Source organism: Mesorhizobium sp. M1328 (assembly GCF_040318075.1).
GTDB lineage: Bacteria > Pseudomonadota > Alphaproteobacteria > Rhizobiales > Rhizobiaceae > Mesorhizobium.
This window is the reverse complement of record NZ_JAMYLO010000015.1, coordinates 1-168,145: the sequence shown is the minus strand read 5'-3', so window position 1 is coordinate 168,145 and position 168,145 is coordinate 1. Positions and strand designations below refer to the sequence as shown.

Annotated in this window: 160 protein-coding genes, 2 tRNA genes, 8 pseudogenes and 1 riboswitch; of the genes and pseudogenes, 73 read left to right on the top strand and 97 right to left on the bottom strand. The window is 62.7% G+C overall.

The features are described from left to right. Window positions 1-86 precede the first annotated feature (86 nt). Together NKH23_RS23995 and NKH23_RS23990 are read right to left on the bottom strand one after the other, a co-directional pair. The gene (locus NKH23_RS23995) at window positions 87-671 is read right to left on the bottom strand and encodes an N-6 DNA methylase (RefSeq protein WP_352979870.1); all 585 of its coding nucleotides are present in this window, start codon (window positions 669-671) and stop codon (window positions 87-89) included. Window positions 672-805: 134 nt separating this feature from the next. Beyond that, a complete protein-coding gene (locus NKH23_RS23990; protein WP_352979872.1) occupies window positions 806-1,225 on the bottom strand; it encodes a hypothetical protein in 420 nt (139 codons plus the stop codon). A gap of 262 nt (window positions 1,226-1,487) precedes the next feature. Here NKH23_RS23990 and NKH23_RS23985 point away from each other — a divergent pair, with 262 nt between their 5' ends. The 3 genes from NKH23_RS23985 to NKH23_RS23975 all read left to right on the top strand — a co-directional run bounded on the left by NKH23_RS23985 (window position 1,488) and on the right by NKH23_RS23975 (window position 5,201). Continuing rightward, window positions 1,488-2,888 carry a lipopolysaccharide biosynthesis protein gene (locus NKH23_RS23985; RefSeq protein WP_352910788.1) on the top strand — a complete coding sequence of 467 codons (1,401 nt, stop codon included), beginning with the start codon at window positions 1,488-1,490 and terminating at the stop codon, window positions 2,886-2,888. Further along, window positions 2,888-4,168, top strand: a complete 1,281-nt coding sequence (locus tag NKH23_RS23980) for a GNAT family N-acetyltransferase (RefSeq protein ID WP_352910418.1) — start codon at window positions 2,888-2,890, stop codon at window positions 4,166-4,168. The genes NKH23_RS23985 and NKH23_RS23980 overlap by 1 nt, the downstream gene beginning before the upstream one ends. Window positions 4,169-4,592: 424 nt before the next feature. Continuing rightward, window positions 4,593-5,201 (top strand): hypothetical protein, encoded by a 609-nt coding sequence (locus NKH23_RS23975; protein WP_352910416.1) that lies wholly within the window; start codon window positions 4,593-4,595, stop codon window positions 5,199-5,201. Between the two features lie 107 nt (window positions 5,202-5,308). Here NKH23_RS23975 and NKH23_RS23970 read toward each other — a convergent pair. Next, window positions 5,309-5,393, bottom strand: a tRNA-Leu gene (locus NKH23_RS23970). A 272-nt stretch (window positions 5,394-5,665) separates the two neighbouring features. Between NKH23_RS23970 and NKH23_RS23965 the strand changes: the two genes are divergently transcribed. Then, window positions 5,666-6,253, top strand: coding sequence for a YqaA family protein (locus NKH23_RS23965; RefSeq protein WP_023677958.1), 588 nt, complete (start codon window positions 5,666-5,668; stop codon window positions 6,251-6,253). Between the two features lie 29 nt (window positions 6,254-6,282). Beyond that, window positions 6,283-6,801 (top strand): disulfide bond formation protein B, encoded by a 519-nt coding sequence (locus NKH23_RS23960; RefSeq protein WP_352670133.1) that lies wholly within the window; start codon window positions 6,283-6,285, stop codon window positions 6,799-6,801. Between the two features lie 162 nt (window positions 6,802-6,963). Here the strand turns inward: NKH23_RS23960 and NKH23_RS23955 are convergent, their stop codons facing one another. Together NKH23_RS23955 and NKH23_RS23950 are read right to left on the bottom strand one after the other, a co-directional pair. Beyond that, complete coding sequence (locus tag NKH23_RS23955) at window positions 6,964-7,521, bottom strand: HNH endonuclease (protein ID WP_023677956.1); 558 nt, start codon at window positions 7,519-7,521, stop codon at window positions 6,964-6,966. 129 nt (window positions 7,522-7,650) lie between these two features. Next, the gene (locus NKH23_RS23950; RefSeq protein ID WP_352910411.1) at window positions 7,651-8,292 is read right to left on the bottom strand and encodes a DNA-3-methyladenine glycosylase family protein; all 642 of its coding nucleotides are present in this window, start codon (window positions 8,290-8,292) and stop codon (window positions 7,651-7,653) included. Between the two features lie 122 nt (window positions 8,293-8,414). Here NKH23_RS23950 and gluQRS point away from each other — a divergent pair, with 122 nt between their 5' ends. Both gluQRS and NKH23_RS23940 read left to right on the top strand, forming a co-directional pair. After that, complete coding sequence (gene gluQRS / locus NKH23_RS23945; RefSeq protein ID WP_352910408.1) at window positions 8,415-9,290, top strand: tRNA glutamyl-Q(34) synthetase GluQRS; 876 nt, start codon at window positions 8,415-8,417, stop codon at window positions 9,288-9,290. A gap of 151 nt (window positions 9,291-9,441) precedes the next feature. After that, complete coding sequence (locus NKH23_RS23940) at window positions 9,442-10,332, top strand: DMT family transporter (protein WP_352910405.1); 891 nt, start codon at window positions 9,442-9,444, stop codon at window positions 10,330-10,332. Here the strand turns inward: NKH23_RS23940 and NKH23_RS23935 are convergent. Then, entirely contained in the window at window positions 10,299-11,153 is an 855-nt protein-coding gene (locus tag NKH23_RS23935; RefSeq protein WP_292656768.1) for a YihY/virulence factor BrkB family protein, read from the bottom strand. The genes NKH23_RS23940 and NKH23_RS23935 overlap by 34 nt on opposite strands. Before the next feature lie 57 nt (window positions 11,154-11,210). Between NKH23_RS23935 and NKH23_RS23930 the strand changes: the two are divergent. The 7 genes and pseudogenes from NKH23_RS23930 (at window position 11,211) to NKH23_RS23900 (ending at window position 16,630) form a co-directional block, all read left to right on the top strand. Further along, window positions 11,211-12,076, top strand: a pseudogene (locus NKH23_RS23930) (SDR family oxidoreductase). Between the two features lie 23 nt (window positions 12,077-12,099). After that, complete coding sequence (locus NKH23_RS23925) at window positions 12,100-12,291, top strand: twin transmembrane helix small protein (protein ID WP_023677950.1); 192 nt, start codon at window positions 12,100-12,102, stop codon at window positions 12,289-12,291. 29 nt (window positions 12,292-12,320) lie between these two features. Then, window positions 12,321-12,902 (top strand): cob(I)yrinic acid a,c-diamide adenosyltransferase, encoded by a 582-nt coding sequence (locus NKH23_RS23920; protein WP_352910401.1) that lies wholly within the window; start codon window positions 12,321-12,323, stop codon window positions 12,900-12,902. Window positions 12,903-12,927: 25 nt separating this feature from the next. Next, window positions 12,928-13,731: a rhomboid family intramembrane serine protease gene (locus tag NKH23_RS23915; RefSeq protein WP_352910400.1), complete on the top strand. Its 804-nt coding sequence runs from the start codon at window positions 12,928-12,930 to the stop codon at window positions 13,729-13,731. Between the two features lie 207 nt (window positions 13,732-13,938). After that, window positions 13,939-14,688 (top strand): electron transfer flavoprotein subunit beta/FixA family protein, encoded by a 750-nt coding sequence (locus tag NKH23_RS23910; protein WP_352910396.1) that lies wholly within the window; start codon window positions 13,939-13,941, stop codon window positions 14,686-14,688. Between the two features lie 19 nt (window positions 14,689-14,707). Further along, on the top strand, window positions 14,708-15,637 hold the full coding sequence (locus tag NKH23_RS23905; RefSeq protein WP_352910393.1) for an electron transfer flavoprotein subunit alpha/FixB family protein: 930 nt from the start codon (window positions 14,708-14,710) through the stop codon (window positions 15,635-15,637). Between the two features lie 114 nt (window positions 15,638-15,751). After that, the gene (locus tag NKH23_RS23900; protein WP_023721073.1) at window positions 15,752-16,630 is read left to right on the top strand and encodes a 3-hydroxybutyryl-CoA dehydrogenase; all 879 of its coding nucleotides are present in this window, start codon (window positions 15,752-15,754) and stop codon (window positions 16,628-16,630) included. A 9-nt stretch (window positions 16,631-16,639) separates the two neighbouring features. Here the strand turns inward: NKH23_RS23900 and NKH23_RS23895 are convergent, their stop codons facing one another. Next, window positions 16,640-17,278, bottom strand: coding sequence for an NrsF family protein (locus NKH23_RS23895; protein ID WP_352910390.1), 639 nt, complete (start codon window positions 17,276-17,278; stop codon window positions 16,640-16,642). Window position 17,279: 1 nt separating this feature from the next. Then, on the bottom strand, window positions 17,280-17,822 hold the full coding sequence (locus tag NKH23_RS23890; RefSeq protein WP_353035481.1) for a sigma-70 family RNA polymerase sigma factor: 543 nt from the start codon (window positions 17,820-17,822) through the stop codon (window positions 17,280-17,282). A gap of 202 nt (window positions 17,823-18,024) precedes the next feature. Between NKH23_RS23890 and NKH23_RS23885 the strand changes: the two genes are divergently transcribed. The 3 genes from NKH23_RS23885 to NKH23_RS23875 all read left to right on the top strand — a co-directional run bounded on the left by NKH23_RS23885 (window position 18,025) and on the right by NKH23_RS23875 (window position 21,861). Further along, window positions 18,025-19,032 carry an iron ABC transporter substrate-binding protein gene (locus tag NKH23_RS23885; protein WP_352910787.1) on the top strand — a complete coding sequence of 336 codons (1,008 nt, stop codon included), beginning with the start codon at window positions 18,025-18,027 and terminating at the stop codon, window positions 19,030-19,032. Between the two features lie 166 nt (window positions 19,033-19,198). After that, the gene (locus tag NKH23_RS23880; RefSeq protein ID WP_352910387.1) at window positions 19,199-20,782 is read left to right on the top strand and encodes an ABC transporter permease; all 1,584 of its coding nucleotides are present in this window, start codon (window positions 19,199-19,201) and stop codon (window positions 20,780-20,782) included. Beyond that, window positions 20,779-21,861 carry an ABC transporter ATP-binding protein gene (locus NKH23_RS23875; RefSeq protein WP_352910385.1) on the top strand — a complete coding sequence of 361 codons (1,083 nt, stop codon included), beginning with the start codon at window positions 20,779-20,781 and terminating at the stop codon, window positions 21,859-21,861. Before NKH23_RS23880 ends, NKH23_RS23875 begins: the two co-directional genes overlap by 4 nt. A 36-nt stretch (window positions 21,862-21,897) precedes the next feature. On the opposite strand, the gene NKH23_RS23870 is transcribed toward NKH23_RS23875, so the two are convergent. From NKH23_RS23870 to NKH23_RS23850, 5 genes are all read right to left on the bottom strand, one after another. After that, complete coding sequence (locus NKH23_RS23870; protein ID WP_352910382.1) at window positions 21,898-22,719, bottom strand: phosphodiesterase; 822 nt, start codon at window positions 22,717-22,719, stop codon at window positions 21,898-21,900. Between the two features lie 86 nt (window positions 22,720-22,805). Next, a complete protein-coding gene (locus tag NKH23_RS23865) occupies window positions 22,806-23,906 on the bottom strand; it encodes a sn-glycerol-3-phosphate import ATP-binding protein UgpC (protein ID WP_353015059.1) in 1,101 nt (366 codons plus the stop codon). A 31-nt stretch (window positions 23,907-23,937) separates the two neighbouring features. After that, window positions 23,938-24,852 (bottom strand): ABC transporter permease subunit, encoded by a 915-nt coding sequence (locus NKH23_RS23860; protein WP_352910376.1) that lies wholly within the window; start codon window positions 24,850-24,852, stop codon window positions 23,938-23,940. A 7-nt stretch (window positions 24,853-24,859) separates the two neighbouring features. Next, window positions 24,860-25,744, bottom strand: a complete 885-nt coding sequence (locus NKH23_RS23855; protein ID WP_352910373.1) for a carbohydrate ABC transporter permease — start codon at window positions 25,742-25,744, stop codon at window positions 24,860-24,862. 70 nt (window positions 25,745-25,814) lie between these two features. Beyond that, a complete protein-coding gene (locus NKH23_RS23850) occupies window positions 25,815-27,167 on the bottom strand; it encodes an extracellular solute-binding protein (RefSeq protein WP_353035477.1) in 1,353 nt (450 codons plus the stop codon). A 330-nt stretch (window positions 27,168-27,497) separates the two neighbouring features. On the opposite strand from NKH23_RS23850, the pseudogene NKH23_RS23845 reads away from it, so the two are divergent. Next, window positions 27,498-29,929, top strand: a pseudogene (locus tag NKH23_RS23845) (bifunctional diguanylate cyclase/phosphodiesterase). 2 nt (window positions 29,930-29,931) lie between these two features. On the opposite strand, the gene tlpA reads toward NKH23_RS23845, so the two are convergent. Further along, on the bottom strand, window positions 29,932-30,615 hold the full coding sequence (gene tlpA / locus NKH23_RS23840) for a thiol:disulfide interchange protein TlpA (protein WP_352910367.1): 684 nt from the start codon (window positions 30,613-30,615) through the stop codon (window positions 29,932-29,934). A 35-nt stretch (window positions 30,616-30,650) separates the two neighbouring features. Here tlpA and argH point away from each other — a divergent pair, with 35 nt between their 5' ends. The 3 genes from argH (at window position 30,651) to lysA (ending at window position 33,614) form a co-directional block, all read left to right on the top strand. Further along, entirely contained in the window at window positions 30,651-32,051 is a 1,401-nt protein-coding gene (gene argH, locus NKH23_RS23835) for an argininosuccinate lyase (protein WP_352979339.1), read from the top strand. Between the two features lie 71 nt (window positions 32,052-32,122). Continuing rightward, window positions 32,123-32,329, top strand: a complete 207-nt coding sequence (locus NKH23_RS23830) for a hypothetical protein (protein ID WP_023677931.1) — start codon at window positions 32,123-32,125, stop codon at window positions 32,327-32,329. Window positions 32,330-32,345: 16 nt separating this feature from the next. Beyond that, entirely contained in the window at window positions 32,346-33,614 is a 1,269-nt protein-coding gene (gene lysA, locus NKH23_RS23825) for a diaminopimelate decarboxylase (protein ID WP_352910363.1), read from the top strand. A gap of 95 nt (window positions 33,615-33,709) precedes the next feature. Here the strand turns inward: lysA and NKH23_RS23820 are convergent, their stop codons facing one another. After that, a complete protein-coding gene (locus NKH23_RS23820) occupies window positions 33,710-34,012 on the bottom strand; it encodes an ArsR/SmtB family transcription factor (protein ID WP_352714176.1) in 303 nt (100 codons plus the stop codon). Between the two features lie 63 nt (window positions 34,013-34,075). On the opposite strand from NKH23_RS23820, the gene NKH23_RS23815 reads away from it, so the two are divergent. Both NKH23_RS23815 and NKH23_RS23810 read left to right on the top strand, forming a co-directional pair. Further along, window positions 34,076-35,017 carry a threonine/serine dehydratase gene (locus tag NKH23_RS23815; RefSeq protein ID WP_352714177.1) on the top strand — a complete coding sequence of 314 codons (942 nt, stop codon included), beginning with the start codon at window positions 34,076-34,078 and terminating at the stop codon, window positions 35,015-35,017. 213 nt (window positions 35,018-35,230) lie between these two features. Further along, on the top strand, window positions 35,231-37,846 hold the full coding sequence (locus NKH23_RS23810) for a TIGR02302 family protein (protein WP_352910361.1): 2,616 nt from the start codon (window positions 35,231-35,233) through the stop codon (window positions 37,844-37,846). A gap of 72 nt (window positions 37,847-37,918) precedes the next feature. On the opposite strand, the gene NKH23_RS23805 is transcribed toward NKH23_RS23810, so the two are convergent. Continuing rightward, window positions 37,919-38,776, bottom strand: a complete 858-nt coding sequence (locus NKH23_RS23805; RefSeq protein ID WP_353035474.1) for a LysR substrate-binding domain-containing protein — start codon at window positions 38,774-38,776, stop codon at window positions 37,919-37,921. A 223-nt stretch (window positions 38,777-38,999) separates the two neighbouring features. Here NKH23_RS23805 and NKH23_RS23800 point away from each other — a divergent pair, with 223 nt between their 5' ends. After that, entirely contained in the window at window positions 39,000-39,950 is a 951-nt protein-coding gene (locus NKH23_RS23800) for a DMT family transporter (RefSeq protein ID WP_352714182.1), read from the top strand. Between the two features lie 19 nt (window positions 39,951-39,969). Here the strand turns inward: NKH23_RS23800 and NKH23_RS23795 are convergent, their stop codons facing one another. The 3 genes from NKH23_RS23795 to NKH23_RS23785 all read right to left on the bottom strand — a co-directional run bounded on the left by NKH23_RS23795 (window position 39,970) and on the right by NKH23_RS23785 (window position 41,528). Then, a complete protein-coding gene (locus NKH23_RS23795; RefSeq protein WP_352910356.1) occupies window positions 39,970-40,341 on the bottom strand; it encodes a response regulator in 372 nt (123 codons plus the stop codon). Window positions 40,342-40,508: 167 nt separating this feature from the next. Further along, window positions 40,509-41,051 (bottom strand): hypoxanthine phosphoribosyltransferase, encoded by a 543-nt coding sequence (gene hpt / locus NKH23_RS23790; protein ID WP_352910354.1) that lies wholly within the window; start codon window positions 41,049-41,051, stop codon window positions 40,509-40,511. Window positions 41,052-41,237: 186 nt separating this feature from the next. After that, window positions 41,238-41,528, bottom strand: coding sequence for a hypothetical protein (locus tag NKH23_RS23785; protein WP_352910353.1), 291 nt, complete (start codon window positions 41,526-41,528; stop codon window positions 41,238-41,240). Window positions 41,529-41,764: 236 nt separating this feature from the next. Between NKH23_RS23785 and ftsE the strand changes: the two genes are divergently transcribed. From ftsE to NKH23_RS23770, 3 genes are all read left to right on the top strand, one after another. Further along, window positions 41,765-42,424, top strand: a complete 660-nt coding sequence (ftsE, locus tag NKH23_RS23780; protein ID WP_023677923.1) for a cell division ATP-binding protein FtsE — start codon at window positions 41,765-41,767, stop codon at window positions 42,422-42,424. Beyond that, on the top strand, window positions 42,417-43,400 hold the full coding sequence (locus tag NKH23_RS23775) for a cell division protein FtsX (RefSeq protein WP_352910348.1): 984 nt from the start codon (window positions 42,417-42,419) through the stop codon (window positions 43,398-43,400). The genes ftsE and NKH23_RS23775 overlap by 8 nt, the downstream gene beginning before the upstream one ends. 88 nt (window positions 43,401-43,488) lie before the next feature. After that, on the top strand, window positions 43,489-44,250 hold the full coding sequence (locus NKH23_RS23770; protein WP_352910345.1) for a YdcF family protein: 762 nt from the start codon (window positions 43,489-43,491) through the stop codon (window positions 44,248-44,250). A 16-nt stretch (window positions 44,251-44,266) separates the two neighbouring features. On the opposite strand, the gene NKH23_RS23765 is transcribed toward NKH23_RS23770, so the two are convergent. Continuing rightward, window positions 44,267-44,887, bottom strand: a complete 621-nt coding sequence (locus tag NKH23_RS23765; protein ID WP_352910342.1) for a pyridoxamine 5'-phosphate oxidase family protein — start codon at window positions 44,885-44,887, stop codon at window positions 44,267-44,269. 132 nt (window positions 44,888-45,019) lie between these two features. On the opposite strand from NKH23_RS23765, the gene NKH23_RS23760 reads away from it, so the two are divergent. Both NKH23_RS23760 and NKH23_RS23755 read left to right on the top strand, forming a co-directional pair. Further along, on the top strand, window positions 45,020-45,928 hold the full coding sequence (locus tag NKH23_RS23760) for a LysR family transcriptional regulator (protein ID WP_353035471.1): 909 nt from the start codon (window positions 45,020-45,022) through the stop codon (window positions 45,926-45,928). Between the two features lie 107 nt (window positions 45,929-46,035). After that, a complete protein-coding gene (locus NKH23_RS23755) occupies window positions 46,036-46,836 on the top strand; it encodes a lysophospholipid acyltransferase family protein (protein WP_352910337.1) in 801 nt (266 codons plus the stop codon). Window positions 46,837-46,863: 27 nt separating this feature from the next. Here the strand turns inward: NKH23_RS23755 and NKH23_RS23750 are convergent, their stop codons facing one another. Both NKH23_RS23750 and NKH23_RS23745 read right to left on the bottom strand, forming a co-directional pair. Continuing rightward, window positions 46,864-47,487, bottom strand: a complete 624-nt coding sequence (locus tag NKH23_RS23750; RefSeq protein ID WP_352910335.1) for a LysE family transporter — start codon at window positions 47,485-47,487, stop codon at window positions 46,864-46,866. A 78-nt stretch (window positions 47,488-47,565) separates the two neighbouring features. Beyond that, on the bottom strand, window positions 47,566-48,513 hold the full coding sequence (locus tag NKH23_RS23745) for an aldo/keto reductase (protein WP_353035468.1): 948 nt from the start codon (window positions 48,511-48,513) through the stop codon (window positions 47,566-47,568). Between the two features lie 326 nt (window positions 48,514-48,839). Between NKH23_RS23745 and NKH23_RS23740 the strand changes: the two genes are divergently transcribed. Next, window positions 48,840-49,820 carry a quinone oxidoreductase family protein gene (locus NKH23_RS23740; RefSeq protein ID WP_353035466.1) on the top strand — a complete coding sequence of 327 codons (981 nt, stop codon included), beginning with the start codon at window positions 48,840-48,842 and terminating at the stop codon, window positions 49,818-49,820. A gap of 20 nt (window positions 49,821-49,840) precedes the next feature. On the opposite strand, the gene NKH23_RS23735 is transcribed toward NKH23_RS23740, so the two are convergent. Beyond that, window positions 49,841-50,374, bottom strand: coding sequence for a gamma-glutamylcyclotransferase (locus NKH23_RS23735; protein ID WP_352910330.1), 534 nt, complete (start codon window positions 50,372-50,374; stop codon window positions 49,841-49,843). A 114-nt stretch (window positions 50,375-50,488) separates the two neighbouring features. Between NKH23_RS23735 and NKH23_RS23730 the strand changes: the two genes are divergently transcribed. Then, on the top strand, window positions 50,489-51,490 hold the full coding sequence (locus NKH23_RS23730; protein WP_352910328.1) for a DUF2125 domain-containing protein: 1,002 nt from the start codon (window positions 50,489-50,491) through the stop codon (window positions 51,488-51,490). 237 nt (window positions 51,491-51,727) lie between these two features. On the opposite strand, the gene NKH23_RS23725 is transcribed toward NKH23_RS23730, so the two are convergent. Next, window positions 51,728-52,663 carry a prephenate/arogenate dehydrogenase family protein gene (locus tag NKH23_RS23725; RefSeq protein WP_352910327.1) on the bottom strand — a complete coding sequence of 312 codons (936 nt, stop codon included), beginning with the start codon at window positions 52,661-52,663 and terminating at the stop codon, window positions 51,728-51,730. A gap of 6 nt (window positions 52,664-52,669) precedes the next feature. Next, on the bottom strand, window positions 52,670-53,779 hold the full coding sequence (hisC, locus tag NKH23_RS23720) for a histidinol-phosphate transaminase (RefSeq protein ID WP_352714201.1): 1,110 nt from the start codon (window positions 53,777-53,779) through the stop codon (window positions 52,670-52,672). Between the two features lie 138 nt (window positions 53,780-53,917). Then, window positions 53,918-53,995, top strand: a riboswitch (SAM riboswitch). A gap of 92 nt (window positions 53,996-54,087) precedes the next feature. Between hisC and metX the strand changes: the two genes are divergently transcribed. Both metX and metW read left to right on the top strand, forming a co-directional pair. Then, complete coding sequence (metX, locus tag NKH23_RS23715; protein ID WP_352714202.1) at window positions 54,088-55,257, top strand: homoserine O-acetyltransferase MetX; 1,170 nt, start codon at window positions 54,088-54,090, stop codon at window positions 55,255-55,257. Between the two features lie 58 nt (window positions 55,258-55,315). Beyond that, window positions 55,316-55,930, top strand: coding sequence for a methionine biosynthesis protein MetW (metW, locus tag NKH23_RS23710; RefSeq protein ID WP_352910325.1), 615 nt, complete (start codon window positions 55,316-55,318; stop codon window positions 55,928-55,930). A gap of 25 nt (window positions 55,931-55,955) precedes the next feature. Here metW and NKH23_RS23705 read toward each other — a convergent pair whose 3' ends face one another. Further along, window positions 55,956-56,276, bottom strand: a complete 321-nt coding sequence (locus NKH23_RS23705) for a DUF1330 domain-containing protein (protein WP_352910322.1) — start codon at window positions 56,274-56,276, stop codon at window positions 55,956-55,958. A 235-nt stretch (window positions 56,277-56,511) separates the two neighbouring features. On the opposite strand from NKH23_RS23705, the gene NKH23_RS23700 reads away from it, so the two are divergent. Together NKH23_RS23700 and NKH23_RS23695 are read left to right on the top strand one after the other, a co-directional pair. Beyond that, window positions 56,512-57,258 (top strand): SDR family NAD(P)-dependent oxidoreductase, encoded by a 747-nt coding sequence (locus NKH23_RS23700; protein ID WP_352910319.1) that lies wholly within the window; start codon window positions 56,512-56,514, stop codon window positions 57,256-57,258. A 34-nt stretch (window positions 57,259-57,292) separates the two neighbouring features. Continuing rightward, window positions 57,293-58,318, top strand: coding sequence for an RNA polymerase subunit sigma-70 (locus tag NKH23_RS23695; RefSeq protein ID WP_353035463.1), 1,026 nt, complete (start codon window positions 57,293-57,295; stop codon window positions 58,316-58,318). 17 nt (window positions 58,319-58,335) lie between these two features. Here NKH23_RS23695 and NKH23_RS23690 read toward each other — a convergent pair whose 3' ends face one another. The 3 genes from NKH23_RS23690 to NKH23_RS23680 all read right to left on the bottom strand — a co-directional run bounded on the left by NKH23_RS23690 (window position 58,336) and on the right by NKH23_RS23680 (window position 61,952). Further along, entirely contained in the window at window positions 58,336-59,142 is an 807-nt protein-coding gene (locus tag NKH23_RS23690) for a DUF1194 domain-containing protein (RefSeq protein WP_352714209.1), read from the bottom strand. Window positions 59,143-59,218: 76 nt separating this feature from the next. Continuing rightward, on the bottom strand, window positions 59,219-61,051 hold the full coding sequence (locus tag NKH23_RS23685; RefSeq protein ID WP_352714210.1) for an ABC transporter ATP-binding protein/permease: 1,833 nt from the start codon (window positions 61,049-61,051) through the stop codon (window positions 59,219-59,221). A gap of 130 nt (window positions 61,052-61,181) precedes the next feature. Further along, a complete protein-coding gene (locus NKH23_RS23680; RefSeq protein ID WP_352910313.1) occupies window positions 61,182-61,952 on the bottom strand; it encodes a class I SAM-dependent methyltransferase in 771 nt (256 codons plus the stop codon). 98 nt (window positions 61,953-62,050) lie between these two features. On the opposite strand from NKH23_RS23680, the gene gloB reads away from it, so the two are divergent. Together gloB and NKH23_RS23670 are read left to right on the top strand one after the other, a co-directional pair. Continuing rightward, window positions 62,051-62,818, top strand: coding sequence for a hydroxyacylglutathione hydrolase (gene gloB, locus NKH23_RS23675; protein WP_352979352.1), 768 nt, complete (start codon window positions 62,051-62,053; stop codon window positions 62,816-62,818). A gap of 21 nt (window positions 62,819-62,839) precedes the next feature. Then, on the top strand, window positions 62,840-63,268 hold the full coding sequence (locus NKH23_RS23670; RefSeq protein WP_352910310.1) for a cupin domain-containing protein: 429 nt from the start codon (window positions 62,840-62,842) through the stop codon (window positions 63,266-63,268). A gap of 4 nt (window positions 63,269-63,272) precedes the next feature. Here NKH23_RS23670 and NKH23_RS23665 read toward each other — a convergent pair whose 3' ends face one another. From NKH23_RS23665 to NKH23_RS23655, 3 genes are read right to left on the bottom strand one after another with little or no spacing between them, the layout of a single operon-like run. Beyond that, on the bottom strand, window positions 63,273-63,944 hold the full coding sequence (locus NKH23_RS23665; RefSeq protein ID WP_352714214.1) for a lysoplasmalogenase family protein: 672 nt from the start codon (window positions 63,942-63,944) through the stop codon (window positions 63,273-63,275). Next, window positions 63,941-64,846, bottom strand: coding sequence for an aromatic amino acid exporter YddG (gene yddG, locus NKH23_RS23660; RefSeq protein ID WP_352714216.1), 906 nt, complete (start codon window positions 64,844-64,846; stop codon window positions 63,941-63,943). The genes NKH23_RS23665 and yddG overlap by 4 nt, the downstream gene beginning before the upstream one ends. Before the next feature lie 43 nt (window positions 64,847-64,889). Then, a complete protein-coding gene (locus NKH23_RS23655; RefSeq protein WP_352714218.1) occupies window positions 64,890-65,681 on the bottom strand; it encodes a DUF3108 domain-containing protein in 792 nt (263 codons plus the stop codon). Window positions 65,682-66,299: 618 nt separating this feature from the next. Between NKH23_RS23655 and rpmB the strand changes: the two genes are divergently transcribed. The 3 genes from rpmB (at window position 66,300) to NKH23_RS23640 (ending at window position 68,096) form a co-directional block, all read left to right on the top strand. Further along, on the top strand, window positions 66,300-66,596 hold the full coding sequence (rpmB, locus tag NKH23_RS23650) for a 50S ribosomal protein L28 (RefSeq protein WP_352714220.1): 297 nt from the start codon (window positions 66,300-66,302) through the stop codon (window positions 66,594-66,596). An 82-nt stretch (window positions 66,597-66,678) separates the two neighbouring features. Beyond that, on the top strand, window positions 66,679-67,359 hold the full coding sequence (locus NKH23_RS23645) for a queuosine precursor transporter (RefSeq protein WP_352714222.1): 681 nt from the start codon (window positions 66,679-66,681) through the stop codon (window positions 67,357-67,359). Window positions 67,360-67,421: 62 nt separating this feature from the next. Continuing rightward, window positions 67,422-68,096 carry a polyamine aminopropyltransferase gene (locus NKH23_RS23640; protein ID WP_352714224.1) on the top strand — a complete coding sequence of 225 codons (675 nt, stop codon included), beginning with the start codon at window positions 67,422-67,424 and terminating at the stop codon, window positions 68,094-68,096. 38 nt (window positions 68,097-68,134) lie between these two features. Here NKH23_RS23640 and NKH23_RS23635 read toward each other — a convergent pair whose 3' ends face one another. The 6 genes from NKH23_RS23635 to NKH23_RS23610 form a co-directional block, all read right to left on the bottom strand. Next, a complete protein-coding gene (locus NKH23_RS23635; RefSeq protein WP_352714226.1) occupies window positions 68,135-68,620 on the bottom strand; it encodes an SRPBCC family protein in 486 nt (161 codons plus the stop codon). Further along, window positions 68,617-68,985 (bottom strand): ArsR/SmtB family transcription factor, encoded by a 369-nt coding sequence (locus NKH23_RS23630; protein ID WP_292664933.1) that lies wholly within the window; start codon window positions 68,983-68,985, stop codon window positions 68,617-68,619. The genes NKH23_RS23635 and NKH23_RS23630 overlap by 4 nt, the downstream gene beginning before the upstream one ends. A 185-nt stretch (window positions 68,986-69,170) precedes the next feature. Continuing rightward, window positions 69,171-70,196 carry an esterase-like activity of phytase family protein gene (locus NKH23_RS23625; RefSeq protein ID WP_352910304.1) on the bottom strand — a complete coding sequence of 342 codons (1,026 nt, stop codon included), beginning with the start codon at window positions 70,194-70,196 and terminating at the stop codon, window positions 69,171-69,173. After that, entirely contained in the window at window positions 70,193-72,091 is a 1,899-nt protein-coding gene (cobT, locus tag NKH23_RS23620) for a cobaltochelatase subunit CobT (RefSeq protein WP_352910302.1), read from the bottom strand. The genes NKH23_RS23625 and cobT overlap by 4 nt, the downstream gene beginning before the upstream one ends. Before the next feature lie 11 nt (window positions 72,092-72,102). Continuing rightward, window positions 72,103-73,089 (bottom strand): cobaltochelatase subunit CobS, encoded by a 987-nt coding sequence (gene cobS / locus NKH23_RS23615; protein WP_023721131.1) that lies wholly within the window; start codon window positions 73,087-73,089, stop codon window positions 72,103-72,105. A 123-nt stretch (window positions 73,090-73,212) separates the two neighbouring features. Further along, window positions 73,213-73,842: a J domain-containing protein gene (locus NKH23_RS23610; RefSeq protein WP_254816626.1), complete on the bottom strand. Its 630-nt coding sequence runs from the start codon at window positions 73,840-73,842 to the stop codon at window positions 73,213-73,215. Between the two features lie 133 nt (window positions 73,843-73,975). On the opposite strand from NKH23_RS23610, the gene NKH23_RS23605 reads away from it, so the two are divergent. Next, entirely contained in the window at window positions 73,976-74,278 is a 303-nt protein-coding gene (locus NKH23_RS23605) for a BolA family protein (protein WP_352910300.1), read from the top strand. Between the two features lies 1 nt (window position 74,279). Here NKH23_RS23605 and NKH23_RS23600 read toward each other — a convergent pair whose 3' ends face one another. Genes NKH23_RS23600 through NKH23_RS23585 form a run of 4 tightly spaced genes read right to left on the bottom strand, consistent with a single transcriptional unit; the run spans window position 74,280 to window position 77,740 of the window. After that, window positions 74,280-75,086, bottom strand: coding sequence for an alpha/beta hydrolase (locus NKH23_RS23600; RefSeq protein ID WP_352979350.1), 807 nt, complete (start codon window positions 75,084-75,086; stop codon window positions 74,280-74,282). 40 nt (window positions 75,087-75,126) lie between these two features. Further along, on the bottom strand, window positions 75,127-76,023 hold the full coding sequence (locus tag NKH23_RS23595; protein WP_352910294.1) for an HlyC/CorC family transporter: 897 nt from the start codon (window positions 76,021-76,023) through the stop codon (window positions 75,127-75,129). Continuing rightward, window positions 76,020-77,141, bottom strand: a complete 1,122-nt coding sequence (gene aroB, locus NKH23_RS23590; protein ID WP_352910291.1) for a 3-dehydroquinate synthase — start codon at window positions 77,139-77,141, stop codon at window positions 76,020-76,022. The genes NKH23_RS23595 and aroB overlap by 4 nt, the downstream gene beginning before the upstream one ends. Next, on the bottom strand, window positions 77,138-77,740 hold the full coding sequence (locus NKH23_RS23585) for a shikimate kinase (protein ID WP_352910288.1): 603 nt from the start codon (window positions 77,738-77,740) through the stop codon (window positions 77,138-77,140). The genes aroB and NKH23_RS23585 overlap by 4 nt, the downstream gene beginning before the upstream one ends. 160 nt (window positions 77,741-77,900) lie before the next feature. Here NKH23_RS23585 and NKH23_RS23580 point away from each other — a divergent pair, with 160 nt between their 5' ends. The 5 genes from NKH23_RS23580 to NKH23_RS23560 all read left to right on the top strand — a co-directional run bounded on the left by NKH23_RS23580 (window position 77,901) and on the right by NKH23_RS23560 (window position 81,826). Then, on the top strand, window positions 77,901-78,050 hold the full coding sequence (locus NKH23_RS23580; RefSeq protein WP_023677884.1) for a hypothetical protein: 150 nt from the start codon (window positions 77,901-77,903) through the stop codon (window positions 78,048-78,050). Then, window positions 78,047-78,964 carry a site-specific tyrosine recombinase XerD gene (locus NKH23_RS23575; protein ID WP_352714237.1) on the top strand — a complete coding sequence of 306 codons (918 nt, stop codon included), beginning with the start codon at window positions 78,047-78,049 and terminating at the stop codon, window positions 78,962-78,964. The genes NKH23_RS23580 and NKH23_RS23575 overlap by 4 nt, the downstream gene beginning before the upstream one ends. 99 nt (window positions 78,965-79,063) lie before the next feature. Continuing rightward, entirely contained in the window at window positions 79,064-80,014 is a 951-nt protein-coding gene (locus NKH23_RS23570) for an acetyl-CoA carboxylase carboxyltransferase subunit alpha (protein WP_292664002.1), read from the top strand. Between the two features lie 211 nt (window positions 80,015-80,225). Next, window positions 80,226-81,551: a L,D-transpeptidase family protein gene (locus NKH23_RS23565; protein ID WP_352714239.1), complete on the top strand. Its 1,326-nt coding sequence runs from the start codon at window positions 80,226-80,228 to the stop codon at window positions 81,549-81,551. A gap of 5 nt (window positions 81,552-81,556) precedes the next feature. Then, window positions 81,557-81,826 carry a sulfurtransferase TusA family protein gene (locus NKH23_RS23560; protein ID WP_352714241.1) on the top strand — a complete coding sequence of 90 codons (270 nt, stop codon included), beginning with the start codon at window positions 81,557-81,559 and terminating at the stop codon, window positions 81,824-81,826. Window positions 81,827-81,991: 165 nt separating this feature from the next. On the opposite strand, the gene NKH23_RS23555 is transcribed toward NKH23_RS23560, so the two are convergent. After that, on the bottom strand, window positions 81,992-83,128 hold the full coding sequence (locus NKH23_RS23555) for a CobW family GTP-binding protein (protein WP_353035458.1): 1,137 nt from the start codon (window positions 83,126-83,128) through the stop codon (window positions 81,992-81,994). A gap of 4 nt (window positions 83,129-83,132) precedes the next feature. Further along, window positions 83,133-84,311 (bottom strand): D-alanyl-D-alanine carboxypeptidase family protein, encoded by a 1,179-nt coding sequence (locus NKH23_RS23550; protein ID WP_352910786.1) that lies wholly within the window; start codon window positions 84,309-84,311, stop codon window positions 83,133-83,135. 270 nt (window positions 84,312-84,581) lie between these two features. On the opposite strand from NKH23_RS23550, the gene NKH23_RS23545 reads away from it, so the two are divergent. After that, window positions 84,582-85,745, top strand: coding sequence for a M20 aminoacylase family protein (locus NKH23_RS23545; protein WP_352910282.1), 1,164 nt, complete (start codon window positions 84,582-84,584; stop codon window positions 85,743-85,745). A 72-nt stretch (window positions 85,746-85,817) separates the two neighbouring features. Here the strand turns inward: NKH23_RS23545 and NKH23_RS23540 are convergent, their stop codons facing one another. The 6 genes from NKH23_RS23540 to NKH23_RS23515 form a co-directional block, all read right to left on the bottom strand. Continuing rightward, window positions 85,818-85,961, bottom strand: coding sequence for a glycine zipper domain-containing protein (locus NKH23_RS23540; RefSeq protein WP_352910280.1), 144 nt, complete (start codon window positions 85,959-85,961; stop codon window positions 85,818-85,820). Window positions 85,962-86,002: 41 nt separating this feature from the next. Continuing rightward, a complete protein-coding gene (locus NKH23_RS23535) occupies window positions 86,003-86,302 on the bottom strand; it encodes a hypothetical protein (protein ID WP_352910278.1) in 300 nt (99 codons plus the stop codon). Between the two features lie 86 nt (window positions 86,303-86,388). Continuing rightward, window positions 86,389-87,414 (bottom strand): alpha/beta fold hydrolase, encoded by a 1,026-nt coding sequence (locus NKH23_RS23530; RefSeq protein WP_352979354.1) that lies wholly within the window; start codon window positions 87,412-87,414, stop codon window positions 86,389-86,391. An 86-nt stretch (window positions 87,415-87,500) separates the two neighbouring features. Then, window positions 87,501-88,073: a TetR/AcrR family transcriptional regulator gene (locus tag NKH23_RS23525; RefSeq protein WP_352910275.1), complete on the bottom strand. Its 573-nt coding sequence runs from the start codon at window positions 88,071-88,073 to the stop codon at window positions 87,501-87,503. A 192-nt stretch (window positions 88,074-88,265) separates the two neighbouring features. After that, a complete protein-coding gene (locus NKH23_RS23520; RefSeq protein ID WP_502908348.1) occupies window positions 88,266-88,790 on the bottom strand; it encodes a hypothetical protein in 525 nt (174 codons plus the stop codon). Between the two features lie 127 nt (window positions 88,791-88,917). Next, window positions 88,918-89,244, bottom strand: a complete 327-nt coding sequence (locus tag NKH23_RS23515; RefSeq protein WP_352529087.1) for a DUF1330 domain-containing protein — start codon at window positions 89,242-89,244, stop codon at window positions 88,918-88,920. A 340-nt stretch (window positions 89,245-89,584) separates the two neighbouring features. On the opposite strand from NKH23_RS23515, the gene NKH23_RS23510 reads away from it, so the two are divergent. After that, entirely contained in the window at window positions 89,585-90,277 is a 693-nt protein-coding gene (locus NKH23_RS23510; RefSeq protein ID WP_292659138.1) for a winged helix-turn-helix transcriptional regulator, read from the top strand. Between the two features lie 47 nt (window positions 90,278-90,324). Further along, window positions 90,325-90,401 (top strand) — tRNA-Arg (locus tag NKH23_RS23505). Between the two features lie 442 nt (window positions 90,402-90,843). On the opposite strand, the gene ssuD is transcribed toward NKH23_RS23505, so the two are convergent. From ssuD to NKH23_RS23455, 10 genes and pseudogenes are all read right to left on the bottom strand, one after another. Next, entirely contained in the window at window positions 90,844-91,995 is a 1,152-nt protein-coding gene (ssuD, locus tag NKH23_RS23500; protein WP_353035456.1) for an FMNH2-dependent alkanesulfonate monooxygenase, read from the bottom strand. A gap of 44 nt (window positions 91,996-92,039) precedes the next feature. Further along, complete coding sequence (locus NKH23_RS23495) at window positions 92,040-92,888, bottom strand: ABC transporter permease subunit (RefSeq protein ID WP_352910266.1); 849 nt, start codon at window positions 92,886-92,888, stop codon at window positions 92,040-92,042. Next, window positions 92,885-93,679, bottom strand: coding sequence for a taurine ABC transporter ATP-binding protein (locus NKH23_RS23490; RefSeq protein WP_352910263.1), 795 nt, complete (start codon window positions 93,677-93,679; stop codon window positions 92,885-92,887). The genes NKH23_RS23495 and NKH23_RS23490 overlap by 4 nt, the downstream gene beginning before the upstream one ends. A 67-nt stretch (window positions 93,680-93,746) precedes the next feature. After that, a complete protein-coding gene (gene tauA, locus NKH23_RS23485) occupies window positions 93,747-94,754 on the bottom strand; it encodes a taurine ABC transporter substrate-binding protein (protein ID WP_353015066.1) in 1,008 nt (335 codons plus the stop codon). 260 nt (window positions 94,755-95,014) lie between these two features. Continuing rightward, a pseudogene (locus tag NKH23_RS23480) lies at window positions 95,015-95,545 on the bottom strand (NAD(P)H-dependent oxidoreductase); the annotation flags it as partial. Between the two features lie 134 nt (window positions 95,546-95,679). Further along, complete coding sequence (locus NKH23_RS23475) at window positions 95,680-96,735, bottom strand: aldo/keto reductase (RefSeq protein ID WP_353035453.1); 1,056 nt, start codon at window positions 96,733-96,735, stop codon at window positions 95,680-95,682. A 20-nt stretch (window positions 96,736-96,755) separates the two neighbouring features. Continuing rightward, window positions 96,756-97,703 carry an ABC transporter ATP-binding protein gene (locus tag NKH23_RS23470; protein ID WP_353035451.1) on the bottom strand — a complete coding sequence of 316 codons (948 nt, stop codon included), beginning with the start codon at window positions 97,701-97,703 and terminating at the stop codon, window positions 96,756-96,758. Beyond that, the gene (locus NKH23_RS23465) at window positions 97,681-98,676 is read right to left on the bottom strand and encodes an ABC transporter ATP-binding protein (RefSeq protein ID WP_353035449.1); all 996 of its coding nucleotides are present in this window, start codon (window positions 98,674-98,676) and stop codon (window positions 97,681-97,683) included. The genes NKH23_RS23470 and NKH23_RS23465 overlap by 23 nt, the downstream gene beginning before the upstream one ends. A 2-nt stretch (window positions 98,677-98,678) precedes the next feature. Then, a complete protein-coding gene (locus tag NKH23_RS23460; RefSeq protein ID WP_353035447.1) occupies window positions 98,679-99,677 on the bottom strand; it encodes an ABC transporter permease in 999 nt (332 codons plus the stop codon). Further along, complete coding sequence (locus NKH23_RS23455) at window positions 99,677-100,663, bottom strand: ABC transporter permease (protein ID WP_353035445.1); 987 nt, start codon at window positions 100,661-100,663, stop codon at window positions 99,677-99,679. Before NKH23_RS23455 ends, NKH23_RS23460 begins: the two co-directional genes overlap by 1 nt. 315 nt (window positions 100,664-100,978) lie before the next feature. On the opposite strand from NKH23_RS23455, the gene NKH23_RS23450 reads away from it, so the two are divergent. The 5 genes from NKH23_RS23450 to NKH23_RS23430 all read left to right on the top strand — a co-directional run bounded on the left by NKH23_RS23450 (window position 100,979) and on the right by NKH23_RS23430 (window position 107,391). After that, window positions 100,979-102,589, top strand: coding sequence for an ABC transporter substrate-binding protein (locus NKH23_RS23450; protein ID WP_353035443.1), 1,611 nt, complete (start codon window positions 100,979-100,981; stop codon window positions 102,587-102,589). 66 nt (window positions 102,590-102,655) lie between these two features. Next, complete coding sequence (locus tag NKH23_RS23445) at window positions 102,656-103,840, top strand: LLM class flavin-dependent oxidoreductase (RefSeq protein ID WP_353035441.1); 1,185 nt, start codon at window positions 102,656-102,658, stop codon at window positions 103,838-103,840. 9 nt (window positions 103,841-103,849) lie between these two features. Further along, window positions 103,850-104,887, top strand: coding sequence for an ABC transporter substrate-binding protein (locus tag NKH23_RS23440; RefSeq protein ID WP_352910237.1), 1,038 nt, complete (start codon window positions 103,850-103,852; stop codon window positions 104,885-104,887). Between the two features lie 15 nt (window positions 104,888-104,902). Beyond that, window positions 104,903-106,123, top strand: coding sequence for an acyl-CoA dehydrogenase family protein (locus NKH23_RS23435; RefSeq protein ID WP_353035438.1), 1,221 nt, complete (start codon window positions 104,903-104,905; stop codon window positions 106,121-106,123). 8 nt (window positions 106,124-106,131) lie between these two features. Then, the gene (locus NKH23_RS23430; RefSeq protein ID WP_353035436.1) at window positions 106,132-107,391 is read left to right on the top strand and encodes an FAD-dependent oxidoreductase; all 1,260 of its coding nucleotides are present in this window, start codon (window positions 106,132-106,134) and stop codon (window positions 107,389-107,391) included. 34 nt (window positions 107,392-107,425) lie between these two features. Here the strand turns inward: NKH23_RS23430 and NKH23_RS23425 are convergent. Beyond that, a pseudogene (locus NKH23_RS23425) lies at window positions 107,426-108,518 on the bottom strand (rhodanese-like domain-containing protein). Further along, window positions 108,515-109,873 (bottom strand): LLM class flavin-dependent oxidoreductase, encoded by a 1,359-nt coding sequence (locus NKH23_RS23420; protein WP_353015069.1) that lies wholly within the window; start codon window positions 109,871-109,873, stop codon window positions 108,515-108,517. The pseudogene NKH23_RS23425 and the gene NKH23_RS23420 overlap by 4 nt, the downstream one beginning before the upstream one ends. Window positions 109,874-110,071: 198 nt before the next feature. On the opposite strand from NKH23_RS23420, the gene NKH23_RS23415 reads away from it, so the two are divergent. Then, the gene (locus NKH23_RS23415) at window positions 110,072-111,496 is read left to right on the top strand and encodes an FAD/NAD(P)-binding protein (protein WP_353035434.1); all 1,425 of its coding nucleotides are present in this window, start codon (window positions 110,072-110,074) and stop codon (window positions 111,494-111,496) included. A gap of 79 nt (window positions 111,497-111,575) precedes the next feature. Here the strand turns inward: NKH23_RS23415 and NKH23_RS23410 are convergent, their stop codons facing one another. Together NKH23_RS23410 and NKH23_RS23405 are read right to left on the bottom strand one after the other, a co-directional pair. Then, window positions 111,576-113,171, bottom strand: a complete 1,596-nt coding sequence (locus NKH23_RS23410) for an ABC transporter substrate-binding protein (protein WP_353035432.1) — start codon at window positions 113,169-113,171, stop codon at window positions 111,576-111,578. 94 nt (window positions 113,172-113,265) lie between these two features. After that, a complete protein-coding gene (locus NKH23_RS23405; RefSeq protein ID WP_353035430.1) occupies window positions 113,266-114,861 on the bottom strand; it encodes an ABC transporter substrate-binding protein in 1,596 nt (531 codons plus the stop codon). A 348-nt stretch (window positions 114,862-115,209) separates the two neighbouring features. Between NKH23_RS23405 and gcvA the strand changes: the two genes are divergently transcribed. Continuing rightward, window positions 115,210-116,220, top strand: a complete 1,011-nt coding sequence (gene gcvA, locus NKH23_RS23400) for a transcriptional regulator GcvA (protein ID WP_352910219.1) — start codon at window positions 115,210-115,212, stop codon at window positions 116,218-116,220. Window positions 116,221-116,254: 34 nt separating this feature from the next. Here the strand turns inward: gcvA and NKH23_RS23395 are convergent, their stop codons facing one another. The 23 genes and pseudogenes from NKH23_RS23395 to NKH23_RS23285 all read right to left on the bottom strand — a co-directional run bounded on the left by NKH23_RS23395 (window position 116,255) and on the right by NKH23_RS23285 (window position 139,486). Beyond that, window positions 116,255-117,115 (bottom strand): NADPH-dependent oxidoreductase, encoded by an 861-nt coding sequence (locus NKH23_RS23395; RefSeq protein WP_353035428.1) that lies wholly within the window; start codon window positions 117,113-117,115, stop codon window positions 116,255-116,257. A gap of 3 nt (window positions 117,116-117,118) precedes the next feature. Next, window positions 117,119-118,195, bottom strand: a complete 1,077-nt coding sequence (locus tag NKH23_RS23390; RefSeq protein WP_353035426.1) for an LLM class flavin-dependent oxidoreductase — start codon at window positions 118,193-118,195, stop codon at window positions 117,119-117,121. Between the two features lie 74 nt (window positions 118,196-118,269). After that, window positions 118,270-119,625 (bottom strand): LLM class flavin-dependent oxidoreductase, encoded by a 1,356-nt coding sequence (locus tag NKH23_RS23385; RefSeq protein WP_353035424.1) that lies wholly within the window; start codon window positions 119,623-119,625, stop codon window positions 118,270-118,272. Then, complete coding sequence (locus tag NKH23_RS23380; protein WP_353035422.1) at window positions 119,622-120,803, bottom strand: acyl-CoA dehydrogenase family protein; 1,182 nt, start codon at window positions 120,801-120,803, stop codon at window positions 119,622-119,624. The genes NKH23_RS23385 and NKH23_RS23380 overlap by 4 nt, the downstream gene beginning before the upstream one ends. Window positions 120,804-120,807: 4 nt before the next feature. Then, window positions 120,808-121,149 (bottom strand): DUF3088 domain-containing protein, encoded by a 342-nt coding sequence (locus tag NKH23_RS23375; protein WP_353035420.1) that lies wholly within the window; start codon window positions 121,147-121,149, stop codon window positions 120,808-120,810. Between the two features lie 7 nt (window positions 121,150-121,156). Then, entirely contained in the window at window positions 121,157-122,512 is a 1,356-nt protein-coding gene (locus tag NKH23_RS23370) for an LLM class flavin-dependent oxidoreductase (protein WP_352910205.1), read from the bottom strand. Between the two features lie 13 nt (window positions 122,513-122,525). Further along, on the bottom strand, window positions 122,526-123,701 hold the full coding sequence (locus tag NKH23_RS23365; RefSeq protein WP_352910202.1) for an acyl-CoA dehydrogenase family protein: 1,176 nt from the start codon (window positions 123,699-123,701) through the stop codon (window positions 122,526-122,528). A 24-nt stretch (window positions 123,702-123,725) separates the two neighbouring features. Beyond that, window positions 123,726-125,165 carry an NAD(P)-binding domain-containing protein gene (locus NKH23_RS23360; RefSeq protein WP_353035417.1) on the bottom strand — a complete coding sequence of 480 codons (1,440 nt, stop codon included), beginning with the start codon at window positions 125,163-125,165 and terminating at the stop codon, window positions 123,726-123,728. 998 nt (window positions 125,166-126,163) lie between these two features. After that, complete coding sequence (locus tag NKH23_RS23355; RefSeq protein ID WP_352910197.1) at window positions 126,164-126,988, bottom strand: 3-methyl-2-oxobutanoate hydroxymethyltransferase; 825 nt, start codon at window positions 126,986-126,988, stop codon at window positions 126,164-126,166. 109 nt (window positions 126,989-127,097) lie between these two features. Then, window positions 127,098-127,877, bottom strand: coding sequence for a TIM barrel protein (locus NKH23_RS23350; RefSeq protein ID WP_352910194.1), 780 nt, complete (start codon window positions 127,875-127,877; stop codon window positions 127,098-127,100). Between the two features lie 6 nt (window positions 127,878-127,883). Next, on the bottom strand, window positions 127,884-128,192 hold the full coding sequence (locus NKH23_RS23345) for a MocE family 2Fe-2S type ferredoxin (RefSeq protein ID WP_352910191.1): 309 nt from the start codon (window positions 128,190-128,192) through the stop codon (window positions 127,884-127,886). Between the two features lie 11 nt (window positions 128,193-128,203). Further along, window positions 128,204-129,163, bottom strand: a complete 960-nt coding sequence (locus NKH23_RS23340; protein WP_352910188.1) for a sugar phosphate isomerase/epimerase family protein — start codon at window positions 129,161-129,163, stop codon at window positions 128,204-128,206. After that, window positions 129,160-130,164, bottom strand: a complete 1,005-nt coding sequence (locus tag NKH23_RS23335; RefSeq protein WP_353035413.1) for a Gfo/Idh/MocA family oxidoreductase — start codon at window positions 130,162-130,164, stop codon at window positions 129,160-129,162. Before NKH23_RS23335 ends, NKH23_RS23340 begins: the two co-directional genes overlap by 4 nt. A gap of 88 nt (window positions 130,165-130,252) precedes the next feature. Continuing rightward, complete coding sequence (locus NKH23_RS23330; protein ID WP_352910183.1) at window positions 130,253-131,098, bottom strand: ATP-binding cassette domain-containing protein; 846 nt, start codon at window positions 131,096-131,098, stop codon at window positions 130,253-130,255. A gap of 127 nt (window positions 131,099-131,225) precedes the next feature. Next, a complete protein-coding gene (locus NKH23_RS23325) occupies window positions 131,226-132,248 on the bottom strand; it encodes an ABC transporter permease (RefSeq protein WP_502912371.1) in 1,023 nt (340 codons plus the stop codon). Further along, window positions 132,245-133,285, bottom strand: a complete 1,041-nt coding sequence (locus tag NKH23_RS23320) for an ABC transporter permease (protein ID WP_352910181.1) — start codon at window positions 133,283-133,285, stop codon at window positions 132,245-132,247. The genes NKH23_RS23325 and NKH23_RS23320 overlap by 4 nt, the downstream gene beginning before the upstream one ends. A 114-nt stretch (window positions 133,286-133,399) precedes the next feature. Next, window positions 133,400-134,365 carry a sugar ABC transporter substrate-binding protein gene (locus NKH23_RS23315; protein WP_352910178.1) on the bottom strand — a complete coding sequence of 322 codons (966 nt, stop codon included), beginning with the start codon at window positions 134,363-134,365 and terminating at the stop codon, window positions 133,400-133,402. A 97-nt stretch (window positions 134,366-134,462) separates the two neighbouring features. Further along, window positions 134,463-135,509 (bottom strand): sterol desaturase family protein, encoded by a 1,047-nt coding sequence (locus tag NKH23_RS23310; RefSeq protein WP_352910175.1) that lies wholly within the window; start codon window positions 135,507-135,509, stop codon window positions 134,463-134,465. Window positions 135,510-135,838: 329 nt separating this feature from the next. Next, complete coding sequence (locus tag NKH23_RS23305) at window positions 135,839-135,970, bottom strand: hypothetical protein (RefSeq protein ID WP_353035410.1); 132 nt, start codon at window positions 135,968-135,970, stop codon at window positions 135,839-135,841. A 66-nt stretch (window positions 135,971-136,036) separates the two neighbouring features. After that, window positions 136,037-136,243, bottom strand: coding sequence for a hypothetical protein (locus NKH23_RS23300; RefSeq protein ID WP_353035408.1), 207 nt, complete (start codon window positions 136,241-136,243; stop codon window positions 136,037-136,039). Window positions 136,244-136,301: 58 nt separating this feature from the next. Further along, the gene (locus NKH23_RS23295) at window positions 136,302-137,348 is read right to left on the bottom strand and encodes an ABC transporter permease (RefSeq protein ID WP_352910167.1); all 1,047 of its coding nucleotides are present in this window, start codon (window positions 137,346-137,348) and stop codon (window positions 136,302-136,304) included. A 114-nt stretch (window positions 137,349-137,462) separates the two neighbouring features. Beyond that, a pseudogene (locus NKH23_RS23290) lies at window positions 137,463-138,427 on the bottom strand (substrate-binding domain-containing protein). Between the two features lie 45 nt (window positions 138,428-138,472). Continuing rightward, on the bottom strand, window positions 138,473-139,486 hold the full coding sequence (locus NKH23_RS23285; protein ID WP_353035406.1) for a sterol desaturase family protein: 1,014 nt from the start codon (window positions 139,484-139,486) through the stop codon (window positions 138,473-138,475). 315 nt (window positions 139,487-139,801) lie between these two features. On the opposite strand from NKH23_RS23285, the gene NKH23_RS23280 reads away from it, so the two are divergent. Beyond that, on the top strand, window positions 139,802-140,836 hold the full coding sequence (locus NKH23_RS23280; protein WP_353035404.1) for a LacI family DNA-binding transcriptional regulator: 1,035 nt from the start codon (window positions 139,802-139,804) through the stop codon (window positions 140,834-140,836). 670 nt (window positions 140,837-141,506) lie between these two features. On the opposite strand, the gene NKH23_RS23275 is transcribed toward NKH23_RS23280, so the two are convergent. Then, window positions 141,507-142,400 carry a LysR family transcriptional regulator gene (locus tag NKH23_RS23275; protein ID WP_352910156.1) on the bottom strand — a complete coding sequence of 298 codons (894 nt, stop codon included), beginning with the start codon at window positions 142,398-142,400 and terminating at the stop codon, window positions 141,507-141,509. A 110-nt stretch (window positions 142,401-142,510) separates the two neighbouring features. On the opposite strand from NKH23_RS23275, the gene NKH23_RS23270 reads away from it, so the two are divergent. From NKH23_RS23270 to NKH23_RS23250, 5 genes are all read left to right on the top strand, one after another. After that, the gene (locus tag NKH23_RS23270) at window positions 142,511-143,674 is read left to right on the top strand and encodes an NADH-dependent flavin oxidoreductase (RefSeq protein ID WP_353035402.1); all 1,164 of its coding nucleotides are present in this window, start codon (window positions 142,511-142,513) and stop codon (window positions 143,672-143,674) included. 33 nt (window positions 143,675-143,707) lie between these two features. Beyond that, complete coding sequence (locus tag NKH23_RS23265; protein ID WP_353035400.1) at window positions 143,708-144,541, top strand: SDR family oxidoreductase; 834 nt, start codon at window positions 143,708-143,710, stop codon at window positions 144,539-144,541. A gap of 240 nt (window positions 144,542-144,781) precedes the next feature. After that, on the top strand, window positions 144,782-145,273 hold the full coding sequence (locus NKH23_RS23260) for a (2Fe-2S)-binding protein (protein ID WP_352910148.1): 492 nt from the start codon (window positions 144,782-144,784) through the stop codon (window positions 145,271-145,273). Beyond that, a complete protein-coding gene (locus tag NKH23_RS23255) occupies window positions 145,270-146,262 on the top strand; it encodes an FAD binding domain-containing protein (protein WP_352910145.1) in 993 nt (330 codons plus the stop codon). Before NKH23_RS23260 ends, NKH23_RS23255 begins: the two co-directional genes overlap by 4 nt. Continuing rightward, window positions 146,259-148,643 (top strand): xanthine dehydrogenase family protein molybdopterin-binding subunit, encoded by a 2,385-nt coding sequence (locus tag NKH23_RS23250; protein ID WP_353035397.1) that lies wholly within the window; start codon window positions 146,259-146,261, stop codon window positions 148,641-148,643. Before NKH23_RS23255 ends, NKH23_RS23250 begins: the two co-directional genes overlap by 4 nt. Window positions 148,644-148,707: 64 nt before the next feature. Here NKH23_RS23250 and NKH23_RS23245 read toward each other — a convergent pair whose 3' ends face one another. Beyond that, window positions 148,708-149,601 (bottom strand): LysR family transcriptional regulator, encoded by an 894-nt coding sequence (locus NKH23_RS23245; RefSeq protein ID WP_352910140.1) that lies wholly within the window; start codon window positions 149,599-149,601, stop codon window positions 148,708-148,710. Window positions 149,602-149,729: 128 nt separating this feature from the next. Between NKH23_RS23245 and NKH23_RS23240 the strand changes: the two genes are divergently transcribed. The 6 genes and pseudogenes from NKH23_RS23240 (at window position 149,730) to NKH23_RS23215 (ending at window position 154,544) form a co-directional block, all read left to right on the top strand. After that, window positions 149,730-150,920, top strand: a complete 1,191-nt coding sequence (locus NKH23_RS23240) for an MFS transporter (RefSeq protein WP_353035395.1) — start codon at window positions 149,730-149,732, stop codon at window positions 150,918-150,920. Beyond that, entirely contained in the window at window positions 150,917-151,387 is a 471-nt protein-coding gene (locus tag NKH23_RS23235; RefSeq protein ID WP_352910136.1) for a cyclophilin-like fold protein, read from the top strand. The genes NKH23_RS23240 and NKH23_RS23235 overlap by 4 nt, the downstream gene beginning before the upstream one ends. A 19-nt stretch (window positions 151,388-151,406) precedes the next feature. Beyond that, window positions 151,407-151,802 (top strand): (R)-mandelonitrile lyase, encoded by a 396-nt coding sequence (locus NKH23_RS23230; RefSeq protein WP_352910134.1) that lies wholly within the window; start codon window positions 151,407-151,409, stop codon window positions 151,800-151,802. 25 nt (window positions 151,803-151,827) lie between these two features. Next, window positions 151,828-152,843, top strand: a pseudogene (locus tag NKH23_RS23225) (zinc-dependent alcohol dehydrogenase family protein). A gap of 50 nt (window positions 152,844-152,893) precedes the next feature. Continuing rightward, window positions 152,894-153,322: a lipocalin-like domain-containing protein gene (locus tag NKH23_RS23220; RefSeq protein ID WP_352910131.1), complete on the top strand. Its 429-nt coding sequence runs from the start codon at window positions 152,894-152,896 to the stop codon at window positions 153,320-153,322. A gap of 40 nt (window positions 153,323-153,362) precedes the next feature. Next, window positions 153,363-154,544, top strand: a complete 1,182-nt coding sequence (locus NKH23_RS23215) for an arabinose transporter (protein ID WP_352910129.1) — start codon at window positions 153,363-153,365, stop codon at window positions 154,542-154,544. Window positions 154,545-155,163: 619 nt separating this feature from the next. On the opposite strand, the pseudogene NKH23_RS23210 reads toward NKH23_RS23215, so the two are convergent. Together NKH23_RS23210 and NKH23_RS23205 are read right to left on the bottom strand one after the other, a co-directional pair. Then, window positions 155,164-156,025, bottom strand: a pseudogene (locus tag NKH23_RS23210) (class I SAM-dependent methyltransferase). A gap of 34 nt (window positions 156,026-156,059) precedes the next feature. Continuing rightward, complete coding sequence (locus tag NKH23_RS23205) at window positions 156,060-156,710, bottom strand: TetR/AcrR family transcriptional regulator (RefSeq protein ID WP_352910127.1); 651 nt, start codon at window positions 156,708-156,710, stop codon at window positions 156,060-156,062. A 288-nt stretch (window positions 156,711-156,998) separates the two neighbouring features. Here NKH23_RS23205 and NKH23_RS23200 point away from each other — a divergent pair, with 288 nt between their 5' ends. The 5 genes and pseudogenes from NKH23_RS23200 to NKH23_RS23180 all read left to right on the top strand — a co-directional run bounded on the left by NKH23_RS23200 (window position 156,999) and on the right by NKH23_RS23180 (window position 159,552). Then, window positions 156,999-157,892, top strand: coding sequence for an NAD(P)/FAD-dependent oxidoreductase (locus tag NKH23_RS23200; RefSeq protein ID WP_352910123.1), 894 nt, complete (start codon window positions 156,999-157,001; stop codon window positions 157,890-157,892). Window positions 157,893-157,914: 22 nt separating this feature from the next. Then, on the top strand, window positions 157,915-158,388 hold the full coding sequence (locus NKH23_RS23195) for a methyltransferase family protein (protein WP_353015081.1): 474 nt from the start codon (window positions 157,915-157,917) through the stop codon (window positions 158,386-158,388). 67 nt (window positions 158,389-158,455) lie between these two features. Next, window positions 158,456-159,067: a glutathione S-transferase gene (locus NKH23_RS23190; protein WP_352910119.1), complete on the top strand. Its 612-nt coding sequence runs from the start codon at window positions 158,456-158,458 to the stop codon at window positions 159,065-159,067. Then, window positions 159,007-159,334 (top strand): annotated as a pseudogene (locus NKH23_RS23185) (uracil-DNA glycosylase family protein); the annotation flags it as partial. The gene NKH23_RS23190 and the pseudogene NKH23_RS23185, both read left to right, overlap by 61 nt. 14 nt (window positions 159,335-159,348) lie before the next feature. After that, window positions 159,349-159,552, top strand: a complete 204-nt coding sequence (locus tag NKH23_RS23180; protein ID WP_352910117.1) for a hypothetical protein — start codon at window positions 159,349-159,351, stop codon at window positions 159,550-159,552. A 297-nt stretch (window positions 159,553-159,849) separates the two neighbouring features. Here NKH23_RS23180 and NKH23_RS23175 read toward each other — a convergent pair whose 3' ends face one another. The 6 genes from NKH23_RS23175 to NKH23_RS23150 all read right to left on the bottom strand — a co-directional run. Beyond that, a complete protein-coding gene (locus NKH23_RS23175; RefSeq protein WP_353035390.1) occupies window positions 159,850-161,166 on the bottom strand; it encodes a tyrosine-type recombinase/integrase in 1,317 nt (438 codons plus the stop codon). 675 nt (window positions 161,167-161,841) lie between these two features. Continuing rightward, window positions 161,842-162,969, bottom strand: a complete 1,128-nt coding sequence (gene lpxD / locus NKH23_RS23170; protein ID WP_352910113.1) for a UDP-3-O-(3-hydroxymyristoyl)glucosamine N-acyltransferase — start codon at window positions 162,967-162,969, stop codon at window positions 161,842-161,844. A gap of 133 nt (window positions 162,970-163,102) precedes the next feature. Next, window positions 163,103-163,978 (bottom strand): DUF3313 domain-containing protein, encoded by an 876-nt coding sequence (locus tag NKH23_RS23165; protein WP_352910110.1) that lies wholly within the window; start codon window positions 163,976-163,978, stop codon window positions 163,103-163,105. A gap of 47 nt (window positions 163,979-164,025) precedes the next feature. Continuing rightward, the gene (locus NKH23_RS23160) at window positions 164,026-165,198 is read right to left on the bottom strand and encodes a patatin-like phospholipase family protein (RefSeq protein WP_352910108.1); all 1,173 of its coding nucleotides are present in this window, start codon (window positions 165,196-165,198) and stop codon (window positions 164,026-164,028) included. A gap of 462 nt (window positions 165,199-165,660) precedes the next feature. Next, window positions 165,661-167,286: a GMC family oxidoreductase gene (locus tag NKH23_RS23155; RefSeq protein WP_352910105.1), complete on the bottom strand. Its 1,626-nt coding sequence runs from the start codon at window positions 167,284-167,286 to the stop codon at window positions 165,661-165,663. Between the two features lie 390 nt (window positions 167,287-167,676). Further along, a partial coding sequence (locus NKH23_RS23150; RefSeq protein WP_353035388.1) for a tyrosine-type recombinase/integrase occupies window positions 167,677-168,145 on the bottom strand: 469 nt, incomplete at its 5' end.

The window sequence follows — 168,145 nt, the reverse complement described above, 5'->3', positions numbered from 1 at the left end:
CGACCAGCTCCGCCGATCACCCGTTGCTCAACCCGCGCCATACGGCGTAAAACCCGCCGAGGCTCTAACTGCAGCCGGATGAAAATTCAGTGGCAGGTCACCATGCCTGAGATAAGCTGCGTCGCTTCTGCCGCCCGGTTGATAACCGGCATATCGACTTCTTCCGCTTCGACCAGAAAATTGCGAATGGCGTGAAACAGGAAAGTGCCTGAGCCACAGGCAGGGTCGAGAACTTTTTGCTCGACCGGTGCACTTACTGTGTTTCGTACTACCTTGGCCGCCAACCAGTCGGGTGTGTAGTACTCACCAAGGCCATGACGCTCTTCACGATCTATAAGTGATTCATAGAGAATTTTCAGAACATCGCTTTTGACCTCACGCAGACGAAAGCGACGGACATGCGCCATGATCCTGCGCACCAGTCTCACGCCCTCCGGCGCGGCGACGATCCAGTCGAAGAAATCGCTTTCCACCGCGCCGTATATGTTGGCCTGCTGAAACGCCCGCCCGGAGAGCACACGCGCCGGGTCATCCTCTACAAGGTCGAGAACGGCCAGCGCCACGCATTTCGAGACGATCACTAGAAACGTATGCTGTATCCAGAGCATCTCATTTTCTATGTCACGCCCATAGACCATCTTGAGGAGCGTCGACCAGAGCTGCTTCTTCAACGCCACGTCGGGCCGGTGTTCGAGCGTCCGCCAGATCGCAATCAGCTCTTCCGATGCACGTCGGAAAGCGACGCTATCCTGCCCCAATTCAAGACGAATGGTTAGAGGCTCGGGTGGGAGCGATGATTTGAGCGCTAGCGCGCCGTCAAGCCAAGCGAGAAACAGTTCTCCTTTGTCGGGATCAAGAATGATTCTTTTATCTTGTCGAGCTCACCGTTCCTAAGTTCGAAGACCGCCCACTTCAGTCCATCGCTTGCAATGCCGACAAAACGCTCGCTCTCTTCGCGTTCCCGATCGGCCAGATAGTCGGGCATGCGCCGCGCAACGTCTGGCCACTCACGGTCAAGATTGGATTTCGCCTCGAAGACTGTCCGCCCGATAAGGGCATCGATGCGTCCGCGCACTTCCGGAACCCGGCGTTCAAAATCCACGGACTGGATGTCCGCGCCGAATTCCTCAGTAAGAAGACTTCGGAAATCTGCCTTGACCTCATCGTGACCGGGACGCCGGGAAAGGTGGACAAGAATTTCTTTTGTTTTTTCACTGACGGCCACGCCGCATCCTCCAAGTACTTTCGATACCTACGCGATTCGGCAGGGCAATGTTTTTCGAACTCTCAACATCAAACATTTTTATCCACATCTCTCAAACTCCCTCCCTTTCCAGCTCAGGTCAGAGACTAGGTATCGGCAAGGCTATGGAACCTCCCTTTTGGCTAGCACTACCTTGACGCCCCCCTCGCCACCCAACCGTTTCTTAATGTGTTTTCGTTAGACGCATAGCCAGAAAAGAGGCGGAAAACGGAGTGTGATCGGGGTGCGTTTTTCCGCGGCGACGACAGCCGGGCGGTACCTGCCGCAGCGCCTTGCGCTGCGCATCAGGCCGCTGCTTGGCCTGATCGATGCCGTGCTGTTCAGCGCCGGCGCGCGGGGCGAGGCCGGCCGCATGTCGCTGATCGCCTTTTCGGTCCGCATCGTCAGCGCCGTCATCGCCTTCGTCAGCCAGGTCCTGATGGCGCGCTGGATGGGGTCGTTCGAATACGGCATTTTCGTGCTTGTCTGGGTGACTATGGTCATCGTCGGCAATCTCGCCTGCCTCGGTTTCCACACCTCGATCATCCGCTTCATCCCCGAATATCGCGAGCGCGGCATGATGGCCGAATTGCGCGGCATCGTGCAGGCCAGCCGGCTGTTCGTGCTGATTGCCTCGACGGTGATCGCCGGCCTCGGCGCGCTCGGCGTCTGGCTGCTGTCGGCCTATATCGAAAACTATTACGACGTGCCGTTCATCCTTGGCATCATCTGCCTGCCGATGATCGCCATGTCCGACCTTCTGCAAGGGCTGGCGCGGGCCAATTCCTGGGCGCTGTTTGCGCTGTCGCCGACATTCCTGGTGCGGCCGCTGCTGATCCTGGCGTTCATGGCGCTGATGCTGCTGGCGGGCTACGCGCCCGACGCCAAAACGGCGATCTTCGCCGCCATCGCCGCCACCTATGCCACCACGCTCGGCCAGCTCATCGGCGTCACCTCGCGCATCGACAAAAGGATCCCGGCCGGGCCGATGAAGCTGCATTTCGGCCAATGGTTCATCGTCTCGCTGCCGATCTTCCTGGTCGAGAGCTTCTTCTTCCTGCTCACCAATGCCGACGTGCTGATGGTCGGCGCCTATCTCGATCCCAACGACGTCGCCGTCTATTTCGCCACCGTCAAGACGCTGGCGCTGGTGCATTTCGTCTATTTCGCCGTCAAGGCCGGCGTTGCCCAGCGCTATGCGCAGTTCACTCATGGCGAGCCGCAAAAGCTCGCCGCCTTCGCCCGCGAAACCGTGTCGTGGACCTTCTGGCCGTCGCTGGCGATGGCGCTGCTGGTGCTGGCGCTGGGCGAGCCGATGCTGACCCTGTTCGGCTCGGAATTTTCCGCCGGCTATCCGCTGCTGTTCCTGCTGGTGTTCGGCGTCGTCGCGCGGGCCGCCGTCGGCCCTTGCGAAAGCCTGCTCACCATGAGCGGCAACCAGAACATCTGCGCCGCTGTCTATGCCATGACGCTGGCCTTCAACATCGCGCTCAGCGTCGTGCTGATCCCGCTTTTCGGCCTATGGGGCGCGGCGATGGCCACCGTCTTCGCCATGATCTTCGAGGCCGGCGCGCTGTCATTTACGGTCTGGCGCAAGCTCGGTATCGCCATGGCCATTTTCGTGCCCGCCAAAGGAGCCGCCTGATGGCTGCCGTCCCCTTGCTCGAGGAAACCAGCGGCGGCCCGGCCGGCGCCATGGTGTCCGGCCTTGCCGGACTTGCCCGCGAAGCCGATCCCGCCCATGTCGAGATCCTCGCCAACAACCGGCCCGAGCGCAAGCTTGCCATCTATCCGGCCTCCGCCGGCTTCGACCTGGTCGAGGAGCTCGACTATCTCTGCACCCGCACGATCGAGCCCAACGTCTTCTTCAATCCGCGCTTCCTGGCGCCGGCCATGCCGAGGCTCGAGGACCGCGAGGTGCGGCTGGCGGTCATCCGCGACGGCGACCAGTATCGCAACCGGCTGCGCCTGCTGGTGCCGTTGTCGGTCGAGCGGCCGATGGTGCCGCTCGGGGTTCCCGTCATGCGCACCTGGTCGAGCCCGTTCGGCCCGATCGGCACGCCGCTGATCGACCGCGACGATCCGATCGGCGTGATCGAGGATTTCTTCTCGATGCTGTCGAGGCCGCATCTCAAACTGCCGAAGGTCTTCGTGCTGCCCGACATAAGGCTGGACGGCCCGGTTGCGAGCCTGCTCACCAGCGTCGCCGAAACGCGCGGCCTGACGCTGGTCACCACCGGCAAGGCCGAGCGCCCGGTGCTCGAAAGCGAACTCGACGGCGAGGAGTATCTGAAAGCTTCGCTGCGCGCCCACCATTATCGCGAGTTCCGCCGCCTGAAGCGCCGTCTCGCCGACCTCGGCCGGCTGGAGCATGTCGTGGCGCGCGGGCCCGACGAGATCCGCCACGCCATCGAAAATTTCCTGACGCTGGAGGCTGCCGGCTGGAAAGGCCGCGAACGCACTGCCATGGCCATCGACCGCTACCGCGCCGCCTTCGCCCGCGAGGCGGTGCACCGGCTGGCCGAGCAGGACCTCTGCCGCATCCATTCGCTGACGCTCGACGGCCGCACCATCGCCTGCCTGGTCGTCTTCGTCGAGGCCGGCGTCGCCTACACCTGGAAGACCGCCTATGACGAGACGCTCGCCCCCTATTCGCCGGGCACGCTGCTGATGATCGAGGTGACCAGGCAGCATCTCGACGACCCCAACATCATGATGACCGATTCCTGCGCGGTGCCCGACCATCCGGTGATGAGCCGGCTGTGGAGCGAACGCAAGCCGATGGGCACGCTGGTGATCGGGCTGACGCCGGACGCCGACCGCCCCGCCCGCCAGGCGGCCTCGCAGCTTCACCTCTACCGCGAGACCCGCAACATGGCGCGCCTGCTGCGCAACCGGATGAGGAGCCTGCTGCGCCGGCGCTAGTGCATCGGGCCTAGGGATGCGACCGGATCGGCCGTTGGTCCGGTCCGCACCATGGGCTATTGCATATGGAGTCCCCTCATCCGGCCGCTTCGCGGCCACCTTCTCCCCAGCTGGGGAGAAGAGGCGGACGCCAGCGCTGGCGATCTCCTCGTCTCCCCTCGGGGAGAGGTCGGATTGCCCCGAATTGCCCTTCGCAATTCGGTTGGCAATCTGGGTGAGGGGGTACTTGCCCCTATGCGACTGCCCTGGTCTCCGCACCATCGGTCCGCTTGGGCCTAGGTCGTCAGGGTTAATTCTCCCGATCAGCGGAAAAGATTAGCATCGACGCAGTCCCAACCGGGATGAGGCGATCAATTTCGGCCGCGCGTCCAGCATCACTGCCGCCTCGGTCCTGCACGGCCAGAAAAAAATCTGGGAGGAATGCATGACGAAAACAACTCACCTCAGGCGTCTCGGTATCCTCACATTGGCAGGTCTCGTTGGCGCGTGTCTGAACGCCGCCGCGCCTCGGGCCGCCGAACCCGACAAGGCCGAGATCGATGCCCTGCGTAAATCGCTGTCCAGGTATGAAGACTACAAGGTTGCCATTCGCGAGCTTTATCTATCGACGGTTGGATGCGTCTTCTACAGCGGCGAAAAGGTAGAGGGAGCGATGGACTACCCGAAGGGCGCGATGGGGATCCATTTCGTCAACGTCACGACTATCGGCCCGACTGCGGATCCGACGCGTCCCAATGTGCTGATCTATGAGCCGGTCGGCGGCGAATTGCGCCTGGTCGGCGCGGAATGGCTCGTGCCCTTGACGCCGGACACCAAGGAGCCGCCGAAGCTCTTCGGACAGACATTCCAGGGGCCGATGGAGGGGCATTATCCGCTCATCCCGAAGGAGTTCCACCACTACGACCTTCACGCCTGGCTGTTCAAGGACAACCCGCTCGGAATGTTCAGTCCGACGAACCCGGACGTGAAATGCGACAACTATGCGTTTCCGATGCCGGAGCAGCCGACCAAGATGGTGCCGGGGCCGATGTGATAGCGACCTCCGTTACAGTCTGGGTTGTCGAAAGCGCTCGGGGCCTCAGTTATCCCAGGGGGCTCCTGGGATAACGACCAAACCGAGCTCTCTCGACGGATGGGAAATGGTGCCCCTAGCCGGGATCGAACCAGCACTCCTTGCGGAACTCGATTTTGAGTCGAGCGCGTCTACCAATTCCGCCATAGGGGCTCAGGCCGGGCGGCCTGGATGGGCGCGGACTATACGGTTGGAGGCCTGTTCGTCAACGGCCAATTCCCGAGATCCGGTCTCGCTCAAGCCTCAGCCTTTCGATTTCGTGAAGCAGCTGCCATTGTGCAGCGCGGAAAATCTTTCTAGACAGGCGGCGCATGTCATTGAAGCGCACCTTGTCCGACGAGGTTGATCGGGGCGCTTCCAAGTCTTGTTTGTACATGTCGTGATCCCAAGACCGCTACTGGTTTGGGCGTGCATTAGGAGTGCCGATGCTTCGCGGACTTTACGACTGGACCTTGTCGCTGGCGGCGAGCAAATCCGCCGAATGGTGGCTGGCCTTCATCGCCTTCGTCGAGAGCTCGGTGTTCCTGGTGCCGGCCGACGTCCTCTATCTGCCGATGGCGCTGTCGCGACCGGATCGCGCTTACCGTTATGCGCTGGTTGCCACCGTCGCCTCGGTGCTGGGCGGCATCGCCGGCTGGTTCATCGGCCATTATGCCTATGATGCGGTGGCGCGGCCGATCCTCGAATTTTATGGCAAATATGACGAGTTCGAGGCGATGCGCGTCTCGTCGGGTGTCGGCTTCATCATCCTGATGCTGGTCACCTCCGGCCTCGCCCATCTACCGCCGATCAAGGTGGTGACGATCCTGTCCGGCGTCATCGGCGTTCCTTTGCTACTTTTCATCGTGCTGGCAATTGTTGCCCGCGGAGCCCGCTTCCTGTTTCTCGCGTGGCTGTTGCGCCGCTATGGCGAGCCGATCCGCCACTTCATCGAAAAGCGCCTTGGCCAGATTGCGGGCGCCGCCGCCGCTGCCCTGATTTTGCTCTATATCGTCGTCAAATACGCCGTCTGAACGGAATCGAACCGAATGGACTGAGTCCAATGACAGCGACCGTGAATGCCGATACCGGACGCCAGCGGCTGCGCACCGCCCTGTTTCTCGCTGTCGCCATGGCCGCCACGGTCGGCTCGGCGCTGGCCTTTCAGTATCTTGGCGGCTACATCCCCTGCAAGCTCTGCCTCGAGCAGCGCACTCCTTACTACGTCGGCGTGCCCTTGATGCTGCTGGCGGTGCTTGCGTCGGCTCTTCACGCGCCAGCCTGGATAAGCCGTGGCCTGCTGGCCATTGGCGGCCTGCTGATGCTCTACGGCGTCTATCTCGGCGTTTATCACTCCGGCGTCGAATGGGCGTGGTGGCCGGGCCCGACCGATTGCACCGCAGCCGCCGGGCCGGTGGACACCGGCGGCAAGGGCGTGCTCGACGCGCTCGACAAATTCGTCCCGCCCTCCTGCGACAAGGCGGCGCTCCGCATCCTCGGCCTGTCCTTGGCCGGCTGGAACGCCATCGCTAGCTTTGTCCTGGCGGTCGTAGCGTTCCGCAGCGCCTTCGCCCGCGATTGAGCGGTTCGCCCTATGGGCGGACGCAAGATCATTCAAGAATTCGGCAGGCTGAGTCGTATGACGTGATTGTCGAGAACCGAAGCGGAGCGGACATTGGTCCGTGAGCATCGGAAGCGCGGACAATCGCTTCAGACGGCTAGCCTCGCGAATTGTCGGATGATCTCAAGGTTCGAGTTCGACATCCCAGTAGAGATAATCCATCCAGCTTTCGTGCAGATGGTTGGGCGGGAACAGCCGGCCGTTATTATGCAAATCATGCACCGTCGGCTGGTAGGGCTTCTGCAGCGGCCACATCTTGGCGTGGGCCGGCATCATGCCGCCCTTCCTCAGATTGCAGGGCGAGCAGGCAGCGACGACATTCTCCCAGGTCGTGGCGCCGCCGCGATGGCGAGGAATGACATGGTCGAACGTCAGATCGTCCGGCGTGCCGCAATATTGGCACTGGAAACGGTCACGCAGGAAGACGTTGAAACGAGTAAACGCCGGATGCCTCGACGGCTTCACGTAAGCCTTCAGGCTGACGACGCTCGGCAGCTTCATCGAAAAGGTCGGTGAAGAGACGGCGTGTTCGTATTCGGCGACGATGTTCACCCTCTCGAGGAACACCGCTTTGATGGCATCCTGCCAGGACCAGAGCGAAAGGGGGTAATAGCTGAGCGGACGGTAATCCGCGTTCAGCACCAGCGCTGGAAGCCCATCCGGAGATACGGCAACCGTCACGTCGTTGACCTCCTTCACCCTAGAACCGGTCGACGCGGATACTGTAAGCCCGACATGACAGGGATGTGAAGCGGATTGTCGATCATGCCGGGTCTCAGAAACGCATGATTTCAATGCTTTTTTGCGGATTCAGGCCGGAGGCGCGGCATCCCTGCCCTTCAATTCGCGATAATAAGCCCAGAAAAGCCGCGATGCGACACCGCGCCACGGGCTCCATGATTCGGCAAGCCGGATCAGCATTTTCTCCGGCGGACGCGGGTCGATGCCGAGCGCATGGCCGACCGCGCTCTGCAACGCAACGTCGCGCGCCGGAAAGATATCTGGGTGTCCGGCGGCAAACAAAAGGTAGACTTCAGCCGTCCACGGGCCGATGCCCGGCACCTTGGTCATGGCTGCGATCGCCTCCGTTGCATCGAGTTGGCAGAGATGATCGAGGTCGAGCCCGTCGGCCACCGCCTGGGCGACGGCAATCAGGCCGCGCTGCTTGGGCCGCGACAGCCCGGCCTCGCGAAAGATCGCCTCATCGGCGGCAAGGATCGCCTGCGGCGTCAGCGGATCGAGCAGTTTCGTCAGCCGGCCGAAGATGGCATCGGCAGTCGCGCGGGACACTTGTTGTGAAACGACGATCGAAGCAAGGCTCCTGAACCCCGGCTCCGACAGCCTGAGCGGCACCTCGCCGGCCATGCCGCGCACCTTGTCCAGGCGCGGATCAAGCAGGCACAGCGCGTCCAGGCCTTCTACAATGTCGTCAAGGTTGGCGATGCGTTGCATGTCTGCTTGTTCCAAAATCAAATGTGCCGCACGCTTCGTCACGCGTCCCTCTGGACGCGCGACGCTGCCGGCGCAAAGTAGCAATTGGCGAAAGCGCCGCACAACCCGATTGCCGCCGGACAATGACACTGCTGACATTCCGCTTCGCGCCGAGCCCGAACGGCGAACTGCATCTCGGCCATGCCTATTCGGCGCTGCTCAATCAGAAAATGGCAAAGGCCACGGGCGGACGCCTGCTGCTGCGCATCGAGGATATCGACACGACGCGCTGCACGCTGGAATTCGAGGCAGGCATTTTTCGCGACCTGAAATGGCTGGGGCTTGGCTGGGAGGAGCCGGTGCGCCGCCAGTCCGAGCATTTTGCCGAATATCGGGCGATGCTCGAGCGGCTGATCGAAGCGGAGCTTGTCTATCCGGCCTTCATGAGCAGAAGTGAGATCCGCGCCTTTATCGCCGACAGCGAAAAGCGCGGCCGCGACTGGCCCCGCGACCCGGACGGCGTGCCGCTCTATCCCGCCGCCGACAAGGCGTTGACGGCGAGCGAACGCAAGCGGCGCATCGCCGAAAATGTGCCATTTGCCTGGCGGCTGGACGTCGATGCTGCAATAGCGCGCGCCGGCAAGGACCTGTCATGGGCCGAATACACGGACGAGACGCTCTCCGCGACGCGTCGTGTCGAAGCCCATCCGCAGGATTGGGGCGACGTGGTCGTGGCGCGCCGCGAAATCCCGACCAGCTATCATCTCGCCGTCACCATGGACGACGCGCTGCAGGGCGTCAGCCATGTCGTGCGCGGCCAGGACCTTTATTCCGCGACAAGCGTGCAGCGGCTGCTTCAGCAACTGCTTGGGCTGCCGCAGCCGGCCTATTTTCACCATCGCCTGATCCTCGGCCCGGATGGACGAAAACTGTCGAAGAGCCTTGGCGATACCGGCCTTGCCGCCCAGCGCGAGGCGGGCGCATCGCCCGCCGATGTCAAGCGGCTGGTTGGTCTCTAGACTAGACCGGTGAGCTGACGGCCATCAACGGCGCTCCTTCAATTCAAATGACTCTATGGATCAACCGTTTGGTTTTGCTTGCCGGCCCGAACGGCATTAAGCAGTCGCCGCAGTCGATCCCTCACCCGAATTCACCGTGGTCCCCGGAAAAATGCACAGCCTCAAGCGGTTTATCCCCGCCTCTTTTGTCGTCCTGTGGGCGACCGGCTTCATCGGCGCGCGCTATGCCATGCCGTGGGCGGAGCCTTTTACTTTCCTGGCTGCGCGCTTTGTCCTGGCCGCAATCCTGCTTGTCGCTTTGATGGCCGCGCTTGGTTCGAGCCGCGCCACCCGAGACGAGGCGCTGCACGCGGCCGGCGCCGGCATCCTGATGCATGGGGTCTATCTCGGCGGCGTGTTCTGGGCCATCCACCGGGGCATGCCCGCCGGGCTTTCAGCCTTGATCGTCGGCCTGCAGCCGCTGATCACGGCGGTGCTCGCCGGCCGGCTTCTGGGCGAGGCCATCCTGCCGCGCCACTGGGCCGGTCTCGGCCTAGGGTTGATCGGCGTGGTGATCGTGCTTTGGCCGAAGCTCGGCGCGCTCGGCGGCGGCGTGACGGCCGAGACGCTGGTCGCCTCATTTGTCTCCGTACTCGGCATGAGCGCCGGCACGATCTGGCAGAAGCGTTTCGCCTCCGGCGGCGATCTGGTGGCTGCCACGTTCTGGCAATATGTCGGCGGCGCATCGGTGATGGCTCTGGCCTCGCTCGCCTTCGAGACCCGAACGGTCATCGTCAATGGCGAACTGATCTTTGCTATGGCCTGGCTCGTGCTGGTGCTATCGATCGGCGCCATCTTCCTGTTGATGGTGATGATCCGCGACGGCGAGATGTCGAAGGTCGCCTCGCTGTTTTACCTCGTGCCGGCCGTCACCGCGGTCATCGCCTGGGCATTGTTCGGTGAGCAATTGAGTCCGCTCCAGATCGGCGGCATGGCGATCGCGACGCTCGGCGTCGGGCTGGCGACGGCTCAGCCGCCGACGCGGGCACGTGCCTCTAAATAGCGGCTGATCGCGGCGTTGAGCTCGCCACCGAGGATGAAGATCGCCGAGACTATATAGAGGAAGACGACGGCGATCATGATCGAGGCGAGGCCGGCATAGGTCGTCACATAGGACGAGAAATGATCGAGATAGGCGGCGAAGATGGTCGACCCGATGAGCCAGCCGACCAGAGTGAAGATGATGCCAGGCACGATCGAAACGAAGCGGCGCTTGCCGGCCGGCAACCAGAAATGCACGGCGAACAGACCGCCGATGATGACGACCGAGGCGATGACGTAACGCCACAGCGTGATCGTGCCCATATAGGGTTTTATCCATTCGAAATGCGACTCGGCCAGCCGTGCCAGCAATGGCGCGAAGACCAGCAGCACGCTGATGGCCAAAAACCCGGCCGTCGCGATCAGCACGAAGATGATGCTCTGCACCCGCCGGTAGATGATGCCGCGCGTTTCCGAGACACGATAGGCCCGGTTGAGCGAGGTGCGCAGCGCCTCGATGCCGTTCGAGGCGAAGTATCCGGCAAGCACGATACCGTAGGTCAACAGGTCGCTGCGCCGGACGGTAAGCACGTTGAGCACTTCGCGCGCGATCGGTTTGGCGATCTGCTCGGGCCATGTGTCGAACACAAGGTGCACGGCGGTGTCGGCGAAAGCCTGCGCGCCGAAAAAACTCGCCAGCGTCGTGGCGAAGATCAGGAAAGGAAAAAGCGCCATAAGCGCGGTGATCGCCAGATGGCTGGCCATCGCCCAGCCGTCGTCGGTATTGAAATGGCCGAGCGCGTCGTAAAGGACGCGTTTGAGGGCTACGATCTTCCGCAACAAGAACCGCGTTCCCTTCGATTGTCCCGACGCCGCGAATATGGGAAGGGTTTGCGGTAAATGACAACCCTAGGTCAAACCACCAGTCCTCCCGGAGAAGAGTTGCGCACCATCATTGTCACAGGTGCCTCTTCCGGTATAGGCGCCTATTGCGCCCATGCTCTTAAGAAGGAAGGCTGGCGGGTGTTCGCAACGGCCGAAAGCCCGAGGATATCGCCGCGCTCGAGGCCGACGGCATCGAGGCCTTTTATCTGGACTACACCGAGCCCGGATCGATCGAGGCGCTGGTGGCGTCGGTGCTGGAACGGACCAGCGGCCGGCTCGATGCGCTCTTCAACAACGGCGCCTACGGACAGCCCGGCGCCGTCGAGGATCTGCCGGTCGAGGCTTTACGGCAGCAGTTCGAGGCCAATGTCTTTGGCTGGCATGATCTCACTCGCCGTGTCGTACCGGTGATGCGCCGCCAGGGCCATGGCCGTCTCGTTCATTGCTCGTCGATCCTCGGCCTTGCGCCGCTGCCTTTTCGCGGCGCCTACTCGGCATCGAAGCACGCCGTCGAAGGATTGATGCTAAGCCTGCATCAGGAACTCCTCGGCAGCGGCATCCATGTTTCGCTGATCGAGCCGGGAGCGGTGAAATCGAAGATCGCCACCAACAGCCTCCCCTGGTTCCTGGCAAATATCGATCACGAGAATTCCGTTCATCGCCTCGCCTATGCGGCGCAACTTAAACGGCTGCGGGCCGGCGGCAGCACATCGCGGCTGAAGCCCGGGCCGGAGGTGGTTTATGCCGCCTTGCACCATGCGCTTCTGTCGCGGCGCCCGCGCCCGCATTATGTGGTAACAGTGCCGGCCAGGATCGGCGCGATCCTTAAACGCATCCTGCCGTCATCGGTACTCTACCGTCTGCTCGCCAAACGCGCCTGAACGCAATCCAACTGGAACACACCATGGCAACCGTCTTCAACATCCTCGCCGTTCTCGTCATGGTCGCCGTGGTGATCGTGCTGATCCGCGGCCTCATCAACATGATGCGCGGCGGCTCCAGCATGACCTCCAACAAGCTGATGCAGACGCGCGTGCTGTTGCAGTTCGTGGCCTTGGTGCTGATCATGCTGGCGGTGTATTTCACCCGTAAGTGACGCAGCAGCCACCAGCCGGGAGGTAACCCGTGGTCAAGCTCAACAAGATCTACACCCGCACCGGCGACGATGGCACCACCGGCCTCGGCTCTGGTGAGCGGCGGCTGAAATCCGACCTTCGCATCGACGCCTACGGCACCGTCGACGAGGCCAATGCCTGTATCGGCATGGCTCGCATCCATACAGCGGCAGTAAATCCGGCGATCGATGCGATGCTTGGCCGCATCCAGAACGATCTTTTCGATCTCGGCGCCGATCTGGCAGTCCCCGATAATGGCAGGCCGCTCGACTACGAGCCGCTGCGGATCATCGCCTCGCAGACCGACCGCATCGAACAGGACATCGACCTCCTCAACAAGGACCTTGAGCCGCTCAAATCCTTCGTGCTCAACGGCGGCACGCCGGCAGCGGCTGCGCTTCACCTCGCCCGCACGGTGGCCCGCCGCGCCGAGCGCATCATGGTTGCGCTGTCGCAAGCTCCAGACGAGCACGTCAACCGCGAGGCGATAAGATACATCAACCGTGTCTCGGACTTTCTGTTCGTCGCCGCACGCGCGGTCAATGACAATGGAAATGCCGACGTGCTATGGGTTCCCGGCAAGAACCGCTGAATCCGCCGGAAGCGGGAGAGGCCCGATGTTCATCCCGCTTTACGACACCAACCGGCTACGGCACATCAAGCTGCAATATGTGACGATCAGCCTGATCGCCCTCAATGTGCTGATCTACTTTGTCACCACACTGGGCGGCGAGGATTTCGCCAACGCCGCGGTGCTGGGCCTCGGTTTCATCCCGTCGGTTGTGCATGACAGCGTCGAGCTCGCTCCGCAATTTGTCGTCATTCCGGAAAGCCTGAGTTATCTGACCTATTCCTTCCTGCACGCGGATATCTTCCACCTCGGCGGCAACATGCTGTTCCTGTGGGTGTTCGGCGACAATGTCGAGGATGCACTCGGCCATGTCCGCTACCTCGTCTTCTACCTGCTTTGCGCCATCGCCGGCGCTTTCTTCCAGGGTCTGGTTGCCTGGGATTCGCCGGTGCCGCTGATCGGCGCGTCGGGCGCCATCGCCGGTGTGGTCGCCGCCTATCTGATCCTTTATCCGCGGGTGAAGGTATGGGTGCTGGTCTTCGCCCGCATCCCGTTGCGCATCCCGGCCTTCATCCCGCTCATCCTGTGGATCTTGTTCCAAATCTTCATGTTCGCGCAGGGTGGCGAGGATCAGGTTTCCTGGGCCTGCCATATCGGCGGCATCATCGCCGGAGCCGTGCTGGTGCTTGTCTTGCGCAGCCGCGGCGTGCCGCTGCTCGCCGCTGCGGATGAAGAGGCTGTGGTGGTCGCCGGCCAAGTGCCCGTTGCCGTAGAGCCGGCGCCAAGCGAACCACAACCTGCGCAGCCGGCGCCGCGCTGGGGCCGGGGGACCGTTTCCGGTCCGGACTGAACCGATTTGAGTGCTTCGCCGAGGATCCGAGTGCGCCCGGATATTGACGCGCGGGGTCGCCGCAACTACGGAAGCGCCACCCTACTGGCGTGGCGAAGACCAGAATTCCGTCCGGAATGTCGGCTTTCGACAACTCTGAAGAGGTGCACGCTGCTATAGCGCGCCCGACGAGCGTGAAGAGACTATCGTGAAAGAGGTGACAGGCAAATGAAGATCCTTGTGCCCGTGAAGCGGGTTGTGGATGCGAACGTCAAGGTCCGGGTGAAGGCGGACGGTTCGGCGGTGGAACTCGCCAACGTCAAGATGGCGATGAACCCGTTCGACGAGATCGCGGTGGAAGAGGCGATCCGGCTGAAGGAGGCTGGCAAGGCCGAAGAGATCATCGTCGTGTCGATCGGGCCGCAGCAGGCACAGGAGACCTTGCGCACCGCGCTCGCCATGGGCGCCGACCGCGCCATCCTGGTCAAGACCGACGAGCAGACCGAGCCGCTGGGCGTCGCCAAGGTGCTGAAGGGCGTCGTAGAGGCAGAACAGCCCGGCCTGGTCATTCTCGGCAAGCAGGCGATCGACGACGATTCCAACCAGACCGGCCAGATGCTGGCCGCACTTCTCGGCTGGGCGCAGGGCACCTTCGCCTCCAAGATCGTGCTCGACGGTGACAAGGCCACGGTGACGCGCGAGGTCGATGGCGGCCTGCAGACGCTGGAACTGAAGATGCCGGCAATCGTCACGGCCGATTTGCGGCTGAACCAGCCGCGCTACGCGTCGCTGCCCAACATTATGAAGGCCAAGAAGAAGCCGCTCGACGAGAAGAGCCCTGCCGACTACGGCGCCGACGTCAAGCCGCGGCTGAGGGTGATCAAGACCGAGGAGCCGGGCGGCCGCAAGGCGGGCGTCAAGGTCAAGAGCGTCGCCGAACTGGTGGACAAGCTGAAAAACGAAGCCGGCGTGCTGTAAGGCCAGGAAGGGATAAAAAATGACAATTCTTCTGATTGCCGAACACGACAACGCGACGCTTTCCGACCAGACCGCCAAGGCGCTTTCGGCGGCGCTGCAGATCGGTTCGGACGTGCATGTGCTGGTTGCCGGCAAAGGTGCCAAGCCGGCAGCGGACGCCGCCGCCAAGCTCAAGGGCGTCACCAAGGTGCTGCTCGCCGACGCTGACGAACTGACCGAGCGTCTCGCCGAGCCGCTGGCGGCACTCGTCATTTCGCTTGCTGAGCCATACGAGACGATCATCGCGCCGGCGACCTCGTCGGGCAAGAACGTCGCGCCCCGCGTGGCGGCGCTGCTCGATGTCGCCCAGATATCGGAAATCATCGAAGTCGTGTCGCCCGACACCTTCAAGCGGCCGATCTATGCCGGCAACGCCATCCAGACGGTGCAGTCGAGTGACGCCAAGAAGGTCATCACAGTGCGCACTGCTTCCTTCCAGGCAGCACCCGAGGGCGGTTCCGCGCCGGTCGAGACGGTCCAGGCGGCGGCCAATCCCGGCCTGTCGAGCTTTGTCGAGAACAAGCTCTCTGAGACCGACCGTCCAGAGCTGACCTCGGCCAGGATCATCATCTCGGGCGGCCGTGCGCTGGGCTCCTCCGAGAAGTTCCAGGAGGTCATTCTGCCGGTCGCCGACAAGCTCGGTGCGGCGGTTGGCGCATCTCGCGCCGCCGTCGATGCCGGCTATGCGCCGAACGACTGGCAGGTCGGCCAGACCGGCAAGGTGGTAGCGCCCGACCTTTACATCGCCGTCGGCATCTCCGGCGCCATCCAGCACCTTGCCGGCATGAAGGATTCGAAGGTGATCGTTGCCATCAACAAGGACGAGGAAGCGCCGATCTTCCAGGTCGCCGACTACGGCCTTGTCGGTGACCTCTTCGTCATTCTGCCGGAACTGCAAAAGGCGCTTTGACGCCTTCTGCCAAAGCGTATTAAATTCTGAGGGGTGGGGTAGACGAAGTCGCCCCGCCCTTTTAGTTTGCACTGCACAAAAAACGGGCCGCAAAGGCCTCGACGGGATCGGGTAATGAGCAAGATCGAGACGATCGGCATCATCGGCGCGGGCCAGATGGGTGGCGGCATCGCCCACGTGTCGGCGTTGGCGGGCTATAAGGTGCTGGTTTACGATATTTCGCCCGACCGCATCGAAAAGGGCATTGCTACCGTCAGCGGCAACATGGCCCGTCAGGTCGGCTCCGGCAAACTCGAGGAAAAGCTGCGCAATGAGGCGATGGCGCGCATTTCGGCGGCACCGGCCATGGCCGACCTTGCGGGCGCCGACCTGGTGATCGAAGCAGCGACAGAGGACGAGACGGTCAAGCGCAAGATCTATGCCCAGCTCTGCCCGCAGCTCAACCCCGAGGCCATCCTGGCGACAAACACGTCATCGATCTCGATCACGCGGCTGGCTTCGCAGACCGACCGCCCTGAACGCTTCATCGGGATACATTTCATGAATCCCGTTCCGGTGATGAAGCTGGTCGAACTGGTGCGCGGCATCGCCACCGAGGACCAGACTTTCGAGGCGGCAAAAACCTATGTGAAGCAGCTCGACAAGACGATCACCGTCTCGGAGGATTTCCCGGCGTTCATCGTCAACCGCATCCTGCTGCCGATGATCAACGAAGCGATCTACACACTCTATGAAGGTGTCGGCTCGGTCGACGCCATCGACACCGCCATGAAGCTCGGCGCCAACCATCCGATGGGGCCGCTGCAGCTTGCCGATTTCATCGGGCTGGATACCTGCCTGTCGATCATGCAGGTGCTGCATGACGGCCTGTCGGATTCAAAATACCGCCCCTGCCCGCTGCTGGTCAAATATGTCGAGGCTGGTTGGCTCGGCCGCAAGACCGGACGCGGCTTCTACGACTATCGCGGCGAGCATCCCGTTCCGACACGCTGATCGCCACCGCTACCAGCGCACGAAAAGCCGCCCGCCGAGCGCCCCCAACACGCCAAGGATGGCGATCGCGATCGTATACCAGGTGCCGACGAAAAGCGGCGAATCGTCGAAGCAATGCGCGGCATAGAAGGTCGCCGACAGCCCGCCGGCAAGAAGGCCCGCCGCAGCACCGGCAAGCACCGGCCGTGTCGGCGCGCCATGACGCAGCACCGCGAGAAAGACGGCAAGCGGGCCGATGCCGATCAGCGGAATGAAGGTCAGGCAGATTACCATGTTCGTCCCGACCAGGCGCGTGCCCCAGTCGGACGCAGGCACGACGAGGAGTTCGAGAATCACGGCCACAATCACCAGCAGCGGCGCGGCGATCATCCAGCTCGCCGCCCGGCCAGTCGATGCACCGGGCATCGACAGCGCACGCACCAGGGCAAAGGCGCTGGCGGCAAGAGCGATCGTGAAGACGAATTTGGACAGGAACCGCATCGTGTGCATGGCGATCGCAATGTCGGGGCGCGGGCCGATCGTCAGCCAGAAAACCGCGGCCGCGATCACGATGGCCGCGCTGGCGGCAAGCCACCAGGCGGCGCCTAGCGGCAGCGCCTCGCTGCGGGCATCGGCGTCGAGCGCCTTGATGAGATCTTCGGTCCTCATGTTATTCCCGCCCCGCCCTGAACCGTTTGGCAATGGCGGCAAGCCCGCGGTGCAGTGACACCCGCACAGCCGTCTCGCTGATGCCGAATTTGGCCGCGGTCTCACCGATTGACCGGCCTTCGACCGATACGGCCGAGACGACGGAACGCTGTGCCGGCGACAGGCTGTCAAGCGCCCGGTTGACGTCGCGCTCGCTCACCGTCTCCGATTCCGGCTCGGCAAAGGTCTCGGCGATTTCGTCGATCTCGACCTCGATCCGCCGGCCGCGCCGCCGGAACGCATCGATCAGCTTGAAGCGGGCTATTGCATAGACCCAAGGCAGCACCGGCGCATCACGGCGCCAGGTGTGTCGTTTCACATGAATGGCCAGCAAGGTTTCCTGCACGACATCCTCGGGATCCACCCCGCCCTGCACAATCTTGCGCCGGGCAAAGCCACGAACGAGCGCGGCGATCCGGTGCAGAAAGTCGGCATAGGCCCTTTCGTCTCCGGCGATCGCGGACCGCAGCAGCCGTGAAAGCTCGGCTTCGTCCTTGCCGCTCACAAGAGTTCACTCCCCGATATTCGCGTCTCGGCGCTGATTTGTTACGGGGCCGGCGAAATAATGTCCAAGGCAAATTAGCTGAGCATCACGAAAGTTTGCTCCTTTTGAGCAATTGAGTGGGCCAGCAATGTTGACTGCACTAGTCAGGTATTGGTAGGTGCAGCTTGCAAAGCCAAAGACCATCGAAATCGAGGACGACGCCATGAAGTATGCTCTTTCCGCCCTTGCCGGTGCGACAGCACTTGCAATCAGCCTGATCGCCGGCCCGGCAATAGCAGAGGACGAGGGCATCGTCGTCTACAACGCCCAGCACGAAAACCTGACCAAGGCCTGGGCGGAGGGATTCACCAAGGAAACCGGCATCAAGGTCACCGTCCGCAATGGCGGCGACAGCGATTTCTCCAATCAGATCGTTGCGGAAGGCACCGCTTCGCCCGCCGACGTGTTCCTGACGGAGAATTCGCCGGCCATGGCGCTGGTCGAGACGGCCGGCCTGTTCGCACCGGTCGACACCGAGACACTGGCCCAGGTTCCGCCGGAGTACCAGCCGGCGAGCGGCAAATGGGTCGGCGTCGCCGCGCGCAGCACCGTCTTTGCCTACAACAAGACCAAGCTGACCGCCGACCAGCTGCCCAAATCGCTGCTCGATCTCGCCGATCCGAGCTGGAAGGGCCGTTGGGCCGCTTCGCCCTCCGGCGCCGATTTCCAGGCGATCGTCAGCGCGCTTTTGCAGCTCAAGGGTGAGGCAGCGACGGCCGAATGGCTGAAGGCGATGAAGGAGAATTTTACCGCCTATAAGGGCAACAGCACGGTGATGAAGGCTGTCAATGCCGGCGAGGTCGAAGGCGGCGTGATCTATCACTACTACTACTACGGCGATCAGGCCAAGACCGGCGAGAACAGCACGAATGTCGAGTTGCACTATTTCAAGCACCAGGACCCCGGCGCTTTCGTCTCGGTTTCCGGGGGTGGCGTGCTGGCCTCGAGCAAGCACCCGAAGGAAGCGCAGGCTTTCCTGAAATGGGTCACCGGCAAGGGCGGCCAGGACGTGCTGAAAACAGGCGATTCGTTCGAATACGCAGTCGGCAAGGGCGCCGAGTCCAATCCGAAGCTGGTGCCGCTGGCCGATCTGCAGGCGCCGAAAGTCGACGCGACGGCGCTGAACTCGAAAAAGGTGACCGACCTGATGACGGCGGCCGGCTTGCTTTAGCCGGCGTTCGTCCTAAAAGGGCAACCGACTGCGCTCCTGTGGGAATTCGCTTTCCGCGGGAGCGCTCTGCTTTCAAGATGGCATCTGTCCATGACCGCAAGCTGCTCGCCGCATTGGCCGACGATCGTTTCCGCCTCCGGGCGGAAACGGCACAACGTCTGATCTGATGCAGTCGGCGATCGATCTCGAACCTTCAGGCTTGCCGGCCGACACCACAGCCGTGCGGGCACGTCGTTGGTCGGTCTCATGGATTGCGTTGGCTGCCGTCTTTGTCTCGCTGTTTGCGCTGCTGCCGCTTGCCTTCATCGTCTGGGTGGCGATACAGACCGGCTGGGAAGCCGTGGCGGCGCTGGTGTTCAGGCCGCGCGTCGGCGAGCTTCTAGTCAACACCAGCCTGCTGGTGGTGCTGGCGGTACCGATCTCGATCGTGCTGTCGGTGGCGCTGGCCTGGCTGACCGAGCGCAGCGATCTGCCGGGTGCCCGCTTATGGGCCTGGCTGTCGGTGGCGCCGCTCGCCATTCCCGCCTTCGTCCACAGTTACGCCTGGATCACCATGGTGCCCAGACTGCACGGCCTGTGGGCCGGCGTGCTTGTGTCCGTCATCGCCTATTTCCCCTTCCTCTATCTGCCGGTGGCGGCAGCCTTGCGCCGACTCGATCCGGCTCTCGAGGATGCAGCGGCAGCGCTCGGGCTTGGCCCCTGGCGCGTGTTCAGGCGTGTCGTGCTGCCGCAGCTCCGGCTCGCCATTTGCGGCGGCTCCCTGCTGGTCGGCCTGCATCTCCTGGCCGAATACGGGCTCTATGTCTTCATCCGCTTCGACACCTTCACCACCGCGATCGTCGACCAGTTTCAGTCGACCTTCAACGGTCCCGCCGCCAACATGCTGGCCGGCGTGCTGGTGACCTGCTGCTTCGTGCTGCTCGGGCTGGAGGTGCTGGTGCGCGGCGAGGAGCGCTATGCCCGCGTCGGCTCGGGTGCTGCGCGCCACCAGCAGCGCACGAGCCTTGGGCGCGCCACCATTCCTTGCCTGCTGCTGCCCGCTGTTACCACGCTGCTGGCGCTCGGGGTGCCGTTCGTCACTATCGGTCGCTGGCTCATGGCCGGCGGCGCCGACGTCTGGCGGCTCGACGAGATCGGCCTGGCGCTTGGTCAGACACTGTTCCTGGCGATTGCCGGCGCGCTGCTCGCCACCGTCGCGGCAATGCCGATGGCGTGGATTTCGATCCGCGCGCCGGGGCGGCTGCAACGCGTCCTGGAGGGCTGCAACTATATCGTCGGCGCGTTGCCCGGCGTTGTCATCGCCCTGGCGCTGGTCACCATCGCCGTGCGTATCGCCATGCCGCTCTACCAGACCCTGTTCACCATCCTGGTCGCCTATGCGCTGATGTTCCTGCCGCGCGCCCTGATTAGCCTCAGGGCGTCAATTGCACAGGCGCCGGTCGAGCTCGAACGCGCCGCCTCCAGCCTCGGCCGGTCGCCGCTCAAGGCGCTGTGGTCGACGACCATCCGCCTGTCGGCGCCGGGTGCCGCGGCCGGCATGGCATTGGTCGCGCTGGGCATCATGAACGAGTTGACCGCAACCCAGATGCTGGCGCCCAACGGCACCCGCACGCTGGCCATGGCGTTCTGGTCCTATAGCGGCGAGATCGACTATGCGTCGGCGGCGCCTTATGCCCTAATCATGGTGGCGATGTCGCTGCCTTTGACCTGGCTGCTCTACGTCCAGTCGAAGCGGATGGCCGGGCGATGAGCTTTCTCGAGCTGAGCGGCATCCACAAGCACTACGGGCCCGTCGCAGCACTTGCCGGCGTCGACCTCAGCGTGGCCAGCGGCAGCCGTACGGCAATCGTCGGGCCGTCCGGCTGCGGCAAGACCACCTTGCTGCGGCTGATCGCCGGCTTCGAGGCGCCGGACCAGGGCCGCATCGTGCTCGATGGCGAGGTGCTGGCCGATGGCGAAACGGCCGTGCCGGCGCATCGCCGCGGCATCGGGCTGGTGGCGCAGGACGGCGCTCTATTCCCGCATCTGAGCATCGCCGCCAATATCGGCTTCGGCATGGGGCGTCACGAGGAAAAGCGCAGTGAGCGCATCGCCGAGCTCGCCTATGTCGTCGGGCTGGACAAAGGGATCCTGAAGCGCCGCCCGCACGAACTCTCCGGTGGCCAGCAGCAGCGCGTCGCGCTCGCCCGCGCCATGGCCATGAAGCCGCGGCTGATGCTGCTCGACGAGCCGTTCTCGGCGCTCGACACCGGCCTGCGCGCCTCGATGCGCAAGGCCGTGGCCGAGCTCCTTGAAACCGCCGGCATCACCACCATCCTGGTCACCCACGACCAGGCCGAGGCGCTGTCATTCGCCAGCCAGGTCGCGGTGATGCGCGACGGCAACTTCTCGCAGGTCGGCACGCCGCGCGAGCTCTATTTCAAGCCGAAGGACAGGATGGTCGCCGAGTTCCTCGGCGACGCCATCGTCCTGCCGGCAAGGATCGCCGATGGCTTCGCCATCTCGCCGCTCGGCCGCATCGCCGTCGACAGCTCGGTGCGGCGCGACGTCGCCCGCATCATGCTGCGGCCGGAGCAGGTGTTGCTGAAACGCACATCGCGTGAAGGCATGTCCGGCACGCCGGACATGCTGTTCGGCGAGGTGACGGAATCGGAGTTCGCCGGCTCGATGTGCACCATCGCGGTGCGTCTGTTGAACAGCCCCGATCCGCCCGACGCCGCCGCGATCGGCAACACGCCATTGATCCTGCGCAAGCCGGGCATGGATGCGCCGGCGATCGGCGAGATCGTCCGGCTGACCGTGTCGGGCAAGGCGCATGTGTTTGCCTGAACAGCCGCCCTGGCTCGCCCGGAAGGGCGCCGGCGATCAGGCGACGCGGGCAACCGGCGTGACGATCTCGCCCGTCGCCGGTGAATAGATGGGCCATCGCTCAAGGAAGTCGCAATTGTGAACGACAACCCATTGGTCAGTGGGGTCGATGAGGACGACTGCGTATGACGCGGGCGCTTGCTCGACCACTTCGTCCCCCACCAGATCGAGAACGAAGCGGGCGTGCAGGCCGCGTTGCGCGGTAAACGGGATACCGGCGACCGTGCCCGCAATGTCGCGGTGCACGTGCCCGAAGAAGATATGGCGAGCATTGCCATGGCGCTTGAGCACATCTAGGAACCGCCCAGGCTGCTCGAGGCCGAGAGGGTCGAGCAGTGCCAGGCCGAGCTCCACCGGCGGATGATGCAGAAATATATACGCCTGCCGGCCCGCCGCCTCGCTGAGCCGGGCATCGAGCCAGGCAAGCCTCTTTTCGCATAATTCGCCGGTGACGCGGCCTTCGGCCAGGCTGTCGAGGAAAAGCAGCGACGCTTCCGCCGTATCAAAGGCGGATTGCACGAAACCATTGTCGTCGATCGGGTTTTCGGGAAATGCCGCAACGAGGTTGGCGCGCCTGTCGTGATTTCCAGGCAGCAGGCGGAAGGGCACGGAAAGCCTGCTTAAGGCTGATTTGAGATCGGCATAGCTGTGAACTTCGCCGGTTTCAGTCAGGTCGCCGGTAAAGACGCAGAGGGCGGCATCGGCGTGACGGGCATTGATGTGGTCGATGCAGCTGGCGAGCCGTTCATGCAGGTTCGCGCCATAGCGGATCTCGCCCTTCCGACCGAGGTGGACATCGGTGACCTGCAGGATTTTCATTGCGTGACCTTTTCTTCGATATTCCACGGGATACAGTATTGCTGACGATCTGGAGCCGGCGGGAGCAAGCGGTGGACGGCTACAGATCAGTGTGCGGGGACCGGTACGGAAGCATTGAAGACATCAAGGCGGCTTCCGGTCTGGGACGAGAAAAAATGCATGTCTTCAGGCGAAAATTTCAGCCCGATGGGTGTGCCGGGCGCCGGGTGTACGGGCTCAGGTGTCGCCACGCAGAAGGACGCCCCGTCGAGATCCACATAGACGACGCGGCCGGCGCCCAGCTCCTCGACCAAGTCGACGGTGGCGTCGAGCGCGCCCGCCGTGCCGGGCGCAACGAGACGCACCGCCTCCGGTCGGATGCCCGCGGCGACCTGCGTGCCGACGGGCAGGCCGACCCGCGGAATGGCAAGACGCCGGCTGCCGCCGAGCAACGAAAGACCGTCGAGTTCGACCGAGCCTTCCAGCACGTTCATCGCCGGGGCACCGACGAAGGTCGCCACGAAGCGGCTGGCCGGGCGGCTGTAGACCTCGCCTGGCGTGCCGACCTGTTCGACCCGGCCGCCATTCATGACGATGAGCCGGTCGGCCAGCGTCATCGCCTCGACCTGGTCATGCGTGACGAACACGGACGTGGCGTTCAGCCGGCGATGCAGCTTGCGGATCTCCGAGCGCATCTGGACGCGCAGCTTGGCATCCAGATTGGAGAGCGGTTCGTCGAACAGAAAGACCTTCGGTTCGCGGATCATGGCGCGCCCCATGGCGACGCGCTGGCGCTGGCCGCCTGACAGTGCCGCCGGCTTGCGGTCGAGCAGCGGCTCGAGTTCCAGGATGCGAGCGACAGCGCGGATACGCTCGTTGCGCTCGGCAGCGAGAACGCCGGCCACTTTCAGCGAATAGCCGATATTCTGCGCCACGCTCATATGCGGATAGAGGGCATAGTTCTGGAACACCATCGCGCAGCCACGCTCGCGCGGTTCCAGCCGGTTGACGACAGTGCCATCAATCGCGATCTCGCCGCCGGAAATCTCCTCCAGTCCGGCGATCATCCTGAGCAGCGTGGACTTGCCGCAACCCGAGGGGCCGAGGATGACGACGAACTCACCCGACTGGATGTCGAGATCGACGCCGTGCACGACCTGTGATTTGCCGTAGCTTTTCCTGGCGTCGCGAATGGTGATGGAGGCCATCGGCCATTTCCTTCCTATAGCGGATAAAAAATTACTTCTCGGTGGCGATCAAGCCGCGCACGAACCAGCGCTGCATCGCCACGACGACGATCAGCGGCGGCAGCATGACGATCAGCGTGCCGGCCATTGCGATGTTCCACTCGGGAATGCCGCCGACATTCGGTATAAGCTGCTTGAGCTCGGTCACCGCCGTGGCATGCGATTGATCGGTGGTGACCAGCAGCGGCCAGAGATACTGGTTCCATGCCCACAGGAACATGATGGTTCCAAGCGCCGCCATATTGGTGCGCGACAGCGGCAAAAGAATATCGATGAAGAAGCGCAGCGCCCCGGCGCCGTCCATCCGGGCAGCCTCGGTCAACTCGTCGGGCACCGTGAGAAAGAACTGGCGGTAGAGGAAGGTGCCGGTGGCAGTCGCGATCAGCGGCAGGATGAGGCCGGTATAGGAGTTGAGCAGCCCGAAGCTCAATGACACCTGCACGCCCGATATAGTCTCGATCAGCCAACTGACGCCGGTGACGTCGAGTATCGCCTGATAGGGCGACAGCACATTGGCCGCCACCGCATAGGTCGGCACGATGCGCACTTCGAGCGGCAGCATCAGCGTGACGAAGATCAGCCAAAAGATGAAGGTGCGGCCAGGATAGCGGAAATAGACGATCGAGAAGGCAGTGAGCGCCGAGATGATGACCTTGCCGGCCGCAACGCCGGCGGCAAAGATGAAACTGTTGAGCAGCTTCGGACCGAGGTCTGCCGTCGTCCATGCCGTCTTGATGTTGGTCCAGAAGTCGCTGCCCGGCAGCAGCGACATCGGTACGTCGTTGACGTCCTTCAGATTATGCGACGAGGCGATCGCAACGATCACGAAGGGGGCGACGGCCAGCACAAAGCCGAGAAACAGGACGACATGCGTGATGAAATTGAGGATCGGAGTGCGCTCTACCATGGCCGCCTCATCGGTAATGCACACGCCGCTCGATGAAGCGGAACTGGAAGATCGTGAGCACGATGATGAGCAGCATCAGGATTATGCTCTGCGCGGCGGCACCCGAATAATCGAGGCCCCTGAAACCATCGGCATAGATCTTGTAGACCATCAGATTGGTCGCATTCGCCGGCCCGCCTGATGTCATGATGTCGACGATGCCGAACGAATCCTGGAAGCTTTCGGTGATGTTGATGACAAGCAGGAAGAAGATCGTCGGCGTGATCAGCGGAAACTGGATGTCGAAAAAGCGCCTGACGACGCTGGCGCCGTCCATGGCCGAGGCCTCGATCAGCGAGCGCGGGATGGCCTGGAAGGCAGCCAGGAAGAAGATGAAGTTGTAGCCGATATATTTCCAGGAAAAGGCGGCGATGATCGAAGCCATGGCGTCGGCGCCGTCGAGGCCCGGATCCCAGAACCCCTGCCACGCCTGATTGACGACGGCCATGAACCCGGCTTCGGGCGCCAGGATGAAACGAAAGGCGAGCGCCAGCGCCGGTGCGGCAATGCCGTACGGCCAGATCAATACCACTCGGTAGAAACGCGAGCCGGCCAGCTGCCGGTCGGTCAGGGCGGCGAGCACAAGCGCGACGACCATAGCAATGGCGGTGCTGATCGCGGCAAAGACAAGGCTGGCCGTGATCGACTTCCAGTAGTCCGCGCTGGACAGGATCGAGCGGAAATTGTCGAGCCCGACCCAGATGTTGCCGCCGCCCCAAGGCTGTTGCAGCGTCAGCGACCAGTACACGGCCTGGCCGGCCGGCCAATAGAAGAAGGTGAAGATCAACAGCAGCTGCGGCACCGCAAAAAGGATACCGACCGTCCATCTGCTGAAAGTAACGCGTTTTTCCATCAGCTGTTTTCCAGGATGTGAGACGGCCGGCGGCCGATCGTCGGCAGCCGGCCCTCATCGATCCTGCCGGTCAGGGAAGCGTCTTATTCGGATAGGTCTGCTGGAACCGGTCGAGTATGGCGTCGCCGTTCTTGACCAGCGTATCGATGCCGTCCTGGACGCTGACCTTGTTGGCAAAGATCGCCTGCATTTGGGTGCCGAACTCGGCCCGGATCTGGGTGAAGTTGCCAAGCCGGATACCGCGGGTGATGTCGGTCGGCTCGGAAGCAGTCAGGCTGGCAATCGCGGTCTCACGGCCCTTGTACGGCGCTTTGTCGTAGAAGCCGTTGGCCTTCATATAATCGAAGCCCGACTTCGTCACCGGAATGTAGCCGGTGTTGGTCGACCAGAACAGCGCCGTCTTGGGATCGTGGATGAAGTTGAGGAAGGCGGCAGCGCCCTTGTATTCCTCGTCTGACTTGCCGGAGAGAACCCAGAGCGAGGCGCCGCCGACCAGGGAATTCTTGCGTTCCGTACCGGCATAGACCGGCAGTTCGGCGACGTCCCAGTTCATGCCTTCCTTGTGCGTCTTGCCGACGGTGCCGTGGTCGCCGACCGAGGTCAGGATGAGCTGGCAGGTGCCGGACGCGAAGGCCTGGACCATGTCCTGGCCGAGATCCTTGGACTTGATCTTGATGAGACCGGCGTCATACCACTTCTTCAGGTCGCCGACATACTGGACGAACTTGGTCTTATTGACCTCGAGGCGGGCGTCGAGGCCGTCATAGCCGTTGTCCTTGGTTGCGATGGGCTGGTTGTGGATGGCCGAAAACTGCTCCATCAATTGCCAGCTTTCATTGGCGGAGATGTTGATCGCCATCGGGCAATCGTAGCCAGCGTCCTTCATCGCCTGGAGGTCGGTGCCAACCTCTTCCCAGGTCTTCGGCGCTTCGGTCTTGCCGATCTTGGCGAAGGCGTCCTTGTTCCAGTACATCAGCGCGGTCGACGAGTTGAACGGGAACGACAGCATCTCGCCCTTAGAGGTCGCGTAATAGCGTGCAATGCCGGGGAAATAGTCGCTGTAGTCGATTTTATAGCCGTTCTCTTCCATCAGCTTGTCGGCTGGCTTGTATGCGCCCGAAAGCATCATGGTGGCGGTGCCGACATCATAGACCTGAACGACGGCCGGCTGCTTGCCGGCACGGAACGCCGCGATGGTATTCTGCAGCGTGGCGTCGTAATTGCCCTGACTGGTGCAGACGACTTCATAGTCGGACTGCGATGCGTTGAAATTCTTGCACAGCGTATCGACGACCCGGGCGAGATCGCCCGAAAGGCCGAACCAGAAGTCGAATTTGACCGGCGCGGCGGCGGCGGGCAGCGCCAATGAAACGGTGCTTGCGCCGACGGCGAGAGCCGCCAAGCCGTTTTTGATCATCGACATGAATCTCTTCCCTATTGAGTGGCTTGTTGAAGGATCGTTGCGCAGGCTCCTTCGCCGTCTCTTAGAGAAAGTATGTGACAGTTCTGCTGTGCCTCGGAGCGCTGTGGACAAGCGGGAACAGCGATACGGGGCAGCGATCTTGCCCTGATTTAGGCAGGCGCATCGGTGCGGCAGCCGAGGTCTAGCGCGGACCACACGGTACGAAGCAACTGCCTGGTTTTCCCCTGAAAAGGTCCGCCTCACCGCCCACGGGTTAACCATTCGTTAAAATCTCCAGGTGCTAATCGGTCACACCTCCCCTGTTAGTTTTGGCAGACCGAGTAAACCAGGATGCTGACGGTCTATAATTGTATCGTAAATCAGCACGACCTGAGACTGGTTGCACTTGCTGCACTCGTCTGTGGAATTCTTGTTTCTCAGCAGTTAATCTCCTTAAGCATGTCGGCCGATCGACTGACCGAAACCGGCTTATCTGGCTGATGATCGCCGCGGCTTCGACCGGGTTCGGCATATGGGCGACGCATTTCATCGCCATGACCGCGTTTACGCCGGGAATACCGAACGCATACAATCCGGGATTATCCGCCTTTTCGCTTGCCGCCGCCGTCATCCTGACCGCGCTTGGGATGTGGGTCGCCACCTTGCGCCGCGGCATCGACCATTTCCTCGTCGGCGGCGCCATTCTGGGCGGCGCCATCGCGACGATGCACTACATCGGCATGGCGGCTTTCGAGGTCGAAGGCCGGGTCGTATGGAACCTGCTCCTTGTCGCGATATCGCTTCTGGCCGGCGTGACCCTTGCGGCACTGGCGCTCGTTGTCGTCTTGCGCCGCCCGTCAGCGCTCGCGACACTTGGCGGCGCCGCGCTTTTGACGCTGGCGATTTGCAGCTTGCATTTCATCGCGATGGCCGCGGTGTCGATCATTCCGGATTCCTCGATTGAAATATCGGCACATTCAATCGATCCCGTTTCCCAGGCCTTTGCCGCAGCGGTCGCCAGCCTGATAATCCTTGTGCTGTCGGGCACCGCCCTGTGGATCGACCTGCGCTTTCGCCGCCAGAAGCTCGAGGCCGATCGCATGCACGATCTCGCCAATGCGGCGGTGGAAGGTCTGATCGTTTGCGATGGCACCCGCATCGTCAGCGCCAATGACAGTATGGCGAAGCTGACCGGAACAGCGACAGCCACCCTCAACACGATGCAACTCGGCGAGCTTTTCGACGGACGGAGCGCAGCCGATATGTCCGGCTTCGGCGAACAGGCGCAGGAAGCAAAATTAAGGGCCATCGACGGCACGAGAATTCCTGTCGAGCTGATCGCCAGGAAGATCACCTACTGCGGCAGGCCTCATACGGTGCTTGCCGTTCGCGACATCCGTGAGCGCAAGAAGGCGGAAGAAGAGATCCTCCGCCTCGCGCATTTCGATCCACTTACCGGGCTTGCCAACCGGCGGAGCTTTTCTTCCCGGCTGGAAGCAGAATTCGCCTCGATGGATCGTGGCGGCAAGGATGGATATCTGGCGCTCCTGCTGCTTGACCTCGACCGGTTCAAGCAGGTCAACGACCTCTACGGCCACAGCGCCGGCGACGCCATGCTGCAGAAGCTGGCGCACTGCATTTCCGGCATTCCGCGCCAAGGCCAGTTGCTCGCGCGTCTCGGCGGCGACGAATTTGCCATCATAGCTCCGAACCTTCCTGACCCCCTGGCCGCAGGCCGCATAGCCGAGGACTTGCTAGCGGCGATCCGGGAGGAAAACAGGGTTTCGGTCGGCTCCGGCCTCGTCTCGGCCAGCATCGGCATCGCGTTCTTTCCGCTGGATGCCGAAGACCAGGCCGGCCTGATCAGCCATGCCGACACGGCACTCCATCGCGCCAAAACCGAAGGCAGGGACACTTACCGGTTTTTCGAGATAGCCATGGGCACCGCGGCCCGCGACAAGCGCGTGATGGAGCATGAATTGCGCCAGGCGATCGCCCGCAAGGAATTCCACCTCGTCTATCAGCCGCAGAAGGAGATCCGCGGCGGCAGGATGATCGGCTTCGAAGCCCTGGTCCGTTGGCAGCACCCTGAGAGGGGTGACATTTCTCCGGCCGTTTTCATCCCCGTGGCCGAGGACAGTGGCGCAATCGCGCAGATCGGCGACTGGGTGCTGACGACGGCTTGTAACGATGCTGTTCGCTGGACAAACCCGCTGATGGTCGCCGTCAACGTCTCCGCCGTGCAGCTTCACAATCCGAACTTCAGCCGCAAGGTGCACGACGCATTGTCGAGATCCGGCCTGGCCCCCGGCAGGCTCGAACTGGAGATCACCGAAACGGCCCTGGTGAAGGACATGCCGCGCGCGCTGGCAACCTTGAGGCAGGTCAAGGCGCTTGGCGTGCATGTGGCGATGGACGATTTTGGCACTGGCTATTCTTCGCTGTCCAACCTCAGCGCCTTTCCCTTCGACAAGATCAAGATCGACGGGTCGTTCATCAAATCGGTCGACAAGAACGCCCAGTTCGCGGCGATCGTTCGCGCCGTGCTGGGGCTTGGACGCGGTCTCGGTCTACCGGTCCTTGCGGAGGGCATCGAGACGCCGGGTGAATTGCAGTTCCTGGACGCCGAGGCTTGCGAGATCGGGCAAGGCTATTACCTCGGCAAACCGGCTCCGATCGAGACATTCGGCGAACTGACGGGCGTGGCCGCTCCGGCAATCCGCACCGCCAGCCGACGCGGCGCAAGCATTGCCGTGCTCAAGCCGCGCCTGCGCACGGTCTGATCCTATCCTGGCTGGAGCGCCGCCTCGACCAGATGCTTGGCATCCGGCCCCGACCATTCGGCTGGGCCGTTCATATGGGCGATCAGACAGCCTTGCCCGTCGATCAGCATGGTGACGGGCAGACCGAGCGCCAGGCCGCGCGTCTTGACGTCGTTGAACAGCGCCATGGTGGCATCGCGATAGTAGCCGAGCGACTTGACGCCGGTGTCCTCCAGGAACTTCTTCGGCTTGGCATCGTCACCGGCATCGACGTTGACGGCAACAACCTGAAACGCATCGCTGCCCATCTCCTTCTGCAGCGCATCGAGCGCCGGCATTTCGGCTCGGCAAGGTGCGCACCATGTCGCCCACAGATTGAGCAGCACCGTCTTGCCGGCATGATCGGCGATCGTCGTCGGCTTGCCGTAGGGGCCGTTGAAGGCAAGGCTTTTCAGCGATTGCGGCGGATCCGCCGGCAAAAGCGCGGCAACCTGGCCGGTAGCAGCGGCGGCGATCTTCTTGGCACGATCGGTCTTGGCGGCGCAGGCTACGTCGTCCTTGCCGCCGCCGGCGGCCACTTGCGCGGGCGCCTTGTTGCCAGAACTGCTTTCCCTGACATATACCGCGACCGCGCCGGCCAGCACGCCCGCAACCAAAGCGGCGAGGATGAGACGCAAAGCCGGGAAAAATCTATTGCCGTCTGCCATTTTTGAAAAACTGCTCCGGAGCACGGGTTATAGCGATGAACGACAAGAAGGCCAGCAACCAGATGTGGGGCGGACGTTTTGCCTCGGGTCCGGCCGCAATCATGGAAGCGATCAACGCGTCGATCTCGTTCGACCGCAAACTCTATGCGCAAGATATTCGCGGCTCGATCGCCCATAGCCAGATGCTGGCGCAAACGGGCATTATTTCGGCGGCCGATCAAGAAAAAATCGCTCACGGGCTGAACACGATCCTGGCGGAGATCGAGGCCGGCACGTTCGAGTTCTCGACCAGGCTGGAAGACATCCACATGAATGTCGAGGCCCGCCTCGCCGATTTGATCGGCCCCGCCGCCGGCCGCCTGCACACCGCCCGCTCGCGCAACGACCAGGTGGCGGTCGACCTCAGGCTGTGGGTCAAGGACGAGTGCTTTCGCGTCGCCGAGGCGCTGAAGGGCCTGATTACGGCGTTCCTGGACCGGGCCGAGGAGCATGCGGCAACGGTCATGCCTGGCTTCACCCACATGCAGGCGGCGCAGCCGGTGACCTTCGGCCATCACTGCATGGCCTATGTCGAGATGTTTGCGCGCGACTTGTCTCGCGTCCGCGACGCGATCGAGCGGATGGATGAAAGCCCGCTCGGCGCTGCCGCCCTCGCCGGCACCAGCTTTCCCATCGACCGGCACCAGACGGCGAAGGCGCTTGGCTTCCGCGAGCCGATGCGCAATTCGCTCGACAGTGTTTCGGACCGCGATTTCGCGCTCGAGTTCCTGGGCGTAGCAGCGATCTGCGCGACGCATCTGTCGCGGCTGGCCGAAGAGATCATCATCTGGTCGACGCCGCAATTCGGCTTCGTCAGGCTGTCGGATAGTTTCTCGACGGGTTCGTCGATCATGCCGCAGAAGAAGAACCCCGACGCTGCCGAACTGGTGCGCGGCAAGACCGGCCGCGTCACCGGCCATCTGGTCGGGTTGCTGACGGTGATGAAGGGCATGCCGCTGACCTATGGCAAGGACATGCAGGAAGATAAGGAATCCGTCTTCGACGCGGCAGAGACGCTCGACCTGATGCTGGCGGCAATGACCGGCATGGTGCGCGACATGACGGTGAACACCGCCGCGATGAAAAAGGCGGCCGGCGCCGGCTATTCGACTGCGACCGACCTCGCCGACTGGCTGGTGCGCACGCTAGGCCTGCCGTTCCGCGAGGCGCACCATATCACTGGCCGGGCGGTGGCGCTGGCCGAGGACAAGAAGGTCGGGCTCGACAGGCTTTCGCTGGAGGATTTGCAGTCCATTTACCCCGGTATCAGCGCCGACGTGTTTTCGGTTCTCGCCGTGCAGAATTCTGTAAAGAGCCGCACAAGCTTCGGCGGCACCGCGCCGTCCGAGGTGCGCAAGCAGATCCGCTACTGGAAAAAGCGGCTCGCCAAGGCGTAAGACGCGGGGTGCAATGGCCGCAAAACTCGGCTAGAAGCGGCTGCGGGCAACAGTTTCGGACGGATGGCACGATGACCGGAAGCAGGATTTTGGTGACGCTGACGCTGCTGGCAGCAATGGCCACCGTTGCGGCTTGCGGCAGGAAGGCTGCGCTCGATACGCCCTACGCGGCAGCCGTGCAGGCTCGCAAGGACGCCGAGAAGGCCAAGCAACCTTTGCCGCCGGAGCCGGAAAAACCTGTCGAGGACAAGAAATTCATCCTCGACCCGCTGCTCTGATTTTCGGACCAATCTCGTGAACCATTTCGATTACCGCGACGGCGCGCTGCATGCCGAGGACGTGGCGATATCAGACATCGCCGCCAGCGTCGGCACGCCGTTCTATTGTTATTCGACGGCGACGCTGACCAGGCATTTTCGCGTCTTTACCGAGGCCTTTGCCGGGCTCGACGCTCTCGTCTGCTATGCCATGAAAGCGAATTCCAACCAGGCCGTGCTGAAGGTGCTGGCAAGGCTCGGCGCCGGCGCCGACGTGGTCTCGGAGGGCGAATTGCGCCGCGCTTTGGCGGCCGGCATCCCGGCAAGCAAGATCTTGTTTTCGGGCGTCGGCAAGACCGCGCGCGAAATGGATTTTGCGCTCTCGGCCGGCATTCTCTGTTTCAACGTCGAATCCGAACCGGAGCTGGAGCTGCTGTCGGCCCGCGCCACCGCGCTGGGCAAGATCGCGCCGATCTCGCTGCGCATCAATCCGGATGTCGACGCCAGGACGCACAAGAAGATTTCGACTGGGAAGGCCGAGAACAAGTTCGGCATTCCCTGGCAGCAGGCGCGGAAGGTCTATGCGCGCGCGGCTGAGCTGCCGGGCATCAAGGTCACCGGCATAGATACCCATATCGGCAGTCAGATCACCGAATTGCAGCCCTTCGACGACGCCTTTGCGCTGCTGGTGGAGCTGGTCGGCGCCTTGCGCGCCGACGGGCATGCCGTCGAGCATATCGATGTCGGCGGTGGCCTTGGCATTCCCTACCGCGTCGACAACAACCCGCCACCTTTGCCCGATGCCTATGCCCGGATCGTCAGAAAGCATGTCGCCGAGCTCGGGCTGAAAGTGATGTTCGAGCCAGGCCGGCTGATCGTCGGCAATGCCGGCATCCTGGTCTCGGAGGTGATCTTCGTGAAGGAGGGCGACGCCAAGAACTTCCTCGTCGTCGACGCCGCGATGAACGACCTGATCCGGCCGACGCTTTACGACGCTTTCCACGACATCAGGCCGGTGGCGCAGCAGCCGGCCGCATCACCACGCATGAAGGTCGACGTCGTCGGCCCGGTTTGCGAGACCGGCGACTATCTCGGGCTAGACCGTGACCTGCCCCGGCTGAAATCCGGCGACCTGATCGCTATCGCCACCGCCGGCGCCTATGGCGCCGTCCAGGCCGGCACCTACAATACCAGGCTGCTGGTCCCGGAAGTGCTGGTCGACGGCGACCGCTTCCACGTTGTGCGCCCGCGCCAGACCTATGACGAATTGATCGGGCTGGATTCGGTGCCGGACTGGTTGAAGTAGACCATGATCGCGAACCGAAGGTTCGCGTCAGCGAAAAGTGGAAGCCGGTTCTCGGAAAAGATCATAATCAAACAAAAAATAGATACCCTGCAGCGCTACAGCCGGTGCTGAATGAGCGCCCTGGTTTCGGCGATCCTGTCTTCGTTCCGGCGATAGAATATCCACTGCTTGATGCGCTTGCTACGCAAAAGCCCTGCCTGGGTGAGCACGCGCATATGCTCGCTGAGCGTCGCCTGGGTGATCCCCAGCTTTTCCGCGATCAGCAGCGCGCAGACCCCGTCCTCGATCAGATCGCCGTCCGCCTGCGGCGGAAAATGCGCGCGCGGGTCCTTGAGCCAATCGAGGATCTGCAGCCTGCGCTCGTTGGCGATCGCTTTGAAGACATCGACCTCTTGCATTTAGGTACTTTGCCAAGTTACTAAGTAATGTCAACTCTGAACGTCAACTTTGGGGAGTGAAGCATGCTGCACGGCCACACGATCACCCGCGAGCGCATCGCTGCAATGGAGCCGCGCATCCGGCCCTTCGTGCGCCACACGCCGGTGCTGCGCGTCGACATGGCCGATTTCGGCCGCCCGCCTCTGCCTGTCGACCTGAAGCTTGAGTGCTTGCAGCATTCCGGCTCGTTCAAGGCGCGTGGTGCGTTCACCAATCTCCTCGAACGGCCGGTTCCTGCGGCCGGCGTCGTCGCCGCATCGGGCGGCAACCACGGTGCCGCTGTCGCCTATGCCGCCATGCGGCTCGGCCACAAGGCGACCATCTTTGTTCCCGAAGTGAGCCCGCCTGCCAAGCTGGACCGCATCCGCGGTTACGGCGCCGAGCTGATCGTCGGCGGCGCCCGTTATGCGGAGGCACTGGCCGCCAGCGAGAGCTTCGCCGAAAAATCCGGCGCGCTGCAGATCCACGCCTTCAACCAGGAGGAGACGCTGGTCGGGCAAGGCACGCTCGGCCTCGAAATCGAGGCCGACCTGCCGAAGCTCGACACCCTGCTGGTCGCTGTCGGCGGCGGCGGACTGATCGGCGGCATCGCCGCCTGGTTTTCCGGCCGCATCAGGATCATCGCGGTCGAGCCTGAGGGTGCGCCGACGCTTCATCGCGCCTTCGCGGCGGGCCGACCCGTCGACGCGCCGGCTGAGGGCATCGCCGCCGATTCGCTCGCGCCAAAGCGTGTCGGCGAAATGATGTTTCCTATCGCCGAGGCGTTCGTCGAGCGCTCGATCCTGGTCGGCGACGACGACATTATCGCCGCCCAGGCGGCGCTGTGGGACCGCGTGCGAATCATCTCCGAGCCGGGCGGTGCGGCCGCCTTCGCGGCGCTCCTGTCCGGCCGCTACGCACCGGCTGCAGGCGAGCGCGTTGCCGTACTGGTCTGCGGCGCAAACGCCAATCCGGCGAAATTCTGACAATATCCGGGGCATTATTGTTCACGTTTTGGGGAACCGCCTCGCCTTCGCCGTGTTTGTTGGTATCCTTAGACCGATGTGCATCCGCTTGGACGCACGAAGTACGCGCTAAGATTTTAGGTCTTCGCATCGTGCTTCCCGAAAATCGACTTTTCGGGCCCATGCGATAGACTCGTGAGGCCCGGGCTATCCCGCCCGGCCCAGGAAGGGCCGATGACGCAACGACCCATCTTCACCAGCGATCGCAGTCTGGCCAGGCGCCTTGCCTTGAGCCGGCTGGGGACGCAGGTCTCGATAATCGTCGAACGCGGCTGGCCATTGCTGCTGCCACTGATCATCGTCGCCAGCCTGTTCCTCAGCATCTCGTGGCTCGGCCTGTTCCCATTCTTGCCCGATCTGGCTCGGATCGGTCTCATCACCGCATTCGGTGTCGCAGCGCTTGCCGCACTCTACCCGCTGCGTTTCTTCCGCACGCCATCCAGTGCCGAGGTCGACCGCCGCATCGAGGCGGCCAACCGATTGCTGCACAGCCCGGTGCAGGTCCAGACCGATCGCCCGAGCGGCAAGGAAAGCATTTTTTCGCAAGCCCTGTGGCGCGAGCATCAGAGGCGCATGGCGGACCGGCTGGGCGAGCTTGGCGGCGACGTGCCGCGCACACGCGTGCCGGAACGCGACCCGTGGGCGCTGCGCGCCGTTGCCGCGCTTTTGTTGGTCACTGCTTTTGCCTTCTCCTTCGGGCCGTCGGGCGGCAGGCTGAGCGACGGTTTTGTTGCCCGCGCCGCGCGTGACGTCGTGCCGCCGCGCATTGATGCCTGGGTGACGCCGCCGGCCTATACCGGCAGGCCGCCGGTATTCCTCAACGCCCCGGTCCTTGCCAACAACGCCAATCAAGCGGCGCCGACCTTCACCGTTCCGGAGGGCAGCGATGTGTCACTGCGCGTCACCGGCGGTTCGGGCGAGGAAACGCTGAGCTACGCCGACACCGGCGGCAACAGCCGCGCCATCGATCCGACAGGGCCGCAATCCAGCAAGCCGGAGGCAAATACGGCAACGCCTTCAACCGTGCGCCAGTTCAGCGGCAAGTTGACGGCCGACGGCATGCTGACGCTGCAGTCCGGCGACGGCGAGCTCGGCCGCTGGGCCTTCGCCATAATTCCCGACAAGCCGCCGCAGATCCGCTTTGTCGGCGAGCCGAAGCGCGCCGTCAACGGCGCCTTCGAACTCAACTACCAGATCGACGACGACTATGGCGCGGCCTCCGCCAAGGCGGTTTTCGCATTGGCCGATCCGCAGGCGCCCAACGCGCATCCGCTCTATGGCCCGCCGGAAATGCCGCTGACGTTGCCGCGCCGCGGCGGCAAGGCCAATGCAGCCAAGACGACGAAGGACCTGACCGACCATGCCTGGGCCGGTGGCAACGTCAAGCTGTCGCTTGTCGCCACCGACGGTGCCGGACACACGGCGACCAGCGAAACCAAGACGCTGGTGATGCCGGAGCGGCCATTCTCCAATCCATTGGCGCGGGCTGTGGTCGAGCAGCGCCGCATACTGGCGCTCGACGCCTATGCCAAGGACCGCGTACTCGACCTGATGGATGCGATCACGCTTAGGCCCGAAGACACGTTCGACAACATGGCGCACTACCTCGCCATCATGAGCGCCCGCACCCGGCTGAAGATGGCCGACAGCGACGACCAGTTGCGCGACGAGGTCGCGTACCTTTGGGAGATCGCGCTCGGCATCGAGGAAGGCAATCTGTCGGCGGCCGAGAAGCGGCTGCGCCAGGCGCAGCAGGCGCTGCAGGATGCGATCAAGAACGGCGCCAGCGACCAAGAGATCGAGAAGGCGATGAAGGAACTGCGCGAGGCGATGAACCAGTTCCTGCAGGAATTCGCGGCGCGGGCGCAGCAGAATCCGAATGCGCCACAGATGCAGCAGAACGGCCAGGAACTGCGCCAGAGCGACATCGACCGCATGATGGACCAGATCGAGAACCTGGCGAAATCCGGCAATCGCGACCAGGCGCAGCAATTGCTGTCCGAGCTGCAGGACATGATGAACAATCTGCAGGCAGGCCGCCAGCAACAAGGCGGCCAGCAGGACAGCGAGATGCGCCAGCAGATGGACAAGCTGGGCGAAATCATGCGGCGCCAGCAGGAGATGATGAACGACACTTTCCGCATGGACCAGATGCAGCGCGGCCAGCAACAGCGCGGGCAGAACCGCGACGAGCAGCTCGGCGAGAACGGTGAGCCAGGCCCGATGGACGAACAGGGCAAGCCCGGCCCGGGTGACGACCGCGATCCGCTCGGCCGGCCGAAGCCGATGACGCCGCAGGAATTTGCTGATGCGCTGAAGCAATTGCAGGAAGGCCAGGGCAAGCTGCAGAGCGAGCTCGATCAATTGAGGAAGAGCCTCGAAGGCATGGGCCTCGACCCCAACGAAGGGTTTGGCGAGGCCGGCAAATCCATGGGCAATGCCGAACAGGCGCTCGGCGAGGGCGAAGGCGACCAGGCCGTCGGTCACCAGGGCCGCGCGTTGGAAGCCTTGCGCAGAGGCGCCAAAGACATGATGAAGCAATTGCAGGCGATGCAAGGCGACCAGGGCGGCAACGGGCAGGGCGGGCGCCAGCAGAATGCCGACCGTGACCCGCTCGGGCGGCCCCGCACCAGCGAGGGTCCCGATGACGGAAGTTCGGTGAGAGTGCCTGACGAGATCGACGTGCAGCGTGCCCGCCAGATCCTCGAAGCGATCCGCAAGCGGCTCGGCAACGCGCTCAGCCCCGATATCGAGCGCAGCTATCTGGAGCGGTTGCTGGAGCTGAAGTAAGGCTGCCCCCAATATTCGGAAGATCGCCGTGCGGTCCGTGGTGGCCGCCACCGCCGGACTGAGCGGCATGTTTTAACGGTTGGTGAACGCCTCGCGGATCGCGTCTTCCATGCCGTCGATGGCCTCGCCGGAAGCGTTCGGATTGCGCCGCAGCACTACGTTCGAGGAATCGATGTCGCCGAACCCGTCTGCGGCCGTAAGCTCGCGGCAGCCGGCCGGGATGTTGCTGCGCGAGATCGGCGCAATCGCCAGCCCGGAGGTGACGGCGAGCCGCAGGCCGCCATTGGTATCGCTGGTGTAGGCGACACGATAGGCGAGACCACGCTGTTCCAGCGACTTTATCGCGAAATCCTTGCACCAGCCGGCACGGTTGTAGAGCGCGATCGGCACCGGCCGCTCCTCATGCATGTGATGCAGTTCCGACGTCACCCATACGGTCGGATCATGCATCAGCACCTCACCGCCTGACAGATCCTGCCATTCGAACACCACCGCCAGATCGAGATCGCCGGCGGCGAGCGCCGCGATCTGCGCACCGGAATGCGCGTAGCGGACGGTGATGTCGACCTGAGGATGGCGCTTGGCAAAGGCGCCGAGCGCGCGCGACAGGATCGCGTGGCCATATTCCTCCGGGATACCGATGCGCACCGGCCCGCCAAGCGGCGCCGCGACCATCGATGCCGCCGTCTCGTCGAGCAGTGAAACGATGCGCCTGGCGTTGGCGATGAGCTCGCCGCCGCGCCGCGTCAGCGCCACACCGCGCGAGCCGCGCTCGAACAGGCTGCCGCCGACCATGCCTTCGAGCCTCTTCATCTGCATCGAGACCGCCGACTGGGTGCGGCCGGCCCGCTCCGCCGCCTTGGTGAAATTGCCGGTGTCGGCGACCGCCACGAAGGTGCGCAACAGGTCGCTGTCGAGATTGGGTCGCATGTGCCCGCCATAAGAAAATCTGATAGCTGGCATCATTCCAATTCGTTTGCAACATGTCAAACGGCGGACGATAGTTGCCTCACCCATTGGATATGCGGCCGCGAAATCGGCCGCGGACCAAGCAAAAGTCCTCACTCGTACCCGCTGCCCGAAACGGTGGCGGGTTCTTTTTACCCGGATGCAGGCCTGCTTTCGGCCGCGCAAGCGGGAGACAGGAGCGCCTATGCAGAATCGGCTTGTGCTCGGCATCCTCAGCCTCTGTCTCGGCGTGTTGGTCTTTTCGCTGCAGGATCCGCTGGTCAAGGCGGTGTCGAGCCACTATCCCGTCACCGAGGTGATGGCGATCCGCTCGATAGTCGCCCTGCCGATCCTGGTTTTCCTCGTCCACGCCGATGTCGGATTGCAGGCGATCCTGTCGAAGCGGTTCGGCATGCTTACGATGCGCGCCTTCATCCAGTTCACCTCCTATACGGCCTACTATCTGGCAATCGCCGCCCTGCCGCTGGCTGACGCGGTGGCGCTCTATTTCATGGCGCCGCTGTTCATCATGGCGTTGGCCGGCCCCTATCTCGGCGAACGCGTGTCCTGGCAGGCGCTCGCCACCGTCCTGGTCGGCATGCTCGGCGTGCTGGTGATGGTGCGCCCGGGCGCCGGCTTGTTCGACTGGGCGGCGCTGCTGTCGCTAGGATCGGCTCTGCTCTACGGTTTCTCGCAGCTGATGGCACGCAAGATCGGCGACACCGAATCCTCGACCGTCATGGCGTTTTATCAGAACGGCGCCTATCTGGCCGGCGCTGCCTTGGTGGCGGCATTGTTTTGGCTGGCAGGCATTGACCATGCTGTGCATCCGAGCCTCGAATTCCTCGTCCGGCCATGGGTCTGGCCGACGACGCCGGATCTGCTCAAGATGGGAGCATGCGGCTTCGTTGCCTCGGCCGGCATGATCCTGTTGTCGCAGGCCTACCGGCTGGCGCCCGCCAACAGCGTCGCCACCTTCGAATACACCGGTATCATCTGGTCGCCGCTATGGGGTTTTCTGTTCTTTGCCGAAGTGCCGCGACCAGCGACGGCGACCGGCGCAGCCCTCATCATCGGCGCCGGCCTGTTTGCGCTCAATGCCAGCCGGCGCCGGAGCGGCGCGCCAGCCATTGCGGCGACCTGCGACCTTGCCTGAAGGCGGTCGGCCTTGGGCTTTAGGCGAAGCAGGCGAGCGCCTGTTCGACGCGGGCGCGGATTTCAGCCAGCGTGAACGGTTTCTGCACGACGTCGAGAATAATGCCGTCCAATTCCTCGGCGCGCTCGCGCTGGTCGGCATAGCCTGTCATCAGCATGATCTTCATCGCCGGGAACAGCGCCGCTGCCGCCTTGGCCATCTCGATGCCGTCCATTTCCGGCATGCGGATGTCGGACAGCACAAGGTCGTAGCCCCCCTGCGCCGCCCCGATCAGAGAAAGACCGTGTGCGCCGTCGGCGGCAACAGCGACATTATGCCCGGCGCGTTCGAGCGCACGGGCGGCGAGGGTGCGGACGGATTCATCGTCCTCGACGATCAGGAGCTTTGCCATGTGCAGGATATTTGGCGAGGAAAAGTTGATGTTTCCTGAACCGCGAGCGGCGACAACCCAACCAATGCATGTCGCGCAAAAGTGCGCAGCGGTTTTGCGCGATAACGACATGCATCAAACAAGAACTTAAAGCGCGTCGCATGAGGCCGGTCGAACGCGACGCGCTTTTAGGCGTCGCCCTTGACGATGCCGACGAACGGCAATTCGCGAAACGCGTGGGCGACGTCCATGCCATAACCGACGACGAAATAATCGGGGCAGTCGAAGCCGACATGATCGGCGTTGAGCGTGGTCTGGCGGCGCATGCGCTTGTCGAGCAGCACGGCGATTGCACAGCTCCTCGCGCCGCGCGACAGCATGAGGTCGCGAGTGAAGCTCAGCGTCTTGCCGGATTCCAGAATGTCGTCGATGAGAAGCACATCGCGGCCCGCGACCTCGTTGTCGATGTCGCGCAGCACCCTCACCTCACCGCTGGTCGTCCCGGCGCCATAGCTGGAGATGAAGATGAACTCGACCTCCGGCGACAGGCCGACATCGTGCATGGCACGGATAAGATCGGCGGCGAAGATGAACGATCCCTTCAGCACCGAGATTACCAGAAGGTCGTGGTAGTCGTGCCCGGCGATCTCCTTGGCAAGTTCCAGGTTCCGCCGCGCGATGGCGGACGCCGAAAACAGGACTTCGATGTCCTTGCCGCGCACAACTGGCATTGGCTGCCCCTTCCAGAAATGATCGCCTTGCAGGCGAAGCCGACCGAAAACGGTCTTCAACCCGTTTCTAGGCATGTCGAGCCGGCTGGCAAGGCCAATCTTTCGCAGGACGCCCGCGAACGGTCGGATGTCCCCAGCGCGTCGCGAATCGTTTATCTGGTGACCTGTCGACTTTCTGGCGCCGCTCTAACGAACCAACGCATGGCCGCCCGAAATCCAGAAGGCGGCAAAGGCGGCACCGACGCCGAAAATCCAGAAGATCGGCCCACCATGCACCCACAACGGCCGTTCGACGGCGGTTTCGGGCTTGCGCAACATGTCCATGCCTTCGATCGAAGGCGTAGAAATCATGCGCGCAGGCGGCGACGCAAAGTCTGGACGTGTAAAATGGCGCGGCAGCACCTGATAGTCGGCATCGATGACGTCGGCGGTCACGTCATGCATGATGCGTTCCGGCTCGGCGGCCGGATCGGTCATGATTTCGCCGGAAACCGGGCGCGCGGTTCGATCCTCAGCCATCATGGCCCAACACTACGGCACCTGTTCGCTGTTCGTTTCTTTTGGGTAAACGGAAATGGTTAACGCTTCCCCACCGGAACCCCTGTGACTCGCTCGAAAAGCCCCCAAATTAACCGTCGGTTAACCATGCCGGCCGATGGTCTTTCCACAGAAGGGGCTGGCATCTTGCCGCCGAGAATTTCAGGTCGTCGAAAGTGATCCGCTTCGAAAATGTCGGCCTCCGCTATGGCATGGGTCCGGAGATTCTCCGCGACATCTCCTTGCACATTCCGGAGCGCTCCTTTCAGTTCTTGAGCGGACCTTCAGGCGCCGGCAAGACGACGTTGCTGCGGCTTTTGTTCATGTCGCTGAAGCCGACGCGCGGCCTGATCACCATTTTCGGCAAGGACCGCTCGCGCATCTCGCGCACCGAATTGCCGCATCTGAGACGGCGCATCGGCGTGGTGTTCCAGGATTTTCGCCTGCTCGACCATATGACCACGTACGAGAACGTGGCCTTGCCGCTGCGCGTGCGTGGCCGCGAGGAGGCGACCTACCGCACCGACGTCACCGAGCTGCTGAAATGGGTCGGCCTCGGCGAGCGCATGCATGTGCTGCCGCCGGTGCTGTCTGGCGGCGAGAAGCAGCGCGCCGCGATCGCCCGGGCGTTGATCGAGCAGCCCGAGATCCTGCTCGCCGACGAGCCGACCGGCAATGTCGACCCGCCGCTGGCACGACGCTTGCTGCGGTTGTTCATCGAGCTCAACCGGCTGGGCACCGCCGTGGTGATCGCCACACACGACCTCGGCCTGATGGAACAGGTCGACGCACGGCGAATGATCCTGGCCGGCGGAAGGCTGGACATCTATGACTGAGCTCTCCGTCGAACATTTCGAGGGTCAGGACGCCGCGGCGGCAAAGCCCCGCGTCCAGCGCAAGTTGGCGCCCATCGTGCCGGCGCAGAACATCGCCGGCCGGGCGCTGGTGCTGGTCATCGCCATCATGACGTTTCTGTCCTGCCTTACGTTTGGCGCAGTCACGCTGGTGCGTGACACCGCCTCCGTCTGGGAGAACCAGATCTCGCGCGAGGCGACCATCCAGATCAAGCCGGTCGACGGCCTCGACATGGAGGCTGCACTTGCGCTGGCCTCGCAGATCGCAGGCGAATTCCCTGGCGTGAAAAGCGCCAGGATCGTCGACCGCGAAGCAACGGCCCGGCTGCTCGAACCTTGGCTGGGCTCGGGATTGAACATCGATGAGCTGCCGGTGCCGCGCTTGATCATCATCACCATCGACGAGAACAACCCGCCCGATTTTGCCGCACTGCGTGCGGCAATCACGCCGAAGCTGCCGAGTGCCTCGCTCGACGATCATCGCACCTGGGTCGACCGGCTGGTTGCCATGGCCCGCACCACGGTAACGATCGGTATTGCAGTGCTGGCGCTGATGCTGTCGGCGACGGTGCTGACCGTGGTGTTCGCAACGCGCGGCGCCATGGCCGGCAACGGCCACATCATCGAGGTGCTGCATTTTGTCGGCGCCGAGGCGCGCTTCATCGCGCGCGAATTCCGCCGGCATTTTCTGGTCACCGGCATGAAGGGCGCCGCGGCAGGCGGCGCCGCGGCGATCCTGGTCTTCATCGTCTTCTCCTGGTGGTCGTCACGCAACATGGCAACGCCACAGGCTGATCAGGCGACCGCCCTGTTCGGCAATTTCGCCATCGGCTCGGCGGGTTATCTCGGGGTCGCTGTCATGGTGCTGGTAATCGGCGCGCTGACGGCGGCAACCTCCCATTTCACCGTGGTTACCTATCTCAGCGACATCGACATTCGCCAACCGGACGCCGGCTAAAGGAAAGATCGATCACGGATGAAAACGCAGCGTCACGAAAATTGCATTTTTTTCCTACCAAAGGCCGTATTTCGGGATTAACCATTTCATGATGGACGTTCGGGACTCGACCGATACCGCTGGGTGCATGCCAGTGCTGGTTGCGCGTCCGCATGAATTCGCCGGGCCTGATGAATTTGCCAAGCCGGATCAATTCGCCAAACATGGGCGGCTGCTGGCTGCCCGCTCCTTGCGCCTCTCGGCTCTCCTTCTGCTCGCCATTGTGGCGTTGTTTGTCGCCGGCTTCGGCTGGTTCGCCAATACCGTCAGCCGTCTGACGACGCCCGCCAATCCGGCAAGAGCCGACGCTATCATCGTGCTGACCGGCGGCCAGTCGCGCCTCGACGCCGCAATGGGGCTGCTTGCATCAGGCAAGGGCGAGCGGCTGCTGATCAGCGGCGTTCATCCTTCCGCCAGCCGCCGCCAGCTTCAGGCCGCTACCGGCGGCGACAAGAGGCTCTTTTCCTGCTGCGTCGACATCGACCGCGCCGCGCTCGACACGATCGGCAATGCCGAGGAAAGCGCCAAATGGGTCGAAGACCACGCCTACGGCACCGTGATCCTCGTCACCAACAATTATCACATGCCGCGCAGCCTGCTGGAAATGGGCCGGCTGCTACACGGCGCAAGGCTCGAGCCTTATCCAGTGGTCAACACCAACCTCGGGAATGGTGGCTGGCTGACCAAGCCGGAAGCGCTACGCGTGCTGTTCACCGAATACAACAAATACCTGCTAGCGCTGGCGCGCGGCATCATGCCGGTGAAGCAAACCGACAGCGTGACGCTGGCCGACGCCGCGGGCGGAAACTGAACGGCACCGGCAGTTTTTATTCCCTGGCTGTTGCACCCGAGCCCAAGCGCGCGATCTCCTGCTCGAGCCGTTCTATACGCCGGTCGCGTTCGGCCAGAGCCGCCGCCACGTCGGCCGCTTCGAAACGCTGCGGGATGTGCTGCGAGCAATTTGAATCCCAAGCCGCAACCGTAAACAGGATGACCTGCTCGGGTCGCGCTTTGTAGTCTTGCGGCATCAGCGTTGCCGTCAGCTCGGCATCGCCCTCGACGACGCGCGCTTTGCCCCAGATCTTGATGCGCTGCCGGTGTGCATAATCGATAAGGAACAGGAAAGCCTGTGGGTTGTCGCTGAGATTGCCCTGGGTGATGAACTGCCTGTTGCCGGCAAAATCGGCAAAGCCGATCATCCGCTGGTCGAGTACCTTGAGGAAACCAGCAGGCCCGCCGCGATGCTGGATGTAGGGCTGCCCGTCCGCATTGGCGGTCGACAGAAAGACGCTGGTCTGCGCCTCGATGAAGGCGGCGAGATCGGGCGTGATTGCCGCCTGCCAGCCGCCACGCTCCTCGACACGGGCATAGGCCTGGCGGGAGCCCTTGCGGGCCTGGATCGCCTTCACCGTCGGGGTGAAGGCGACATCGCTGGTGTGAGCGTTCATGAAAACCCTCCTTACGCGCCGAGTTGCGCTGCATTGTTCACTCACGAAATAGGGCCTTCCATCTTCGAGATGCAGATGCCATATCTGCAACCTATCCTTCCGTTTTTCGGAAAGGCAATTTTCGGGAGAGCTATGGATCGCCTCCAGTCCATGTCGCTTTTCGTTGCCGCAGCGGAGACAGGCAGCCTCTCGGCTGCCGGGCGCCGCTTCGGCATTCCGCTGACGACGGTCAGCCGCAAGGTTTCGGACCTGGAAAAGCACCTGAAGACACGGCTGTTGAACCGCTCGGCGCGGCGGCTGTCGCTGACCGATGCAGGCCACGCCTATCTCGCCGCCTGTCGTCGCATTCTCGATGAGGTCGGCGAGGCCGAGCGAATTGCCGCCGGCGAATACAGCGCCCCGACCGGCGAACTGATCGTCACTGCGCCGATCGTCTTCGGCCGCCTGCATGTGCTGCCGGTCGTCACCGGCTTCCTCTCCGTCTATCCTGAGGTAAGTGTGCGGCTGACACTCGCCGACCGGATAACCCAGTTGGTCGAAGAGCACATCGATCTCGCCATCCGCATCGGCGAGCTTGCCGATTCGAGCCTGATCGCCACCCGCCTGGGTTCGATCCGCCGCGTCGTTTGCGCGAGCCCGGCCTATCTCACCGAGCACGGCACACCGAAAACGCCGCAAGAGCTTGCAGCACACAGTGCAATCACCTTCGAAGGGCTCACCGCCGCCAGTTGGAGCTTCGCCACCGGCAAGGCTGAATTCAGCGTGCCGGTCCGCTCCAGGTTACGGGTCAACACGGCTGAGGCAGCAATCGATGCGGCGATTGCCGGCGTCGGCGTGACGAGGCTGCTTTCCTACCAGATCGCCGCCGCAGTCCGGTCGGGTACGCTGCGCCCGGTGCTGCAGGAGTTTGAGCCTGACCCATGGCCGGTGAGCCTCGTCCATGCCGGCCAGGGGCTGCTGCCGGTAAAGCTGCGCGCATTCCTCGACTTCGCCGCCCCGCGCCTGAGACACCGCCTGCTGCAGGCGGCGTGGCAAACGTGACGAAGACGGCCCATCGCAAGACCGGGCCGATCGCCCGCCTCGCAGCGTTTCCTTTTTGCCGGCGCTTGGTGTAACCAACGCACACCTCCTCATCGGGCAATCGCTGTATGCTCTATCTCCGCTCGCTGGCGTTCAATCTCGCCTTCTACCTCAATTTGATCGTCCAGATGATCCTCTGGACCCCGTATTATTTCCTGTCGCCGCGCCATCGCGCCTGGTTCGTGCCGAAATTCTGGTCGCGCACCAGCATGTGGCTCTACGACAATATCGCCGGCACCAGAAGTGAGATCACCGGCCAGGAAAACCTGCCTGAAGGCTCCTTCATCCTGGCGCCGAAGCACCAGTCCTTCTGGGACACGATCGCTTTCCTGCCGTATCTCGACGATCCCGTTTACATATTGAAGCGGGAGCTGACCTGGATCCCGTTCTTCGGTTGGTACATCTTGAAGATGCGGATGATTCCGGTCGATCGCGGCAGCCGCTCGAAGGCATTGAAGATGGTGATCGCCGCGACCAAACAGGAGTTGGCGCGCAATCCGCGCCAGCTCATCATCTATCCCGAGGGCACCCGCCGGGCGCCGGGCGACGAACCGGTCTACAAATACGGCATCGTCGAACTCTACGCGCAACTTGGCATTCCGGTGGTGCCGGTCGCTCACGTCGCCGGCCTCTATTGGCCGCGCCGCAAATTCCTGCGCTATCCCGGCACGATCAAGGCGCGCTTCCTGCCACCGATCCCGCCCGGCCTCGGCAAGGACGAATTCATGCAACGGCTGATCGGCAAGACGGAGGCCGCCTGCGACCAGCTCCTCGTCGAAGCGTCGCAGTCGCCGAACCCGCCGCCGATGCCGCCGACGGCGGTGAAACGGCTTGGTGAGCTGGACGCGAAACCTGAATTGAAAGGCTGAGGCAACGGCCGCGGATGCCAGAATGGCTCACGGCAGGGCAGCCAGGGCGGCTGTTGCAATCAGCGTCACCGCAAACACCAGATTGATGATCCGCGACGCCAGCGGTTTGCGCAGCAAACGTGCAAAAGCCGCGCCGGCGAGAAGCCACAAGAGATGAATGGCAACGATCATCAAGGCGAGAACCGCCAGCTTGGCTGAAATAGCAAGACGGGCGGCGGCGCCGGAAGACGCGCCGGCGAATACGGCGGCAATCGCCACATAGGCTTTCGGGTTGGCAACGCCCAGAAAGAACCCGCCAAGGAAGGTGGGAAGGGCCGCGCCACCGACGCGTGCCGCCAGTGGCGGCGCCGTGGCTATCTTGAACGCCAGGTGGAGGATGTAGGCTGCCGAGACGACCGCCAGCAGCGCTGCGAGCTTCGGCAACGCGGCGAGAACGGCCATGATGCCGGTCGCCACCACCAAAAGCACGAGGACCGTGCCGACAACGATCCCCGAGGCATAGCGGAGCGAATCGCGCAGGCCGAACGCGGCGCCGACCGCGGTGACACTTATCGTCGCCGGCCCCGGGCTGCCCATGACGATGGCCGACGCCAGCACAAGCGCCAGCAATTGCTGCCATAGCTGCTGATCGAGAAGAACTTGTCCGGCCATGCGGCGTCCCTGCATCCTGCGATGATGCAGGGACGGTAGGGCAAGGCAGCGGCGCCGGTCTTGAACGATCGTGCGCGGCTATGCGCTGGCCTTGTCGAGCTCGGCGATATCGTCCGGGCTGAGCTGCAACGACGCGGCACGCACCAGGCTGTCGAGCTGGTCGAGCGTCGTCGCGCTGGCGATCGGAGCGGTGACGCCGGGCCGCGCCATTACCCAGGCAAGCGCCACTTCCGCCTGCTTGGCCGAATGTCTGGCCGAAACGGCATCGAGCGCTGAGAGAATGCGCATGCCGCGCGTGTTGAGATAGCCTTTCACGCCGCCACCGCGCGGGCTTTTGCCGAGGTCGGCTTCGCTGCGATACTTGCCGCTCAAAAATCCTTTGGCGAGGCTGAAATAGGTGATGATGCCGATGTCCTCGGCCGTGCACAGATCGCGCAGCGGACCATCGAAGGACGAGCGGTCGTAGAGATTGTATTCCGGCTGCAGCACCTCGTAGCGCGGCAGGCCGCGCAGGCTTGCCACGTCGAGTGCGGCGCGCAACTGGGCGGCGTCGAGGTTGGAAGCGCCGGTAGAGCGGATTTTGCCCTTATCGAGCAGTCTCTGGTAGGCGCCGAGCGTTTCCTCATAGGGAGTGGCCGGATCAGGCCAGTGCGACAGATAAAGATCGATGGTATCGACCTGCAGCCTCTTCAGCGAGGCGTCGATGGCCTTTTCGATATAGGCGGCGGACAGGTCCCTCTTGCCCTGTCCCATGTCCGAGCCGACCTTGGTGACGACGACAACCTTTTCGCGGTTGCCGCGGCTCTTCATCCATTTGCCGATCATGGTTTCGGATTCGCCGCCCCGGTGGCCGGCAATCCAGCGCGAATAGGAATCGGCCGTGTCGATGGCGTTGAGGCCGGCGTCGACGAAGCGATCGAGCAGGTCGAAGGAGGTTTTCTCATCGGCGGTCCAGCCGAAGACATTGCCGCCCAGAACCAATGGCGCGATGGATAGGTCGGTGCGACCGAGACGACGTTTCTGCAAGGCTGATCTCCATGGTGATTCATGCTGGGGCGGGTGGGAGCCGCCGACCGGGCTAACCTATGTCGCGCCGCGGCGACGTCAAACGCATAGCCTCCTTTCCAGCCCGCCGGCGCTTCACAAAACCGCGACCCGCCGCGCCGCGTCCGGGATATCCAAACCAGCAGCCTCTGAAGAAACGATCTGGCAAGTTTAGCACATAGATTGTCAAATCTGCCAATTCTGACTTTTGCCGGCCGACCGTAGGTTCCGCGGCGCCGACGCAAGTCTCGGCACGGTCTGGCCGGGCCCAGACTGTTTGCCCCCGATCGTTTGTTATGGAGACCGGCATGAAAGCAATTGTATTTGACGCAATCGGCTCGCCGCGCGACGTGCTCTATGTGGATGACCTGCCGATGCCGCGGATCGGCGACGACGATGTGCTGCTCAGGATGGTCTCGGCCTCGATCAATCCGGGCGACTTCCTGTTTATCCAGAACCTCTATCCCGAACCGAAGAAGCCGCATTTTCCCCAGCAGATCGCCGGAAATCATGGCGCCGGCATCGTCGAGGCCGTCGGCGCAAACGTCCCGTTGGAACCGGGCACGCTTGTCGCGTTCAGCTATTATGGCAGTTGGGCCGAGTACGCGGCCATTCCAGCCGAATGGCTGATCCCATTGCCTGCCGGCTATCCGGTCGAACGCGCCGGGCAGATGGTGAACCCCATTACCGCGTGGGATCTGCTGGTGGATTCCCGTGTGCGGCCCGGCCAGTGGCTGGCTGTCACGGCCGGCTATTCGTCGATTTCGACAATGGTGATGCAGTTCGCCCAACGACGCGGCATCAACGTCATCGCGCTTGTGCGGCGCTCGCACCAAAGCTTCGACCTGAAAACGCTTGGCGCCGCTGCCATTCTTGACCTTTCGGACTTGAAGCCAAGTATCCGGGAAGCGGTGATGGATATCACCGGCGGCGCCGGATTGAACGGGATTATCGACAATGTCGGCGGACCTGTCAGCGGCGAATTGATTCGCACCCTGGCGCTTGGCGGACAGAGGGTGATCAATGGCGGCATGAGTGTCGAGCGCTTCGAACTGCACAATTTCGATCTCTTGCTGAGTGGTGTCGAGATCAGGGCGAATATCTATCGCTATTTCTTTTCGCCGCCGGCCGAAGCCGACCGGCCTGTCCTACGCGAGATCATCGACATCTTCGGTCAGCCGGGCTTCCACGTTCCTGTCGGCGGTCTCCACGCGCTGACCGAGTTCAAGCTTGCCGTGGCAGGCAGCCTGGATCGCGCCGATCTTGGAAAACAGATTTTCAGGATGTAGCCCAGGCCACGACACCGAAGCTACGTCGCGATCCGTCTCGTCACGTCTTCCAGCCAGTGATCGCTTATACCCAGTGCTTCGAGGTGCTCCAGCGTGCTGAACACGTAATCCTCATTCCTGCCCGACTGGCCGACGGCGCCGCGAACGACGGCCGCCGCCTCGGCCGGGTCGGGCGCACCGGCATATTGCTCATGGCTGCGGTCCACGACATAGGCGATGGCTTCGACAGTCTCGCCCCCATCCGTTTCACTCTTGTCGAGGCGAACGCTGAGTACACGTTCGAGATAGACGTTGGTGACCAGTTCGCGCTCGCGCAGATAGGTGATGACCTCGTTGCGCAGCTCGCCTGGAACCCGGAACGCCAGCCCGATGCAGGAGCCGCCGCGGTCGAGGCCGAGCACCAGGCCCGGCCGTTCGCGCGTGCCGCGATGCACGAAAGAATAGACGCAGAGCGAACGGCGATAGCCATGCAGGCGGGCGCGCCGCGTCTCGACATGGGCGAATCCCGGCCGCCAGATCAGTGAGCCGTAGCCAAAAACCCAAAAATCGCCCATATCGCCAAGCCTGATTGTGACGAACCACCCCACCGGTGGTGTTTCAGTCCGTCTACCCGTTGTTGCCGCAAGCGACAGCCCGCCCGTGCCACCCGCGTTAACGAAAGCCGCAGCATGACGTCAAGTGACGAGCGCCCGCCGCCCAGCCAACGTCGCCGCCTGTTGTGGCTTGCCGCATTCATTCTCGTGCTGTTCGGCATCTACAGCGCGGGCTGGTTCTACCTGGCGGACCTGGTCGAGAGCGCGACCGACAAGGCGGTCGCCGATCTCGACGACAACGGTATCAAGGCCGAGTGCGCCAATCTCGCGGTTAGGGGCTATCCCTTCAGCTTCACCCTTTCCTGCGACAGTCTGGCTTACGAGGACGACCGCCGCAACGTCGCGGCATCGACAGGCAAAATCAACGCCGCCACGCAGATCACCCGGCTTTTGTCGCCTGCCGCCGAGCTCAGGGGGCCGCTCAGGACCTCTGTTCCCGGCATGACCCCGCTGTGGATCGACTGGGATGATCTGCGGGCCGACATGAAGCTGTCCTGGCCGCTGCCGAGGCGGCTGTCGCTGCAGGCAGAAGGCCTGTCCGGCCAGACCGATCCGGCAGACGACACCGATCCAGTCTCGCTGTTCAGCGCCGGAGCCGCCACCGGACAATTGCGCCCAAACGGCCCGGACATCGACTATGCCGGCAATTTCACCGATCTCGAAATTGACGCGGCGGCCATCGACGGGCGCGTCTTGCCGCCGCTCGACGGCAGCGGCGACGTGACGCTGAAGAACGGCGTGACACTGATCAAGGCAAATCCGAAGAGCCTGCGCGGCCAGGCGGCCGAAATCCACGAGCTCGATCTGTCGTCCGGAACTGCGCGCATCACCGTTTCCGGACCGCTGTCGGTCGATGACGACGGTCTCCTAAATGCCGACCTGACGATCAGGCTCACTGATCCGAAGGCAGTGGCGGCAATCCTCGCCACCGCCATCCCCGAGCAGAAGAAAGAGATCCAAACCGGCTTTGCCGGACTGGCGCTGCTCGGCAACCAGCCGTCGATGCCGCTTAAGATCGTGAGGGGCAAGGCCTCGCTCGGCTTCATCCCGCTCGGCAAGATCAAGCCGCTCGACTAATGCATGTCGCGCAAAAGTGTGCAGCGGTTTTGCGACAACGACATGCATCAAAACAAGAACCTAATGCGCGTCACATGAGGCCGGTCGAACGCGACGCGCTTTAGAGTAATTCCAGGAAAAGTGTGAACGGTTTTCCGTCCGGAATTGCGTCAAAACAAAAAGATAGAGCGGCTCGGCGTTTCCGTGAAACGATGAACCGTTCTAGGGCGGTCTGGCCTGCGATCGGCCTGCCGCGGCTTATCCCTTCGGCGGGTGTTCGACTGCCTGGCGGCCGAAATCCGGTACGTCGATGTCCTGGCCGGCCTCGATAATCGAGCGGCGGACGGCGCGGGTGCGGGTGAACAGGTCGAACAGCTTTTCGCCGTCGCCCCAGCGGATCGCCCGCTGCAGCGAGGACAGATCCTCGGAAAACCGCGCCAGCATTTCGAGAATGGCGTCCTTGTTGTGCAGGCAGACGTCGCGCCACATGGTCGGGTCGGACGCCGCGAGACGGGTGAAGTCGCGAAAGCCGGAAGCCGAGTATTTGATGACCTCGGACTTGGTCACCGACTCCAGATCGTCGGCGGTACCGACGATGTTGTAGGCGATGATGTGCGGCAGGTGCGAAACGATGGCCAGCGTCATGTCGTGATGCTGCGGGTCCATCGTGTCGATGTTGGAGCCGCAGCGGCGCCAGAATTCCGAGAGCTTTTCCAGTGCCGCGGGATCGGTGCCGGGCAGCGGCGTGAAGATGCACCAGCGGTTCTCGAACAGTTCGGCAAAACCGGCATCCGGTCCCGATTTTTCGGTGCCGGCCAAAGGATGGCCGGGGATGAAGTGCACGCCATCAGGGACATGCGGCTGCATCTGCGCGATGACCGACGCCTTGGTCGAGCCGACATCGGTGAGGATGGCGCCCTTCTTCAGCGCCGGTGCGATCTCCGCGGCGACGGTACCCGAAGAGCCGACCGGCACCGAAACGATGACCAGATCGGCGTCGCGAACCGCCTCTTTCGCGTCCGTCGTGTAGGTGTCGCCAAGGCCAAGTTCGCGCGCCCGCGCCAGCGTCGCCTCGCTGCGCGTCGAAATCGCGACTTGGCCGGCCAGTCCCTCGCGGCGGATGACGCGGGCAAGCGACGAGCCGATCAGGCCGATGCCGACCAGCGCGATCTTTTCGAACATCGGTGAGGTCATGGTGTTCTAGCTTTTCAGGAATGTCGCGAGTGCTGCGACAACGCCGCGGTTGGCCTCTTCGGTGCCGATGCTCATGCGCAGCGCGTTGGGAAAACCGTAGCCGGAAACGCGCCGCAATATGTAGCCGCGCTGGCTGAGGTAGTCGTCGGCCGCCTCCGCCGAATGCTTTTTGTCCTCGGGAAAGTGGATGAGGATGAAATTGCCGACGCTCGGCGTCACCCGCAGCCCAAGCCCCTCCAATTGCTCGCTCAGCCAAGCCAGCCAGGTCTCGTTATGCGCTACGCTGCGTTCGATGTGGGCGCGGTCGCGGATCGCCGCGATGCCGGCCTCGATTGCCGTCGCATTGACATTGAAAGGTCCCCGCACGCGGTTGATCGCGTCGATGACGTGCATTGGCGCATACATCCAGCCGATCCGCGCGCCGCCCAGGCCCAATTTGGAGAAAGTGCGGGTCATGACCACGTTTTCCGCGCTGCCCACCAACTCGACGCCGGCTTCATAGTCGTTGCGCCGGACATATTCGGCGTAAGCGGCATCCAGCACCAGAAGCACGTTTCGCGGCAGGCCGGCATGCAGGCGGCGCACCTCCTGGAACGGCACGTAAGTGCCGGTTGGATTGTTTGGATTGGCAAGGAAGATGATCCTGGTGCGCGGCGTCACCGCGGCAAGGATCGCGTCGATGTCGGCGCGTTCGTGGGTCTCCTTGACCGTTACCGGGACCGCACCGGCCGACTGTATATAGATCTTGTAGACCATGAAGCCGTGTTCGGTGATGATGGCTTCATCGCCGGGTGCGAGGTAGGTCTGCGCCAGCAGGCCCAGAATCTCGTCGGAGCCGTTGGAGCAGACGATGTTCGCCGGGTTGAGCCCGTGCACCTCGGCGATCGCTTCCCTCAGGCGCCTGGCGCTGCCGTCGGGATAGACCGCGAGCTTGTCGGCGACCGCGCGCGCGGCCTCTATCGCCTTTGGCGAAGGACCGAGCGGGTTCTCGTTCGCCGACAATTTATGGACCTTGGCGACACCTTCAGACGCCGCGCTCTTGCCGGGCACATAGGCTTCGATGTCCATGATGCCGGCGCGGGGCGTTGGACGTATCTGATCCGGTGTCTGGCTCATTCCATGAAATCCGTCGAGGATGCCTCCATCCGGAGGCCGCAGCGGAAATACAAGCCGTGGCCCGGAATGTCGAGGGGCGGCAATTCGGGATCAAGAACTTGCCGTTGACGAAGCCATGCGCGAGTCATAGAAGAACGGCTACAGTTCCGTGGTGATTTGGCCGGTCGGCTTGCAGCCACGTTAAACAACTTGCTAAAGGGCCGTTTGCATCCTGTAACCGGCTTTGCGAAGGCATGGCCGGTTTTTTGTTGCCCTGACTGGTTGTTGCTCCAGACTGGCGGCAGCTGAAGCCCGGGCAAGGAGATGTGATGGTCGCTTTGCGCGCTCGAAAAACCAACAACGAGGCCGACCAGCCGTCGAGCCCGGTGTTGCGTTTCGGCGCCGACAAGCCGCTCAAGCTCGACGCCGGCACGCTGCTGTCGCCGTTCCAGATCGCCTACCAGACCTATGGCACGCTCAACGACGCGCGCTCCAACGCCATCCTCGTCTGCCATGCGCTGACCGGCGACCAGCATGTCGCCAACACCAATCCGGTGACCGGCAAGCCGGGCTGGTGGGAAGTGCTGATCGGCCCCGGCAAGATCATCGACACCGACCGTTTCTTCGTAATCTCGTCAAACGTCATCGGCGGCTGTCTCGGCTCCACCGGCCCCGCCTCGACAAATCCCGCCACCGCCAAGCCCTACGGGCTCGACCTGCCGATCATCACCATCCGCGACATGGTGCGGGCGCAGCTGAAGCTGGTCGAGCATTTCGGCATCGAACAGCTGTTCAGCGTGCTTGGCGGCTCGATGGGCGGCATGCAGGTGCTGCAATGGGCCTCCAGCTATCCGGAGCGCGTCTTCTCGGCGCTGCCGATCGCCACCGGCGCCCGCCATTCTTCGCAGAACATCGCTTTCCACGAGGTCGGCAGGCAGGCGGTGATGGCCGACCCCGACTGGCATGGCGGCAAATATTTCGAGCATGGCAAGCGGCCGGAAAAGGGGCTGGCGGTGGCGCGCATGGCCGCCCACATCACCTATCTGTCGGAAGCAGCGCTGCACCGCAAGTTCGGCCGCAACCTGCAAGACCGCGAAGCCCTGACCTTCGGCTTCGATGCCGACTTCCAGATCGAGAGCTATCTGCGCCATCAGGGCATGACCTTCGTCGATCGCTTCGATGCCAACTCCTATCTCTACATGACCCGGGCGATGGACTATTTCGATCTCGCCGCCGACCATGGCGGCCGGCTGGCCGATGCCTTCGCCGGCACCAAGACGCGCTTCTGCCTGGTTTCGTTCACCAGCGACTGGCTGTTCCCGACCGAGGAGAGCCGCTCGGTCGTGCACGCGCTGAACGCGGCCGGCGCCTCGGTATCGTTCGTCGAAATCGAGACCGACCGCGGCCACGACGCCTTCCTGCTCGACGAGCCGGAACTGTTCGCCGCCATCAAAGGCTTCATCGCCTCGGCCGCGCGGGCGAGAGGGCTCGGCGCATGACCTCGGAAGGTTGCGGACTGTTCGGATCAGGACCATGCGCCAGGCAGGAGCCGAACGCATGAGCGTCAACCGCGCCCAGCGCGTCGACCTCGAAGTCGTCGCCGATCTCATCCCGCCGCAGTCGCGGGTGCTGGACGTCGGTTCCGGTGACGGCCTGCTGCTCGAATTGCTGCAGGAGACCAAGAAGGTCGATGGCCGCGGGCTGGAACTGTCGCAGCGCGGCGTCAACGAATGCGTGGCGCGGGGCCTGTCGGTCATCCAGGGCGATGCCGACAAGGATCTCCAATTCTATCCCGACAAGGGTTTCGACTTCGTCGTCTTGTCGCAGACCTTGCAGGCGACCCGCAATCCGAAGCTGGTGCTCGACGAACTGCTCCGGATCGGCAACCGCGCCATCGTCTCCTTCCCGAATTTCGGCCATTGGCGGGTGCGCTTTTCGCTGCTCTTCAACGGCCGCATGCCGGTGACCAAGGACCTGCCCTATTATTGGTACGACACCCCCAACATCCATTTCTGCACCATTCGCGATTTCGTCAATCTATGCGACGAGCTTGGCGCGACGGTGGAAAAGGCAACCGCGCTCGACGCCAACGGCCAGCGGATCGGCTTCTCGATGCCGTGGTGGTTCTGGAATTTTTTCGGCCAGCAGGCGGTGTTCCTGCTGAAACGATAAGAGCCAGTCGTAGCAGATCGTCCCTTTATTCGAGAACGTCGGTGGCCTTGTGCGGGTGCTGGACGCCGTCGACGAAGACCACGTCGGACTGGGAATTGCCGGTACGCAGCGGCAAGATCTCCCGATAGGCGGGCGAGTCGTACCATGCGCGCGCCTGCTGCCTGTCGGGAAACTCGATAATCACGAGGTGCCCCGGCCAGGTGTTTTCAACGGCTTCCACCTCGCTGCCATGCACGATGAAGCGACCGCCAAACGGCTCCAGCGTGGCATCGATCTTGTGCAGGTACTCGATGATCTGCGGCCCTGGCGTGACCTGGCGCATATGGGCGACGGCATAGGCGGTCATGGCGTAACTCCTTGTGGTCGAAAGCCGAACAATCGGCTTGATGGGAGCAGTTTTGCCGAGACGTAGCGCACAGGTCGATTACCCCCGAGGTAATGACACTGAATACAAAACTGGCGCGCCGCTGCCGTCACTGAAAGATATTTCCGCCTGGCACCGATGATTTCCCCTCGCCCGCGCTGTCCTTATCGATGAGCGCGCCTGGATGGTCCGGCGGCCGGGAACAGAGAGGTGATCCATGGGATCGTTGCAAGGTCAGAATGTCGTCGTCGTCGGAGGCAGCCGTGGTGTTGGCCGCTCCATCGCGGAGGCCGCCCTCAAGGAGAAAGCGACGGTGCTGGCCGTCGCCCGCGGAAAACAGGCTCTGGCGCAATTTGCCTGGGAGGTCTCGGGTGTGAAGACGCTCGCGGTCGATGCGACGGTGGACTCCGCCCCCGATAAGGTCTTCGCCGCGCTGGAGCCGGACGTGCTGGTGATCTGTGCAGGTGCGCTGGCGCCTTCCGCGCCGGTGCATGAACAGAACTGGAAGGCGTTCTCCGCAAACTGGGACACGGACGTCAAGGCCTCGTTCCTGTTTTGCCGGGCCGCTCTGCGGCGTCCGCTCAAGCCGGGAACCCGGATCGTTCTGATCTCCAGCGGCGCGGCCTTGACCGGCGGGCCACCGAACGCCGGCGGCTATGCCGGCGCAAAACGCATGCAGATGTTCCTGGCCGGTCATAGCCAGAAGGAGGCCGACCGGCTCGGCCTCCGCCTGCGCTTCATGGCGCTCGCGCCGATGCGCATCATGCCGGAGACCGGCGTCGGCAAGGCCGGCGTCGACAGCATCGCGGCCTATATGGGCATCCAGCCGGCGGACTTCATCGCCGCCATGACCGACATGCAAACGCCGGCCGATGTCGGACGGGCGGTGGTCGCGCTCGCCACCGGCCAACCGCAAGGCAGTTCCTTCATGGTGAGCGGGAGCGGCCTTGCACCGGCCGCCTGAGGCGCGCGTAATGCGAACCTAACCCGGAAGTCCCATGACAGACGCTCAGCCACCTCTGGACCCAGCACGCCAGCCGATTCTCGATCGGCTGGCCTTCGAGAAGGTCACGGCCGCGCATCGCCGCGAGCTCAAGCTGCATTGCTATCGCATGATGGGTTCGCTGCACGAGGCCGACGACCTCATCCAGGACACGTTGCTTCGCGCCTGGCGCGCAAGATCGGAGTTCGACGGGCGGGGTTCGGTTCGCGGTTGGCTCTACATGATCGCGACCAACGCTTGCCTCAACGCCATCAAGGCGAGGTCGAGGGCGCGTCGCATTCTCCGGGAACCCGGACGGCCGCCCTCCCACGGGGCGGCCATGGGCGGGCCTGTAGCCGACATCGCCTGGCTGGAGCCCTACCCCGACGCGGAGCTTCCAGACATTGCCGGCAGCGAGCCAGGTCCGGAAGCTCGTTACGAGAGCCGCGAGGCCGTCCAGATCGCCTTCGTCGCCGCGATCCAGGATCTGCCGCCCAGACAGCGCGCCGCGCTGCTGCTTGCCGACGTCCTCGGATGGTCGGCTGTCGAGGCGGCGCGTTTGCTGGGCGGATCGACGGCTTCGATCAACAGCGCGTTGCAGCGGGCCCGCGCAACGCTGGCGGCGCGCTATCCTCAGGGACGGCCGGCCAGCCGATCACGGCCCAGCCCCGAAGAAGGCATGCTGCTCGAACGCTACATGCAGGCCTGGCAGGCCGCCAATCTCGACAGCTTGATCGAGCTCCTGCGTGAGGACGCCATCTATACCATGCCGCCCTGGCGCGAATGGTATCAAGGCCGCGAAGCGATCCGCGGTTTCTTCGAGACCGTTTGGCCGAGGTTTGGCGGCTTGCGCACGCTGGCCACCCGCGCCAATGCCCAGCCGGCGGTCGGGGTTTATTCCCGCAGCCACGATGGCCCTGAATGGCGGGCCCATTCCCTGCATGTGTTCGACGCGGCCGAGGGCGGGATCGCTTCCTTCACGATCTTCATAGGGCCGCTCGGGCCATCTCTGTTCCCGGCCTTCGGCCTGCCACCAGCCTAGCTTACCCCTGGCAAGCCTTACCGGTCGAGTTCCGGGAAATACGGGTCGGAGAAAAACCGCCGGTCGCGCTCGCCTTGCAGGCAGTCGATCGGTGCGTCGACGCGGATCGTCCTCGGATCTTCCCTGGGATACTCGATGCCGCTGACCTCGAGGATCAGTTTGCGGCGAGTGGCGGTGGCGAATTCGGAAGCAGCATAGATCGGCAGCACGAACGAGCCCGGCCCGCCGGTAACGCATTCGGCATAATACCGGTCGAGATGACTGAAGGTAGGTGACGGGCTGATCAGGATCGGCAGGCCGTTGATGACGATGCCCTTCGCCAGCGCCGCATCGCGTGCCGTTGTGACCGGCAAGCCGGTGTTGTTTGGGCCGTCGCCCGAGACGTCGATGACGCGGCGTTTGCCGGCGAAGGCCGTGCCGTTGAAAAGCTCGGCGCCGAAGGCCACTGCACCGGAAATCGAGGTGCCGCGAAAGCTCCTGAACGGGCGGGCCGCGATCTTGTCGGCGAAAGCGTTGGCGCTCTCCTTGCTGTCGACGACCTGCCAGGCAATGACCGCATCGTCGCGGATCGTGCCGGCCCATTCGAAATAGGCGATGGCGATGCGGCCGGAGGTGCCGGCACGCACGGCGTTGATGAAGTCGGGGTGGCGCAGCGCCGCGACATAGCCGGCGCGCTGCAGGGCAAACTCCCTTTCATCCATCGACTGCGAGATGTCGACGGCCAGCACCAGTTCGACATCGACGGCAATTGCATTGGCGGGCGCGGCCGCAGGTGCCGCCGGGGTGCAGGCAAGGCAGGCGAGCAGGGCGAGAGCGTCAAGCATGGCCGATCGGAACGTCCCCATCTGAAACGATCGCGACAGTTTTTCGCCGCGATCGCGGCGAAATAAAGCTTGCCTTCTATTTCTTTCGGCCAGCCGAGGCGATAGCCGGGGGCGGTTCGATGGCACCTGCCCTGATACGGGCGGGCTTGAGTGGCGGTTGGCCGGCATCCTTGACGATGGTCAACGCCCGCCGGAAAAAGCGGGCATTGTGCTGGCCGCGGCCGATATTGAGGATCGCGGCGTCGGGAAGGCGCTTCTCCAGCATCGACAGCACTTGCCTCAGCGTCGGGCCGTCGAACGCGTCCAGCGCCTCGTCGATGATCACCCATTTCGGCCGTCGCAAGGCGAGCCTGGCAAAGGCCAACAGACGCTGCTCGTCGTCGCTGAGTTCACGCTCCCAGCGCGCCGAGCGATCGAGCGAGGACGACAGGCGCTGCAGCCCGACATCCGCCAGCACCTCCGAAATCTCGGCATCGCTCGCCTCCGCCGCGCCGTCTGAATGGTTGAGCACCTCGCGCAGCTTGCCGAGCGGGAAATAGGGCGTACGCGGAACAAAGATCGGCGCTTCTCCGGCCGGCATGCCGATGCGGCCGCTGCCCCATGGCCACAAACCGGCAATGGCGCGGAAGAACAGCGTCTTGCCGGCGCCCGGATCTCCGGTGATCATGACGCGGTCGCCGGCGCGGATTTCAACATGCGGCTCGGCAAGCTTGGTGCATCCCTCCGGCGAGGCAATCTCAAGTTTCTCGAAGGTGAGGCTGCCGTCCGGATTTTCGCCGAAGGCGATACGCCTTTCCGTATTGTGCAGCGCGTCGGTGTCGCCGAGCGCGATGCGGAAGTCGGCGACCCGCATCAGCGTGGCGCGCCAATCGGCGATGCCGCCGATATTGTTGATGAACCAACGCAGCGAGGAATGGACCTGGTTGAAAGCGCCGACTGCCATCATCAAGCCGCCAAAGCTGATATCGCCGGCGAAATAGACCGGTGAAGCGACAAGGATCGGCGCGACGACAGTGATCCAGCCATAGGTGTCGGTAACCCAGGAAAGATTGATCTGGGCGCTGTAGATGCGCCGCATGGCGCCCAGCACCATGCCAAGATCGAATTCGAGGCGGCGCCTGGCATCGGCCTCGCCATGCGCGAGCGCGATGGCATCGACATTCTCGTTCACGCGAACCACCGAGGAGCGCAGCTCCGCTTCGCGCGTATAGCGATCGTTGTTGAAGCGGATCAGCGGCCGCCCGACCAGCCAGCTCAACCACGAAGCGGTGCCAGCATAAAGGATCGCCGCCCAGACCATGTAGCCGGGTATGGCCAGCGAATGGCCGCCTATGTGGAAGACGAAGCCGGAAGACAGCGACCACAGAACCCCAACAAAGGAGGCAAGCAGGATGCAGGACTGCAGCAGGCCGATGCCGAGGCCGGTGGAAAGATCGGAGAGATGCCCGGCATCCTGCTGCAGGCGCTGGTCGGGATTGACGCCGATGGCGCCGGCATGGGTCAGCCGGAAGGCACGCGCCGGCCGCATCCATTCGTCGATCAGGTCGAGCGTCAGCGCCTCGCGCAGCTTCAGGCGGAGCATCTGGTCGAGCCAGGTCTGGCCGACATTGAGCACCACAAGCCCGCCGGCGATGCCGGCAAAGACCAGAAGCTGATGCAGGAAAGCCGGCATGTCGCGCCGCGCCAGCGCGTCGTAGAAAGGCTGGTTCCAGCGATTGAGCAGAATCTGCCCGATCGAGCTCGCCACGATGACTGCGACGATGCCGATCGCGGCCCAAAACAATTGCCTTCGCACTGGCGAGGTGGTCAGCGCCAATTTGATTGTTGCCAGCTGCTCACGCAGGCTGCTGGCTTCGATCGACGTGGCAAGCTTCTGGGCACTGGCCTCGACATCCGGAAGATCAGCCATGAGTGGATCCTTGCATTCGGAAGCGGTGCTGAAACCCGGTCATAGAATCGACCGCGTATGCCTTCAATCGGGCAGCCAACCTGTCCGCGACAGATAGGTGAGAAAAAGCCTGCCTCGGATCACGAACGCGTCATCTTGGCGGCGCCGGGTGTTTAGCCCGCAACGCCCGGCCGAGCGTCGGCGCGCCATGCGGCGAGAGAACCGGCACGAAGACGCGGCGGGACGCGCGCTGCGCAACCGGGACGCCCTGATAGAGCCGCTTCTGCGCCTCGACGACGATGACGCCGGAGAAGATCGGCCAGAAGCGCCGGCCGGCGCGTTCCAGCACATTGTGGAACTGCATCATGAAACGTCGCGGCGACGGCGGGAAGAACAGCGCATCGGACCACGCCGCCGGCGTGAAATTCGCTTCGCGCAGCAATTCGGTCAGCTGGCCGCGCGAGAACGGCCGGCCATTGCCGAAAGGGGTGTGCTCGAAGCGCGCCCAGACGCCGCGCCGGTTGGGCACGACGATGACGACACGGCCGGCCGGCGACAGCACCCGCCAGATCTCGTTCAGCGTCTCGCGCGGGTTCTCGACATGTTCGAGCGAATGGACGAGCAGCATGCGGTCGATGCAGGAATCGACCAGCGGCAGTTCCTCGTCGAAGACAAGCGCGGTCGCCGTCGGCCCCGTCGCCGGCCAGACCACCGCGCCCTGCGTTGCCGGCATGAAGGCAAAGACCCGCTCGGCATCGCTGCCGAAGCGCTCCAGCCACGGCAAGGTGTAGCCGAGGCCGACCAGCCGCTCGTTGGGCACGATGGCCCATATCGAGGACAGCGCCATGGTGATCGAGCGTTCGGCCAGGCGGCCGAGCGTGGTCGAATAGAAGGAACGGAGGTCGACAATGTCTGAATGCATGCGCGGAACGGTAGCTTCGAAGCAGTCCAAGTTCAACAAAGGCAGATGACATCGGCTGGCAGGCGCCCTATGTCTGCGGCAATAAAGGGAGAGATATGATGCCGGTCGAGATCGAACAATTCATGTGCCGCAGCGACAATTTCGGCGTGCTGGTGCATGATCCGAAAAGCGGCCAGACGGCGCTCATCGACGCACCCGAGGAGGCGCCGATCCTGGCGGCGATCAAGCGCACCGGCTGGACGCCGACGATGATCCTGACCACCCACCACCATCTCGACCACGTCGAGGCCAATCTGGCGCTGAAGGAGCGATTCAAGCTGCGCATCGTCGGGCCGGAAGCCGAAAAGGCAAAGATTCCCGGCATCGACGAAACCGTCGAGCAAGGCTCGGTCCTCCGCCTCGGCGACGAGCGGATCGAGGTTATCGCCACGCCCGGCCACACGGCGGGCCATGTCACCTATCACCTGCCGGCGTCGAAAGTGGCATTCGCCGCCGACACGCTGTTTGCGCTCGGCTGTGGGCGGCTGCTCGAATGCAAGCCGCCGGTGATGTACGAATCCCTGAAGAAGCTCGCGGCGCTGCCGGCCGAGACGGTCGTCTATTGCGGCCATGAGTATACGCTGGCCAATGCCCGTTTCGCGCTGACCATCGATCCGACCAATTCGGCGCTGAAAGAGCGCGCCGCGAAAGTCGAGGCGCTGCGCGCCGACGGCAAGCCGACGCTGCCGACGACGATCGGCGAGGAACTTTCGACCAATCCGTTCCTGCGCTGGCACGATCCGGCGATCCGCAGGCATCTCGGCCTGGAGAAGGCCTCAGACGCCGAAGTGTTCGCCGAGATCCGCAAGCGCAAGGACAATTTCTGAGCGGCGCCCGGAGCTAGGGTCATGACCAGTTCCGCCGAAATCATCGCCCTGCTCGGCCTGAAGCCGCATCCGGAAGGCGGCTGGTATGCCGAGACCTTTCGCGACGGGGCGGAAGGCGCCCGCGGCCATTCGACGGCGATCTATTTCCTTCTGGAGAAGGACCAATTGTCGGCCTGGCACCGGGTCAGGGACGCGGCCGAGGTCTGGCACTTCTATGACGGCGCGCCGCTGGCGCTGTCGATACATCGAGAAGGCGGTCCCGTCATCGAGGAGGTCCTCGGTACGGCGCTTGCCGCGGGCGAGCGGCCGCAGATCGTCGTGCCGGCAGGCTGGTGGCAGTCGGCACGCAGCCTCGGCGAATGGACCCTGGTCGGCTGCACGGTGGCGCCGGGCTTCGATTTCGCCGCCTTCGAACTGGCCGAACCAGGCTGGCTGCCGGGCACGCCCTAGGCACCTAGCCCAGCAGGAAACCCAGCGTGATCGCGAGCTGGCCGGCGTAATACAGCGCCCAGACCGCATGGCGCACCCAAATGCGATGCGGCGAGATGGCGGGCAGCAGGAACCTTTCCGAAGCGAGCAGCCCGTCGGACAGGATGAGCAGGACGATGCCGCCAATGACCCAGACGCTGTTCAGGGTGAGCGCCGCAATGCCCATGGCAAGCAGTGCCGCGGCATGCACACCGATCGGCAAACGCAAGGCGGGGCCGACGCGGCGCCGGAGCGCGAAAAGCATGGCCAGCACCGACACGACCATCGCCAGCACGATCGCTGCCCGCCATGGCTCGGCCGAAAGCAGTCCGAGGCCGCCGCCGGCACGCAGGAACAGCACGACGTAAAGCACATGCGCGGCAAGAAAGCTGGCCGTGCCACCAAGAAATGCCTTCTCGCCGTCGCGCGACAGGAAGGCGTCGCCGATGGCACTGGCGCCCAGCGCGGCGACGAGCAGCCATGGGCCGCCCTGCTGCACGACCAGCACCGCCAGCATTGCAACCGCCAATGTCCTTGCCGCCGACCGCGAAAGACGCGGCCGCATGCCGAGGCTGAACGCGTAAATCACCGTCGCCGCCAACGAAAACACCAGCGTCGCATTGGCATTGGCATCGATGCCGCCGGGAAACGGCATCATGCGTTTGCCTCGCTCGTAGCCCTCTTGCGCAGGAACAGCGATTTCGCCGCCAGCGCCGCGCCGCCGGTGATCAGCACGCAGGCGGCGAGGATGCGCCATGACGGCTCGGCGAAGCCGGCGGCGATCAGCACCAGTGTCGACAGCAGCGGCGCGGCATAGCTCGCCGCCCCCAGCACCTGGATGTTGCCGCGCTTGACGCCTATGTCCCAGGCATAGAACGCCGCCCCCACCGGCATCAGACCGAGGCCGAGCACGGCCAGCCACTGGCCGGCGCCGTCGGGCAGCACCGTCTGTTCAAGCAACAGATGGCAGACGAGCGAAAGGGCCGCGGTGGCGGCGCAGAACCAGGTGACGGTGCTGGTCGGTACCGACGGGAAGCGCCGCGACAACAGCGAATAGGACGACCACAGCACCGCACAGACGCCGGCCATGGCGTAGCCGAAGGCATAACGCGCATCGAAGGCAAGCCCGCCGCCCTTGGTGACGATCAGGACCGTGCCGGCAAGGCCGAGCAGCGCGCCGACGATATGGTTCCAGGCCAGCCGCTCGCCAGGCATCAGCGCCGATCCCAGCACGATCAGCAGCGGCCACAGATAGGCGATCAGACTGGCCTCGACGGCCGGCGCATTGCGCAGCGCGGTGAAGTAGAAAAAGTGGTAGCCGAACAGGCCGGCAATGCCAATCACCCAGACTTTGCGTGGTATTTTGACCTGGCGCGGTGTCTTCGCGGCGCCGTCGGCTGCCGGCATGAACAGCCGGGCAACCAGCCCGACGCAGGTGCCGATCGTAAAGGTGATTGCCGAAAGCAGGAACGGCGGCACGGCGCCCGAAGCATCCGTAAGCAGCGCCAGCAGCGCCCACATGGCGACCGCGGAGAAGCCGATCAGTGTTGCGCGCGCCATATCCGTCGCCCCCGTGCCCATCGTTGGCGGCGCACCATCACGCCTATTCGTTTGCTTCGAACCGCTCCGCGCTGATCGTCAACGGGCCGATTTGCGTGCTGACCGTGGCGCGGATCGGCGCATATACGCCGCTTTGGCCGACCGGTGCAAACGTCACCATGATGCGGCTGCGTTTCTTCAGGTAGTTCAGCGCCTTGCGGTTCTTGCGGTAGCCGGCCACCGGCTCGAAGCCTAGCCTGCAGGTGACCGTATCGCCCTTGTAGCCGGTCACCGAGATCGACCCTTTCGACTCGTAGGTCAGTTTCAGATCGGCACGCATTTCGCCGTCATAGAGCTTCACCGTGCGCCCGCAGACCTGGTCGAGGCTGTCGGCATGGATGACGGTCGCGGCCATCGGATCGAGGACGGATACGAGATCGCTGCCGACCAGCGGTATCCAGTTGTTGGGATTGCGCTTCTTCGGCTCAGGCACGACCTTGGTCGAGGTGACGACGCCGTTGGCAAACTGGATGTCGATCATCGATGCCTTCTTGCCGGACGTGTAGTCGGCGTGGAACGCTTGCGGCTGCAACTGCTTGCCCGAAATCTTGCCCTTCGACGAGATCGTGCCTCGCGTATCGTCGAACAAAGTGGCGAGCCCGGCGGCGGAGACGCTGCCCTCGATCGAATAGGTGTCGCCCTCGTAATCGCTGGAGAATTTCGCCTTGGCCACGGAGAGGCCGAGGAACGACACCGAATACTCGCCCGTGAAGGATTGCGGCTCTGCGGTCGAAGCCGTCGTCGACAGCACGACGGCCACCAACACGATCAGGGCATGGAGGAAAGAACGAGGCATGGCGGGTCCTTGATTGTCGACCGGACGGGCGGCTCCGGTCTGGCATGTCCCTGTGCGACCGTTTATAGGCTGAATTCCGGCCTTAATGTGAAAGGCGGCTTCGGCAGGAAACGCTGGGGCTGGTCGGTGGGAGCTGACGGAAGCCGGAAATGAAAAACCCGCCTCGGTGGGCGGGTCGGCGGTGCGAATCAGCACCATACCGAAATTAATAGCATAGCTGCCGGCACAAAGCAAGAACAAAATGTGGCGCCCTCGACGAATTTGCCGATCTCTCCCTTGCGGAGGAGATGGCCGGCAGGGCAGAGGGGGTGTTACGGATCGCCAAGGTTCAGTTTATCCTCCCAGTGCCGAGAGTTTTGGCTGCAACGGTGCTAAGTCGGAGGGACAGCCCCTCTGGCCTGCCGGCCATCTCCTCCGCAAGGGGGAGATCGGCAGCTTCGCTGGTAGCGCCTTCTCCGAAAGTGCGATTCCCCTCTTCCGAGCAACCCCAAGCTTGACGCATCGGCGAAATGCAACTATGGAACGCCAACTTTTTCCATAAGGCCGCCTGACCGAAACCGCGCGCCACCCGGCGCGGGTCGAATGTTTGGCCAGGACCGAGAACCGAAGGTTAGTATCATGTCCCGCACCTGCGAACTCACTGCCAAGGCAGTCATGTCCGGCAACAATGTGAGCCACGCCAACAACAAGACCAAGCGTCGCTTCCTGCCCAATCTCGTCAATGTGACGTTGATCTCGGAAGCGCTGAACCAGAATGTGCGCCTGCGCATTTCGGCCAACGCGCTGCGTTCGGTCGAGCATCGCGGCGGCCTCGATGCCTTCCTGGTCAAGGCTGACGCCAAGGAATTGTCGCAGCGCGCCCGCCTGTTGAAGAAGCAGATCGCCAAGAAGCTCGCCGAACGGCCGGCCGCCTGAGTTTTTCGGCGGCAGCCGCCTTCCAGGGCGTGACCGGGGTTCCGGATCGGGTTCCGCTGGTTCCATCACCCAGGATAAAAAAATGATTTTCCTCTCGCGGTACCTGCCCTTCGTGGCGGCCATGGCACTCGTCGTCGTGGCTTCGAACATCCTTGTGCAGTTCCCGATGCAGGGTGCAATCGGCGGGCTGTCGCTGGCCGACATCCTGACCTGGGGCGCCTTCACCTATCCGTTCTCCTTCCTAGTCACCGATCTCGCCAACCGCCGCTACGGCCCGGCGGTGGCGCGCAGGATCGTCTTTGTCGGCTTCATGACAGCGGTGGTCTGCTCGATCGTCATCCCACCGCTGCTGTTTCGCCACGGCCTGATCGAATTCGAGACCGCCGCCGACCGGCTGGTGCGCATTGCCGCGGCGTCGGGCGCGGCCTTCCTCACCGCGCAGTTGCTCGACGTCACCGTGTTCAACCGGCTGCGCCGGCAGAGCTGGTGGCGCGCACCGATCGTCGGCACGCTGGTCGGCTCAGTCTTCGATACGGTGGTGTTTTTCACCGTCGCCTTTGCGGCGGCTTTCGCCTTCGCCGGGCCGAACGACGGCTTTGCGCTGGAGACCGCGCCGCTGATGGGCGTGCTGCCGGTCGAGACGATGCGCTGGATATCCTGGGCGCTCGGCGATCTCAGCGTCAAGCTGGTCATAGCGGTGGTGGCGCTGATCCCTTACAGGCTGCTTGCCGCCCGCTGGAGCCAGCCGGCACTGGCGGCATAGAGCATGATCCCGAAAAGTGGGAACCGGTTTTCGGACAAGATCATGCTCAAAGACTATCGAGCATGATCCCCTGGCTTCAACTGGACTCGGCAAAAACGCCTGACGGCGGACAGGAACTCCGCCTGAAGCGGCGCGGCGGCGAATTCTCGATCATGCTTGGCGCGAACGAGCTGATGAACAGCCGGCTCAGCGGTTCCGAAGAGGCGCTGGCCAAACTGTCTTGTCAAAGGATTGCCGGCCGCCTGAACCCAAGCATCCTGATCGGCGGCCTCGGCATGGGCTTTACCTTGCGCGCGGCGCTGGCCGAGCTTGGCGCCGATGCGAAGGTCACCGTTGCCGAACTGGTACCGGCGGTCGTGACGTGGGCGCGCGGCCCGATGGCCGAGGTTTTCGACGGCTGCCTTGACGACCGGCGCGTAGGCATTCGCGAGACCGATGTCGGTCAGCTCATCCGATCGCAAGCATCGGCCTGGGACGCGATCCTGCTCGACGTCGACAACGGCCCCGAGGGCATCGTCTACAAGGCCAACGATGCGCTCTACAGCGGCACCGGCCTGATCAGCGCGAGAGCAGCTCTCAAGCCCGGCGGTGTGCTGGCGGTCTGGTCGCAGGGCCCTGACGCAGGTTTCACCCTCAGGCTCAAGCAGGCGGGCTTCACGGTCGACGAGGTTAAGGTGCGGGCTCACGGCAAGCGCGGCGCCCGTCACATCGTCTGGCTCGCGAGCAAGGGGCAATAGGCCCCTTGTTGGACGCCGCCCGATACCCCGACGAACCTCTACTGCGCGTTCTGAAGCTCGGCAGCGAGCGCCTGCAGCAGCCCGCGCGTGCCCTCCTCGCGCCCTTGCGCTGAATCGACGCCATCGAAGAACGCACCCTGTTCGGTATAGGTCAGGCGGGTGCCGTCGCCGGAAGGTGCAAGCTCGACGGTGGTGAGAGACGCCGACAGCGGCTGCGGCCCGACCGCCATCCGGTAGGAAAATACGATGCGCCGGTCAGGGACGATGTCTTGGAACTGCGCATCGAGCCTGATTTCCGGGCCGCCCTGATAGCTGAACCGCGAAACCTCGCCGCCGCCGACACGGAAATCGAAGGTGAATTCGGCGATGGTGAAGCCGTCACCTTCGACGCGCCAACGCCGCACCGTCGCCTTGTCGGCAAAGGCAAAGAAGACGCGCTCGGGCGATTGTGGATAGGTCCGCTCGATCGTGAAGGTCGAATGGATGACGGAGTGCTCGTCGTTCACGGGCGCAATCTGGTTCATTTCTTGTCGTCCTTTTCCTGGTCGTGGAGTGTTGCGTTCGGTTGGGAAGTCTCCGCCAGGATCTGGCCGAGACGGTCGAGGTGGCGTTCGGCCGGCGTACGGCGCGCGGCGATCCAGTCGGCGAGCGGGGCGAGCCCGCCGGGCTCGATCCGGCAGGTGCGCACGCGTCCGACCTTCTCGCTTCGGATCAGCCCGCACGCTTCCAGCGCCTGAAGATGCTGGAGCACGGCGGCGAACGTCATGCCGAACGGCTCCGCCAACTGGCTGACGGTGGCCGGCCCGCGGCTCAGCCTTTCCAGGATTGCCCGGCGCGTCGGCTCGGCAAGAGCTCGCAGGATGCTGTCGATCTCGGAATACTTAAGCATAGACTTGAGTGTCCCTTCGATGGCACAAATTGTCAAGTCTTGACTAAAGTGTTTTTTGCAGGCGGCGAATCTGGCTGGAACCCGCAGGTTATTGCCAGGGGGCATTGCCAAGGGAAATTACACGAGCTGCGAAACGGCGCGGAAACGCCAGCATCGCCGTCAGCCGGTCAATGGCCGATCGCGCGTCAATCCTCGTGCAGGATGAATTCCAGATAGAGGTTGCGCTGCAGGATCGAGTGGTTGTCGTCGGACATCAGCGACACGATCAGCGCGCCGTCGTCGCGGGTCCAGACGTCGAGGGCTTCCATATTGTCGATCTGGTAACCCATGTCGGCTTCAAGCAGCACCGGCCCGTCGGCAACGGCGCCCTTCTCGACGCTTTCGCCATAGATGCGCCGCAGACGCATCTTGACGCCGCCGGCCATCGAAAAACTGCGCTCCAGAAGCAACAGGTCGCCATCCGGCAGGAACGCGCCGTCGGTGATATCAAAATCGCCATTGCGCTTGACGGTGAAGACGCCCTTGCGAGGCCCTTCGATGATCGCGGCAAAGATGTTGCCGGCTTTGTCGAGGCTCTTTTCCGACACCACGACCAGCCCGCCCGCGTGCTGTCCGTAAGGATGGGCGCGGGTGACGGTCTCAAAGCCCCGATTGCGGCGGAGTTCCCCGGCCGGGATCAGGAAGTCCAATTGCCTGAACGGCGCCTTCATGTCGTCCGGGTCGATCTTGAACTCTGCGATACGGTGATCGCGCTCGAAGCCGACCGTGGCAATGCCGTCCTTGACCGCGAGGCCTTCGGCATCGACCGCCCATTTCTCGTCGATCGGCTGGCCGGCCGCATCGACCATCTGCTGCATGCGAAAATTCTGGATGCCGGAAGGCCGCTTGTCGGCATCGTGGACGAGAGTGCCGAAGAACCAGAAGCCGGTGTCGGCGACGCCGATGAAATCGCTGCCTGGCTTGAGGAACCGAAGCGCCGACAGCGCGCCGAAATCGCGCGTCGGCGAGGTCATTTCGAGCCCGCCGACGAATTCGAGCGGCCCGAACTGTTTGTCCGGCCGGCCGATGTGGAATTCGCTGATCGGCCGTGCCGAGATTTCGGCCGGCTCGACCGAGGCCGGGCCGGCAGCGATAGCCGGCGCCAAACTGATGCCTAACAACGCAGTGGCGGCCAAAAGCTTCTGCCAAAAGCCGCCGCGGGAAAAAATCATCCGGCGCGCCGCATGCTGCCGCGCCGCGTATCGCGCACAGTTTCCTCGGCGAACAGCGAGGCCAGCTGCTCGGTCATGGCGCCGGCCAGCTCTTCGGCATCGACGATGGTGACGGCGCGGCGATAATAGCGGGTGACGTCGTGGCCGATGCCGATGGCCAAAAGCTCGACCGGCGAGCGCGTCTCGATGAGTTCGATAATGGCGCGCAGATGCCGCTCGAGATAATTGCCCGGATTGACCGACAGCGTCGAATCGTCGACCGGCGCGCCGTCCGAGATCATCATCAGGATCTTGCGCTGCTCCGGCCGCGCGATCAGCCGGTTATGCGCCCACAGCAGCGCCTCGCCGTCGATGTTTTCCTTGAGCAGGCCCTCGCGCATCATCAGCCCGAGATTGCGGCGCGCCCGCCGCCACGGATGGTCGGCGGATTTGTAGATGATGTGGCGCAGATCGTTGAGCCGGCCGGGGTTCGGCGGCTTGCCTTCCTTCAGCCATTTCTCGCGCGCCTGCCCGCCCTTCCAGGCGCGGGTGGTGAAGCCGAGGATTTCGACCGAGACGCCGCAGCGTTCCAGCGTGCGCGCCAGGATGTCGGCGCAGGTCGCCGCGACGGTGATCGGGCGGCCGCGCATCGAACCCGAATTGTCGAGCACCAGCGACACCACCGTGTCGCGGAATTTGGTGTCGCGCTCCTGCTTGAAGGACAGGGGCTGCATCGGGTCGATGACGACGCGCACCAGCCGCGCCGGATCGAGATAGCCCTCTTCGAGGTCGAAATCCCAGGAGCGGTTCTGCTGCGCCATCAGGCGACGCTGCAGCCGGTTGGCCAGCCGCCCGACGACGCCGGAAAGGTTGGCGAGCTGCTTGTCGAGGAAGGCGCGCAGCCGGTCGAGCTCCTCCTCTTCGCACAATTCCTCCGCGCCTACGGTCTCGTCGAAGGCCGTGGTGAAGACCCTGTAGTCGATCTCTTTCGGCAGATTGGTGAAGGGGTTGTCGTTGCGGCGCGCCTCGCCGGGCGTCTCCGCATCGGCGTCGTCATCGTCGGAGAGATCCTCGGCAGTGGCGTCGGAGGCTTCCGTCTCGGCCGATTGCTCGTCGTCGGACGATGCCTCGGTATCCTCGGACTGCGACTGCTCGGAGCCGGAATCGTCCTCGCCGCCCTCTTCGCTCTGCTCCTCGCCTTGCGGCTGGTTTTCGTCGTTGTCCTCGGAGTCTTCCGTCTCCTGGTCGTCGCCGAGCTCCTCGGCCATTTCCATGGAGGCGAGCATGTCGCGCACGACGCGGGCGAAAGCCTGCTGGTCGTCGAGCTTTGCCGACAGGCCGTCTAGGTCGGCGCTGGCCTTTTCCTCGACCCAGGGCCGCCAGAGATCAACCAGCCGTTCGCCGCTCTTCGGCGCAGTGCGCCCGGTCAGCTTTTCGCGCACCATCAGCGCCAGCGCTTCCTCGATCGGCGCGTCGGCCTTGTCCTTGACGTCGACGAGGTTGGCCCTGGCGTATTTGTCCTCGAGCATCGAGCCGATATTGTCGGCGACACCCTGCATGGCGCGAGAGCCGATCGCCTCGACGCGGGCCTGCTCGACCGCGTCATAGATGGCGCGGGCCTGCTTGCCTTCCGGCGCCAGCCTGGTGTGGATGCGCGCATCGTGGCAGGCGCGCTTCAGCGCCATGGAATCGCCGAGGCCGCGGGTGATGGCGATATCGGCCTTCGATGCCTTCTTCGGCAATTCCGGCAGCCGGGCACGGCTTCCGGCCAGCGCCGGCCGGTCCTTGGCGAAGCCGACCTCGAGATCCTTGTCGCCGGCAATCGCGCGCATGCAGACGGTGACGGCGCGCTTGAAGCTGTCGTTCTCAGCGCCGGTCTTGGATTTGTTTCGCGTGTTGTCGCCCGGACCCGCCATCGAGACTCTGCTTAGCCCAGCACCACGTTGGCGGCACTCTCCGGCAGATCTTCGCCGAAAGCGCGCTGGTAGAACTCGGCGACCAGCGAGCGTTCCAGCTCGTCGCATTTGTTGAGGAAGGTCAGCCGGAACGCCATGCCGATATTGCCGAAGATCTCGGCATTCTCGGCCCAGGTGATGACCGTGCGCGGGCTCATCACCGTCGACAAATCGCCGTTGATGAAGGCCGAGCGCGTCATGTCGGCGACACGCACCATCTTGTTGACGATCTCCTTGCCCTTGCCGTCGCGGTAGTGCTTGGCCTTGGCCAGCACGATGTTCACCTCATTGTCGTGCGGCAAATAGTTCAGCGTGGTGACGATGGACCAGCGGTCCATCTGCGCCTGGTTGATCTGCTGGGTGCCGTGGTAGAGGCCGGTGGTGTCCCCCAGCCCAACCGTGTTGGCGGTCGAAAACAGCCGGAAGGCCGGGTGCGGGCGGATGACCCGGCTCTGGTCGAGCAGCGTCAGCCGGCCCGACGATTCCAGCACGCGCTGGATGACGAACATCACGTCCGGGCGGCCGGCATCGTATTCGTCGAAGCACAGCGCGACATTGTGCTGGTAGGCCCAGGGCAGGATGCCGTCGCGGAATTCGGTGATCTGCAGCCCGTCCTTGACGACGATCGCGTCCTTGCCGACGAGGTCGATACGGCTGACATGGCTGTCGAGATTGACGCGCACGCAGGGCCAGTTGAGCCGGGCGGCAACCTGCTCGATATGCGTCGACTTGCCGGTGCCGTGATAGCCCGACACCATGACCCGGCGGTTGTAGGCAAAGCCGGCGAGGATCGCCATCGTCGTGTTCTTGTCGAACAGGTAGTCCGGATCGATGTCGGGGACATGCTCGCTCGTCACCGAATAGGCCGGCACCACCATCTTGGAGTCGAAGCCGAATGTCTCCTTCACCGACACCGTGGTGTCGGGCAGGTTGGCGATATCGCGATCGACCTTGTTCATCTCTATCAACGTCTCCACAAGCGAAACGCCGCGTTTCGCTGGCAATCGATTTTGTTCGGGGGCGGTCTTAGAGCCTTTTCCAACCTTATGAAAGTTGGAAAGCGACACGAACCGTAAGGTCGCTCAGCACAAACCTGCCTGCTTGAGCACGCGATACGCCTGAAGCACATCGCGGAACCGGTCTTCCGAACCTCTGTCGCCGCCATTCGCATCCGGATGGTGGCGTTTCACAAGTTCCTTATAGCGCGCCTTGATATCCTTGCCACTTGCCTTTGTATCAAGGCCAAGCGTTTCCAGTGCCTTGGCCTCAAGCGGCTTGGCCTTGCGCTCGCGTGCTTCGCGCGGGTCCTTCGGGCCTTTGAACAGGTCGAAGGGATCGCGCATGCGATTGTAGTAGCCGGCGCGGCCGGAGCGCGCCTGGGCGAAGTCGGGCGAGGAGCGTGTCGAGGCGCCGTTGACGCCCATTTTCCAGGTCGGCCGGTGGCCGGTCATGGCTTCCTTCTGGAAGCGCGCGATCTCGGTGTCGGGAACGCCCGAGAAATAATTGAAGCCCTTGTTGTACTCGCGCACATGGTCGAAGCAGAACTGGAAATACTCGCCTTCCTTCATCCGTCCGACCGGGGCGCGGTGGGTACCGGCCTCCTTGCAGCCATCCCACTGGCAGATCGGCGAACGCGACTTCAGCTCCGCGTCCTTCTCCGGGCGGATGCGAATCTTCTCGAAATATTTTGGGTACGGCTTCATCTCACCCATTTATGGGCTGTTCGCGGATGCGAAACAAGAATTGACATTTTCGCGATGATCGCCCTAACCGCTGAATCGCGGCATAAAACCGGCGAATGGCGAATTTTGTGCGATGACATAGATGTGGTGAAGGGAAGCGGCGATGTCCATACAGGCAACGATGGAAGACAAGCTGAAAAAGGCGTTTTCGCCGGAACGGCTGGACGTCATCAACGAAAGCCAGCTCCATGCCGGGCATCATCATGTGGATTCCGGCCATCACGCCACCTTCGACGGCGCCGGTGAGACGCATTTCCGCGTCCGCATCGTCGCGCCCGCCTTTGCCGGCATGAGCCGCGTCGAACGCCACCGCGCCGTCAACGATCTGCTGGCCGAGGAGTTGAAATCCGGCGTCCACGCCCTGGCGATCGAGCCGGCAGCGCCCGGCGAAAAGACGCGCTGGTAACTCAGCCGAGGCTCGCCCTCAGGAACATCATCACCGCAGCTGTCAATGCATCGCCTTCGGTGCCGAAGTCGCGATTGATCGACATGTGCGAATAGGCGCTGCCGTCGAACAGCGTGACCCTGGTTCCGGTGGCGCGCAGACGCTCGGCGAAGGCCTGCGCGTCAGCCGCGCGGGCTTTCGCCCGCGAATGGGCGATGAAGGTCGGCGGGTGCTTGCGGCCTTCCACATAGGTGACAGGCGACAGCGCGCGCCACTGCGCCGGATCGGGAAAGGCCCGGGCATAGACCCCCGCCATGCCGCCGCTCCTGGCCAGCGCCTCCAGATCGTAGGCCCTGGTGTCGTCGAGAACCAGCGCCGCGACGCCGGGCAGGCCGCCGCGCAGCCCGGTCAATGCGACGAGATGGCAGCCGGCCGAATGGCCCATGGCGACGATCCGGTCCGGATCGCCGCCATGCCTGGCGACGTTGGCGCGGACGTAACGATAGGCCAGTTCGACATCCGCCGCCTGGGTGGCGACATCGGCTTCAGGCAGCATCCGGTAGTCGATCGAGACGAAGCAGAAGCCATTGTCGAGCAGGAAACCAGGCTTGGAGTTGACATTGTTGCGGTTGCCGACCCGCCAGGCGCCGCCATGGACGAAGAAAACGACCGGCAGGCTGTTTGCGCCGTCGCGGGAATAGATGTCGAGCTTGGCCGGCCCATAGTCGAAGGTTTCGGGCGACGGCGAACGCAGCCGCAATGCCGCCGCCTGTCCCGGCAGCAGCGCCGCCATCGACGCCAGAAGCAGGCTTCGCCGATCGATCGTCATCAACTCCTGACTACCCACAGTTGCCATGGGGCGCGCACTGTCATTCGCCAAGCATCGCCGGCTTGATCCTCAACCGCGCGATCCGGTTCTTGTCGCGCTTCATGACGACGAAGCGCTTGCCGTGAAACGTAAAGGCCTGCTTTTCGTCCGGGATCGACTGCGCCTCGTGGATGACAAGGCCGGCAATGGTGGTGGCTTCCTCGTCCGGCAGGTGCCAGTCGAGCGCCCGGTTGAGGTCGCGGATCGACACCGTGCCGTCGACGACGACGGAGCCGTCGGCCTCCTGCTTGACGCCCTGGATGTCGATGTCGTGCTCGTCAGCGATCTCGCCGACGATCTCCTCGATGATGTCCTCCAGCGTCACCAGTCCCTCGACCTCGCCATATTCGTCGACGACGATGGCGAAATGCGCCTTGCGGCGCAGGAAGGCGTTGAGCTGCTCCTGCAGCGTCGTGGTGTCGGGCACGAACCACGGCCGCGACGCGATCTTCATCACGTCGATCCTGGAGAAATCATTGCCGACCTCGTTCAGCGCGCGCAGCAGGTCCTTCGCGTGCAGCACGCCGACGATGTTATCGAGCGAGCCCTTCCACAACGGCATGCGGGTGTGCGGGCTCTGTAGGATCTCGCGCACCACCGCTTCCGGCGGGTCGTCGGCGTTGACCGAGCGCATATTGGTGCGGTGGACCATCACATCCGACACTTCGAGCTCCTCGAGGTCGAACAGGCCGCCAATGCGGGCACGATCCTCGCGCACCACCTGGCCGTCGCGGCGGAAATCGTCGACGGCGCCGCGCAATTCCTCATGCGCCGAGCGCTGCGGCTCGATACGCTGCAGCTCGTAGCCGAAGGCGGCGAACAGGTGCCGGCGCAAGACGAAGCCCAGCAGGCCGAGGCCGGCAAGCACGGCAGCCGCGATCCAGCCGGCTTGGCTCATCCCGGATGGTTCTCCCCGAGGAACGACAGCACTTCCGAGGCCGGCACATCCCGGGCGATAAAGGCCTGGCCGATGCCGCGCGTCAGGATGAAGGTCAGCGCGCCGCGCGACACCTTCTTGTCCTGGGTGATGAAGGAGAACAGCGTCTCGGCGTCGGGCAGTTCTCCTGGAATGTCGGCCATGCGCCAGGGCAGGCCGACGGCGCGAAGATGCGCCTCGACACGCGCCGCATCGTCGGGGCTCGCCAAATTGAGCCTTGACGAAAAGCGGTGCGCCAGCGCCATGCCGATGGCAACGCCCTCGCCATGCACGAGCCTTGCGCCGTCATAGCCGGTCGCCGCTTCGAGCGCATGGCCGAAGGTGTGGCCGAGATTGAGCAACGCACGGTCGCCGGTCTCGAACTCGTCGCGGGCAACGACGTCGGCCTTGGCGCGGCAGGCCTCGGCAATGGCCTTTCCCCGCTCCGGCCCGCCGGCAAACACTTGGCGCCAGTTTTCTTCCAGCCAGGCGAAGAACTCCGGCCGGTCGATCAGCCCGTATTTGGCCAGTTCGGCATAGCCGGCGCGAAAATCGCGGATCGGCAGCGTGTCGAGCACTTCGGTGTCGGCCAGCACCAGCTTCGGCTGGTGGAACACCCCGACCAGGTTCTTGCCGCGCTTGCTGTTGATGCCGGTCTTGCCGCCGACGGAGGAATCGACCTGCGCCAGCAGCGAGGTTGGAACCTGCACGAAGTTCATGCCGCGCCGCGCGATGCCGGCGGCAAAGCCGGCGAGGTCGCCGACGACGCCGCCGCCGAGCGCGATGACGACGTCGCCGCGCTCCAGCTTGGCGGCCAGCACGCCGTCGACCACCTCTTCGAGATGCGCAAAGCTCTTGGTCTTTTCGCCTGGCGGCAGCGTGATGACGGCATGTTGGATGCCTCCGCTTGCCAGGCCGGCCGCAAGCGTTGCGAGATGCGCGGCCGCGACGTTTTCGTCGGTGACGACCGCCGCCCGCGTGCCCGGCAGACGGCGCGAAATCTCGGCGCCGGCGCGTGACAGTAGGCCGGGGCCGATCAAGATGTCGTAGGCACGCTCGCCAAGCCCGACTTCGACAGAGACCGTTGCATCAGCGCTCACGACCGCACCTCGTCAATGTCGGCAACGCCGAGATGGCCGCGCAGCGCGTCCACCACCTCGGCCGCAATGATCTCCTTGCGGTCGTCGCGGGTCGGCACGATGACATCGGCCGCGGCGTAAACCGGGTAGCGTTCCGCCATCAGCCGTTCGAGCACGGCGCGCGGTTCGGCGCTTTTCAGCAGCGGCCGATTCTGCTTCTTGGAAACGCGCTCCATCAACAGGTCGATCTCTGCCTTCAGCCAAACCGAAACGCCATGGCTGGCGATCGCCTCGCGCGTCTGCGCGTTCATGAAGGCGCCGCCGCCGGTCGACAGCACCTGCGGCCCGTGCTCCAGCACACGCAGGATGACGCGCTGCTCCAGTGCCCGGAACTCCGCCTCGCCATAGCGCTCGAACAGGTCCGGGACGCTCATGCGCGAAACGGTTTCGATCTCCTGGTCGCTGTCGATGAAGGGCAGTGCCAGCATCGCCGCTACCTTGCGGCCGATCGCCGTCTTGCCGGCGCCCATCAGCCCGACAAAGACGATGGAACGCTCGCCCAGCCGGCCGAGCAGCGCGGCATGGCTCTCGCCCGGAGGATTTGCTGGTAGCGCGTTCATGTTTCTAGGCCTCTTGCCGGCGTATCGACATCAAAAGCCTGTTTGCGTCAAGCGCGGCGCAACCGGGACCTGTTATCGGCTTCACCCTTGAATTGGCCGGATTGGCGTCTCATAAGGGCACAGGGTTGGAAATGCAGAATAAGACGACGGGCGAAAATTAATGCCAACACTGTTTCGCTTTGTCGTGACGCTCGCGATTCTTGCCGGCATTGTCTATGGCGCAATGTTCGCCCTGGTCATGTTCGTCGAGCCGAGAAAGGCGGAAATGAGCGTGCGTATCCCTCCGGAAAAGCTCAATCCCAAAAAATGAACAGCGCCGCCCGCATCGAAGCCTTCCTGGAGATGATGAGCGCCGAGCGCGGCGCTGCCGAAAACACGCTTTCCTCCTATCGCCGCGACCTCGAGGACGCTTCCGCCGGGATCGGCGGCGGGCTTGCCGCTGCCACCAGCGCCGCCATCCGTGCTTATCTCGACGACATCGCCGCGCGCGGCTTTGCCGCCACTTCGCAGGCGCGCAAATTGTCGGCGATCCGGCAGTTCTTCAAGTTCCTCTACGCCGAGGGTCTGCGCGGTGACGATCCGACCGGCACGCTGGACAGTCCGAGGAAAGGCCGGCCGCTGCCGAAGACGATGAGCGAGGCCGACACCGGCCGGCTGCTCGACCGCGCCGCGCAGGAGGCGATGGACCCCTCCATGCATGACGGCGACAGGCTCGCGGCGCTGCGCCTCCACGCGCTGGTCGAGGTGCTCTACGCCACCGGCTTGCGCGTTTCGGAGCTGGTCGGCCTTCCCGTGACGGTGGCGCAGCGCGACGACCGCTTCTTCATGGTCCGCGGCAAGGGCAACAAGGAGCGCATGGTGCCGCTGTCGGCCAAGGCGCGCACGGCGATGCGGACCTGGCTCGCCGCACGGGCGGCGGTGCCGGCTTTTGCCGACAGCCCCTTCCTGTTTCCGGCCGCCTCGGACAGCGGCTATCTTTCGAGACAGGTCTTTGCCCGCGAGCTGAAAGGGCTTGCCGCGCGGGCCGGCATTGCCACGGCGAAGATATCGCCGCATGTGCTGCGCCATGCTTTCGCCAGCCATCTGCTGCAAAACGGCGCCGATCTCAGGGCCGTGCAGCAGTTGCTCGGCCATGCCGATATTTCAACGACACAGATCTACACGCATGTGCTGGAAGAGCGGCTGGTGCGCCTGGTTAACGATCATCATCCGCTTGCCGACTAGGCGTCATGTCGCTATGTGAGAACGACGTTCCACCGCGCCCAGCCTGCATTTTCAGGCTTGCGTCAGTCATTGCCTTCCGACTTGCCGGTCCGCCCAAGAATGTACAATTACCTCGATTTCGAAAAGCCTGTGCAGGATCTCGAAGGCAAGATCCTCGAGCTGAAGAAGCTTGCCGAGAACGGCGAGGCGGTCGATGTCGGCGATGAGATCGCCCGTCTCGAGAAGCGCTCGCGCGATGCGCTGCGCGACGCCTACAAGGCGCTGACGCCGTGGCAGAAGGTGCAGGTGGCGCGCCATCCGGACAGGCCGCATTGCATCGACTACATCAAGGGCCTGCTTACCGATTTCACGCCGCTCGCCGGCGACCGCAATTTCGGCGAGGACCAGGCGATCGTCGGCGGCTTCGCCCGCTTCCGTGGCGAGCCGGTGGCGATCATCGGCCAGGAGAAGGGTTCCGACACGGCAAGCCGGCTGAAGCATAATTTCGGCTCGGTGCGGCCGGAGGGCTACCGCAAGGCGGTGCGGCTGATGGAACTCGCCGACCGCTTCCAGATCCCGCTGCTGACGCTGGTCGACACTGCCGGCGCCTATCCCGGCGTCAACGCCGAAGAGCGCGGCCAGGCGGAAGCCATCGCCCGCTCGACTTCCGCCTGCCTTGGCCTGAAGGTGCCGTCGATCTCGGTGGTGATCGGCGAAGGCGGCTCGGGCGGCGCCATAGCGATCGCCACCGCCAACCGCGTCTACATGCTCGAACACGCCATCTATTCGGTGATCTCGCCGGAGGGCGCCGCCTCGATCCTGTGGCGCGACACCACGCGGTCCAGGGATGCTGCGACCAATATGAAGATCACGGCGCAGGACCTGCTGGAGCTGAAGATCATCGACGCCATCGTTGCCGAGCCGCTCGGCGGCGCCCATCGCGGCCCCGAGACGGTTATCGCCGCCACCGGCGACCTCATCGCCAGGACGATGAAGGAATTTTCCGGCGCCAACACCGACTTCCGCGAGCATCGTCGCGAGAAATACCTGGCGATGGGCCGCAATCTGTAATCAACGCAGGCACGCGGCCTGAAATGTGACGGCGTGGAGCAATTTCGCCACAAAAATGCCGCTGCATTCGGCTCAGTGAGCTTGCCGTAAGGGGACGCTCCAGCATGCTTGCGGTAAGGAATTTTCAAGGTTAACGGGCTTAGGGTCCGTCAGTGGTCAGTTTAGCAGCTGCGGCATCCGCGGCGCAGAGATGAAGACGATAGCGATATCCATGTTAGCCAAGCTTGCCCGCACCGGAGTTCTGATCGCTGCGATCGGCGTCGCCGGCTGCAACGATGCTTCGATGAAGGATTTTGCGCCGCAAGCCAACAAGCCGCTGCCGGACAAGATCCTGACCGAAATGAAGGCCAAGGGCATGGTCCGCACCTCTTCGGTGATGGCCCGCATCTTCAAGGAAGAAGGCAAGCTCGAAATCTGGAAGGCCAAGACCAACGGCCGCTACGACCTGGTCGCCAGCTATGACATCTGCAAATGGTCGGGCAAGCTCGGGCCGAAGTTCACCGAAGGCGACCGCCAGGCGCCGGAAGGCTTTTACACGGTCCGCCCGGCACAGATGAACCCGCGGTCGAATTATCACCTGTCCTTCAACATCGGCTACCCGAACGCCTATGACCGCGCCAATGGCCGCACCGGTTCCAACCTGATGGTCCATGGCGCCTGCTCGTCGTCTGGCTGCTATTCGATGACCGACGCGCAGATCGAGCAGATTTACGCTTTCGGCCGCGACGCCTTCCAGGGCGGCCAGACCGAGTTCCAGATCCAGGCTTTTCCGTTCCGCATGACCGCCGCCAATATGGCGCGCTACCGCAACGACCCGAACTACGAATTCTGGAAGATGCTGAAGGTCGGCTACGACAATTTCGAAGTCACCAAGGTGCCGCCGAAAGTCGACGTCTGCGAGAAACGCTACGTCTTCAACCAGGTTGCGGCCGACGGCTCGGCCTTCAATCCGACCGGCCCTTGCCCTGCGACCACCCAGCCCGATTCGCTGAAGAGCGCCATCAACGCCTATCAAAGCACCTATGAGGCGGCCTTCAACGGCGCCGTCAAGGCCAGCGTGCCGGCGCCCAAGCCGACCATCGCCGGGATCAAGGAAGCCAGCATCGTTTCCGACTGGTCGAAACGGCGTGCCCGCGGCGAACGCGTGCCGATCGAGCCGCCGTCGCTCAACGCGGACGGCACGGTGACCGAAACGGCGCGCATGGGCCGCGTCGATTCGCCGGCGGGCCGCAAGATGGCGGCGCTCGACGCCGAAAAGGCCGCCAAGCAGAAGGCCGAGGAACAAAGGCTAGCCGCCATAGAAGCGGCGAAGGCCGCGAAAGAGGCAGCCAAGGCGCAGGCCCTGGCCGAGAAGGAAGCTGCCAAAGCCCAGGCACTGGCCGAAAAGGAAGCTGCCAAGACCGCCGCCGAGATGCCTGTCGCCACCGCCACCGTAGCGCCATCGGAGGCCGCTCCGGCAGTCGAAACGCAGGCTGCGGACGCCGAAAGCACGGCGACAAGGTTGAAGAAAAAGCTGCTCGGCATGTTTGGCGGCTGAGCTTCATGCTTGAACAAGAAGATGGGGGCCAAGAAGACAGGCCCTCAACCAACTCCGCCGCCGTCTACGACCTCAAAGGCCTGAACTGCCCGTTGCCCGTGCTCAAGGCAAAAAAGCGCCTGTCCGCAATGCAGCCGGGCAGCCGGCTCTGGCTCGAAACCACCGACCCGCTCGCCGTCATCGACATTCCCGCCTTCTGCGCCGAGAGCGGCCATCGGCTGGTCGAAACGACGGCGATATCGGGCGGCCACCGCTTCCTGGTCGAGCGCGGCTGAGCGGGGGTAATCTCCCCCCTCGAGGGGAGATGTCGCCGAAGGCGACAGAGGGGGTCGCCTCGCGTAAAGCGCCAACCTTGATCTGCCGCAGGAGGCCGCGTCCGGTCGCGCCGACCCCCCTCTGGCCTGCCGGCCATCTCCCCCTCGAGGGGGAGATCGGCAGCTTCACCCACGCCCGGCAATAGCCAGGGGATTGCTTTCCAGTGCTGCGCGATCCGGGGTGTCGATCGACGGCCGGTTGGTGAAGGCGGCGAACAGCCGGCGGACATAGTCTTCCGGCATGTCGAGCGTGATCAGCACCAGTCTGGTGCCGCGCTGGCCGTCCGGCCAGGCCGGCAGTTGCACCGGCGGATGCAGGATCTTCTGCACGCCATGGATAACCAGCGGCCGCGACGGATCTTCTGCAAGTTCGATGACGCCTTTCATCCGCAACAGGCGCTCGCCATGCGCCGAGCGCAGCAGATCGAGGAACATCTCGATTGCCGAAAACGGCACCGGCCCGTCATGAACCAGCGAATACGAACGCACGCGGGAATCGTGCCTATGGCCATGATCATGGTGATGGTGATCGCCACGGTCATGCCCGTCGTGATCGTGCCCGCTGTGGTCATGCCCGCTGTGGTCATGGTCGTGGCCGGCTTCTTCGCCGAGCCAACGCTGCACATCGACCGATTTCGTGGCCGGATTGTAGAGGCCGCTATCGAACAGGGTCGCCGCGCTTGCCTGGCTCGCGTCGAGCACCACGGCGCCCCGGTTGAGGTGACTGAGCCGCGCCCGCAACGCCTCGACATCGCCTGCATCCGTGGCCAGGTCGGCCTTGCTGAGCACGATGCGATCGGCGACGGCCACCTGCTTCACCGCCTCGACATGCACATCGAGCGTCGCATTGCCGTTGACGGCGTCGACCAGGGTGATGACGCCGTCGAGCCGGAAGGCCTGGACCAGCGCCGGATGCGCCATGATCGACTGCAGCACGGGGGCGGGATCGGCGAGCCCGGTGGTCTCGACGACGACGCGGGCAAGCCGGTCGATGCGGCCGGTTTGCAGGCGGTCGACGAGGTCGGCCAGCGTGTCGACCAACTCGCCGCGCACCGTGCAGCAGAGGCAGCCGTCGGAGAGCTGGATGATGCCGTCGGAGGCCTGCTCGACCAGGAGATGGTCGATCGCCACCTCGCCGAACTCGTTGATGATGACGGCGGTGTCGGCGAGTGCCGGATCCCGGAGCAGCCGGTTGAGCAGCGTCGTCTTACCGGCGCCGAGAAAGCCGGTGAGCACCGAAACGGGGATCGGGAAGCCGACCATGCGGCTAGTTCAGCGCCTTGGCCGGCTGCTGGACCTGCGCGGCGGTGGTGGATCCCGCCACGGCCGGCTCGGCGCCGGCCGGCGGCGCCCGGTCCGGCCGCCATGTCGGCAGCGGCACGTCGGCATATTCCTGCCCGGAGGCGTCGAGCATCGCCTTCGGCTTCGGTCCCGTGGCGCCGCCGAGGCCGACGGCGATCAGCGTCGGCACATGGTCGAGCTTTTCCTGATAGGGCGATTTCGGCACGTCCTTGCCCTTGTCGCCGACGGCGGGTGCTGCTTCCGATTGCTCCTCGGCCGGCTTCTTCTTGCAAATCTCGTCATTCATGTCGTTGGCCGACACGGTGTCGCCATAGGCAGGCAGCGCCGCGACCGTCAGCCAGCTCGGCGCCGGCGTTGCAAAGCCCTGGTCGAGCAGTTTTGCCGCCGCCTCGGCGCGGGTGACGGCCGATTGTTCGCCGAGCACTACGGCGACCAGTGTGCGGCCGTTGCGGGTCGCCGAGCCGATCATGTTGAAACCGGACGAGCAGACGAAACCCGTCTTCATGCCGTCGGCACCCGGATAGCGGCCGATCAGCAGGTTGTAGTTGGAGATCGCCTTCTTGCCGACGGCGAGGCCTTCGATCGAGAACCAGGGAGCATATTGCGGGAATTCCTTGCGGATCGCCATCACCAGCAAAGCGAGATCGCGCGCTGTCGTATACTGGTCCGGCGAATAGAGCCCGTTCGGATTGACGAAATGCGACCCGCTCATGCCGAGCCTCCGCGCCTCGGCGTTCATGCGTTCGGCGAAAGCCGCTTGCGAACCGCCGATATTCTCGCCGACCGCCATGGCGATATCGTTGGCCGATTTGACCAGCATCATCTTCAGCGCATTGTCGAGCCGCATCACCGAGCCCGGCTTGAAGCCCATCTTGCTCGGCGGCTCGCCGGCCGAATGTTTCGTCACCTTGATCGGCGAATCGACCTGGACCTCGCCCGCGGCAATCGCCCGAAACGCCACATAGGCGGTCATCAGCTTGGTCAGCGATGCCGGGTACCAGCGCCTGAACGCCTCCTGATGCTGCAGGATCTTGCCGCTGTTCAGGTCGAACAGGATGGTCGGATTGGCCAAGGCAGGCCCGGCCAGCGCCGCAAGCACCACCGCGCCCGCCACCAACAGTTTGAGGAAATGCCTGTAGCGCATCATGAAAACCGAAATAGCCTCTTGCCGCAGTCGCACCTGGCTCCGTAAGATTTCGTTACACGATCGCCAGGATAATGGTCCGGCCCTCTGTTCCCGGACCACAGTCGCGGTGCTATTTACTCTATGTGACGTCAACATGGCAAAGTGCTGCCGATCACAATGTGGAAGCAGCAGCACAATGCAAAGCTGCGTGCATGGTTGCAAGGCAGCAGGCACAATTGCAAAGCAGCAGGCCAGGACCGCCTGCTCCAACAGCGAAATGGAACCATCATGCCGATCCTGAACCGAGCCGCCGAAATGCAGGACGAGGTGGCCGGCTGGCGCCGCCATTTGCACCAGACGCCGGAGCTGAATTTCGACGTCTTCAAGACCGCCGCCTTCGTCACCGAGAAGCTGAAGGCTTTCGGCTGCGACGACATCGTGACGGGTTTAGGCAAGACCGGCGTCGTCGGCATCATCCGCGGCCGCCACGGCGAAGGCTCGACCATCGGCCTGCGCGCCGACATGGACGCCCTGCCGCTCAACGAGATCACCGGCAAATCCTATGCCTCGACCGTCCCCGGCAAGATGCACGCCTGTGGCCATGACGGCCACACCGCGATGCTGTTGGGTGCCGCCAAATACCTCGCCGAAACGCGCAATTTCGCCGGTTCCGTCGCGGTCATCTTCCAGCCGGCCGAAGAAGGCGGCGGCGGCGGCAACGAGATGGTCAAGGACGGCATGATGGAGCGCTTTGACATATCCAAGGTGTTCGGCATGCACAACATGCCGGGCCTGCCGGTCGGCCAGTTCGCCATCAGGCCGGGCCCGATCATGGCGGCGACCGCCGAATTCACCATCACCGTCAAGGGCCGGGGCGGCCACGCGGCGATGCCGCACGGCACCATCGATCCGATCGTCATCACCAGCCAGCTTGTCGGCGCATTGCAGACGATCGCCTCGCGCAGCATCGATCCGGTCGAGGCGGTGGTCGTCTCGGTGACGAAATTCCACGCCGGCGACGCCTATAACGTCATTCCAGAGACCGCCGAGATCGCCGGCACCGTACGCACGCTGAAGAAGGAGGTTGCCAAGAAGGCCGAAGAGCGCATCCGCGCGCTTTGCCAAGGCCTGGGCGCTGCCTTCGGCGCGACAATCGAGGTCGACTACAATGCCAACTACCCCGTCACCTTCAATCATCCGGAAGAGACGGTCTTTGCCAGCGACATCGCGGCCGACGTCGCCGGCGACAGCCATGTGCACCGCGCCATCCAGCCGGTGATGGGCGGTGAGGATTTCTCCTATATGCTGGAAGCGCGGCCGGGCGCCTTCATCTTCATCGGCAATGGCGATACCGCCGGCCTGCACAACCCGGCCTACGACTTCAACGATGAGGTCATCCCGCACGGCATGAGCTATTGGGTGAAGCTGGCGGAGACGGCGCTGGCGGCGTAGCGATTCGGCACCGGCGGTGCGGCGACCGCCGCATCTCTGGGCGGCAAAACTGGGCAGGATATGTTCTGCTGGTCACTTCCGGCCGGATGACTTCCAGGCAAGGCCGAAGGCAATGCCCAGAGCAATACCTATACCAATGCCCGCAACAATGTTGTCCAACACGACGCCGATAGCCACGCCGATCACGACGCCGAGTGTGAGGTGTTTGGCATCCATTATGCCCGGTCATGTAGCGTGGAAGGGAAGAGCCGCAACCGCTACGGCCCGCTCTTCGGATCCTCGACCTCCAGCGCCTCCATGACCGGCGCCAGTTCACTGTCTTCGATCGGGACCGCATTCTGCGGTTCCTCGCCGGTTCTCGCCTTTTTCAACGCTGCCTCGATCGCCTCCTGGATGTTGCCGAGCTCGTCTTCGCGAACCTCGTGGCCATAGCCGGCAGCGTCGGCATCCTGCTCGAATTGCTGCGCCAGGACGGCGACGCTCACCTCGCTCTCGGCCGGCAGATTGCCGACATTCTCCTGCAGCCAGGTTTCAAAGAACTCTTTTGTGGCGCTCATGCGGTGTCTCCTTCGGGACACTAAAGCGCGCCGGCATCCCGAAAGTTCCGCTATCTTAACCGTCTTTGCACCGCTCGCCATGTCGGCTACGCAGGAACCCGCCGCTTCAACCAATCGACCATTAGTGTGGTGACTTCGCCCGGCTTCTCCTGCTGTGACCAATGTCCACAGCCGGCGACCACATGTTTTTCGAGATCGGCGATGTGGGCGTCCATTCCATCCATCATCGCTGGAGATAACACGACGTCGTCCTCAGCGCCGATCATGAGCGAAGGCACTTTTATCGTCTGGTCGACATTCAAGCCGGCTCTCCAATTGCGCGACAAATTGCGATACCAGTTGATGCCCGGCGTGAAACCGGTGCGCCGGAAGCTCTCGGCATAGAAAGCAAGCTCGTCTGGCGTCAGGATCAGCTCGCCGGGCAGCGTCTTCGGCTCCGGCTGCGCGAGCGCCTGTAGGAACGTCATGTGTCGGGCCTGCGGCGGCAGCTTGGCGTATTGCGCGGCGGTGATAACACCCTTGCGCATATTGCTCCTGAACACCCGCGCCACGTCATGCGCCATCAAACGGTCCGCGAGATCACCATCTTCGAACATCAGCACATACATGTCGGGATTGTAGACTTCGCGCATCTGCGCGATCGGGTCTTTTGCCGGGTTGGCCACGAACGGCTTGTCTGGGGCGGTCAGCCCCTTGGTGAGGCTCGGATGCAGCCACAGCATTTCATGGGGAATGAATGGCGTGTTGACACCGATGACGCCAGCGACCCGGCTCTGATGCAAAAGCGGCATCTGCCATGCGACCAGGCCGCCCCAGTCATGGCCCGCGAACACGGCCTTTTCGACGCCAAGAGCATCGAGGAGACCGACGAGATCGCCGGTCAGGTGGACCATATCATAATCCTCGACCTTGGACGGCCGGTCGGTCAGACCATATCCGCGCTGGTCGGGAACAATGACGTGATAGCCGGCGGCCGCGAGCGGCGCGATCTGGTGACGCCAGGAAAAGGCGAGTTCGGGAAAGCCGTGCAGCAAAACGACCGCCGGTCCCTTGCCGGCTTCGTAAACAGCCATATCGATGCCGTTGGAGCGAACGTATCGGACCGGCGGCATGGCCTGCGACGCGCCAAAGACCGGCAGGCAAGGCGCAAGAAGACTGCCGGCGGTGCCGAGAAGCACCGCCCTGCGGGAAAGGGTGATCATGGCAGAAGTTTCCTTAGCTGCTCGAATTCTGATCGAATGACGGCCGGGCAGGCCGAGACGTCTCGGCCGGCGCGGATCAGCACGAGAATGCCTTGGTAGAGAAGCAGAAGCCTGACGACGTGGAGATCGACCTGCCCTCCGCCGATCTGGCGCTCCACGACCTGCCGGATGGCGGCTTCCAGCACGGCGAAGCCTTCCGTGAGACCTTCCGAGGCGACCGACGGTTGCGCGCCGAACTCGACTGCGGCATTCGTCAACAAACAGCCGTCGTCGCCGGATTCCGGGGCGGGCAGCAACAACGACAGGAACAATTGTTCCAAACCATCCAGATCGCCTGCTTCGCCGATGTAGGTCTCGATCCGGCAGCGGATGACGGCATCGATATAGTGGCCGAAGGCCGCCCGATAGAGACCTTCCTTGTCGCCAAAGGCATTGTAGATCGAGCCAGACGTCAGGCCGGTGGCATCGCTCAGATCCTTGATCGAAATTCCCGCGAAACCGGCCCGTCGAAACGCGTTCATCGCGTCACCCAGCACAGTGGCTTCGTCAAATAGTCGCGGTCTGGTCATGGAGCAACCCAATGTAAAATGATCATTCTAGAATGAGCATTTTACATCGCCAGTCAAGCGACTTTTTTGCAAAGACAGCTCGATGGGCACACAGGCACGCCAGCGATGCCAGGTTGCATCGCGATCTCCCGGAGCTTGGCCCCTCTGTGAGATTAAAAACCAGGCGGCGTAGGCGCCGCCTGGCTCGGCTGCTTACTGGCTGGCAGCAGTCGTCGGTTCGCACGACACGTTTGGGTTCATGTCGGCGAACGCGCCGGTCGGGTTGCCTTTCCAGGCCCAGACATGCAGCTCGTAAAACGGGCCGAGGCCATAGCGATTGGGCGCGCTGTTGAAGTTGAACAGATGCCCATCGAGCGAGGCCGGGCCTTTCGAGGTGATGTATTCGACCGCGATCAGTTTTAGCGTGCCGTCGGCCATCGGCTCGTACATCACCGCTTCGGGCTTGGCGACATCGACAGCGTCGTCCTTGAGGTAGCCGGGATTGACGTAGTGGATACCCATGGCGCCGCCGGTGATGCCGCTGGCGCAGGGGATCGGCGCATAGCCCTCGGCGGTCGCCGCCGCCACATTCTCGAAGCGGCTGTTGGCGGCTCGCACCTTTTCGGCCAGCGGATTGGGACCGGACGTGGGCGCTGCCTGATGCGCCTGCGCCAACGCAGTGCAGGCCGACAGGACCGCCGCGGCAGCGAGGAATTTGTTGCGAAAGTTGATTGTCATAATCATTCCATTCTTCTTGAAAAGCACAGCCCGGCCGGGCGCCGGAAGTAAGGAGGTCCGGCAGGTGGGCGCTGTGGCTGTTGTTGCTCGGAGAGCCCTATCCCGATGCGACGAATGCAGGGGAAGATCATCCCTTCGGCAGATACGGGATCGTTCCGGCCAGATCGGAATTGTCGATCAGCTGGAACCGGCTGTCGCTGCCGCCCTGACGGGCCGAAACGAAGGGTGCGTAGGCAGGATCGTCGGTGAAGGCGCGCGCCGCTGCCTCGGTCGGGAACGCCATCAAGGCAATCAGCGTGGTGTCGAGCGGCTTGCCTTCGAGCGTCTTCACATTGCCGCTGCGCGACAGATATCTGCCACCGTGCTTGTGAACGAGGTCGTGGACCGACGCGGCATAGGCCGGCATCCACTGCGGGTCCCTCACCTTGATGTCTGCGATAACGTAAGCGGTCATGGTTCATGTCTCCTGATCGTGCACAGGGGTATCCCGTGCAGCGGCAGAGGGGTCGCATGGCAAGGCCGGCGCCAGCCAGTCCGCGATCTGTACTGGTGTGGCGAATTCGAAATTCGCATTCACTTTGGAGCAACGCAGCGAGCGAATTTCGGATTCAAAAGCCACACCAGCAAGTGCTTGGATTTCCAGTGTGGTTTTGGATTTGAAGTTCCTAACCCTGATGCCACCCAGAAAGCAGGAACTTCAAATCCACCACACTTGGGCCGGTACAGTTTCTGTACTCGCCGCACCGCTGGGAAAGGCCTATGGTCCCGGCTGAGTTTGAGGGGAAGGCAACATCATGACCCAGGCCGGATACAAACAGTTCTGCCCGTTATCGATGGCCGCGGAGGTGCTGTGCACCCGCTGGACCATGGTTCTGCTTCGCGAATTGGTGGCGGGCTCGACCCGTTTCAACGATCTGCGCCGCGGCGTCCCCAAAATGTCGCCGACCCTTCTGTCGCAACGGCTCAAGGAGCTTGAGCTGGCCGGGATCGTCGAGCGCAAGGAAGTGCGCGGCGAGAAAGGCATCTTCGAATACCGGATGACAGAGGCCGGCCGGGATCTGCGTTCCGTCGTCGAGGCGATGGGCTTTTGGGGGCAGAAATGGGTCGAGTCGCGGCTGTCGCTGAAGAACCTCGATCCGTCGCTGCTGATGTGGGACATGCGGCGCAACCTCAACGCGTCGCCGCTGCCCGACGGCCGCACGGTGATACAGTTTCTGTACCAGGAGCTCCCCGCCTCCAAACGGTCGTGGTGGCTGATCGTCGAGAAGCACGGCGAGGTCGACCTCTGCTGGTACGATCCGGGCTTCGATGTCGATCTCTACGTCTCGACCGACCTGCACACCATGACCGAAATCTGGATGGGGCTGATCACCGTCGAGAAGGCCGGGGCGAAAGTCATCTTGACGGGCGACCAGGATATCGCCCGCAAAATGCAGACCTGGCTGGGCCTGAGCCCGTTCGCGGTCGAACCCAAGCGAGCAGCCTAGCTGCCTCTTGGCGAAACGATCCGAAGCGGTTATGTGTCGGGCGCGATGGTCCCGTAGCTCAGTAGGATAGAGCGGCAGATTCCTAATCTGTAGGTCACAGGTTCGATTCCTGTCGGGATCACCATGCTTTTCAAGGACTTAGCGAGAAACTCGCCGTACTTTTTTTACGAGATTTTGCGAAATTAGTACGGCGAATTTCGCAGACCTTCAAACTTTGGGGACGCATGCCTGAGGAAGAAACGGCTCAATTCCACTGCGAAGTGGAGCGCTACGATACCCGATTGGGAGTGGTCATCGGGTGTTCCCAATCACCCTCGGAACTCGATTTGAAGTCTGTCGTGTCTTTCCGCGCCCACACGACCCCCGCAAACTCGTGACGGAAATCGTCCACATACCCCGTGGCGCAGGACCTGTCCGGCACCTAGACCGTCGACGAAAGGCAGCGCAGTCAACCCCGCCTATGTGGCCTCTATGATATCCGTTTCGACACCTGCCTCTGACGTCTTTCGCGGCGGTGAATTGCGTAACGAAAGGACATCTTTCTGGCCGAAGCTGTCAGCACGACATCACGAAGCGGACGCGGCGACTTGGGGAAGGACACCGCGCCCGAACTCGACATCCCAGCTACGCTCCTGGGGTGCGGATTCGCCGCTCAGCCCAAGTTTGGGGAAAAGCAGTTCGGCGACGTTGAATGCCTCTTCGAGATGCGGGTATCCGGACGCGATGATTGTTTCAATGCCGATCTCCTGATACTCGCGAATGCGTGTGGCAACATTGTCGGGACTACCCACCAGTGCCGTTCCCGCGCCACCACGCACCAGTCCAGGTCCCGCCCATAAATTAGGGCCGACGACCAGCCTATCGCGCCGGCCTTGATGCAGCGCCGACATGCGCTTCTGGCCGACGGATTCCGAGATGTGGACAAATCCCTTCTGGGCCTCCGCGATCAAATCGTCGGTAACATGGCTGATCAGCCTGTCGGCAGCGGCCCACGCCTCGTCGTCGGTTTCGCGTACGATCAGATGAATGCGAAGGCCGAAGCGCATCGTCCGGCCTTGCGCCGCCGCGGCCACCCTGACGCGCTCAATCTTTTCGGCAAGCTGGTCTACCGGTTCACCCCAGCTCAGATAGGTGTCCACGTGCTTGGCGGCGATCGCGATGCCGGCATCCGAAGAACCTCCGAACCAGAGTGGCGGATGCGGCCGCTGAACTGGCGGGAAGGAAATGTCAGTGCCGTGGGCGGAAAGGTACTTGCCCTCGAAATCCGCCGGCTCGCCCGAAAGGATGCGCCGCCAGATGGTCAGGAACTCGTCGGTCTGCGCATAGCGCTCGTCATGACTGAGCTTGTTGCCGTCGCCGGCGAGGTCGGCTGGATCGGCACCGGTGACGACATTGAGCAGGACGCGGCCGCCGGAGATGCGGTCCAGTGTGGCTGCATGACGCGCAAACAGCGCCGGTGTTCCGCTGCCCGGTCGAAGTGCCACGAGGAACTTCAGCCGTTCGGTAAGCGGGATCAGCCCGGCCGCCACGATCCAGGCGTCCTCGCACCGCGTTCCGGTGGGCAAGAGCACGCCCTTGAAGCCAAGCCGGTCGGCGGCCTGGGCGATCTCCTTGAGATATCCGAAGGTTGCCGGGCGGTGCCGCTCGTCGGTGCCGAGATACGGTCCATCGCCATGGGTCGGCAGGTACCAGTAGAGATCGAGCGGGTTGCTGGACATCGGATTGTTCCTTCAGCGATGCGGAATGTGTGGAAAGGCAATCGTCAGAGCTTGCCCTTCCAGGGGATGAGACGGTGCTCCAGCCAGCGCATGCCGCTGGTAAAGGCGAAGGCGAGGACAGCGATGACGATGAGGCCGACGAAGACGACGTCGGTGGCGAGGAAATTGGCCGCCGACATGATCATGTAGCCAAGGCCCGACTGGGCCGCGATCAGCTCGGCCGCGACCAGCGTGGACAAACCGGCGCCGATGGCAATCTTCAGGCCGGTCATGATTTCCGGCAATGCGGACGGCAGGATGATGCTGGTGAACAGTTGTAGGCGGCTGGCGCCAAGCGACAGCGCGGCATTGATGCGTTCGGCCGGCACCGACCGGACGCCGGCCTGTGCGGCAAAACAGATCGGGGCGAAGGTCGACAGCGACAGGAGCACAATCTTGGAAGTTTCGCCGATGCCCAGCCAGATGATCAGCAGCGGCAGGTAGGCCAAAGGCGGCAGACCCCAGTAGAGATCGATCGGAACGCTGAAGATGCCCTTGACCCAGCGATTGAGTCCCATCAGCAGGCCGAGCGGAATGCCCAGGAAAATGCCGACACCGAGCGCCGCGGCGATGCGGCCGAGACTGGCCAGTGTGTGCTCGAGGAGCGTACCGTTGGCATAGCCATCGGCCCAGACGGCGCTGAACTGGGTCAGTACCTCGGCGGGCGACGGCAGGAACAGCGGCGACGCCCAGCCGAAGCGCGTGGCCAAAAACCACAAGGCGATGAGCGACGCCAGCGTAACCAGGCTGATGCCGAACGTGCTTGTCGATGCGGACCGTCGCGGCTGAGGAGACGGCCTGCGGCGGGTCGTTGAAGGCTGGAATGAAGTTGGGGAATTGGCGGCAAGCGTCATTGCAAGGTTCCTGTGCGGGCGCCTTCCGGCTGGTGGATGAGCGAGCGGATTTCCTGCCGCAGTTCGATGAAGCGCGGGTGGGACTGGATCGGCCCGATGTCGCCGCTCTCAGCGAACTCGCGAACGAAGTCGGCGTCGAACCGGGCAACGATGCGGCCCGGCCTGGGCGACATCACGACGATGGTCGTGCCGAGCGTGAGGGCTTCCTCGATTGAATGGGTGATGAACAGGATCTGCTTGCCGGTCTTGGCCCAGACCGAGGCCAGCAGCTGCTGCATCGTCTCGCGCGTCAGGCTGTCGAGGGCGCCGAACGGCTCGTCCATCAGCAGGATCTTCGGATCGGTGGCCAGTGCCCGCGCGATGCCGACGCGCTGGCGCATGCCGCCGGACAGTTCATAGGGCGGCTTTTCGGCGAAATCGGCGAGCCCGACCAGTTCCAGCAGACGCCTCGACCGCTCATGACGTTCGCTGCGCCGCACGCCCCGGTATTTCAAGCCGAGCGCAACATTGTCCAGCACATTGGCCCAAGGCAACAAGGTGTCTTTCTGGAAGACGACACCACGATCGCCGCCGGGCGCGACAATCTCTTTTCCGTCCAGTGTGATCGTGCCTTCGCTGAGCGGCAGGAAGCCGGCGATCGCGTTGAGCAATGTCGACTTGCCGCATCCGGAGGCACCGACCGCGACAACGATGGAATCGGGTGCGATGTCCAGCGAGACGTGGTCAAGCGCGTGCACGTCCTGGCCGTCCGAGGCTGGAAAGGTGACGCTGGCATCGCGGATTCGAAGCATGGTGGCCTCCAAGCAGTCTGGCTGGCGAGAATTCCGCCAGCCAGAACCGAATGTCGTTGGTTGATTTTTAGTTCGAAGCCTTGGCAGCGTCGGCATATTCCGGATCGGCGAACGCAGCGTAGCTGTCCTTGATGGCGGTGATCTTCTTCTGGTCCTTCAGGAAGCCGGCGGTGTCCTTGAGGATTTTCGCAACGGCGCCCTTCTCACCACCGCCCAGCCATTTGTCGGAGACCTGCTCGTCGAGCGGCGGAACGACTGTCGTCTTCAACTGCTCCGAATTCTCGGCCGCCGTGCCACCCTGCAATTTAGCGATCGCCTTGGCGCTTTCGGACTCCGGTCCCCATGCGGCCGGGTTGCTCAGGTAGGCCGTGTTGTAGCCGTCGATCAGCCGGACATACTGGCCGAGAAAGTCGCGATTGGCCTTGGCGAAATCGCCGGTCACGACCAGCGCGCTGAAGGTCGGCGCGCCCCGATCAGCGACCTGGCCGGCGGTGAGCAGGACCTTGCCGTCCTTCTTGAGTTCGGAGAGTGCCGGATCCCAGACGAAAGCCCCGTCAATGTCGCCGCGCTTCCAGGCTGCGACGATTTCAGGCTGCGGAATGGCGATGACCTGGGTTTCCTTCTCCGAAATGCCTTCCTGCTTGAGCACGGCGAGAAGCTGGTAATGGTCCGTCGATACGGGTGCGGCGGCAAGCTTCTTGCCGCGCAGGTCGGCCGGCGACTTGATATCGGGCCGCACCACCAGAGCCTCGCCGTCACGGGAGACCGAGGAGATGTAGAACGCCTTCACGTCGATGCCCCTGCTGACGGCAGCGGCGAACGGGCTCGAGCCGACATCGCCGATCTGGACGTCGCCGGATGCTATTGCCGCGAAAATGTCAGCGCCGGAATTGAAGCGGCGGAATTCGATGTTCCAGCCGGTCTTCTTGGCAAGATCGCCATTGGCGATGCCGAGATTGTAGGGGTTGGCGCCGGTCTGGTAGGCGATGACGACTTTCTTATCGGCGGCAAGGGCTGCGACCGATGTGGCCGCTATGGCAAGCCCGACAAGGGCGGCGGAAATCAGTTTTCGCATGGGATCTTAATCCTTTTGAACAGAGGGCAAACCCCTCGACTGCCCGCTCCATTCAAAGAGCGTTGGATTAAAGTCCACTGATATTATAGACTTAGATAGAAATGGAATTCTGAAAATCAGCTCGCGCTTAAAAAAGAATTCGGATTAGACGGCACGCTGTCGCCTTCGGGTTTATTCACGCGCAAAAGCGGGGTGCTTACGGGCCGCGCCTTGGCTATATATATATCGCCTATCAGGCACTTGCCTTGGCACTTTATCCGTCAGCCCGAAGCCGCCCGGACCAGTTGGCTCGTTGGCTGCCGCGCTGAAAGTAGGGCGACGAATTGGTCCACGGCCTGTCCGGCGCGCGCCAGGACCAGCGGATCCACAAGCTTGCCATCGGAAAAATCGCTGTCGCTGCCGTACACGGCGCTTGGCACGGTCAGCGCCGAGTAGAAGCCGAAGAGCGGGCGGAGCTGGTGTTCGACCACCAACGCATGGCGCTGGCCACCACCCGTCGCGCCGATCAGAACCGGCCGGTCGACGAGCGCCAGCGGATCGATAAGGTCGAACAGATGCTTGAACAGACCGGCATAGGAGCCGTTATAGACCGGCGTCGTAACGATCAGCGCGTCGGCCTGTTCGACCGCGTCTACCACATTCAGCGCCTCCGGAGTCAACTCCTGCCGCGTAAATGCTGCGCCCAGACCGCGGCCGGCATCGACAAGATCGAGAAAATTTACCGTGACAGACAATCTTTCGCGCAGCGCCTCACCCAGATGATGCGCCAGCGTCCGTGACTTCGACGGCCTGTGGGTGTTGCCCTACAGCACGACGATGTTCTGGCGCAGCCGTTCGACATGGAAATTCATGGGCTCTCTCATCTGTCCGAAGCAGTTGGAAAGTCGGGCGGGGCCGCCGGCCCCGCCATGTCGTCGGCGACTTATCAGGCGGCGCGTAGAGGCCGCGTCAGCGGGATCGGCGCGGCCGGCTCCGAGCGCGGCACTCGGCCTTCGACCGGATGGCTCGGATCATTGAACCCATGCGTTGACGCATGGCCTGCGGTGACGAGGCGGTCGACAAAGGCCTCGTCCTCGGCGCTCAGCTTGAAGTCCAGCGCCTTGGCGTAGCTGTCCCACTGTTCCTCGGTGCGCGGGCCGGCGATCACCGCCGTGATCAGACGGTTATTCAGCACCCAGGCCAGCGCGAAATCGGCGGCCGAGACACCGCGCGACTTTGCGTGCGCCGCAATCTGCCTGGCGATCTCGATCGATTCGGGGCGCCACTCGGTCTCGGCGATGCGCTTGTCGCCACGGCCGGCCCGAGTGTCGGCCCCGGGTGCCTGGTTCGGCTCGTATTTCCCGGTAAGCACGCCGCGCGCCAGCGGGCTGTAGGAGACGACGCCAAGACCAAAATAGGCGGCTGCCGGCAGCTGCTCGGCCTCGGCGGTGCGGTTGACGATGTTGTAGAGCGGCTGGCTGGCCACCGGCCGGTCGATACCGAGTTCATCGGCCAGATGCGCGACTTCCGCGATACGCCAGCCGCGGAAATTGGACACGCCGAAATAGCGCAGCTTGCCCTGGCGGATCAGGTCGGCGATGGCCCGCACCGGCTCCTCCAGCGGCGCGTCGAAGACGGCGCGGTGGAAGTAGAACAGGTCGATATAGTCCGTTCCAAGGCGCCGCAGGCTGTTCTCGACGGTCTGGATCACCCACTTGCGTGAATGGCCGCCGAGATTGGGACCCTTGTCATGCGAGTTGACGAATTTGGTCGCCACGACCCAGTGATCGCGCGTCGCCTTTATGCCGCGGCCGACGACTTCCTCGGACTTGCCATTGTGGTAGACGTCGGCGGTGTCGATGAAATTAATGCCTTGCTCGCGCGCCTTGTCGATGATGCGGTGGGCGACCGTTTCCTCGGTCGGCCCGCCGAACATCATCGTGCCGAGGCTGAGCGGCGAAACCTTCAGGGCGCTCCGGCCGAGATAGCGGTAGTCGGACATTTTTCTGCTCCGTTGAAGTTTCAGTTGAGGGTTGGTTCGGCGTAGTGGCAGGCGACGTGGTGTCCCCGCGCGATCGCCCGGAATGCCGGTTCCTGCGAACGGCACAGATCAGTCGCCAGCGGGCAGCGCGTGTGAAAGCGGCAGCCGTTCGGGATGTTCTGCGGGCTCGGCAGATCACCATGGATTGGTGCTGCCCGACGGCGGCGCGCCGGGTCCGGCACGGCGTCCATCAGCGCGCGCGTGTAGGGGTGCTTGGGCGAGGTCCACAGCGTCGCGTTGTCGGCGCTTTCGACAATGCGGCCGAGATACATGACCAGCACCCGGTCGGCAAAATAGCGGACCACCGACAGGTCATGCGAGATGAACAGGTAGGACAGGCCGAGCTGCCGTTTCATGTCGACCAGCAGGTTGAGGATCTGCGCCTGGATCGAAAGGTCGAGCGCCGACACCGGCTCATCGCAAACGACCAGTTCCGGGTTGAGGATCAGCGCCCGGGCGATGCCGATGCGCTGGCGCTGACCGCCGGAAAATTCATGCGGGTAGCGGCCAAGCGAATCCTTCGGCAGGCCGACACGCTCGATGATGTCCTCGACGATTTTGCGTCGCTCGGCCTTGTTGCCGATGCCATGGACCTTCAGCGGCGCCGTCAAAATGTCGCCGATCGTATGACGTGGATTGAGCGAGGCGAACGGGTCCTGGAAAATCATCTGGATGTTGCGGCGCGCCGCCTTCAGCCGGCGAGCGTCGAGCACGGTGATGTCGGTGCCGTTGAATTCTATTCTGCCGCCGGTCGGATCGACCAGCCGCATGATGGTCTTGCCGAGCGTCGATTTTCCGCAGCCGCTTTCACCGACGAGGCCAACCGTCTCGCCGCGCCCGACCTTCAGGGAAACGCCATCGACGGCGCGCAGTGCGCCGCCTTGGGCCTGGAAATGCGTGAAAAGGTCAGAGACCGAGAGCAGCGCCATGCGCAACCTCCGGAATGAAGCTGTAGGGACAGGCGACGAGCCGATCTTCGCTGACTTCGACGAGATCGGGCACGAATTGGGCGCAGCTGTCGCGCGCCACCGAGCAGCGCGGCCGGAACGGACAGCCCTTCTCTCCGGCGGCCGAGACGATGCTGCCGGGAATCTCCGTCAGCCTGGCGTCGCGATAGTGGAGATTGGTCTTCAGCCGCGGCGACGCCGCCAGCAGGCCGCGCGTATAGGGATGAAGCGGTGTTCTGAACAATGCACCGGGTAGCGCCTGTTCGACCTTGCGGCCGGCATACATGACGACGACCTTGTCGGCCCATTGCGCGACGACGCCGAGATCGTGGGTGATGAGCACGACGGCCATCGAGAGTTCGCGGCGCAGCGTATCGAGCAGGTCGAGCACCTGTGCCTGGATGGTGACGTCCAGTGCCGTCGTCGGTTCGTCGGCAATCAGCAGGCGCGGCCGGCAGGCAACCGCGACGGCAATCATGACGCGCTGGCGCATGCCGCCGGAAAGCTGGTGGGGATAATCGTCGATGCGCCGCTGCGGATCGGGAATGCGCACCAGCGAGAGCAGTTCGATCGCCCGCGCTCGCGCGGCCTTGCCGCGTATGCCTTCGTGCAGCGTCAGTACCTCGGTGATCTGCCGGCCGATGGTCAGCACCGGGTTGAGCGAAGTCATCGGCTCCTGGAAGATCATGGCGATCTCGCGCCCGCGCAAATTGCGCATCGCCTTCTGGTCGAGGCTGAGCAAATCCCTGCCAGCGAATTCGATCCTGCCATTGGGGATCTTCGCCGAGCGCGGCAGAAGCTGCATCAGGGCAAGTGCCGTCAGCGACTTGCCGGAGCCCGATTCACCGACGATCGCCAGCGTCTCGCCTTCGCCGACCTCGAAGCTCAGCTGGCTGACCGGCTCGGTGGTTGGAAAGCGAACCGTCAGATTGTCGACCCTTAGCAAGGCAGCCATCTCTAGCGCTCCTGCGAGAAGCGCGGATTGAGCGCGTCGTTGAGGCCGTCGCCGATCAGGTTCAGCGCCAGCACGGTAAAGACGATCGCCAGTCCCGGCAGTGCTGTCAGATACCAGGCGGTGCGGATCAGTTCCCTGCCCGCTCCAATCATCGAGCCCCAGCTGACGACATTGGGATCGCCGAGGCCCATGAAGGACAGCGCCGATTCCATCAGGATCGCGGTCGCCACCATCACCGACGAGGTCACGATCAAAGGCGGCAGCGCATTGGGCAGGATCTCGCGGAAGATGATGCGGGCATGGCCGTAGCCGAGGCTGCGGGCAGCCATGACGAAATCCTTCTCGCGGATGGCCCGAAATTCGGCGCGGGTCAGCCGCGCCACCGTCGGCCAGGTGATGACGGCGATCGCCACGGTTACGACAAGCGCGGTGGGCTGCGCGATGGCCACCATGACGACCAGCAGCACGAAGCTCGGTATGGTCTGGAATATCTCGATCAGGCGCACCAGCAGGTCGTCGATCCAGCCGCCGAAATAGCCGGCGGTGGCGCCGACAAGGATGCCGAAGCTCAGACCAAGCGCTGTCGCCACCAGGCCGACGAACAGCGAAATCCGCGCGCCATGCAGAATGCCCGAAAGCACGTCGCGGCCCATGGAATCGGTGCCCAGCGGGAAAGCCGGATTCTGCCCCGGCCACAGGAAGGGCCGCGCCACCATCGACAGCGGATCGGCGGGATAGAGAACGGGCGCCAGCAAGGCGGCCAGCACGACCAGCGACAGGAACACCACGCCGAACATGGCGTTGGGATTGCGCAGGAAAACCTTCAGCGCCCGGCCACCGGCGGCAATCGGCACCGATGCCGCCGAGGCGGAGCGCGCGTCGGGCGCGTGAAGATTGCTCCAGCTCTTCGCTTCGGGTTCAGCCGGTGCCGCAGGCTCGCGGGCGTCGGCATAGGCGCGGCGCGAGCGGGTGTCGCCGGCGGCAAAATCGGTGGAAGCCATCAGCGTACTCCGATGCGGGGGTCGAGCCAGGCGTGCAGAACGTCGACGGTCGCGTTGGCGACGATGACCAGCAGCGACGACAGCAAGAGGATACCAAGCAGGACAGTGAAATCGCGGCCCATGACCGCCTCGAAGGCGAGACGCCCGAGGCCGGGCCGGGAATAGACGGTCTCGACAACCACGGCGCCGCCGAGCATGCCGCCAACATGCATGCCGGCCATGGTGGTGATCGGGATCAGCGCGTTGCGCAGGACATGCCGGATGGTGATGACGGTCGGCGACAGGCCCTTGGCGGCGGCGGTGCGCACATAGTCCTGCGACTGGACTTCCAGCATCGCCGCCCGGGTCAGCCGCGCATAGATCGCCACGTAGAACAGCGCAAGCGACAGCGCCGGCAGGATCATGTAGCGCGCCTTGTCCCAGAGGCTGGCAAGGCCGGTCAGATTGCTGCCGATGGTTCCCGAACCGCCGCTTGGCAGCCAGCCGAGCTTGACCGAGAACAGCACGATCAGCATCAGCCCGATCCAAAAGCCGGGAATGGAATAAAACAGCAGCGAAACGACCGACAGCAGACGATCCGGCAGGCGCCCGGAAAACACCGCCATCAGCGCGCCGAGGACCAGGCCGAGCGCAATGGCGATGGTCAGCGCCACCGCCATCAGCAGCAGCGTCCCTGGCAGCCGCTGACCGATCAGGTCGGCGACCGGCATGCCGTAGCGCGGCGAAAAGCCGAGGCTGAAATGCGCCAGATTGTAGAGATAGTTGAACAGCTGGACGAGCAGCGGATTGTCGAGCCCAAAGCGCTGGCGCAGTGCCGCCATGGTCTCCACCGTGGCCGAACCAGCCTCGCCGGCCATGACGTCGGCCGCATCGCCGGGCGCGAGCTGCAGCAGAAAGAAATTCAGGATGACGATGCCCAGAACCGTCGGCACCGCCTGGATCGCGGTGCGTCGAAACGTTCTGCCAATGCGCGTCAGGGTCGACATCGTTTTCGCTATCCCGGCTGTGGCTGACGATGTGGGTTTGCTGTTTTCCCGGAAAGGTCCGTGCTTTTTAGTTGACAAGATTTATAGACATTGTCAAACCTGTTTTAAGAAATTTTGTTCCGTAAATGGCAATTTTGCAGAATAGAATTTTATTTCATGCTACAAAATTAGCAGTTTGAAGTATGAAATCTTACGCTTGGGGGCAGGTCGGCCAAATCTTTTCGCAAACGGGCCCGCTCTTGGAACGATGGATTTTTCACTCGACTGCCGACGACCGGCCGACCGATGCCGGCAGCAAAAAAGGACCAGGGCGCGATGTCTCATTTCCTCATTCCGAACCGCCGCAGGTTCCTCGGCATCTCGGCAGCCGCGCTCGGAGCGACCTTGTTGCCTGCATCGCGCAGCGCCTACGCCGCCGAGCCGAAACAGGGTGGAACGGCGACACTGGTGCTCTCGGCTGAGCCGCCGGTGCTGACGACGATCGCCCACACGGCATTCAATTCGGTCTACGTCTCGGCAAAGACCACAGAGGGCTTGCTGACCTATGATTTCGATCTCACGCCGCGCCCGTCGCTCGCCAGGCAATGGTCGGTCAGCGACGATGGGCTGCAATACACGTTCAAGCTGCGCGAAGGCGTGAAGTGGCATGACGGCAAGCCGTTTACCGCCGCCGACGTCGCCTATTCGATCGCCACGATCAAAGAGGTTCACCCACGCGGCCGCAACACCTTCCTCAGTCTTGTCGACATCCAGACACCGGATCCGCTGACCGTGACGCTGGTTCTGTCGAAGCCGGCGCCTTACCTGATCACGGCGCTGGCCGCAGCCGAAACACCGATCGTGCCGAAGCACCTCTATGACGGCACAAAGGCAGCCGAAAATCCGGTCAACGTCGCGCCTGTCGGCACTGGCCCGTTCGTCTTCAAAGAATGGGTTCGTGGCAGCCACATCGTCTACGAACGCAACCCTGACTATTGGGATGCGCCGCGCCCCTATCTCGACCGGCTGATCGTGCGTTTCATCCCCGACGCTTCGGCGCGCGCCCTGGCGCTGGAGACCGGCGAGATCGATCTGGCGCCGGCAACACCGATCCCATACAGCGATTTGCAGCGTTTCGAAACACTGCCGCATATCGGCTTCGAGAAGCAGGGCTATCAGTATTCCAATGGCATCAGCCGGGTCGAGTTCAACCTGGAGAAACCCTATTTCCAGGATGTTCGCGTCCGCCGCGCCTTCGCCCATGTCATTGATCGCAACGTCATTCGCGAGACGATCAACTATGGCTATGGCGCGACCATTCCCGGTCCGATCAACCCCAATCTGAAGAAGTGGTTCGTACCCGACCTGAAGACCTACCCAGTCGACACTGCCGCCGCCGAGAAACTGCTCGACGGAGCAGGCTTGCCGCGCGGCGCCGACGGCACGCGGCTCAAGCTTGTCCACGATTATGTCCCGAGCGGCGAGACCTACAAGCGCGGTGCCGACTACATCAAGCAGGCACTGGCCGCAGTCGGTGTCGAAGTCACGGTACGCAGCCAGGATTTCGCCACCTACACCAAGCGCATCTACACCGACCGCGACTTCGACTTCACCTTCAACGGCATGAGCAATCTGTTCGACCCGACGGTCGGCGTGCAGCGCCTCTACTGGTCGAAGAATTTCAAGCCGGGCGTACCGTTCTCCAACGGCTCGAAATACAGCAACCCCAAGGTCGATGAACTTCTTGAAGCGGCCGCCGTCGAGGTCGACCACGAAAAGCGCTTCGAGCAGTGGGCCGCGATCCAGCATATCCTCGTCGAGGACCTGCCCGACATCGGCATCGTCAGCCAGCCGGAAATCACCCTCTACAATAAGCGCATCGCCGACCACACGGTGGGCGCCGAGGGCAATGCCGGCTCCCTCGCAACAGCCCATATCGTTGCCTGATCCGCTGACCCGTGTGCGCGGTCCTTTCGCGCACGGGTTCCCTTCCTCCACCCGAGAAAGTTCGCCATGACGCTCGCCCACAAGCCTGGTTCCATCGTCGGCACGCCCTTCTTCAAGGCGCCGACCGACTATCCGGACAGCCCGCTGTCGAAAGCGCTTCAACAGCCGGTGCTGCTCGGGCTGTTCCTGCCGATCCAGGCCGGCGGCTGGACCAACTCCACCTTGCCGCGCTCGACCGACTGGCGCTTCGACTACAATCGCGACCTGACGCTGAAGGCCGAAGAGCTTGGCTTCGATCTCGTCTTTGCGCTCAGCCAATGGCTACCCAAGGGTGGCTATGGCGGGGTTTTCAATGGCCAGGCGCTGGACAGTTTTGTCTCCGTGGCAGCCATGGCCGCGATCACCAAGAAGATCATGCTGATTTCGACCATGCATGTTCTCTACGGCCCCTGGCATCCGCTGCATCTGGCAAAATTCGGCGCCACGCTCGACCATATCTCCGGCGGCCGCTGGGGCATCAATGTGGTCACCGGCCATCGCGCCGTCGAACACGAAATGTTCGGCTGGAACCGCATCGAGCACGACCGCCGCTACGAACTCGCCGCAGAATTCGTCGAAGTGCTGCAGCGGCTGTGGCAGGACGACGAGAATTTCTCCTTCTCGGGAGAATCGAGCTGGAAGCTCAATGGCGGCTTCGTCACGCCGAAGCCGAATTACGGCAGGCCGATCCTGGTCAACGCCACCGGCTCCGACGCCGGCATTTCCTTTGCCGGCCGCTATTCCGACATCGTCTTCGTCACCAGCCCGGCCGGCTCCGATATCGCCAGCGCGCTGGAGGCGCTGCCGGCGCATACGAAGAAGGTGAAGGACGCAGCCCTTGGTGTCGGCCGCAAGGTGCGCACGCTGCTCAATCCGCTGGTCATCAGCCGTCCCACGGAGAAGGAGGCCTGGGCGGTTGCCGACCAGATTGTCGCCCATGCCGATAGCCGCACGCCGAAAGGGTTCCAGACCTTCAACAGCGACGCCCAGGCCTGGAAAGGCCGCGAAGGCCGTGACGACCCCTACGCCAAGGTCGGCGGCAACATCTACCTCATAGGCACGCCCGAACAGATCGTCGACCAGTTCGTCAAGTTGAAGGACGCCGGCATCGACGGCCTGCAGCTGTCCTTCTTCGACTTCAAGCCCGACCTCGAATTCTTCGGCGAGAACATTCTGCCGCTGATGAAGCAGGCCGGCCTGCGCAACGCCTGAGGAGCAATCATGACCACGAATGCGATCTCCGAAATCTGGTACACGCGCTGCCCGGTGCCGACGCCTGTCGGCCTCGCAGCACAGCTCGGGCTTCTCGACGAAACTTTTCGCAAGGAAGGGATCGAACTGAAGTCGATCATCGATTCGCCCAGCCGCGACATCCGTCAGAGCCATTTCAACCACACGCTCGACTGGTCGTTCCGCCACGGCGGCAACGTGCCGCCGATCCGTGCCCGCTCCGAAGGGCGCAAGACGCGGCTCGTCGGCATCACCTGGACCGACGAGTTCCAGGCGATTATCGCCTTGCCCGGCTCCGGCATCAAAACGACCAGAGACTTGAAGGGGCGCCGCTTCGGCATAGCCCGGCGTCCCGAAGGCATTGTCGACTTCATGCGGGCGACGGCACTGAAGGGCTTGGTCTCGGCGCTCTCGCTCGAAGGACTCAGCCATGCTGATGTCGAGATCGTCGACATCGCGCTGGCTGACAGCGTGCTCGACAGCCAGGAAGGACCGTCGCTGTTCGGCCTCAAGCGCAAGCAGGCCTATGGTGAGGAAGCCGCCGCGCTAATCCGTGGGGAGGTTGACGCCATCTATGTCAAAGGCACCGCCGGCATCAACGTCGCCAATCTGATCGGCGCCATCCAGGTCGCCGAATTCGGCTTCCATCCGGACCCGAACATCCGCATCAATTCCGGCTCGCCGCGGGTGCTGACCGTCGACGATTTGCTGGCCGAAGAGCGCCCCGATCTGGTCGCACGGCTGATCGAGACGATCCTGCGCGCCGGCGCCTGGGCCGAGGCGCATCCGGACGAGACGCGGCGCTTCGTCGCCCGCGAATCCGGCGCCACCGAGGAGCAGGTGCTGGCCGCCAACGGCCCGGATGTCCACAAGCATCTCGGCCTCGGACTGCAGCCCGAGCTCGTCACGACGGTTTCCCACTACAAGAATTTCCTGCGCGACTGGGGTTTTCTCGCCAGCGATTTCGATGTCGAGGCCTGGGTCGATCGCCGGCCGCTCGATCAGGTGAACATTCGCGCCGCCGCCTGAAAGGACGCCAGCTTCATGACCTCGACGATCCCCGAGTTTCCGCAACTCCTCGACACGGTAGCAAGCCTTGCAGACGACTTCGCGCTGACCGCCGCACATCACGACGCGACCGGGGAATTCCCCTTCGCCAATTTCGACCGGCTTCACCAGGCCGGACTGCTTGGCCTGGTGACGGCGCGCGAGCATGGCGGCCTCAGTGGCGGGCTGACGGAAGCCCAGGCGGTGATCGCCGAGATCGGCCGTGGCGAGCCATCGACGGCGCTGGTGCTGGCCATGCACTACAACAGCCAGTACGCGATGCGGAAATCCGGAAAATGGCCGCGCCATCTGGTTCAGCGGATTGTCGAAGCCGGCCGTCTCGGCCCTGCCCTGATCAACGCCGCGCAGGCCGAGCCGCGGATCGGCTCGCCGGCCCATGGCAAGCCGCCTGAGACCATTGCCCGGCGGGATGGCAATGTCTGGCGGATATCCGGCCACAAGAACTACGTCACCGGCATTCCCATTCTGAAATGGGTGAACCTGCTGGCACTGACCGACGAACCGCAACCGCGCCTCGCCTCGTTCCTGGTGCCCACCAATGCACAGGGATTGCGTGTTGAAAAGACATGGAATGCGGCCGGTATGCGGGCCACCGCCAGCGACGATATCGTTCTCGACAACGTCGCGGTGCCTGCCGAGGATATCACCGAGGCACAACCGGCGTCCGAGCCGCTGAGACGTGAAGAAGGTTCGACGGCGTTCTTCTTTTCACTGATCGGCGCCGTCTATCACGGTGCCGCCCGCGCTGCCCGTGACCGGCTGGTCTCCTTCGTGACCGCGCATGCGCCAGCGAGCCTCGGCGCGCCGCTCTCGACCGTTCCGCACATCCAGCAAGGGCTGGGCGAGATCGAGGTCAGGCTTGCGACCAGCACGCGGCTGCTGCGCTCGCTGGCCGAAGACGTCGACGCCGGCCGGCCTGTGGGCACCGACGGCATGACCGTCAGGCATGTCGTCATCGACAATGCCGTCGCTGTCACCTCGCTGGCGCTGGAGCTTGCCGGCAATCCCGGCCTCAACCGCGATTTCCAGCTCGAGCGTCATCATCGCGATACGCTGACAGCCCGCTCCCACGCGCCGCAGAACCATATGATCCGCACGATCGCCGCCAAGGCGGCGCTCAGCCGCCACGCTGCTCGGCACGCGGCCGAGCCGCCGGCTATTGCCGCTGTCAAACCCAGGCTCAAGGCGGTCGGGTGAGCGGCCTCATGATATCTGACCGTGTCGAAGTCGCCATCATCGGCGGAGGCCCCGGTGGCCTGACACTGGCGCAAGGCCTGAAGAAGAACGGCATCAATGTCGCGGTCTTCGAGAAAGATCGCGCCCGCGCCGATTATGTCCAGGGTTTCCGGCTGCGCATCCGCCAGCGCGGCATCGATTCGCTGATCGCCAATTTGCCGACGGACCCCTACGAGGCTTTTGTTGCCACGCTCGGCCAGGCGCCGGATCGCAACATCCTGCTTAACGAGAATTTCGAGACGTTGGGCGAGGACGCCTGGGGCGGCAACGCACTCGGCGAGGCCGACGACACCCATATCGAAAAATCGGTGAGCCGCATCACCCTGCGCCAAGTGCTGCTGTCCGGCCTCGACGACGTCGTGCACTACGGCAAGGTCTTTTCACGCTATGAGGAACAGCCGGACGGCTCGGTAACAGCGCATTTCGAGGACGGCTCTTCAATCCATGCCGATGTGCTGGTCGGCGCCGACGGCGCCCGTTCGCGCGTGCGCCAGCAGTTGGTGCCGCATGCGCGGAGTTTCGACACCGGCGTCCGGCGCCTGGCCGGCAAGATGACGCTTCATGCGGCAGCGCTTCACCAGATCTCGCCGCTGCTGCTCGACTACAATGCCGGCGTCAGGCCGACAGAAGGTCACGGACTGATGGTCACCAGCCACCGGGTCAATGTCGAGGCCTATCACAGATATGGGCTGATCGGGCTGGACGACGACACCCACAAGGACATTGCCGGTTTCCATTTCAACAACACCACCAGCTATGTCTGGTGGAACACCGCCTATGAGAAAGATGAGCTCGCCACGGATGACGCGCTGGCAAAACTTTCCGGATCGGAACTGCTCGACCTTTTGATGTCGAAGATCGGCCACTGGCATCCGGAGCTCCTCAACCTCATCCGCTACACCGATCCGTCCACGGTCGCCATGCTTCACGTCCATAGCTCGGAGCCTGTCGAGCCATGGCCGACGAAACAGGTGACGCTGCTGGGCGATGCCATCCACGCCATGACCTATTTCCGCGCGCTCGGCGGCAACTCTGCGATCTACGATGCCGGGTTGCTGGTGCCCGAACTGATGGCCGCCAAGCGCGGCGACAAGCCACTTCTCGAGGCGCTGTCGGACTATGAGGCCAAGATGCTCGAGCACGGCGCCAAAGCGGTGCGGTCTTCGCTGACGGCGATGCAGAAGAATGTCCTGTCGGGTCGCCGCCGTCAAAACGAAGCCGCCGAATAGCGGCCCCTAAAATCGCCCGCCAGTTCTCCTGCCTCTACGCCGCTTCCACCAGACTGGACGACTGGAAGTCATGCAGGAGGATGGCGATCTCGAAGCCGCGCCGCTGCAGCCAGTGCAGCCGTCGTCGCCGCGCGGATGCCGAGCAGATCGTCGATCAGCACGACACGGGCGCCGCGCACGGCAATGGTGCGATAGGCGACGCCGAGCAACTGCCCGCCCTCCGACGCGATCGAGCCCGCAATATGGGCTGTGGCGAATTCCTCCGGCGTGCGCACGTCGAGCAGATAGGTTGTCCGCTTGTCGTCCCTGGCCCATGCTGCGGCGGTCGCCGCATCGATGCGAGGGAAGCTGTCGCTTTCGGCAAGTTTTGCGATGTGCTCCTCCGCGAAGCGCTTCGCGTCCTCACTGGCCGGACCATAGGCAGAAGTCCTGCCGGTTTCGAGCGCAAGGCCGGCCTCGCGCCATGCCTTGGTGCCGTCGTGCAGGTAGGCGACCCGGTTGGGCACGCCGGCATCGATCAACGTCTGCGCGCCGATGATGGCGCGCGGCAGGCCGGCACAGGAGACGATCACCTTCGTCTCCGGCCACGGCACCACATCGGCGAAGCGCAGCACCAGTTCGGCGCCCGGCACGCTGATGGCGCCCGGCACATGGTCCTTGTCGAACTCCGCGACCGTCCGGCTGTCAAGGACGACCACGTCGGCGCCCTGGCCCTTGAGTGCCGCTAGTTCATCAACGGTGATGACCGGCGTCCCCCTCTCGTCGCCGATTGCCAGCGAAAAATCGACGCCGGGCGTGTCGAAGGTCGGCAAGCCTTCCACACCGTCCTTCGTCCATTCCGGAATTCCACCGGCAAGTGCGAAAAGCTGGTTGCGGCCGCGCTGGGCCAGCCGTTCGGCAAGTTGCTCGGCAATGCCGCTGCCGTCATCGGCCAGCACGGTGCGCACAGCCTTGCGCGGGACGAAGCGGTCGATCTCCGCTTCGACCTGAGCGGCAGGAAGATTGGTGGCGAACAGCGGCGACGCGTATCCGACAGTCGCGCTGTCTCTGATATCCAGCACCGCCAGTTCTTCGCCATCCGCCAGCCATTGGCGAAACGTTTTCGAATCGATCGTGTTCGCGCTCATGATGCTTTCCTCTCCTGATGTTCGGTGGCGCCGCGGATCGGGCGCGCAAGGCCGAGATTCTCGCGCAACGTCCTGCCCTCATAGGTGGTCCGGAACAGGCGCCGCCGTTGCAGTTCGGGGATGACGAGATCGACGAAATCGGTGAGGCCGGTCGGCAGGATCGGCGGCATGACGTTGAAGCCGTCCGCCGCGCCGCTGGTGAACCACTCTTCCATCATGTCGGCGACATCCTTTGGCGTGCCGACGATCTGATAATGACCGCGCGCGCCGGCGACGGCGAGATACAATTGCCGGATGGTCAGGTTCCGGCTCGCGGCCAATTCGGAAACGACTTTCAGGCGGCTCTTCACCGCATCGGAACTGCCGAGTTCCGGCAAGGGACCGTCGAGCGGATGGTTCGAAAGATCAACGCCGCCGAGCAAGCCCGAAACCAGCGCCACGCCGACCACCGGATCGACCAGGCGCTGGATCGCGTCGAACTTGTCCTCGGCTTCCGCACGCGTCGCCGCAACGACCGGAAAGACACCGGGCAGGATCTTCAGGGATTCGGCAGAACGGCCAAACGACCCCAACCGGCCTTTCAGCTCGGCATAAAAACCGCGCGCTGATTCGATGGTCGGATGGGCAGTGAAGACCACTTCCGCCGTCCGCGCCGCCAAGTGCTGGCCGGCATCCGACGAGCCGGCCTGGACAATAACTGGATGGCCCTGCGGCGGGCGGGCGACGTTGAGCGGCCCTTTGACGCGGAAATGCCGGCCGACATGGTTCGGAGCATGGATGGCGTGCCGATCGATGGCGATCCCCGAAGCCTTGTCGGCGACGAAAGCGTCGTCGTCCCAGCTGTCCCACAGCTTCTGCGCCACGGCGACGAACTCCTCGGCGCGGTCGTAGCGGTCGGCGTGAACGGGATGCTGGTCGCGGCTGAAATTCGCCGCAGCCGGCGCATCGGCCGAGGTTACGACGTTCCAGCCTGTTCTGCCGCCGCTCAGATGATCGACCGAGGCGAACAGCCGCGCCAGGTGGAAAGGCTCCCAATAGGTGGTTGAAGCGGTCGCGACGAGGCCGATCCGCTGCGTGATAGTCGAGAGCGCCGACAGCAGCGTTAGCGGCTCGAAATGCACGACATGGCCGGTGCGCTCGAAAGTCTCGATCGGCTGCTCGCCATTGCGCGCGCTGAGGCTGTCGGCAAGAAACACCATGTCGAAGAGGCCGCGCTCGGCGGTGCGCGCGGCATCCGCGTAATGCTGAAAACTGAGGCCCGGATTGGTGGGCACATCGGGATGGCGCCAGGCGGCGACATGATGGCCGGGTCCGCGGACAAAGGCTCCAAGCCTTATCTTTCGATCTTCAGTCATCTGTGTTCTCGAGAGCGTTTCTCAGGCGGGTCGCGTAATGCTTTTTATCTCTACCGCCTGCCCGCACCACTGAGCGAAAGAATGCCTTTCGCCCGCTGGCAATTATTGTTTTTTGACATCGGGTTACGGGAAAGCACCATGGCTCGTGACGGCGCGCTGGATCCGAACCTTCGACCGTCAGCGTTGCAAAGGTTTTTGATGCTTCATAACCCCTCCTCCCCGCGCTCAATCATTATCGTTGGTGGCGGCTTTGCCGGCGCGGTTACCGCGATCAAGCTGCTCGACCGTTCGACCGAGCCGCTGGCGATCACCATCATCGAGCGCCGGGCCCAGCTTGGTCGCGGCGTCGCCTACAGCACCGTCGATCCGCAACATCTCGTCAACGGCGCGGCGCGCATCTTTTCGCTGCATCCGGACGACCCCGATCATCTCGTTCGCTGGCTCGTGGCGAATGGGCCGGAGCATGGCTGGACACCGCCCGAAGATGTCCCGGACTCCAGCCCGCCGCGCTGGCTGTTCGGCAGCTATGTCCAGTCCGAACTGACGAGAGCCGTCAGAGAAGCAGACGGGCGTTCCTCGCTGCGCCACGTCAAGGCATCGGCAATCGACATGCTGACAGGTCCGTCCGGAGTTTGCGTCGGCACAAGCGATGGCCAGCAATTGCTGGCCGATGAGGTCGTGCTCGCAACCGGGGTGTTCCAGAGCGAGCCATCCGCCACCGAAGCAGCCATCGTCAGCGATCCCCGCTATGTCGCCAATCCCTGGGATGCGGCGGCGCTCGACCGGCTTGCCAGTGGCAAGCAATTGCTGCTGATCGGCTCCAGTCTCAGCATGGTCGACGTTGTCGCCAGCATGGAAGCGCGCGGCTTCGAGGGCGGCTATCGCGTCGTGTCGCGCCGGGGGCAGCTCGTGGAGCCACGACGCAACACGGAAGCGTGGCGCGACTTCCTCGCCGGTCGTCCGCTACCGAAAACCGCCAGAACGCTTCTTGCCCTGGTCAAGGCCGAACGCCGGGCCATCGAAGCCGCCGGGCTGGACTGGCAAGGGCTGCCGCTGACGATCCGGCCATGGATCCTGGCTCTGTGGCGAGGCGCCACCGACAGGGAGCGTTTGAAGTTCGCACGCCATCTGCGCGCGTTCTGGGATGTCACCGCGCACCGTGCGGCACCGCCAAGTTTTGAGCGTGTGGCGCTGGCGCGAAACCAAGGCCGCTGGACAGGGGGAGCGGGACGGGTGCTGGCACTCCATCCGGAGGCCGGCGGCATCTCCGCCGAGATCCGCTGGCGCGATAGCGGCGTGGTCGAACGGCTGCGTTTCGACGGCGTCGTCAACTGCCGCGGCCATCAGGAGCATGACTGGCGGCGGATCGCGGATCCGTTCGTTCACAGCCTGCTCGAAAACGGCATCGTCAGGCCGCATGCAACCGGCTTCGGCATCGATGCCACGCATGATGGCCAGGTGATTTCCCGCGATGGCAGGACCCACGGCAATCTCTTCGCCATCGGCCATCCGCTGCGCGGCGTCGCCTGGGAATCAAGCTCCATCAGTGAACAGTTGGCGCAGGCCATCGCCCTTGCCGGCCTTCTGGTCGGCGCCAGCCCAAGGCTGCGTGCCCTAGCCTGAGATTACAGCCTCACAAGCGGCGAAAACGAAAAAGGGCCACACCTCGGTGCGACCCTTTTCTTGCTGATGTCCGCTGAGTTCAGGCGTTCGGATCGATATAGGCGTCAGCGAAATTTGCCGACAGGCCTTCGGCCCCCGGCGCATAGTTTTTGACGGTTTTGCGGGCGATGATGATGGTCGGCGGCGCGATCAGATTGATGATCGGCAACTCGTCAGCGATGATCTCCTGGAACCTGAAGAACAATTCCTTGCGCTTGGCCTCGTCGAGCTCCACGGAAGCGGCTTCCAGCAGCCGGTCGACCTCGGGATTCTCGTAGTGCGCGCCGTTTGAGAACGGCAGCCCTTTCTTGATGTTCTTCGACCAGTAGAGCCGCTGCGCGCCGGCGCTCGGATCGAAGATGTTGCCGCAGGACTCCGTAGACAGGTCCCATGTGCGGTCGGTGTAGATGGTTTTGACATAGGTGCCGAAGTCGAACTTCTGGATCTCGGCATCGATGCCGATCTTGGCCAATGCCTGCTTGAGGAAGTCGGCATAGCCCCACGGATTGTAGGGATTGTTGGTGAGCCTGAGCTTGAAGCGGATGCCGTCGGCTCCCCGCCTGAAGCCGGCTTCGTCGAGCAGTTTTTCCGACAGCGCCGTATCGAACGTCGCGGCCTTCACATCGGGATCGAAATACTTCTTGTTGACGACGCTGATCGGCGTTGGCGACACCTGGCCGTAGCCATAGAAGACTATGGCGTTCACCGCGTCGAGGTCGATCGCATGCGCAATTGCCTGACGGACCTTCTTCTCCTTCAGGATCGGGTTTTCGAGATTGATGATCAGCTGGTGCAACGGGCCGCTATAGGCGAAGACGGTGCTGTCGACGACGAACTGCGGCAGCGCCTTGAACCGCTCCAGGTCGGCGAATGCCACCGGGTTCGGCCCGATGTCGACCTCGCCCGTCTCCAGCGCCGCGGCGCGTGCACCGGGATCGGTGATGAAGCGGAAAATGATCCGGTCGAGATAGGGTTTCGGTGCATCCCAATAGGTCGGATTCTTTTCGACGAGGATGTGGCTGCCCTTTACCCATTCCTTCAGCACGAACGGCCCACTGCCGATGATCTGCTCGAAGGACGGATCGTCGGCCGGCTTCAGCTTCTCGTAGATGTGTTTGGGCACGACAGGCGATTCCGTCGCGGCCAGACCCGAGATCAGGGCGGCGGACGGTTTCGACAGTTTGATCTTCACAATATGCGGATCCGACGTGTCGATGTCGGTGACGTTCTGGAAGGTGATGCGCCCACGCGGATGCGCTTCGCGCAGCCGCGAGATCGAAAAGGCCACGTCCTCGGACGTCAGATCATGGCCATCGCTGAACTTCACCCCCTGGCGCAGCTTGAAGACATATTCGAGCCCGTCGTCGCTGATCGACCATTCGGTGGCCAGTTGCGGCCGCGGATTGAGATCGTAATCGTAGGCAAGCAGGCCGTCGAAAATCTTCGGACCGATGGTGGCCGGCCCGCCGGCGCTGGTGTTGATGGAAACGATCTGGTTGGGCTCGGGGTAGTAGACGAAATTGAGCGTGCCGCCGGCCACCGGCTTTGCGTCTTCGGCGAATGCTCCAGCGGGGAGCGCGGTACTCGCGCCGGCCAGCAGCAGGAACTGATTGAACAGGCGTCGGTTGATGGTCATGGTCGGTACTCCGCGTTTGCGCGATTGTCTTTCATGGAAGAGAAGTCGGGATCGGTGTCTTCACAACCGATCCCAGCCAAGGGAATCCAAACACCTAGGCGGTTGGCGCGAGCCAGATCTGCGCGAAGCTGTTGTTGATGCCTTGCGCGCCGGGCGCGAAATCCCGGACCTTCTTGTTGGCCACGATCTGGGCGCCGGCGGCGACCAGATCGACCGACACCACATCGTCATGGATGATGTGCTGGAATTTGTACCAGAGCTCGCGCCGCTTGGTCTCGTCGGGTTCGATCGCCGCCGCCTCGAGGATCTGGTCGACCTCGGGGTTTGCATAGTGGCTGGCATTGGAGAAGACGAGGCCGATCTTGAAATTCTTGGACCAGTAAGCGCGCTGGACGCCGAGTGTCGGATCGAAGGTGTTCGACAGCGATTCCACGACCAGGTCCCAGGCACGGTCGGTATAGACGGTCTTCAGGAACGTCGACAGATCGAGCTTCAGGATCTCGGCGTCGATGCCGACCGCTGCCAGCGATTGCTTGATGAAATCGGCATAGGACGCCGGCAGGAACGCGTTGTAGGCAAGCCGGAGCTTGAAGCGCGTGCCGTCGGCGCCGCGCGGATAGCCGGCGTCGTCGAGCAATTTCTCCGCCAGTTTGGGATCGGGCTCGCGCGCCTTGATGCTCGGGTCGTACCATTTGGGCAGTGCCGTGCTGACCGGGCTTGGCGACACCTGCGCATAGCCATAGAGCGCGATGTCGACCAGCTTCTGCAGGTCGATCGCGTGCGCGATGGCCAGGCGCACGTCGCGCTTGGTTAGGATTTCGTTCTCGTAGTTGAAGAACAATTGCTGCTGCGGGCCGGAATAGGCGTAGGTGTTGGTGTCGACGACCAGAGCAGGGTTTGCCTTCAGCCGCTCGATGTCGGCCAGCGGCACGGGATTGGCGCCGATATCGATCTCGCCGGTTTCAAGCGCCGCCGAGCGTGCGGCCGGGTCGAGGATGACGTGCAGGACGACGCGGTCAAGATAGGGCCTGGGCGCATCCCAGTAATCCGGGTTACGATCGAAGATCAGATGGCTGCCAGGCACCCATTCCTTGAGAAGGAACGGCCCGGTGCCGATCGTCTGTTCCAGCTTGGGCTGTTCCGCCGGCTTGAACGTTTCGTAGACATGCTTGGGCACGATCGGCGATTCCGAGCTGCTCAGCGCTGTGACCAGATAGGGCGCCGGCTTTGAAAGCACAATGATTGCGGTGTGCGGATCGGGCGTCTCGACCGCCGTCACGTTCTGGTAGGTGATGCGACCGCGCGGATGCGCCTCCTTCAGCCGAAAGATGGTGAAGGCAACGTCCTGCGAGGTGAAGTCCTTGCCGTCGTGCCATTTGACGCCCCCGCGCAGCTTGAAAGTATAGCGCAGGCCGTCATCGCTGATCGACCAGTCCGTCGCCAGCAGCGGTTTCGGGTTGAGATCATAGTCGAAATCCAGCAGGCCCTCATTGACCTTGGGGCCGATCGCTTGGCCGGTGCCCGACGAGGTGTTGATGGCGATCAGCGATGTCGGATCAGGATAGTAGGCCCAGTTGAGCGTCCCGCCCTTAACGGGCGTGCCTTCGGCGGCAAAGGAAAGACCGGGCAATGCGAAGCTCGCACCGCCAAGCAACAGCAGTTGGTTGAAATGACGACGATTGACAGGCATGGTCTTGGGCTCCGGAAAACGGATTGCATCCGGCGGCCGAACACATTCCGGCGCCTCGACGCAATGATCCCTGCCAGCCTGCAAAACCGGAAGAATGATTTTCTATCGTCTGCCGAAAGCGCCGCTTCGCACGACGGTTTCATTCCAAGACCCGGCTTGGGACCCGGCGAGGCTGGTCGCCGCCCAAATCAGCATCCCGACCTTATTCTACAAGAATAGTAGACATTGCGATTTCTTAGATTTCCGTTCCCGCTGAGGCAACGCTGCGGCAAACGAAATTTTCCGCCGGGCGCTTTGGCGCAAAGGCCGCCCTCGTCGCGCCCGGTCCGAACGTGTTGAATGCGCTTCATGGTTGATCTCATTCGCGCGAAAACAAGGAAGCTACGACCGACGCTGGCGAGACTTCCGCCGCTGACCTCGCTTCGCGCTTTTGTCGCAACCGCCCGTCACCTGAGCTTTACGCGGGCGGCCGAAGAACTCCATGTGACGCCCGCCGCTATCGGCCAGCAGATCCGCCTGCTCGAGGATCACCTGGGGCAACCGCTGTTCCAGCGCAACCGCGGCGAGCTTCTGTTGACCTCGGCCGGTCAGGCGTTGATGCCGGGCCTCACCGAGGCTTTCGACGTGGTTGTCGAATCGGTCGCACGCATTTCCGGCGACGAGGAGGATGCGCCAATCAAGGTGTCGGTCGCCCCTTCCTTCGCCAGCAAATGGTTGATCCCGCGGCTTGATGCGCTACGCGATGCGGTGCCTGGCCTCGAAGTGCTAGTCGATGCATCGACCAGGCTTGCCGATTTTGCCAGCGAAGACATCGACTGTGTCATCCGCTACGGCTCAGGCTCCTATAGCGGCCTCGTCACGGAACGGCTGTTTTCGGAAGCGGTGCTGCCCGTCTGCAGCCCGGAGTTTGCCCGCATGCACGGTCTCTATCGCGGACCTGAGGGGCTGCGTGACGCGCCTATCCTGCATGAGGAGGGACCGGAACGCGATCCGAGCTGCCCGGACTGGAAGGGCTGGCTGCGATCCAACGGCCTGTCCGGCCGCCTTGTCGAAGGTGGCATACGGCTTAGCCAGTCGTCGCTGGTGCTTGACGCGGCTGTTGCCGGCAAGGGCATCGGCCTCGGCAAATTCCGGCTGGCCGAGCCTGACCTTGCCTCGGGGCGTCTGGTCAGCCCGTTCGGCTCGCCGCAGCCGGTCGAGTTTTCCTATTATTTCGCGACGACGCCGCACAAGGCGAAGCTCGCGACCGTCGAGCGCTTCCATGGCTGGTTGAAGGCTGAGGCGCGGAGGCTTGGCGCGCTCGACTTCACACCGCCGGCGGCGCTGCCGGCGCGCATCGCCATCATCGCCGCTGAATAGTCCTGCCTTAGTCTTGCAGAGAAGCAGGTCTCGGCTATTTCAGCTTGAAGCCCAGCGCCTTGAGCGCATCGCCCAGGCGATCGCGGCCTTTCAGCGCCGCTGTGCTGCCGATGCGGTTCGACATCAGCTCGGTCCAGTCGACCACGGGCATCGACTGCTCCTGCTGGAAGGTGCGAAGCGTCTGGTTGTAGGCTGCGAGATCGTCCGGATGCGGAGCTGATTGGTAGCGCTCGCGATGCAGCACCACAGCCTGTGGCAGTCTGGGTTTGATATCCGTCGCGGCCAGGAGATCGGGATAGCCGACGGTTAGACCGAACACCGCCACGGTTTCCGGCGGCAAGCCAAGCTCATGCGCCACCTCCTGCGGATGATTGCGCATGGCGCCGATGTAGCAGGAGGCGAGTTCCAGCGCATCGATCGCCACCACGGCATTCTGTGCGGCAAGTGCGGCGTCGATCACGGCCAGCAGAAAACTCTCCTGATAGTCGAGCCCCTCGCCCGCCCGGCCGTTTGCATCGGCAATGGCGCGCAGCCGCGACAGGTCAGCCAGCCAGACCAGCAGCAGCGGCGCCTGCTCAATATGGCGATTGATCGCCGCCAGTCCGGCAAGCCGCGCCTTGCGTTCCGGATCCTCGACGGCGACCACACTCCACGCCTGGAGATTGGACGAGGTCGGCGCCGACTGGGCGGCAGCGACGATCAGTTCCAGCGTCCCGTCAGGCAGCGGCTTGGCGAGATAGTTGCGGACCGAGCGATGCGAAAGAATCGCCTCGAGGGCTTCGTTCCAGTTTCCGGTATGCGCGCTTTGCGGCGCCCGGTAACGCCGCCGTAGCGCCGCTTCACCACGCAGGTCGGCGTCGGAAAGGCGGGTGCTGAAGGCGGCCGGCTGTGACATCGTCTAGGCCCCGTTGCGCAAAAGCGGAAGCAACTGGTTGCCTTGCCGCTTGATCTCGGAAAGATACGGTGTGTCCGAGAGCACGAAGTGTGTGATGCCCAGATCTCGGTACTTGCCGAGCGAGCGGGCGACGTCGGCGGCCGAGCCGACCAGCCAGGTGGTGCCGGCGCCGCCGCCGCCATATTTGCCCGGCGCAGTATAAAGATTGTCGTCCAGCACCTCGCCGCGCGCATGTAGGTCGAGCAGACGCTGCTGGCCCACCGCTACCGCCCGACCGTGATCCTTCCAGCCGGCGCCCTGGCCCTTGGCCATCTCCTCGACCTTCGCCTCGGCGTCCGCCCAGGCCTGCCCGGTGGTGTCGCGGACCAGCGTGGTGACCCGCAACCCGAATTCAAGAGGCGGGAGGTCTCGGTCAAGTTCCGTGCTCAAGGCTTTGAGCCGCTCGATCCGCTCTCGGACGCCGTCGAGCGGCTCTCCCCAGAAGAGCTGAACATCCGCCTCGCTGGCCGACACAAGCTCGGCCGCCTCCGACGCACCGCCGAAATAGAGCTTGGGATGGCGGCGGTTCCCACGGACGTGGATGCGGGGCATGACGGTAGACCCGGTGACCTGGAAGTGCTCGCCTGCAAAGGTCACGTTCTCTTCGGTCCAAAGTCTGCGAACCAGCCGCATGAACTCTCTGGTGCGGGCATAGCGATGGTTCTGGTCGCCTTCGCTGTCCCCATACGCGGCGAGGTTGTCCTTGCCCGACACGATGTTGATACGCACGCGACCGGCGGTCAGCTGGTCGAGCGTGGCTACGGCGGACGCGAAGTGCGCCGGCCGCCAGTAACCTGGGCGGATCGCGATGAGCGGCTCGAAGGAGCTGGTCCGCGCGGCGAGCGCGGCCGCGACGGTAAACGTGTCGGGCCGACCCCAGCCGGTACCGATCAGCGCGCCCTTCCAGCCGTGGTCCTCAAGCGCCTTCGCGTGGCTGGTCAGCGTCTCCAGGCTGTTGTGGTCCACGACGGCCGGCTCGCCGCGGTGACCGGGGTCGACATGGTTGGGGATGTACCAAAGAAATTCGGGATCAGCGCTCATTGTCGGGCCTGTATTTTCGCCGGGCGTGGAGGTTAATGGCAGAACCGTCCGCTCCGTTATCGTTTGATGATCGTTCAATGGGTGGCCCCAAGCAGCCCTGGCGCCGCGTGCGGCTGCGGCGCAAAACGGCTTTCGGGCCGGGCGAGCCCGAGATGGTCGCGCAGCGTGCGCCCTTCATAGTCCGTGCGAAAGAGGCCACGCCGGCGCAGGATCGGCACCACCGTATCGACAAAAACTTCCAGCCCGGTCGGCAGAACGTCCGGCATCAGATTGAAGCCGTCCGCGGCGCCGGCGACAAACCATCTTTCGATATCGTCGGCGATCTGCTCCGGCGTGCCGACGATGGTGCGGTGGCCGGTGCTGCCGTTCAGCGCCCGGATCAATTGCCGCACGGTGAAATCGTTGTTGCGGGCGAGCGCGAGCGTGGCCTTGAAGAAGGTGTGCCCGCCATTGGCTGGCAACGGGATGACGTCAGGCAATTTCTCATCGAGCTTCAGCCGCTCGCGATCGATGCCGAGCACGCCCGACAGCCGCGTCAGGCTGTAATCGAGCGGGATGCGGTCCCACAGCTCTTCCTGCCGCCGCTTCGCCTCGCCCTCGGTGCTGCCGATGATGGTGGCGAGGCCGGCGAGGGTGAGCGGCAAACCGCCGCTCCTGCCATAGGCGACGGCTCGAGCCTTCAGTTCCCGCGCATAGCCGAGCGCCTCATCGAAGGATTGCGATGCGGAAAACACCGCTTCGGCGTGGCGGGCGGCGAGGTCCTTGCCGTCATCGGAACCGCCGGCCTGGACGACCACGGGATGGCCTTGCGGCGAACGCGGCACATTGTGAGGGCCATGCACCGAAAAATGCGCGCCCCTGTGCTCGATGGCATGAACCTTGGCGGTATCGACGAAGCGCCCGCTGGCGACGTCGCCGATAAAGGCATCGTCCTCCCAGCTGTCCCACAATGCCTTGACGATCTCGGTGAATTCGGCCGCCCGCTCATAGCGCCGGCCATGATCGATCGCACCCGTCAGGCCGAAATTGCGAGCCGAGGCGGGGTCGGCCGTGGTCACGATGTTCCAGCCGATGCGTCCGCCGCTGACATGGTCGAGCGTCGCGAAGCGCCTGGCGATGTTGTAGGGTTCGTTGAAGCTGGTCGATGCCGTGGCGATCAGGCCGATGCGCTCGGTCGCGGCGGCTATCGTTGCCAGCACGATGGTCGGCTCCAGCGATGTGATCGGACGATAGTCGATGCGATCCGAGATTGCCGCCTGGTCGGCAAGGAATACGGCGTCGAGCTTGGCGCGCTCGGCGATCTTCGCCACCTGCACATAGTGGTCGACGGTGAAGGCAGCGTAAGGGTCGACGCCGTCCATCCGCCATGCCGCCGGCGAGAAGCCGGCATGCAGGATGTTGACGTTGAGATGGAGCTGCCCGCGGCTCATCGAAAGACGCCCGGCTCGGGATAGGCGCCGGTCAGGTACCAGGTGCCGACGGTGCGGGTCTTGTATTCTGCAGGGTTGTGCAACGTGTGAATGCGCGCATTGCGCCAGAAGCGATCGAAGCCGTATTTGCGCACCGCCGACCGCGCGCCCATCACCTCGAATATCTCGGTCGTGACTTCCAGCGCGACATTGCCCGCCAGCACGTTGGCGGCAGCGACGGCAACCGCCGCCTCGCCGCGTTCTTGCTCGGTCAACTCCTTGCCGCGGGCGATCGCATGATCGATCGCCGCTGCTGCGCGATCAGCCAGAACCGTCGCTGCCCGCGTCTTGACCCAGAGTTCGCCATATTGCCGCTTGATCCACGGATCGTCGATATGGCGCTCGACGCCGGAATACATCCACGGCCGTGAGCTGTTGAGCGTATAGTCGCGTGCCGCCAGCAGCGCGCCCTGGGCGGTGCCGATGAAGACATTGAGCAGCACGCTTTGCTGTTGCAGCGGGCCGATGGTGCGGATCGGCAGCGACGCGTCGACCCAGCCGCGCACCAGCTCGCTGTCGTGGATCCTGACATCCTTGTAGGCGACCTTGCCGCTCCCGGTCTGCGTCTGGCCGATGCCGTCCCAGTCGTCGAGAATGGTGATGCCGTCACGGTCCGCGGGGATCGCCGCAAACTTCCTCTCGCCGCTGACCTCGTCTTCCCAGGAGGTCGAAAGGTAGTCGGCGACATGCGAGCCGGAGGCGAACGGCTTGAAGCCGTTGACGATCGTCCACTCGCCATCCTTGCGGCCGAACAGCGTCTTGGAAAAGCTGTTGCCGGTGTTGCCCCAGAACCAGTCGCCGGCAGCCGAACGGCGCAGCAGATCGGCCGAGCGCGGTTCGTCCGAATTGAGCCTGGCGGCGATCAGCGCGCTGAAATGGTAGCCATAGATGTGGCCGATCGAACCGTCGACCTTGGAGAACTCGCGGCCGATCTTCAGCGCCGTCGAATAGGGTTCGCCGGCGCCGCCGAACTCCTTGGGGATGACGATGGTGAGTAGCCCGCTTTCCTTGAGCAGGCGGATCTGTTCGGTGGGCCGGCCGCCAAGCTGGTCGCGCTCGACCGCGTCGCGGGCAAAGACATCGCGAAGCTCGACCGCCTTGGCGATCCATGGATTGGAAGTATCGGGATCGAAGGTCATCGTGTCACTCGTGCAGATGCGGGAAGCCGTGGCGCTCGGCAAGCAGCGCAAGAATGCGCCTGGTGTCGTCGGAGAAGGCCTTGCCTTTGGCCGTCGGCAGGCCAGTGGGCGGATTGCTGCCGATGACGAGCACCGGCAGCGACTGGTGCCATTCGCCAAGAGCGTCGATCACCTTGCTTCTCGGCCTTGCGAACGGGACGCGCTCGACGTCCAGTCTGGCGGCGAGATCAGGAAAGGCGGCGAGCAGCCCTTCGACCTGGTTGCAAAAGGGACAGACGAATGTCCGGCCCGGATGTTTCGGGTCGGAGAAACCAGGCTGAATGAGAAAGAGCGTATCGCGTGCCATTGCCGGCCTATTCCGCGGCTGCTGCGGCATGCCGCGAAAAACGGTTTGCCGGCCGCTTCAGGCCGAGATTGTCGCGCAAGGTGCTGCCCTCATATTCCTCGCGGAACAGGCCACGGCGGCGCAGTTCCGGCACCACCAGCTCGATGAAATCCTTCAAGCCGCCGGGCATGATCGGGGCCATGATGTTGAAGCCGTCGGCACCGTAGTTCTCGAACCGCTCTTCCATGGTGTCGGCGATTTGCTCGGGCGTGCCGACCACCTGCCAGTGGCCACGAGCGCCGGCGATGCGCAGATACAACTGCCGGATCGTTAGCTGCTCGCGCCGCGCCAAATCGATCACCAGCGCCTGCCGGCTCTTGCCGGCATTGGTCTCCGGCAGGTCCGGCACCGGCCCGTCGATCGGGTATGAGCTGAGATCGAAGCCGCCGGCCAGCGCCGACACCAGACCCAGGCCGACTTCCGGCTGGATGAGATCCTGCAGCTGTTCGAATTTCTCCTGCGCCTCGGCTTCGGTCCGGCCGACGACCGGGAAGATGCCAGGCAGGATTTTCAGATCATCCTCCGAGCGGCCGTATTTGCCGAGCCTGCCCTTGACGTCGGCATAGAAGGCAGTCGCTTCGTCGAGCGTGATCTGCGCGGCAAAGATCGCTTCCGCCGTGCGCGCCGCCAGCTCCTTGCCGGGGCCGGACGCGCCGGCCTGGACGACGACCGGATGACCTTGCGGCGTTCGCGGCGTGTTCAGCGGACCGCGCACCTTGAAGTGCCGGCCCTTGTGGTTCAGCACATGCAGCCTGTCCTTGTCGAAATAGCGCCCGCTTTCTCTGTCGCGCGGGAAGGCGTCATCTTCCCAGCTGTCCCACAGTCCAAGCACGACATCGGCGAATTCCTCGGCCCGATCGTAACGGTCGCCGTGCTGGATATGTGCCTCGTGGCCGAAATTGAAAGCCGCGTCCGGGTCGGACGAGGTGACAAGATTCCAGCCGGCGCGCCCGCCGCTCAGATGGTCGAGCGACGCGAACTGGCGGGCGAGATTATAGGGATCGGAATAGCTGGTCGAAGCCGTGGCGATGAGGCCGATATTGGTGGTCACAGCCGACAGCGCCGACAGCAGCGTGATCGGCTCGAACGGATAGACGCCGCTATGCGCCTTGCGGCTGGCAGCCTCGAGATTGCTCAGCCGCGCCGCGACGCCATCGGCAAAGAAGATCGCATCGAATTTGGCCGCTTCCGCGAGCCTCGCCAGTTCAACATGGTCGCCGAGGCTGGTCCCCTCGGCCGCCTGTGGATGGCGCCAGGCTGCCACATGGTGACCGGTGAAGAGAAGAAACGCTCCCAGCTTCAGCTTGTCCTTGCGCCTGGCCATATCTAGCGCCTCCTTAGCGATACAATCCGCCGACCGGGAATTCCCCGGTGAGCAACCAGGTGCCGATGGTGCGCTTCTTGTATTCGGCCGGATTGTGCAGCGTGTGCGTGCGCACATTGCGCCAGAACCTGTCGAAGCCGTTGGCCTTGGTGGCCGAGCGGGCGCCCATCACCTCGAAAATCTCGCTCGATGCGTCGAGGCCGATTTGCCCGGCATAGACATTGGCGGTTGCGAGATCGATCGCCGTCTGCCCGCGTTGCTCCGGGGTCAAAGCCTCGCCCTTGATATAGGCGGCATCGAGGCTTCGCGCCGCCAAATCGGCTAGCTCGGCCGCAGCCAGCGTGCGGATATAGAGATCGCCGTATTTGCGCTGCACGAACGGGTCGTCCGTGTGCTTCTCGTAGCCGGAATAGACCCAGGGGCGCGATTGCGAGACCGTATAGTCGCGGCCTTCGCTGAGCGCGCCCTGGGCGCTGCCGACGAACAAATTGAGCAAGACCGCCTGTTGGAAGAGTGAGGTCAGCGTCTGGAACGGCGTCAGCGGCACCGCTGGCGAGCCGATCAGTTCGTCATCGCCGACATGCACGTCCTTGAACGTGACCTTGCCGGAACCCGTCTGGCGTTGGCCGACGCCATCCCAGTCGTCCTCGATGACGATGCCCTCGCGATCGGCCGGGATCGCCGCCGCTAGTCGATCCTGGCCGTCCTCCCAGGCAACCTGGATATAGTCGGCGATGTGCGAACCGGAAGAGAACGGCCGAAAGCCGCTGAGGATCCAGCCCTTGCCGTTGCGCTTGGCCGTCGACGTCTTCGACATGGCGTTGCCGGAATTGCCCCAGACCCAGTTCTCGCGGGCCGAGCGTGTCAGCAGTTGGTCCTTTTGCGCCTGCGTGCCGCGAAACAACACGCCGTTGAGCGGCAGATGATGGTAGCCGTAGAGATGGGCGAGCGAACCATCGGTGCGGGCGAATTCGCGCACGACGCGAAGCACCGACAGCCAGGACGCGCCCCTGCCGCCGTAGCGCTTGGGAATCTGCGCCGAGGGCAAGCCACTTTCCTTCAGCAGCCGGATCTGTTCGACCGGTCGCCCCCCGGCCTTGTCACGCGCCACCGCATCCCGATCGAAGATATCGCGCAGTCCGACCGCCGTAGCGACGAACGGGTCGGAAAGGTCAGGGCTGAAGGTCATCGGTAATTGTCCATCGAAAAATGTCTATTCCGCCGCGATGGTCTGCGCCGGTCGCCAGACGGCGGAGGCATAGGCCTCCTCGCCGAACTCGGCCGGATGGCTGCCGGTTATGCGGCTCTCATAGCTGTCGAGATCGGTGAGGAAGAGATCACGGCTGATGCGGGCGACCACGGCCGGCACATCGCGCCTGATCGACGGCACATCGCCGATCGGCAGGCCGAAACTGACGAAGCCGCCGGGATTGAAGACATGGACATCCTTCAGGAACGGCGCCTCGCCCGGCGCCTTTTCGAGGAATTCATGACCGAGGCCGAGATAAGGATGGGCGCCGAAAATTTCATCCAGTTCGCCTTCCGGCGGCGTGTACTGGTCACGCCACAGCCGGATTGAGGCTGCGAAATCGGCAAATTCAGGCTTGCGTGTCGGGTCGGCGAAATAGCCGGTGCCGGCGATGACGAAGTCGAAGGCAAATGTCTCGCCGCCGATATCGGAGACTACCTTGCCGCCTTCGACATCCGCATTTGTCCAGAGGGAACCGAGATGCAGGTGGAAATTCCTGTGCCGCACCACCCGCTCCACCGCATCGGGCGGCGGCGTCGAACCGGCCTCGCGAAACCGCAACGCCTGGCGCCAGCGCACCGCATCCGGCAACAGCGGATAGTTGTCATAGGCGCCGGGATAGCCGCGCACGCGGTTGATCGGCACGCTGGCAATGCTGTTGCGGCGGGCGAAGAGACGCACCGATTTTGCCCCGGCCTCAAGGGCTGTCCCGGCCGCATCGAATGCCGAGGCCGCGGATCCCACGACAGCGATCGCCTGGTCCTTGAGTGAGGCAAAATCGATTGCTGCCGAACTGTGCGCGACAAGGCCCTGGGGCAGAGTGGCGAGCACCTCCGGGACGGCGGCACCGCCGCTGCCGCCAAATCCATTGGCCAGAATGACCTTGCGCGCCCTTTCGACCGATGGCGTGCCGTCGGTTTCGAGGTGGAGACGAAAATGCCCGTCAGCCGGCTCGATGCGCAGGAGACGCGTGCCATAGCGAATGCCTATGCCGAGAAAGCCGCGATACCATTTCAGGTAGTTCGCCCAATCCGTCCGCGCGATACGATCGAAGCCGGCATAGGCTTCCGCACCATGGCGGGCTTCATACCATGATTGAAAGCTCAAGCCCGTCAGGCCGAGTTCCGGTCCCGGCAGGCCCTTGGGCGTTCGTAACCGGTTCATCCGCGCATGGGTCAGCCAGATGCCGGCTTTGCTCTCATCCGGCGCCGCATCGATGACCGTGACCTTGCCAATGCCGGCGCGCCTCAACGCGAAGGCAAAGGTCGAGCCCGTCTGCCCGCCACCCACGATGAAGACATTGTGGTCGACGCCCTCCCGGTCCGGCACCCAGTTTTGCGGATCAGGGCCGATCAGCCGGAGTGTTTCGCGGGCGTGGAAATCTGGATCGGACGGTAAAGCCATTTCGGTTCCGGCTGAGGTTGAATGTCATCAGACTCCGCCTCGGTCGACAAACAGTCCAGAAATGTCTGCTTTGATTGCCCGGTAGTTTTTTTCACTTGCGTTGTAACGACGCGCTTTCACAGCCGACCGAATGGGCGGTGGTGTGGTCTCCCTGAAGCCGAGGCATCTTTTGATATTGCAGTGGGACGCAGGCCGCAACCTGTTGACCAAAAAATGCCAACGATTTCAATTATTTGGAATGGCGCGCCCGAAGCGATTCGAACTCCTGACCCCCCGATTCGCAGTTAGAGAGGCTCACTTCGCTCAGCCGTAGCAGCGAAGCCGGAACTGGCAGTTCAGTGAGTGGGGGGAAAGGCGGTAGCGCTCTCCCGCTACCACCCTCCTATAAGCTATTGAAATCACAACAAAAACTGAAGCTTTGGTAGCGCCCGTCCAAAAAATCTTCAATGATTTCAGGGCCGAGCCTGCTTCCTTGTGGTGCCAACGAACGTCGCAGAGGCGCCAGAAGCGGTCTTTGCCAAGCAGATGTCCTGATGTCGCCTTGGGGCCCGTAAGCGGAAAGTCAGCTTCTGGGAATGCCGGGCTAGAAAGCTAAACTTTGGGCGGCGGGCTTGCTCAAGGCGCGGATCGGACTTCTCAGTGATCGATGTAGCCGACTTATCAGCTCGGTTTGCGCTGGGCTTTTCGATCGAGGATGTGATTTCGGAAGCAGTTCTGCATTTCTTTAAAAGACCTGAAGCCAAGGCGCGGAGCGAGGCGAGATAAGGTTGTCGTTGACACGTTGCATCGGCGAGCGATCGAGGCAGAATTTTCGAAGGCAACGTAGTCTGGCTCTGCAAACATCACACGGACCAGAGTTTCCAACTTCGCCGGAAGGATCAGCTCCCTCTTCGCAATCAGCATTTTGAGTTCAGCGAGCGTTGGCGCCTTCGTGTTGCGGACTTCGACTTGCCTGACACCCGCTCCTGAGCAATCGGATAGCCCCGCACGCATGGTTGTCACCCTTTGGCTGCTCGCATGAAGCTGTCGAAGTCAGCGTCCCCAATCGGAACTGTATGTTCGTAACCGGGGTACCGGCCAGAATCGACGTCGGCCTTGTATTCCCTGAACGCCGCCACGCGCTCGTCCTGGATCTTCTGCAGCTCAGGGCCGAGGTTCCGGTAAACCTTTCCGTGCCGCGGCTTATGGTTCTTGCCATAGCCGCAGACATCCTCTGTGAAGAGGTATTGCGCATCAGCATGCTTGCCGGCGCCCATGCCAAGCATGACCAGCGACGAGTTTTCGGTCAGGAATTTCGCCACCCGGTCGGGCACGACTTCCAGTTCCGCCCCGAAGACACCGATCTCCTCGAGTTTCTGGGTGTGCCGCCAGAGGCGTATCGCTTCTTCCGCGCTCTTTCCGACTGCGCGCCAACCGGTCCAGGTGATGTACGAAGGGATCAGGCCGATATGCCCGACGACAGGGAGGTGGTTGTCGCAGAGCGCCTTCTGGATATCGTAGGACGCAGAGCAGTAGAAGGCGTCGCCACCAATGCCAGCAAAGTGGAAAGCCGCACGCAGATAGTCTCCTGCCGTAGCGAGCGGACGGCCAGCGAAGCTGCCCCAGCCGCCGTAAGGCAGACCGACCTGAACGAAACAGTCGCCGGCTGCCTGTCGCATTTCCTGGTCAAAGTATCGGCCCTCGATGGAGAGCATATGAATGCCTGCCGCGGCAGCGGCGGCTGCCTCGTCGGGCGTGCTGACGAAGAGCATGGATATCTTCTTTCCATTCCTCTTCATCTTTCGGATATCCTCGACATGAGGACGGTTGTGATACATGGCCATAATCAGCCTCCACTGCAGGTCAGGTGAACTCGAAAGAAATCTGCGAGCGGCGCTCGGATCGGAGAGCATGGTCGGACAGCTTGCCGCTCCTGATGATGCTCCGCATGGCTCACACCGTAAAAGCCCGCCGGAAAGCAACCAGCGCTGCCTCAGGATCGTTTTGGGCAAAGGCTTCCAGACCCACCGACCCGCGATACCCCATGTCGAACAGAGCTCTCGCGATGTAGGGCCAGTTCATCTCGCCTGTTCCCGGCTCGCAACGACCCGGATTGTCGGCCATCTGCACCTCGCCGATGAAGGGCAGGCATTTCTGACACCAGCGGACGATATCGCCCTCGCCGATCTGAGTGTGATAAAGATCGAGGTTGATCCGCAGTTGGGGTCTATTGATCGATGACACCAATGCCAGCACGTCTGCCGTCGAGCCAAAGGGGCAGCCCGGGTGGTCAAGCAGGTTCAGGTTTTCAAGCGTGAAGACGACATCTTCGGCCTCGGCCAAGTCGCAGATACGGTTCAAGGTGTCCCGCGCCTTCAGCCACATGGGGCCGGTCTCGACTTCGGACTTCACAATAGGAATACCGCCTTCGCCGAGACCGGTGCCGTGCAGGTTGAGCCTGGCAATCCCGAGGCGCTTTCCGACTCTTGCGGTCTCCAGGGCGGACTTCAAGAGCATGTCGGCGCCCTCGTCGTCGGCGAGCCTTCCTTCGAGGTAGCCGTTCATGATCGTGAAGGTCGCCCCCGACTTCTCGAGCGCTGCGAGGTCATGGTCCGGCCAATTCCACAATCCGACGCCGAAACCCATCTCATGTAGACGTGCGACGCGCCAAGCCATCGGACGATCAAGCCAAAGCATCTCGGCGCAGGCGGCCAACTGGAAGGGTTGGCTCATAACGGCTCAAACCTCGATCATGACGCGGCCGTTCTCGACCTTCGTCTTGTAAATTTTGAGGTTCTCGCAGGCCGGGGGCGTCTCTACTTCGCCAGTCGTGAAGTCGAAAACGGAAGCGTGCTTGGGGCACTCCACCGTATTACCCATGACGAGACCGTCCGCGAGGTGGATCTTCTCATGCGTGCAAAGCCCGTCTGTACAATAGTATTCATCCGCGTCGTTGCGGAAGATCGCGAAGGTACGGCCGCCATTCTCGAAGCGCTTGGCTTCCTCGGCTTCGATTTCGTCAGCGGCACAAGCGTCAACCCAGGGCATTGAATCTCTCCTCAGATATCTTGCGGTTTGAAATCTGCGGGAGCTGACGGCATCACGCTCTGGAGGAGCGCGACGGACTTTTCGAGCCCCTCCAGCGAGTTCAGAAGTACGTCCTCGTGCTCGATGGAAAGCCAGCCGTCGTAGCCAGCCATCTTGAGCCGATAACAGAATTGCCGCCACCACTCCTCACCATGGCCGAACCCGAGCGTGATGTAGCTCCACGAGCGGGCCGGAATGTCCATTAGGTTGCCATTCTCAAGCAGCGAGGTCGTTGCCTGGACTGGCCGGTTCAGCATCGTGTCCTTGGCATGGACATGATAAACGGCCGCGCCGAGCGCTTCGGCAGCAGCGAGGGGATCAGCACCCATCCAGAACAGGTGCGACGGGTCCAGATTGGCGCCCACGACAGGTCCTGCGGCTGCTCGAAGCTTCAGGAGCGAGGGCACGTTATACACGCACTGATTGCCATGCAGCTCGAGCGCAATGCGCTCGACGCCGTTTTCTTTCGCCAGCGCCACGATCTCGGTCCAGAACGGGATCAGCTTTTCTTCCCATTGATATTTAAGGATGGTCTGCGTTTCCGGCGGCCAGGACGAGACGACCCAGTTCGGCATGCTGTCGCTAGCGCTGCCAGCCGGCAGACCGCTCATGGTGCAGACGGTGCGAATGCCCATCTCGCCGGCGACGCGGATCGTGTCTTTCAACCCTTGGCCCTGGGCCGGATCGGTTGGGTGCAGCGGATTGCCGTTGGCGTTGAGGCTTATGATCTCCAGGCCGCGTTCCTCGAAGGCTGAAGCAATCCGCTTCTGCGCTTCCCTGTTACCCAGCATGGACGAAAGCCGGAAATGCGGGGCGGTCGACCAGCCGCAAGTGTTCACCTCGATGCCCGATACCCCCATGCGCTGGGCATGATTAAGCACCGCCTCGAACGGCAGATTGCCGAGACTGTCTGAAACGAAGCCCAGCTTCACGCGTAGAACTCCGGCTTTGCAATCATCTGGACAGGCGTACGACGGGCTTCCTTCAGCGCTACCACGCCGGCCTCGGCAACGACGGCGGCGCAGTAGCCATCCCAGCAGTCCGAGGCGGTCGCGGGGAACTCACCAGTCATGACGAATCGAAGGAAGTCGCGGTTCTGGCGGCGATAGGCATCGTAATAGCGGGTGCGCCAGTCGGCGTCGTAGTTCGTGCTTTGGGTAAGCGCTGACTCCGTGCGGGTGTAGGCAACGTTGTTGGTTGCCACGGCGCCGTTCTCGCCAATCAGCTCGGCGCGAACGTCATAGCCATAGGCGGCGTTGTTGTTGATCTCGATGTTGACGAGTTGCCCATCCACCGTTTCCAGCACCATGACGACAGGTGCCACACGCCCGTCCGAGCGGCTTGGCTGGAATGCGGAGATGGCAGCATATTCGGTGCCGAGCACATATCGCACGACATCAAATTCGTGCGGGGCCGAATTGGTGATAGCCATCGCGCCGGTGAAGTCGGCCGCAGGCGTTTCAACGTTGCGGTGAAAATTGTGCATCATCAGCGCCCGGCCGAGATGACCATTATCGAGCGCTTGCTTCATTTCCTGATAGGAGCGGTCGTAACGCCGCATGAAGCCGAGCTGGACGAATTTCGCCCCCGCTTTCTGCTCGGCTTCCATCACCGCGATGCAGTCAGCCGACGCCTGTGACAGCGGTTTTTCGCATAGGACGCGCTTGCCGGCGGCAATGCAGGCCATCGAAAGCGGCGCATGCGTGAAATCTGGACTCGCAATGATCACCGCGTCCACGTCTTGCCGCGTGATGGCGCCGTTGGGGTCGGTGGCAATGTCGATAGCGCCACACGCGCCGGCAACAGAACGAGCGCGCTGCTCATCCATGTCGCAGACCAATTGAAGGGTTGCGCCGGGCAGTTCCTCGGCAATTATCTTGGCATGATCCGCGCCCATCAAACCGGCGCCGATCACTGCAATGCGGATTGTCATTTCTGTCCTGCTTTTGCTTTTTCGAATTTACGGGCAATGGCCAACTCGGCGGCATGGAGCCACGCCTGGTTGGCGCCTTTTAAGAAATCTACTGAGCGGCTGGGCCCTCCAGCACCTGGAGGGACGGCGGATGGCCTTCGTGCTCGGCCATGTGACCTTCGACCTGGGCTTCCAGGCCGGCCATTGTCTCGCCACCGGCCATCAGATCCGTAATCTCCTCGCGGGACCTTTGGCCCTTGCTGAAATCATCGGCGATGGCGCCGCGGATCAGCACCGCGAAATGGTCGCCGACGGTCATGGCGTGCATGACCTGATGGGTGATGAAGACCACCGCCAAGCCACGCTTCTTGGACTCATTGACGATACGCAGCACATGCGAGGCCTGCTTGACGCCGAGCGCCGCGGTCGGCTCATCCAGGATCAGCACGCGCGCTCCAAAATACACAGCGCGGGCAATGGCGAGCGACTGGCGCTCTCCACCCGACAGGCCGCCGACCAGGCGGTCACCGTCATCAATGCGGGTAATTCCGAAATCCCGGACCGCCTTCACCGCGATCTCGTTGGCGCGCTTGCGGTCGTAGATCTTGAACGGTCCCCAACCTTTAGTCGGCTCGACGCCGACGAAGAAAGACCGCCCGATGCTCATCAGCGGGAACGTGCCGCCGAACTGGTGCACCGTGGCGATGCCCCGTCCCTGCGCATCACTCGGCCCAGTGAAGGTCACCGGCTGACCATCCATCAATATCTGGCCGCTGGTGGGCTTGTGGACCCCGGCCAAGGTTTTGATGAGGGTGGACTTGCCGGCGCCGTTGTCGCCAAGAAGGCAAAGCACTTCGCCGGCGCGCACCCTCAGCGAAATATCGTGCAGGACATCGATCGGACCGAAGGATTTGTTGACGCTTTTCAGCTCGAGAATGGCAGGTTTGTCGTTCATGGCGTGCTCACCTCTTCATCTGCGAACCGGCTTGGCTGATGCGATTGATCGGCGACCGTGTTCATAGAAGCACGATGCTCGTTGATCGAAGCGACCGCCGGGCACGGCTCCTGTGGCAACTCGTTGCTCATGGGTTTGCTGGCTCCCGCGGCAGGCCTCGCCCACGCCGCGGTCTGAAATACAGAGCCAAGTCGCGGAACGACTGGTTCATCAGCACGGCCAGCAGGAGCATCACACCGATAATCAGGTTCGACCAGTTTCGGTCGATCTGGGTGAAGTAGATGCCCTGGCTGACGATGGCGAAGGTGATGGTGCCCACGAAGATACCAATAACCGAACCGAAACCGCCGGTAAGCAGCACACCGCCCACCACCACGGACACGATGGCATTGAAGATGAAGCTCATGCCGCCGGAGACCTGGGCGGAGTTGAACAGGATCGCCTGACAGATGCCGACGAACGTGGCGCTGACCGCGGACAACACAAACAGCGCAATGGTCATGCGGTTCGTCGGAATGCCGGCGTTGCGGGCGCTGACCTTGTCGCCGCCCATTGCAAACAGCCAATTGCCGTAGCGGGTCTTGTGAAGAGCGAAGCCTATGACAGCGGCGAACGCCACCCACCAGACGATGATGACCTGGTGACTGCCACCGATCAACTGTCCGAACAGGAATTTCGCCCAGTCCGGCGCCGTTAGCGCAACGCTGGCATTGCCGGTCAGAAGCACGGAGGCACTTAGCACCACCCCCTGCATGGCGACCAGCGTGGCCAGCGTGATGATCAGCGAAGGCACCGAGGTTCGGATCGTGAGCAGGCCGTTGACCAGGCCGACGGTCACGCCGACAGCCAGCGCCCCAGCGATCCCTACCGAGATGGGCAGCCCATAGTAGCCGGTCAGGATGGCGGTGGTCATTGAACCGGCGGGGATCAACGCGCCGATCGAAATGTCGAGTTCGCCAGCGATCATCAGCAGCCCGACGGGAATGGCTACAATGCCAAGATTGGCCGCGAAATTGACCCAACTCGCTGCGCCAACGAGCGTGCCCAAACTGGCGCCGCCGAACAGAACGAAGAACAGCACCACGCCGATAAGACTGAGGACCGAGCCGGCTTCGGGACGGCGCAGCACCGATTTGATTGCGTCCATCATGACTGCGGCCCCTTCTTCGACGAATAGCTGAGGGCCAGCTGCCGGAAGGTGTCGTTGGTCAGCACCGCGATCAAAAGAAGCGCGCCAATTATGACGCTTCCAATGTTGGGATCCAGGCTCGTGAAGTAGATGCCCTGGTTCACGATCGAGAATGTCAGCGTGCCGAACACGATGCCAACGATCGAGCCGAAGCCGCCCGTGAGCAGAACGCCCCCGATGACCACACACATGATGGAATTGAAGATGAAGGACTGACCGGCCAGGACCTGCGCACTCTGGTAGACCATCACCTCGCTGACCCCGACGAAAGCGGCGCTGAAGCCGGACAGCATGAACAGACCGATGGTCAGCCGTTTGGTCGGGATACCAACGTTGCGCGCGCTTTCCTTGTCGCCGCCGAGTGCATAGATCCAGTTGCCCATCGGGGAGATGTGCAACAGCCAGAACAGGCCAATCACGAACACCACCCACCACAGGATCGTGACCTGGAACATGCCGCCGAGATAGGCGCCTAGGATTGCCTTGGTGAGCGGGTCCGGCACAAGCGAGACGCCAGTGCTGCCGGCGATCTTCACGGTGAGACCCAGCGTCAGGCCCATCGTGAGGAACATGGTGCCAATGGTGATTATGAGCGACGGGATGGTCGTTCTCGTCACGAGCAGCCCGTTGAGGAAGCCGACAGCGAGGCCAAGGCCAAGCGCGGCCGTTATGCCAAGCCAGTCGGGCAGGCCATAGTGACCCGAGACGATGGCTGCGGTAAGCGACGCTGCGGGGATCACGGCACCGACCGAGATGTCGAGTTCCCCGGCGATCATCAGCAACCCTATCGGCAGCGCGATGATCCCGATCTCAGACGCGATGTTCAACCAGCTGGCCGTGCCGGCTGCCGACATGAACGCACTTCCCCCGAACAGGCCAAAGAAAAGCAGAACTGCGATCAGGCCGAGGAACGAGCCCGACTCTGGTCGACGCGCCAGCCGGCCGAGGGCTAGTCCGGACTGCGTGCGGTTCGGCGCCGGGGTTAATGTGGACGTCACGGGATGTGCCATTAGGGTAATCCGCGAGCACGCGGCCGGCCGCGATGTGGCCGCCGCAGAGAGAGGGAAAAAGGGCCGCCCACTGTAAAAGCGAGGGCGGCCCAGGCGGGAGGATTATCGCGTCCCTGCTTTCACGCCGGCGATGGTTGCATCGACGCTGGCCTTATCGATAATGCCGGGTCCGGTGAGGATCTCACGGGTCGGCACGGTGAGGCCGTAATTTACCTTGCCGTTGAGGATCGCCACGGCGAGGTAGCCCTGCAGGTAACCCTGCTGATCGATCGCGCAGGCCTGTTTGCCATCCTTGATGTTGTTCAGAATGGTCTCGTCGAAGTTAATGCCGCATAGTTGAACCTTATCACTCTTGCCAGCCTGGGTGAGGCCGTTCATGGCGGAGTTGGCGTCAACGTTGCCGATGGTGAATACGGCGGTCACGTCTGAGTGCTGGAGCAGATAGGCCTTCACCGCCTGCGCCACGGCCGTCGCTGAGCCGAAGGACGTTGCCGGCAAGGGCAACACGTCGGCTTCACCGCCGCCATTCTTCATCCCCTCTTTGAAACCACCACAATAAGCTTCGATATTGGCGGCACCCGGGAGGGTGTTAATGCAGACGCCTTTCTTGCTGCCGGCTTTGGCGAGGTACTCGCCGCCCGCGACGCCACCTTTGTAGTCGTCAGAGCCGACGTAGTTCAGCGCGCCGAGGCGATCGGCCGCCTTCAACCCGCCAGCATTGTAGATGACGAGCGGAATGCCAGCATCCTTGACGGCCTTGAACGCAGGGTCCATCGCTTCCGGCACCCAGTCCGGGCCGACAATGGCGTCCGCTTTCTGGTCGATGGCTTGGCGGATCAGCTCAGCGGCGTCGACGCCCAGATTGTCATAGTTCTGCGGCCCGAGCCAAGTGACCTTGCCACCCTGGGCCTCGACAACTTTGCCAGCATCTTCGGCGCCACGCTTGACAATCGACCAGAACGGATCGTCCGGCTTGCCGCCGATGACGAAGATATTGGCGGCAAGCGTAGCACCGGTGCTGAACCCGATCAGCACGGCCGTCGACACGAGTTTCTTGAAAAGCTTCATAGTCTTCCTCCCATTTGCCCCGTGGGGCTTTTCAGTAAAAATTCCGGCTGTCCCGGGCCCGCTCCTCACGGGCACAGTCGAAACAGCGATTGGTTCATCATTCCGCCGGCATTCCAGATGCGGGATCGCTGCGGCCTTCCTGCTGGCTCCGCCTTTTTTCCTTCTTCTTGCGGAAGCGGGCCTTCATGATCTCGTCGGCTTCCTTGCTGCCGTCGTGCCAAGTTCCGAACAGCTTATCGAGGGGTACCAGCCCATCACCGCCGTAATTCACCTCGAAATACTTGTGGTGAAGGTAGTGCACGTAAGAATGGCTATCGAGCTTAACCTTGTCGGTGATTTCGAATGTCTCGAAACCGAGATGGCCGTTCACTGCTCCAAATCCCGCTCCGTGCAGCGTGAAATAGGCGCAGACCGGGTTCGAAGGGATCAACAGGTGCAGCCAGACTTCAGCATGATAGAGGAAGCCTTCGACCGGGTGCATCGAGAGCGACGACCAGGGACTTGGATTGATCGAATTATGATGGACCGAATGCACCCATTTGTAGAGCGGCGGCCAATGGATCGCCCGATGAAGGAAGAAGAAATAGACCTCATGCACGGCTGGCGCGATAAGCACCAGGAACGACAGGTAAAGCCAATTCGTCGTCCATGGCAGCCAGACCGCCCAGCTGTTTGCATACATCCACAGCATCGCGATCTCGACCACTGTCCATAGCGGTATCGTGACGAAAAACGAGCGGGTAAAATTGTCGAGGTTCTGACTTTGAAACCAGAACACGTCTGACACCGCGTCTGACGGAAATTTAGGATTGTACTTGAAGCGGTTCTGTTGTTTGCGCTGGACATAGTAGCGCAACTCGAAGAAGCCGTAGAGGAAGAAGATGCCTGCAGCGTTGAGACCATACAGCCAAAAGTAATTGAGCAGCGAAAAGGTCGCGAGGCTCTGCCAGCTTGGGATGAGCAGGTTCACCCAAATGATCGACGTGGCGAGATGAAATGCGTTCCACGGCCAGAGAAACTCAGGAATCCAGGCCACTACCTTCTTTGCATTGAACGGACGATGCCAGATCGGGGCCGGCTCGGCCCGGCGATGCGGTGCCCAGTTACCGCGCTTGTCGCGCATTCCATACTGATGGTCGTCCATCGCGTGACAGTGCCTCTTGCCCGGATCGGTCGTGAGATTGCGGCGTCAGCCCACTTGGGGCTGATCTAGATATCGACCCCCGACTGGACGCGATTCATATCGGACGCCTGATCTTCATAGCAAGACGGATATAGTATAAAAGCAACATTTATATCATTTAGTATCAGTCATGATGATATAACCACGGTGCACTCACGAGGCGGCCGATATCCACGATCTCGCTACCGCGGCAGGCGTCTCAGCGGCGATTGTGAACAGAATTTTGGGTGGCACCGGTTCCGTGCGGCCAAAACAGCTCAACGCGTCGCCCGCCTTCTGGTCGACCTCCATCACCGCGATGCAGCCAGTCGACGCTTGCCGTGTCGCAGCAGTTGAAGGGTTGCGCCGGGCAGTTCCTCGGCAACCATCTTGGCATGATCCGCGCCCGTCAGACCTGCGCGGATCACTGCCATCCTGATCATTGTAGTTTTCACTCCTTGGATCACGATCAGCCGACCCGTCATCGAAGGTCAATCGAACGTCGTGTTTCAAAACTTAGTCGTGCCGCGTCGAGCACCTCGAGGACGCCGTGCCCGCGGCAGCGTAACCGGCGGCGAAGTGCCCTCGCGCACGGCACGGGCAAAGGCTGTGTAGTAATCGTGATAGCGGCCCTGCTCGGCGGGAATGCGCACTTCGCCAGCTGCAGTCCGCAGCACCCCCCAGGCCTCTTCCGGCTCGTATCCCCAGCCAGCCATATCGTGCATCGGACGCCGGCCCGCGAAGATTGCCTGCGCCTACACGTCGTCCAAGCCCTCACTTTTTCCTCGGCGTGTAGGTCAATGCCATCTTGCGAAAGGTGTTGTTCATCAGCACTGCGAGCAGCAGGAGTACGCCGATAATGAGGCTCGACCAATTGCGATCGAACGACGTGAAGTAGATGCCCTGGTTCACCACGGCGAAGGTGAGGGTCCCAAAGACGATGCCGATCACAGAGCCGAAGCCGCCAGTGAGCAGCACTCCGCCCACGACGACTGCGATGATGGCATTAAAGATAAAGGACATGCCGGCCGAAACCTGCGCCGAACTGAAAAGGATCGCCTGACACACGCCGACAAAAGCGGCACTGGTGCTCGACAGAACGAAAAGCAAAATGGTGAGGCGCTGGGTTGGAATACCGGCATTGCGCGCGCTCTCCTTGTCACCGCCCATGGCGAAGAGCCAGTTTCCGAATGGTGAGTAGTGGATGAAGAAAATGTAGATTACCGCGAGTGCCATCCACCACAGGATTATGACCTGAAACTGAGCGCCGATGAACGAGCCGAAGATGGCCTTTGCCAGCCCAGTGCTGGTCAGGGCGACGCTGGTGGTGCCAGTGATGATAACGGACAGACCAAGCACTGCGCCCGCTACAGCGAATAGCGTGCCAAGTGTCACGATGAGCGAAGGCACCTCGGTTCGCACCACCAATATTCCGTTGACAAGACCTACAATGACGCCGATGGCAAGCGCGACAGAAATCCCCAGCCAGATCGAGAGACCATAATGGCCTGCGATGATGGCGACCGTCATGGACCCTGCCGGGATCATTGAGCCGATCGAGATGTCGAGTTCGCCGGCAATCATCAGAAGACCCATGGGAAGGGCAACGATACCGAGACTGGCAGCGACATTGAGCCAGCTCGCGACACCTGCCGGCATGAGGAAACTGGTGCCCCCGAAGATCGTGAAGAAGATGAACACTCCGAGCAGGCCCAGGAACGCACCAGCTTCCGGCCGCCGAAGCAGCGAACCAACTGCGAGTCCTGCCGACCCGACCCCACCCGATCCCGCTTCAAAAGGCTTGGCAGCATTTGTGTTCATTGCACTATTCCTCCCAGGAGTGCCGGCAACGTCGTATTCTTAGAACATTTGTAGATGAGGCCGAGGAGTCCTCGGCCTCTCGATTATATCAGGGGCAGCAATGCTGTGACAGGATTACCGATAGCCTTGCTCACCGCCCTTCAGCGTGATTTCGACATTTGATTTGTCGACAATTCCAGGGCCTGTCAAAATTGGGGCCGACGCGAGCTTCAACGCATAATTCACGTAAGCGTCAGACATCGTAACGGCCAGGAAGCCCTGCAGCCAAGGCTGTTGATCGATAGCGAAAAGTTGCTTGCCATCCTTGATGCGGTTGAGACCAGCGACGTTCATGTCGAAAGATCCCAGCTGTACTTTGCCGGTCTTGCCAGCCTGGTCGATGCCGGCAGCAGCGGAATCCGCGTCGCCTGCGGAGATTGTGAAAACACCGTCGATGGAGTCATCCTTGAGAAGAGTGGCCTTGATGGCTTCGGCAACAGCGGTCGGATCTCCGAATGAGCTCGCAGGCAGCGGAAGCTGTTTCGACTTGCCGCCGGCTTTCGTCACGTTGTCGGCGATGCCCTTGCAGCGGTCCTCGAGATTCTGGGCACCCGGCACGGTATTGACGCAAATGACATGCTTGGGGCCGTGCGTGGAAAAATATTTGCCGCCGGCGAGGCCCGCGGGGTATTCTTCATTGCCGATGTAGTTGATGGCGCCAAGTTCCTTGGCTTTATCTCCGCCGCCAGAATTGTAGAGCATGACGGGGATACCTGCCGCTAAGGCAGCCTTGATGGCCTCATCTTCGGCGGCAGGAACCCAGTTTGGCACGGCGATGATAGATCCTGTTGGCTGATCGCGGTGCGCACAAGATTGGCGGCGTCGCCGCCAATGTTGTCATAGGTCTGAAGCTGCAGATAATTCACCGTTCCGCCATGCGCCTGGACCACCAAGGTCGCATCGTCGATGCCCTTCTTAATCTTGGCGAAAAACGGATCATCCGCCTTTCCGCCGATGATAGCGATGTTCGCCGCCGTCGCGGCCTGGGCAATGATCGCCAGGGCCGCGCCCGCGCACGCAATCTTCAAGAGCTTCCACATTTCATTTCCTCCCTCTCTTGCCGTCACATTGACGGATCCATGACCTCATGAATTCTGCTGTTGTTTTGCCGTGATGCGCGCTCGCTTTGTCTCGAAGCGGACCTTCATCTGTTCGTCGCCCTGCTTCGTGCCGTCGTGCCAGGTGCCGAGCCATTTATCGATCGGCAGCGTGCCGTCGGCGTAGTTCACCTCGAAGTACTTGTGGTGCAGGTAGTGGGCGTAGGCGTGGGTATCGACGCCTCCGTCGCCGGCTTCGACCTTGTCGAAGCCGATATGACCGACAACTGCGCCGGTGCCGGTCACCTGCAGGTGGTAAAGCAGGAGCAGCGGATGCGAAGGCACGATTAGATGGATCAGGCTGTCCGACCAGTAGAGCAGGTGCTCTACCGGGTGCATGGATAGCGACGACCACGGGCTTGGATTGATGGAATTGTGGTGCACCGAATGGACCCAGCGGTAGAGCACGGGAATGTGGATCAGTCGATGAATGCAGAAGAAGTGCACCTCATGAATCAGCGGAATGACGAGAGCGAATGCGACAAGCCAGACCGGATGCTCGCTGAAGCTCGTCCACGGCCCCCAGCCATTGGCCCAGGCCCACAAAAACAACACCTCATAGGCCGTCCAGATCGGCAGTCCGCTGACGAAGGTGCGGATCGCGTTGTCGATATTCTGGCTCTTGAACCAGAACACGTCCGATGGATGGTCCGCCGGGAACTTGCCGTTGAACTTGAAGCGATTGCCTTGGGCGCGTTTCAAGTAGAGGCGTATTTCCAGAGCACCGTAGAGGAGCAGAATGAGCGCCGAGTTGCGGAGATAGAGATATAGTACCCATCCCCAACCGAGGGTCTGGAGCGTCTCGCGTGAAGGAGTGAGGTAAAACCACAACAAAGCGCCAACAGCCATGAACACAGCGTTCCACGGCAGGAAGTAGGCCGGCAGCCATCTCAGCACGCGCACGAAGCGCCAGGGAAAATCCAGCAGGGGTCCGACTTGGAGCGGCGCGCTGGGACGCCAATTGCCGCGCTTGTCGCGGGTGCCAAAGGCCAGATCGTCCATCACGCGGCCGCCTATTGCTTGGGTTCAACCGTTCGCGCCTCCTTGTGGAAGCGAGTCTTCATGACCGAGCCGGATTCCTTGCTGCCTTCGTGCCAAGTGCCGAAACAGCCTATCGGGGCACTAGAGCATCCCCGCCATAGGTCGCCGTCGAAATACACGTGGAATCGTCGCGCTTGCCGACAATGCCCCGCGTAACCTCTAAAGCGACGCGATTCATATCGGAGGGTTGATATCCGGAGAAGACAGAAATAAAATCAAAATTGCATTTGTATCATTTGAGTTCAATCATGATGATACAAGACAGGAATGGCGTTCATGAAGCGGCCGACAATCCACGATCTCGCTACTGCGGCAGGCGTGTCAGTGGCGACTGTAAACAGAATTTTGGGTGGCACCGTTTCCGTGCGGCCGAAAACAGTCCAACGGGTCCAAAGCGCTGCTGAAGAAATTGGCTTTTACGGTATCGGGGCGATTGACGATCGGGCTCGCAAAATTTCGCCGCATTACCGATTGGGTTTCCTGCTCCAGCAGTCGACACGCGACCTTTACCAGCTATTCGGAAAGAAGATCGTTGCCGCCTGTCGCGAGCGCCGGGACGAGGTTATCGAACCTGTCGTCGACTTCGTGGATATTTTGACGCCGGAGACTATCTCGAGCCGTCTCATCGCGCTCGGCGATTCTTGCGACGCTGTCGCGGTGGTCGCGGCGGATCACCCAATCATTGGCCAGGCCATCCGTTCATTGAAGGAGATTGGGAAACCGATTGTCTCTTACATCACGGATCAGTCCGCGCCGGAAAGGGCAGCTTATGTGGGCACTGACAATTGGAAGCTGGGGCGCACCGCGGCTTTCCTGATTACGCAAACCACCCAAGGTCCTGGTCGTATTGCGGTTTTCATAGGCAATCATCGCTATCAATGCCAGGATGTCGCGGACGCCAGCTTCCGCTCCTATTTGCGCGAGCACGCTTCACGACTGACGGTCGAGGAGAGTCGTCCCACCCATGAGGAACCGAGTGAGGCCTACCGAATGGTGGCCGAGCTTCTAAAGTCGACCGACGATCTTGTCGGCATTCTGATCGTCGGCGGCGGAATAACCGGTGTGCTTCGCGCGCTAAGGGAAGTGTCTCCCGAGAGGCGATCGGGGATCAAGGTGGTATGCCGCGACATCGGACCCGAGACGCGTAAGGGATTGTCTGAGGGGCTGATTACTGCAGCTCTCTGTCATCCGCTTGAGGCGACCTCCGCCCTTCTCGTGCAGACGATGATCGATGTCATTGGACCACAAGCACCGCTCGCCACCCTTCAACGGTCTATACCTTTTGAAATTGTCACTCCGGAGAATATCTGACGCAGATGTCCGCTAAGGGGCCGCCCTCGGGTATTTATACGACCCGATGATATGACCGCGTTCAGGTCATGCACAACCCAACTCAACGGCTGAAATTTAAGGGCGCAAAGCTGCCTTTCGCGTCGTGGATAGCGTTCGGGTCAGACTCTCCCGTTCCCTACTGGTCCTTGCAGCACCGAGACAGGCCCATCACGCCCGACACTGTAGAAAATATCGCATGCTCTCCGAGTGGGGGGAAAGGCGGTAGCGCTCTCCCGCTACCAGTCTACCTTTAAGCTATTGAAATCATAACAAAAACGCGGATTTATGGTAGCGCCCTGTCCGAAAATCCTCAATGATTTCAAGGCCGAGCTTGCTACCTTACGGTGCCAACGGACGTCGCAGATTCGCCAGAGGCGATCATCGCTGAGCAGATGTTGTGATGTCGCCTTTAAGGGGCCAGAAGCGGAATGGCGGCTTAAGGCTCTGAATTCTGGAATCGGACGTTCACCGCGACGCAGCCCGTCAGATAAGTTGAGACTTTTTCTAGGGCGATCTGCCAGGGCGCGCCGGTTCTGCCTGAGCGGGCGGAACCCGATTGTCGACATCTTGCGAGGTCGCGCATATGAGGGAGGATAACTCACACTATGCCAAGTTAGAGCGGCATGTTTGAGTACGTTTCGCCCCCCTGTCACGCCTTGAGACGGAGTGTCTCGACAAGTAGAGCGAAGGCTGCGGTGTGTTGGCGTCGGCTGGGGTAATAAAGGTGATAGCCTGGGAAGGGTTGGCACCAGTCTTCTAGTACCCGGATAAGGCGACCGTCTGCGATGAACGGAGCAACCTGGCTTTCAAACGTGTATGCTAAACCGAGCCCGTCAAGGGCCGCAGCCTCGAGCATTTCACCGTCATTGATAACGAGGGGGCCATTCATCCTGACTTCAAGTTCCTCCCCGTCTTTCTCGAACTCCCAGGCAAAGAGCCCGCCGCCGGTCTTCTGACGGTAGCTGATGCCTTTGTGTTCCCCAAGTTCGCGCGGTGTCTTTGGAACGGTTCGGTTTGCAAAATATGACGGTGATCCGACTACCGCCATGCGCAGGTCCGGGCCGATCCTTATTGCCACCATGTCCTTCTGGATCTGCTCGCCGATCCGGATACCGGCGTCGAATTTGCTTGCAACGATGTCAACCAGCCCCTCGTCCAGGCTCAATTCCACTTCGATATCCGGATACTCCAGAAGGAGTTTGGCAAGGACGGGCCACAGTACTGATTTGGCAGCATACCGGAATGTCGTCAGGCGAATGAGGCCGGTGGGCTTGTCGCGCAGGGCGGTGACGGCGGCGATCTCGCTTTCGATGTGGTCGAAGGCCGGTCGTAGGCTTCGCAGCAAGCGCTCTCCAGCTACCGTCACGGACAGGCTGCGTGTGGTGCGTGAGATCAGCCGGACTCCCAGGCGCTGCTCCAGCGTCCTGACAGCGTAACTGAGCGCCGACTGCGATAGCCCGAGCTTTGCTGCGGCGCGTGTGAAGCTGCCTGCCTCTGCTACGGCGATGAAGACTGCAAGCTCGCTGAAATCTCCGCGCCTCATTTATCAATGCCATTTCTAACTTCATGCAAATTATAGCGGCTAATCGTATCGAGTCCCATGCCTTATTTCGCCTTAGAGACAACGAAACGCGTGTCGAAAGGGAAACGCCTGTGGACACCAAACGACAGATATTCCAGCCGTTCCAATTTCCGAACGGCTTGAGCCTCGACAACAGGATTGTCATGGCGCCGATGACCACATGGTCGGCCAACGACGACGGAACAGTCTCTGATGCGGAGATCACCTACTACCGCCGTCGGGCGACTGGTGTCGGACTTGTGCTCACAGGCTGCACCCATGTGTTGCCCGACGGCATCGGCTTTACAGGCGAATTCGCCTCCTACGACGGCCGTTTCATCCCAAGCCTCTCTCGGCTGGCGTCAGCGGCCAAAAGCGGCGGGGCCTTGGCCGTTCTGCAAATCTTCCACGCCGGGAACAAGGCCGTGCCGGCGCTTATTCCCGGCGGCGAGGTCGTCAGCGCCAGTGCGCTCGAAGTTCCGCCCGGCCCCTTCAATCCGGGCGGCGTGAAGACACGTGCACTGATGAATGACGAAATCCTGGCGATCATTACCGCCTATGGCGAGGCGACACGACGGGCCATTGAGGCAGGCTTCGATGGCATCGAACTGCATGGTGCTCACGGATTTCTGATCCAGAACTTCTTCTCGCCTCTCTACAATCAGCGTGGCGATGAATGGGGCGGTACCCTCGAAAATCGGATGCGTTTCCCAATTGCCGTTGTGCGTGAAGTAAAGCGAGTGATCGCGGCGCATGCGGACCGCCCCTTCCTCTTGGGCTACCGGGTGTCACCCGAGGAAGCCGAGTCAGGTGGCTTGCGTATCGCCGACACGTACGAGCTGATTGAATGTCTTATCGACGAAGGTGTGGACTACCTCCACGCATCGCTGACGAGCGTTCTCGAGGCAAAGCCTATAGAGGCACCCGGGGGCGACACTATCGCTGACCTGATCACGCGTCGAGCCGGCGGGCGGGTTCCGGTCGTTGCCGCGGGCCAGATCAGGACGCCCTCTCAGGCCGAACTCGCCCTGCACACAGGCCTCACGCTCGTCGCGGTTGGGCAGGGACTTGTGATGAATCCGGAGTGGGTCGATCTGGCGAAGAGCGGCCGCGAGGATCTGATCGAGACCGAAATCCGGCCGTCAAGCGTTCTGGGCATCGATATTCCAGCGAAACTATGGGGTGTAATTCAGTCCGCCACCGGGTGGTTCAAGATTACCGCCGAGACAGACATGCCAAAAGGCAACGCGGCATAAATTGAAAAGACACTGGCTAGGAAGGATACGGCTATGAGTAGAGTATGGATGATTACCGGCGCAGGGCGAGGCATGGGCCTCGACTTTGCCAAGGCGGTCTTGGCCATCGGCGATAAGGTCGTTGCGACCGGTCGTAACCCGGATCGGGTCGCCAAGGCGATCGGGCAGTCGGACAATCTTTTAGTCGTCACGTTGGACGTGACCAAGCCGGAGGACGCCGACGCTGCCGTGAAGGCAACCCTCGACCGCTTCGGTCGCCTCAACGTGCTCGTCAACAATGCTGCGGGCTTCTATGCGGGCTATTTCGAGGACCTGACCCCAGCCCATATCGAGCTTCAGCTCGCGTCCACCTTGACCGGGGCCATGAATGTCACCCGTGCAGTCCTGCCGGTGATGCGCGCACAGGGTTCTGGCAAGGTCATTGCAATCTCATCGACGGCAGGTCTGGTGGGCTTCGAGTTCTGTTCTGCGTACGCTGCGGCAAAATTCGGCGTGGATGGCTGGATCGAGTCGCTGCAAGCCGAGGTGGCGCCGTTCGGCATTGAAACGATGATCGTGAACCCTGGGTTTTTCCGCACAGAGCTACTGACGGACGAGTCCACTCAATATGCTCCGTCTTCCGTTAGCGACTACAGTGAACGTCGCGCCCAGCAGATAAAGGGCTGGAAAGCCGCGAACGGTCAGCAAGTCGGCGACCCGGCCAAACTCGCGCAGGCGTTGATCACTCTGGTCGACAAGCCGGAGCTGCCCCGCCGGTTCATCGCTGGCGCCGATGCTCTTGGCATGGTCAGGCAGAAACTCGCTCTGCTGCAGCAGCAGGTCGACGCCCATGAGGAGCTATCCAGCTCACTGGCCTTCGACAGCTGAAGGTTCGCATTCAGCACCACCACTGTCGCAGGTGTATTCATGAGTGCCATTGATAGGCTCATGCGAATTTTGAGGGCTAATTCGAATGTCGCGTCCGTGCTCTCCTGAGGGTTGCTTAGGCAACCGGCCGACGACAGGGCCTTCGGAATAGACTTCCTTTCCGACTGATGCCGCAGGCTTCGTCGGTCCGGTCGACTTCGCGAGAAGTCCCAATCCCCGCCCGCCACTCGAGGAGACGACATGTCAGAGCCCCGACAGCTAGCCTTGGACATCAACAGCCGCCGCCACCAGTTCAATCTTGATGCACGCGTGACCCTGCTGGACGCACTACGCGAGCATGCCAACCTGCCCGGCACGAAGAAAGGCTGCGATCACGGCCAGTGCGGTGCCTGCACAGTTCACGTCGAAGGTGAGCGCGTTCTGAGCTGTCTCACCTTGGCGGCCCAGGTCGAGGGCCGTCAGATCACAACGATCGAGGGCCTGCAGACAGCCGACGGTGTGATGCACGCGGTTCAAACTGCCTTTATCGAGCACGACGCTTTCCAGTGCGGTTATTGCACCCCAGGCCAGATCATGTCGGCTGTTGCCTGTATTCGCGAAGGCCACGCCGGTACGGACGAGGACATCCGCGAATACATGAGCGGCAATATCTGCAGGTGCGGCGCTTACCCCCATATCGTCGCCGCGGTGCGCGATGCTGCCAGCCGCCTCAAGAAGGAGGCAGCACTTTGAGAACGTTCGAGTATCTCCGCGCCGAAGACGCCGCAACGGCGGTTGCTGAGGCTGCCAAGCCCGAGACCCTTTTTCTCGCGGGCGGCACCACGCTCCTTGACCTCATGAAGCTGAATGTCGAGCGCCCTGCCCGCGTGGTGGACATCACCCGCCTTTCCGGGCTCGACACGATCGAGGTGTCTGCGGATGTCATTCGTATCCGCGCCCTTGCCAAGATGAGCAAGGTCGCGGCCCACGCAGACATCAAGGAAGCGGCACCGGTTCTCTCCGAAAGCCTGTGGCGCGCTGCCTCGGCACAGCTGCGCAACATGGCGTCCATCGGCGGCAACCTGATGCAGCGAACCCGCTGCACGTACTTCCGCGACCCCGGCGCCTATTCGAACTGCAACAAGCGCAGTCCCGGCTCCGGATGTGCAGCGCTCGAGGGTGTCAACCGCAACCACGCGGTGCTTGGCACGAGTGACGTGTGCATAGCGATCTATCCGGGAGATTTTGCAGTTTCCCTGGTGGCATTCGACGCCACGGTCATCGTCCGGGGAGCTTCCGAACGCAAAATTCCCGTCGACGAATTCTTCCTGCTCCCGGGCGATACCCCCCATCTCGAGCACCAGTTGGCGCCAGGCGAGATGATCGTCGGGATCGAGATCCCGCGTTCGGCCGCGTTGAAGCGCTCCCATTATCTCAAGGTCCGCGATCGCGCGTCTTATGAGTTCGCGGCAGCCAGTGCTGCCGTTGGTATCGAGATGGAAGCGGACGGCAAGACGATCCGCGATGTGCGCATTGCAGTTGGCGGCGTTGCCACCAAGCCATGGCGCCTTCGTGCGGTCGAGGATGCGCTCAAGGGAAAGACACTCGACGAGGCAACGCTCCGCACTGCTGCTGCAGCTGCCGTCGATGGCGCAAAGTCGAGGGGACACAATGCGTTCAAAATCGAGCTGGCACCGAAGGTCGTGGCACGCGCCCTGATGACGGTAGGAGATATCGCATGACACATGGCAACGAGTTCGAACTCAACCGGCGTACCGTCATGAAACTCGGAGCAGGCGCAGCCGCTGTGGCCACCGCTGGGGTTGGCTTGTCAGGCGAAACAGCTTTTGCAAGCGATCCCACTAAATCCAAGGGCTCTGTGCTCGGTGCGCGTCTGTCGCGCGCCGAAGGCCCGTTGAAAGTCACCGGGCAGGCCCGCTATGCGATCGAGCAGAAGCTGGAGAACTTGGCTTATGGCGTTTCCGTCCAATCGACACGGCCGGCAGGGCGTATCATCAATATCGACACTTCGGCCGCCAAGGCTCTGCCGGGCGTCTTGGACGTCTATACCGCGCAGAATTCCCTGAAGCTCAACAAGCCGACCGTCTACAGCAAGGGCGGCGGAGCCACCGAGGAATTTACCCCAATTCAGGACGATGTGGTCCGCTTCAACGGCATGCATATCGCGCTCGTGGTCGCTGAAACCTTTGAACAGGCAACGGAAGCGGCAAGCCTTCTCAAGGTGGAATATGAGGACGGCGACCCTATTCTCGACATCAACGATCCCAAGGCAAAAGCCCAGCTCATCGATCCCATGGGTGCTGCCTGGGGCGATGCCGCGACAGCCCTGGCCAATTCCGAGGTCAAGGTAGACGTCACCTACACGACATCACGCGAATACAATGTGCCGATAGAGCCGCATGCCTGCATCGCTTCCTGGGAGAACGGGAAAATCACCGTCTGGGAGCCCAGCCAGTGGGTTGGCGGGGCTCGAAGCGTCGTGTCGGAATGGCTCGGCATCGACATCGAAAATGTGCGGGTGATCTCGCCTTACGTCGGCGGTGGGTTCGGGTCTAAGATCGGGGCACATCCACATGTGGGGCTGGCTTGCGCGGCCTCACGGAGGCTCAGCAGGCCCGTCAAGGTTTCTCTCACTAGACCGCAGACCTTCACCGGCCTTGGCGGCCGACCGGCAACCCGGCAGACCCTGTCGATCGGCGCCTCGAAGGACGGAAAGATAAGCTCGATTGTCCATGAGAGCTGGAACGAGACAGCGATCGACGAAGTCCATATCGAGGCTTGCAACAATGTGACGAAAATCATGTATGCGACGCCGAACTTCTCGTCACGTCTCAACGTCGTGCCGGTCAATACGGTTCAGCCTGGCTGGAAACGGGGCCCCGGCGAAAACCCCAGTGCTTATGCTCTTGAAAGCGCGATCGACGAACTGGCGTACGCGCTCAACATTGATCCGATCACGCTGCGCCTTGCCAACTGGGCAGACGTCGATCCCAGCAACAACTTGCCGTGGACCACGCGGCAATTGCGCGAAGCCTATGCCGCTGGCGCAGATGCCATCGGGTGGTGGAAACGCAACCCCGTTCCGCGCTCAATGCGCGAAGGCCGCGAGTTGATCGGTTATGGAATGGCCGCAGGGTCATACCCCATGATCCGAACTGCGAGCGAAGCCAAGATCGTACTCCATGCCAGTGGACAGATCGAGGTCCTCAGCGCGGGCACGGACATGGGAACCGGGACCTATACTATTCTCGCCCAGACCGCGGCCGACGCTCTGGGCGTTCCTGTCGAGACCGTCGCGGTGCGGCTGGGCGACACCATCCCCCCCAGATCGGCGCTCGTTGGCGGCTCCCAGCAGGCCAACAACCTGGCGGGAGCGGTGGACAAGGCGGCCAAGAATGCACGGGATGCCTTGCTGGCGCTTGCCGCATCCGATCCGAAGTCGCCGCTGGCAGCCTCGAAGGCGACTGACCTCACGTTCGAAAACGGCTCGGTACGGCCGACCCGTCGACCGACCGGCGGCATCAGCATAGCGGAACTGTTGAAGGCAGTGGGCACAGACAAACTGGAAATCGAGGGCAACACCTTTGCTCCAGGCGCCACCGAAGAGACGAAGAATGGGGCCGACCGCAGTTTCGCCCAGTTGAAGGGCGCGGTGGAAGGAGGCGTCTCGGCCCATAGCTGGTGTGCGCATTTCGTGGAAGTTCGCATCGATGAGGATTTTGGCACGATCCGTGTCAAGCGCATGGTCTCGGCATTCGACAGCGGCAGGATCTTCAATCCGAAGCTTGCCGAAAGCCAGTGGATCAGCGGTATGGTGATGGGTCTCGGGCAAGCTCTCCTGGAAGAGGGTTACGTCGACCAGCGGGACGGACGCACCATCAACGCGAATTTTGCCGACTATGCCGTCCCGGTCAACGCCGATGTGCCCGACATCCAAGTGATTTCGGTTGGTATTCCGGACATGCAGGCAACTGCTCTGGGGGGCAAAGGAGTCGGCGAGATCGGTGTCGTAGGGGTCGCCCCAGCGATCGGGAATGCCGTCTTCCACGCGACCGGCAAACGCATTCGAAGCCTTCCAATCACGCTGGAAAAGCTCGCTTGATGCGCCTCTGGTGACCCTTGCTGCGCGAATAGGCGAGCATTCAAAGAGTACGCTTCTAAAGGGGTCAGATACGATGGCGGAGCGCCTCCACGATCACCGCCATCGCAGGCGAGAGCTGTCGCCTGCTCGGGTAGTAGAGGTGATAGCCCGCAAATGGCGGACTCCAGTCGTCAAGCACGAGCCTAAGGCATCCCTTGGCGATGTGGTGGCTGACGAGGTTTTCCGGGACATAGGCGATCCCGAAACCGCTTATCGCAGCCTCGATCATGGGAATGGACGAATTGAAGGTGAGTTGGCCTTCCACCCGCACACGAAGGTCGCGGCCATCCCTGGCGAATTCCCAGACATATAATCCGCCGAACGTTGCCTGCCGCATATTAATGCAGTCATGATCGACCAGATCCTGGGGTGCGGTCGGAACCGGATGGCGGGAAAAGTACTCCGGCGAAGCCACGGCCACGAGCCTCCAATCCGGCCCGATCCGCACTGCAATCATATCCCTGTCGATGCTCTCACCAAGCCGCACGCCGGCATCGAAGCGCTCCTCCACAATGTTCTTCAAGCCGTTGTCGCTGTAGAGCTCGACGCGCACGTCAGGATAGTCGCTGAGCACGGGCTGCAGCTTCGGCCAGACGGTCGTCTGGAGCGCATGGTCGGACAGCGTGATGCGGACCGTTCCGGAGGGCTTGTCGCGAAAGGCCACCAGGCTTGCAAGGTCGGCTTCGATTTCCTCGAAGCGGGGAACAAGAGATTGGAAAAGCCGCTCGCCGGCCTCGGTCGGAGCGACGCTCCGCGTCGTACGTGTCAGCAGGCGGACGCCAAGACGAGCTTCAAGCTCCTTGATTGTCGAGCTCAGGGTCGACTGCGAGGTACCGAGCTTGGCCGCCGCCTTGGTGAAGCTGCGCTCCCGCGCGACCGCCACGAACCAGAGCAGATCCTTCATGCCATCGCGCTGCATAGGGCCTCCCGTCTGGCATTTATATCACAAGCAGATAAGTCCATGCGAATTACTCAGTCTAATAGAATGGGCATGGCGACGGGGATGGGCGGCTGATCCGCCCCAGTCGCCTTGCAAGGATGCCAATCATGGAAACGACTTACGACACAAGGCTTGTCGAAGACCGCGCCGCATGGGGCGCGGTCTTGTCGATGGCGCTGTGTGTTTTCGTGCTCATCGCGTCTGAATTCATGCCGGTCAGCCTGCTGTCGCCGCTCGCGGCCGATCTTGGCATCACCGAGGGCCGCGCGGGCCAGGCGATCTCGATTTCGGGCGTTTTCGCCGTCGTGACCAGCCTGCTGGTCGCCGGCCTCACGCGCCACATCGACCGCCGACTGGTCGTGACCGGCTTCACCCTCCTCCTCATCGTGTCCGGTTTGGCTGTCACCTTCGCGCCGAACTACGCGTTCCTCATGGTCGGCCGGGCGCTGCTCGGCATCGCGATCGGCGGGTTCTGGTCGATGTCGACCGCGATCGTCATGCGCCTCGTGCCGCAAGACATGGTTCCGAAGGGTCTCGCCATGCTGAACGCTGGCAATGCCATTGCGGCCACCATCGCCGCGCCGCTGGGCAGTTTTCTTGGCGCCTATGTCGGCTGGCGCGGCGCTTTTTTCCTCGTCGTGCCGTTTGGGCTTCTGGCGCTGGCCTGGCAGTGGACAAGCCTGCCGGCGCTGTCCCCGCGCCGGAGGAAGCGTCCAGGGAATCCGCTGGCGCTGCTCGGCCGTCTTCCTGTCGCCACCGGCATGGCGTCGATCATGATGCTGTTCATGGGTCAGTTCGCGCTCTTCACCTATCTGCGGCCCTTTCTCGAGCGCGTCACTCAGCTCGACATCGCTGCCCTCTCAGCGATCCTGCTGGCGATGGGGCTGGCGGGAGTGCTCGGCACATGGTGCGTCGGCCGGCTTTTGCGCACGCGCCTGTTCAGCATCCTCATCGTCATCCCGCTGGTCATGGCTGCGCTGGCCGCTGCGCTCATCGCCCTCGGTGCCTTGCCGGTTCCCACGGCGCTGCTGCTCGTTGCCTGGGGCTTCTTCGGCACGGCCGCGCCCGTTGGCTGGGGCACGTGGCTCAGCCGCACGTTGCCGGACGACGCAGAGGCCGGCGGCGGGTTGCAGGTAGCCGTCATCCAGCTCGCCATTACAGGCGGTGCCGCGATCGGCGGCACGCTCTTCGATACGGTCGGCTGGTGGGGAGCGTTCACTTTAGGCGCGGTGCTGCTCTGCGGATCGGCGCTCGCCGCCCTGGCCGCATCGCATATGACCCGGAGGTCTTTGCCATGACCATCGAGCGTGCGCAGCTCAGCCGCCGGACATTGCTCGGCGCCGCGCTCGCGGTGGCGGCTCTGGCTCGCGCAGCCGCCAGCCAAGAAGGCGAGGTCCCCGTCAGCCAGGAGCCCACCGACATGAAGATCAGGATGGTTTTCAACGGCCGCACCATGACCGCCACGCTCTACGACAATCCGTCGGCGCGCGACTTCTTCTCCATGCTGCCGCTCGATCTCGAGATCGAGGACTACGCGCATAACGAGAAGATCGCCTATCTGCCGCGCAAGCTGACTGAAGAGGGAAGCGGTCCGTTCGCCAACGAGCAGCCCTATGACCTGTGCTATTTCATGCCCTGGGGCAACCTGGCCATGTTCTACGCCGACTATCGCCATCCCGGGCTGATCAGGCTCGGCCGCTTCGATGAGGGCGAGCAGGCCCTGCACCTTCGCGGCGAGTTCCCGCTTCGCATCGAACGCATTTGAGGACACAAAGGAGATCACCATGGACATTCTTCGCGCAGGCACAAGGCCTTCCGCCAAGGGGCCGGCTGACTGGTTCACCGGAACGGTGCGGATCGATCCGCTCTTCAATCCCTTCGATGCCGGGCGGGTCCAAGGCGCACAGGTGACCTTCGAGCCCGGCGCCCGCACCGCCTGGCACACGCATCCGCTCGGCCAGACGCTGATCGTCGTCTCCGGCCTTGGTCGCGTGCAGCGCGAGGGTGGCCCGGTCGAGGAAATCCGTCCGGGCGACGTCGTCTGGTTCGCGCCCGGCGAAAAGCACTGGCACGGCGCGTCGCCTCAGACCGCCATGACCCACATCGCCCTTCAGGAGGTCAAAGACGGCAAGGTCGTGGACTGGCTGGAACATGCCAGCGACGCCGACTACGGCGCTTGATCTTCTCCACTCGAAAGGAACCAAAATGCTCGCAACCCTTCTTTACAAACCGGGCGACATCCGCTGCGAGGAAATCGCCGATCCGAAAATCATGCGGCCAACGGACGCCATCATCAAGCTCTCGACAAGCTGCATCTGCGGCTCGGATCTGTGGCCCTATCGCGGGCTGCAGCCGGTCGACGGCCCTATGCATATGGCCACGAATATTGTGGCATCGTCGTCGAGGTCGGCGCAGAGGTGCGCACGGTCCGTCCCGGCCAGTTCGTCGTCGGCTCGTTCTGCCTGTCCGACAATACCTGCCCGCATTGCCGCTTTGGCTTCCAGTCGTCCTGTGTGCAGCGCGAGTTCATGTCGGGCGCGCAGGCGCCTTACGCCCGCGTGCCCTTGGCGGATGGCACACTGGTCGCCACCGCCGAGGTGCCGCCGGCCGAACTCATCCCTGACCTGCTGGCTGTGTCCGATGTGCTCGGCACCGGCTGGTATGCGGCCGACGCAGCCGAGGTCCGAGAAGGATCGGCGGTGGTTGTGGTGGGCGACGGTGCGGTCGGCCTGATGGGCGTGCTTGCGGCCAAGGAGATGGGCGCCGAGCGCATCATCGCCATGAGCCGGCACGCCAGCCGCCAGAAACTCGCTCGCGAGTTCGGCGCCACCGACATCGTCGCCGAGCGCGGCGAGGAAGGTGTGGCCCGGATCAAAGAGCTCACCAAGGACGTCGGCGCGGACTCGGTGCTGGAATGCGTCGGCACGGCGGAATCCTTCGACCAGGCGCTGGCCTGCTCTCGCCCCGGCGGCACCATCGGCTATGTCGGCGTGCCGCATGGCGTGAGCTTCGATGGCCAGAACCTCTTCTTCGGCCAGAAGCGCATGCTCGGCGGCCCGGCGCCGGTGCGCCGCTTCCTGCCCGACCTTATGGACCGTGTGCTCAACGGCAGGATCAAGCCCGGCAAAGTCTTCGACCTCAAGCTGCCGTTGGCCGAGGTCGCTGAAGGCTACCGCGCCATGGACGAGCGGCGCGCCATCAAGGTCATGCTTTCGGTTTGAGCGAAGATTGGGCGGACGGGCACCCACAAATCAGAAAAGGAACAACGCATATGACGATGAGATTGAAGATAGCCGCCCTTGCGCTTTCGGTCGCCACGCCGGCTTTCTCGCAAGAGTCCCCGATCGTCGGTGCGTGGCGTATGACGTCGCTCGAGGTCAGCGCAGGCGGAAATCTCAAGCCCGTACCGTATTCCGGTCAGGTCATTTTCACCGAGGCCGGCACCCTCACGGTGCAGGCCCAGAACCCCGACGCCAAGGCGCCGGACACGCCTTACACAAAGAATGGCTACGAAGCCTATTACGGGCCGGTCGCCATCAACGACCAGGACAAGACCTTCGTCATCACGATCGAGTCCTCCCTGGTCCGCAACCTTGTCGGGAAGAGCATGAAACGCAAATTCGAAGTCTCGGACAACAAACTGGTCCTCACGCCGGACAATCCGGCCGAAGGCTGGCGCGTGACCTACGCACGTTACTGATCGGAACAGCTCGGCTGTCAAAGTGTTATCGGTGGCGGCAATGGCGCGGACTTCAGAGCGAAATGGCGTGATGGCGGAACTGGTGCCAATCATGGCGGCTGTCTTCGCCGGCTTCCTACTGATCGGCTTGGCGCTACCCGTCCTGCCGCTGCATCTTCACCAGCAGCTCGGCTTCGGCCCTTTCGCGGTCGGGCTGGTGACGGGCAGCCAGTTCGTCGCCTCGATGCTGTCGCGCATTGGAGCCGGAAATTATGCCGATGGGCGCGGCGGCAAGCGGGCCGTCATCGTCGGCCTCATTGCCGCTGCCCTGGCGGGGTTCATTTACCTAGGCTCGCTGGCATTGCTCGACCGGCCGGTAGCGTCCGCATCGGCGCTCTTCGCCGGTCGGGCCGTACTGGGCGCGTCCGAGAGCTTCATCATCACCGGCGGCGTCGCCTGGGGCCTCTCCCTCGCGGGCGGACAGAACTCCGGAAAGGTCATAGCCTGGGTGGGCACGGCGATGTTCGCGGCGCTCGCGCTAGGCGCGCCGATTGGATCTGCGCTTCACGCGGCGAGCGGCTTCGCCGCGATCGCAGTCGCGACGGTCGGCCTGCCGCTTGCGACGCTGCTTGCCATCCTGCCTATGCGTGGCACCAGTCTCGCCGCGAGCGCCGCGCGACACTCATGGACGGGCGTGGCGCAAGCGGTCTGGCTTCCCGGAGTGGGAGCAGCTTTTAGCAGCCTCGGCTATGGTGCGATTCTGGGTTTCGGCGCCCTGCTCTTTGCCGAACGCGGTTGGCAGCCGGTCTGGCTTCCCTTCACCGCCTATGCCGCGTCGCTGATCGTGGCAAGGCTGTGCTTCGGTCACCTGCCTGACAGGTTGGGGGGTGCGCGCGTCGCCGCGATCTTCGTGGCGGTCGAGGCTGTCGGGCTCATGCTGATCTGGCTTGCGCCCGGGCCCGTTCTCGCCGCCATCGGAGCGGGCCTGACTGGCCTTGGCTACTCGCTGGTCTATCCAGGCCTCGGTGCCGAGGCCGTAAGCCGTCTTCCGCCACGCAGCCGCGGCCTGGCCATGGGACTCTACACAGTCTTCCTCGACGTGGCGCTCGGCTTCGGCAGTCCGGCGCTCGGCTTGGTGGCTGCGTCGGCCGGGCTGCAATTCGTCTTCCTGGCCGTCGCGACGGCGACGCTTCCGGCGTTGGGCATCGCTCTGCTGCTGAGTCGCCGCAACGCTCCACTATAGAGCCGGATAGTCTGGGCTCGAGATGTCGCGCAACCACGATCGCTCCCGCTTCGGGCGACGTCTGCTTCCGAGCAATGGCAAGATCGACTTCTACGGCCGACATTGGGCGCGAAGCTGTCGTTCGCGTCGTGGAAAACGTTCGTCGGCTTCGGGTCAGACTTTCCCGTTCTCCACCGGTCTTTGCAGCACCAAGACAGGTCCATCACGCCCAACACCGTAGAAAATACTGCAAGTCTTCTGAGTGGGGGGAAAGGCGGTAGCGCTCTCCCGCTACCAAAAATCGAATAAGTTATTGAAATAGTTAGAAATTTCCGCATATTTGGTAGCGCCTTCGGAAAAATTTCACAAATAATTTCAATGCTGCATGGTTGGCGCTCCGAACAGGATGCTCCCATCCGCTGCCGACCAGACATTCGGATTGGCCGTTCGAGGGGGCGGTCAATATCGTTCCAGAGGTAATCGCCGATGAGCGCGATATAAACCAATGGCATCGGTGCGACCTGGGACAAAAGCCCGCCGCCCTATCTCCTCTGCGTTCCGGCCGCAAGCAGTGCGGGTCTATCGCGTCACGGCCGACGCCGAGCCATCGAGACGGGGCGTCTACCCCTGTTAGTCCCTGTCAGCTTGCCGGATTGCGCGCGGTGACGATCCACGCCGCGCCGTCGATCATCACCGACCGCTCACCGGGGCAGCCCGCGAAGGCGGCACGAATCGCTGCCGAGGCGCTGGCGCGGATGTCGTCGGGCTGATCAGCGAGAGCGCGCGACAGCGGGCCGACCTCGAGTGTCATCTTCACCGCGTCGTCGAGCGCCGCGTCCCGCGTCTCCCCCTTGCCGAACGGGATGGAGGCATCGAAGGGCGCGATAGCGACATCGGTGAAGCCAGCCACCGTTAGAATACGCGCCACCCGCCCCTGGTCGCCAAACGAGAACGGGCCGGGCGCTTCGGGACCGGGCGGCGTCATCGGCGGAAGGATGCCCTTCATCGCGCCCATCGGCAAGCGCACCCAATCGTTCTAACATGCCGCGCCAGCAGACGAAAGCGACCCGCGCCCCCGGCTTGAGCGCACGGCGCATATGAGTGAAGGCCGCCGTAGGATCGTCAAAGAACATCACTCCGAAGCGCGAGAACAGGATGTCGAACGCGCCCTGGGGCAATTCGGTGCTGCTGGCGTCGGCCACCTGGAACACGGCCGGCGTATCCTGTGGCGCTAGCGCGCGCGCTCTGCTGATTAGCGCTTCGGATATGTCCACGCCCAGCACATGGCCCCCCGCGCCGACGCGGGCGGCCAGATCCAGACTAGTCGCTCCCGCGCCGCAGCCGACGTCCAGCACGCGTTCGCCCGTGGCGGGCGCGGCGGCTTCGATCGCGGCCCGGCCGAACACCGCCATCATGGCATCGAGCCGGGCCTGGTAAGCGACCCAGCGCTCCCCGCTTTGGCCATTCCAGTCGGCTACCTGATAAACATTTTTCTCTGCCATGCCATATCCTTGTTCTGATCCGTTCTTAACTAGGCTATCGGCCCGCGTGGTCGTTGCCACCGTGCGCGGCGATGAACATGGCGACGGCGGACCGGCAATAGGAATCGATTTCGTTGTCGTCCGCTGCTCTCGCCTCATCGAAGCGTGCGATAATCAGGAGATCGGATCCTTTGAAAAGCGCGGCAAACAAGCGGGCGGACCGGAGAGAATCGGGCACGTTCAGAACCGCCTTTGCGTGCAACTGACGCAACAGGGCCTCGATCTGGGCGATGACATGGGAGGGGCCGGCTTCGTAATGGAGCTTGCTTAACGACTTTGGATTCGTCTGGTCGGCCATTACCATGGCTTCGACACTGCGGACGTCTGATCTCAACAGCGTGCGAAGCAGGGATGATCCCACCGCCATGAGCTGATCTTCGACCGAACCGTCGAGGCCTTCAAGAAGGGCCTGTGGTGCAAACAACTGATGGCAGCCGGACGCGATGGCCGCGCTGAACAGCGCCTCCTTGTTCTCGAAGTGCCGATAGATGCTGAGCTTGGATATCTTCGCCCGCTGGGCGACCTTGTCCAATGTCGTCGCTTGAAAACCCAATTCCACAAAGAGTTCGGACGCAGCGTCGAGTATCGTTTGGCCAAGCGCCTCGTTGGCGGGCCGGCCGCGCCGGCCCTTGCTATTTTCGGTCACGGCAATTCCAGTACTTGACAGTATCCTAATCCTTGCATTACGATACCACGCAGTTTCAGAAATATGCAAGCCAAAGATTGGATTTTACCCTGTCCTCCAAATCAAGTTTCCCGAGGCCGCCCGGAGATATCGAATGCGGCATCGTCCGGCCGGTCAACACAGTGATGGGCGACTGTCTCGGCGATGCCGGAGCCCTGCTCGCTGCCCGTCTCGAGCGCGTATCGCTGGACGCTATTTCGCGACACGCCCAGCCCACACCCCTCCAACCGCAACACGGAGCCCATCACTATGGATGACGTCATCATCATCGGCGGCAGCTTTGCCGGTCTCGCCGCCGCCCTGCAGCTCGGCCGTGCCCGCCGCAAGGTCACCGTTCTCGATACCGGTCTGCCGCGCAACCGCTTCGCCGGCCACTCGCATGGCCTGCTCGGCCACGATCACAAGCCACCGCTGGACATCCTGGCCGAAGCGCGGCAGCAGCTGGCGCGCTATCCCACGATCAGGCTAGCCAGTGCCCGGGCCGACAGCGTCTCCGGCGCCATCGACGATTTCTCCGTCCTCACTGCCTATGGTGAAAGCCTTAGGGCGCGCCGCCTGATCCTGAGCTATGGCGTCGCCGACCAGATGCCTGATGTTCCGGGCTTTGCCGAAGGCTGGGGCACGTCCATCGTACCCTGCCCCTATTGCGATGGCTTTGAAGTCGCCGGCCAGCATTGGGGCCTCGTCTGGTCCGGCCCACAGTCGCACAATTATGTCAGGCTGTACCACGACTGGACCGACACGTTGACGGTCTTCGCCGATGGTCACGACATTGCACCCGATATCCGGGCCGATTTGGCGCGCCGCAACATACCTGTCGTCGATGGCCGGATCACCGGGATCGCCCGTCACGGGGGGCATAACGCCACCGTCAAGCTCGATACCGCCCCCGATGTCGCAGTCGATATCTTATTCGCGCATCCGCGCAACAAGCCGTCCGCAAGCCTGCATGAATCACTGGGCCTCGCCACGGTCAATACGCCCCTCGGCATCGCCCTCAAGGCCGACGAGCGCCGCGAAACCAGCATACCCGGCATGTACGCCGCCGGCGATCTTGCAAACCCAGCCATGGCTTCGGTCACCACGGCAATATCGCAGGGCGCGACGGCGGGTATCTCCGCCCAGCAGTCGATGCTGGTTTGAGAGCACAGACTGGAGGATGAGCATGACCGTCGAACCGGACAGCGCGGGTGTGCGCTTCCCTCCGCCTTTCGTCTATCTGGGAGCGCTGCTGTTGGGGCTGGCGGCGGAGCGATTCGTCACCCTGCGCTCTTTCGGCATCGACTGGTGGTTGCTGGTCGCGACGGGCGCGCTGCTGTTCGTTGCCGGCGCGGCGATGATGCTTGCGGCGGCGGGGCTGTTCCGGCGGCTGGGCACCAACGTTCCGCCGTCGCAGCCAACGACGCTCATCGCAACGACCGGTCCTTATCGGTGGACCCGCAATCCGATGTATCTCGGAATGGCGCTTATCTATGCCGGCCTTGCGACCGGCTTTGACGGGCCGATCGCCTTCGCCTTGCTCCCGTTGGTGCTGATTGCGATCCAGACGCAGGTGATCGCCCGCGAGGAGCGCTATCTCGAAGCGAAGTTCGGCGACGACTACCGCCGCTACAAGGCCGAGGTTCGCCGATGGCTCTGACCATTCCGCCGCTGCCGCCTGCGGGGCCCGAAACCAGCATTGGCTGGGAAGAAAAAGGAAGTATCGAATGAAACTCTACGACAGCGACCGAGCGCCCAATCCGCGGCGGGTTCGCGTTTTCCTTGCTGAGAAGGGGATCGCGGTTCCTTTGGTGTCGGTCGACATGGGCGCGCTTGAGCACAAGAGCCAGACGGTCAGCTCACGCAATCCGTTGCAACACCTGCCAGTGCTGGAGCTTGACAACGGCACCATCATCACCGAATCCGTCGCCATCTGCCGCTATTTCGAGGAGTTGCACCCCGAGCCCGCCCTGTTCGGGCGTGGCGCGCTCGGCAAGGCGCAGGTCGAGATGTGGCAGAGGCGGATGGAGTTCAACCTGCTCAGTTCCGTCGCGCAGGCCTTTCGCCATATCCATCCGGCCATGAAGGAATTGGAAATCCCGCAGATCCCCGAATGGGGCGAGGCCAACAAACCGAAGGCGGTCGCATTCCTGAAAATCCTCGACGACGAGCTGGCGTGCCGGGAATTCGTCGCCGGCGACAGCTATTCGATTGCCGATATCACCGGTCTGATCGCGGTCGACTTCATGAATCCGGCGCGCATCAAGGTGCCGGATGAATACACCAATGTGTTGCGCTGGCATCAGGCGGTCTCCAGCCGGCCGAGTGCCGCCGCTTGAGCGTGGAACTGGACAGTTTTGCAGCGACGGTTCGGGCCTGCCGCATCTGCGTCGAAAATCCCGTCGGCAAACCGCTGCCGCATGAGCCGCGCCGGTGCTGCGGCCATCATCCAGCGCCCGCATCCTGATCGCCAGCCAAGCGCCGGGATCCACCTGTCGGGCATGCCTTTCACCGATGCCTCGGGCGACCGCCTGCGCAGCCGACTTGAGGTGACCGGCGACGAATTCTACGACATTGAGAAATTCGTCATCGTGCCGATGGGCTTCAGGCAGTCTCGGATTTGGCGAAAATCGCGACCGACGTGGACATGATGTTCGACGTCAACGTCTATGGCCGGCTTCGCGTCGCGAAGGCGTTCGCACCGATCCTGCCGACGCCTACTCCGCTGCAGGGGCGCGGGGGCAGCGGCAAGTCCCAGGACGAGGCCAAGCGACGCAAGGGCGACAACTTTCGATCGAAACATGGGTGCACTCCAATCTTGTGAATGGACCCTCAATTGCTCGTGACGCGCTGATCAGTCATCGCATCAATTCCTACGACGCTAGCCGATATTAGGCGCGAAGCTGCCGTTCGCGCCACGAAAAACCTTCGTCGGCTTCGGTCAGACTTTCGCGTTCCATACCGTTCTTGCAGCACCAAGACAGCTCCGTCACGCCCAACTTCGCAGAAAATACCGCAAGTCTTTTGAGTGGGGAGAAAGGCGGTAGCGCTCTACGGACTCGAACCCCCAATACTCCGCAAATTGTTTGGCGCAGGACTCGACTTCCATTGCTCGAAACCGCTAATCCTTGCCACTCATCAGACCAGAAAGCAGGCGCCTGCTTGGAAGTACGGGCCAGCCAGTAGTGCGACGCACCGGTCCGTTCTCTCGCGAACGTCCAGCTTCGAGCATCCGACGTGAGATGGTCTCCTGCTGCTGGCGCAGGTGATCGTTCAGCAGCTTGTTGCGTGTGATGTAGCCTGCGTTAACCCCCGGGATCGAGTGGTTCATCAGAAGATGGACGTCCAACTCCGCAACGCCCGCGGCTTGGGCGATCGTGCGGAAAGTCTGACGCAGGTCATTCCCCCATTTCGACAGATCGCTGCGTTTCTCTTTGTGCTCGATGATGTGACCGCTTTCGCTGTCGGCCGGGAAGAGCCAGTCACGCGATTGCTCGGCGTAGAGAGCCCTACCGATGCGCATCACTCTCACCAGGCAGCGGATCATGGCTCGCGAAAGCGGTATGTCGAATGCCTTGACCTCACCACCCTTCGGCCTGGGTATGTGCAGGACACGCGCGCGAAAATCGACATGGTCGATCCGCGCCTTCCTGATCGCTTCAGGGCGATGGCCTGAGAGCAACATGAACAGATGTAGCTCCCGCCGAACAGGGTTCTTCAAAGTCGCGAGCTGGGTGAACCATTCCTCCAGATCCGAAAGCCCGAGCGCGGTGTTGCGCCGATGTTCGGCATTCCAGTCGATGGCCGAGACCGGGTTGTCCGCCGGCAGCGTGCGGGCGACCTTGCGAGCGTGGTTGTAAACAGCGCGTAACGTTCGCATGCAGCCGTTGGCTATATAGGCGCCGTTTCTCTTGGTGAGTTTCTCGTGCCGCACAGTCACGAGGGAAGGATCGTTACCCAACTTGGAAAGCGGCTCGTCAAGCCAATCGGCCAAGAGCCGCTCGATGTGATCCCGATAGTTATTGATCGTCCCATTGCTGCGGCCTTTGTTCTTCATATGCCCGTCGCGATAGCGCTCCCAGGCAGTGCGCAGCGTGGGGTTCGTAATCGACGGCAGATCGACCGCTACAGCTTCGCCGTCCCGCTTGCGCGTCGACGCGCGAGGATCAATGCCGTTGGCAATCTTCCCGAGAATGTCCTTGGCCTTCGCCCGCGCCGCACGCGTTGTGAGTTCTCCAACTTCGGCAACCTTCATCCGGACGGACAGACGCTTGCCCGCCTTCATTCGATCACCCTGGACGACGAACGTTTTTTTCCGTTTGCCCACGAGCACCAAGAAGCCCTGCAGCTCGGTGTCGCGAGCAAAATATTGGCCCGAAGACGCCTGCTGGAGGCGTGCGACGGCGCGGTCTGTAAGGGCGATTCGAAGGTCTGCCATGAAATTAGTACGAGATTAGTACGGACACTGCGTGATGTTCGATCTGTTGGTCTGTCTACGCCATCACAGCCGCGCAGTACGAAAAATACAACAACTTGAGCATGTTAGAACACGAAAACGTACAACGACCTGTATTGGGAAACAATGGGAAAGACTGTCTGAAAAATTCCTAATCTGTAGGTCACAGGTTCGATTCCTGTCGGGATCACCATTCAGTCACTGTAGACATAGCTTATGTAGGCTGGCTCGAAATTCGGTCGACTTATCCGAGAGTTAGCGCAGCCTTCTCCGGACAGTCTGGCTGAGCCGCGCAACCCGTCTCTGTATCCGCCGAGTTTTCAAGGCAAAAAAGATTGCGCATCGACCTCGAAGGAGATGGCTGGATGCTCGTACGCCCCCGACCCAGCGCCGGGTTTCGTCCCACTCCAGACAGGCTTGGGACGCTGCTGTCGTTAGCGACTGCATGCGGTTTCTTTGAAAGTGTTGGTTCTGGACATATGACGGTACCCTGATCACAGCCGCAGCGGCGCTGCATTTGTGCCCTGTCATGTGCGGAGCCATCGTGGGCGACCGACATGAGACGTACTCGACCATAGAAGTCGCAGAACATCATTTATGGAGCCGTATTCGAAACGCGCCCGGCCAACACCGCGGAACACTGGATTATATCTGAGCTCACAGCTTCGACAGCCAGGCCGCGAATGAGATGGCTACAGAGTCAGCCCCGGTGCGATGCTTCGCCAATTTCTTGAGGGTTGCTTGTTCGCGGAACCATTCTCGCAGTGGTCTGGCGGGCATTCCGCCCCAGCGTTCGCCTGCCGGCACGTCTCTCATGAACCGCGAGGCCGCGGCAAGTTGAGCGCCCTGGCCGATGTGCAGATGGCCAGCAATCGCACTATGGCCGCCCACCGCTACGTAGTCCTCCAGCACGGTCGAGCCCGCGATCCCGACCTGGGCAGTGATCACGCAATGACGCCCGATCCGTACGTTGTGCGCAATCTGGACGAGATTATCGATCTTTGTTCCGTCTCCAATGACAGTATTGCCCGCACTACCGCGATCGACCGTGCTGTTGGCTCCGATCTCGACGTCGTTTCCGATCGTGACGCGGCCGAGTTGCGGGACTTTTACATGCCCTGAACCGCTCATCGCGAAGCCGAAACCATCCTGGCCTATACGCGCGCCCGCATAGACGATCGACCGATCACCTAAGCTGCAATGGGCTATTGAGACGCTAGGGCCGATGGAGCAGTCCCAGCCGATCACCACGTCTGGACCCAGCACCACATGGGCGCCTATTGTGGTGCCGGCTCCGATGAACACCCGATCTCCTATGACAACACCAGGATCGAGCACGACGCCGGCGCCGATCTGCGCCGATGGATGCACAAAACATCCCTCGGTGACATCAGGGCTGCCCAAAAGCGGCGGGGTTCGCAATGCCTCGGGGTGTAGCCGGGCAAGCACCTTGGCATAAACAAGGCGGGGATCCCGAACGGTGATGGGAACGGTGCCAGGCGGCACCAGATGGGCGAAGCGCTCCGTGACAAAGCAAGCGCCGGCCTTGGTGGTGCGCAAGGCGTTCGTGTAGCGTGCATGATCAATGTACGCGATATGCCACGACCGTGCCGTCTCAAGGCTCGCCCCGCTCTGCAGAAGCATGTCTGGGTTGGCAGCTGCGGGTAGCAGCACTCCCGCCTCTTTGGCGAGTTCGGCTAAAGCTAATCCGCTCGGCTGAAAGATCGGCGGCACGATCAGGCTCGGTTCATGACAGGACTGGTTTTGGTTTGATTTGATTTGCATTCATCAAAGCGTCGGTCGGCCTGTCGGGGGGCAGGGGAGTGCAGGCCGACCGACTTACCGCGGGTCCGCATACGGACGCGCAGTCCATTAATCCGGATGTCCGGCGATGGAGTTGGTCGATACAAATTCTGCTCTAGCTTTGCGGACGAGCTGGCTTGTCCGTCCAGGACGGCGGCAAACCGAGTTGCCCGCCTGCGAAATCCTTCAGGCCTGGCGACCGACCGAACCTTTCGCAAGCCTGATATTTGGGTTTGCCGCCGAGCCCGGATTTCAGCTTCTGATAAGACGGAAGCTTCGGGAAGCCAAACTTGAATGGTGTTTTGCCCGTGACAAGCATCTTGGAAAAGTCGCTTCCGAAACTCTCCGCCAGAGAGTAGGCGTCGCCAATCTGTGACATCCGCGCGCCTGTTGTCACGAAATTCGCGCCCTTCGACCACACCATCGCAGCCGCCTGTTTTCCATCCTTCGTGGTCGCCTCGGCCTCGACGGCAAGCCCGCCCAGTCCCAGCGGAATCCTCGGGACAGGGACGGAGGAGGACGCGAACGAAGCCCCAATCGACGCCGCGGTCGACAGGCCGGCGACTGTGGCGTTCGTTGGCACGATGCGGGTGACCGTCGCATGAACAACCAGATCGGCGCTTTCTCTGTCTCCCGTGACTACGAAACGATCGCTGACGCCAACGCAAAGCGCGCGGCTAACTACGGTTGCCACTAAGGCCTGATCGGCGGGTTTTATGGAGGATTGCGCTGCGGTTGGCGAAACCAGCGTAGGCTCAATGTACACTGTTTTGCTGACGTCGAGATCCTCGGGGACAGCCTTGTACTCTGCCTTCCTTATTCGCCCGTCGACCTTGGTGAGACCGTCATAGGAGGCCAGCGAGTTGTCCGGCTGGAGTGGCACCGAGGTGCAGCCGGCAACTGCCGATACAAGCAGCGACGGCAGAATCGCGGCGCCGATCGATCTATGCTGCAGCCGACCGGCAGCCTGGTTTGTATGGAAATTTGGCACTTCGTTCTCCTGTTGGGCTTGGGGAATGGAGGGAGGCAGGCGCGTGGCTACTGCGTCTGTTTCGCTGGCTGAGCGGCAGCAACCTTGTCGGTGAACACGGGCCTGTCTTGCCACAGGCTGCCACCAGCCATTTTTGTGTATCCGAGGTTGTAAACGGCGCGCATGTAGTCGGTGTTGAACGGATCGGTCATGCTGTAGGGGAGCTGCTTGTCGATCGAAGCCACGCGAAATCGAATGCCGTTCTTTTGGGCGTAGACGTAAGTGGCCAGCAGCGCACTGCGGGTCTGTGACTTGACAAGGGTGGAATTCGCCCTGGCCATGACAGAAAACGTATTGTTCGTTGTCGTGGTAAATTCTGGCATGAGCGCATTGTTGATGATGATGTACATGTTGAACTTGAGGTTCTTAGGCAGGACGCTTTTGTCCGAATTGGCTATCCACCCCTCCGGGATCGTCAGGATCTGGGTCGCCGAACCGCCGTCGGAGTGCATTTCTTCAAACGCCTCCCCTCCAGCTTCGGCCCGGATGAGGACGGCCGGATAAATGCCGGGGATACTTGCCGAGGCGATGAGTATGTCCTGGAAGAGTTTCAGCGAACCGCGCCGCCCGCTGGCGGCGATGGCGCCCATGTTCCAGATCACCGCTCTTTGGGAATCGAGGTTGGAGGTCAAAACAAGCAGTCGTCGCCCCTTGCGGTGCTCAGTTGCGATCTTTTCCAGTACGTCTTGCGTTACATAGCGCTCGACCATTTTGCGAAGCGGCTCCTGTTTCAGGAGACTTGCTCCGAACAGGCCTTTCGGTAGGAAATCCGCATCGACTAACTCCTTGGCGACACCGCTTGTATAGAGTTCCACGAGGGGCTGGTCGTAGGCAGAGCCTAGGAAGGCATAGGGCGCAATTAGCGCGCCCGTGCTGACACCGCTGACCATGTCGAATTCCGGCCGCTGTCCATTGTCCGACCAAGCCTTGAGCGCCCCGACGCTGAATGCGCCTGCGCCACCGCCGCTCGACAGGACGAGGTAGTTGATTTCCTTGTGTCTCGGGATGGGCAGCCAGGTTTGCGCGTCGCGCAGTTTCCGGGCCGAATCTGCATAAATACGAATGTCGCTGAACCCTTGGATGCTGGCTAGCGTCGCAGCCTTCGGCCCGTAAACAATGCGATCGGGCGCCAAACAGCCCGCAAGGAAGGCCAGCAGGACGATGGCCACCAGTCGATACATGTCTACCGCCTTGTCCCGGGCCATCGCCGGAAGGAACCATCAAGGTCGCCACCGGCGGTCGGCATACCCGCGACCGCTGTTCGCAATCGCGTCTGGCGGCATTAATCCCGATTTGTCGTTGCCGTGGGTTTTGGATTGTTAAGAGTTGTTTCGCCCTGCAATCCTCGCCGGCAAACGCTCTTGCGCTTAGGAAGCCGCGCCGCGGAGTCGAAGGTCGCGACCGTCAATGGTTTGACTTTTTGAAGGAACGGGCTTGGCGACGATCGTCGCACAATGTGCCAATGCCGGGCTAGTACCGCATCTTGCGGTCGGCGGTGCTATGCGGATGGTTGCCCGACCGACCTTAGCATCGAACTGAGCTGGTCCTGATGGCGGACGTTTCGTGCGCTGCCGGTTTGGCCCTTGTTCGTTTGGTTGACTGTAAAGCGCGCGCCCTCTCCCACGGGCCGTCCCCGACGACGCTTACGCCGACACCCGGATCAGATCGGCAGAGATTTTCTCCGCCAACATGATCGTGGGCGCGTAAAGATTCGCCGTGGGGATCGTGGGGAAGATGGATGCGTCCACCACCCTCAGATTGTCGAACCCGTGCACTTTTCCGGACGAGTCCACAACACTCCCCTCTCCACTCCCCATACGCAACGTGCAGGAGGAATGGTAGCTGGATTTCGCGACCCGTTTTGCCCAGGACAGCAACGTCTTATCGGTGCGACAGGCGACCTGTTCCCCGACCTCGCCCTTGAGCTTGGTCACCATGCTGGGCTGGTTCATCAAGTCACGCAATTGCCTGAGTGCGACAACCGCGAGCTTCCGGTCATGCTCTGTTCGTAGGTAGTTGAACCGAAAGGCCGGGGGAGCAAAAGGATCGGCGCTACTCAGCCAAACAAGACCCGTACTTGTAGGCCGCTGAAGGCTGACAACACACTGAAACCCTGGGGCAATGCTGATTTCACCGGCGCCGAAGCTCGATCGCGCCGCAAGACATTCTATCTGCATATCGGGCCGGCTCACCGTCTGATCGGACGATAGCATCGCTCCTACCTCGAAAAGACCAGAGGTCAGCGGGCCGCGCCGAGATAATAACCATTCCAGACCCGGCGTAAGTCCTCCACCAAAGCGCAGGGTTTGAGCGTCCGACTCGCGGGAATCCTTGACTTCATATTCAACACAGAAACAGATGTGGTCGCTCAATCCCTGACCAACTGCCGGCAAGTGAGAGACGACCGGTATGCCTAGCTGTCGCAAATGGTCCGCATGTCCGACACCCGACAGCATGAGCAGTTGCGGCGAGACTAATGCTCCTGCGCAGCAAATGGCTTCTTGATGGACCGGGATCGTGATGCGGGTGCGGTTTTTGACTACCTCGACCGCAACACAACAATGGCCCTGGAAAATGATGCGAACTACGCGCGCGTCGAGCAAGACATCCAGATTTGGCCGGACCGGCCGATTGTGGAGATAGGCGAAGGACGCACTCATTCGGCGCCCGTTGCCGATGTTGTGTTGGATGCGGTGAACGCCGCTTTGATGAGCCGCGTTGTGGTCGTGATTCACGCCGTGACCTGCCTCAACGCCCGCGGCAAGAAAGGCCTGGAACAGAGGATTGTCGGCTTTGGAACGCTCAACCTGAATCGGGCCTTGGCTCCCCCTGAACCGATCGTCGCCACCCTCGAAAGCCTCAGACATTTTCAAGAACGGCAGAACCTCATCGTAACTCCAACCCTGAACGCCATAGCTTGCCCAACTGTCGTAGTCTTCCCTGTTGCCGCGCGTCCAGTTCATCCGGCCGATAGACGAAGAGCCTCCCAACACCTTGCCGCAGGGTTGATAGACGCCGACGTCCTGGCCCCTCCTCATCTCAGGCATACCGAAATATTTCCAGTTATACCGATCGCTTATCAACGGAAGACCTATGGCCGCAGGCATGCTTCCATCGATCGACAGGTCGGACCCGCCCGCCTCAATGAGAACGACCGTTCGGGCAGAATCCTCCGCCAATCGGCTGGCCACCACACTACCGGCCGAACCAGAGCCGATGACCACGTAGTCGTATCCTCCTTTCCTGGGGGACCGCACGACTTGGATCATCTGGGTTCCCTCGATCCATGGTTAAACGGCCTGGCAACCCTGCCCAACGGGGAAGGCCACCATCGCGTCGACGGTGCGCCTGAGCTGCTGCAGGATCAGGTTGTCTTCAGAGCGGCCAGCCGCTGACGTCCGCAGTTTGATGTGGGCTAGGTCGGCGGTGGATGGCTGACGACAAGCTCATCGTTCACTCCCGATCGCGTCCGATCTTCTGGCGATCCGGTAAACCTGCGCAGGCGGCGCGTTTGCGAAAACCCATTCCATAAACGTCGCCTCAAAACGGTTATGTGGCGCGCCACATAACCGTTCTTATGCGTCGGGCGAGATTATGTGGCGGAGCCTTCCTGGTGCCAGCCTAGGCCCGCCGGTCCGGATTTTTCCGCCACATAATATTTAGATGCTGTTCAGCAGTTGCAGAACGGAGTCATTTGGTCGGAAACGCACGCCGTGAGCGCCGGTGACGCCCGCCTTCTCGAGTCCATTGCGCATCATCTCGACATCCGCTGCGGCATAGCGGTGGGTCGTGGCGACCTGTGCGTGCCCGAGCCAGGCTTGGATCGTCAAAAGGTCCACGCCGGACTGGAGAAGCTTCATGGCGAGGGAGTGCCGGAAGATGTGCGGCGATATGGGCTTGTCGGCCAAGGCCGGCCTGGTAGGCACGGCCTCTGTGGCCGCACGCCGCACGATATGGATCGCTCCGAAACGAGTCAGGCGTTCGTTGCGGGCGCCGACGAATATCGCTCGCGGCTCGTGATGGGTGATCCCGCGCTCGCTCAACAAGGATGTCAGCGCCCGCGCCAGGTCCTTAGCAATGGGGACGACGCGGTCTCTGCGCCCTTTGCCGCGCAGCAGCACTTGTGGG

What these genes read in the sequence shown, in the direction of transcription:
- NKH23_RS23980 (WP_352910418.1), top strand. Translation starts at nt 2,888, where the DNA reads ATGGCTGCCGTCCCCTTGCTCGAGGAAACCAGCGGCGGCCCGGCCGGC.
- NKH23_RS23975 (WP_352910416.1), top strand. Translation starts at nt 4,593, where the DNA reads ATGACGAAAACAACTCACCTCAGGCGTCTCGGTATCCTCACATTGGCA.
- NKH23_RS23965 (WP_023677958.1), top strand. Translation starts at nt 5,666, where the DNA reads ATGCTTCGCGGACTTTACGACTGGACCTTGTCGCTGGCGGCGAGCAAA.
- NKH23_RS23960 (WP_352670133.1), top strand. Translation starts at nt 6,283, where the DNA reads ATGACAGCGACCGTGAATGCCGATACCGGACGCCAGCGGCTGCGCACC.
- NKH23_RS23950 (WP_352910411.1), bottom strand. Translation starts at nt 8,292, where the DNA reads ATGCAACGCATCGCCAACCTTGACGACATTGTAGAAGGCCTGGACGCG.
- gluQRS (WP_352910408.1), top strand. Translation starts at nt 8,415, where the DNA reads ATGACACTGCTGACATTCCGCTTCGCGCCGAGCCCGAACGGCGAACTG.
- NKH23_RS23940 (WP_352910405.1), top strand. Translation starts at nt 9,442, where the DNA reads ATGCACAGCCTCAAGCGGTTTATCCCCGCCTCTTTTGTCGTCCTGTGG.
- NKH23_RS23925 (WP_023677950.1), top strand. Translation starts at nt 12,100, where the DNA reads ATGGCAACCGTCTTCAACATCCTCGCCGTTCTCGTCATGGTCGCCGTG.
- NKH23_RS23915 (WP_352910400.1), top strand. Translation starts at nt 12,928, where the DNA reads ATGTTCATCCCGCTTTACGACACCAACCGGCTACGGCACATCAAGCTG.
- NKH23_RS23910 (WP_352910396.1), top strand. Translation starts at nt 13,939, where the DNA reads ATGAAGATCCTTGTGCCCGTGAAGCGGGTTGTGGATGCGAACGTCAAG.
- NKH23_RS23905 (WP_352910393.1), top strand. Translation starts at nt 14,708, where the DNA reads ATGACAATTCTTCTGATTGCCGAACACGACAACGCGACGCTTTCCGAC.
- NKH23_RS23900 (WP_023721073.1), top strand. Translation starts at nt 15,752, where the DNA reads ATGAGCAAGATCGAGACGATCGGCATCATCGGCGCGGGCCAGATGGGT.
- NKH23_RS23895 (WP_352910390.1), bottom strand. Translation starts at nt 17,278, where the DNA reads ATGAGGACCGAAGATCTCATCAAGGCGCTCGACGCCGATGCCCGCAGC.
- NKH23_RS23885 (WP_352910787.1), top strand. Translation starts at nt 18,025, where the DNA reads ATGAAGTATGCTCTTTCCGCCCTTGCCGGTGCGACAGCACTTGCAATC.
- NKH23_RS23880 (WP_352910387.1), top strand. Translation starts at nt 19,199, where the DNA reads ATGCAGTCGGCGATCGATCTCGAACCTTCAGGCTTGCCGGCCGACACC.
- NKH23_RS23875 (WP_352910385.1), top strand. Translation starts at nt 20,779, where the DNA reads ATGAGCTTTCTCGAGCTGAGCGGCATCCACAAGCACTACGGGCCCGTC.
- NKH23_RS23870 (WP_352910382.1), bottom strand. Translation starts at nt 22,719, where the DNA reads ATGAAAATCCTGCAGGTCACCGATGTCCACCTCGGTCGGAAGGGCGAG.
- NKH23_RS23865 (WP_353015059.1), bottom strand. Translation starts at nt 23,906, where the DNA reads ATGGCCTCCATCACCATTCGCGACGCCAGGAAAAGCTACGGCAAATCA.
- NKH23_RS23860 (WP_352910376.1), bottom strand. Translation starts at nt 24,852, where the DNA reads ATGGTAGAGCGCACTCCGATCCTCAATTTCATCACGCATGTCGTCCTG.
- NKH23_RS23855 (WP_352910373.1), bottom strand. Translation starts at nt 25,744, where the DNA reads ATGGAAAAACGCGTTACTTTCAGCAGATGGACGGTCGGTATCCTTTTT.
- NKH23_RS23850 (WP_353035477.1), bottom strand. Translation starts at nt 27,167, where the DNA reads ATGTCGATGATCAAAAACGGCTTGGCGGCTCTCGCCGTCGGCGCAAGC.
- tlpA (WP_352910367.1), bottom strand. Translation starts at nt 30,615, where the DNA reads ATGGCAGACGGCAATAGATTTTTCCCGGCTTTGCGTCTCATCCTCGCC.
- argH (WP_352979339.1), top strand. Translation starts at nt 30,651, where the DNA reads ATGAACGACAAGAAGGCCAGCAACCAGATGTGGGGCGGACGTTTTGCC.
- NKH23_RS23830 (WP_023677931.1), top strand. Translation starts at nt 32,123, where the DNA reads ATGACCGGAAGCAGGATTTTGGTGACGCTGACGCTGCTGGCAGCAATG.
- NKH23_RS23820 (WP_352714176.1), bottom strand. Translation starts at nt 34,012, where the DNA reads ATGCAAGAGGTCGATGTCTTCAAAGCGATCGCCAACGAGCGCAGGCTG.
- NKH23_RS23815 (WP_352714177.1), top strand. Translation starts at nt 34,076, where the DNA reads ATGCTGCACGGCCACACGATCACCCGCGAGCGCATCGCTGCAATGGAG.
- NKH23_RS23810 (WP_352910361.1), top strand. Translation starts at nt 35,231, where the DNA reads ATGACGCAACGACCCATCTTCACCAGCGATCGCAGTCTGGCCAGGCGC.
- NKH23_RS23805 (WP_353035474.1), bottom strand. Translation starts at nt 38,776, where the DNA reads ATGCGACCCAATCTCGACAGCGACCTGTTGCGCACCTTCGTGGCGGTC.
- NKH23_RS23800 (WP_352714182.1), top strand. Translation starts at nt 39,000, where the DNA reads ATGCAGAATCGGCTTGTGCTCGGCATCCTCAGCCTCTGTCTCGGCGTG.
- NKH23_RS23795 (WP_352910356.1), bottom strand. Translation starts at nt 40,341, where the DNA reads ATGGCAAAGCTCCTGATCGTCGAGGACGATGAATCCGTCCGCACCCTC.
- hpt (WP_352910354.1), bottom strand. Translation starts at nt 41,051, where the DNA reads ATGCCAGTTGTGCGCGGCAAGGACATCGAAGTCCTGTTTTCGGCGTCC.
- NKH23_RS23785 (WP_352910353.1), bottom strand. Translation starts at nt 41,528, where the DNA reads ATGACCGATCCGGCCGCCGAGCCGGAACGCATCATGCATGACGTGACC.
- NKH23_RS23775 (WP_352910348.1), top strand. Translation starts at nt 42,417, where the DNA reads ATGACTGAGCTCTCCGTCGAACATTTCGAGGGTCAGGACGCCGCGGCG.
- NKH23_RS23770 (WP_352910345.1), top strand. Translation starts at nt 43,489, where the DNA reads ATGATGGACGTTCGGGACTCGACCGATACCGCTGGGTGCATGCCAGTG.
- NKH23_RS23765 (WP_352910342.1), bottom strand. Translation starts at nt 44,887, where the DNA reads ATGAACGCTCACACCAGCGATGTCGCCTTCACCCCGACGGTGAAGGCG.
- NKH23_RS23760 (WP_353035471.1), top strand. Translation starts at nt 45,020, where the DNA reads ATGGATCGCCTCCAGTCCATGTCGCTTTTCGTTGCCGCAGCGGAGACA.
- NKH23_RS23755 (WP_352910337.1), top strand. Translation starts at nt 46,036, where the DNA reads ATGCTCTATCTCCGCTCGCTGGCGTTCAATCTCGCCTTCTACCTCAAT.
- NKH23_RS23750 (WP_352910335.1), bottom strand. Translation starts at nt 47,487, where the DNA reads ATGGCCGGACAAGTTCTTCTCGATCAGCAGCTATGGCAGCAATTGCTG.
- NKH23_RS23740 (WP_353035466.1), top strand. Translation starts at nt 48,840, where the DNA reads ATGAAAGCAATTGTATTTGACGCAATCGGCTCGCCGCGCGACGTGCTC.
- NKH23_RS23735 (WP_352910330.1), bottom strand. Translation starts at nt 50,374, where the DNA reads ATGGGCGATTTTTGGGTTTTTGGCTACGGCTCACTGATCTGGCGGCCG.
- NKH23_RS23730 (WP_352910328.1), top strand. Translation starts at nt 50,489, where the DNA reads ATGACGTCAAGTGACGAGCGCCCGCCGCCCAGCCAACGTCGCCGCCTG.
- NKH23_RS23725 (WP_352910327.1), bottom strand. Translation starts at nt 52,663, where the DNA reads ATGACCTCACCGATGTTCGAAAAGATCGCGCTGGTCGGCATCGGCCTG.
- hisC (WP_352714201.1), bottom strand. Translation starts at nt 53,779, where the DNA reads ATGAGCCAGACACCGGATCAGATACGTCCAACGCCCCGCGCCGGCATC.
- metX (WP_352714202.1), top strand. Translation starts at nt 54,088, where the DNA reads ATGGTCGCTTTGCGCGCTCGAAAAACCAACAACGAGGCCGACCAGCCG.
- metW (WP_352910325.1), top strand. Translation starts at nt 55,316, where the DNA reads ATGAGCGTCAACCGCGCCCAGCGCGTCGACCTCGAAGTCGTCGCCGAT.
- NKH23_RS23705 (WP_352910322.1), bottom strand. Translation starts at nt 56,276, where the DNA reads ATGACCGCCTATGCCGTCGCCCATATGCGCCAGGTCACGCCAGGGCCG.
- NKH23_RS23700 (WP_352910319.1), top strand. Translation starts at nt 56,512, where the DNA reads ATGGGATCGTTGCAAGGTCAGAATGTCGTCGTCGTCGGAGGCAGCCGT.
- NKH23_RS23695 (WP_353035463.1), top strand. Translation starts at nt 57,293, where the DNA reads ATGACAGACGCTCAGCCACCTCTGGACCCAGCACGCCAGCCGATTCTC.
- NKH23_RS23690 (WP_352714209.1), bottom strand. Translation starts at nt 59,142, where the DNA reads ATGCTTGACGCTCTCGCCCTGCTCGCCTGCCTTGCCTGCACCCCGGCG.
- NKH23_RS23685 (WP_352714210.1), bottom strand. Translation starts at nt 61,051, where the DNA reads ATGGCTGATCTTCCGGATGTCGAGGCCAGTGCCCAGAAGCTTGCCACG.
- NKH23_RS23680 (WP_352910313.1), bottom strand. Translation starts at nt 61,952, where the DNA reads ATGCATTCAGACATTGTCGACCTCCGTTCCTTCTATTCGACCACGCTC.
- gloB (WP_352979352.1), top strand. Translation starts at nt 62,051, where the DNA reads ATGCCGGTCGAGATCGAACAATTCATGTGCCGCAGCGACAATTTCGGC.
- NKH23_RS23670 (WP_352910310.1), top strand. Translation starts at nt 62,840, where the DNA reads ATGACCAGTTCCGCCGAAATCATCGCCCTGCTCGGCCTGAAGCCGCAT.
- NKH23_RS23665 (WP_352714214.1), bottom strand. Translation starts at nt 63,944, where the DNA reads ATGATGCCGTTTCCCGGCGGCATCGATGCCAATGCCAATGCGACGCTG.
- yddG (WP_352714216.1), bottom strand. Translation starts at nt 64,846, where the DNA reads ATGGCGCGCGCAACACTGATCGGCTTCTCCGCGGTCGCCATGTGGGCG.
- NKH23_RS23655 (WP_352714218.1), bottom strand. Translation starts at nt 65,681, where the DNA reads ATGCCTCGTTCTTTCCTCCATGCCCTGATCGTGTTGGTGGCCGTCGTG.
- rpmB (WP_352714220.1), top strand. Translation starts at nt 66,300, where the DNA reads ATGTCCCGCACCTGCGAACTCACTGCCAAGGCAGTCATGTCCGGCAAC.
- NKH23_RS23645 (WP_352714222.1), top strand. Translation starts at nt 66,679, where the DNA reads ATGATTTTCCTCTCGCGGTACCTGCCCTTCGTGGCGGCCATGGCACTC.
- NKH23_RS23640 (WP_352714224.1), top strand. Translation starts at nt 67,422, where the DNA reads ATGATCCCCTGGCTTCAACTGGACTCGGCAAAAACGCCTGACGGCGGA.
- NKH23_RS23635 (WP_352714226.1), bottom strand. Translation starts at nt 68,620, where the DNA reads ATGAACCAGATTGCGCCCGTGAACGACGAGCACTCCGTCATCCATTCG.
- NKH23_RS23630 (WP_292664933.1), bottom strand. Translation starts at nt 68,985, where the DNA reads ATGCTTAAGTATTCCGAGATCGACAGCATCCTGCGAGCTCTTGCCGAG.
- NKH23_RS23625 (WP_352910304.1), bottom strand. Translation starts at nt 70,196, where the DNA reads ATGATTTTTTCCCGCGGCGGCTTTTGGCAGAAGCTTTTGGCCGCCACT.
- cobT (WP_352910302.1), bottom strand. Translation starts at nt 72,091, where the DNA reads ATGGCGGGTCCGGGCGACAACACGCGAAACAAATCCAAGACCGGCGCT.
- cobS (WP_023721131.1), bottom strand. Translation starts at nt 73,089, where the DNA reads ATGAACAAGGTCGATCGCGATATCGCCAACCTGCCCGACACCACGGTG.
- NKH23_RS23610 (WP_254816626.1), bottom strand. Translation starts at nt 73,842, where the DNA reads ATGGGTGAGATGAAGCCGTACCCAAAATATTTCGAGAAGATTCGCATC.
- NKH23_RS23605 (WP_352910300.1), top strand. Translation starts at nt 73,976, where the DNA reads ATGTCCATACAGGCAACGATGGAAGACAAGCTGAAAAAGGCGTTTTCG.
- NKH23_RS23600 (WP_352979350.1), bottom strand. Translation starts at nt 75,086, where the DNA reads ATGACGATCGATCGGCGAAGCCTGCTTCTGGCGTCGATGGCGGCGCTG.
- NKH23_RS23595 (WP_352910294.1), bottom strand. Translation starts at nt 76,023, where the DNA reads ATGAGCCAAGCCGGCTGGATCGCGGCTGCCGTGCTTGCCGGCCTCGGC.
- NKH23_RS23585 (WP_352910288.1), bottom strand. Translation starts at nt 77,740, where the DNA reads ATGAACGCGCTACCAGCAAATCCTCCGGGCGAGAGCCATGCCGCGCTG.
- NKH23_RS23580 (WP_023677884.1), top strand. Translation starts at nt 77,901, where the DNA reads ATGCCAACACTGTTTCGCTTTGTCGTGACGCTCGCGATTCTTGCCGGC.
- NKH23_RS23575 (WP_352714237.1), top strand. Translation starts at nt 78,047, where the DNA reads ATGAACAGCGCCGCCCGCATCGAAGCCTTCCTGGAGATGATGAGCGCC.
- NKH23_RS23570 (WP_292664002.1), top strand. Translation starts at nt 79,064, where the DNA reads ATGTACAATTACCTCGATTTCGAAAAGCCTGTGCAGGATCTCGAAGGC.
- NKH23_RS23565 (WP_352714239.1), top strand. Translation starts at nt 80,226, where the DNA reads ATGTTAGCCAAGCTTGCCCGCACCGGAGTTCTGATCGCTGCGATCGGC.
- NKH23_RS23560 (WP_352714241.1), top strand. Translation starts at nt 81,557, where the DNA reads ATGCTTGAACAAGAAGATGGGGGCCAAGAAGACAGGCCCTCAACCAAC.
- NKH23_RS23555 (WP_353035458.1), bottom strand. Translation starts at nt 83,128, where the DNA reads ATGGTCGGCTTCCCGATCCCCGTTTCGGTGCTCACCGGCTTTCTCGGC.
- NKH23_RS23550 (WP_352910786.1), bottom strand. Translation starts at nt 84,311, where the DNA reads ATGCGCTACAGGCATTTCCTCAAACTGTTGGTGGCGGGCGCGGTGGTG.
- NKH23_RS23545 (WP_352910282.1), top strand. Translation starts at nt 84,582, where the DNA reads ATGCCGATCCTGAACCGAGCCGCCGAAATGCAGGACGAGGTGGCCGGC.
- NKH23_RS23540 (WP_352910280.1), bottom strand. Translation starts at nt 85,961, where the DNA reads ATGGATGCCAAACACCTCACACTCGGCGTCGTGATCGGCGTGGCTATC.
- NKH23_RS23535 (WP_352910278.1), bottom strand. Translation starts at nt 86,302, where the DNA reads ATGAGCGCCACAAAAGAGTTCTTTGAAACCTGGCTGCAGGAGAATGTC.
- NKH23_RS23530 (WP_352979354.1), bottom strand. Translation starts at nt 87,414, where the DNA reads ATGCCGCCGGTCCGATACGTTCGCTCCAACGGCATCGATATGGCTGTT.
- NKH23_RS23525 (WP_352910275.1), bottom strand. Translation starts at nt 88,073, where the DNA reads ATGACCAGACCGCGACTATTTGACGAAGCCACTGTGCTGGGTGACGCG.
- NKH23_RS23520 (WP_502908348.1), bottom strand. Translation starts at nt 88,790, where the DNA reads ATGACAATCAACTTTCGCAACAAATTCCTCGCTGCCGCGGCGGTCCTG.
- NKH23_RS23515 (WP_352529087.1), bottom strand. Translation starts at nt 89,244, where the DNA reads ATGACCGCTTACGTTATCGCAGACATCAAGGTGAGGGACCCGCAGTGG.
- NKH23_RS23510 (WP_292659138.1), top strand. Translation starts at nt 89,585, where the DNA reads ATGACCCAGGCCGGATACAAACAGTTCTGCCCGTTATCGATGGCCGCG.
- ssuD (WP_353035456.1), bottom strand. Translation starts at nt 91,995, where the DNA reads ATGTCCAGCAACCCGCTCGATCTCTACTGGTACCTGCCGACCCATGGC.
- NKH23_RS23495 (WP_352910266.1), bottom strand. Translation starts at nt 92,888, where the DNA reads ATGACGCTTGCCGCCAATTCCCCAACTTCATTCCAGCCTTCAACGACC.
- NKH23_RS23490 (WP_352910263.1), bottom strand. Translation starts at nt 93,679, where the DNA reads ATGCTTCGAATCCGCGATGCCAGCGTCACCTTTCCAGCCTCGGACGGC.
- tauA (WP_353015066.1), bottom strand. Translation starts at nt 94,754, where the DNA reads ATGCGAAAACTGATTTCCGCCGCCCTTGTCGGGCTTGCCATAGCGGCC.
- NKH23_RS23475 (WP_353035453.1), bottom strand. Translation starts at nt 96,735, where the DNA reads ATGTCCGACTACCGCTATCTCGGCCGGAGCGCCCTGAAGGTTTCGCCG.
- NKH23_RS23470 (WP_353035451.1), bottom strand. Translation starts at nt 97,703, where the DNA reads ATGGCGCTGCTCTCGGTCTCTGACCTTTTCACGCATTTCCAGGCCCAA.
- NKH23_RS23465 (WP_353035449.1), bottom strand. Translation starts at nt 98,676, where the DNA reads ATGGCTGCCTTGCTAAGGGTCGACAATCTGACGGTTCGCTTTCCAACC.
- NKH23_RS23460 (WP_353035447.1), bottom strand. Translation starts at nt 99,677, where the DNA reads ATGGCTTCCACCGATTTTGCCGCCGGCGACACCCGCTCGCGCCGCGCC.
- NKH23_RS23455 (WP_353035445.1), bottom strand. Translation starts at nt 100,663, where the DNA reads ATGTCGACCCTGACGCGCATTGGCAGAACGTTTCGACGCACCGCGATC.
- NKH23_RS23450 (WP_353035443.1), top strand. Translation starts at nt 100,979, where the DNA reads ATGTCTCATTTCCTCATTCCGAACCGCCGCAGGTTCCTCGGCATCTCG.
- NKH23_RS23445 (WP_353035441.1), top strand. Translation starts at nt 102,656, where the DNA reads ATGACGCTCGCCCACAAGCCTGGTTCCATCGTCGGCACGCCCTTCTTC.
- NKH23_RS23440 (WP_352910237.1), top strand. Translation starts at nt 103,850, where the DNA reads ATGACCACGAATGCGATCTCCGAAATCTGGTACACGCGCTGCCCGGTG.
- NKH23_RS23435 (WP_353035438.1), top strand. Translation starts at nt 104,903, where the DNA reads ATGACCTCGACGATCCCCGAGTTTCCGCAACTCCTCGACACGGTAGCA.
- NKH23_RS23430 (WP_353035436.1), top strand. Translation starts at nt 106,132, where the DNA reads ATGATATCTGACCGTGTCGAAGTCGCCATCATCGGCGGAGGCCCCGGT.
- NKH23_RS23420 (WP_353015069.1), bottom strand. Translation starts at nt 109,873, where the DNA reads ATGACTGAAGATCGAAAGATAAGGCTTGGAGCCTTTGTCCGCGGACCC.
- NKH23_RS23415 (WP_353035434.1), top strand. Translation starts at nt 110,072, where the DNA reads ATGCTTCATAACCCCTCCTCCCCGCGCTCAATCATTATCGTTGGTGGC.
- NKH23_RS23410 (WP_353035432.1), bottom strand. Translation starts at nt 113,171, where the DNA reads ATGACCATCAACCGACGCCTGTTCAATCAGTTCCTGCTGCTGGCCGGC.
- NKH23_RS23405 (WP_353035430.1), bottom strand. Translation starts at nt 114,861, where the DNA reads ATGCCTGTCAATCGTCGTCATTTCAACCAACTGCTGTTGCTTGGCGGT.
- gcvA (WP_352910219.1), top strand. Translation starts at nt 115,210, where the DNA reads ATGGTTGATCTCATTCGCGCGAAAACAAGGAAGCTACGACCGACGCTG.
- NKH23_RS23395 (WP_353035428.1), bottom strand. Translation starts at nt 117,115, where the DNA reads ATGTCACAGCCGGCCGCCTTCAGCACCCGCCTTTCCGACGCCGACCTG.
- NKH23_RS23390 (WP_353035426.1), bottom strand. Translation starts at nt 118,195, where the DNA reads ATGAGCGCTGATCCCGAATTTCTTTGGTACATCCCCAACCATGTCGAC.
- NKH23_RS23385 (WP_353035424.1), bottom strand. Translation starts at nt 119,625, where the DNA reads ATGAGCCGCGGGCAGCTCCATCTCAACGTCAACATCCTGCATGCCGGC.
- NKH23_RS23380 (WP_353035422.1), bottom strand. Translation starts at nt 120,803, where the DNA reads ATGACCTTCGATCCCGATACTTCCAATCCATGGATCGCCAAGGCGGTC.
- NKH23_RS23375 (WP_353035420.1), bottom strand. Translation starts at nt 121,149, where the DNA reads ATGGCACGCGATACGCTCTTTCTCATTCAGCCTGGTTTCTCCGACCCG.
- NKH23_RS23370 (WP_352910205.1), bottom strand. Translation starts at nt 122,512, where the DNA reads ATGGCCAGGCGCAAGGACAAGCTGAAGCTGGGAGCGTTTCTTCTCTTC.
- NKH23_RS23365 (WP_352910202.1), bottom strand. Translation starts at nt 123,701, where the DNA reads ATGACCTTCAGCCCTGACCTTTCCGACCCGTTCGTCGCTACGGCGGTC.
- NKH23_RS23360 (WP_353035417.1), bottom strand. Translation starts at nt 125,165, where the DNA reads ATGGCTTTACCGTCCGATCCAGATTTCCACGCCCGCGAAACACTCCGG.
- NKH23_RS23355 (WP_352910197.1), bottom strand. Translation starts at nt 126,988, where the DNA reads ATGGCCATGTATCACAACCGTCCTCATGTCGAGGATATCCGAAAGATG.
- NKH23_RS23350 (WP_352910194.1), bottom strand. Translation starts at nt 127,877, where the DNA reads ATGAGCCAACCCTTCCAGTTGGCCGCCTGCGCCGAGATGCTTTGGCTT.
- NKH23_RS23345 (WP_352910191.1), bottom strand. Translation starts at nt 128,192, where the DNA reads ATGCCCTGGGTTGACGCTTGTGCCGCTGACGAAATCGAAGCCGAGGAA.
- NKH23_RS23335 (WP_353035413.1), bottom strand. Translation starts at nt 130,164, where the DNA reads ATGACAATCCGCATTGCAGTGATCGGCGCCGGTTTGATGGGCGCGGAT.
- NKH23_RS23330 (WP_352910183.1), bottom strand. Translation starts at nt 131,098, where the DNA reads ATGAACGACAAACCTGCCATTCTCGAGCTGAAAAGCGTCAACAAATCC.
- NKH23_RS23325 (WP_502912371.1), bottom strand. Translation starts at nt 132,248, where the DNA reads ATGATGGACGCAATCAAATCGGTGCTGCGCCGTCCCGAAGCCGGCTCG.
- NKH23_RS23315 (WP_352910178.1), bottom strand. Translation starts at nt 134,365, where the DNA reads ATGAAGCTTTTCAAGAAACTCGTGTCGACGGCCGTGCTGATCGGGTTC.
- NKH23_RS23310 (WP_352910175.1), bottom strand. Translation starts at nt 135,509, where the DNA reads ATGGACGACCATCAGTATGGAATGCGCGACAAGCGCGGTAACTGGGCA.
- NKH23_RS23305 (WP_353035410.1), bottom strand. Translation starts at nt 135,970, where the DNA reads ATGATCAGGATGGCAGTGATCCGCGCAGGTCTGACGGGCGCGGATCAT.
- NKH23_RS23300 (WP_353035408.1), bottom strand. Translation starts at nt 136,243, where the DNA reads ATGGCTGGCTGGGGATACGAGCCGGAAGAGGCCTGGGGGGTGCTGCGG.
- NKH23_RS23295 (WP_352910167.1), bottom strand. Translation starts at nt 137,348, where the DNA reads ATGAACACAAATGCTGCCAAGCCTTTTGAAGCGGGATCGGGTGGGGTC.
- NKH23_RS23285 (WP_353035406.1), bottom strand. Translation starts at nt 139,486, where the DNA reads ATGGACGATCTGGCCTTTGGCACCCGCGACAAGCGCGGCAATTGGCGT.
- NKH23_RS23280 (WP_353035404.1), top strand. Translation starts at nt 139,802, where the DNA reads ATGAAGCGGCCGACAATCCACGATCTCGCTACTGCGGCAGGCGTGTCA.
- NKH23_RS23275 (WP_352910156.1), bottom strand. Translation starts at nt 142,400, where the DNA reads ATGAGGCGCGGAGATTTCAGCGAGCTTGCAGTCTTCATCGCCGTAGCA.
- NKH23_RS23265 (WP_353035400.1), top strand. Translation starts at nt 143,708, where the DNA reads ATGAGTAGAGTATGGATGATTACCGGCGCAGGGCGAGGCATGGGCCTC.
- NKH23_RS23260 (WP_352910148.1), top strand. Translation starts at nt 144,782, where the DNA reads ATGTCAGAGCCCCGACAGCTAGCCTTGGACATCAACAGCCGCCGCCAC.
- NKH23_RS23250 (WP_353035397.1), top strand. Translation starts at nt 146,259, where the DNA reads ATGACACATGGCAACGAGTTCGAACTCAACCGGCGTACCGTCATGAAA.
- NKH23_RS23245 (WP_352910140.1), bottom strand. Translation starts at nt 149,601, where the DNA reads ATGCAGCGCGATGGCATGAAGGATCTGCTCTGGTTCGTGGCGGTCGCG.
- NKH23_RS23240 (WP_353035395.1), top strand. Translation starts at nt 149,730, where the DNA reads ATGGAAACGACTTACGACACAAGGCTTGTCGAAGACCGCGCCGCATGG.
- NKH23_RS23235 (WP_352910136.1), top strand. Translation starts at nt 150,917, where the DNA reads ATGACCATCGAGCGTGCGCAGCTCAGCCGCCGGACATTGCTCGGCGCC.
- NKH23_RS23230 (WP_352910134.1), top strand. Translation starts at nt 151,407, where the DNA reads ATGGACATTCTTCGCGCAGGCACAAGGCCTTCCGCCAAGGGGCCGGCT.
- NKH23_RS23220 (WP_352910131.1), top strand. Translation starts at nt 152,894, where the DNA reads ATGACGATGAGATTGAAGATAGCCGCCCTTGCGCTTTCGGTCGCCACG.
- NKH23_RS23215 (WP_352910129.1), top strand. Translation starts at nt 153,363, where the DNA reads ATGGCGCGGACTTCAGAGCGAAATGGCGTGATGGCGGAACTGGTGCCA.
- NKH23_RS23200 (WP_352910123.1), top strand. Translation starts at nt 156,999, where the DNA reads ATGGATGACGTCATCATCATCGGCGGCAGCTTTGCCGGTCTCGCCGCC.
- NKH23_RS23195 (WP_353015081.1), top strand. Translation starts at nt 157,915, where the DNA reads ATGACCGTCGAACCGGACAGCGCGGGTGTGCGCTTCCCTCCGCCTTTC.
- NKH23_RS23190 (WP_352910119.1), top strand. Translation starts at nt 158,456, where the DNA reads ATGAAACTCTACGACAGCGACCGAGCGCCCAATCCGCGGCGGGTTCGC.
- NKH23_RS23175 (WP_353035390.1), bottom strand. Translation starts at nt 161,166, where the DNA reads ATGGCAGACCTTCGAATCGCCCTTACAGACCGCGCCGTCGCACGCCTC.
- lpxD (WP_352910113.1), bottom strand. Translation starts at nt 162,969, where the DNA reads ATGCAAATCAAATCAAACCAAAACCAGTCCTGTCATGAACCGAGCCTG.
- NKH23_RS23160 (WP_352910108.1), bottom strand. Translation starts at nt 165,198, where the DNA reads ATGTATCGACTGGTGGCCATCGTCCTGCTGGCCTTCCTTGCGGGCTGT.
- NKH23_RS23155 (WP_352910105.1), bottom strand. Translation starts at nt 167,286, where the DNA reads ATGATCCAAGTCGTGCGGTCCCCCAGGAAAGGAGGATACGACTACGTG.